Source organism: Nocardia sp. NPDC088792, from assembly GCF_044750615.1.
GTDB lineage: Bacteria > Actinomycetota > Actinomycetes > Mycobacteriales > Mycobacteriaceae > Nocardia.
Map to the genome: position 1 here is coordinate 1,724,481 of NZ_JBIVKC010000002.1, position 173,488 is coordinate 1,897,968.

Below are 173,488 nucleotides of genomic sequence, written 5' to 3' on the forward strand. Positions count from 1 at the left end.
GGGCTGCGGAATCACGCTGCAAACCAGGACCGGTGACCTCGGCCTCCCGGTCATCGCCACATTGGGCGGCGACAAGGAGCATCCGGTCAACAGCGGCCGGTTGTGCACCAAGGGCGCCACGCACGCCGACCTCATGCGGACCCCGGGGCGCATGGAATCCGCCCACCGCCGGCCCGAACGCGGGCAGCCGCCGATACCCGTACCGGTCGACGAAGCCGTCCGCGAGGCCGCCGAACGACTACGCGCCATCCTGGACGAGCACGGACCGGATGCCGTGTCGCTCTACGTATCCGGGCAGATGTCCATCGAAGCCCAGTACGTGGCAACGAAATTGGCCAAGGGCCATATCCGGACCGTGCACATGGAAGCCAATTCGCGGCTCTGCATGGCCAGCGCCGCCACCGGCTACAAGCAGTCGCTCGGCGCGGACGGGCCGCCCGGATCGTATGACGATCTCGATCACGCCGACCTGTTCTTCGTCATCGGCGCGAATATGGCCGACTGCCATCCGATCCTGTTCCTGCGCATGGCCGATCGGCTCAAAGCGGGCGCGAAACTCATCGTGGTGGATCCGCGGCGCACCGACACCGCCGCCAAGGCCGACCTGTTCCTGCAGCTCAAACCCGGTACGGATCTCGCACTGCTGAACGGGATCCTGCACCTGCTGGTCGAGAACGGGAACATCGACGCGCAGTTCATCGCCGAGCACACCGAGGGCTGGGAGGGGATGCCGGAATTCCTGGCCCAATACCCGCCCGACCTGGTCGCCGCCATCACCGGACTGGCCGAAGCGGATATCCGCACCGCCGCCGCGATGATCGGCGCGGCGGGCGAATGGATGTCGCTGTGGACCATGGGCGTCAACCAGTCCACGCACGGCACCTGGACCACCAACGCCCTCTGCAACCTGCACCTCGCGACCGGCGCGATCTGCCGCACCGGCAGCGGGCCCTTCTCGCTCACCGGGCAGCCGAACGCCATGGGCGGCCGCGAAATGGGCTACATGGGACCGGGACTACCGGGTCAGCGCAGCGTGCTCGCACCCCCGGATCGCGCGTTCGTGGAAACCGCGTGGGGACTGGAACCGGGCAGCCTGCGCAGTCAGGGCGGGCCCGGCACCGTCGACATGTGGCGCGGACTCGCCGACGGCGATATCAAGGCCTGCTGGATCATCTGCTCCAATCCCGTTGCCTCCATGGCCAATCGGAAGAACGTCATCGCCGGTCTGGAGGCCGCCGAACTGGTGATCACGCAGGACGTGTACACCGACAACGCCACCAACGCCTACGCCGACCTGCTGCTGCCCGCCGCCCTGTGGGCCGAGACCGACGGCGTCATGGTGAGTTCGGAACGCACCCTGACCCTGATGCGGCAAGCGCTGCCGCCGGTCGGGGACGCGCGACCGGACTGGCAGTTGATCTCCCAGGTGGCGACCGCCATGGGCTTCCCCGGCTTCGACTACGCCTCCAGCGCCGAGATCTTCGACGAGATCCGCGGATTCGCGAACCCCAAGACCGGATACGACCTCCGCGGCATCAGCTACGAGATGCTGCGCGAAGGCCCCGCGCAGTGGCCGTGCCCCGATCCGGCGGTGCGGCGCAACCCGATCCGCTACCTCAACGACGGCGTCAGCCAGGACCTGTTCACCGACGCCGGCGGCCGCACCCCGCGCCTGGCCTTCGCCACCCCCAGCCGGCGGGCCGTCTTCCTGCCGCGCCCGCACCTGCTGCCCGCCGAGATGCCGGACGAGGATCACCCGTTCATCCTCAATACCGGTCGCCTGCAACACCAGTGGCACACCATGACCAAGACCGGCAAGATCGCGCGGCTGAACAAACTCAACGGACGCCCGTTCGTCGAAATCCATCCGGACGATGCGATACGACTCGAAATCGGTGCGGGCGATCAGATCGAGATCGCCTCCCGCCGCGGCCGGGCCGTACTCCCCGCGGTCGTCAGCGACCGCGTCCTCCCCGGCAATTGCTTCGCCCCCTTCCACTGGAACGACGAACAGGGCGAATACCTGACCATCAACGCCGTCACCAACGACGCCGTGGATCCGGACTCACTGCAACCCGAGTTCAAGGTCTGCGCCGTACGACTGCGAAAAGTGGCCGCCGTGAACACCACCCACGACACCCTGCCCACCCCCGCCGTGCAGCCCGCCGCGGCACCCGGCCAACCGGTCACCGCCGAACCACAAGGCGCGGCGCATCCGCCGGCGGCCGGACCGCATCCGCTGGCGATCCTGCTCGGACTGGACACCGCCGCCGTGCCGACGCTGAGTGAGATCGAGCGGATCTACCTCGCCGGATATCTGTCGGCCTTGCAGACGCTGCCGATCACCGCCGTACCGGTGCTGCCGGACTCCGCACCGTTCGCCCCGGGCAGCCGCGTGTGGATCGACGGACTGCTGGCCGGAATGTACTCGCGCAGTGCGGCATCCGGACCGGCCACCGCAGCGTCCGGTCCGCCGGCCACGGATATCCCCGGTACAGGCACGCCCCCGCCCGGCCTTCCCACCAACGGCAACCCTGCCAACGGCCACCCCGGCACCAGCAGCCCGGCCAGCGGAGACCCTGCGAACGGCTTGCCCACCAACGGCTCACCTGCCAATAGGTTGTCCTCGAACGGAAGGCCCTCGAACGGCTCACCTGCCAACGGGTTGCCTTCGAACGGGTCGTCTGCCAACGGCTTGCACTCGAACGACTCACCTGCGAACGGGTTGTCCTTGCACGGCTTGCCCGTCAACGGGATGCCCTCGAACGGCCTCTCCGGCAACGGGTTGCCTGCAAGTGGCGGCCCTGCCAATGGTCTCGCCGCCGGCGTTCCTGCTGCCGGTGTGGCCGGAGACTCTGCCACTCGCACCCTGACCGTGCTGTGGGCCTCGCAGACCGGTACCGCCGAGGAGCTGGCCGCGGATATGGCGTCCCGGTTGACCGAGTCCGGGCACGCGTCACGTCTGGTCGAGATGGATGGCGCCGAACTGGCCGAACTGCACGGCGATGTCCTGATCATCACGAGCACCTTCGGTGACGGCGGCCCGCCCGACAATGGGGCCGACTTCTGGGAGCGGCTGTCCGGCAGCGAGATTCGGCTGCCCGGCGTCCGCTACGCCGTTTTCGCTCTCGGCGACTCCTCCTACGACGATTTCTGTGGCCACGGCCGCAGACTCGACGAAATGCTCGCCGCCCGCGGCGCCACCCGCCTCCTCCCCCGCGTCGACAGCGAACCCGACCACGACGATCTCTCCGACCGCTGGGTCGCAGACATCGTGACGGCACTGGCCGAGGGCACAGCGAACTCGTCGAGTCCCGGCCACGCCGACACCGCCTCGGGATCCGGCTTCGACGCACGGCCTGCGACCGCGGCAGCACCGGGCGCGGTCTCGCCGGGCGACGGCGGGTGGCCCACCGCCGGCGGGACGTCCCCATCGGGTGTCGGTGCGGTCACCTCCGCCGGCGGCGTGTGGGCCGCGGGCGGCGCCGATGCGCGGATGTCGCTCGCCACCTTGGCGCCCGCGCTCGGGCGGCCCGGGGCGGCACCTTTCACGCGGCAGGCGCCGCTGCCCGCGACGCTGGTGCGCAATGAATTGCTGTCGCGGGCCGGGAAAGAGGTGCGGCAGTTCGGGTTCGATCTCAGCGACAGTACCGCGGTATACGAGGTGGGTGATTCGCTGGGGATCCGGCCCGCGAATTGTGATGTCCTGGTGGCGGAGTGGCTCGAGGTCACCGGCCTCGACGGGAGCCGGATCGTCGAACTCGACGGCCGGGAGTTCACTCTCGCCGAGGCATTGCGGACGCATTACGACATCACCAAGGTCAGCGGCGATCTGCTGGCCTTTGCCGCGGAGCGGAATTCGGATCAGCACCTGGCCAAATTGCTGCGACGGGACAATCGGAACGAGCTCGACGGCTATCTGTGGGACCGGCAGGCGGTGGACGTGCTGCGGGATTTCCCGGTCCGCGCCGATCTGGTGGAGTGGCTGGGCGCATTGAAGAAGCTGCAGCCACGCCAGTATTCGATTTCGTCGAGTCCGCTGGTCAGCCCGCACGAGGTGCAGTTGACGGTGAGCGTGGTGCGGTACGGGGATCCGGCCGCCCGGCGCGGCGGGGTGTGCTCCACCTTCCTGGCCGATCGCGCCGGTGCCGAAGTGCCGATCTTCCTGCAGCAGGCGCCGCATTTCCGGCCGCCGATGGATCCGAATACGCCCATGATCATGGTCGGTCCGGGTACCGGTATCGCACCGTTCCGGGGTTTTCTGCAGGAGCGTCGCGCATTGGGCCATGCGGGCCGCAATTGGCTGTTCTTCGGTGACCAGAGCGCCCGGGATCACTTCTATTACCGGGACGAACTGGAAGACATGTTCCGTTCCGGCTTCCTGACGCGGCTGGATCTGGCATTCTCCCGGGATCAGCGGGAGCGGATCTATGTGCAGCACCGCATGATCGAGCACGGCGCGGAACTGTGGGCCTGGCTGCAGGAAGGCGCCTATTTCTATGTGTGCGGTGATGCTTCGCGCATGGCCAAGGACGTGGACGATACGCTGCTGAAAATCGCGCGGATTCACGGCAAGCTGAGCTCGGAGGCCGCGCTGGCGTTCCGGAAACAGCTGGTCGCGGAGAAAAGGTACGTACGCGACGTGTACTGAGACCTGAAGGGCGGCAATTTGTACCGTCGGATCAGCGGGCGACCGACCCTGGCGGTACTGGCCGCCACGATCCTCGGACTCGGCGGCGCGCCCGCGCACGCCGACCCGATCTCCGTCCCCGGGGTGACGCTCCCCGCGCTGAAGTCGGACGACGGTTCCTATATCGAGGACATCCGGGTCGAGGACGCCCGCGATATCCGCCTCTCCGTGTACTCCGCCGCCATGAACCGCAGCTTCGCGGTGGATGTCGAACGCCCCGCCGACCCTTCCGTCCCGCGACCCGCCCTCTACCTGCTGAATGGCGCGGGCGGCGGCGTGGACGACGCCTCCTGGCAATTGCGCACCGACGCACTGGATTTCCTGGCGGACAAGAACATCAATGTCGTGCAGATCATCGGCGGCGCCTTCACCTTCTACACCGATTGGCTGCAACCCGATCCGGCCATGGGCGGCGTGAACAAATGGGCCACCTACCTGAGCAAGGAACTGCCGCCGCTGATCGACGCCGCCCTCGGCACCAATGGCGTGAACGCCATCGCGGGCCTGTCCATGTCCGGGATCCCGGTGCTCGACGCGGTCATCGACAATCCCGGAATGTACCGCAGCGCCGCCGTTTACAGCGGGCTCACGCAGACCAGCGACCCCATCGGGCGGGAGGCGGTGAAACTCACCGTGGGCAACTGGGGCGGCGGCACGGTCACCAATATGTGGGGCGCCGACGACAATCCGCTGTGGGTCGCGAACGATCCGACCGTGCATGCCGGGAAACTGCGCGGCACAAATCTTTTCATCTCCACCGGTAATGGGATTCCCGGTGTCTATGACGCGCCCGGCGGTAAGTTCCGGCTCGAAAAGCCCGAGGACAATGCGCGAACCGTGGCGGTGGGCGCGTTCATCGAAGCGAATATCGACCTGTCCACGCACACCCTGCAGCACCGGCTGAACGATCTGGGCATTCCCGCCACCTTCGTCTACCGCGCCAGCGGCACCCATTCGTGGGGCTACTGGCAGGACGATCTGAAGGCCTCGTGGCCGGTGCTGGCGCAGGGACTGTATTCGGCGCCGTAACTCGCCGACTACACGGCGGGCGGGTTCAGCCGGGCGAAATCCGGCAGCCGGTAGTAGGGGTAGTACGGGTACGGCGGGGTGACGGCGCTCGCCTTGTCCAGCCGGGCCAGCTGTTCGGCGTCCAGGCTCCAGCCGATCGCCCCGAGGTTCTGCCGCAGCTGTTCTTCATTGCGCGCGCCGATGATGACCGAGGATACGGTGGGCCGCGACAGCAGCCAGTTCAAGGCGAGTTGCGGGACGCTGCGGCCGGTTTCGGCGGCCAGTTCGTCGAGCACGTCGACGATGTCGTAGAGGAGTTCGTCGTCCACCGGCGGCCCGGCCTCGCTGGTCTTGTGCAGGCGGCTGCCCGCCGGAAGCGGTTGCCCGCGCCGGATCTTCCCGGTGAGCCGGCCCCAGCCGAGCGGACTCCACACCACCGCGCCGACGCCCTGGTCGCGGCCCAGCGGCATGAGTTCCCACTCGTAGTCGCGGCCGACCAGCGAGTAGTAGACCTGGTGTGCGACGTAGCGCGGGAAGCCGTGGCGGTCCGCGGCCGCGAGCGATTTCATGAGCTGCCAGCCCGCGAAGTTGGAGGCGCCGAGGTAGCGGATCTTGCCGGCGCGCACCAGATCGTCCAGTGCGGCAAGGGTTTCCTCGACCGGGGTGCCCGCGTCGAAGGCGTGCAGCTGGAAGAGGTCGATGTGGTCGATGCCGAGGCGGCGCAGCGAGTCCTCGACGGCGGTGATCAATCGGGCCCGGCCGGAACCGAATTCGCCGGGTCCGGGTCCGGTGGGCAGCGCGGCTTTGGTGGAGATGAGCATTCGGTCGCGGCGGCCCCGGATGGCCTCGCCGAGCACTTCCTCGGAGGCGCCGTCGGAATAGACGTCGGCGGTGTCGAAGAGGGTGATGCCCGCGTCCAGCGCGATGTCGACCATGCGGCGGGCCGCTTGTGCGTCGGTGTCGCCCCAGGCGCTGAAGAGTTCGCCGCGACCGCCGAAGGTGCCCGCGCCGAAGCTGAGCGCCGGAACCATGAGACCGGATGCGCCGAGCCTGCGGTACTCCATGACCTACTCCTAACGGAACTACAGTTTCATTAACCCGATCGACGATACACTCGCCCCAACGCAAATGGAACTGGAGGCCCGTTATGACGCAGGACACCACTCCCGGCTCGATCCGGCCGGGCGGACGCACCGCCCGCGTCCGCGAGGCCGTCCTGCGCGCCGCCGGCGATCTGCTCGCCGAACACGGTTTCGCGGGCCTGGACCTCACCGAGGTCGCCGCCCGCGCCGACGTCGGCAAGACCACCGTCTACCGCCGCTGGCGCACCCCCGCCGGACTGGTCGCCGACCTGCTCGCCGAGATGGCGGAAACCTCACTCCCGCACAGCGATACCGGCACCCTGCGCGGCGATCTGCTGGCCAATGCCCGCCTGGTCGCCGCCACCCTCACCGACCCGCGCCAGGGCCGCCTCTTCCGCGCCGTCATCGCCGCCGCCACCCTCGACGACACCGCCGCCGACGCCCTGCACCGCTTCTACGACACCCGCCTCACCGAATGGTCCCCCTGCGTCACGGCCGCCGCCGCCCGCGGCGAAATCCCTTCCGCCACCGACCCCCGCGCCGTCCTCGCCGCCGTCTCCGCCCCCCTCTACTACCGCCTCCTCAACACCGGCGACCCCCTCGACGACCGGGCGATCGAAGCGGCAGCCGAAGCCGCCACCCTCGCCGCGACCGCGGGCGTATTCCTGCAGCCGACACCGAGTTGTTAACCGGTAACGGGGCGAAAAGTACTGGTGGCGAGGAGAATTGGGAGATGAAGGGTGATCGAGTGGAGATCGTCGTCGATACCGGTGACGGGTCTCGCAATTACGAAGTGAGCGCCACGCGGGCGGGCCGGAAGGTCGAGGTCCGCATTGCGCGGGGCGTGGTGGAGGTCAGCGAAGTGACCAGGACCGGGACCGCCGTGCGCACTGCGCGATTCCTGTCCGGGCGGGTATTGGCGCTGGTCGAGTACCCGGCGGAGGACGTGCTGCTGCCGGACGAGTGAGTACGGCGGTTGCCGTCGAGCGGGCCGAGGCGCATTCTCGAAGCAGCCCGACCGTACCGGGCGGCCCACCCGGCGGAGAGGAGCTCCGATGTCCGATCGCACTGCCGACGCCGTTCCCGAGGCCGATTACATCGAACAGCACGTCCCGGCGTATCCGGACCGGGATATCGATTCCGACCAGCTCGATGACGCCGATACCGAGATCGGCGCCGTACCCGCCGGAGACTCCGGCTGGACCGCCTCCGAAGGCGACCTCGTCGAACAGGCCATCGCGGTGCCGATCGACGACTACGACGAACCGGGTTCGGCGGAATAACCCCGAACCCGCTGCACTACTTCACTTCCCGAAGGCCGGCGCTACTTCCCGATGGCGTCGCGAACGGTCGCGTGCAGTTCCCGCAGGCTCGACCGCTCGGTGGCCACCTCCAGCACGCGGATGCCGTGCGCGCTCTCGGTCAGTGCCGCGGCCAATTGCGCCGGGTCCAGCTGGCGGTGTGGGATGCGGTAGGCGGCACACAGTGCGGCCAGGTCCATGCCGTGCGGGGTGCCGAAGATGCGCTCGAAGACGCCCGCGTACTGCGGATCGCCCTGTTCCAGGAGTTCGAAGATGCCGCCGCCGTCATCATTGGCGACCACGATGGTGAGGTCCTCGGGCCGCGGTTCACCGGGCCCGATGAGCAGTCCCGAGGCGTCGTGCAGGAAGGTCAGGTCGCCCATGAACGCGACCGTGCGGCCCGCGTGCGCGAGCGCGGCGCCGACCGCCGCCGACACCGTGCCGTCGATCCCGGCCACGCCGCGATTCGACAGCACCCGGACGCCGCGCCGCGGATACGAGACCAGCGCGGCGTCGCGCACCGGATTGGAGGCGCCGAGCAGCAGTTGATCGCCCTCGTGCAGGGAGTCCATGACCACCGCCGCCACGTGCAGGCCGGTCGGCTTCGGATGGCAGGCCAGCTGCGCCCGCACCACCCGGGACGCCTTCTCGTTCAGATCCCGGCACAGCTCCAGCCATTCCGGCCGCGGCGCACCGAAGGTGATCGCCCGGGTCCCGGTACCCACCACATTGCCGGACACATCGGGCCAGCGCGGCCCGGTGGTCAGCGCGTACACCGTGACCTCCGGATCGGCGAGGATCTTGGAGACCGGCCGGTGCAGGGTCGGCCGCCCGGTGATGATGGCCTGCTTGGGTTTCAGCAGCGGCAGCGCCAGCGGATGCAGCGCCGGGCCGTGCATGGGCGCGGTCGGTTCGGCGACCGTCGGCAGCGCCGCGAGCTCGGGGCGATGTCCCGCGCCGTGCCCGGAGATGACCACCGTGTCCAGGGTCAGGTCGATATCGATCGGCACGTCCAGGGTCGCGTACTGCGTTGCGGTCCAAGGGCATTCATTGTCTCGGCCGGAGGGCAGCAGGTCGCCGGCGGCGCGATCGGGGACCAGCGGTTCGCGCAGCGGGATATCGAACTGCACGGGCCCGGCATTGCCGGAGCGCGTGCCGCGGGCGGCGGCCAGCACCCGGCAGACCGCGGAACGCCACAGGCTGTTCTGCGTCGAGTAGTGGGAATCGCCGGGTTCGATCTCCGCCAGCCCGAGGCTGATGGCGGCCCGCACCTGGCTGCCGAAGAGCCCGAACTGCTCGACGGTCTGATTGGCTCCGCTGCCGAGCATTTCGTAGGGCCGGTTGGCGCTGAGCACGATGAGCGGGAGCCGCGCGTAATTGGCTTCCAGGACGGCCGGGCCGAGGTTGGCGACGGCGGTGCCGGAGGTCATGACGACGGGGACGGGGCGGCCGCTGGAGGCGATGAGCCCGATGGCGAGGAAGCCCGCCGTGCGCTCGTCGACCCGTAGGTGCAGCCGGAGCCTTCCAGCGGCGTCCGCGGCCTGTAATGCGAAGGCCAGCGGGGCATTTCGCGAACCGGGGCACAGGACCACATCCCGCACTCCCCCGCGCGCGAGCTCGTCGACGATGACGTGCGCCTGTGCTGTCGAAGGATTCACACCCCCAGCCTCTCAGACAGTGGGTGCGGGCGCTGCGTCGGCCTGCTCACACCTATCCGACGTACTTAGGGTTTGCTAACCTAATTCAATGGCGAAGCGTACCAAGTATGTCAAACCCGAACATCGCGAGATCCGCACCGCGGAGGTCCTCGCGAGCAAGCCGATCAGTCCCAACTTCGTTCGAGTCACCCTCGGCGGCGCGGGCCTGGACGGCTTCACCGCAATGGGATTCGACCAATGGTTCCGGCTGTTCATGCCAGGCAAGGACGGCAGCCTGAAACTGCCCACCTCGTCGAGCAGCCTGGGCTGGTACGCGCAGTACCTCGTCATGGGCAAGGAACACCGGCCGCTGGTACGCAATTACACCGTGCGCGAATACCGGCCGTCCGGTTCCGGCCAGTTCGGCGGCACCGCCGAGATCGACATCGACTTCGTCTCGCACGGGGACGACAGCCCCGCCTCCGCATGGGCGAACAATGCCACCCCGGGCGATCGCGTCGGACTGCTGGACGAGGGCATCACCTATCAGGCGCCCGAGCACACCGATTTCGCGCTGCTGGCGGGCGACGAGAGCGCACTGCCCGGTATCGCGGGCGCACTGCGGTCGGCGCCGCGCGACCTGAAGGGCGCGGCGTTCATCGAAATCCCGCACGCCGATGACGCGCAAACCCTCGGCGAACCCGAAGGGGTGCAGGTGAACTGGATCGTCCGCACGGATCCGCACGGTGAGACGGGCGTACTCACCGACGCCGCCGTCCGCGCCGCGAGCATTCCGGCTGCCGCCGCCGTGTACGGCTTCCTGGCGGGTGAGCAGCGTTTCGTCGCCGGGCTGCGCCGGCATCTGGCCCAGGAACGCGGAATCCCGAAGGCCGACATCACTTTCACCGGTTACTGGCGAGTCGGCCGGGCCGCGGGCTGATTCAGCCCACTTGACAGCAAAACGGGCCCGCCGGAGTGACTCCGAAGGCCCGGGGCGAGTCGACGACCGCCCGGAGGGCCGCCGCCTGCTCAGAAAGCTGGTGCCGGTCGCGGCCCCGCGCGGGCCGCGAACCGGTCATTCGATCAACCAGCGTGCTGCTGGATCAGGTCACCCAGTCGCGGAAGCGCCTCGACGACATGCTTCTTCGCCGAACCACGCAGGGAGTTGTAGACCTTGGTGAGCGCCGGACGCGAGGATGCCGCCGCGCGCCCATCGGTAACCGACAGCAGAGCCTCGGCGACCTCGTCCTGCTTGGAGACCAGCAGATCCGCGAACGAACCCGAGCCACCGGCCCGGAATTCGGCCCAGTACGGCTCCAGCTGCGAAACGAACTTCGGGGCGAACGAGTCCAGCGCATCGCCGACGATCGTCGGGCTGACCTTCTTGATGGCGGCGTATCCGCCCTTCACAGCGAGGCCCGACGCGCCGCCCTTGTCCGACACCTCCGCATCCAGAACCTTCTGGGCGTCGGCGATGAATGCCGGACGCTTGGCGTCATCGAGCAGGGATTCAGACAGTGCTGCAACCACTTTCAGGTTCCTCCGGATAGTTTTTCGATGAACGAGCGCACGCAACTATACGCACCGGTGTCCCCGCACACACGATGCCGACGCGCTGCTACTGCCAGGGCAGCAACAGCACTGTAAGCCACCCGCAATCGATTGGCAGCGTTTCAGATTCACACCCGCGCTCTGTATCAACTGACCGAAAGTCCTACCGCGGCAGCAACCCCGTGTCCCCGCGCTCCCGATAGCCGACAATCTGCTGTTCAGCGGCGATCAGTATGTTCAGACGGGTGACGTTCAATGCAGCGCTGTGGCGGCCCGTGCCCGGGTTCGAGAACCTGACCGACATCACCTATCACCGGCACATCGAACAAGGCACCGTACGGATCGCCTTCGATCGGCCGGAGGTGCGCAATGCGTTCCGGCCGCACACGGTCGACGAGCTGTATCGCGCCCTCGATCATGCCCGGATGAGCGCCGATGTGGGCACGGTGCTGCTCACCGGCAACGGGCCCTCCCCGAAGGACGGGGGCTGGGCCTTCTGCTCGGGCGGTGATCAGCGAATTCGCGGCCGCAACGGGTACCAGTACGCGAGCGGTGAGACCGCGGACACCGTGGACGCGGCCCGCGCGGGACGGTTGCACATCCTCGAGGTGCAGCGGCTCATCCGGTTCATGCCGAAGGTCGTCATCGCCCTCGTCAATGGGTGGGCCGCCGGCGGCGGGCATTCGCTGCACGTCACCTGCGATCTCACCCTCGCTTCGCGTGAGCACGCGCGGTTCAAGCAGACCGACGCCGATGTGGGCAGCTTCGACGCCGGGTACGGCAGCGCCTATCTCGCGAAGATGGTGGGGCAGAAGTTCGCCCGGGAGATCTTCTTCCTGGGCCGGCCCTATACGGCCGAGGAAATGCACGCCATGGGCGCGGTCAACGCCGTCGTCGACCACGAACGACTCGAAGACGTCGCCCTGGAGTGGACGGGCGAAATCCTCGGGAAGTCGCCGCAGGCGATTCGGATGCTGAAGTACGCGTTCAACCTCACCGACGACGGACTGGTCGGTCAGCAGCTCTTCGCGGGTGAAGCCACCCGCCTGGCGTACATGACCGATGAGGCCGTCGAAGGCCGCGACGCCTTCCTCCAGAAACGCGACCCCGACTGGACCCCCTACCCCTGGTACTTCTGAGACCGACTGCCCGAGAGTTCCTGCGCGGCAAACGCCGAGCTGCCAAGCTGCATATATGGAGATACTGAGCAGTCGGGTGATTCTCCGGCCGCAGGATTATCGCCGGACGCTGGAGTTCTACCGCGACACGCTGGGCCTCGGCATTGCGCGCGAGTATCCCGGCGGCACGGTCTTCTTCGCCGGGCAGGGGCTGATCGAGGTGGCCGGGCACGGACGCGAGGCGGAGGCGCCCGCCGGGTTCGCGGGCGCGCTCTGGTTGCAGGTGCGCAATTGCTCGACCGCCTCGGTGGAACTCACCCTCGCCGGCGTGCCGATCGACCGTGCACCGCGGCGGGAAGCGTGGGGGCTCGTCGAAATGTGGATCAAGGACCCGGACGGCGTGCCCATCGTGCTGGTGGAAGTGCCGCCGGACCACCCGATTCGGCGCGACAACCGACCAAGCGACCGCTGACCGTTCGGCTTAGCACGAAGGTTGCTGTGACCTGCTACGGGGGCACCGGTTAACGGCCCGTAAAGGCTATAGCGCAAACTCATCCGTGTGTCTGCCGAACTGATCGTTCTGCTGATCGTTGTCTGCACTGCGCTGGCATTCGACTTCACCAATGGCTTCCACGACACCGCGAATGCGATGGCCACCTCCATCGCGACCGGTGCGTTGCGTCCGCGTACCGCCGTAATGCTCTCCGGCGGGCTCAATCTCGTGGGCGCGTTCCTCAGCGTCGCCGTCGCCGCGACGGTCGCCGAGGGCATCGTCGACCTGTCCGAGACGAGTGGCCGGGCCCTGCTCGACATCGTCTTCGCGGGCCTCGTCGGCGGCATCCTCTGGAATCTGTTCACCTGGCTGTTGGGTTTGCCGTCGAGTTCCTCGCACGCCCTGTTCGGCGGGATCATCGGCGCCACCATCGCCGCCCTCGGCTGGCACGGCGTGATCTGGTGTGCGGGCAGCAAAGGCGTACTGGCGAAGATCATCATCCCCGCGGTGCTCGCACCGGTCGTGGCCGCACTGGTCGCTTCCATCGGCTCCTGGCTGGTCTATCGGATCACCGCCCGCGCCAATGAGCGCACCGTGAACCGCGGATTCCGGTGGGGGCAGATCGGTTCCGCGTCCCTGGTCTCGCTGGCCCACGGCACCAACGACGCGCAGAAGACGATGGGCATCATCTTCCTGGCGCTCATCGCGCACGGCACCGCCAAGGCCAGCGATCCGCTGCCGCTCTGGGTGATCGTGTCCTGCGCCATCGCCATGGCCGCCGGCACCTGCCTCGGCGGCTGGCGCATCATCCGCACCCTCGGCAAGGGCCTGGTCGACATCGCGCCGCCGCAGGGTTTCGCCGCCGAATCCACCAGTGCCGCGATCATTCTCACCTCGGCCCACTTCGGCCTGCCGCTGTCCACCACGCACACCGTGACCGGATCCATCCTGGGTTCGGGCATCGGACGACCCGGCGCCGAGGTGCGCTGGGCCGTGCTCGGCCGCATGGCCGTGGCCTGGGTGCTGACCCTGCCGCTGGCCGCGGTGGCGGGCGCGATCTGCTGGGGACTGGTCGACGGTATCGGCGGACTCGCGGGCGTGCTCGTGGTGTTCGCACTGCTCATCGCCATGGCGGCGTTCATGTGGTTCCGGGCCAAGCGCACAGAGGTCAACTCGCACAACGTGAACGACGAATGGGACGCCGACAGCGGACCGGACGACGGGACCCCGGGACCGGGCAGCACGCCCGGCACACCCAGCGGACACGCCACCGTCGGCAACGAAATCGGTTAGGGGCCTGCGATGCACACGTTTCTGACCAATATGTCCGACCTGTGGCGCGTCACGCTGGCCGCCTTGATCCTGGGCGCCGGCATTCCGACCGTATTCGCCATCGGTATTCGCAGCCGGGCCCAGATCGACGACGGCGCGAGCGGTTCCGCGCGGGCCGTGGCGCTGACCGTGTCCACGCTGTGCTTCGCGTTGGTCATGATCATCGTGGTGGTCGGTGTGCTCTATATCGCAAAAGACTTTCTCGCACATCGACTCGGAATCCACATTTTCGGCGCATGACGCCGCCTGATCGGAAGGGCACGTTCATGAGCAGTCCAAAACCACAGCCGCGCACGAATGTCCTTGCGAAGGTGCTGGCCTGGCTGCGCGCCGGATATCCGCAGGGCATACCGCAATCCGACTATGTGGCGCTGCTGTCGGTCCTGCACCGGCGGCTCACCGACTACGAGGTACACCTGGTGGTGGAGGAGCTGATCCGCGAGCGCGAGGCCTCCTCCGGCATCCAGGTCGAGGACATCGAAGCGGCCATCGCCCGAGTTGCCAAGGAGCAGCCCGGCGAGGACGATATCGCTCGGGTGGCCTCCAGGCTCGCAGCCGGCGGATGGCCGCTGGCGACACCGACGTCCGACTGACAGACCGACCGAAATCGACCCGGGCGCCGACCCAGCCGTGCGCCTCCACTCGACGAGATGACACGATCGCGAACGTGAGCAATACCCTCCGCACCCTCCCCATGCCCACCGGTGCCTCGGTGGGCGACGTATTGCCGCATCTGCGGGAAGCCTTGGAGGGCAACGGCCCCGCATGGCTGCCCATCCCCACCGCCGACCGCCGCGAAGCCCAGCGGCTGAGCGGCAGCCTGCACCCCGGCGAAGAGATCGACGACGACGTCGCGCTGGTGGTCACCACCTCCGGCACCACCGGAATGCCCAAGGGCGCCATGCTCTCCGCGAGCGCGCTGCGGGCCAGTGGCGACGCCACCCACGAACGGCTGGGCGGGCCGGGGCAGTGGTTGCTGGCGCTGCCGACGCATCACATCGCGGGCATCCAGGTGCTGCTGCGCAGCATTCTGTCCGGCACCGAACCGAGTGTCCTGGATGTGTCGGACGGGTTCCTGCCGCAGGGGCTGGCGAACGCGGTGTCCAATATGCGGGGGGACCGCCGCTACACCTCGCTGGTGCCCACCCAGCTGATCAAGGCCCTCGACGATCCGTCCGCCACCGCGGCGCTGGCCGAACTCGACGCCGTCCTGATCGGCGGCGCCGCCACCCCGAAGCCGGTGCTGGAACGCGCCCGCGCGGCGGGCATCACCGTCTTCCGCACCTACGGCATGAGCGAGACCTGCGGCGGCTGCGTCTACGAGGGCGTGCCGCTGACCGGCACCGAGGTGCGGATCGAGGACGGCCGCGTCATGCTCGGCGGCGCGACCCTCGCCAAGGGCTACCGCAATATGCCGGATCACCCGGCCTTCGCCGAGCCCGGCTGGTTCCGCACCGAGGACGCGGGCCACTTCGACAATGGCGTGCTGACCGTCACCGGCCGGCTCGACGAGGCCATCATGACCGGTGGCCTCCTGGTCATCCCCCAGGTGGTCGAGGCCGTCCTCATCTCGCACCCCGCGGTCTCCGAATGCGTGGTCCTCGGCCTCCCCGACAACCGCCTCGGCCAGCGCGTGGCCGCCGTCATCGTCCCCACTCGCGGCGCGACCCCGCCCACCCTGGACGAGCTCCGCGACCACGTGGTCGCCGAACTCGACGCCATCGCGGCCCCCCGCGAGCTCGCCGTCCTCGACGAGATCCCCCTCCGCGGCCCCGGCAAACCCGACCGCGCCACCCTCCGCGAATACCTCCAGACCCGCACGGCCCTCTGAGGTAAGAACCTCCGAGACCCCCGCTCACCAGCGGGGGTCTCGCTGTTTCCCGGCTGCAAGGGGCTGCAAGATCTCGCGCAATAGCTGTGCAAGGGGGGTGCAAGTCGCGGACCCGATGGTTATCGCATGACTTCTTACACACCTGCTGAGGCCCTGGCCATCGAGGCAGACGACTTGGTGAAGGTCTTCGGGTCGCAGCGGGCCGTGGACGGGGTGAGCCTGGCGGTCCCGCGGGGCGCCGTGTACGGCGTGCTCGGCCCGAACGGCGCCGGCAAGACCACGACCATCCGGATGCTCGCCACGCTACTGCGCCCGGACGGCGGCAGCGCCCGCATTTTCGGCCACGACGTGGTGGCCGAACCAACGGCGGTGCGGTCGCTCGTCGGCGTCACGGGCCAGTACGCGTCGGTGGACGAAAAGCTCACGGCCACCGAGAATCTGGTGATCTTCTCCCGCCTACTGGGTCTGTCCCGCACCGATGCGCGGACCAAGGCGGTCGAACTGCTGGAGGAATTCGGTCTCACCGAGGCCGCCACCAAGCCGCTGGAGAACTTCTCCGGCGGTATGCGGCGCCGCCTGGATCTGGCCGCCAGCCTGATCTCACGTCCGCCGCTGCTGTTTCTGGACGAGCCCACCACCGGTCTGGATCCGCGCACCCGCGCTCAGATGTGGGAGACCATCCGCCGCCTGGTGCGGGAGGGTTCCACCGTCCTGCTCACCACCCAGTATCTGGACGAGGCCGATCAGCTGGCCGACCGGATCGCGGTCATCGACCACGGCCGCGTCATCGCCGACGGTACGTCCGACGAACTCAAAGCGTCCGTGGGTCTTTCGGCGCTGCAGCTGACCCTCGGCGACCGCGACCGCATCGAAGAGGCACGAATCCTGGTGACCGACTTCCTGTCCCGCGCGGCGGGCAAGACAATCGAGGCGACGGTCACTCCCGAGGTGGGTCGTGTCACGGCCCCGCTGCCCGACCCCAGCGTCACCACCGACATCCTGATCCGGTTGCGCGAGCATGACATCCGGGTCGAAGAGATCAATGTCTCGAAGCCCAGCCTGGACGAGGTGTTCTTCGCCCTCACCGGGCACGGCGCGGAGGACGAGAACGACACCGAACGGAGCGCGGCATGACCACGACCATTACCGCCCCCGCCGGCCGCCATGCGGTCGCGGCGGCCCCGATTCCCCAAGTCAGCAACCATATTTCGTTCCGGCAGACGGTGGCGAACTCGTTCACCATGGCCTACCGGGGCATCCTGAAGATCAAGCACAATCCGGAGCAGCTGTTCGACGTCACGATTCAGCCGATCCTGTTCACCACGCTGTTCGCCTTCATCTTCGGCGGCGCGATCGGCGGCAATGTGCACGACTACCTGCCGGTCCTGATTCCCGGCATCCTGGTGCAGACCGTGGTGCTGACCTCTGTGGTCACCGGCACGCAGTTGCGTGAGGACATGGACAAGGGTGTGTTCGACCGGTTCAAGTCCCTGCCCATCGCCCGGATCTCGGCGCTGGCGGGTGCCCTGATCGCGGATATGGTCCGATACGGTCTGGCGACCGTGCTGACCGTGATCGTGGGCCTGATCCTCGGTTACCGGCCGGCCGGCGGCGTGGCCGGTGTGGTGGCCGCGGGCCTGGTGGTGGTGTTCTGCTCGTTCGCCGTCAGCTGGATCTGGGCGCTGGTCGGCGTGACCGGTAAGAGCGCGTCGGCGGTGCAGGGCATCTCGATGATGATCATGTTCCCGCTGACCTTCATGTCCGGCGCCTTCGCCAAGGTGTCGACCATGCCGGGCTGGTTGCAGGGCGCCAACAAGGCCAATCCGATCTACTACATGGTGAACGCGGCTCGCGAGCTGATGAACGGCAACCACTACACCTCGAACCTGGTGTGGTCGCTGGTCGGCTCGGCCATCGTGATCGTGATCTTCGCTCCGCTGGCCATGCGGGCCTACATGCGCCGCGCCTGACCTGCCGATACGACCGGGACGCCCGCCCACCGAACCCTCGGTGGGCGGGCGTCCTGTTATGGTCGGGGCAGTGAATCCCACGCCTGCCCCGCTACGCCGAAGGTCTCTTCGGCGATCTTCGGGCACCCTGCTCGCGGGGTTCCTGGTGATCATCGGGCTGGTTGCCGCGGTCGCGGAATGGGGCGCGGCGCAGGCCGTTCCGACTGGTTCCCTGTCGGTGCCGGTAGTGCACACTGCGGTCGAGAAGGGCCCCTTCTGCGGTAAGGGCAGCGGCACGAGCGCCGACCCGGTCGGGAAGATCGCCGCCCCGCCGCGGTCGGTGGGTGATCCGCTGATCACCGCGTTCCCGGCGGTCGATCCGGGGTTGATTGCGGCGCAGTGGCTTTCGCATTCGGCGCGTTCGCGGGCGCCCGCGGTCGCGGTGCCGGCGCCACATCTCACGTCGATTCTGATCATTTAGACGATCGGCGGCACCGTCGTGCCGCCGATTCGTGCCGTCCCGGCACCCGTCTGTCCCGATCCGAATCATCCAGGAGATTTCCCGCATGTCACGCATGCCCAAAAGTCGTGCCCAGAAGAAGTCCGCAGACCGGAAGGCCCTTGCCGGGCTGGCGATTCTCGCCGCCATCGGCCTGCTGGTCATCGCCGGCATCCAAATGCTCGGCCATGACAAGAAATCCGATCAAAAGGCCGCGCCCGCGGCCGTCGAAACCAATCCCGCCTATGAGCGGCTGGCCAAGCTGGCCCGTCGCGACGCGAACGACCCCATGGCGCAGGGCCGCACCGACGCGCCCGTGGTGATGGTCGAATACTCCGATTTCCAGTGCCCGTACTGCCGCCTGTTCGGCAAGACCATCGAACCCGATCTGGTGCGCCGCTATGTGGACGCGGGTGTGCTGCGCATCGAGTGGCGTAACTTCGCGATCTTCGGCCCCGAATCGGTGGAGTCGGCGCGCGCGTCCTGGGCCGCCGGGCGGCAGGGCAAGTTCTGGGAGTTCCACAAGACGCTCATGGAGAACGCGCCGGAGAAGAAGAACACCGGCGCCCTGACCCCGGACCGGCTGGCCGATCTGGCCGCGCTGGCGGGCGTGCCGGATATCGCGAAGTTCCGGGCGGACGAGGCGTCGCCCGCATCGCAGCAGGCGGTGCAGGCCGATCTCGACGAGGGCTACAACATCGGCGTCTCGTCGACGCCGGCGTTCCTGATCAATGGCCGTCCGGTGCTGGGCGCGCAGCCCCTCGAACAGTTCTCGGCGGTCATCGACGCCGCCCGCGCCGCCGCGGAGAACGCGAAATGAGCGGCAGCGTCGGCTATTTCGCCGCCTTCCTGGGCGGGCTGCTGGCGCTGTTGAGTCCGTGCAGCGCGCTGCTGCTGCCCAGTTTCTTCGCGTACTCGTTCGAGTCGCAGGGAAAACTGTTGCGGCGCACCGGAATCTTCTATGCGGGGCTGTGCACCACGCTGGTGCCGCTGGGCGCGGCCGGTTCGTTCGCGGGCCGCTTGTTCGTGGGTCATCGGGATCTGCTGATCGCGATCGGCGGCTGGACCATCATCGTGCTGGGCGTGCTGCAGATTCTGGGGCGCGGCTTCTCGGTGGGTTTCGCGCAGCGGGCGGCGGCCCGCAATACCCGCCCGGATCAGGCGGGCGCGATCTACCTGCTGGGCCTGGTCTACGGCCTGGCCGGTTTCTGCGCGGGCCCGATTCTGGGTTCCATCCTGGCGGTGGCGGCGGTCGGTGGTTCGCCGATCCAGGGCGGCCTGCTGCTGGCGGTGTACGCCCTGGGCCTGGCCATGCCGTTGTTCGTGCTGGCATCCCTGTGGGATCGCCTGCAACTGGGCAAACGCCGCTGGTTGCGTGGTCGTTCGCTGGCGGTCGGCCGCTTCCAGGTGCACACCACGTCATTGGTGTCGGGCCTGTTCTTCATCCTGCTCGGTGCACTGTTCCTGATCTTCGACGGCACCTCGGCGCTACCGGGCCTGCTGGATGCCGACACCGAATTCCGCTGGGAGGCAGCGGTACAGCGGATCGGCTCGGTGGTCTCGGATTCGACGGTGCTGCTGGTGGCGGGCGCCGTGGCGCTGGCAATCCTGGCATGGCGGCTGCTGCGCACGAATCGGCGCGATCGGGTCGTCGCCGAAAGCGACTGATACACAACGCGGAAACCCTGAAAGTGTCAGTCCATGACAGAAAAAGTGTCATGGACTGACACTTTCGTGTTAGCGTGACGAAGTCAGGTCGAAACCGATTCTTGGGGGAATCCCGTGACCCAGACTTCACACACCACAACACCATCGAGCACCTCGCCGCGCGAGTGGCTCGCGCTCCTCGCGCTGGCCCTGGCCATGCTCACGGTCGGCCTCGATATGACGGTCCTGAACGTCGCACTGCCCACCCTCGCCGAGGATCTGCACGCGAATACCGCGACCCTGCAATGGTTCACGGCGGCCTACACCCTGGCCCTGTCGGCGGTGATGCTGCCGGCCGGCGCCCTCGGCGACCGCTTCGGCCGGACCAAGTTCCTGGTCGGCGCGCTGCTCCTGTTCGGCGCGGCCTCCGCCGTGTGCGCCTCGGCGGGCTCATCGGCCGAACTGATCGCCGCACGCGTGGTACTCGGTTGTGCGGCAGCGGTATTGACAGCACTGTCGTTCTCCGTGATCCCCGTGATGTTCCCGCCGGAAGCGCGCGGCCGCGCCACCACCGTCTTCGCCACCGCCACCGGGCTCGGCATGCCCTTGGGCCCGATCGTGGGTGGCTGGCTGCTGCAGCATTTCTGGTGGGGTTCGGTGTTCTGGATCAATGTGCCCGTGACCATCCTCGGCGCGGCGGCGGTCGGTTTCCTGGTGCCGGAGTCGCGCAGCGAGACCTTCCGCACCATCGATCTCCCGGGCGTCGCATTGTCCGCCATCGGATTGGTCGGTCTCACTTACGGATTCATCAGAGCGGGCAGCGAGGGCTGGCGGGACGGGGCGGTGTGGGCGACCATCGCCGTCGCGGTGGTCATGCTGGGCGCCTTCCTGACGTGGCAGCGGGCGGCCCGGCATCCACTGATCGATCTCGGACTGTTCCGCAATGCCGAATTCCGCTGGGGCGTCATCTATTCGGTGATCACCGCGTTCGCCATGTTCGGTATGTTCTTCACGGTTCCGCAGTACTTCCAGGCAGTGCTGGGTGTCGGCACGCTGGGTAGCGGCCTGCGGTTGCTGCCGATGATCGCGGGCATGATGGCCGGGGTGCGGGTGGTCGACCGGATTTCCGAGCGACTGGGCACGCAGCGGGTATTGCTCATCGGATTCGGGCTGCTGGCAATCGGTCTCGGGCTCGGCGCCATGACGTCCGTGAGCAGCGGTTATCCGTACGCGGCCGGCTGGCTGGGCATTATGGGCGCCGGCGTCGGGTTCGCCATGCCGACGGCCATGAAGCTGTCGATCGGTGCGCTCGGCAAGGAACGCGCCGGGTCGGGTTCGGCGCTCATGTCGACCTTGCGCCAGGCGGCGGGCACCATCGGCGTGGCGATTCTCGGCACCCTCGTCGCCACCCGCTATGCCGCGAATCTCGGTGCGCTGGACCGTTCCCCGATCCGCGACAGCGTGACCGCCGGTGTGGCCGTCGCCGAGCAGCAGCACGACCCGGTCATGCTCGAACAGGTGCGGTCCGCGTTCGTGAGCGGCATGCAGGTCATGTTGTGGGTGAGTGCCGCGATCAGCGCGGCGGCGGTGCTGCTGGCCCTGGTCACCACCCGCCGGCCGAGCGCGCCGGAACCCGGGCCGCGGCACGCGGCAGAATCGGTGCATGGCCGCTGAACTCACGCAGGGACTCCGGGAGCGGAAGAAGGCGAGCACCCGCCGGAAGATCCGGACCGAGGCGTTCCGGCTCTTCCGGAAGCAGGGGTACGCCGAGACGACCGTGGATCAGATCGCGGCCGCGGCGAAGGTCTCGTCGCGCACCTTCTTCCGCTACTTCCAGAACAAGGAGCAGGTCGTGCTCGACGACGATCTGGATCCGCTGCTGGTGCGCATGGTCGTCATGCAGCCGGCGGGGCTCTCGGTGACGGCCGCCTTCCGCGCGGCCGCCGAGCAGTTGGCGCTGGATCCGCCCGAGGAGCAGTTCGAGGCGGATCGCCTGCGGCTGCTGTACACCGAACCGGAACTGCGGGGCGGGGCCATGACCGAACTGCGCCGCAATATCGATCTGCTGTCGCAGGTCATCGCGCAGCGCAGCGACCGCGAACCGAGTGACCGGCAGGTGCGCATGTTCGCGGGCGCCTGCGTGGGCGCGCTGCTGAGCGTGACCGACGAGCTGCCGGACGAATTGGATTACGCCCTGCAGGTACTCGACTTCTTCGATGCGGGCATGCCGTTGTGAACGGCGCTCCCGGCCGTCAGCCGGCGTTGCCCAGGACGCGCAGCAGTTCCAGGATCCGCTCGGCCGAGGCCCGGCGGCTCAATCCGGCGACGGCATCGAGGGCGGCGGTGACGCGGTCGTCGCCGTAGGTGTGGCGGTGCAGTTCGAGGTGGCGGCGCCACTGCATGACCGGATAGTCCTGGCGACCGAACACTTTCGGGGCGAGCACGAGGAGTTCCAGGCCGATGTCCGCGTCGCCGCCGGTGCCGAGGAGCTGGGTGCCGACGGCGCAGGAAACGGCGCCGAGCTGCGGCAGGTCCCGGAACTGGCTGAGCTTCTGTACCCCGAGTTCGATCAATTCGGCTGCGGTCTGCGACATTTCGCCGGCCCGGCCGTGCAGGGCATAGGCGTCGACGACGGCGGCGCCGAGCATCAGATCCCCGGGGCCGGGGATGCTGACACTGTGCGGCCAGTTGAGCAGCGGCAGTGCGAGCCGGTAGCGGCGGAGGGCCGTGTCGATATCGCCCTCGACCAGTTCGATTTCCGCCATGCCGGCGGCCACCGCCGCGAGCCGCTGATTGGGCTGGACCACCGGCGCGTCGAGCGACAGGCCGGTGCCCAGATGCCCCAGCGCGGCTTCCAGTTCGAGACGCGCGGCGTCGATTTCACCGAGTCCGGTCAGCGAGACGGCGAGGAAACTGCGGATCTCGACGGTTTCGTCCCAGGCGCGTAGTTCCTGCAGCAGGGTGGCGGATCGCCGGTAGTAGGACACGGATTCCGCGTAGCGCGCGGACTGGCCGTGCATGCTGCCCAGGTGCTGGCAGACCATGGAGGTGGCCCACACGTCCTCTTCGATGCCCGTCCGCAGGGCCGCCTCGCCGTCCCGGATCGAGCCCCAGACCTCACCATTGTTCTCGCGCACATTGGCACGCAGGATCAGCGCGGCGAGCCGGACCGCCGTGTGCTCCGAGCGAGTTCCGGCACTGAGTTTGCGGGCGAACTGCACCGTGGTGCGGGCCTCGGCCGCCAATCCGCCGAGGAAGCTGGTGACGGGACTCAACGGTGTGCTGTGCAGGATGCGCCGGATCCGGGCGCGGACCGTGGCGACCTCCCGGAGCGGGCTGTCCGCGAACAGCATGTGCATGCCCAGCAGCAGCTGACCGAGCATCTGCAGGTCGGCTTCGTCGATATCCGCGCAGTCGACGCGCGGCGGCACCGCGACGACGCGCCGCGTCCAGCCCACCAGTTCGGCGTGCGCGCCACGCATGGCCCACAATCCGCCGAGCACCGGGTAGACGACGTGGACGATGACGGCATCGTGCCGGTCCAGGGCGTAGCGCAGCACGGCGGCGAGATTCTCGGCCTCGGCGCCCACCGACAGCACCGCCGCGATCTGTTCCGGGCTCTGGTACCGGTGCATAGCGCCGAGCACGAAGTCCTTGGCCCACTGCGACATTCGGGTCATGACCAGATCGGCTTCGCCGGTGCGGGTCAGCTGTTCCTCACCGAATTCCCGGACCGTCTCCAGCATGCGGTAGCGAACGCCGCCGGTGTCGTCGTCGGGGAGAACGGTCAGCAGGGATTGGGTCACCAGTCCGTCGACAGCCATTGCGGCATAGAGGATTTCGGGTCCGTCGAGTACCGCCTCGGCGGCCGCCAGGGTGAATCCGGCCGGGAACCGGCACAATCGGCGCAACGCCACGCGCTGCTGCTCGTCGAGCAGGTTCCAGCTCCATTCGATGACCGCGTGCAGGGTGCGATGCCGCTGCGGCGAGCTGCGATCCCCGGTGCGCAGCAAGGCGAATCGATGGTCGAGCCGGGATTCGATCTCCTCGACGCTCATGGTGCGCACCCGCGCCGCGGCCAGTTCGATGGCCAGCGGCAGCCCGTCGAGGGTGCCGCACAGCCGGGCGACCACGTCCGGATCGAGCCGCACCGAGGGCCGTACCGCGCGGGCGCGCGCGGCGAACAGTTCGGTGGCGGGCGAACCGGCCGCGTCGATGGTCAACGGCGGTAGCGGATACACGGTTTCGGCCGTGATCTCCAAGGGCGCGCGGCTGGTGGTGAGGATGGTCAGCTGTTCGGTCAGTCCGACCAGATCGGCCACCACCTCGGCGACCGGTTCGATGAGGTGCTCGCAATTGTCGAGGATGAGCAGCATCGGGCGCACCGACAGCGCCTCCCGCACCCGCTGCCGGAAGTCCCGGCCCCAGGCCGGCCGCAGCACACTCGACTCGCGTCCGACATCACCCACACCGAGCGTCGCGCCGATGGTCGCCTCGATCTCGGCGCGGGTGTCCGCGATGCCACCGGGATCCGCACGCAGCGAAGCCAATTCGATCAGCGCGACCGACTTCTCGTGCGCCACCCGCGCCCCGAGTTCGTTGGCGACGCGGGTCTTCCCGGTGCCGCCCGGCCCGAGCACCGTGGTGACGCGGGAATTCCGCACCAGTTGTTCCAGGGCGTCGAGGTCGGCGGCCCGGCCGAGCAACGGATTCGGCGCCACCCGCAGGCCGATGGCCGCCGACGGTTCGGGGATCGCCCCGCGCCTGTCCCCGAAATGCTGTGCGGCCGCAGGTATCTGCGCGGCCCGGCGCTGCCCCCACTGCGGGGAGTTCCCGGACCGGCCGTCGATGTCGATGGCGCTGTCGATGGAATTGTCTTGTCCGACACGGGAATCGGAGTGGCGAGCGGTGGTCGCGGGAAGTGCTTCGCCGCGCAGGATCGCGGAGTTCAAAGCGACGAGCGTGGGGCCGGGATCGGCGCCCAGTTCCTCGACCAGCCGGGTACGCAGCGTGGCGAAAACATCCAGGGCCTCGCTGGTGCGCCCCGCGCCGGCCAGCAGCCGCATGAGTGCGGCGTGCGCGGATTCGTCGAGGGGTGCGGCCGTGACGAGGCCGCGGGCCAGGTCGATCGCGCCGGGCAGGTCGCCGGAGGCTTCGCGGGCGGAGAGTTCGAGCAGGTCCAGGGCCGCCTGCCGGGCGGCGGCGAGGGCGGCCAGTTCCTCGGCAACCGAGCCGGGCGGCAGATCGGCGCCGGGTTCCCCGCGCCAGAGTGCGCGCGCGGCGGCCACCAGGTGCAGGCAGGTGCTGTCGTCGTGGGCGGTGAAGGCTTGGCGCGCCCGCTTTTCCAGGTCCTGCACGAGGGTCAGGTCGACCTGGTCGGGGGCGAGGACGAGGCGGTAGCCGGCGGGCCCGATCTCCAACGCCCCCTCCGGCAGCGCGGAACGCAGACGCGAGACCTGCGTGTGCAATGCGTTCATGGGTGAGCGCGGCGGGTCGGCGCCCCACACATCATCGATGAGGGCCTGCGCGCTGCGGCTGCGGCCCGGATGGGCGGCGAGGGCGGCGACCAGCAGCCGGGATCGGGCGCCGGGGACGGGGACGAGCGCGCTGCCGGGGGTGCGCCGGAGCGCGACCTCACCCAGCAGGGCCACCAGGACCGAGTCGCTCGCGGTGGCGGGCCGGGCGCCGCCGACGCTGCTCGAACTGCCCGTTGTCGATTTCATTCCCCGCCAATCGTAGGTGAGCGACGCTGTCGTCGCCGGTTTCGCAGGTTCCGGTAGTACCCCATCCCGGGGGCGCGGCGGTACCGGTTTTCCGCTGTACAACGGCCATGGTCGCCTAGGCTCATGCCATGGCCGAATTCGACATTCACCGGGAAACGGTCATCAAGGCCGACCCCGTACAGGTTCAGGCGCTCATCGACGACTTCCATCAGTGGCGCAAATGGTCGCCGTGGGAAGACCTGGACCCGTCCATGGAACGCGTGTACAGCGGCGCCGATCGCGGCATCGGCGCCCGCTATTTCTGGAGCGGCAACCGCAAGGCCGGACGCGGCGATATGGAGATCACCGGCGCCACCTCCGACGAGATCGGTATCCGCCTGCATTTCGAGAAGCCGTGGAAGGCCACCAACCAGGTCAGTTTCGAGCTCACCCCGCAGGGCGACACCACCGCCGTCACGTGGCGGATGACCGGGCAGCAGTCCGGGGCGATGGCGATCATCGGCAAGCTGTTCCCGATGGAACGGGTGGTGGGCAAGGACTTCGAGAAGGGTCTCGCGCAGTTGAAGGCCGCCGCCGAATCCTGAGGGCGAGGCGGCCGCGTCCCGGGCGAACCGGGCAGCGTCCCCGAAGCGCAGGGCTGCGCCCCCGACATACCGGCCCCCGACATACAGGGAAGCGCACTCCTCGGCCCGCGCATTAGGCTGCCGTACATGGCTACAGCAGCACAGTGGATCGAGGGCGCTCGGCCGCGCACTCTGCCGAATGCGATCGCCCCGGTGTTGGCGGGGACGGGGGCCGCCGCCTCGATCGACGGCTTCGTGTGGTGGAAAGCGGTACTGTGCCTGCTGCTTTCGCTGGCACTGATCATCGGCGTGAATTTCGCCAACGACTATTCCGACGGTATCCGCGGCACCGATGACGAGCGGGTCGGCCCGCTGCGGCTGGTCGGTTCCAAGGTCGCCTCGCCCACGGCGGTGCGCACGGCCGCGGTCACCAGCCTGGGGATCGGCGCGGTCATCGGCCTGGTGCTGGTGTTCACCAGCGCGTGGTGGCTGATTCTGGTGGGCGCGGCCTGCCTGGCGGGCGCCTGGTTCTACACCGGTGGCCGGAATCCGTACGGCTACAGCGGTTTCGGTGAGATCGCGGTGTTCGTGTTCTTCGGTCTGGTGGCGGTGCTGGGCACCGAGTTCGTGCAGGCGGGCCGCGTGGAGTGGGCCGGGCTGGTGTGCGCGATCGCCGTCGGTTCGTTCTCGAGCGCGGTGCTGGTCACCAATAATCTGCGCGATATCCCGACCGATACCGAATCGGGCAAGCTGACCCTGGCGGTGCGGCTGGGCGACCCGCGCACCCGCACACTGCATCTGGCCCTCATCCTGGTTCCGTACGTGGTGATCGCCCTGCTGGTGTGGCGTTCGCCGTGGACGCTGGCCGCGCTGGTGACACTGCCGCTGGCGATCAAGGCCAATGAGCCGGTGCGGACCGGCAAGAACGGGCCGGGATTGATTCCCGCCCTTGCCGGTACCGGTAAGGCGATGCTCGCGTGGTCGGTGATCGTCGCCGTCGCGCTGGCGGCCGTGCAGATCTGACCGGGGGCCGTTTACTCCCGGTCCGGGACCAGGATGCCCAGCACCCAGTTCACCAGCGAGATGATGATGCCGCCGAGCACGGCGGCCCAGAATCCGTCGACGTGCAGCTGGTAGCTGGTGGTCTCGGTGATCTTCGAGGTCAGCCACAGCATGAGCGCGTTGACCACCAGCAGGAACAGTCCCAGCGTGAGGATCACCAGCGGTAGTGACAGCAGTTTCACGATGGGCTTCACCAGCGCGTTCACGATCGTGAAGATCACGGCCACGATGGCGATCACGAGCAGCTTGTCGGAGGTGGTGTTGTCGGGTCCGTGGATGGTTATCCCCTTCACCCACTCCGAGGCCAGCCAGATGGCCACACCGTTGATCAGCAGGCGTATCAGGAGCGTCATGCCGCCATCGTAGGGCGAGTGATCGCAGCGAGCCGGACATAACGCCCCCGGGGATGTCAGGCTGCGCGATCGAGCAGCTCCGAGGTGGCAGCGCGTAGCCGGGCGATCGCCGCGTCGTCGCCGAGCAGGCGGCGGGTGACGTCATTGGGGGCGCGCAGGATCGCGAGCAGCATGTGCCCGGCCTCGATGCCGCGGTCACCCCGGTTCAGCGCCTCGCGCAGCGAGAGTTCGATGGACTTCTTGGTGTCCTTGGCGAACGGGATGTGTCCCCAGGCCATGCCGCCACGGTCGCGGAAGCGGCCGCGCAGCTTCGGGGTGTCGGCGGGCAGGGCGCGGTCCAGGGCGTCCTCGCCGAAGGTCGCTTCGAGGCTTTCGCGCACGGCGTCGAGGTCGATTCCGATGGAGCGCAGCGCTTCCGCGTCCTCCGCGCCGAGGGGTTCGCTGGTTGCTTTGCGGGCCAGGGCTTCTCGCACCTGGGCGGCGGTGAGGCCGTGTGCCGCCAGCACTTCGCGCAATTGCTCGTCGGGGCAGGCCAGCAGCCCGAGCAGCAGGTGCTCGACCTCGATGTTGTCGGAGCGCAGTTCGCGCGCCTCCTCCTGCGAGACGACGACGGCGTACCTGGCCGCTTTGGAGAATCGTTCGAACATCAGCGGATACCGCCCTTCCGGTTGTACTTCTGGTGGACCGCCTGCCGGCTGACCTCGAGTGCGTCGGCGATGGCCTGCCAGGACCAGCCCTGTTTGCGGGCATTGGTGACCTGGATGGCCTCGAGACGCTCGAGCAGCCGACGCAGTGCGAGCACCGCGCGGAGCCCGACCTGTGGGTCGGGGCTGCCGGCGGCGGCCGCCAGAGTCGTTGCTTCACTCATGAGTGTCAATTTACGTTGACGCTCACGGCGCGTCAACAAAAATTGACACGTCCGGAAGGGTGTTCGTCCAGAGCGAACGAAAAAGGTTTCAGCCCAAGGCCGTGAACGGCGCGTACTCGCGCACGTGACCCTCGGTCCAGTCCCATACGGTGTCCGGATCGACCGCGACACCGGCCTGCAGGCGCAGCCGCCAGCCACGCTCTTCCTTCTCCCAGACATCGCCGTCGCGATCCCGGTACAAGCCGAAAGCCGCAGGCTCCCAAGCGTTGACGATCCCGCTCGGTTCGGTGCGATCGCTCGCCGGCCGGGTGGACGAGATCACCCAGGGGCCGACTGTGACATTGACTTCCACGACCGACCGCGGTTGCTGCCCCAACTTCACTCCTGATTTGTTGTTGTTTCAAACTATTGGAGCAGAAGGGATTACCGCCCGGCCAACTCCGTACGCGCCGTGCCGGTATCGCCCGGCAACCGTGTGAGTACCAGACAGCAATACAAGTAAGGTCACCCTGACGCAATGCATGGAGTACCCACGTTCGGCGAGTACGTTCGCCGACGCCGCACGGCGGCCAATCTGACCCGACCACAGCTCGCCTGGCTCGCCAATCTCTCCGTACCGTATCTGACCAAGATCGAGAGCGGCGCCAACCCGTCCCGGCGGGTCCTCGAATCCCTCTGCACCGCACTGGAACTGCAGCCCGCCGAATTCGAGTATGCGCTCATCCTCGCGGAGGGACCGCTGCCGCGGGCCGAACCCGACCACCCCACCCCGGCCGATCTCGAATACCTGACACTGCTCGAGCCGAAGGTCGGCGCCTTCATCTCCGGCGCCCTGGACATCCTGGCGGTGAACCACGCACACGAAGAGGCGTTCCCGCAACTGGATCCGGGCCGCAACTATCTCGAATGGCTGTTTCTGAATCCGATCGCCCGCACCGTCCTGGTGGACTGGCCCGGTGAATCCCAGCAGGCGGTGAGCTGGTTCCGGCTGCTGATGGCGCGCAGCGGCGACGAGGGACGGGTGCGGGAGATTCTGGAACAGGTGCTGACCAATCCGGACTTCGCGCTCATGTGGCGCGGCGATGCCGTGTCCAATGAGCGTTTCGACCGGTCGAAGCTGGTGCGGGATCCGAAAACGCTGGCCATCAGCGAGTTGCGGATGAACATGTGGCGCACATCGTCGAGCCTGCGGTCGTGGATGCTGGTGCTCGGCGCGCGGGTCGATCAGCCCACCGCGATCACGCGTCCGGTGGTCCGGGAACGGCCCGCCACGTCAAGGGTCATTAACGATTCGGGCGCGTCCGAGCCACCGACCGATCGGTATGAAAAGCGCAGTTCAGGACCCGGAGCGACTCTCACGCAACCACTTCAGCAAATCAACAGCAATCTCCGGAATGAGTGAGCTTTACTTCTCACCGAGCCGCGGTGCCGTGCGCAAACTAGCCGGACCAATGACCGGTGGCGATGAATTCCGCGATCACCGCGGCCGGTTCCGCCAGGCCCAGCCCCTGACGGGCAACCCAGTCGTCGTCGAAATAGGTTCCGGCATAACGGTCTCCACCATCGCAGAGCAGCGTCACCACGCTCCCCGCGCGTCCCGCCGCCAGCAGGTCCGCGATCAATCCGAACGCGCCCCACAGATTCGTCCCGGTGGAACCACCCACCCGCCGGCCCAGCGCCGCACTCGCGATCCGCGTGGCCGCCACCGACCCCGCATCCGGCACCGCGATCATGGTGTCCACCACCTCGGGCAGGAACGACGGCTCCACCCGCGGCCGCCCGATGCCCTCGATCCGTGACGGCATACCGGTCTGATACCCCAGGTCATCGAGCTCGTAGCCGCCGTAGAAGGCCGAATTCTCCGGATCCACCACCGCCAGCCGGGTGGCGTGCCGCCGGTAGCGGATATAGCGGCCGATGGTCGCGCTGGTCCCGCCGGTGCCCGCACCCACCACGATCCACTCCGGAATCGGATGCGCCTCCAGAGTCATCTGCTGAAAGATGGATTCGGCGATGTTGTTGTTGCCACGCCAGTCGGTGGCACGTTCGGCATTGGTGAACTGGTCCATGTAGTGGCCGCCGGATTCGGCCGCCAAACGCGCTGCCTCCGTATAGATGTCCGGCGCCTTGTCCACCAGATGGCAGCGGCCGCCCTGCGCCTCGATGAGCGCGAGCTTCTCCGGGGAAGTCTTGGCGGGCACCACGGCCACGAAGTCCAGGCCCAGCAGTTTCGCGAAATACGCCTCGCTGATGGCGGTGGAGCCGGAGGAGGCTTCCACCACGGTGGTGCCCTCGCGCACCCAGCCGTTGCAGATGGCGTAGAGGAACAGCGATTTCGCCAGCCGGTGCTTGAGACTGCCGGTGATGTGGGTGGATTCGTCCTTCAGATAGAGCTGGACGTTCCAGTGCGCGGGCAGTGGATAACGCAGCAGATGGGTGTCGGCGCTGCGTTGCGTATCGGCGTCGATGAGCCGGACGGCGTCATCGACCCAGTCCCGCGGTGCGGGGCGATCGCAGCGCTTCATTACTCCTTGCCCTGCAGGCGCGACATCAGCGCCTCGCGGTCCTTGCGGCGCTTCTCGTCCACCGCGGCAATGTCCTTGTTGACCTGTGTCCGAAGCTTTTTGAACAGCAGCAGGGACAGCGGCATCGCGATGAGCAGGGCGAACAGCAGGGCCACGACGAGCGGGATGGCGACCTTCACGATGGCCGCGACGCCCAGGATGATCCCGGCGATGACGGCGACCATGCCCAGCCGGGCCGCCGTATAGAGGGCCAGGTGGCGGGCCAGGCTGCGGCCCGCGCTCCGCGGTCGGGTTGCGTCACTCACGTCGACCAGCGTAGGGGACGGCATTCGGGGCATTCTCGTCGGCCTCGGCGGAAATGTCGCTGGACGTTCGCTGGAGATGGCGCAAAAGTGACAGAAAACACAGTACGGATATCCGTTTTGTCTATTACTTCCCCTTTACCAAATAGAGACCGTTCGAACACCAGGGGGGTGCAGTGCAACGATGTCGCTACTGATGAGGGATCTGTCGAAACGGAAAGGTTTGCGAATGACTGCGTTCACCGCGGCGAGCCGCGTAATGGGTTCCGTCAACGGCCAGGACACCCTGCTCACCCCCGGCCAGGTGGCAGCCCTGTTCCATGTCGATCCGAAAACCGTGACCCGGTGGGCACACGCTGGTCGGCTCGGCTCCCTGCGGACGCCGGGCGGTCACCGCCGGTTCCGCGAATCCGAAGTCATGCAATTGCTGAAGTCCCTCACTACCGAGGCGACGCGCGTGTAACCCCCATTTCCTGTTCCTCGGTGCCGCGGGTACGAAACCGAACTACCCTCGAAGTCAGGAGGTGAGCGACGTGACGTACCTGTTGGCACTCATCGCGGTCGTGGCCATCGCGATGCTGTGCTGGAAGGCCTTCGGACCAGAGCGACCGGTTGGTACCGGCTCGGCACCCGCCCGGCGCAAACGCATCATCGGTCCCGAGGACGATCCGGATTTCCTGCAGCAGCTCTCCCGAGAGCATCGCGACGGCGAATCCACCTGAATCACCCGAAGCTCGCCAAATTCCAAGGCAGATGTGACCGTCCCCCGAGGACCCCGGCCGGGTTCGCGGGGGACGAGTCGTATCGGTAGCTGGGCGTTCCTATTCGGACACCGGAACCGCCCTATTCGGACAGCGCCGACACCCCTCGCACCAGCGGCAGAAAAATATCGTCGACGATCTCCGTGATCACGGATTCCGATACCTCGTCGTCGATGAGCATCTCGTGCCGCATCAAGTCCGCCGGCAACCGGATCATGCGCGGGGTCAGCCGGTTCAGGTCCAGCTCGCCGCGCTCCGCGGCCTTGCGCAGGATGGATTCCAGCGCGCTGCCCATGATCTCGAACCGATCCGGGCCGAGGTCCGCGATTTCCGCGAGCAGACCGCGCACGGTATCGAGTCCGACCTCCCGCCGCACCGCGAAACCGCGGTGCAGCAACATGATCACGTCGGTGCGCAGGTCGCCGGTATCCGGGACCGAGGTCTCGACACTGCCGACGCGCCGGCGCACGGCCGCGATCACCAGGGCCGCCCGGTTGGGCCAGCGGCGGTAGAGCACCTGTTTACCGGTGCTCGCGCGGGCGGCCACGCCTTCCATGGTGAGGCGCTGATAGCCGACCTCCCGCAGCTCCGCCCAAGCGGCCTCGAGCAGGCTCTCCTCCAGTTCGGCTCCGCGCCGGCGCACCGGGGAACCCGCCATAGAATCTCCTCGAAACTAGAGACGAAGCGTCTCTGACCGTGGCGTGTTTGCGACTGTTTCCTTAGAGACTATACGTCTCTTACTTTGATCGAGGCCCCTCACGACCACCGCCGCACCCACCGGCACCTCGCCGCCCCCGACCGGGCCGCCCCTTTTCATCCCCCGCAAGAAGAATCAGCCGGCCGCGATCGCGGTCGGCTGATCCGAAACGGTCTCTAGTTGATGGTGAACACCCATGAGCCGTTGCAACCCCAGGCGGAGTCGTTCAGGTTGGAGTCGTAGCTCCAGCTGCCGGTCGGGCCGTTGATGTTCCAGTCACCGCTGGTGGTGATGATCGCCTTGTTCTGATAAGTCAAAATGGTGTTGGCCCAAGGGCTTACTTTCCAATTGGTCCCCGCGAACGACGGATTGTTCACGGTGATCGAGACCGTCGACGGCGTGTTGTTCACGATCACCAGGCACGCGTTCGGCTCCGGATCGGCGTGCGCGCTCGCGGCGAAGACCACAGGCGCCGCGGCGGCGGCGATTGCGAGCCCGATTCCTGCAGCGAAAAGCTTCATGACGTTTCCCCTATGCCCCACTTTCCAAGTGGTGCGGATTTCGTTGGGCGGGTGGGGCTTTTCCATCCCGCCCACATAGAGTCACCCACTCACCTTGTAAGACCCTGACGAAATCCTTGCCGCGGAAACCGGCGGCGCATCGCTCAGATCGTGCCGAGCGGATTGAGAACCGCGAACCGCCACTCGTCCGCCCCGACCCGCCGCGCCACGTTCGCGGTGGTACCGGTAGGTGACACCCGCACCCCGTCCGGCCCGTCGATTTCCATTGTCCAATCGGTAACCAGCAGTGCGGTATCCGCGCCGATCAGGGTGTGCCGCCGCACATTGTCGAGCCGGGCGCCCGCAGCGACGGTCCCGCTGATCTCCCGATGCAGCGCGGCCCGCCCACTGATCACGGCTCCCGCGGTCGTGCGCATCGCGGCATCCGGCGCGAACAGCGCCAGTACTCCTTCCACATCGCCCGCGTTCAACCGCTCCTCGAAGACGACGGGCAGCTGAGCGGGGTCGGTGATCCGAGTGTCCATAACAGTGTTTCCTTCCATGAATGACGCCCTCCATAGTCTTCGCCGGCCGGTAGCTCCGGCGAGGTGCAAAGCGGACCCGGCCTGGTCAGAAGTGGACAACCCGTTCCCTCGCAACAGGTGGCGACATATCGTCATCATGTCGGTAAAAACAGGGAGGTCGACAATGAACTTCGACGGAATGCCCGGCGCAGGCGCCCCGGGCGGATTCGGTTTCCAACCCTTCGGCACGAACGGCCCCACGGGCGCCGGCGGCTTCCCGCCGCCAGGTTTTCCCCGCACCGTCGTCCCCCCGGCGGGAGGTTTCCCGCCCGCGGGCTTCCCCCCGGGCGGCGACCCCGCCGCGGGCATGCCCGTAACAGGTTTTCCCCCAACAGGATTCGGCCGGCCACCACGCCGCGGTAAGAGCGTCCGCCGCGGTGACGTCCGCACCGCCATCCTGATCCTGCTCTACGAACAGCCGCTGCACGGCTATCAGATCATGCAGCAGATAGAAGCCCGCAGCGCCGGAATATGGCGCCCCAGTAGCGGATCCGTCTACCCCACCCTCCAACAATTGGAGGACGAGGGACTGGTCCTGGTCGCCGAACAGGACGGCAAGAAGGTCTACGAACTCACCCGGCCCGGCAAGGACCTGGTGGAGCAGAAGGCCGAGGAATTCTCTTCCCTCTGGGACTCGGTCACCAGCGGGGCCGACGATGCCCTCATGGAAGTCAACGCCATGATTCAACAGGTGGTCATGGCCGCCACCCAAGTAACTCAAATCGGCTCGGATCGCCAGGTGGACAACGCAACCCGCATCCTCGCCGAAACCCGCAGACGCCTCTACAGCCTCCTCGCCGAGGGCGACACCCCCGGCGAGGAAGACGAATAACCCACGGCCCGAAGATCAGGGCAGGACCTGCGGAACGACATCCGGGGCGACCGCGCCGACGATCAAGCCGACGAGGGCGCCCTGGAACGCGGGGCCGAGGATGCAGAGCGGGATCAGCGGAATGCCCACAATGGTGACACCGCAGACGACCGCACCGAATACGGCGCCGACAATCGCACCCGCGGCCGCACCATTACCCAGCGGATCATGGTTGGCGGCATTGGGATTCGTGGCAATGTCCTGCGCGCCGGTAGCGGCTGCCGGCTGCGGAGCCGCCGGAGCGGCGGGCTCGGCCGGAGACGCCGCAGTCTCGGCCACCGCGGCCGCCTGAGCGACCGGCGCGACCTGCGGAGCCGCGGCCGGCTGAGCCGCCGGGACGGCTGCCGCAGCCGCGACCGCCTGAACCACGGGAACAGTCTCCGGCGCTGTGGCGGAAGCGGTTCCACCGCTCGCGAAGGTAGCGGCAACGGCCAGCGGCAGTGCCGCGATGAGAGCCTTACGACCGAAATTCACAACAGTACGACGCATGATTTTCCTGTTCTCCCGACCCCCGCATAGCGCGCCTAACTCGGTTGGCGCGCACAAAGTTTCATGTCGCGAATTTGCAACATCGACAACGTAGCGGAATCGGTGCGCCGAAATCTACTGAGATAACGGCCAATTCATTGAATTACCTATTCGATGACCGATTCAGTGCCCGAGTAGATAGTCGACGACCCCGCCCGGATTCGACAAGGAAACCAGGTGACCGCCGGGCACGATATCGGCCTCGACCCCGAGCCGCTCACGAGCAATCCGTTGCTGCAGAGCAACCGGAAAGAATCGATCATCGGCACCGGTCAGCACATGGATCGGCGCCTGCGGCCAGCCGCCGAAAGGACACGGATCGCCGAAGATCCGATCGGATTCGGCGCGTTGATACGGCTCGCCCTCGAGCGCGATCTCCGGCGGGACATCGTGGAGAAAGTATGTCTCCATGTCGAATTCGCGACTGTACCCATTGGCATCGGCGGCCGCGTTCCGCGCCTCGCTCGATCCCACGTTCCCCCACCACTGCCCCGCCGTCTCACCGGGCGCGGGAATCATCGCATTCACGAACACCAACGCCGACGGCGTGATCCGCTCACACACCGGTCCCGCGGTGAACCCCCCGAGCGACTGCGCCACGATCACATCGCCGTCCATCGCCTGCCCGAGCACGATATCCCGATATTCCGCGAGTCCGGCCGCCTCGTCGTCACCGGGCAGATCGACCGGGATCGCGTGCTGCCCCGCATCGATCAGCCCGGCCGCCACCCGGCTCCAATACCAGCCCACGCCACCGGCACCCGGGATCAGAACAAACCTGCGCGATTCGATGGTCATACCGGAGCAGACGATGCGCGCACGCCGAATTCATCGCGGCGTGCGCCGATGCACGGGTGGGCAGGGCCTAGTTGAGCCCCGCGTAGGAGTGCAGACCGCTCACCACGATATTGATGATGAAGAGGTTGAACAGCATTGCGACGAAGCCGGCGATATTGATCCAGGCGGCCTTGGTGTCACGCCAGCCGGAGGTGGCGCGAGCGTGCAGGTAGGCGGCGTAGAGGACCCAGGCGATGAAGGAGCAGGTTTCCTTCGGGTCCCAGCCCCAGAAGCGGCCCCAGGCGGATTCGGCCCAGATGGCGCCGAGGATGACGCCGGTGCCGAAGATGGGGAAGCCGATGACCGTGGTGCGGTAGGCGAGGCGGTCCAGGGTCTGGGCGTCGGGGAGCATGGCGGCGACGCGGCCGAAGACATTGTCGGACTCGTGGCCCGCGGGCTGCCAGAGGCGGTAGAGGAACATGACGCTCGCTACGCCCGAGACCAGGAAGACACCGGAGCCGATGGACACCACGGTCACGTGGATGGGCAGCCAGTAGGACTTCAGGGCCGGGACGACCGGCGCCGCATCCACATGCAGTTTGGTGCCGGCCAGGAACAGCAGGATCAGCACCGGGGCGAGCAGGAACGCCCACATGCCGCGGTAACGCACATCGCGCAGCAGCACCAGGCCGAGCAGCACGGCGGCGGCGGTCGCCATGCTGATGAACTCGAACATATTGCCGAGCGGGAAGCGGTGGGTTGCGAAGCCGCGCAAGACGATCGACAGCCCGTGCGAGGCGAACGCCACGAACAGCACCGCGAAGGCCATATTGCCGAGGCGTTCGGAGAACGGGCGCTGCGGGCGGCCGGTGTCGACCACCTTGCCGATGAGCTGCGGTGCCGCCGGGGGCGGCGTGTCGCTGCCGCCGCCGACCGTCACGAGTTCCCGTGCGGCGGTGGGCACCTTGCGGGTGATGGCGAACTGCCACACCAGCATGACCCAGACCAGCGCGTACACCACGATGGCCGATTTGAAGGCGAGATCGCTGTAGGACGCGAGGTTCTCGTCGATCGGCATTACTTCTCTCCCGGTTTCTCGGACAGCAGCCGTTCACGGAGCCGGTCGAACTCGCCGCCCCAACCCGCCTGGTCGGTACGGGCCAGTCCGCCCATTTCTACTACGGTACGTCGTTTTCCATCGGATTCCGCATCGGGGTACACCCGGATCCAGATGCGCCGCCGCTTCACGAGCAGCGACACCAGCAGGCCCGCCATCATGGTCAGCGCGCTCACCAGCACCCACTGCTGCGCTGGATCATGCGACACCTGCAGATTCACGAACTCCTCGGCGCCATCGAAGGTGACCTTGGTGCCGTCCGCCAGCGTCGACGTCTCCCCCGGCTTCAGGTTGACCCGCTGCTGCTTCGTCAAGCGGCCTTGCCTGATCATCTCCTGATCCAGCGCGAACAACGACTGCGCCCGGCCCGTATCCAGACCCGTATCACCCTGGTAGATGTCCACCGCCACCATCGGATCCGTCATCTTCGGAAACGACGAGGTCAGCAAGGAACCGTGCAGGAACGCCGTCGGCGCGAACAGGCCCTCGATGGCGATCTGATGCTTCCGCCGCTCATCCTCGTTCGGATACATGCCGCCCGGCGGATCGATGCGCAGCACACCCGAGGACAGGAAGGTGGTGCCGTCGTCCGGCTTCCACTGGATCGCCTCGGTCCGCGTCTGACCGTTCGGGAAGGTCACCGTGAACTTGGGCGCGAAACCGTGCCCCTGCAGGTAAACCCGGTCACCCGCGACCCGCAGCGGATGATTCACCTGAATCTCGGTGTCCCGCCAGGTACCCGCAGCCAGATCCTTACCGGACTGGTACTGGATATCCGAAGTGAACATCTCGGCCTGACCGTTGGACAGGTAATCGGCCTTGAAGTTCTTGACCCGCACGCACAATGGCGTCAAACCGGTGCCGTCATTGACATTGCCCGCCTTGAACGAGTCGAACACCGCCGGCGACGTCGTGCAGAAACCCGGGCCGTCATCCGCGAGCACCACGACATTGCCCTCGTACCCGAACAACTTGCCGGCCGCCACCGCCATCAGCAAACCCACCAGCGCCAAATGGAAAACCAGATTGCCGGCCTCGCGCGTGTAGCCCTTCTCCGCCGAAAGAGTCAGTTCCCCTTCGCGCGAACCCGGTTGCACGATGGTGCGCCAGCCGCGCATCTGCGTGCGCGCGCGCTCGATCACCTGTTCCGGCGTCGCGGCGTCACTGCCCGAATAGTGGTGCGGCAGCCGGGAAAGATTGCGCGGCGCCTTCACCGGCGGCGTACGCAATGCCTTGTAGTGGTCGAGCACGCGCGGCAGGATGCAGCCCACCAGCGAAATGAACAGCAGCACATAGACGGCGGTGAACCAGAAACTGGAGAACACGTCGAACAGCTGCAACCGATCCATCCACGGCCCCAAAGTGGGCCGCTTCGCGATGTAATCGGTGACCTTGCCCGCGTTCAGGCTGCGCTGCGGCAACAACGCACCCGGAATCGCGGCCAAGGCCAGCAGGAACAACAGCATCAGCGCGGTGCGCATACTGGTGAGCCCGCGCCAGGTATTGCGCAGAACGGCGATCACGCGCCGCAACGGCGACTGCCGCGGCGGACGGACAGGGGCGCTGGGTGTTTCGATAGTGGCAGTCATGTCAGATCGGAAGTGTCACGTTGGAGACGAAGGCATCGCGGACCCAGGACACGAACTGGTCCCACGCGCCTGTAACGAGGGCAATACCGACAGCAACCAGCAAAATGCCTCCGATCACCTGAATGGTGCGGGAATTGCGGCGCAGCCAGCCGACACCCCGCAATGCGGAGGCCGAACCGAACGCCAGGATCACGAAGGGCAGACCCAAACCCAGGCAGTACGCCACGATCAACGCGACACCGCGCACCGCGGTGGTGCCCTGCGTACCCGCCGACACCGCCATCACACCCGACAGGGTCGGGCCCAGGCACGGCGTCCAGCCGAGCGCGAACACCGCACCCAGCAGCGGCGCGCCGAGCACACCGCCGAGCCGGCGCGGCTCCATGCGAGTGTCGCGCTGCAACGCCGGAATGAGGCCGATGAACGCCAGCCCCATCACAATGGTGACGACCCCGCCGATCCGTTGCAGCAGATCACGATTGACGTTCAGCACCTGGATCGCGCCGAACACGGTCGCCGACGCCAGCACGAACACCACGGTGAAACCGGCCACGAACAGGCCCGCCGCCCCCGCCACCCGCAGGCGGCTCGAATTACGCTGGGCCGTCGCGGATTTCGCGCGTTGCTCCAGCGTGACGGGCGGCGCTTCCGCACCCACCACACCGGCCAGATACGACAGATAGCCCGGCACCAGCGGCACCACGCACGGCGACGCGAACGACACCAGCCCCGCCAGCATGCACGCGCCCAGCGCGAGCAGCAGCGGGCCGGTGGCGGCCGTCTGCTGGAACGAATCCCCCACGCTCGCAAGCACGGTCACATCGCTCATCGCGCGGCCTCCCGCGCCGGCTCGATCACGACTGCGGCTCCGCGGCCAGCCGGTTCACCAGCGGCTGCAGATCCTCGGCGAGCAGCGAACGCAGGTACACCGCGGCCACCCGATGCTGCTTGTCCAGCACGATGGTGGTCGGGATGACGCTGGTCGGGAACTTGCCGCCGAGCGCGAGCAGACTGCGCATGGACGGGTCGTAGATGGAGGGGTAACCGACCTTGTTGTCGGTCACGAAATCCTGCGCCTTGTCCTTCTCGTTGTCCCGCACATTGATGCCCAGGAAGGCGACGCCCTTGTCCTTGGAGGCCGCGTAAACCTGTTCCAGCGCAGGCGCTTCCGCACGGCACGGGCCACACCACTGACCCCAGATATTGACGACCACGACCTTGCCGGGGAAATCGTCCACCGAGGTGGTCTTCCCCGCGGTCATGAGATCCGGACCGGACAGTTTGCCGATGGTGCCGCGCTTGTCCGGCGGATCGTAGAAGATCTCGGTCTTACCGCCCGGCGAGACGAAATCGAAGGTGCCGCCCTGCGCCACCGCATCCTTACCGGCGGTGGTGCAACCGGCGACCGCCGCCACCACGGCAACGCTCGCCAGCAGAGTCGCGACAACCCGTCTCATGCTGTGCCCCCTCGGCATAAACGGGAGCCCTGCGTGGTTACGCAAGCTGCCGCCTCCGGGCTTGACCCGTTCATGCCCCCGTCACCTTGGGATCCGACGCACCCGCGGGCTCGGAGTACACGATGTCGATCAACGTATCGCCCTGGTAGACCAGCGAAGTCACCGAAGCGAGCGAGCACTGCCGCTTCCGCGGGTCGTGCCACAACCGCTCGCCCTGCAGGAAACGGCGCAGCGTCCACACCGGCAGCTGATGCGACACCAGCACCGCCTCGCGACCCGCCGCCTCGACTCGCGCCTTGTTCACCGCGGCCAGCATGCGGTGCGCGATCTGCAGATACGGCTCACCCCACGACGGAGTGAACGGATCGCGCAGCTTCCACCAGTGCCGCGGCTTGCTCAACGCCCCGTCGCCCGCCGAAACCCGCAGTCCCTCGAAGGTATTGCCCGCCTCGATCAGATTGTCGTCCGTCCGGATGATCAACCCGTGCGACGCCGCGATCGGCTCGGCCGTCTCCTGTGCCCGCTGCAACGGCGAAGCCACCACCAGCGCAATGTCATGATCCGCCAGCGACCGTGCCACGGCCTGCGCCTGCGCCCGCCCCGTCACCGACAGCTGGAACCCCGAAAGCCGCCCGTACAGAATCCCCTTCGGATTGTGCACCTCCCCATGCCGCATGACATGCACGATCGTCTCGACATCATCCGCCACATGCCCCGGCACGATCAGCCCCCCGGCAGTCCTGACAACCTCCGCCGGCTCGGAACCCGCAACCGACTCCCCGGCCACAGCGTCCCCTCCCGCAGCGGCGCCCGCACCCGGCTCGGCCGCGAAATCACTGACAGCCTTGATCGATTCGGCAAAAACCAACTCCGCCTCCACGATCTCGACCGCCGAAGCCGCCCCCGCCAACGGCGCAAACCCATCCACCGTCTCGGCAGTCGAAAAGTCATCGCCCGCAACATCTTCGGCATCCCCGGCCTCGGCAGCGAACTCGGGCGCAGCCACGGTGGCACCATCCCCGGACCGACCGTCCAGTACATCCTCGGCCTGCGCATCCGCAGCAGCCTGCACGGACGCGACAGCATCGGCCGCCGCGATCACCCCCGCTTCCGAACCGGCGGATGCGGCGGCCTCTTGAGCGCTCGCGGGATCCGTGTTGGACGCGGGGCTCGGGGATTCGGCGTCGAGGGTGGCCACGCTGGGTTCCGGCTGTTGCTCTGCGACCGGGGTTTCCGCATCCGCGGGGAGCTGCGCGCTGTCGGCGGGCGATGCGGCGCTCCGGGCCTGGGGAGAATCCGGGGTGGCGGGGAGGGGGACCGAGGTCGGGGAGACGGCGATGTGCTCGCCGGTTTGGGCGAGTTCGTCTTCGGCCTGGCGGATGGAGTCGAGGAGGCGGGCGGCCTCGGCCGGGGATAGGGGGGCCTCGTGCTGGTTGGGGACGGCCGGGCCGGAATCTGGGGTGGAGCTCACGCGGCGGATCCTTCGGGAGTGGCGGCCGCCGCGGCGCGCGCGGCGGCGGGGAGGGCGGCGGCGATGCGATCGAATGCGTTCTCGTCGAGGGCGGCGGAGACGAACCAGGTTTCGAAGGCGCTCGGCGGCGCATAGACGCCGGCGTCCAGCAGCGCGTGGAAGAAGGCTGGGAAACGCCAGGTTTCGCTCGCCTTGGCGGCGGCGTAGTCGGTGACCGGGTTCTCGGTGAAGAACACGCCCACCATATTGCCCGCGAATTGCACGCGATGCGGGACGCCTTCGGCGCTCAGCGCCTCGGTCATCAGCGCGCCCAGACGCTGCGCGTTACGGTCCAGCGCCGCATACACGTCGGCGTCGGCCGCCCGCAGCGAGGCCAGGCCCGCGGCCACCGCGACCGGGTTACCCGAAAGAGTGCCGGCCTGATAGACCGGGCCGATCGGCGCCAGCCGGTTCATGATCTCGGCCCGCCCGCCGAAGGCCGCCGCGGGCAGTCCACCGCTCATGACCTTGCCGAAGGTGTACAGGTCACCCGCCACCCCGTCGATGCCGTACCAGCCGGCGGCGCTCACCCGGAAACCGGTCATGACCTCGTCCATGACGAGCAGCGCACCGTGCGCGCGGGTGAGTTCCCGCAGGCCCGCATTGAATCCGGGCTGCGGCGCGACCGTGCCCATATTGCCCGCCGCGGCCTCGGTGATGACACAGGCGATTTCGCCCGGATTCGCCTCGAACGCCGCGGCCACGGCCGGGAGATCGTTGTAGGGCAGCACGATGGTGTCGGCGGCCTGCGCGCCGGTGACGCCCGGCGAGGTCGGCAGTCCGAGCGTGGCGACGCCGGATCCGGCGTCGGCCAGCAGCGCGTCCACGTGCCCGTGGTAGCAGCCGCTGAACTTGATGATCTTGGAGCGTCCGGTGAAGCCACGCGCCAGCCGGACCGCGCTCATGGTGGCCTCGGTGCCGGAGTTCACCAGCCGCACCCGCTCGACCGGTGCGACCCGCGCCGCGATGGCCTCGGCAAGTTCGATCTCCGCCTCGGTCGGCGCGCCGAACGACAGCCCGGAGGTGGCCGCCCGCTGCACCGCCTCGACCACGGCCGGATGCGCGTGCCCGAGAATCATCGGTCCCCAGGAGCACACCAGGTCCACGTATTCGTTGCCGTCGGCGTCGGTGAGGGTGCACCCACGCGCGGAGGTGATGAACCGCGGTGTGCCGCCGACCGATTTGAACGCCCGCACCGGCGAATTCACGCCACCCGGAATCACCTGTGCGGCGCGTTCGAAGAGTTGGGCCGAGACCTGCACGGAAGCCTGGTTCATACGCGGAGAAGAACTCACGGCACCCAGTCTCTCAGCCGCCCCCGCCCCCGTCGACGACAGGGTGTAGTCGAGTGCCCTACCCCACAACGAACCCGTCATCCTCGCACTCCTCGACGACTTCCGCATCCGCTACGCAATCCGACGCAACACGCCGGACCGATTTGACCTATTTCGGTGTCTGAAAGGTTGCTCGTGCGTAATCTTTCGACGGAGGAGCGGCATCGGCGAGAGGGTGGGACGTATGCGGGTCAGGAACGTGATGGTCGGGGCGCTCGTGCTGGCCGCCGGAGCCATCGCGAGTATCGGGCTGGGCGCCGGACAGGCGGCCGCCGGTACGCCGTTCGTGCAACTGGATCAGGGACGCGTGGGCATACAGCTCTCGCATGACGAAACCGCTTCTGTCGCAGACGGTCCCGTGCCGGCGGTGGTCAGCATGTTCGTGCCGCTGAGCCGCATGGGCGCGGGCCTGCAGCCGGATACGACCATCTACCGCGACGACAGCGGCGGCGTGCACGCCTCGCTGCGGCAGGTGATGGCGGAGGCCGCCGACCATCCGGACGGCACGGTCACCATTTACGTGAACCTGCCCGGCACCAAGGGCGGGCGAGTGCTGGATGTTTACCAGCGCTGGAACCGATAGTCGCGACGGCGCGGTCTGCGGGCGCGCCGCCGCGACTTCCCGGCCCTGAACAACCACAACGGGGCTGGGCAACCACAACGGGCCGACCGACTACAGCGTCGGAATCCCCAGACAGAACGCAGCCCACCCGGTCGAGACCAGGCAGTCCAGCGGGGGCGGTAGTAGGTCCTGCCAGGACACCGCGACCGGTGGCGACTGTGCGGCCGGCATACCCGGGACGACATCGACCGGAGCAGTAGCAATCGGAGCCACGGCTATCGGAACCGTGACAGTCGGAGCCACGGCAATGGAAGTGGTGGCAATCGGAGCAGTGACAGTCGAACTGGCGGCGATCGGAGCGGCGGCGGCCGGAGCAGCAGCGGCGAGAGGCGCCGCCATGATCGGGACCGCAGCGCCGACAACCCCCGCGACCAGCACCGCGAGTGCGGTGCGTGGCACGTGACCTGTGCGCTTCATGATCTCCATTCTCCGCACATACCCGGCCGGCCCATAGGCAAACGCGGACTTCGCACCCCCGACACGGCCGCACATTTCCGACACGCCGTACCCGCGCCTCAGCGGGCGAACCGTACCGCCCGCACCACCCCGTCGATCAACACCACGCCCGCGGCCGCCATCGACACCGCCGCCCCGGCCAGCCACGGCCCGGAATATCGCCGGGCGGTGAATCCCGGCGCATCCCCCGAAGACTGGAACCACGACGTGTGAATACCGTTGCGCCAGCACCACACCGACGCATATGCCACCGCCGCGACGAACACGAACTCGGCGAGCACGGCCAGCCACCGCATCACTCCGCCTCCTTCTCCTCGTGCCCGTCCAGCCGTTCCAGCGCGCCCGTCAGCGCGGCCCGCAACGTCACATGATCACGCGCCCACGCCTGCGCGAGCGAGCCGTCCCGCAGCTTCAGCCCGATGCCCTTGCGGCGCCGCGGCACCCCGGAGAGCTCACCGAGCGCCCGCGCGGACTGCCAGTCCTCATAATCCCAGGATTCCTCGTCATCCTCCGGCAGCACCTGCGCGATCGTGCGCAACGGCACGACTTCGGCGCCCTCACGCAGCGTGTCCGCGGTGAGCTCGACACTGATGTGCCGTTTGCCGGCAATGACCTGCAGCCAGACGAACCCGGCCAGCAGCACCGCGCAGAAGACCAGGCCGAACCAGTGCACGGCGCCGCCACGCGCGACCTCGATCGCCAGGATGATGCCGCACAGGGCGGGTCCGTAGGCGATGGTTCGCCAGCGCGCGCCTGGCTCGGAGAACAGCACGGCCTCGGGGGCTTGGACCTCACTCATAGGCCGAGCGTAAAGATCATGGTCCTCAGTGGGTGAGGCCGGGGATCAACAATACGGCGAGGGTGAGCAGTCCGAACAGGAAGAGCAGACTCAACACCAGCACATCTCGCCGAAGGCTGTGCGGTTGCTGGATCACCACGCGCATCGATGCCTCCGCCTTCCCGGCCCGAATGCACCATGCGACAACGCATGACACCCGGCTTCCGGTTCCCGAATCCTCTGTGACTGCCCTCACCATACCCGTTAGTACGCCCGTAACAAACTCGGGAGTACCTACCGCGGACCCGGCCGGAACCAGGCCTCGGATTCCTTTCGGTAGCACAGGAATACGGCCCCGGCGGCCAGCACCGTCTGCACGATTCCGGCACAGCCCGCGACCACCGCCGCGGGCCCGCCCACACTGCCCGAACCGAACAGCGTGCCGAGCGCACCGAGCGCGAAGAACACCGCCAATCCGGTGAGCAGCGCACGCGCCCAATTCTTTCCGTGCCCCATCAGGTACACGATGGCCGCACCGGCGCCGGTGAGGACCACCCACAGTAATGCCATCACCAGTGCGGCGATGGCGGCCCACGTCTGCGCCTGCGCGAGGGTGAGCCCCGGCTGCTGATCCTTCATCCGGTCGAACAGCTGCTGCGCCAACTGCTGTCGCTGCCCGAGCTGCGCCAGCATGGTGGCCACGATCTGCACGATCCCGACACCCAGCGCCGAGTACCAGAGCAGGCAGGCGGTGCGCACGTCTTCGGGTACCGGACGCGGGACCGGTGCCGGGGCCATCGGATGCCTGCCCGGCGGAGGCGCCATCGGATTCACGACCGGCGGTGCTCGTTCATGCCGGTCACGACGGACTCACCCATGATCACGAAAGCCAGTGCGCGGCTTCGGTGGCCCAGTAGGTGAGCACCATGTCCGCCCCCGCGCGCCGGATGCCGAGCAGTGATTCCAGCACGGCCGCGCGGCGGTCGATCCAGCCGTTCTGCGCGGCGGCGGTGATCATCGAGTACTCACCGGAGATCTGATACGCGGCCACCGGCACCGGCGAACGGTCGGCAACCTCGCGCAGGATATCCAGGTAGGACATGGCGGGCTTCACCATGACGATGTCCGCGCCCTCTTCCAGATCCAGTTCCAGCTCGCGGATCGCCTCGCGGCGGTTGGCCGCATCCTGCTGGTAGGTCCGGCGATCACCCTGCAGCGAGGAGCCGACGGCCTCACGGAAGGGGCCGTAGAAGGCCGAGGCGTACTTGGCGGCGTAGGCGAGGATGGCGGTGTCGGTGTGGCCGGCGGCGTCCAGGCCGTCGCGGATCGCGCCCACCTGGCCGTCCATCATGCCGCTGGTGCCGAGCAGGTCGGCGCCGGTCTCGGCCTGCGCCAACGCCATTGCCACATAGCGGTCCAGGGTGGCGTCGTTGTCGACGGCGCCGTGCTCGTCCAGTACGCCGCAGTGGCCGTGGTCGGTGAACTCGTCGAGGCAGGTGTCGGCCATCACGACGGTGGCGTCACCGACCTCCTGCACGAGCGCGCGCAGGCCGCGGTTGAGGATGCCGTCCGGGTCGCTGGCCTGACTGCCGTCGGCGTCCTTGTCCTCCGGTTTCGGGACGCCGAAGAGCATGAGCCCGCCCACGCCGGCGGTGGCGGCCTCGACGGCCGCCTTGCGCAGGGAATCCATGGAGTGCTGGAAAACGCCTGGCATGGAGGAGATTTCGCGTGGATCATCGAGTCCGTCGGCGACGAACATGGGGAGAATCAGATGCCGCGGTTCCAGCGAGGTCTCGGCAACCAGCCGACGCAGCGCGGGAGTGCGGCGCAACCGCCGTGGGCGGTCCATTCCGGTCATGTTCGCATGATATGCCCGTGCGCGTGGCGGTGTGCGTGCGCCTCCGCGGGCACCGCGTGCGTACCTCGGCAGACCTCGGGCGGGCGTCTCGCCGAGTCGCGCAATCCTGTCGCGAATGTCATTGTGAGCAGCGGATTTTGTCGGTGGCCACCGGTACAATCGAAGATGTGTTCGAGAGATTCCCGCCGGGGGTCGGTATGGATCTCGGATCGCGACGGGAAGGATTGGTCGTGCTCGCAGCCGTTACCAGCTTGTCCGACAAGGCCGCAGGTGTGCCCAAGAAGGGGGACGTCATCGATCATGCCTGGCGGCCACTTGCCAAACAGCCACTGCCCGCGGGCCGTCCGCGCTCGTGGTACATCTCTCACAATCGCCGCCTGAAGGCCATGCGCCTGGCCATCGCACTCCTGGATGCCGGCGCCTTCGCTCCCGATCAGGCGACGAACGAAAACATCAGGGCGACAGCCGAAGCCATCGGCGTGCACTGGCCCTCCGACGCCACCTGCCGGATGGTCCGCCGCATGATGCAAGCCCAACGCTGACCCACACCCGAATTCAGCGCCGCCCCGGCACCGGGGCGCGCTGCCCCAGAACGTTGCCGCGGTCCCATACCGGAAGCGGCAACAATCCGAACGCAACGAGGTCGGGCGCGTTCGGAGCCGAGAGCCGGAACCCCCTGCACCGAGCTCTCGGCGCAGCAAGAGCTTCGGCCCCCGCATCCCTCCGGACGCGGGGGCCGAACGCTCTCCAGGCCAACCAGTACTCACACCAGCGGGCCACGCAGCCGAAGCGGCACGAAAGGATCGGGCCCCGCAGCCTTTTGGGTGCGGGGCCCGATTGCCTATCACTAGCGGCTGCGGCGGCTCTTCTTCCGAGGAGGCGGCAGCAAGCCCTCGGCGCGGAGGTGGGCGGCGTGCTCGGCGAGGGCTTCGACGAGGGGGCCCACCTGGGCGATCTCGGGCTGCACATCGACGCGGAGGCCGAATTCGATTGCGGTCTCGGCGGTCTTCGGGCCGATGCAGGCGACAATGGTGCGGGCGTGCGGTTTACCGGCGATGCCGACCAGGTTCCGGACGGTGGACGACGAGGTGAAGAGCACCGCGTCGAAGCCGCCGGTCTTGATCATTTCGCGGGTCTCCGCGGGCGGCGGAGAAGCACGCACGGTGCGGTACGCGGTCACGTCGTCGATCTCCCAGCCGCGGTCGCGCAACCCCTCGGCGAGGGTCTCGGTGGCGATATCCGCGCGCGGCAGCAGCACCCGGTTCACCGGGTCGAAAACGTCGTCGTAGGGCGGGAAATCGGCCAGCAGGCCCTCGGAGGACTGCTCCCCGCTGGGCACCAGCTCCGGGTTGATGCCGAAGGACCGCACCTTCTCCGCGGTCGCCTCACCCACGCAGGCGATCTTCACACCGCTGAAAGCCCGCGCGTCCAGCCCGAATTCGGCGAACTTCTCCCACACCGCGCGCACCGCGTTGGTGGAGGTGAACACCACCCACTGGTAGCGGCCGTCGACCAGACCCTTGACCGCGCGTTCCATCTGCGCGGGACTGCGCGGCGGCTCGACCGCGATGGTCGGTACTTCCATGGGAATCGCGCCGTGGTTGACGAGCTTCTCGCTCATCTCGCCGGCCTGCTCCTTGGTACGCGGCACCAGCACGGTCCAGCCGTACAGCGCCCGCGACTCCCACCAGGAGGTCTTGGCCCGCTTCTCGACTTCCTTGCCGACCGTCACGATGAGCGGCCCGACCATCTCGGAGGCCGCGTTGTTCAGGGTGGCGAGGGTGGCGTCGATGGTCCGCTGCTGCCGGGTGGTGCCGCGCACGGTCACCGCGACCGGAGTCTGCGGCGCCATGCCGTGCTCCACCAGCGCGCTGGCGGTCTCGGCCAGATGCCCCGAGGTGGCGTGCAGCACCAGCGGTCCCGGCGCGGCCGCCACGGCCGCCCAGTCCACCTCGCCGCGCACATCCACTTCGGTGTGGCTGGAACCCAATTCGATGCCCGCGTAGGCCGGCACCGTGGAGCCCGCCGACAGACCCGGCAGCACCTCGAACGCGAGATGCGAACGGGTGACGGCATTGACCTCCTGGATCACCGAATCGGTGGTCATCGGGTCGCCGGACACCAGCCGCACCACGTCGTGGCCGTTGCGGGCCTCGGCGATCAGGGTCTTCGCGACTTCGGCCGGATCACCCAGGGCGGGGCGGACATCGACGGGCGGCTCCCCGTCGAGTTCGGGTTCTACTGCGGCGCCGATCAGGGCGAGCACGCCCTTGTCGACATCGGGATCGGTGAACGCCAGCTCGGCCCGTTCGAGCACCTCGCGGGCCCGCACGGTGAGCAACGCCGGATCACCGGGCCCGGACCCCACGAAAAGGATCCGACCGGGATTCTTCTTCGAGGCTCGGCTCATCGTTGTGTCTCCATTGGGCTGGGATTGCTGCTGTCGGTGTGCTCTACGGTGTTGGCTGAGGAGACCCCAGATTCCTCTGTGACACTGAGCAAGTCGCGCGCCCCCAGCTCCAAGAGCTCACGCGCCAATGAGCGGCCGAGCTCCGCGGCTTCCGCGAGAGAGCCGACCGCTGACGCCCGGACCACGTCCGAGCCGTCGATCGCCGCCGCGCAGGCGCGCAGCGACAACTCCTCCACCACCCGGCCGTCGTCGTCGAGCGAATCGACGACCTCGGCCAGCGCACCGATCGGTGCGGTACAGCCGGCCTCCAGTTCGGCCAGCAGGGCCCGCTCGGCGGTGATGGCGGCACGGGTGCCGGCATCGTCGAGGGCGGACAGGATGGTCACGAGTTCGGTGTCCACGCTGCGGCATTCGACCGCGAGCGCCCCCTGCGCCGGAGCGGGCAGCATCTGCACCGGCTCCAGGGATTCGGTGACGGCATCGAGGCGGTCGATGCGGGCCAGGCCCGCTCGCGCCACCACGACGGCATCGAGTTCACCGTTGGATACCTTGGAAAGTCTGGTATCGAGATTGCCGCGCAGCGGCACGATCTCGACGCCGAGGCCGAGGGCCTTCAGCTGGGCGGCCCGCCGCGGCGCCGAGGTCCCGATGCGGGAGCCCGCCGGCAGCTCCCCCAGCACCAGGCCGTCGCGCGCCACCAGGGCGTCGCGCGGATCCTGCCGGGCCGGGATGGCGGCGATATCGAAGCGTTCGTCCTGCGCGGTGGGCAGATCCTTGTAGGAGTGCACCGCGATGTCGACCGTGCCGGCGATCAATTCCTCGCGCAGCGCGGCGGTGAAGACGCCGACGCCGATCTGCTGCACGGGTGCCGAGGACTGGTCACCGGCGGTCTTCACGACGACCAGTTCGGCCTGTTGCCCATTGGCGATCAGGGCGTCCCGTACATGCCCGGCTTGAGTCAGCGCGAGCAGGCTGCCGCGTGTCCCGATGCGCCACGGCGCATCCACGGTCCCGCGAACCACATTGTCTGTTTCCTGCACCATCGCTCCGGTCATGCGGTCCGCCCCTGCTCGTCGCCCGGGTGGGCGGCAGTGAAATCATCGGCCAGTTCGCCCTTGAGGGCGGCAATCTCCATCGGTGCGGCAACCGCTTGTGCCGCACCGGGTTTGAGTTCGAACAGCTCGCGCAACGCTTCGGCGTAGGTATCTCCACCGGGGGTGGAGGCGAGTTGTTTGACCCGCACGGTCGGCGCGTGCAGCAGCTTGTCGACCACGCGGCGCACGGTCTTGGCGACCTCTTCGCGTTCGACGGCGGCGAGTCCCGGTAGTCGGGAATCGAGTCTGAGCATTTCGGCCTCGACCACGTCGGCGGCCATCTGCCGCAGCGCGGCCACGGTCGGGGTGACCTCGGCCATGCGCTGTCCGGCAAGGTATTTGGCGAGCTCGTCGGCGACGATGGTGCGCGCGGCCGCGGTGTCGTCGGCGGCCGCGCCGGCCGACGGATCGCGCTGCAGCGTCTCCATGTCGATGACGGTGACACCCGGCAGCCCCGCCACCGCGTGCTCCACATCGCGCGGCAGGCCCAGGTCGCAGATGACCAGTTGCGCCGCCGCGCGTTCGGCGGACAGCGCCCGGTGCACATCGGCGATGCTCACCACGGTGCCGACCGCGCCGGTACACGTGACGACCACTTCCGCGCGCGCCATGGCCTCGGCCAGCCGGTCGATGTCGACCGCCTCGGCGGCAACTCCGTGCATGGTGGTGGCGGTATCGGCAAGCCGCTGCGCCTTTTCCAGCGTCCGGTTCACCACGATGATGTTCTCGACCCCGCCGCGCGCGAGCTGTGCGACGGCCAGCCCGCCCATGGCTCCCGCGCCCAGCACGAGGGCCGTGCGACCGTCCAGCGGGCCCAGCACCAGGCGGGCGCGATCCAGCGCCACCGACACCACCGAGGCGCCCGCGCGGTCGATTCCGGTCTCGGAGTGCACCCGCTTGCCGACCCGCAGCGAATGCTGGGCCAGTTCGTGCAGGGTGCGCCCGGCGGCCTGCTGCGCGTCGGAGGCGGCGTAGGCGGCGCGGATCTGGCTGAGCACCTGCTGCTCGCCGATCACCATGGAATCCAGGCCGGAGGCGACGGCGAACAGGTGCTCGGCGGCGGCCTCGGCATAGCGCACGTAGGCGTGTTTGGTGAGTTCCGGCAGCGCCAAACCCGAATGCTTGGTGAGCAATTCGCTGATCTCACCGAGCGCCGGGTGGAAGGCGTCCACTACGGCGTAGATCTCGACGCGGTTGCAGGTGGAGACGATCATGGCCTCGGAGACGTGACTGGAGGCCAGCATCTTGTCGGTCAGCTTCGGGCGGTCGGTCTCGGTGATCGCGATCTTCTCGAGCACCGATACCGGTGCACTTCGATGCGAGATCCCGACGAGAAGCACGCTCATGGCTGGACCACCGCTCCCTTGCTGGTTGTCTCCGTGTGAATCGGTGCCATGCGCCTGATCGGCGCCGACACCACGGTCACGGTCTCACCCGCGGCCATCGCTTCCTCGGCGGCCAGCTCGGCACTGCGAGCCCGCTCGAAGGACAAGAGCTGCATTTCCACCGCGAGGTCCACGCGCCGCACTTCCACGTGCGGCGGCGCGTCCAGCGCGACGGGCGAAAAACTGAGCACGCATTGCACGCCGGCGGCGACCAGCAGGTCGCAGACGCCCTGCGCGGCCGCGTCCGGCACGGTGATGACGGCGATGGTCGGTTCCAGCGCGGTCACGGCCTCCGGTAGTTCGGCCACATCCCGCACCGCGAGCAGGCCCGTACCGGTCGGGATGGTCGTGCCGATGACGGCGGGATCCTTGTCGAACAACCCGACCATGGCGAAACCGCGACGGCGGAAACCGCCGTACCCGACCAGCGCCCGGCCCAGATTTCCCGCGCCCACCAGCACCACCCGGTGCCCCTCGGACAAACCGAGCACATCCTCGATGCGGTCGCGCAGCTTGATCACGTCATAACCGACACCGCGGACACCGTTGGGTCCGAGGAACGAAAGATCCTTGCGCAACTTGGCAGAACCGACACCCGCCGCGACAGCCAGTTCCTCACTCGATACGATGGCTACACCGTCGTCGGCAAGTACGGCGAGAACCCGGAGGTACGTGGCCAGCCTGGCCACCGTGGCCTGCGGGATGTCCTTCTGCAGAGCCTTGGAGACGCCACCGGTCGGCGTCTCGTGCTGCTCTGTCACGTCGCTTGCGCTCCTCGTCCGGCCGGGGATAAATGTCCGGGTTCTATATCTCGAGACGCCCCGGGACCGTCGCGGGGCGGTCCGACAGGCGAGGTCGAGTCAGGTTCAGGGGGTCGCTTCCGCTGCCCGAAAGGCGGGTTGCGTGCCACCACCGTAACTGCTTGTGAAGCCCTGCACAAAGTCGGTGAATTCAGTCACTCTGCAGCGGGCTCCGGCCCCTGGATTATTCAACCCTCCGCGACCCGAACCCGCTACGCAACGCGCCGTACAGGGGTTAGGGGGCTTCGCCCCGAAAATCCCGTTCAGCGCGCCAGGTCGGCCCGCAAACGCGGTTCGTCCACATCGAAATAGCTGTGCTCACGGCCATCCAGCAACACCACCGGCAGCCGGTCCCCGTACTCCGCACGCAGGCCCGGATCGCTGGCCGCGGCCACGTCGACATCGATCGTCCCGACCTCGATGCCGTATTCGGCGCAGAGGGGACGCAATTGATCCAGTGCCACCTGGCACAGCCCACAGCCGTTACGAGTCAGCAGAGTCACCGAGTGTGTGGAATCGCTCATGCCTGCCATCCAACACCTTGCCGTTATGTCGTTCACCGTCTACGTTCCGGCCACCCATGAGCGTTACTGTGGACTTGTCGCGCTAACAAGGCGGAGGTACTGGTGCCGGAACGATCGAAAGAGGCGAGGACGGGTTTGATCGCGGGCCGATTCGGTGAATTTCCGGCGCGCTGGGCAGAGGGTCTGCAGGACCAGTTCACCCGGATAACTCGCAGTCCGTTCGGACCCAGCGAGGAGGAGGTCCGCGCCAATCTGGCCGGCGAGGCCAGCGCCGACGCCGCGCTGGCACTGCACGACGCCGAACTCCGCGCCGCCGCCCCCGATCTGGGCTTCGACGACGACACCCCGCACCCCGCCGCACCCCGCGACCTCACCGCCGCCGCGTTCTTCGACGTGGACAACACCATGGTGCAGGGCGCGTCCATCGTGCACTTCGCGCGCGGGCTCGCCGCCCGCAAGTACTTCAAGACCTCCGACCTGGTCGACATGGCTTGGAAGCAGGTCAAATTCCGGGTCACCGGCCGGGAGAGCCACGCGGACATGGCCAGTGGCAAGGAGAAGGCGCTGTCCTTCATCGCCGGCCGCTCCACCGCGGAACTCGCCGCGCTCGGCGAGGAGATCTACGACGAGATCATCGCCGACAAGATCTGGCCCGGCACCCGCGCACTCGCGCAGATGCATCTGGATGCGGGCCAGCAGGTCTGGCTGGTCACCGCGACACCCGTCGAGCTGGCACAGGTCATCGCCAAACGCCTGGGCCTGACCGGCGCGCTCGGCACGGTCGCGGAGAGCCGCGACGGCGTGTTCACCGGCCGCCTGGTCGGCGACATCCTGCACGGCCTCGGCAAGGCGCACGCGGTGCGCACCCTGGCCATTCGCGAGGGCCTGAACCTCAAGCGCTGCACGGCATATTCCGACAGCCACAATGACGTGCCCATGCTCTCGCTGGTCGGCACGGCCGTGGCCATCAATCCCGACGCCGACCTGCGCGAAGTGGCGAAGAACCGCGGGTGGGAGATTCGCGACTTCCGCACCGGCCGCAAAGCCGCCAAGGTCGGCGTGCCGACGGCACTCGCACTCGGCGCGGCGGGCGGCGCGGCCGCGGCCGTGCTGTCCAGGCGCAAAGAAGCAAAAGCCAGCTGACGCGTATATGCCGAAGCGACAACTGATTTCGCAAGGATCCGGGTAACTCACCGGGCACGAGCAAATCGGATCGGCACCCAACCGCTGCCCGCGTCCCCGAATGTCGACGGCTCTCAGCCGCGCGCCGAATATTCGGGGAGGCGGGACAGGATGAATTCGCTAGCCGGTGAACGGGTTACGGCGCTTGATCAGGTTCTTGTACAGCGTCCCCTGAATGGTTTCGCGGACCTGATCGGTGATTTCGAACATGGTCATCGGATCATCCGCATCCGCGGGCTCATACCCGGCGGTGGAAATCGGCTCGCCGAATTCGATGACCCACTTGGACGGGAACGGAATCGCGCCCAGCGGTCCCAGGTGCGGGAACAGCGGCGTCACCGGGAAATACGGGATGCCCAGCAGCCGCGCCAGCGGCTTGATATCGGCCAGCTTCGGGTAGATCTCCTCCGAGCCCACGATCGAGCACGGAATGATCGGCACGCCCGTGCGCACCGCCGCCGCCACGAAACCGCCACGGCCGAAACGCTGCAGCTTGTACCGGTCCCCGTACGGCTTGCCGATGCCCTTGTAGCCCTCCGGGAAGACGGCCGCGACTTCACCCGCCCGCAACAGCCTTTCGGCGTCCGCGGGGCAGGCGAGGGTGTGCCCGGCCTTGCGGGCGAGACCGCCGATGATCGGCGTCTCGAAGATCAGGTCCGCGGCCAGGATGCGCAGCGCCCGCTGCTTGGCGTGCCGGTCGTGCACGGCCAGCTGCAGCATGAGCCCGTCCAGCGGCACGGTGCCCGCGTGATTGGCGACGACCAGCGCGCCGCCCACTTCCGGAATGTTCTCGATGCCCGCGACCTCCACCCGGAACCACAGGTCGGACAGCGGCCGCAGCGCGGGCAGGATCAGCGACTCCAGCAGATGTTCGTCCAGGCCGAACTCGTCGACCTGGTAGTCGCCGGTGAGCCGGCGGCGGGCGAAGTCGGCGGTATGACGGACCCCGTCCGCCACGGTGCCGCGAATCAGTTCGCCGAGCGATTTCGGCTGCCGCGCTTCGACTTCGGCCAGCCGATCGGTCAGCGACGTCACCGGTTCCAGTGCGCGCTCACCGGGCCAGACGCGCGACGGGCGATGCCGCGCCTCGAAGTCCACATCGTGAAGCCGAATCACCTTGGCTACATCACTCATTGGTGTGCTCCCGTCCCGGCCCCGAGCAGACCGAGAAGTTTGTGTTCTGCGGCGTCGATCCACGTGGGATCGATCACGGGCCGCAACGCTGCGCCCCCTATGAAGTCGTCGAAAGCCTGCACTGTGGTCCAGCGAGGCTGAAATCCCAGTTCGGTACGCATCCGGGTGGTGTCCAGACCGCAGCCGAAATGGAAATAGTCGATCTGCTCCGCGGTGAACTCGCGCATGACCGGACCCATGAAAGTGCGTCCGACAGTGCGGAATACCGCGTACGGGACCGGCAATTCGACCCGGCCGGCCCGTCGTATCGCCTGCGAGAGCGCCATCGCTCCGTCGCCGGCCACATTGAAAGTGCCGCCCGGGGCGGTCAGCGCGGCATGGGTGAGGGCGGCGATCGCGTCCTCCTCGTGCAGTAGTTGCATGCGCGGATCGCGGCCCAGGATGGTGGGCGTGATCGGCGAACGGAAATACTGCACACCACGTTTCGCCAACTGCGGTCCCACGATCGGCGGAAAACGCAGAATAGCGGCCGAGATATCGGGACGCCGGCGCGCGAGACCGCGCACGAATCCCTCCACCTCGATCATGTCCTTTGCGAACCAGCCGCCCGGCGGCGTGCGCGCGCTCATTTCCTCGGTGAATTTCACCGGATCCTTGGCGCTGCAGCCGTATACGGCCGACGAGGACCGCACCACCAGCCGGCGCACGCTGGAGGCCTTGCGGCACACCGCGAGCAGCTGCATGGCGCCCAGCACGTTCATATCCTTCATGGCGGCGCGACCACCGCCGGACGGCGGGCGGGAGAGGGCTGCGGGATGCACCACCGTGTCCACCTGATTTCCGTCGATCACTTTGCGTATCAACGGATTTCGAATATCGGCGCGCACGAATTCGGCGCGCCCCATGCGGCGCAGCAACTCCCGGCTGGGTTGTTTCGCGTCGACCGCGATGATGCGTTCCACGGCAGGGTCGGCCGCCAGCCGAGCCACCACATTGCCGCCGAAGAACCGGCTCGCACCGGTCACCATCACAACCTTGGGCGCTTGGCCGTCCCGGGTCCCTGCTACACCGGATCCCACTCGCAGCCCCCGCTCTTGGATTATCTACCGCTTTTATTCCCGCGTACCCAAGGGTAACGGCTGCGACCGGGGCATCCGAAGAGTATTAACCAGGATCTAACGATGACTTCGCTCACCCGACAAAAACGAAAGCCCGCCACCAGAGGTGACGGGCTTCCAGCTACGCAGCGGCTTACTTGCCGAGTTTACGACGCTGAACACGCGTGCGGCGAAGCAGCTTGCGGTGCTTCTTCTTCGACATGCGCTTGCGGCGCTTCTTGATCACAGAACCCATAGGGTCGTTCCTCGCTCTCGGGTCACCCCCGCATCCGCGGGGAGCACACTGTCTGACCCTGCACAGTCCCTACCCGATACGGGCCGAGATGGACCCGGCGGCACCACCGGCACGTACAGGATGCCGGTCCATGCTACCGGGCCACTCTTCCGCGAACGAAATGGGTGGTGCTGGCCTTGGACTACCCGGGCCTACCCCGCGTCGAAGTAGGAGGTTTCCAGATAGTCGTGTACCGCCTTGGCGTGCACCCGGAAGGATCTGCCGACCCGCACCGCGGGCAGCTCACCGGAATGCACCAGGCGGTACACCGTCATTTTCGAAACGCGCATCAGATTCGCGACCTCGGCGACGGTGAGGAACTGCGTACCTCCGCCGATGACCGAGCTTGCGCTGACTGGGCTGTTTCCGGACCTCGCTTGGCTGTTTCCAGACATCATTGCGCCACTGACCTCCGGCACGTCCGCGCCGCCGGCTTCCCCACCGGCGGAACAGACACGCACGTGCTCCTTGAAGCTTAGCGGGACCAGTGGGATTGCTGCGACGGGTGTGAGAAATCAGCCTTTGCTGTGGCGAGTCGGGCTCCGGCAGCAAACTAGCAACCGGGCGGTATTTCCACGATGCGCGCCATCAACCCCCGCCGTCAACGTTAGTCGGCGGCACCCGCCAGTTCGGCGGAACGCGCTTTTGCGGCATGCAAAGCCTCGTGGAAGGCCGAACGCACCGCGCCGCGCTCCAACTCCCGCACGGCCGCCGCGGTCGTCCCCGCGGGCGATGTGACGGCCGCGCGCAACTCCACGGCAGACTGACCGGACTCCTCCAGCAACGCCGCCGAGCCGAGGAACGTCTGCGTCACCAGCCGAGTGGCCACCTCACGGCTCAGACCCATGCTGACCGACGCGTCGATCATGGCCTCGACCACGAGGAAGAAGTACGCCGGACCCGAACCCGACACCGCGGTGACCGCGTCCATCTGCGATTCGGACACCGTCACCACCTTGCCGACCGACTCCAGCACCTCGGTCACCAGTGCGAGCTGCTCCTTGCGGGCGTAGCGGCCGGGCGCGATGGCGCTCATGCCCTGACCGACCAGCATCGGCGTATTCGGCATGACGCGGACCACCGGGAAACCCGCGGGCAGCTTGGCCTCGAAACGCGCGGTCGGCACACCCGCGGCCAGCGACACCAGCACTGTCTCCCGCTCGCCCTCCCCGATCTCGGCCTTCGCCAGCTCGGTCACCACACCATCCACATCCTGCGGCTTGACGGCGATCACGACCAGATCGGCGCCCGCGACGGCATCGGCGACCGCATCGGTGACCCGCACCCCGAACCGCTCCCCCAGCAATTCGGCCCGCGCCGGCACCGCCTCGACCACCACCAGATCCTTGCTCGCCCGCCCGGATTCGAGCAGCCCGGCGAGCAATGCCTCCCCGATCCGTCCACCACCGACAACCGCAATCCTCGTCATAACGGTCAAGGCTAGCGGCAGGCAGCAGCGACGGAACCAGCGGTTATTGCGCCTGCGGGATCAGGGCCAGTTGGCGGCTCTCGGCTACCAGCGCGCCCGTGGAGTCGATGACGAATTGGTCTTCGTCGAACATGCGGTTGCCCACCTCGCGGGCTACGGCGATGACGCGGAGCCAGCCGGGGGCGGGGCGGCGGCGGAGGTAGGTGGTGAGCTGAACCGTTGGGGCCCAGCCGAAGTGGCCGAGGTTCATGGGGACGGGCGGGGACATGTCGGCGGCCATCATGGCGAAGTAGGCGGACACGTCGGGGTCCTGTTCGTCGCCGGCGAAGGGTCGGATCCACAGGCGCAGGCGGGGTTCCGATTTCGCGCCGGCCAGGAAGGTCGCCCAGGCCGGGTCGATGGCGACCGAAGCGCCCTGTGCCACATGGACGAGCTTGCCCATGGGGTTTCGTTCGTCGTAGGCGAGGGCGGTGGCGGGCGGTTCGGCGGGCATGTCGCCGGCGTGGTCGGCGGCGTAGGCCGGGAGCGCGTCGTCGAGGTGGCTGAACGTGAAGGCGGTGTGCACGAGGGTGCGGCCGTGCTGGATCAGGCTCACGTCGACCAGGCAGATCTGGCGGCCCGCCTTGCGGATGCGCACCTCGTATTCGACCGCGCCGGGATCCGGGGCGCCGAGGAAGTCGGAGCTGCCGGCGATCGGGAACATGGCAGCCCGCCCGGGCTCGGTGCGGCGCAGCCATTCGGTGGCGGCCGCGGCGCTGCCGGCGACCATGGTGCCGCCGTGCAGTTTGGGGCCGATGGTCCAGATCGGTTCGATGTGGCCGGCGTAGCGGCCGGTGCCGGGCGTCGCGGACGGCAGCTCGGTGAGTGCGCACACGCGGCTGAAGGGCGCGTCACCCACGCCGCTCGGTCGTTCCAGGTCGACGGTCGACTCCGATGTCATCCGCTGGGTCCTCTCCACTCGGTTTGTACAATGTACAAGCGGTGGCCTATAGCCAGCACCCGGTGGTGGGACGAATCACTGCCGGCGGAGTTCGGCGCGCCCGATCAGCCGCGGCGCGCGCCCGTCGGCTCCGGCTCGGGAGTGAAGGTGAATCCGTTGAGGTGCTTGCGCGCGAAGACGAGAGCGCGGTTCAGCATGGCGGCGCGGTCCATGGTGGTGCGAGCCATCTGGGTATTGATCTCGATGACCGCCTGACCGTCGAAACCGTTGCGGGTCAACGTTTCACAGAGTTCCGCGACCGGCTGCGTACCCTCACCGGGGACCAGATGCTCGTCATTGGCGGCGCCGCGGCCGTCGGCCAGATGCAGGTGGGTGAGGCCCTTGCCCATGCGGGCGGCCAGGGCCAGCGGGTCCTGGCCCGCCGTCGCCGTATGCGAGGTGTCCAGGGTGTAGTGGCGGTAGCCGACATCCGTCGGGTCGTAGGACGGGCTGAAGGTGGTGATGGACGGGCCGGGCCCGCCCCGCCGCTCCAGGCGCTGAATCGAACTGCCGCGGAACAGCGAATCCGCGCGCATCGGGAACATGTTCTCCACCGCCACCGCGACCGGGCTGCTGTGCTCCAGCTCCGCGACCTGTTTGGCGAATCCGTCGGCGTAGCGCCGCTGCCAGCGGAACGGCGGATGCACCACCACGGTGGCCGCGCCCAGTGCCTCGGCGGTGTGCACGCTGCGGGTGAGTTTCGCGACCGGATCCGATCCCCAAACCCGTTGCGAGATCAGCAGACACGGCGCGTGCACCGACAGCACCGGCATGTCGTATTTGTGGGAGAGATGCTGGACGGTCGCAATGGACTGACTGGCCGGTTCGGCCCAGACCATCAACTCGATGCCGTCGAAACCCAGCTCCGCCGCATAACGGAACGCGGCCTCGGTGTTCTCCGGATACACCGACGCGGTGGAGAGCCCGATCCGGACTTCCGTTCCATCCGATCGGCTTTCGATGTTCGACCCCGGCGTACTGTTCCCCACTGCCGCTCCCTGCTCAGTTAGTACTGAGTAGAAAGGCTAGCGGTCCGAGCGTCACAAAGACGCCCACGACGACAGCAATCACAGTGCTGAAGATGTCGTCGGTGCGGCGCAGCACCCGCACGAGTGCGACCAGGCCGAGAATCACGATCATCGCCAGCGCCAGCGCAACCCACGGGAGCACTTCCCACATGCTCTCGAAACCCTTGAACAGCAACATGCCCGCGACCGCGGCACCGACACTCTGACCCGCCAGCACCATCCACTGCCGGCGATGGTCGGCCTCGGTGACGGCACGCTTGGCGGGACCGCGTTTGGCGGCTCCGCGCGCGGGCACGTTGCGCTGCTTCGGCTTCGGCTTGGCGGCCTGCTTGGCCCGCGTGGCCACCGCCGACAATCGGCCGGTGAGCGACGGGCGCGGCTCGTCGTCATAGTCGTCGTCGTAGTCGTCGTGCTCGTCGTCCTCGTCGTGCTCGTCGTCCTCATCGAGCGGCTCGTAGAAATCGGTGAGGTGGTCGTCCGGCTCCGGCTCCGCGACGGCCGCGCCGCGACGGCCGAAACCGCCGGCCCGGCGTTTGCCACCGCGACGCGAATCACGGTCGGCGCGTTCGTCTCCGCGCTCGCGCGCATCCCGCAGCAGATCACCGGCAACCGTTTCACCGGAGACCAGCTGCTGATCGTCGTCGGCCGGCATCCACGCCGCGGTCGGCACCCCGGCCTGCTCGCGGCGGTCGGCACCGGGCGCGGCATCCGGCGCCTGGCGTCTTCGCGCCGACCACGCGGGCAGGCCGCCGGGCGCGCCGTGCTGCACGCCCGGACCGCCGGGGCCGTCGCGATCGGGATCCGGACCGCCGGGGCCGAAACGGTCGTCGCGGCGCGCATCACCGAAACCGGGATGCTCGTCGTGCCACTCGTCCTGGTGGGGCTGGGCCTCGGCCTGCCGCGCCTCCGCGTGCCTGCGCGCCGAACGGGACATCGGCGGGGCCGCGGGCGCGGCCTGCGTGGGTTCGAAACCGGGACGCGAACCACGCACGGGCGCATCGGGTCCCGCGCCGGGCGCCCAGGCGGCGCTCGGGTCGAGGTACTGGGTCCGCGAGGCACTGTCGTCGGGCGCACCCAGGCCGCCGAAGGGCCGCGGCCCCTTGCCGTCCGCAGCGAAGCCGCCGGGACCGTTGCCGGCGGGACCGCCGAACGCCCGGGCGCCGTTGCCGTCCACCGGGCCGCCGAAGGCACCGGGACCACCGGCATTCGGATCACCGAAAGCGCGAGAGGCGTTGTCCGCGCCATTGGGACCGCCGAAGCCACGAGCGGCGTTGTCCGTGCCGTTCAGGCCGCCGTACGGGCCGACACCGTTGCCATCCGGACCGTTCGGAGCACCGTAGGAACCGGGGGCATTGCCGCCCGGACCATTCGGGGCACCGTAGGAACCGAGGGAACTGCCGCCCGGACCGTTCGGGGCACCGTAGGAACCGAGGGAACTGCCGCCCGGACCGTTCGGAGCGCCGTAGGGACCGGGGGCATTGCCGCCGGGAACATTCGGGCCGCCGTAGGAACCGTTGCCGGCCGAGCCGTTCTGGGCGGCGTAGGAGCCGGGGGAGTTACCGCCGAAGGCGCCGGGAGCATTGCCGTCCGGGCCGCCGTAGGGGCGGGAGGTGTTGGCGTCGAGGGCATTCGGGGCGCCGTAGGGGCGATTGCCGTTGTCGGGGAGGCCGGGACCGCCGAAGGGAGCACCGTCGAACTGCGGGGCGTCGGGGGCGGAGTCGCCGCGGAAGGGGCGTACGTCGGTGGTGTCGTCGTCCGGGTCGAAGCGGCGGCGGCGACCGCCCTCCTTGCGGGGCTGTTCGGGTGCGGGGCCGCCGAGACCGTCCAAATCGGACAGGGAGACATCGGAATCCAGGGGATCCGGCTTGCGGCGGCGGCCGCTACGCGGCGTGGAACCGGACTGGCCGTTCGCCCCGGAGGCTCCGTCGAAGGGGGCGGAACGCCGGCCGCCGGGCGGGTTCTCGGCGGGCGGCCAGTCGACCCCACCGGACCTGTTGTACCCGGACGGCTCCGGTAGTGACGGCGCTTCGGGCTGCCCGCCGCCGGCCAGCGGGTCGTAGTACGAGATCGGCCCGGACAGTGGCGAATACGAGGGTTCGACGGCAGGCGCCGAATAACCGGAATAGTCCGATTGCGCGGTGGAACCCGGCGCGGAATAGCCGGAATGATCCGAAAAGTTCGAGTAATCAGAATAATTCGAGAAGTTCGAATAGTCCGTTTCCGGTGAGGCAGGGGCGGGCGCCGGCTCGGGCGATTCCTCATCCGCCGCCGCATGCGAGGACGATCCGGGCTTCACCACCGGAATATCTCCGGTGAGATCCGCGACGGAAATCCCACGGCCACTACGACGTCTGCGACCGCCGCCGCTCGGCGCGGACCCGGACTGCTGCCCGTTGCGCGCCAGAAGTTCGGCGACGGACAGCTGATTTTCTTCGGTCATCGAGACACCGTTTCGATCGGGCCCGTCAGGCCGCCGCTCGGGCCTCCGGCTATCGGTAAGCTATCCAAGTCGGTATCCAGTTTTCGCAAGATCAATCCCTCTCGCAGTGCCCAGGGACAGATTTCGAGCGTATCCAGCGACAGCGCCCGCATACTCGCCTCCGCGACCAGGGCCCCGGCCACCAACTGCTGTGACCGATCGGAACTTACGCCTTCCAATTCTGCCCGGTCCGCGGCTGTCATTCGAGATATGAACGCAATCAACTGCCGCAGGCCGGAACTGGTGAGGGTACGCCGCACCCGGGGACCCGCGGCAGAGGGGGCGGCACCGGTGAGACGAGCGAGCGAACGAAAGGTCTTGGACGTGCCGACGGCCAGATCCGGGCGGCCCATCTCCAGCAGCTGCTTCGACGGCAGCACCAGCTCCGCGTCCAGCCAGTCCCGTAAGACAGCCACGCGCCGTTTGCCCGGCGGATCGTGGCGCAGCCAGTCCCGGGTGAGCCGGCCCGCACCCAGTTGCAGTGAGAGAGCCACATCCGGATTCTCGTCCGCGCCGTTGCTCATCTCCAGCGATCCGCCACCGATATCCAGATTCAGGATCCGGCCGGCGCTCCAGCCGTACCAGCGCCGCACCGCGAGGAAAGTGTGTCGAGCCTCATCGACACCGGAGAGCACCTGCAGGCTGACGCCCGTCTCGGCGCGCACCCGGGCCAGCACCGCTTCCGAGTTGGTGGCCTCACGAACCGCGGAAGTGGCGAACGCCATGAGTTCGATACATCCGGATGTCTTTGCGATACTTGCGAATTCGGCCACAGTCTCGGTCAGCCGGGTTGCCCCCTCCGACGTGATACGACCCTGGTCGTCCATGCTCTCCGACAGCCGCAAAGTGGCCTTCGTCGAGCTCATAGGCATCGGGTGACCACCACGATGCGCGTCCACCACGAGCAGATGGACGGTATTGCTTCCCACATCGAGTACACCGAGACGCACAAGAACACGGTACTGGGTGCGTCACGTCTTCAGGCCAGGCGACTGAACTGTTAGCGTCACGCGATGTGACGGCAGGTGCATCCGCAAGTGGTCCGACCGGGCTGCGACCAGCGGCGAAGATCGACCCGGCTCCCGAGGTCGAACTCGACTTCCCGCGGGAGTGGATCGAGTTCGTAGATCCAGCTAATGACGAGCATTTGATAGCGGCCGATCTGACGTGGCTCTTGTCGCGTTGGACCTGCGTCTTCGGTACGCCCGCATGTCAGGGCATCATCGACGGACGCGAGAACGACGGCTGCTGCTCACACGGGGCATTCCTCTCCGACGCCGAGGACGGCAAGAAGCTGGCCGCGGCTGTGAAAATGCTCACACCCGAGGACTGGCAGCTCATGCCGGAGGCCATGGACGACAAGGGCCGCGTCCGCAAGAAGCTCTATCTCGAAGAGGACGACCTCGACGACGAGCCCGCCCTGCGCACCCGGCGCTTCGACGGCGCGTGCATCTTCCTCAACCGTCCCGGCTTCGAGAACGGCATCGGCTGCTCGCTGCACACCATGGCCCTGCGCAAGGGCCTGGAACCGCTCACGGTGAAGCCCGAGGTGTGCTGGCAGCTGCCCATCCGCCGCACCCAGGAGTGGGTGGACCGGCCCGACGGCGTCGAGATCCTGCGCACCGCCATCGGCGAATACGACCGCCGCGGCTGGGGACCCGGCGGCCTCGACCTGAACTGGTACTGCACCGGCTCCCCCGACGCGCACGTGGGCACCCGCCCGGTGTGGGAGGCGTACGCGCCGGAGCTCATCGAGCTGCTCGGCAAGCCCGCCTACGACGAGCTCGCCCATCACTGCCGGCGCCGGCAGGGACTCGGCATCGTGGCCGTGCACCCCGCCACCGTCATCGCCGAGCAGAAGGCCGCGGCGGCGGAAGCGGCAGCCGAACCGGCGCCCGCGAAGAAGGCCGCGCCGAAGACTCCGGCGCGGACCGCCTCTCGCGCGAAGGCGGCGAGCAAGAAGTGAAAGGTGGTCAGAGCGACCGGCTCTGACCACCGAAAGGCAAAGTGGCCGGCAGGTGAATTCCTGCCGCACGCCGGCGGCATTCGAATCAGGCTGTACGAAACGCTGTTTCGGGAGGATTCGCGTCCGGTGACCTCGCGGAGCCGGTAGCGGTGAGGATGCGTGACACCGTTTCGATATTGCGAATTCACCGGAACGTGTTAGACATCCTGCCCATGATCAAGAAGTCCCTCACCGTGGCCGCACTGGCCGCCGGTGCGCTTTTCGCCATTGCGCCGCTTGCAAATGCCGATGATGCTCCCGTCGATCCCAACGCGCCCGCGGACCACAGCTCCGAATTCGTGATGTACACCGGCATCGATCAGGCCAAGGCCGTCCAGGCGGCCGGCCAGCAGGTCGTGGTCGGCCCCTACGTCCCCACCCCCGGCGGCCCCAACATGATCGTCTGCCGCGGCGACGGCAAGGGCGTCCCGCTGTACGCCTGCAAGCAGGTGGACGCAATCGGCTGGACCACCCTGACCCCGGTCGACGTCCCCGTGCTGGGACACGTCTGGGTCTACGGCCTCCCCGGCCAGTAACGCACCGCACGGCGGGCAGCGACCGGCACGCGACCGAAAATTCCATGCGCAAGGCACAATTCGAGCCCGCTTCGCCGTAGCGAAGCGGGCTCGATGCCGAATGCCGTTCCTACGCTTCGAGTTTGTAGCCCAGGCCGCGCACCGTCACCAGGTGCTCGGGCTTGGCCGGATCGGCTTCGATCTTCGAGCGCAGGCGCTTCACGTGCACGTCGAGGGTCTTCGTATCGCCCACATAGTCGGCGCCCCAGACGCGGTCGATGAGCTGGCCGCGCGTGAGCACGCGACCCGAATTGCGCAACAGGTATTCGAGCAGGTCGAATTCCTTGAGCGGCAGGGTCACCGCCTTGCCGTTCACCTGAACGGTGTGACGGTCGACGTCCATGCGGACCGGGCCCGCTTCCAGCACGCTGGTCTCGCCGCCGGTATCCGCCTCCTCCCCCGCGCCGCGGCGCAGCACCGCGCGGATGCGCGCGATGAGCTCACGCGAGGAGTAGGGCTTGGTGACGTAGTCGTCGGCGCCCAATTCCAGGCCGACCACCTTGTCGATCTCGCTGTCTCGCGCGGTCACCATGATGACCGGCACGCTGCCGCGAGCACGCAGTTGCTTGCACACGTCGGTGCCGCTCATGCCGGGGAGCATGAGGTCGAGCAAGACGATGTCCGCGCCGGCCCGGTCGAACTCGGCCAGGGCGGATGGGCCGTCACCGACAACGGTGACCTCGAACCCCTCCTTGCGCAGCAGGAACGCGAGCGGATCGGCCAGCGACTCCTCGTCCTCGACGATCAGCACACTCGTCATCGGGTTGCCTCCACACCGTTGGTTCTGGCCCGCCCGAGTGAGCGCGGACCGTTTTCCTTCTTGCCCGCCGTGATGCCGGCGGGAAGTTTCTTGTCGCCCTGGCCGTTGGTGTCGGCCGGGTGGGACGGGATGCGCAGCGTGAACGTCGATCCGGTGCCCAGCTTGCTCCACAGGGTGATTTCCCCGTTGTGGTTGGCGGCCACATGCTTGACGATAGCCAGCCCGAGTCCGGTACCGCCGGTGGCGCGCGAGCGCGCCTTGTCGGCCCGGAAGAATCGTTCGAAGACGCGTTCCTGGTCTTCCTTGGCGATGCCGATGCCGCGGTCGGTGACGGCGATGTTCACGTAGCCGCCGCGCAGGGCCCGGCTCACCGACACGTGCGAACCGCGCGGAGAGTACGCGATGGCGTTCTCCACCAGGTTCGACAGGGCCGTCACCAGCAGGGTCTGATCACCCAGCACCTCGAGTTCGGAGGTGGCGTCGGTGCTGACCGTGATGCCGGCGGCCTCGGCGGCGGTACGGGAACGCTCGATGGCCTGGCTGACCACGGTGTCCACGGGGACGGCCTCGAGCTCGGGCAGCTTCTCCGCGCCCTGCAGGCGGGAGAGCGCGATCAGCTCGGTGACCATCTTGCCCATGCGGCGGGCCTCGCCGTGCAGGCGCTCGCCGAAGTGCCGCACCGAGTCCGGGTCGTCGGCGGACTCCAGCAACGCCTCGGCCAACAGGCTCATGGCACCGACCGGGGTCTTGAGTTCGTGGCTCACATTGGCCACGAAGTCGCGCCGGGTGGCCTCCATGCGGGCCTGCTCGGAATCGTCGTCGGCGAACAGGACCACGAAGTTCGTATTCTCCTGCGACAGCGGACGAGCAACCCCTCGGACAGCGAGCCGGGCGCGGCCGGGCATGGGGATCTTGGCGGTCAGTTCGAACTCCACATCGGTCCCGCCGGACAGCACCTGTTCGACCGCGGCCCAGGCGCGTTCGTCCAGCAGCCGGTCGTGCACCACGCCCAGTTCCTCGGCACGCGGGTTGACCAGCACGACATCGCGATACTGGTCGACGACGGCAATGCCGCTCTCCGAGGCCAGCACGATCAGGTCCAGGACCTGGGACATGGTGAGGCCGGAATCGGCGGCGGCCCGCAGCCGCTCCTGCCGGGCATTGACATACGGAATGAGCAATCCGCCGACGGCCAGTCCTACTACGGCCGCCAGGACTGCCAAAAGCACGGCCTGTGGAACGCTCACACTTTGAATCGTACGGTTGCCGACGCCGGGGAAAACCCCGGGTGCAGGAAGTTTCACGCAGGTCACAGGCACTTCCACGGGTGTTGGCCCCGTGTTCATGCAGTGTTAGCCCAGGGCGTCCTCGCTGGTGAGCGGCCTTGCGGCAACCCTTTTCGAGGCCCCGGATCACTCCTTCGTACCACTCCGGCGGGCGGTGCGCACGGTGTCCCGGCGCGGTCCGCCCGGGGCGCCGGACTCATCCGGAGATGCCGGCGGATTCCGGCTCGCGCAGGTCAGAGCACGCTCGGCGCACGGGCACGCGGAGCCGAAGCAGCGACACCTCAGCTACCGGAGCCGGACGTGGAGGCATCGCAACGAAGAAACCCCGGGTGTGCACGCCGTTGTGCACTCCCGGGGCGTATCAGGCCCGGTGGGGCGGTATCACCAGCCGGTGCGACCGCGGACCGGGATATTCACATAGCTCGGGTTGTTCGGGTCCAGTTGCAGGTGTTCCGGCTTCAGGCCGGTGTCCACGAGCATGGGCAGGATGGGCAGGCCCTTGGGGAAGTTGCCGGCGAAGACGTCGACGCGCAGGCGGTGGCCGGGCTGCAGGACGGCCTCGGTGGCGCCGAGGGCGATATCGAGGGTGGTGGCCTGGCCGGGGACGGTCAGCTGCCGCTTGTCCAGGGAGGTGAACGCGCGCGGGTCGGTGTAATCGCCCTTGCTGTCGCGGCTGCTGTGCTCGTCGTCGACCTGCCGCAGCGAGGCCATGAGCTGGCCGGAGGTCAGCACGGTGGATCGACCGTCGGGAGCGACATCGTTGACGGTGACGGTCCAGTAGCCGTCGGCGGCGTCCTGAACCGTGTTGAGGTGCACGGCGACCGGACCGGAGATGGTGGTGGTCTCGGCGACCGGTGCGCTGGTGAAGGTGAGCGCATTGCTCTCGGCGATGCGAGAGTCCTTGGCGCACACGTCGATCAGGTTCAGTACACCCGCGGTGGCCTGGGCGGCGTCGTTGGAGCAGATGGTGGTCAGGCCGGGCGCGACGGTCAGGCTGTCGTTGTCGTCGTTGGCATTACCGGTGAGCGAGCCGTCGTAGACGCTGTTCGCGGTGCCGGAGCGCTGCGAGGACAGGTACATGCGGCGGTGGTCGGCGGCCTCGGAAGCCGGTGCGCTGGGCCCGAATCCGCCCTGGGTGGTCCAGCCGCCGCCCTGCTGGCGCAGGGTCACCGGGCCGTAGGTGTCGATGCCGTTGTCGATGCCCTTGAGCCACTTGTCGAACCAGGCGCGCTGCAGCACGTCCAGGCGCGGCGGGCCGCCGGGGCGGTTGACGTCGGCGCCGGAGGTGACGTGGTAGGTGTCGCCCATGAGCAGCTGCTTCTGGCCCGGGGGCAGCGGAATCTGGTTGTAGATCTTGGATTCCGAGTAGGTGAAGAGATCGTGCCAGCCGCCGGTGACGAAGGTCGGCGTGGTGATCTTGCCGGGATCGCCGAGCCAGTCCTTCCGCTCACTGGTGAAGTCGGACAGCATCTGCTTCACGCGCGGATCCAGCTGATCCATATTGGTGCTGGTGTACGCGGACATCAGGACGTCGAGGTAGGTGAACGGGTCCGCGGTGCGGTCCTGCAACCACTTGAAGTCGAAGGCGCCCTTGGCGATCGAGGCCAGGTCCGGCACCCACTTGAGGCCGTTGATGGCGCCCAGCCAGAGCGGGATGAAGTTGAAGCCGAAGCCGCCACCGGGTGCGAGCACGTCGTCGATGAGGTCGCTGCCGGGCACGATGGGGAAGATGGCCTTCAGCGCCGGCGGATTCTGCTCCGCCGCCTGCACCTGGTTGATGGCCGAGTAGGACAGGCCGTTCATACCGACCTTGCCGTCCGACCACGACTGCTTGGACGCCCAGTCGATGGTCTCGACGGTGTCCTGCTGTTCGCGGCCGCGCAGCATGTCCCACTGGCCCTGCGAGAATCCGGTGCCGCGCACGTCCACGACGACCTGCGTGTAACCGGACTTGATGAGCTGGCGATCGACGGAGAAGTTGCGGAGTTCGCCGTTGCCCGCGGCATTGAGCAGTTCACCGAAACCGGTGAGTGGGGTGCCGTCCAAGCGGATATTGCGGAAGACATCGAGCAGTGCGTCCGACAGGCCCGGGATGGAGAAGGCCGAGTCGGCGATGTTCGACACCAGCTTGGTGTAGGGCGTCATGTTGACGATGGCCGGCGTGGGGGCGTCGATGGCCCGGCCGGACGCGTCGGCGGGACGGTAGACGTTCGCCTTCAGCACGGTGCCGTCGCTCATGGTGATCGGCACGTCCCATTGGATGGCGACGTTCGGGTACTGCTGCGGGCCGTCTTCGGCGGCGGTCCATGCCGCGCCGGCCGCACCGCCGTCGGGTCCTGTGGGTTGCGGGGCCGCATCCGCATCGGCCGCCGTGGCGGTCAGGGGAAGGAGCAGAGCGGCCGCGGCAACAATCACCGTGGCCCGTAGCGCGTGCTTCATCGAACGTGATCTACCTCTCGCTAACGTCGAACGATCGAGAGCATATCTACTCCGGAGTAAGTTGCAAACCCCGGTTACAGATAAACCTTTTAACCGAGCAATAGTTCGGCAAATTCGATTGGGGCGCAACGAAATACCCTACGGTGCCGTACTGAGATGCACATCACAACGACTTTTGGTGAAAATAAAAGCGCCGGGATCGAATTTCGATCGCGGCGCTTTTCCGAAACTTGTTACTTTCCACCCTGATTCGCCACGGCGGCGGCGCCGGCGGCAGCGGCCTCGGGGTCGAGGTATTCGCCCTTGCCGATGGGGCGCAGGTTCTCGTCCAGCTCGTACTTGAGCGGGATACCGGTGGGGATGTTCAGCCCGGAGATGTCCTCGTCCGAGATGTTCTCCAGATGCTTCACCAGCGCGCGCAGCGAATTACCGTGCGCCGCAACGAGAACGACCTTGCCCGCGCGCACATCCGCGGCAATGGTGTCCTCCCAGTACGGGACCATGCGCGCGACGACGTCCTTCAGGCATTCGGTGCGCGGCACCTCGATGCCGGCGTAGCGCGGGTCGCCGTCCTGGCTGTACTCGGAATCGAGTGCGATGGGCGGCGGCGGGGTGTCGTAGCTGCGACGCCACAGCATGAACTGCTCGTTGCCGTACTGCTGCTTGGTCTGCGCCTTGTCCTTGCCCTGCAGATCGCCGTAGTGCCGCTCGTTCAAGCGCCAATCGCGGACCACCGGAATCCAGTGCCGGTCGGCGGCGTCGAGCGCATTGTTGGCGGTGCTGATCGCGCGGCGCAGCAACGAGGTGTAGACCACATCCGGGAGAATGCCGTGCTCGGCCAGCAATTCACCGGCGCGCCTGCCCTCGGCCACACCCTTGGCGGTCAAATGCACGTCCACCCAGCCGGTGAACAGATTCTTCTCGTTCCACTCGCTCTCGCCATGGCGCAGCAATACCAGGGTGTACGTCATGGGGCACATCCTCCCACGTGCGATTCTTCCGGCTTCAGGCTGGTTGGGTGGCCAGCAGGGCGGCGCCGGCCAGGGTGGCCTGGTCCGTCAATTCCGAAGGGACCACCCGGAGTTCGCGGAGGAAGGTGAGGCGGGCGTGCGCCGCGGCGGCCTCCCGCAGCGGCTTCCACAGGGGTTCACCGGACTGCGCGAACCCACCGCCGACCACCACCAGATCGGTATCGAGCAGGGCCGCCGCGGAGGCGATGGCGGTGCCCAGCGCGGTGCCGGCGCGGGCCATGGTCTCGAGGGCGATGGGGTCGTCGGCGTGGGCGGCCGCGGCGAGTTCGATGCCGGTCCCGCCTTCCCAGCCGTGCCGGCGGGCCCAGCGGACCGAGGACTTTCCGCTGGCCACGGCCTCCAGGCAGCCGAATCCGCCGCAGGCGCAGGGTTCCTCGTTACCGGGGACGATGATGTGGCCGATGTGGCCGCCGTTACCGGTGCGGCCCATGATCACTCGGCCGTCGGAGATCACGCCGCCCCCGACACCGGACGAAACGGTCAAGGCGAGGACGTTCGGCACCCCGCGCGCCGCACCCCACCGCTGTTCCGCCAGCACCAGGCAGACACCGTCGATGGCGAAGCGAATATCGGCCTGCGGGAACAGCTTCTGCACCGCGTCGACGATGCCGAAGCCCGCGACCCATTCCGGAATATTGAGCGGGGCGGTCACTCCGGCGGGCACATCCACCGGACCGGCCGAGCCGATGCCGACGGCGGTCACCTCGGCTTCCCCGGCCACCCGCAGCAGGAGTTCCCGGCAGACGGACCATACGTCCCGGCCGGGCACTTGTGCGCGCTGCACGTCGCGCACGCCACTGTCGGCGTCCACGATTGCCGCGGCGAATTTCGTGGCCCCGATATCCAGTGCCAGGTTCACCATTTTCTGCCCTGCCTCCCACGTCGGCACATCACCGGCTGCGCGATTCTCTCACTTGCGGGCGCGGTCGCATCGGCGTTCTCGTATTCGGCGGCCCTCGCCACCGCCCTCACGAATTCCTCACCCATCCGCTGCGAGGCTTGCAACACGATGAACACGACGATCGCGCGCACCGCCGCCCTCGCAATCATTACCACCATCCTGGTCGCCGCTTGCGCCACGCACGAAAACCTCGAACCCGGCACCGCTTCCGCGGCACGCTGGCGCCTGATCTGGTCGGACGAGTTCAACGGCCCGGCGGGTGGGCGGCCCGATCCGGCGCGCTGGGTCTACGACCGCGGCGGTGAACCGCAGTGGGGCAACGAGGAATGGCAGTACTACACCGACCGGCCGGCGAACGTCGCCACCGACGGCCGCGGGCATCTGATGCTCACGGCCCGCCGGGAACGGCTGCCGGAGATGGGCGCCTGTTCCTATGGATCGTGCGACATCACGTCCGGGCGAATCACGACGCTCGGGCAATTCGATCGGACCTATGGCCGGTTCGCGGCGCGAATGAAGATTCCGGACAGCGCCGGCATGTGGCCTGCCTTCTGGATGCTCGGCGCGGACATGGACACCACACCGTGGCCCGGCAATGGCGAGATCGATGTCATGGAATCGGTCGCCGACGAACCGGGCGCCGTGCACGGGTCGGCGCACGGCCCGGGATTCGCCGACCCGGGGTACACCGGCAGCTACAAACTGCCCGGCGGGCAACGCCTCTCGGACGACTTCCACAACTACACGGTGGAATGGACGCCCACCCGCATCGACTGGTTCCTGGACGACAACCGGTACTTCACCGTCACCAAGGATTCGTTGCGCACCGGCGAACGATGGCCTTTCGACCACCCCTTCTATCTCCTGCTGAACCTCGCAGTCGGCGGTACCTGGCCGGGGCCGCCCGACGAAACCACCGCATTCCCTTCCGAATTGCTCATCGACTACGTCCGGGTCTACGACCGGGCCGGATAGTCCGCGATAGCGGCCGCGCGCCGATCACTGCTTGTCGGCGGCGTCCACGAGGTGTTCGAAGGCGCGCAGATTCTTGAGTGATTCGCCGCGGGAGACGCGCCACTTCCATTCCTTGCGAATGGATTCCGCGAAACCCAGTTCGAGCAGGGTGTTGAAATCGGCGTCCACGGCCTCGAGGATCTGGCCGAACCAGTGGTCGAGTTCGTCGGCGGTCACGCAGTGGTTGGCCATGCGGCCGACCAGGTAGATGTCGCCGACCCGATCGATGGTGTAGGCCACGCCGTAGAGGCGGCGGTTGCGGCGCAGCAGGAACTTGTAGACGCCCTCGAAGTTCTCGTCCGGCTTGCGGCAGACGAAGGACTCCATGCGGGTGCCGTGCTTGCCGACGGAGACGCCGATGACGGTCTTGAGTTTGCGTTCCCCGGGCAGCACCACCACGAACAGGTCGGGGGCGTCACGGGTGTATTCGATCTCGCGGTCGCGCAGCGTGTCCTCGATGAGTTGCGCTGTGGCGCGCGAGGTTTCGTCGTTCAAGCCGCCGCTGCTCTCGTGCGGGCGGGGCGTCCACTCCGCGACGGAGGTGATATCGCCGGGCCCGCTCGAAGCCTCTGCATCGCTCATCGGAGTACGACTCCCGTCCGCCGCCGCCGTGCCGGCTCGAGTTCCCCATGTTTTGCCCACGGGCTCCCACCAGGACGGGTCAGCGATCTAGCCTGATTGCTGTCGCTGTGCACGCTACCGCCGCGCCCCGGATGAGAGTGCGAGCGGGACAAGGCGGCGGCATAACTGTCCAGTAGACCGTCCGCGGTGTGACCCCAGGAGAAATTGGCGGCGTGCTCGACCGCTTCCGCGCCCATGAGCCGCAGGCGAGCCGGATCCTCGAGCAGGGAGTGCAGGGCGGCGGCCCAGTCCGGGGTGCGGTGGCCGGGGACCAGCAGTCCGGAGACGCCGTCGCGGACGGCGGTGCTCAGCCCGCCCACATCGGCGGCCAGCACCGGGGTGCCGCTGGCCTGCGCCTCGATGGCGACCAGGCCGAAGGATTCGTTGTAACTGGGCACCGCCACCAGATCCGCGGCGCGATACACCTGCACCAGGCGGTGCTGCGGCTGGGGCGGCAGGAAGGTGACGCGATCGGAAATGCCGAGCGCGGAAGCCAATTCGATCAGCGCGTCCGGGCGCTTCAGCCCGCTGCCCGAGGGTCCGCCGACAATGAGCACGCGCAGTGGGCGCTGCGGCGGGTACGGCTGCGCGGCCTCTTCGGCGAGGACCTGCGCGGCGGCGCGGATCAGGACATCGGGGGCCTTCAACGGCTGGATGCGGCCGACGAACGCGACGATGCGCTCATGCTGGGACAGGCCCAGTTCGGCGCGGGCGGCGGCGCGATCGCCGGGCCGGTAGCGGGTCAGGTCGGCGCCGGGCAGCACCACGTCGATGCGGTCCGGGTCGGCGCCGTACAGCTCGACGAGTTGCCGGGCCTCCTCGGCGGTGTTCGCGACCAACCGGTCGGCCTCGGCGACGATCTGCTTCTCACCGATCTCCCGCGCCGCGGGCTCGGGACAGTCGCCCTCGGCCAGGTAGGCGTTCTTGACCGCGGCCAGGGTGTGCGCGGTGTGCACCATCGGCACCCGCCAGCGGTCCCGCGCCAGCCAGCCGACCTGACCGGACAGCCAATAGTGCGAGTGGATGAGGTCGTAGTGGCCGGGCAGGTTCCGCGCCTCGGAACGCAGCACCTCGGCGGCGAACGGGCACAGCTGGGTGGGCAGATCGTGCTTGTCGAGGCCCTCGAACGGACCCGCCACCACATTCCGGACCAGGACGCCCGGCGCGGCCTCGACCACGGGTTCGTCGTTCGAGGAGGTGGCACGGGTGAAGATCTCCACCTCCGTACCGCGTTTGGCCAGTTCGATGGCCGTTTGCAGCACGTAGACGTTCATGCCGCCCGCATCACCGGTGCCCGGTTGCGCGAGTGGGGAGGTATGCACCGATAGCACGGCAATCCGATCGGGCCGTCGGTCGGCGCTGAGACTCACCACTCCAGTGTGCATGGATGCTTCAACAGTCCATGCATGGGTTACCTTCCCAAGTGAGGCCGATCACAACAACTCTCGTAGCCCTCAGGGGCTTCGCCCCCCGAACCCCCGGAGCGCGAAAGTACGTGGAGCCCAGGGGCCTTGCGCGCACGCCTCGGTGCTCAGTGCAGGTCCTCCACGAATGCGGTGACCTCGGCCACGAACCGAGCCGGATCCTCGATGAACAGACCGTGCAAGGAGCCTTCCCAGAACGAAGTCCGGGCATTGGGAACCGTTTCGGCGATGTAGCGACCGTTGTCGATCTGCACGACCGGGTCCGCGGTGCCGTGCAGGACCAGAACCGGGACATCGAGGGTGCGCAGGGTCTCGGTGTTGTCGACCGTGCGATAGAAGAGGGCCTTGCGCACCCGCGGGCGGGTGGCGAGGCTGCCGCCGAACAGGCGCTGCGCGTCCTCACCCTTGTCGCGGCCGGGACCGGTATTGGCATTGCCGAAGGCCGCGAAACCGCGATTCGCGTGGCCCGCACTGTCGGAGAAGACGTCGGGGATGGCCTTCTGCATGGCCGGGCCGGTGACCGCGCCGGGAACGTCGCGGCCGATGTTCGCCTGCGAGCCCGTGTAGATGACGCCGGCCACCGCGCCGGTGCCGTAAGCCGTCAGATAGTCGCTGAGGACGATGCCGCCATAGGACCAGCCGAGCAGGACCGCGCCGGATGTGATGCCTTCGGCCGCGAGGATCGCCGCGATATCGGCGGCCCAGTTCTTCGGATCGTCATAACCGGATTCGGGGGCGTCGGAGTAGCCGTGGCCGCGCAGATCGACGGCGATCACCCGGAACCGCTCGGCGAGATCGTCGGCGGCCTGTCCCCAGTTGCGCAGGTTCCCCGCCCAGCCGTGCAGCAGGATCAGCGGCCGTGCGCCCTCCGGACCGGTGACCCGGTAAACGATATTGGTTCCGTCCGCACTCGCCGCTTCCCTGATAGCCATACGAGTGAGGCTAGCCACCCGTGGCACGGCGGCGACACTCCCTGCTTAAGCTCGGGGGCATGAGCACTCGTAGCGCCGTCGTGACCGGAGCCAGTTCGGGTATCGGAGAAGCCACCGCCCGGGAACTCGCGAAGCAGGGTTATCACGTGTACGTGGGTGCGCGGCGCGTCGACCGGCTGGAGCAGCTGGCGGCGGAGATCGGCGGCACCGCACTGCAGCTGGACGTGACCGACGAGGAATCGGTGCGCGCCTTCACCGAGGCGGTCGAGCGCTGCGATGTGCTGGTCAACAATGCCGGCGGCGCCAAAGGTCTGGCGCCGGTGAGCGAGGCCGATCTGGACGACTGGCGCTGGATGTGGGAGACCAATGTGCTCGGCACGCTGCGCGTCACGAAGGCGTTGCTGCCCAAGCTGATCGACTCCGGTGACGGCCTGATCGTCACCGTCACCTCGGTGGCGGCGTTCGTGCACTACGACAATGGCGCCGGCTACACCTCGGCCAAGCACGCGCAGGCGATCCTGCACCGGACGCTGCGCGGGGAGCTGCTCGGTAAGCCGGTGCGGCTCACCGAGATCGCGCCGGGCGCGGTGGAGACCGAGTTCTCGCTGGTGCGCTTCGGTGGCGACGCCGAGCGCGCGAACAAGGTGTACGAGGGCATCGATCCCCTTGTGGCACAGGATATCGCGGAGATCATCGGCTTCGTCGCCTCGCGCCCGTCGCATGTGGACCTGGACACCATCGTCGTGAAGCCGCGCGATCAGGCCGAGTCGGGCCGCTTCGCCCGCCGCAGCTGAGCACGGCCCCTCCCTGTATGGGGTGCCCCTCCACCGGAACCATGCGCACCGCACGAGTCTTCGTGCGGGGCGTGCCTTTTCAAGACAGCCGGATCTTCAGCACCTGATATGTGGGGATGAAAACCTTTCGGCGGTAACGCCGTTCGACGATTTCCCACGGGCGGCCGGTGACCGTGAGCGCTTCGAGCAGCGCGGTGAGTTCCGAGTGGACGAGCTGTGCGCCGAGGCACAGGTGGCGGCCGCCGCCGAACCACAATTGGCGGGTCGCGGGGATATAGTCGCGGTGAATATCGAAGTCCCCCACCGCATTGTTGATGCTCCAGGTGAGGATCTTGACGTGATCCCCCGGAACCAGCCGGCGGCCCGCGATTTCCACCGGCGCGGTGACGGACCGCCCGACCAAGTAGGCCGGGCTGGTGACGCGCAGGGTTTCCCGCACTGCGTCCGGGGTGCGTTCCGGGGCGGCGAGCAGGCCGCGGTGCCCGTCACTGTCGTGCAGTAGCGCGACCATGCGGGTCATGGCGCTGGCCAGGGTGTCGGTGCCGGCGACGGCCATGAGAATGGCCAGGCCCGAGGCGTGTTCGAGTTCCAGGCCGAGTTCGCGGCAGCGGCCGAGGGTGGTGTCGGTGTCGGCGCGTTCGTAGGCGGCGGGCACGGAGGTGGCGAGCTGCCGGGCGAGGGTGCGGGCGCGCGCGACGGCGTCCGGGTCGAGGGCGGTGGAGGCCATCGTGCCGAGGCCCAGGTTCACCAGTTCCTCGACATGGTCGAAGAGCACCCGGAACGGTTCGTCCGGATCATCGGTTCCGGGGAGGCCGAATATGCCCGCGATATCGCCGGGTTCCATGCCGACCAGGTCGGAGACGCTGCGGCCGACCAGCACGCGGGCGCGTTCGGCAATGTCGACGGTCTTCCCGGCGGCGAGGTCGTTGGAGATTTCCTTCAGAGCCGGTCCCATGACGCGTTGCACCAGCGCGTCGGTGTATTTGGCGGCGAACAGATCCCGCGATTTGGCACGTAGCGCGTTGTGCCCGGGGCCTTCGAAGAGGTCGTCCACCCAGTCGCCGATGACCTGTGCCCACCAGTGCCCGACCGCGCCCTCGGACACGATGCTGAAATGCGTTGCGTCATTGTAGATCTGGCGTGCGACGAGCGGATCGCCGACGAACCAGCCGAGCCTGGGGACCTTGCGCAGCGGTTTGGCGGCCTGCCCGGCGAGCAGCAGTACGGGCAGCCAGGGCTGTCCGGCCGCGAGGAGGGTGAGTTCGTGCCGCTTCGCGGTGCTGATCATGAGGTGCTCCCGTCGATCCTACGAACACTTCTGTACGCCAAAAAGGTGTTGGTGCGCAATGTAGTTCACCTCACACGATCTGAATAGGAGATTTTTCAAATCGGTAATCGCGGCACTGCTAGCGTCCCCCGCAACCCTGGCTCACTCGGAAGAGAACACAATGGTGAGAACCCGAATCGAGGCGGTGGGCTCCTATCTCCCCGCCACCGAGGTTGCAACCGCGGAACTGCTCGCACAACTGGCCATCGACTCCCCCATCGACCTGGAACGTGTCAGCGGCGTCCGGCACCGCCGGCGCTGCGCACCCGACGAGGACTCGTTCAGCGTGGCCACCGCGGCCGCGCACAGCGCCCTGGACAATTCCCGGTACGACGCCGCGGACCTGGACGTGATCATCTCCTGTTCCATCACCCGAATTCGCGACGGCGAGTTCACCGTCGAACCCTCCTTCGCGCTCATGCTGCGCAATGAACTCGGCGCGGCCGACGCCATTCACTTCGATGTCTCCAATGCCTGCGCGGGCATGATGAGCGGAGTTCTGGTGCTGGACCGCATGATTCGCGCGGGCCTCGTGAAACGCGGACTCGTGGTCTCCGGTGAATACATCACCCCCATCGCCGATACCGCCGTCCGCGAGATGTCGGAGAAATACGATCCGCAGTTCGCGTCACTGACCGTCGGCGACGGCGCGGCCGCCGTCATCCTCGACGGCGACGGCACCCCCGACGAGGGCATCGACTACATCGAACTCAATACCAGCGCCGCCTTCGCGCAACTGTGCCTCGGCATGCCCAGCGACCGCAGCTCCGGAATCGCGCTGTACACCGACAATCGCGCCATGCACAACGAACAGCGATATCTGCTGTGGACCACGCGGCAGCAGGATTTCCTGCGGTCCCGCAACAGCAGCTTCGCCGACGAGTGCTACGACTACGTGATCCATCATCAATTCAGCGCGCCCGCCGTCGAATTGATCAACAAGATCGCCGAACGCGAATTCGACGCCACCGTGCCACCCGGCCCGGCCGTCCTCGAACGATACGGAAACACCGCCTCCACCTCGCATTTCGTGGTATTGCACGACGCACTCAAACAACAGCGGATAACGTCCGGAGCGAAAGTACTGATGGTGCCCGCGGCCTCCGGCGTGGTAGCCGGGTTTCTGTCGGTGACTCTCGGCGATCTACAGGTGTGACAATCATGGGAATCGTAATTTCTTCCGTCGCCGTGGAAATCGGCGGCGGCTCCTCCATCGAACAGGCCGCGGCCGCCGTCCGGCACGCCATCGCCGAAGCCGGCACCACGCCGGAACACATCGACGCGCTCATCAATACCGGCGTCTACCGGGACTCGAACATGGTGGAACCGGCCATGTCCGCGCTCATCCAGCAGCAGGCCGGGATCGGATTGGAGTACAAGAGCGGCGAAGTGCCGTGCCTGTCCTTCGATCTCATGAACGGCGCCTGCGGCGTGCTCAATGCCGTGCAGGTGAGCCAGGCGCTGCTGGAGGCGCCGACCGTGCACCGCGTGGTCGTGGTCGCCGGCGACGCCCACCCCTCGAAATCCCCTGAGCCGCAACCCGGATTCCCGATCAAACCGGTCGGCGCCGCCATGATGCTCGAAAGAGTCCCGGGCACAACCGGATTCGGGGCGCTGCACATCAGCGCCACCGACGCGCGGCCCGCCGCCGAAGGCTATCTGCGGCTCGCCGACATGGGCGCCACCGGACGCTCCAGCATCATCGTCGACCGGCCCGACGACATCCAGGAACTCCTGCACCACGCCGTGACCGCCGCGAGCGAAGCCCTCGACGTGGCCGGCGTCCCGATCGGCCGGACCGTGCTGATCTGCGGCACACCCACCGCCGAATTCCCGGCCCTGCTCGCCGCGCGACTCGGCATGCCCCCCGCGGCCGTCTGCACCGACGACGACCCCGGCGACTCCGCCACCCCCCGGCTGGACGCGCACACCGCCGCGCTGCCCGCCGCCTACCTCCGCGCCCGCGACAACGGCCTGCTCGACCACGCCGAACTGGCTCTGTTCGTAGCCGCCGGCGCCGGACCCGCGGCCGCCGCCATCACCTACCGCCTGCCCGCGAAACCCTGAGCCCGCTCGCAGCGATCTATACCGCGGGAGGAAAGCAATGAGCAGACTCTGGGTGATCATGCCCGCCTACAACGAGGAAAACGGCATCACCGCCACCCTCGAAGCCCTCGCCGGACAGCAGAACGGCGACTTCACACTGGTCGTGGTGGACAACAACTCCACCGACCTGACCGCCAAAGTGGTGCGCGAATTCGCCGAATCGCATCCCCGCATGCGCATCGAGGTCATCGACGAACCGCAGAAGGGCACCGGCGCGGCCGCCGACACCGGCATGCGCCACGCCATCGCCGCCGGCGGCGAACGGCTCGCCCGCACCGACGCCGACTGCCTGCCCGCACCCGACTGGACCGCCCGCGTCGACGCCGCCTTCGACACCGGACTGCGGCTGGTCAGCGGGCAACTCATCCCGCGCACCGACGAAGGCGTGCGCTGGATCGACCGGCAGATCATCCGCACCGCGCTGGAAGTCGCCTCCACCTTCGGCAAATTCCGGCCCGGCAACCGGGACCCCCGCTACCTCGGGCAGTACGTCATGACACCCGGCTGCAATATGGCCATCACCGCCGAACTGTACGAAGCCGCGGGCGGATTCCCGCGCACCGCCATCGAGGACCTGCACGAGGACCGGGCGCTCGTGAACGCCGTCCGCATGCTCACCACCGACTACGGGCTGCGGCGGGATGTGCGGGTGTACGGCTCCAACCGGCGCGTACGCGCCTGGGGCGTACGCAAGACGCTCGCCTGGTACGCCGACCACCGGTACAAACCGGAAATGGTGGATATCCGGTGAACGCGGCACCGGCCGACTTCCTCGCCCTACTGCACGAACAGGTCCGGCAGCGGCCGGACGCCCAGGCGCTCGGCATGATCGGGGAGAAACCACTCACCTTCGCCGAGCTCGAAAACCGCATTTCGACCGTCACGAAACGACTGCACGACAAGGGCTTCCGGCCCGGAGACCGCATGCTGTTCTCCATCCGGCCCTGCGTGGACGCGGTGACATTGGTATTCGGGACCATCGCCGCGGGCGGGGCGATCGTATTCGTGGATCCCGGGGTCGGGCCGGAATTGTTCACGCGCCGAATCGATCTGGTCCGGCCGGCCTGGGCGGCGACGGAATCCCTGCTGTACCTGCTCAGTGGACCGCTGAACCGGGTGGGACGCGCCGTGGGATTGTCGCTGCCCGCTTTCGCGGACCTTCCGGTGCGGCACATTCACAGTGGGCCGCGCCTGCCCGGCACACCGTCGGCCTCGATACCGCTGCGCCGGCTGCTCGGCGCCGACCCGGAAAACCCGGCGACCGATATCCCGTGGGCCGATGCGATGGCCGGAGCGGTGGGCGGCCTGGAGGCGGGGGCGGTGGGCGGCGAGCAGGCCGTGCCGACAGTCGATCCGGCGGCCGAAGCGCTCATCGTCTTCACGTCCGGCACCACTGCCGCACCGAAAGCCGTTGTGCACACGCGGGGTTCGCTCGGCGCGGGCCTGGCGGCCATGGCGGGGCGCAGCAGTCTCGGACCCGGCGGTCATCTGCACACCGAGCAGTTGATGATGGGGTTGCCCGCGCTGATGGCGGGCGCACGCTGGTCCATGCCCCGGTATCCGCGTTTCGGGACGCATATCGATCCGGTCGGATTCGCGCGCACCCTGAACAATGCGACGCATGCCTTCTTCACCCCCGCCGATCTGGCGATGGTGCTGGGCGCCATCGAATCCGGGCGGCTGACCGTGCCGCGCGGGCTGCGCGAGATCTCCCTCGGCGGGGCGCCGGTGACCACCGCACTGCTGCGGCGGGCCCGCGCGGCGTTACCGGATTGCGAATTCCTCGCCATCTACGGGATGACCGAAATCCTGCCCGTGGCACTCACTTCCGGTCTCACCAAACTCGAATTCGAGGGCGCGGGCGATCCGCTCGGCGTCCCGGTGCACGGTGTCATCGCGCGCATCGCGGACGACGGCGAACTGATCCTCTCCGGCCCCAATCTGTGCCGCGGCTATCTCGGCGAGGAACCCCTCACCGAGATCGCCACCGGCGATCTCGCACGCCTCGACGGCGACACGCTGGTGCTCATGGGCCGTAAGAAGGACATGATGATCCGCGGCAAGACCAATATCTATCCGGGCCTCTACGAACCGGCCGTATGCACGGTTTCCGGTGTGCGGCAGGCGATCATGGTCGGCCTGCCGGACGAGATCGGCGATGAGCGGATCGTGCTCGCGGTGGTCGCCGATCCGGAGGCCGGGGATATCGCGGCGCGGCTGCGACGCGAATTACCGGCACTCATCGATGTTTCCGCGCTCCCCGACGAGATCGTGGTGGTCGACGAGATTCCGGTCAGCGGCCGGACCAGCAAACCCGACCGCGCGGCCCTGCGCACGCGACTCACGAAGTCACTGCCCTGACGGTGCCGGGCGGTCCAGCAGGGCCATCAGCACATCGTCAGCAAATGCCGCCGCGGCGGTCTCCGGCAATATCCGATCCACATAGCAGAACCCGATGTGCAGCTCACCGTGCGCGGTCACCACGGCCACGGTCATCGCACTCACACACGAATTCCCCGCCGCCAGCACCAACCCCGAAAGCCGCCACTCCCCGGCCTTTTCCGGAAACTCCACCCGCCCCAGATTGGTGACCGACACATTCCACGGCGCCCGCCGATCCACCATCTCCGCGATCCGCCACCCCGACGCCACCGTCCGCGGCGTCCCGAACCGCATGCCCGCCACCGTCGCCAGATGCCGCCGCTGCCGCACTCCCCGCCGCACTTGCCGATTGATCGCCCGCGCCGCCTCCCACAACGAAACCCCCGCCCCGAACGGCACGAACCCCGTCAATACCGGCGCATAGATCCCAAGTTCATCCGCCTCGGGCGCGGGCTCCAGCAACGCCCGGAAGTCCACCGGCGACCCGATCCCCGCGACACCGCGCTTGCCTGTCACGCCGCGCCTACCACCCACCCCGCGAGCGCCCGCCACCTCGTCCGCATGGCCCGCACCTCGCGTACCTACCCCGCCGTCCGCCCTCCTCCAGCCGCGACCACCCCAGCGACGAACGCGCGGCTCCGGTGACGCCGCGGAATACGCTGCGGCGCCGATGGATCGCGCGACCGCGGCGGCGAGCGCGCCGTGCACGGTCACACCTGCTCTGCGGCAGTCGTCGAGAAGTGCGCGCGACTCCTCCACCGTCACCGAGCGATGCACGATCCGGGTGCGCCGATCCGGCAGCGGCACCGGCACCGCGCCGCTCAGTCGCCGCGGTCGCAGCACCAGAGCCGCCGCTTGGTCGTAGAGCGTCGTATAGGCATAGCGCCAGAATCCGCGCGACGCAGCGGGAATCAGGTCATCGGCGGGCGGGACCGCGGCCCGGCCCGGCGCGCTGCCGACGAGGCGACCCACCTCGGCTTCATCGGCCCGGCCCACCGCGGTCAGACGGGCCGAATCAGCGTTCTTACCAACCGGATCCGCCGCCGACCCGCCGGGCACCGGCCCGGTGGTCGCGGCGTAGGTGATGAGCTTGCGCAGCACCGCCATCAGCGAGCGGCCGTCGGCGATGATGTGGGAGATCGTGACGATGATGTCGTGGGTTTCCTCGGCGGTGCCGGCGCCACCGACGACGTCGACGAGGCGGGCCAGACCCGTGCCGACGGCGAAGCGGGCCGACATCTCGGCATCCAGTTCGCGCAGCCATTGATCCGGGTCGCCGGATTCGAGGCGGCGCAATGGGATTCGCGGGGCGGTCAGCGGGGTCAGGCGCGGGTCACGATCACCCGGGGCGGAGATGCCCAGGCGGAGCAGCGGGTACTCCGCGACCAGGGCGGCAGCGGCCCGTTCCAGGCTTGCCGGATCGATCCGGCCGTGCAGTCGTATGCGGCCACAGCAGTTCGACGGGGAGATCCGGTCGACGATCCAGAACCAGCGTTCGGACGGGCTCAGGGCCCGTCCGGGATCGGTTGCGGCCGTTGCCGTTCTGCTTGCGACCACGAATCCTCCTCACCACCCGGTGAAGAAGATATCCGCGCTCGGCGTCCGGTGCAGAAGATCGAGCGCGGCGGGGCGTCAGCGGGCGCCGGGGGCCTGGCCGCCGGGCGCCTGCGGCGGGACCGCGGTGGCGGAGACCACGGACTTGGGATCGCCGGCCAGGGCGGACATGGCCTTCCAGTCGTCGTAGTCGATGGTCCAGTCGTAGATGTCGCCGTCGGCGGCGGACAACTGGATGCGGGTGCCCGTCACCTCGACCGGGTCGCCGTAGAGGGCGGTCGGGAAGTAGGCCTGCGCATCGGACGGGCTGAGGTTGATGCAGCCGTTGGTGACGTTCGAACTACCTTGCGCGTTCAGCGATTCCGGATTGGCGTGAATGAACTCGCCATTGTTGGAGATGCGGACCGCCCAGTGTTCCCGCGCGTTCGTGTAGAACGGCGGGTTGGACATGGTGAAGTCCTCGTACTTCTCCGTCACCACGTGAATGCCGGTGCGGGTCACATTGCGGTCCTCGTTGCCCTCGCCGTAACTGCACGCGAAGTCGAAGACGGTGTCTCCGTCCCGCACCACCTGCACGCGGTGCGTGGGTGCGTGGCCCTTCACGATCTGCGAGCGGCCGATCTTGAAGTCGGAGGTCAGGTCGGAGTCGCCGAACAAGCCGCTGCCCATGTCCAGGCCGTACAGCTTGGCGCCGACGTGCACGGCGGTGCCGGGCGCCCAGTACTCCTTGGGTCTCCAGTGCACGCGGGACCCGCCGTTGGCGTCGGGCAGCCACGCCCACGAGCCTTCGGCGGCCGGGGTGACGGTGACGGTGAGCGCCTTCTCGACCGCGGCCTTGTCGTCGATATGGCCCTTGAACTGCAGGATGATCGGCGCCGCGATGCCGACCTCCTGGCCGTCGCCGATATTGATGGTCGCCGGCGAGGTCGCCTTGGGGTTGACCGTGGTGAACTTGCCGTCGATCGGGACGGGTTTGTTATCGGTGCCGATCGCGGTGCCCGACCAGGTGTAGGTGACGCCGTAGCCGAGGGCCTCGTTCACCGTGAACTTGCTGCGAGCCGTATCGAAGGTGCCGGTTACCTGCTTGCCGTTCGGGTTGCTCAGGGCGACCTGGTCGATGCGGCCGTCGGCCACCGACACCGAGACCTGCGCGGTCGGGCTGACATCGCCGGTCCCGTTACCCGGTGTGAAGGTCACCTTGGCGGCGGGAACGGCGGGCGCGGCGGGGCCGCTGCTCTTGCCCGATGTCGAACACGCGGCGACGACAGCTGCCGACGCCACCAGCGCGGCCCGCATGGCCGCCCGGCGGGACAGTCCTCGATTGCTCACGCGCCCGAGACTACCCGCGCAAACCGAGTACCCCGGACGCCGAAACCGTGGGGCAAATCACGTGCTACAGCTGCACGCCGACCGTAACGGGCTCCGGTTCCAAACCGATGTGGAAGCGCTCGGCAACCCCCGCGCGAACCGTGCGCGCCAGCTCCACCAGATCCGCGGCGGTGGCCGCACCCCGATTGGTCAGCGCCAGAGTGTGTTTGGTGGACAGGCGAGCCGGCGCCTCCGGACCCGGGAAGCCTTTGCCGAAACCGGCGCGTTCGATGAGCCAGCCCGCGGAGAACTTCACGCCACCGTCGGCCGGCCACGTGGGTACGGCCACATCGGCGCCCACAGATGTGGCGATCGCCTCACGCACCGCCGCCACCTTCTCGTCCGGAATGACGGGATTGGTGAAAAACGAGCCCGCACTCCAGGTGTCATGATCGGCCGCATCCAGCACCATGCCCTTGCCCGCCCGCAAGCGCAGCACCTCCGCGCGCACCAGCGCCGCCGGACGGGACTCCCCCTCCGCCGCACCCAGTGCGGCAGCCAGCTCACGATATTCGAGCGGCGCACTGGAACCATCGGCGCGCAAACCGAATTCGACCGCCAGCACCACTGCGGCAGCACTGTGCTTGAGAACCGAAGTGCGATAACCGAATCCGAGCTCGGCCGGCTCCACCCAGCGAATCTCGCCCGACGCACGGTCCAGCAAACGCACGCGGCGCAGCAAACCCGCCACCTCCACGCCGTACGCGCCCACGTTCTGCACCGGCGTCGCACCCGCGGAACCCGGAATACCGGACAGGCATTCGAGCCCGCCGAACCCGGCCTCGACGGTGGCGGCCACCACCGCATCCCAATTCGCGCCCGCGTCGGCAACCACGAACGCCTCGCCGTTCGTCTCCAGCGCGATGCCGGAGATCCGCACGCCCGTGGTGGCGATCCGCACGACCACGCCGGGGAAGCCCTCGTCGGAGATCAACAGGTTCGACCCGCCCGCCACGAGCAGCATCGGTATCCCCGCGTCGTCGAGCGCGCGCACGGTCGCCACCAGCGACTCGGTGGTCGTGCACTCGGCGACCACGGCCGGGCCGCCCACCCGCAGTGTCGTCAGCTCCGCCAGCGGCACCGCGGCACGCAGCCGCGCACCGGTCGCGGCGAGCCGGTCCCGCAGGTCGTCGAAGGACACCACCTGAGAAGTACGCACAAGGACAGACGGTAGCCTGTCTGCCCATGGCGACACCTCTGGCCTTCACTGCGCACTCCACACATTCGATGGCCGCCGTGCGCGCGGCGTTCGCCAGCGAGCAGTACTGGAAGGACCGCATGGAGGCGGTCGGCGGACCCAACGCCCGCATCGAATCGCTGGCCATCGACGGCGACGCCGTACGCGTGGAGATGGTGCAGACCATCCCCGCCGAGGAACTGCCCGCGCAGATCACCGCGATCAAGCCCAACGGCCTGATCATCCCGCGCACCGAGATCTGGCACGGCAGCGGCGGCACCGTCGAGGCGTACGTGGACGGCGCGCCCGCCACCATCAACGGCACCCTCACCGTCACCGATGACGGCAGCGGCTCCACCTTCGTGGTCGACGCCGCCATCGAGGTGAAGATCCCGCTCTTCGGCAAGAAGATCGAAGCCGCCGTCCAGCAGCACCTCACCGAGCTGCTGGAGCGCGAAGCCGTCTTCACCGACGAGTGGCTCGGCTCGCACTAGCAGAGCTCGCACGATGACACCGAGCAGAGCTCGCACTACGACACCGAGCAGAGCTCACAACGTGCCGCTGCGCGAAGATCGCACCATGCACAGCATCCGCCCAGTAACCTGAGCGACCGTGCCCCGCCGACTCGACTACTCCGCCCGCTATCCGCTGCACACCACCAAGGAGGTGTACGCGGCCCTCAGGAACCGCGACCACTGGGACGCGCGCATCGAGGAATTGCGGAAGCACTCCCCCAACGACATCGTGAACCTCGAAGCCGGCGACGACGGCATCGAGATCGAACTGCGGCACGTCCTGCCGCGCGAGAACCTGCCGGAAATGGCGCAGGCCCTCGTACGCAAGGACATGGTGATCACCCGCCGGGAACGCTACGGATCCTTCGGACCCGAGGTGACCGGCGAATACACCGCCGAAATCCCCGGCGGCCCCGGCAATCTCGGCGGCACCATGCACCTGTTCCCCACCGACACCGGCTGCACCCTGCGGACCTCCTCCCGGACCGAGGTGTTCATCCCGTTCTTCGGGCGCCGGCTCGAACAGCTCATGCTGGTGAATCTGGTGGACCTGTTCCGCGCCGAAGCAGAGGTGACACAGCGCTGGCTGGATCAGCAGAAAACCGCCGGCTGACCGGCCGCCGGGGCGCCGCGCAACCCGTCGGGACCATCACCCGCGGCACCACCGGCATCAACCGGCTACGTCGCAGCGACCGCTGGCTGGTACACGACCCCCTGGTGATCCGGCGGCTCCACGACGCCGCCGATCCGCTCGTCGTCGACCTCGGTTACGGCGCCATGCCGGTCACCACGCTGGAGCTGGCCGCCCGCCTCCGCACCGTGCGGGCCGAACTGCGGGTGGTCGGCCTCGAAATCGATCCGGAACGCGTCGTGCCCGCGCAGGGCGGCGTCGAATTCGCCCGCGGCGGTTTCGAACTCGCCGGGCTGCACCCGACCCTGGTGCGCGCCTTCAACGTGCTGCGCCAGTACCCCGAATCCGCCGTCCCCGCAGCCTGGTCCACCATCCTCGACGGCCTCGCCCCCGACGGCCTCCTGCTGGACGGCACCTGCGACGAGCTCGGCCGCCGCTGCGCCTGGATCCTCCTGGACCGCACCGGCCCGCTCTCCCTCACCCTCGCCTGGGATCCCTTCACCGTCGGCAAACCCTCCGATATCGCGGAACGCCTCCCGAAGGCTCTCATCCACCGCAATATCCCCGGCGAACCCATCCACACCCTCCTCACCGCCGCCGACCGCGCCTGGGCCACCGCCGCCCCCTTGGCCCCCTTCGGCCCGCGAGCCCGCTGGCGCCACGCCGCAAACCTGCTCCGCCACCAGGGTTTTCCCCTCCGCCCGTACCGCCGCCGCCTCCGCGACAACCTCTTGACCGTCCCCTGGTCGGCGGTAGCGCCACTTCCATAGCCTCCTCGGCCCGGCCCGAGATACCCTGGTACTCAACGGCCCCCACACGCCAGCCTCATGCAGAGGCAAGTCTGGCCGGCCGCAGGCTGCAATGATCCGCGCATCAAGGCGCGGATCATTGGAGCTTGTGGAACGGGGCCCGGCACACCCACAGTGGCGGAGTTTCAGCCCAGCGCGCTTCGATTCGACCCAGCGCGGTAACCCTTACGCTTGCGAGTCAGGTCCCTCGCCGCCGAGCAGCCCACGGGCGCGCTCGCGCACCTCCTGGACTGCTCCGGAAACGGCTGCCGGGGCAAGTAGGGAGCGCGGGGCGAAGGGCTGCCGCCAGAGGCCGCCGTGGGCCGCGCCGGTGGCGAACAGGGCTTCCGGATTGTCCACTGCGGCGGCGGGTTCCGGGTCCATCAGGTCGGCGACCAGTTTGGCGGCCAGCAGGGTGCGGGCGGTGTCCGGGTCGAAGATCTCGATGCCGAAGTGGGTGGCGGCGCGGTACGCGGCGGTGCGCCAGCCGGTTTCCCGGGACAGGGCGGCGGTCCAGGCGGGCGGGGCGACCGTGAACGACACCGGATGTCCGGCCGACCGCGCCAGTACGGCGCGCCAGCGCGGAAGACGTTGCGCGAGGGCGTAACCCGGGCCCGCCAGGGACGGCAGATTGTCGAACAGGCCCCAGGCGCCGCCCTCCGCGTCGAAGATCGGGCGCGTGTAGTTGAGGCGGTACAGGGAGGTGGGGGCGACTCGATGCAGCAGGTCCTGGGTCGTGCCGCGAATACCGCGCCGCGCCAGATGATCACGAGCCGCGGCCACGATGGCGGCCGGGACCGCGTACGTGTCGGTGGGTGAACCCAGCAGTGCGAGCGCGGCATCCGGATGCCGGCGCAGCACCGATTCGGCCAGCACATCCGAGGCCGCCGCCACTCGCACGCCCGCCGCACCCGGGCGACCCGCGTACAGGCCGAGCACCGGCCGCTCATCGGAATGCGCGGTGATCCAGCGGGTCAGCGCCGGGAAACCACGGGCGATATCCACGCCGGGCCCGGCCTCGGACACCGGGAACCGCAGACTGCCCGCACTCGCTTCGGCCAGCGCGCGCAGTCGCGTCCAGCGCGCCCGGCCCGGCCGATCCACGGTGAGCACGTCCGCGCCCCACGTCAGCAGCGGCCGCAGCGGACCCAACTCCGCCTCCGCGCCCGTGACGGTGACCCGGAAACCGGGCAGCCGCAACCATTCCGGATGTTCGATGACGGACTCGATCGCCGTCACGAATTCGGGTTCCAGAATCCCGCGGTCCTGCCAGCCGGCGAGCTGCCCGCGCAGTTCCGGCCCGGCCAGCAGCCGCCCGCGCCAGGGCACCTCGAGCCGGGTCACGGGCGCGGCGGCGCCGATGATCTCGCCTGTATCCAGCACTGCCCCAGCGGCTTCGGCGTCCACATCGACCGCATCCAGCGGACTGACCTCCCAGCCCGCCGCGAACCGCAGCATGTGCCGCACGGACGCCAGGCCCGCCTCGGCGATGCCCAGCGAGATCGCGGGCGCGCTGACGGCCAGTGCCGTCATGCCCCGGAACACCCGGTGATAGTCCCGCCGCCAGTCGCGGCAGGTCTCCACGGATTGCGCGAGATCCGCGTCGAAGGCTCGTACGGCGTCGGCGACCACGGCGGCCGAGAACATGTCCGCTATCCGATCGGGTGGCCCCGGCGGAAAAACCAGATCCCACACGCCAGCACCGACCGTCCCCATAACAGCTCACGATGCCACGAAACCCGGCCACACAAAACTCGAACGACCTACCGATTTGCGAAGGTGCGACAGTGCCGGGACGACCACAGGACCGAGCCTGCCCGCGCCCGGAATCCGCGCGCCGTCAGGAACGCATCAAGGCCCGATGCAGCCGCGCGGCCGTCGACGGCGGCAATTCGGCTCCGGCAGCACGGATTTCGGCGCGAGCGCACCGATGAATGGCCACCGCGTCGGCGACCACCTCGTCCAGGGCCGCCTGCCCGATACCGGCATCGGCCAGATCCAGCACCGTCCGCACCGGAGTGGTCACCAGAAAAGCCCCCGCCGATTCGACATCCTTGCGCGCGAAGGACCGCCGCAACACCACCAGCCGCGGCGACAACGGGAACCGGCCCACCCGCGCCGACAGATGCACGAACCGCGGCCGCAGCCGACCGAGACCGTGCAATTCGGCGGCACTGTGATGGGACACAGCGGCCGCACCGTCGAACCAGGCCGCCCACATGGCGTATTCGTCGAGCGGACCGTCCGGCCACTCCGCCAGCCGCAGCAGTCCGACCCCGGCCCGCACCACCGCGCCGTCGCGCAAACCGTCCCGGATCCAGGTTTCACAACCGGTGCGCAGCACCTGGCGGGTGGTGAAATATCCGGCATGACGGGCGGCCATGTCCTGCAGGGCCAGCCAACCGTCCGCCGGATCGGTCTCCGCCGCCATCCCCTCCATGGAGATCAGGCTACGCCGACACCTTGTGTGTTATGTCACAATCCGCCGCGAGCGAGCCGACACCTCATCGGAAGCTCAGAGACCGCACAGAAAGCTCGGGAAGAATCGGCGCCATGGCGAAACCCCCCTCGGAAGACGCGATCAATCGCGCAGCGGGCATCGACGGGACCGAAGATTCGGGCACCGAACCCACCGAGATCCTGAGTCCCGGCGCCCCCGCCGGGACCCCGGAGCAGGCCGCCGAATGGTGGCACGAGTCGACGACGCAGCTACCCGGGCAGGGTCCGGCAGGCGACGACGGATCCACCGCGGTAATACCGTCCGGCACCGGCGAAGGCGCGCAGCCCACCGAGATCCTGCACCCCGGTGAGGCCGCCTACGCGCCCGGCGCCGTCCCGCCGCCGCAGGCCACCGCGCGGTCCGGCGCCGGGAACACCGCCGGATTCGGGCCGCAGGGCACGGGTGTGCTCGACCCGGCCGCCGCCGCTCCGTCGACCGTGACGGGCAGCTCGCAACTACCGCCCGGGACACCGCCGCCCCCGGCGAATCCCGCAGGCGGGCAAGGAGGTCCGTCGGGTATGCGACGGAAACGCCGGACGCTGTTGATCGTCGCCATCGTGGCCGTGCTGCTGGTGGTCGGCGGACTCGCGGGCGGCGAAGCCTACGCCCGCCACAAGGTCGAGAACTGCATCAGCTCACAGTTCGAACAGCAGATGGGCTCCAAGATCGACGTATCGTTCGGCTGGAAACCGCTGCTGCTCACCATGTTCGACGGCAAGGTGTCCTCGGTGACGGTGAACAGCGACGACACCAAGTTCGGGCCCGCGCAGGGCATGGTCGTGCACGCCACCTTCGACGATGTCGACGTGAAGGACAACGGCAATCAGGGCGCCACCATCGGCAGCTCCACCGCCGACGTCACCTGGAGCAATGACGGCATCGTGAAGACGCTGGGCGGCCTGGTCACCAACGGCACCTCCGATCCCGGCTCGGGCACCCTCAGCTTCGGCGTGCTCGGCGGCATCGCACAGCTGCAGGTGAAGCCGAAGATCGTCGGCGACAAGATCGAGGTCGACACCGAATCGGCGTCCCTGCTCGGCTTCGGCCTGCCCACCGACCTGGTCTCCGGGATCGTCGACCTCATGACGCAGAGCCTGCAGAGCTACCCGATGGGGTTGGTGCCCACCGGCGTTCAGGTCACCGGCGACGGCCTGCACGTCACCCTGAAGGGCGGCCGGACGACCCTGCAGCCCGTCAACGGGCAGACCCCCACCAGCTGCTGACGCTTCGCCACAACGACACAGCGCTCCCGCATCGGCCCGAAAGCCGGTGCGGGAGCGCTGTTTTCCGATAGCTCAGGCCGGAAAACCTGCCAGCACTTCACGAGAACGCGACAGCCCCAGCCGCGTCGCCCCGGCCGCGATCAGCTCCGCCGCCTGCTCCGCGGTGCGGATACCGCCGCTGGCCTTCACGCCCAGCCGCCCGCCGACCGTCTTCGCCATCAACTCGACCGCGTGCACGCTCGCCCCGCCCGCGGGATGGAAACCCGTGGAGGTCTTCACGAAATCGGCGCCGGCCTGCTCCGCCGCCCGGCACACCTCGATGATCGCGTCATCGCTCAGGGCCGCCGCCTCGATGATGACCTTCAGCAGCGCCCGATCCCCGATCGACTCCCGCACCGCGAGGATGTCGGCCAGCACCGCGTTGTAGTCGCCGGAGCGCGCCGCGCCCACATCGATGACCATGTCGACCTCGGCCGCACCCTGCTCCACCGCCAGCCGGGCCTCGGCCCCCTTCACCAGCGAATGATGTTTGCCGGACGGGAAACCCGCGACCGTGGCCACCGCCAGGCCGGGCGCCCGCACCGGCAGCATGGACGGGGATACGCAGATCGCGAACACCCCCAGCTCGCGGGCCTCCTCGATCAATGCGGCCACGTCGGCGGGCGTCGCATCCGGGGACAACAGGGTGTGATCGATCATCGCCGCCACCTCGCGACGGGAAATCTGTGCCATGAGCCCCGAGTTTGGCATATCCCCGGCAATTTCGTTGCGGGCCGCCACCACCGTCCCGCACACTCGTAGATGTGCTGATCCGTCGTGAACGTACCGGCGACGCCGCTGCGATCGACGCCGTGCACCGCAGCGCATTCGCCCGCCAGTCCGCGAACGCCGCCGTCGACGCGACCGGCCTCCCCGCCGATCCCCCGGAAGTCGGCCTGGTCCGGCAGCTCCGCGACGACTCCTCCGCCTGGATGCCGACCCTGTCCATGGTCGCCGAATACCACGATCACATCGTCGGCCACGTCTGCCTGACCCGGGCCGGCGTCGGCCCGTTCCCGGTCCTGTCGCTGGGCCCGATCGGCGTCCGTAACGACTATCAGCGGTCCGGCGTCGGCGCGGCCCTCATGCACGCCGTGCTGGGCGCCGCCGACGCCCTCGACGAACCCCTGGTCGGCCTGCTCGGCAGCCTCGAGTACTACCCGCGCTTCGGCTTCGTCCCGGGCACCCGCCTCGGCATCCTCCCGGACCGCCCCTCCTGGTCCAGCCACTTCCAACTGCGTCCGCTGTCCGCCTACGACTCGGAGATCAAGGGCGAGTTCCACTACGCAGATCCGTTCTACGTCTTGTAGCGCGACGACTGATTTCGTACCGGTCCGGGTACCTCCAGGGGTACCCCCAGAATGGGTTCGGCACCCAGCCGTCGGCACGCATGCCCAACGCCTACGGCACCCGGCTGCGCGCTGAGGCCCGGGGAGGCGGTAGTGCCCCTGTGACCCGCAGCCAGGGGGTTGCTGGGAGGATGGGCGGATGAGTTCCACCCCGGACGACCGCCGCTACGTGCTCACCCTGGGCTGCCCGGATCGTCCCGGCATCATCGCCCGCATCACCTCGTTCATCGCCGAGTTCGGCGGGTCGATCGTGGAGGCGGGATACCACTCCGATCTGGAGACCGGGTGGTTCTTCACACGGCAGGCCATCAAGGCCGCGACCGTTCCGTACGGACTCGACGAACTGCGGGAGCGATTCGAGGCCGTGGCCGCGGACCTCGGACCGGAAACCGATTGGCAGGTGCACGACTCCGGCGAGAAGCGCCGCGCCGTGCTGCTCGTCAGCAAGGACGCGCACTGCCTGCACGACCTGCTCGGCCGCGCCACCAGCGGGGAACTGCCCGCCACCATCGAAGCCGTCATCGGCAATCACCCCGACCTGGCCGGCATCACCGAAGCGCACGGCATCAAATTCCACTACGTGCACTTCCCCAAGGACCCCGCCGAACGCGGACCCGCCTTCGACCAGGTCCGCGAACTGGTCGACGCGCACGACCCGCACGCCATCGTGCTGGCCCGCTTCATGCAGGTGCTGCCGCCCGAACTGTGCGAACACTGGGCCGGACGCGCCCTCAATATCCACCACAGCTTCCTGCCGTCCTTCGTCGGCGCCCGGCCCTATCACCAGGCCTTCGCCCGCGGCGTGAAGCTGATCGGCGCCACCTGCCACTACGTCACCGCGGAACTAGACGCCGGGCCCATCATCGAGCAGGACGTCACCCGCATCGACCATTCCGACACCGCCCACGACATGGTCCGGCAGGGCCGCGATATCGAGCGGGTCGTACTGGCGCGCGGGCTGCGCTGGCATCTCGAGGGCCGCGTGCTCGTGCACGGCCGCCGCACGGTCATTTTCTCGTAGCACACCGAAAGGGCGCTCCCCTCGTGCAAAAGCACGGCGGGAGCGCCCTTTTCGACTATCCGATCTTCGCGATCACCCCGCGGCGGCGATCAGGCCGCGGCGGCCCGACCGGATCACCCGGTGCAATTCGGTGTTGAAAGCCTGCTCGGCTTCGATATTCACGAGATGACCGGTGGGCAGGACCGTGTAGCGGTCCAGATAGCCTGCGGCATCCAGGGTCTCGGCGATCTCCCGCGAATGCACCTCCGGCAGCAGCCGATCGTGCGATCCGGCGATCACGCTGGTCGGCACCGCCAGATTGGCTGCGGCGCCGTACAAGTCGAGCTTCAGCAGCCCGCGGGCCACGGCCGCACGCGCCGACGGACGGCAGGAGCGGACGATGGACAGGCCGAAATCGGTCTGGTCCGCGGTCGCGGCCGGGTTCATCAGCCGGCTCTTGGCGAGCACGTTCACGGCCTTACCGCCGGGCAGCGGCACCGGAGTACCGAACAGCACCTTCGCCAGCCAATCCGGCGCGGGCACAACATCATTGAACAGGGGCAACACCGTGGCGCGGCCGGGAATCTGCCGGGCGGCGGTGGTCGCCAGCAAGACAGCGGAGGCACGATCGGCGACCTGCTCCGGGTAATGCTTCGCCCACGCCTGGATGGTCATGCCGCCCATGCTGTGACCGGCCAGCACGGCCCGCTGCCCGGGCTTCAGGACGGCGTCGAGCACCTCGACCAGATCGTCGGCGAGCTGCTGGGAGTCGAAAGGCCGGGTGCCGGCGGTGCTTTCGCCGTGACCGCGCTGATCGTAGGCGACCACGCGGTAGGGACCGGCGAAGGCGTTGATCTGTGGGTTCCAGTATTCGATGGCGCAGGACCAGCCGTGGATCAGAACGATGACCTCGCCGTCGGCCGGGCCGTACGCGTGTACGCGCAGCCGGGCGCCGTCGGCGGTGGTGACGGGAATGACCTGATCGGGACGGCGCGCGTTCAGCGACTCCGTCCGATAGGTGCGGGACCGAAGTCCGGTGCGAAATGGGGCGGTCAGCGCATCGGCGCCCGCCTCGGGCAGCTTCACCAGCATCGAGCACTCCTTTGTGTTCCAGACCACGATAGCGCGCTAGCAGTAGTGCTTGCCAGAGCAAGCGGCAAGAATTTGCCATTCGCCCCACCGGGTCCTGCTGTTCCGAGATACCCGTTCCGCCGCAATGGCATTCACACTTCCAGGTATCGAAATCGCGGAACTTCTATTACCTACAACACATCGTCGCGGAGGTTTGTGCCCCCGAGTAGGACCCCAAGGGTGGGAAACCGCTCCCCACCCTCAGGCACCCACCACCCGCGCGGGAATCCCGAAGGCGGACCTGGCAACACGCGCGAGCTCCTCGTTGAACTCGCGGTACGCCTCCACATTTCCGAGATGACCGGTCGGGAGTATCCGATACCCGTCGAAACTGCCCGCAGCGCGCAACATCTCGACGATCCGCTCCGAATGCACTTCCGGCGTAAGATCATCCGCCGAACCGGCCAGGATGGTCGTCGGCACCGTCAGATTCTCCGCGCCGCGGCCCACATCCAGCTGCGCCAGCAGCGTGCCGAAGCGGCCACGCACCCGCGCCGGGCAGGCCCGCACGATGTTCTGCGCGTACTCGGCGACGTCTCCGGTCGAGGCCAGGCTCATGATCTGGCGCCGGAAAATCCACTTCACCGGTTGCACGGGCGGGAAGATAACCGGCGCGCTCAGGCCCAGCAGGCCGATCACGAACGGCAGCTCGGCAATACCGCGATTGAAGAACGGGACCACCGTGGTCTCGGCGATCAGGTCGCCGGCGGCGGTATTGGTCATCAGCACCGCGCGGGTGCGCTGCGCGACCTGCCGGGGGTAACGCCCGGCCCAGGCCTGGATCGTCATACCGCCCAGGCTGTGCCCGACCAGGAGGCAACGCTGCCCGGGCTGCAGGGCGGCGGCGAGGACGGCCGACAGATCGTCGGCCAGCAGGTCGGTGGTGAGGGCGGCGGTGCCGAGCTCGCTCTCGCCGTGGCCGCGGATGTCGTAGGCGATCACGCGGTACTCGCCGGCGAAGGCGTTGATCTGGGGGTTCCAGTATTCGAGGCTGCAGGTCCAGCCGTGCACCAGGACGATGGTGTCGCCGTCGGCGGGGCCGTAGGCGTGCACCCGCAGGCGGGCGCCGTCGGTGCCGGTGACCGGGATGACCTCGTAGGGGCCGGCCGGGGGGTTGAGATCCGCGTTCCCGTAGGTGCGGGTGCGCAGGGCCGCCCGATGTGCGCGGACCAGGTCGCGGACCTTCCGGGTGAGGTCCGCTGGGGTAGGCAACGTCGCCTGCATAGGACACTCCTTTGTGTTACTGCTCGATACAGTAACCCCCGCTTGCCGGTGCTAGCCAGTAGCAAGCACCGAAAAGTTTTCAATCCGGGACGAACCACGCAGAACACGCGCCGAGATCGTGATATCTCCCAATGCGCAGACCAGGGCAGAAAAAAATCCGGCCGCCGTCCCCGCGGGACGACGGCCGGAAAGCCTGAATTATCGGATCTACCAGCGCGGACCGCGCTGGATCTCATCCACCTTCGGCCGCACATCGGCCAGATACACACCGGTGGCCACCACCGCCGCGATACCCAGCAGCCCGACCGGACTGTGCACCAGCAGCAGCGCGCCCAGCGACGCCAGCAGAATGGCGAGCCACACCGGCTTGGTCAGCTTCCCCACCGCCGTGAAGGCATCCGGGCGCTGCCTGATCGCATGCACGAGCGCGAACACCGTCATGCCGAGTGCGGCCAGCTGCAACACCCACAGAATCAAGCTCGGAATTCCGCTCACCCGATCCATCATACGGAGCCGCGCACCGTTCACCACGGGTTCCATACGCCGACACGACCATTCGAAACGCGCCCCTTACACAGGCCCCGGAGCTCACGAAAGGACCGTGGCCCTCGCACACGTCAGTGTGCGAGGGCCACAAGGTTTTTCGCGCGGGATGCCCGCACGGGGTGCCTACTTCTTGGCGGCGGGGGCGGCCTTCTTGGCGGCGGGGGCGGCCTTCTTGGCCGGAGCCTTCTTGGCGGCGGTCGCCTTCTTGGGCGCCTCGGCGTCGTCGGCAGGGGTCGACTCGGTGGTCACGGCGACGATCTCGCCGTCGACGGTCTCGTCCTCCTCCGCGGCGTCTTCCTTGGCGAGGCCCAGGTAGGGGCCGTACTGCGCGGTGACCTTGTCGAACACGTCCTGGGTCTGCGCGACCACGTCGTTCAGCAGGGTCTCGACCTGCTCGATCCGGCCCTCGAAGGTCGGGTTCGAGGTGCGCAGCTTCTCGACGGTCTCCTCGCCGCGGGCGGCCAGGTCGGCGTAGAGGTCGAGCAGCTGGTGGTAGTACTGGTCGACCAGCTTGCGCAGCTCTTCGGGGGTGGCCTTCTCGCGCAGCTCGGCCAGGTCCTCGGGCAGCTCGGAGGGCAGGGCCTGCACGCGCTGGCGCAGGGTCTCGATGCGCTCCTGGGCGTCGGCCGGCAGGTTGGCGACGCGCTCGCGGGCCTCTTCGACGCGGCCGGAGATGTCGGCCGAGCCGGCGCGCTCGCGCAGCTGCGAGTAGACGTCGAGGACGGCGGCGTAGAGGGCGTCGCCGGCGCCGACGGTCGCGTAGATCGGCTTGGTGACGGTGGCGGTGAGGTTCTGTTCGGTCATGGTTGTTCGGTCTCCCTGCGTGGCGGAACTTCGGTGATGCGTGGCGGAACCTCGTTGTCCCTGGCCGGGGCGTCGTTGCCCCTGTCTCCCCCGGGAACGCCCCCCTTCGGGTCCGTCGCGTCCCCAAACTCCTCGTTCGCCGCGTTCTCGCGGCGGAACGATTCGTAGATGTCCAGGAGCACCTGTTTCTGACGTTCGGTGAGACCGGCGTCGGCGAGCAGTGCGTCCCGGACCGGACCGTGCGGCCTCTGTTCGAGGTACCCGGCCCGCATGTACAAAACCTCCGAGGAGACCCGCAGACCCTTGGCGATCTGCGCGAGAACCTCGGCGGATGGGTTCCGCAATCCGCGTTCGATCTGGCTCAGGTACGGATTGCTCACCCCCGCCAGCTGTGCGAGCTGCCGCAACGAGACTTGAGCGGCCTCGCGTTGGGATCGGATGAAGCCCCCGATGTCGTGCGCCGCGTTGGCGACGCGGCCGTTCCGATCTGCGGCGGCGGACGTCTCCGCTGCGTCGCCCTCGATCGGTTCGGGAACCTCGGGATCGTGTTTCATCACGCACCTTCCGGCGGTTGTGAGGTCAATTCTAGAGCGGGGTGCTAACTCTTGCAAGCACTCTGCTAGCACCATTCCGGCAAACCGCCGGCGCTTCAGCTGTCAAGTATTTCTGGACGAATGATCAGATATGGAACAGTAAATGCGAAATCGTGTAGATCACCAGTCCGGCCAGCGAACCCACGACCGTGCCATTGATGCGAATGAATTGCAGATCGCGCCCGGCCGCCAATTCGATCTTCTTGCTCGCCTCCTCCGCATCCCAGCGAGCAACCGTGTCGCTCACCAGCGTCGCGACCTCGGCGCCGTAGTTGGTGACCAGATAGCGGACACCGCGTTCCAGCCACCCGTCCACCTTGTCACGCATCTCCGGATCCGCCTCCAGGCGCTCGCCCAACTGCTGCACGTTCTCCGCCACCTTGCGCCGCAGCGTCGAATCCGGATCCTCGGCCGACTCCAGGATCATCCGCTTGGCGGCCCGCCAGGTGGCGTGCGCCATGCCGGTGATCTCCTGCCGGCCCATCAACTCGGTCTTGATCTTCTCCGCTTTCTTGATCATCGCGTCGTCGAATTGCAGATCGTGCGCGAATTCCTCGAGAAAACGATTGGCCGCCAGCCGTACATCATGATCGGGCTGCGTCCGGACTTTCCAGGTGAATTCCACCAGCTCCCGATAGATGCGCTCGGCCAGCAGCGAATTCACGAATTTCGGGGCCCAGGAGGGCGCGTCCCGGTTCACGATCCGATCCAGGGTCTCCTGCGAATCCAGGGCCCACTGGTGCGCCCGCTCGGCCAGCAGATCCAGCAGCGGGGCCTGCCGATTCTCGGCGATGAGCTCGTGCAGCACCTTGCCGATGGGCGGACCCCACAGCGGTTCGGCGATGCGCTTGACGATGGTGTGATCGATGATCTGCTCGACATCCTCGTCCCGCAGCACCCCGATCACCGCGCGCAGCATGGTCGCGCTCTCCTCGGCGATGCGTTCGGCATGCGCCGGATCGGCCATCCAGCGGCCCACCCGGAAGGAGATCTGCGCGGAATTCACCTTCGCCGCAACGGCATCCGGGGAGAGGAAATTGGTGCGGACGAAATCGCCCAGGCCCGCACCCAATTGGTCCTTTTTCTTGCGGATGATGGCCGTATGCGGAATCGGCAGCCCGAGCGGATGCCGGAACAATGCGGTGACGGCGAACCAGTCCGCCAGCGCACCGACCATGCCGGCCTCGGACGCGGCCTTCACATAACCCACCCAGCCCGCGACGCTGCTCCGCGATTCGAGCCAGGCGCAGACCAGATAGATGACGGTGGCGGCGGCGAGGAACCCGGTGGCAATGGCCTTCATCCGGCGGAGTTCGCGCTTCTTGCCCTCGTCGTCGAGGAGGTCGGCGAACGCGCCGCCCGGCGGGGCGGCCTTGATGGACTTACGGTCGTTCACGTCGAGTACCCCGGCACTGCCGGCAGGTTGCTCCATATGTTCCATTCTGGCCCGTGCTGTGACGAAGTCGCTGCGCACGGGCCCGTCCCGATCGGCGGCGATCCGTCGCATGCGAGGCTTAAGCTGAATACGCCCAGCACAACACGCGACGAAGGAGCCCCACGCTGACCACCAAGGGGACCGTGAGCGCCGCCGTGGACGCCGCCACCAGCAGCCGCGGAGGCCGGGTAGACGGCCGTAAGAAGCGCTGGCAGCAGCACAAGATCGACCGCCGTGAGGAATTGGTCGACGGCACGCTCGCCGCCATCCGCAAGCGCGGCGGGGACGCCGGCATGGACGAGATCGCCGCCGAGATCGGCGTGTCGAAAACCGTGCTGTACCGGTATTTCTCGGACAAGCAGGATCTGACCCGGGCCACCATGGAACGGTTCATCGAGACCACGCTCATGCCGCGCATCTACGAGGCCATCAGCGATGATCTCGACGAGTATCAGCTGGTCCGCAATACGCTCGCGGCGTATGTGCACACGGTCGACTCGGACACCGACGTCTACCGCTTCATCATGGGCAACGGCTCTGCCACCGAGACCACCACCCTCGCCGACTTCGAGAAGCTGTTCGCGCAGGTGGTTTCGGCGGTCATCGTGGACAAGGCGTTCGATCGCGGCATCCAGACCGAGGGGTCGATGCTGTGGGCCTATGTCCTGGTCGGCGGCGTGCAGCTGGCGACGGACTGGTGGATCACCAACCGCACCATGTCCAGTGAGGAAATGCTCGACTACCTGACGATGATGGCCTGGAGCGCCATCGAGGGCATGGTCCGAGCGGGCGGTGACCGGCACTATTTCAACTCCAAGCAGCATGTCCTACCTGATGCCGAGAATAGTGCTAGCTGAGTGCTAGCACCGTAGGTAGCGGCACGGTTAGGCTGAGGCCGGCGGACCACACCGATGGGTTTTCCGCTGTGTCGGCACCAACGGGGGTGTTGGCTCCCATGGAGGGTCACTGATGGCGAAAGAGCTGCCTACATCCAGACTCGCTCGGGGAACGAAGCTCGGGATGGCTGTCGCCGGTAATGCCATACGAGCCCAGCGGACTCGCAGGTCCATGCGCGGGCGCTCGGAGGCGGTCCGTGCTCGCATGGCCGAGGATTCCATGATCCGGGCGACCGAACAGATGGTCATGGTGCTCGGCACCATGAAGGGCGTCGCGATGAAGCTCGGGCAGATGCTGTCCGTGCTGGACCTGGATCTGGTTCCGCCCGAACATCGGGAACGGTTCCAGCGGCGCCTGGCAGTGCTACGCGACAGTGCGCCCTCGGTGTCCTTCGAGGTCATGACGGCCGTCATCGAAGAGGACTTCGGCAAGCCGCTGAACGAGGTGTTCGCCGAGTTCTCCCCGGAACCCATTGCGGCGGCGTCGATCGGCCAGGTGTACCTGGCGCGCTTGCACGACGGCCGGCAGGTCGCGGTGAAGGTGCAGTACCCGGGCATCGACGCGGCGGTACGCGCGGATCTGAAGAACCTGGCCATGTTCCGGCGCATCCTGCAGTCCGCCATGCCGTGGGTGACCCCGGCGGTACTCGACGAGTTGCGGCTGAATCTGGAGAGCGAACTCGACTACGTCGCCGAGGCGAACACCCAGAAGCAGATCGCCGAGCTGTACACCGGGCATCCGTTCATCTTCGTGCCCAGCACTTTTCCCGAACTGTCCACCACGCGCGTGCTGGTGAGCGAGTACTTCCCGGGCCGTGGTTTCGAGGAGATCCGGGAGTTGCCGGACACGGAACGCGACCGCATCGGCGAGATCATCTACCGCTTCTATGTGGGTTCGCTGTTCACCTTCAACGAGTTCTGCGGTGACCCACATCCGGGCAATCTGCTGCTCGGCGCGGACGGCCGGGTGGCGTTCCTGGATTTCGGGCTCTACAACCGGATGGATCCCGACCATGTGCAGTTCGAGGCCACCTGTATCCGCGCGGCCGCCGAGGAGCGCGCGGAGGACCTGCGGGATCTGATGATCGAGCGCGGCGTGATCGATTCACCGGAGGAGATCACGCCGGAGGAATGCCTGGAGTACGTGCTGGCGGCCTGCGAATGGGCGCTGGTGGACGAGGATCTCACCATCACCCCCGAATTGGCTTCGGGCGCATTCATACTGGCCGTGGATCCGCGGGCCAGCGAGTTCGCGGGCATGAAGCAGCAGAATCTGCCGCCCGAGCATTTGTTCTCGCGTCGCGCCGACTTCCTCACCTTCGGCATGCTGGGGCAGTTGGAGGCGACCGGGAATTGGCATCGCATCGCCCGGGAATGGCTGTACGGGGACGAGCCGGTCACGGAACTCGGTCGCGCACACCACGAGTGGCTGGCGAGCCGGCCCTCGCCGACGCCGACCACCGGACCCGCGAAGAAGACTCGCAAACGCGCCGCCAAGGCGTGACACCTACCTGACGGGAATGATCTATGGCTGACCGGGAATTCGATATCGTCCTATTCGGAGCGACCGGCTTCGTCGGCAAGCTGACCGCGGAATATCTGACCGGCGCCGCGCCCGCGGGCGCGCGCATCGCCCTGGCGGGCCGGTCCGAGCGGAAGCTGGCCGCGGTGCGCGCCGAGTTGGGGCCGGTGGCCGCGGAATGGCCGCTGGTGCAGGCGGATTCGACGGATCAGGCCAGCCTGGACGCGCTTGCGGCGCGGACGAAGGTCGTGGTCACCACGGTCGGCCCGTACCTGCGTTACGGTCTGCCGCTGGTGCAGGCGTGCGCCGAGAACGGCACGCACTACGCGGATCTCACCGGTGAGCCGCTGTTCATCCGGGAAGGCATCGACCGTTTCGGGGAGCGTGCCGCGCAGACCGGTGCGAAGATCGTGAATTCCTGTGGCTACGACTCGATTCCGTCGGATCTGAGCGTGTACCAGCTGTACAAGCGCAGTGTGGACGACAACACCGGTGAGCTGACCGATGTCACCCTGGTGGCCGCGTTCAAGGGCGGCGTGAGCGGCGGCACCGTGGATTCCGGTCGCGCCATGATGGAGGCCATCGCGGCCGATCCGGCCAAGGCGTCGATCATGTCGCACCCGTATTCGCTGAGCCCCGACAAGTCCCTCGAGCCGGAGGTGGGCCGCCAGACCGATCAGGCGCTGCAGCGGGCCGCGGCCATCGATCCGAGCCTGGACGGCTGGGTGGCGACCTTCGTGATGGCCGCGCACAACACCAAGATCGTGCGCCGCTCCAATGGCCTGCTGGGCTGGCCGTACGGCAAGAACTTCCGCTACCGCGAGGTCATGCGGGTGGGTTCGTCCCCGACCGCGCCGCTGGTCGCGGCCGGTATCGCGGGCGGCATCGTGGCCACCATGGCCACCGGTGCGGTGCTGTCCCGGGTGGCGGCCGGTCGCCGGCTGCTGGACCGTATCGTGCCGAAGCCGGGCACCGGCCCGAGCGAAAAGTCGCGCCGCAGTGGCTGGTTCACCATGCGCACCTTCGCGCACACCACTTCCGGTGCGAAGTACCTGTGCACCTTCGCCGGTCAGGGCGATCCGGGCTACCAGGCCACCTCGGTGATGCTGGGGCAGTCCGGTCTGTGCCTGGCCTTCGACCAACTGCCCGAGCTGGCAGGCATTCTCACGCCGGCCGCGGCCATGGGTGATGCGCTCACCGAGCGCCTGCGCGGGGCGGACATCACCATCGACGTCGAGCGGATCTGACAGCACCGGGCCGCACTCACCTGTGCGCACGGCGGACCCCGTCCGGGACACTTGACGTCCGGACGGGGTCGCTGTCGTTTCGGGCGTGAATCCCGTCACATTTCTTGCGGGTACGTGACGGGGCGCACCCGGGATGCCCCTCCGGTAATGTCGCCGTCGGAGGGTCACCGCAGGAGAGGGGAACTCGCCCACTGTGAAATGGATCCTGACCCCCGACGAATTCGCTCTGGTCTGGACGCGCGAAACGCGCCTGGAACGGCACCCGTACCCGCTCGACACCCTGCCGGGGGCCGAGAACCCGGTCGTGGCACCGCAATTCGGTCCGCGATTTCTGCGCCGGACCGACCCGGATCTGGCCTCGGCGCTGGCCTTGTGCGCGCGCACCGATAACACCACGGTCACGCTCTACGGTGAGCACACCGCCGGGCCGGAGCCCCGGCGGATCCTGGCTTTCGCGGCGGTGGCGCAGCAGCGGGCGGGGATTCTGGTCGCCAAACCGGACACGGTCACGGTGCGGCTGGTCCCGGCCGAGAATCTGGGACGGCAGCTGGTCGAGATCATCGGTTCGGCGCCGGCGGGGCGGGGTGGGGCGATGCGGGAATCGCAGCGTGCGGTGCTGCATCCGGATGCGTCGGCGGCAGCCGCCACCGATGATCGGGGTGCGGACTGCTTCCGCCGGAAGCTGCGGCAGCCGGTGGACGGGCGTGGATTCATCACCGTCACAGTCGAACCCGCGAATCCGCTGTCGCCGCCGACCCGGCATCGCACCTGGATGGATTTCTCGGGCGATGGCCGGTATCTGCTGACCACCGCGAACGATCTGACATTGACGCCGGTGACCGATGACGAATTGGCCGATCATTTGGTCCAGTTGGCCCGAGTTCGTTAACGATCCACCTTCTGTTTTCGGCGCGGTTGCCTGCCCGAAACCCCATTCTGTGTGCTACCCATGACAAATGGCAGCAAAGGCGACATCCTGGTCGAAGCCCGTCACCAAAGTTCTGCGCGCCGATGGTGTGCAGGTGGGGGAGATCGACACGGCGGCAACTCCCGGTTTCAAGGGCAACAAGCAGGACGGGGAGAAACTCCTGCAGGAGCGCGGTGCGGTGCTGTCCGATCTGCAGGAGCGGCTCTACGCCAACGGGCGGACCGGTGACACCCGCAGTGTGCTGCTGGTGCTGCAGGGCATGGATACCGCGGGCAAGGGCGGCATCGTCCGGCACGTGATCGGCTCGGTCGACCCGCAGGGTGTGGACCATGCGGCCTTCGGGGTGCCGACGCCCGAGGAGAAGAAGCATCACTTCCTGTGGCGCATCAAGCGAAAGCTGCCGCGCGGCGGGCAGATCGGCGTGTTCGATCGCTCGCACTACGAGGATGTGCTGGTGGTCCGCGTGCACGAGCTGGTCGCGCCGGAGGTGTGGGGCAAGCGCTACGACGAGATCAACAAGTGGGAGCGGCAACTCGTCGACAATGGCACCACGGTGGTGAAGGTCGCCATGTTCGTCTCCCTCGACGAGCAGAAGAAGCGGCTCGCGCAGCGGCTGGACCGGCCCGACAAGTTCTGGAAGTTCAATCCGGACGATATCGGCGAGCGCGCCTACTGGCCGCAGTACCAGGAGGCCTATCAGGCGGTGCTGGATCGCACCAATACCGAGTACGCGCCCTGGTACGTGCTGCCCTGTGACCGCAAGTGGTACTCGCATCTGGCGGTGACGGAATTGCTCATCGACGCGTTGCAGGGTTTGAAGCTGGATTGGCCGCCCGCCGACTTCGATGTGAACGAGCAGAAAAAGCGGCTCGCGCAGGCGTGATACATGCCGCGCGTCACGAAGTCGACCTGTGCTAGGAATCTCTCAGGTTCACGGGCCAAGATGGGCCCCGACGATTCGTGACAACCGGAAGGCGTGTGGTGAGCGCAAATGAGCAATAAACCGGGTGACCGCAAGAACCCGCTCGCGAAAGCTGCGCGGGCCGACCGAAATCGCAAGATCTTCATCCAGGTCGGTGTGGCGGTCGTGCTGCTGGGTCTGGTCGCGGCCATCGGTATCGGCCTGGCGATGCGCAAGTCGGACAACAACAAGAACAGCACGGCGGCGACCGGCAGCTTCGCGCCCACGGTCACGCACGACGCGAGCGCGGGCCCCGTTCCCCCGAACGTCACTCCCGGCGGCGCCATCACCATCGGCAACCCGAACGCGAAGGTGAAGATCCAGGTCGTGGCCGACCTGCAGTGCCCGGCCTGCCAGATGTTCGAGCACTCCAACTCGAGCACCCTGCAGCAGGAAGTGCAGAGCGGTACGGCGACGATCCAGTACAACATCATCTCGTTCCTGGACCGCTCCTCGAACGGCAACAAGTACTCCTCGCGCGCCGCGAACGCCGCGTACGTGGTGGCCGCCAGCGACCCGACGAAGTTCCAGGCCTGGCTGGGCACCATGTACGAGAAGCAGCCGCCCGAAGGCGCCAACGGCATGACCGATGATCAGCTGATCGCGATCGCCCAGGCCGCCGGCTACACCGATCCGTCGGTGGCCGCGGATATCAAGTCCGACAAGTACGCCTCCTTCGTGACCGATGAGACCAAGGCGGTGTTCGCCACCGGTCTGCAGTCGACCCCGTCGGTGTGGGTGGACGGCAAGCAGGTCAACGATCCCAAGGCGCTGATGACCACGGACGGCATCAAGTCGGTCATCGAGGCCGCGGCCAAGTGATCGTCTCGGCTCCACCCAGGTCCGCGTGGGCGCTGCTGATCGGAGCTCTGCTCGGCTGGGCGGCGTCGGTGACGCTGCTGGTCGAGAAGTTCAAGGCGCTCACCGAGCCGGGGTACAAACCGCTCTGCAGTATCGATCAGGTGGTGGCCTGCACCACGGTGATGGATTCCAAGCAGGCGTCGCTGTTCGGGTTCCCGAATCCGATCATCGGTGTGGTCGGGTTCTCGGTGGTGGTCACGCTCGCCGTGATCGCGGTGTGCGGCATCGGTTTTCCCCGCTGGATGTGGGGCGGACTGTGGCTGGGCCTGTTCGCGGGCATCGTCGCGGTGGTCTGGCTGGTGTATCAGGCCGTCTTCGAGATTCACGCCCTGTGCCCGTGGTGCATGGTGGTGTGGACGGTGCTGCCGGCCATGCTGGCCGTGACCACGAATGTGCTGTGGGGTAATTCCCGCGGGTTCGTGCAGGTGATCGTGGAGTGGCGGTGGACGCTGGTCGCGCTGTTCTACGCGACGATCATCCTGATCGTGTACATCCAGTTCCAGGATTACTGGGATTCGCGTTTCTAGTTCGGCGGTCCGACGGTGAGCGTCACGCTCACCGTTTTCCGGCTGCCGGACGGGTCGCTGATGTCGAGCCGCACTACATCGTCCGGTTTATGGGCGTTGAGTGCGGCTTTCAGCATTTGCGAGGACGTGATGGCGCGGCCGTCGAGGGCCGTGATCACCTCGCCCTCGGTGAGTCCCGCTGTGTACGCGGGCAATCCGTAGATGGCGATATCGATGCGCGCGCCGGTGGGCCGGGCGTCGGAGGTCATGATGCCGAGGGTGGCGGTGGGGCCGATGTGCACGGTGTCCGTCGGTGTGCCGGAACGGATCTGGCGGACCACGTTCATGGCGGTATCGATGGGGACGGCGTAGCCGGTGGGTCCGCGGCCGATGGCCTTCTGCAGATCACCGGAGGCGGCGGTGATGACGCCGATGACCGCGCCGTAGCGATCCACCAGGGCGCCGCCGGACTGCCCGGCCGCGACGGCCGCGGCCACTTCGATCATGTCGTGCAACGACTTCCGGGACAGGTCGGCCTCGTTGCGGGCCACGATGGAGCTGTCCAGATCGGTGATGGAACCGCCGACCGCCGTCGGTGATCCGGTGCCGCCGGCATTGCCGATGGCCAGCACCTGATCTCCCAGTTGCAGGGGTGCGGAACTGCCGATGCGGGCGACCGGCAGCCGGTGCGCGCCGGCCAGTTCGAGCAGTGCGATATCGGCGCCGGAGTCGTAGCCGGCGACGGTGGCCTGATAGGTGGCGCCGGTGCCGATATCCGAAACCGTCACGGTGTCAGCGCCTTTGATGACGTGCTGGCTGGTGAGTATCTCGCCGTCGGCGGTGAGCACGATGCCGGATCCGGCCGCGCCCAGGCCGTAGGGGCGGATACCGGCGGTGACGTTGACCAGCGCCGGTTCGGCCAGCTGCGAGACCAGGGTGGTATCGAGCGGCGGCAGCGACGGGCCGACCAGGCTGGCGGTGGTCTCGTCGGGGCCGAAGGACAGGCGGGGCAGGTCGCCGCGGTAGCCGAGGAAGCCGGTGACGCCGAGCACGATGACGAAGAGGAGGGCGAGAAACTTTCCGCCCCAGCCGGATCGGCGGCGGCCGGTGCGGGTCGCGCGGCGTGCGTCGTCGTGCATGGGACCCTCCGACTGCCGGTCGCCCGTCGGCCCTGGGCGTTTCTTCCTTCTGGTGTACCAGTATTTCAGTGGATCAGGGCTGTTTCAGTGGCTGAATGCAGCGATGGCCAGCATGAATGCGAGCCCGGCGAGGGTGCACAGCAGTGGCCCCTTGGCGGGTTTGCCGGCGTGTGCCTCGGGCAGGATATCGGCGGTGGCGAGGTAGAGCAGGAACCCGGCGAAGTACCCGAGATACAGCCCGACCAGTCCGCTGGGCACCCGTACCAGCGTCCCGATCACCGCGCCCACGACCGGCGCCACCGCATCCAGGCCCAACATGATCAGGCCCTGCTTGCGGGCATTGCCGTACAGCGTCGTAATGGTGAAAGTGTTGAAGCCGTCGGCGAAGTCGTGGCAGATGACCGCTATGGCCACCGCTATCCCGATCGACTCCGCCGCCTGGAATCCGAATCCGATGCCGATACCGTCCAGCACGCTGTGGAACACCAGCCCGGCCCCGGCCAGCAGCCCGACCGATTCGAATCCGTGGTGGTGCGAACCGAATTCGTCCTCGTGACCGGTGTGGATGGCGACCGACTTCTCCAGGATGTGCACGGTGAAGAAGCCCACCACCGCCGCCAGCAGCGGCACCGGTACGCCGAGCGCCTCGCAGCGGTCGGCCGCGAGGGCCTCCGGCATCAGATCGAAGGCCACCACGCCGAGCATGACGCCCGCGGCGAGACCGAGCACCAGCCGTTTGCGCTCACCGATGCGCACCGCCACCAGTCCGCCGATGAGCGTCACGCACATGGAGACGCATGCCAGCAGGATCGCCATCGTCCCAGCATGCCGAGGGTTTGCCGATTGCCGGGCGTGCCGCGCCGAGCGTGTGAAACGGGGCCCGCCGTAGATAGCCGACGAGTGCGGGAGTAGCAATGAATGCATGAGCAATGCAGCCGCTTATGCCGTATCCGCCCCGGACGGGCGATTCGAAAAGGTCACCATCGAGCGTCGTGAGCTCGGCCCCCACGATGTACTGATCGACGTGAAGTACGCCGGTATCTGCCACTCCGACATCCACACCGCGCGCAACGAATGGCGCGGCACCAGCTACCCCTGTGTTCCCGGCCACGAGATCGCCGGCCTCGTCGCCGCCGTCGGCTCGGAGGTCACCCGCCACCAGGTCGGTGACCGGGTGGGCGTGGGCTGCATGGTCGACTCGTGCGGCCACTGCGAGCCGTGCCTGGCGGGCGAGCAGCAGTACTGCCTCAACGGCACCGTCTGGACCTACAACACGAAGGTGCCGGCGGAGCAGCAGGCGGGCGGGTACACGCTCGGCGGCTATTCGACGCGCATCGTGGTGACCGAAGGCTTCGTGGTGTCCATTCCGGAGGGCATCGGGCTGGATGTGGCCGCGCCCCTGCTGTGCGCGGGCATCACCCTGTTCTCGCCGCTGCGGCACTGGAACGCGGGCCCGGGCAAGCAGGTCGCCATCATCGGCATGGGCGGGCTCGGGCATGTGGGCGTGAAGATCGCCGCGGCCATGGGCGCGGAAGTCACCGTGCTGAGCCACTCCCTGTCCAAGGAGGAGGACGGCCGCAAGTTCGGTGCGCACCACTACTACGCGACCAAGGACCGCGACACCTTCAAGAAGCTGCGCGGCAGCTTCGATCTCATCATCAATACGGTGTCGGCGGAGCTGCCGATCGAGCAGTACCTGCGACTGCTGAAGCTGGACGGCAGTCTGGTGGCGCTGGGCCTGCCCGAAACCCCGTACAGCATCAATGCTTCCACGCTGGCGGGCTTCCGGCGCTCGCTGTCGGGTTCCATGATCGGCGGTATTCCGCAGACCCAGGAGATGCTGGATTTCTGTGCCGCGCACGGGATCGGCGCGGAGATCGAGGTCATCTCGGCGGATCGGATCGACGAGGCGTACGACCGCGTGGTGGCCAGCGATGTGCGGTACCGCTTCGTCATCGACACCGCCACCATCTGACCGCACACACGATTCCGCTACCCGTCAACTGACGGGCCGGGTGGGCCCGCGCAGCGGGCTCACCCCCGTCGACCAGTTCACGCCCGACCCGCCCGCGGACGGACCGTCAGTTGCCGGTCTTCCACGGCGGGTCGGGCGTGACCTGGTCACCCTTCTGGTTGTACGAGTCGTTGTACTGTTTGGCCGTTTCCGGGTCGTCCTGCTGGTTGCCCTTGCCCGTCGGATCCATGGTTGCCTCCTCGATCGGAAAACCGTGATCCCCACGCTAATTCGCGCTTCATGACGGGTTCGTGATCAGGCCTCCCGGGCGGCCTCCGCGCGCCGGCGGACGCGGCGGGCGGCCGCGACCATATTGCGCAGGGACGGGTCCAGCTGCCAGTGGTGACGGGTCTTGAGGCCACCGTCCGGGTTCGCCCACAGGCGTTCCGGAGTGACGGCTTCGGCTGCGGCGGTGAGCTTTTCGTCCAGCTCGTCGATGTCCGGGATGCGGGCCGAACGGGACTCGTAGACACCGGGGCCGACGCCGTGGGTGAGGCCGCGGCCCTCCGCGGTGTCCTCCTTCAGCGCCTCCAGGACCCATTCGGTGGAGCGGGTCGCGACGATGGCGGTCACGTCGCAGTCCAGTTCCTCGATGGCCTGCAGCACGTCGCCGCGGCTGGAATAGCCGATGTGCGTGTGGATCTGGGTCTCCGGCCGGACGCCGGAGGTGGCCAGCTTGAACGCGCCCACCGCCCACCGCAGGTATTCGGCGCGGCCCTTGGGCCGCAGCGGCAGCAACTCCCGGATGGACGGCTCGTCCACCTGGATGATGGTGATGCCCGCCTTCTCCAGGTCCACGACCTCGTCACGGATGGCCAGCGCCACCTGATCCGCGGTATCGAACATCGGCTGATCCTGCCGCACGAACGAACGCGCCAGCATGGTGACCGGACCGGTGACCATGCCCTTGACGGGCTTGTCGGTGAGCGACTGGGCGTAGCTGGTCCACGACACCGACATCGGTTCGGGCCGGGCGACGTCGCCGTACAGGATCGGCGGTCGCACGCAACGGGATCCGTACACCTGCACCCAGCCGTAGTGGGTGGTGGCGAAGCCGTCCAGCAGCTCCGCGAAGTACTGGATCATGTCGTTGCGCTCGTGCTCGCCGTGCACCAGCACGTCGAGGCCGATGTCCTCCTGCAAGCGGATGGTGGACTCGATCTCGGCTTCGATGATCTTGCGGTAGTCGTCGTACGACAGCCGCCCCTCGCCGAGGTCGTGCCGCGCCTGCCGGGCCGCGGTGGTCTGCGGGAAGGAGCCGAGCGTGGTGGCCGGCACCAGCGGCAGTGACAGTTTGGCCTGCTGCGCGATCCGGCGGGTCTCGTACGGTTCGCGTTCCCGCATCTGCGGGGTGACGGCGTACACGCGCTGCCGCACGGCGTGCTTCTGCTTGAAGTGCACCGAGGTGGGCCGCTTGCGCCACTTCTCCGACGGGCCCTCGGTGAGCGCCTTGGCCAGCGAAACCACTTCCAGCACCTTCTGTTTCGCGAAGGCGAGGCGGTCGGCGACGGGGGCTTCCAGCTCGTATTCGACAAGCAGGTCGTAGGGCACGTGCAGCAGGGTGGCGCCGGTGGACACCACCATGTCGGGGCACACCTGGGCGAGCGCGTGCAGGTATTCCAGGGTCACGTGCCGGTCGGCGCGCCACACATTGGTGCCGCTGATGACACCCGCGTACAGCCGCTTGCGGCGGATGCCCGGAATCTCCGCCAGGTCCTCGGGCCGCACGCGATGGCTGGCCAGGTCGAGTCCGATGGCCTCCACCGAAGTGCGGCACAGGATTTCGATGGCCGCACCGAAGTCGCCGTACTGGCCGGTGACCAGCATGCGCGGGCGCAGCGGCGCCTTGGACAGCTGGGCGTAGGTCTTCTCGAACAGTTCCAGCGTGGACGGCGAGCGTTCGGCGGTGAAGCAGGGCTCGTCGATCTGCACGCAGGTGGCGCCGCGCTTGGCGAGGATCTCGAACAGTTCCTCGTACACGGGTAGCAGCTTGTCCAGCAGCACCAGCTTGTCGAATTCGGTCTGGCCGGGCACATGTCCGGTCTTCGACAGCAACAGCAGGGACAGCGGGCCGAGCACGACGGGACGCAGTTCGATGCCGGCCGCCTTGGCGCGGTCGAATTCGTCCAGCAGCGACTCGGGGTGCAGCGAGAATTCGGTGTCGGTCTCGAGTTCCGGCTGCCGGTAGTGGTACGGCGTGTTCAGCAGCCGGACCAATTCGAGCGGCGGCAGGTCGGGACGGCCGCGAGCCATGAGGAAGTAGAAATCCAAGGGGTGCAAGCCTTCTCGATAGGGCTCGAACCGCTTGGGGACCGCGCCGAACAGCAGCGCGTTGTCGAGAATGTGATCGTAGAAGGAGAAGGTGTTGCCGGGGACCTGCGTCAACCCGGTGGCGGCCAGCTCCAGATACTGGCTCTCCTGAATTTCGCGGCCGACGGCGATGAGCTCGTCGCGCGACAGCGTGCCGTGCCAATAGGACTCCAGCGCACGCTTGAGTTCCCGGTGCGGACCGATCCTCGGGTAGCCCAGGATGCTGGACCCGAAGCCATCGGTGACGTTGACCATGAGCGGGACACTCCTTCCAAGCCGCGGGCCGGAATCGACCTATTTGCAGCTTATGCCCGGTGAAGGTGGACGCCGCCACATGCCCGGCAACGTCCACCCTGTGAAAATGCTCCAGCGAGCTCCCGACGCGACAACTGATCTCGCGAGATGGGGGTAACTCCCCGGGTACGTCCAAAATCGGTTCGGCACCCAACCGCCGGCACGGGTGGCCGGCGTCGACGGCTCTCGGCCGCCCGCTGAGTACGCGGAGAGGCGGGCTAGCCCCGGTTGTACTGGTAGAAGCCGGCGCCGGTCTTCTTGCCCAGGAGTCCGGCTTCGACCATGCGCATGAGCAGCGGCGGGGCCGAGTACAGGGGCTCCTTGAACTCCGCGTACATGGAGTCGGCGATGGACTTCACGGTGTCGAGGCCGACCAGGTCGGTGAGCGCCAGCGGGCCCATCGGGTGGGCACAGCCGAGCACCATGGCCTTGTCGACGTCTTCCTTGGTGGCGAAACCGGATTCGACCATGCGGATGGCCGACAGCAGGTACGGCACCAGCAGCGCGTTGACCACGAAGCCGGAGCGGTCGGCGGAGCGCACGACCTGCTTGCCCAGGATGTCGGCGGCGAACTGCTCGGCGCGCTTGGTGACGGCCTCGGTGGTCTTCAGGGTGGTGACCAGCTCGACGAGCGGCAGCACCGGCACCGGGTTGAAGAAGTGCATGCCCACGACCCGCTCGGGGTTGTTGGTGGCCACGGCGATCTTCATGATCGGGATGGAGGAGGTGTTGGAGGCCAGCACCGCGTTGGGGTCGGTGACGACCTTGTCGAGTTCGCTGAAGATGGCGGTCTTCACATCTTCGTTCTCGACGACGGCCTCGACCACGAGCTGGCGGTCGGCGAAGTCACCCAGGTCGGAGGTGAAGCGCAGCCGCCAGGCCGTCTGCTCCCGCTCCCGCTCGGTGATCTTGCCGCTGGACACCCCACGGTCCAGCGACCGCAGGATGCGAGCGCGGCCGGCGGCGGCCAGTTCCCGGGTCTGTTCGAACACGAGCACATCGACGTGTGCCCGGGCGCAGACCTCTGCGATTCCCGCGCCCATCTGTCCGGCGCCGATAATGCCGACGCGCTGAATCTTTTCGCTGCTCACTGCCCGCTCCGTTCCGCCTCCCCGCAACTTTTGCGGGCGGCTGAGTGCCGTTGCTACTCCTGCATCCGTACCTGCGTCAGGTGCCGAACCAATTTCGGTCGTACCCGGCGAGTTACCCCGACCGTCACGAAATCAGTTGTCTCGTACCGAACGCCGCAGCTCGGCCTGCATAGCTGTTGTGAAGGCGTCGGACTGACTGCTCGACCCTGCGCCTTCTTAAGGTCTTCGTTGTTCGAAAGATCTTCTCTTCGAACGGTATAGGGAAATGCCCTCCCCGTCGGGGCTGTCGACGGGAAGGGCGGGTGAACACCGCCGGGAGGGGGCTTGCCTCCCCTCCCGGCGGGTTCTGAGGTCCCGGGCGGCGGAAGGTGTGATGCGACTGCCGTCCGGGTTGTGTCCTCGGAACCTGAAGTGGCTCACTGGTTCATGAGCCGCTTCGAGATCAGTGGAACTGGCCCTCTTCGGTCGAGCCCTTCAGCGCGGCGGTCGAGGTGTTCGGGTCGACCGTGGTGGCGATGGTGTCGAAGTAGCCGGCGCCGACCTCACGCTGGTGCTTGGTGGCGGTGTAGCCACGGGCCTCGGACGCGAACTCGCGCTCCTGCAGGTCGACGTAGGCGGTCATGCCCTCGCGGGCGTAGCCGTAGGCCAGGTCGAACATGGAGTAGTTGAGGGCGTGGAAGCCGGCCAGGGTGATGAACTGGAACTTGAAGCCCATGGCGCCCAGCTCGCGCTGGAACTTCGCGATGGTGGCGTCGTCCAGGTGCTGCTTCCAGTTGAAGGAAGGCGAGCAGTTGTAGGCCAGCAGCTGGTCCGGGAACTCGGACTTCACGGCCTCGGCGAACTTGCGGGCGACCTCGAGGTCCGGAACGCCGGTCTCCATCCAGATCAGGTCGGAGTAGGGGGCGTAGGCCTTGGCACGCGCGATGCAGGGCTCGATGCCCTTCTTCACGTGGAAGAAGCCCTCGGCGGTGCGCTCACCGGTGATGAACGGCTGGTCGCGCTCGTCCACATCGGTGGTGATGAGGGTGGCGGCCTCGGCGTCGGTGCGGGCGATGACCACGGTGGGGGCATCGGCGACGTCGGCGGCCAGGCGCGCGGAGGTCAGGGTGCGGATGTGCTGCGAGGTCGGGATGAGGACCTTGCCGCCCAGGTGGCCGCACTTCTTCTCGGAGGCCAGCTGGTCTTCCCAGTGGGTGCCGGCGGCGCCCGCGGCGATCATGGCCCGCTGCAGCTCGTAGACGTTCAGCGCGCCACCGAAACCGGCTTCGCCGTCGGCGACGATCGGGACCAGCCAGTTGTCGACGGCGGTGTCGCCCTCGGTCTTGGCGATCTCGTCGGCGCGCAGCAGCGCGTTGTTGATGCGGCGGACCACGGCCGGAACCGAGTTGGCCGGGTACAGCGACTGGTCCGGGTAGGTCTGGCCCGCGAGGTTCGCGTCGCCGGCGACCTGCCAGCCGGACAGGTAGATGGCCTTCAGGCCGGCACGGACCTGCTGGACCGCCATGTTGCCGGTCAGCGCGCCCAGCGCGTGGATGTAGCCGTCGCCGTTGACACCCTCCCAGAGGATTTCGGCGCCACGGCGGGCGAGGGTGGCCTCTTCGACAACGCTGCCCTGGAGCTTGACGACCTGCTCCGGGGTGTAGTTACGGGTGATGCCCTTCCAGCGCGGGTTGGTGTCCCAGTCCTTCTGGAGCTCCGCAGCGGTCTTCGGGGTGCCGACGTTCGACATCTCTGACTCCACTTCTTCGTTCGGTCTCGGTTGCCCCGCTCGCCGAACAACGCGCCGGGGAAGCGTCGCAATGTTCGATCTCTGCTGGAGCGGCAATTTGCAGACTTGCTAGGCCCGCGAGGTGTACTTCCACACGATGGCACAGGAAAAAATGTGCGTCTACCTGTTGCAAGTGTGAATCCCCGCTAGCTTTCACCAGGCGTTTGTTAATCCTGCGAAATTAGCTTGTGAATAGCAGCGGTGGAATCTACTTACCGGTAACCCTGACCTGCAGTTTTGCATAACGCTCGTACTGTTTGAGTGACCGCGACCACGGGTGCATGACGCGCCGATGGCCGTCCAGATGTGAGCACCTTCACAACACATTGTGATCTTGAAGCTTGTGACCCGAACCACCGGGGGTCTATTACGCAGGCGAAATCCGAAATCCGGCGGGCCCCATCGGAATTCATTTTCTAGCGTCGCTAGACAATCTAGCCACGCCGATGCTATCTTTGCTTCAGTTCCTAGCGCCGCTAGATTTCAGACCGGAAAGGGCACCTGACATGCTCATCACCATCGGCCAGACCATTGCCGCCCTCGCCATCCTCGCCAATGCCGTGGTCTACGGCACCGACATCTCCGCCGCCGTGATCACCCGTTCGGCCCTCCGCCATCTGGACGACGCCTCGGTCACCAAGTTCGCCGGCTGGGGCCACTACTACGGCGACAAGCGCATGCCGCCCTTCGGCGCCGGCGGCGTGATCGCCGTCGTCCTCACCCTGATCCTCGCCGCCGTGGGCGGCCATATCGGCGCCGCCGTGGCCGCCGCCATCGCACTGGCCGCCCTGCTGACCTGGCTGGCCTGCTACGCCCTCATCGCCAAGCCCATCAACACCGCGCAGACCGCCGCCGCCCGGTCGGGCGTCATCCCCGCGAATGCCCGTGCCCTGCAGAACAAGTGGGACACCCTCCTCGTGGCCCGCGTCCCGCTGCAGGTCACCGCCCTGGCCGCCCTGTGCGCCGCCCTGGCCCTGTTCTGACCGCCGCGGATGCCCACGGCGAAATGCCCCCGATGGTGTGCACCATCGGGGGCATCGTCGTATCACCGGTCAGGCCTGCGCCGGCGCCCCCGGCGTGGCCATCGAGCAGAAGGGTGCGCACGCCCCCACCGAGGTCGGCGCGACCCCGCCCGGCGCCGGATCGGTGCTGACGTCACCCCCGCAACTGGTGGCCACGACCAGCATGACCGCCACCGCGAGCGCCAGCACCATCCCGAAAAGGATTGCGCACCGGGCCGCATCGATCCGCCGCAGCGGCAGCACGAACACGAACGGCCCCAGATCGAACATCACCGGCTCACTTCCCGCCGCCCGTGACCGCCCCTCCAGGTCACGGACGACTCCTCCCCCTCCACGACGAGTCCGCGCAGCACCAGCAGGCAGACCACCTCGGTCAGGGTGAGCCCGAGCAGCTCCGCATGCAGCGCAGCCACTTCATCATCGAATCCCGCACCGAGCCTTTCGAATTCGAGCACGATCATCTCGGCCAGCGCGATTCCCGCCAGCGCCTGTTCGCGCGTGATCCGCCGCGCCGTAGGCAGGTACGACAGCACCCACCGCCCGCGCTCCGGTTCGGGCACATCGATGCGGAAAGCGACCTCGTGAGCCACATCGCTGGAAATCATCCAGCCCGCGTCCTTGATAGCCATCGATCTTCCTTTACCAACCCCCGGGACCGATCCCCGTTCCGGTCCGATCAATTTCGGTAGGTCAATGGTCGCGAGCGCGGGCCCGTCGTTCGATCACAGCGTTTCTTGGCATGTCACAGGTTCTTGACCAGCCGAAATCCACGCGGTACCAAGGAAATATTCACAACCGAGGCGGCCGAGTGGGGGGCCGTCGCGTCGGGGGGAGGCCGATCGTGGCGCAGAGTGCCGAATTCGAACCTCATGATGCGCAGACGCGTCATGAACTGCGGAGGATTCTACTCGGAATCGGGTTGCGGGAGAATGAGTTACTGGAGCCGATGGCGGCGGAGTTGCGGCAGCGGGGGTGCCGGCCGCGGCGGGCGTGGCGGCTGGCCAACGAGCTGACCCAGGAAGCGGTGGCGGCCGAGTACAACCGGTTGAGCGGGAAGGCGAATGCGCCGATGCAGGCCAGCCGGATCTCGGAGTTCGAATCGTGGCCGGGGCCGCGCGGGCGGGGACGGAATCGGCCGCGGCCGACGGTGGAGGTGTTGCAGCGGCTCGCGGTCATCTATCGGACCAGCTGGGATCAGCTGGTGGATACGGCGGATCTGGTGGCCATGCCGCGCACGGATGTGTCGGCGTATCGGGAGGCGGTGGTGCGGCGCAGTACCGCGCGGCCGGCGGGGCGCGGAATGCCCGAGGAGACAATGCCTTTCGTCGGGCGGCAGGAGCAGCGGGCGGAGTTGCGGCGCCGGGTGGCGGAGCAGCTGGCGGCGAATCGGCCTGCGGTACATGTGATCAACGGGCTGGCGGGGATGGGGAAGACGGCACTGGCACGGAATGTCGTCACCGAACACGCGGAGCGGTATCCGGACGGGTGGATCTGGGAGGACCTGCGCGGTCATTCCGAAGGCCGGACGCCGCGCACCACGAACGGGGTACTGGAGCAGTTGCTGCTGCGGATCGGGGTGCAGCCGGAGACCATCGAGCCGGATCAGCCGCGCCGCGCGGAACGCTGGCGGGCGGAGATGCGGGACCGTCGCATGCTCATCGTGTTCGACAATGTGCTGGAGTCCAGGCAGGTCCGGGATCTGCTGCCACACTCCCCCGGGTCCTTCGTACTGATCACGAGCCGCCGCAATCTGACCGGGCTGGCGGGCGCGGCGCCGCTGCAATTGAATGCGATGGCGCGGGCCGAGGCGGAGGAGCTGCTGGTCAAGCTGAGTCATCTGCCGCCGGGTTATGACGTGGACGCGGTGCGCCGGATCCTGGAGACGGCCGGGCGGCTGCCCCTGGCCTTGCGGCTCATCGCCGGCCAGCTGGCGCACGGCGGTCCCGGCATGCTCGCGGCCGCGGATCGCGACTTCCAGCAGCTGACCGAACGATTGAAGAACGCGCCGACGACCGAGGAGTCACCGGCGGCGGATATCCTCGCCCGCTTCTCCGCGGAGGGTGAAACCTTGCGCGCCGCTTTCGAATTGTCGTATCAGCGGTTGCCGGATCCGGAACTGCGTCGCGCGGTGCGGCTGCTCGGCTGGTTCCCGGGCGCCGAGATCACCGCGGAAACCCTTGGGGCCATGGCGGATCTATCGCCCGAGGCGTCGTATGCGCTGATCCGCCGCATCTTCGAGGTGGGGCTGCTGGAGCCCGCGGTGGGCGGCCCGACCGGGCAGCGGTATCGCATTCATGATGTGACGCGATTGTTCACGCGCGTGCAGGCGTCGATCGAGGATCTGCCCGGTGAGCATGCGACGGCGATCGCCCGCCTGGTCCGGTACAGCCTGCAGGTGGCCAAATCCTTGACTGCTCCCAGACCTTTCGAGGTAGCGGGCAGTTTCCCGAGCCCACCGTGGCCGGATCCGAGCGAGGAGGCGGCGCGGGCGCGCGAATGGCTGACCCGGGAGCGGGAGATGCTGCTCGGCTGCGTGCGCGCGACCGCGTCGGGCACGCAGACCGGCGAGCTGGCCCGGCTGCTGGCCTTCCACCTGTCGGGCCTGGGGCATTGGGGTGATGCGCGCTGGCTGTTCCGCCGGGCGCTGGGCATCGCGCGCGACGATGGTGATCGGATCGTGGAGTGCGACGTGCTCTTCGGCCTGGGCACCGTGCACCGCCTGGCCTTCGACTACGAGACGGCGATGAAGTGTTTCAAGGAGGCCCACGAGATCGCCTATGCGGAGCGCGATGATCTGCGCCGGGTCTCCGCCCGCTGGGGCTATGCCGAAGTGACCAGGCTGATCGGCGATTACGACTCCTCGCGCGAGGCGTACGGCGAAGTGCTGGCCATCGCACGCGATCTCCGGAACCCGAAGTTCGAGGGCGACGCCCTCCGCGGCCTCGGCCATATCGAGCGCATGCGCGGCGACCCCGGCCAGGCCCGGGTCCTCTACGACGAGGCGCTCGCCATCGCGATCCGCATCCACAACCGCTACAGCCGCGGCTGGTCGCTGTGGGGCATCGGCAATATCAGCCGGGTGCAGGGTCACTTCGATATCGCACGAGCCGAATTGACCGAGGCCGACGAAATCGGCCTCGAGATCGAAGACCCCTTGCTGCACGCCGACGCCATGCGCGGGATGGGCCACATCTGCCGCGACCTGGGCGATCTCGATCGCGCCCAGGGCCTCTACTCCGATTCCCTGCACGTGGCCCGCCGCGCCGGCGACCCGCACGGTGAAGCGGACGCCTGGCGCGCCCTCGGTGGCATTGCCGCCACCCTCGGAAAGCGCCATCGAGCAGGCGAATTCCTCCGCAAATCGCTGGCCCTCTACCGATCGATGGGCGTGAAACTGGCTGCTGCACAGGTCACCATGGAATTGGAGAACCTGGACCGCGGCTGAGCGGTTCGGGCCGGGCCGTGACCGGGGCGGCTGCGGCTTGCACAGCGAAGCTTGCGCGGCGGCGTTACCCTGCCCGCATGACTCCCGATCGCTGCGACGGAATCGTGCTGGCGGCCGGCGCCGGTACCCGTTACGGGATGCCGAAAGTGCTGGCCGAGGACGGTGCTTGGCTGGCTTCGGCGGTGCATGCGTTGCGGGTGGGCGGGTGTGCGCGGGTGTTCGTGGTGCTGGGTGCGACGGGTCCGGCGCACCGTCTCGGGGCGGATTCCTGGCTGGTGTCGCGGGACTCGGGCATCGCGCTGCCGGCGGGCACCCATCCGGTCTGGGCGCGGGATTGGGGCGTGGGTGTCAGTGCTTCCATGCGCGCGGGGCTCGCCGCGGCTGCTGCCGTGCCGGCGCTGGAGTCGGCGCGGGCCGACGGTGCTGCCGACACGCTATTGCCCGCCGCCGACGCCGGGAGTGCCGTTCCGAGCGGGCGATCCGGTGGAAGCCCGGTGTTTGCCGCGGGGAATTCCTCCACAGGGACTTCCACATTGGGGATAACTTCGGCAGGGAATTCCCGCAGGGGGAACAGCGGGCCGGCGGGGTTCGTGGCGATCATGCCGGTGGATACGCCGGATGTCGGTCCGGAGGTGGTGGCCCGGGTGGTCGCGGCGGCGCGGGAGAGCCCGAGTGGGTTGGCGCGGGCGGTGTTCGGGCGGATGCCGGGGCATCCGGTGGTGCTGGGGCGGGGGCACTGGGCGGCGGTTTCGGCGGCGGCCGCGGGAAATTCGGGGGCGGGCACTTATTTACGGCAACGAGCGGATATGGTGTGCGTCACGTGCGACGACCTGGCCACGGGGATGGATCAGGACTACCCGACGGGCGGCGCACGGTGATCGGGAGCATGTGATGCGGGAAATCGTCGACGACCTACTACGGGTATGGCACAGCGGGCGGACCGGCGGACTGGCGACTCTGGTTCGCGCGCAAGGCTCTTCACCGATGCCCGCGGGTTCGGCCATGATGGTCGACGCGGAGGGGCAGGTGTTCGGTTCGGTGTCGGCGGGCTGTGCGGAGGCGGCCGTCTACGAGGCCGTCACGGAGTCCGTGCGCACGGGTCAGCGTGGCCTGCATCGCTTCGGACCGGGTAATGGCATGGACAACACCAGCATGGATTGCACCGGCACCCTGGATGTGTTCACGGAACCGTTCTCGCGCAGGCATTTTCCCGAGTTCCCGGATGTGGCGGCCGATATCGCGGCGCAGCGTCAGGTCACCGTGTTCACGGTGGTGTGGCACAAGGATCCGGATGTGATCGGCCAGCATCTGATCACCGATCGCCGGCACGGCACCGAGCTGGTGGCGCTGCCGGATTCGGATATCTTCGTGAATTCGTTCGCCCGCCCGCCACACCTGATCATCGTGGGCGCCAATGCTTTCGCGGGTGCGCTGGCCACCCAGGTGAAGCTGCTCGGCTATCGCGTGACCATCTGCGATGCCCGCCCGACCTTCGCCAGCGCGGGTGCGTATCCGGGGTGCGAGGTGGTGGTGGACTGGCCGCACCGGTACCTGAACACGCAGTCGGCCGCGGGTGAAATCGACGGCAGCACAGCGGTTGTGGTGCTGTCGCACGACGCGAAGTTCGAGATACCGTTGCTCACGGTGGCCTTGCGACTACCCGAGCTCGGGTATCTGGCGGCGCTGGGTTCCCGCAATGCGCACGTGCATCGCCTGGAGGCGTTGCAGGCGGGCGGTTTCGACGATGACACCCTGGCCCGCCTCTGCTCCCCCGCCGGCCTGGATCTCGGTGCGCGGACGCCCGCCGAGACCGCGGTCGCCATTGCGGCCGAACTGCTGGCCGCCCGCAATGGCGCTACCGCCGAGCCGATGTCGAGCCGGACTGCTCCGGTGCATCGGCATCCCAGTCTCGTTATCTGAGCCGGAATCTCACCCCTTCAGTTCGGGGTGTTCCGTGTACACCTCGCGCAGCACCGACAGGTCGAACAGCTGCTCGGCCTTGATGGTGATCTTGGCCTTGGCGAGCGCGGCGATATTGTCCGCGATCAGTGCGTCGGTCATGGTGAGCAGCCCGTTGGTCTTGGTGTCCGGCGACGCCACGATCCCGTTCTGCGCGGTGGCTTCCTTGGTCTGTTCGTCCTTGTCGAGCCGCTGGTCCTTGCCGTATACGTCGACGGCGAGCCGTGCCGATTCGGCCGGATCGGCGACGGCGTCCTTCCAGCCCTTGATCTCGGCGATCAGGAACGCCTTCAGCTTGTCGCGTTCCTTGTCGATGGTGTTCTGCGAGACGGTCAGGGTTTCGGCGACCAGCGGTAGCCCGTAGTCGGCGAACAGGAAGTTGGTGTTGTTGAATCCCTTGGCGCTCAAGGTGATCGGCTCATTGGTCACGTAGCTGACCCAGCCGTCCACCTCGCCGTTGGCGAGCGGTGACGGGTCGAATTGCGCGGGCACGATCTTGACGTCGTTCGGGGTCAGGCCGTTGGCGGTCAGCAGGGCGTTGAAGATGAGCTGATTGGTGTCCTGCACACCGATCTTGCGGCCCTTCATGTCCTGCGGCGTCTTGATCGGTTTGGCGGCGGAGCTGACGATGCAGAACGGATTCTTCTGATAGGTGGTGCCGACGATCTTGGCGGCCAGTCCCTCCAGCACGGCGGGCGCGGTGGTCTGCGGTGCGGACATGCCGATCCAGATCTTGCCGGTGCCGAGTCCGGCCTCGACGGAGGTGCTGGCCGCGCCGCCCGCGACCAGATTCACCGAGCCGAAGCCCGCGGCCTTGTAATAGCCCTTGGAGTCTGCGAAGTATTCGCCGGCGAATTCGATGTTCTTCAACCAGGACAGCTGCACGGCGACCGTCCCGTATTTGGAGCCGTCCGCGACGGTCCCGTTGCCGCCGGATCCGGACGAACTCTTACCGCAGGCGGCGAGCACCCCGGCCGCGCCGGCGGCCGCTCCGGCCAGTCCGGCGTAGCGGAGGAAGGAGCGCCGGCCCAGGGCTGACTGCGACAACTGCGAGGCCGGAACCGGCCCGAACAAACCACTCATGCGGTGAATCTAGGGCGTTTCGATTTCGCCCGTTTTACTTTCGCGAAGGTCCGTGTATGCGCTGTGTTAACTAATGTCTCAATCACGCACGCGTTCCGGGGCGAATCGCGCGAGCACGAGGTTCTCCAGCACGCCGACCACCGCGTACGCGAACACCGACACCACCGTGACCAGCGCGATGGACGCCCACAACTGGTTGTACTGGAAGGTGGGAATGGCGCGGATCAGTCCGGCGCCCAATCCGGTGCCGCTGCCCAGCCATTCGCCGAGCAGTGCCCCGATGAGCGCGCCCGGAACGGAAACCCGGGCCGCGGCGAACACCGACGGCAGTGCGGCGGGCACCGACACCATACGCATCGCCGTCCAGCGTGAACCACCATATGCGGCAACGAGTTCCATGGCCTGCCGGGGCGCGGTGCGCAGGCCGGTCATGATCATGACGAGGGCCGGGAAGAACACCACGATGGCCGCCATGGCGGTCACCCCGAGCAGTCCGCGCCCGAAGATGAGCACGATGATCGGTGTGAGCGCGACCAGCGGCACCGACCGCAACAGCATGGCCACCGGCATGAACGCCTGCGCCACCGCCGGAATCCCGACGAACAGCGCGGCGACCACCAGGGCCGCGCCGAGCCCGGACCCGAACCCGATCAGCGCGTCCCGCAGCGTGATCCGCATTTCGGCGAAGATGACGGAGCGCGCGGTGTCCGAGGTGGGCCCCGTCACCAGGTAGGTCCACACCTCGCCGGGACTCTTGCCGACGAGACCCACCTGTGGGTACAGCTTCAGGAAGCCGTACCAGAGCGCGACCAGCAGGATCAGCGAAACCACCAGTGGCAGCAGGAATTTCCCGATGGGCCGCAGTATGTTCAAGGATTTCATCATGCCTCCGCTCGGGTCCAGGGCAGGGCCAGCCGGGCGATGATCGCCACGATGGCGTAGCCGAGCCCGGCCAGCGCGGCCGCGGCCAGCGCCATGCCCCAGGTGCGCGGCACGTTGTAGGAGGTCTGCGCGGCGGTCAGCGCGACGCCGATCCCGCTGTCGATGCCGCCCAGGTATTCACCGATGATGGCGCCCAGCACGGCTGAGGGTGCGGCGATCTTCAAGGCGGCCAGCGTATTCGGCAGCGCGGCGATCAATTGCACGCGCCGCAACCGCTGCCAGCGTCCGCCGCCGTAGGCGCGGATCAGGTCCAGGCTGGTGGCGTCCGCCGACCGCAAACCGGACACGGTGCCGACCATGGTGGTGAAGAAGCAGTACATGGCGGCCAGGAACACGGTGGGCGTGCGGCCGCCGAAGACCACCAGGATGATCGGCCCGAGCGCCAGCAGTGGCGTGCAGTAGCTGAGGATGGCCAGCTGGGTGACCAGCATTTCGATGGGCGGAATCAGCACCACCAGGACGGCGAGCGCGATGGCCAGCACATTGCCCCACAGAAAGCCTTGCAGCGCACCCCAGGCGGTGACCTCGAAGTTGGGGCCGTAGAGCGCCCAGCCGTCGTGGTACATGGTGTCGAGGACCTGCCAGGGGCTCGGGATGGTGCCGCCCGCGACCCGCATGGCGGCGAGGATCTCCCACAGGATGAGCAGTGCCGCGATGCCCGCGAGCCCGCCGAGCCGACTCGGCACCAGCCGCTGCCGGATGGCAGCCCAGTTCATGCTGTTCGATTCTCGGCGCATTCCGCTTGTGTCCGTGATCATTCCGCCGCCACCCCGCCGCGTCCGGTGCGCCCGAACAGCAGCTCCGACAGGTAGTCGTGCAGCTTGTGGAATTCGGGACTGCGCATCATCTCCGGGGTGCGCGGCCGGGGTAGGTCGATGTCCACCATTTCGACCACGCGCCCGGGGCGCGGGCTCATGACGGCGACCACATCGGACAGGAACACCGCTTCGGCTATGCCGTGCGTGACCATGAGCGTGGTGGCGGGTTTCTCGGTCCAGATGCGCAGCAGTTCCAGGTTGAGCCGCTGCCGGGTCATATCGTCGAGGGCGCCGAACGGTTCGTCCAGCAGCAGCACACTGGGTTTCACCACCAGAGCGCGGGCGATCGAAACCCGTTGCCGCATACCGCCGGACAGTTGCGCCGGTTTGGCCTTCTCGAACCCTTCCAGCCCGACCAGCGCGACCAGGTCGGCGATGAGTTCCGGGTCGGCGGGCAGCCCCGCGACCTGGAGCGGCAGTTTGATATTGGATTCCACGCTGCGCCAGGGCAGTAGCGCCGAATCCTGGAACGCGATCCCGAATTCGTGGCGGCGCCGCAGCTCGGCGGGGGTTTCGCCATTGATGCGGGCGGTGCCCGCGGTGGGGGTGTCCAGGTCGGCGAGAATGCGCAGGATGGTGGACTTCCCGCAACCGGACGGCCCCAGCAGGGACAGGAACGCGCCTTGTTCGGTGTGCAGTTCCACCTCGTCCAGCGCTTGCACGGTGCGCCGCCCCGACCGGAAGGTCTTGCTCAATCCGCTGATGTGAATACCCGTGCCCGCGGCGACTTCCGAACTCATGGGCTAACAGTAGGAGCCGGGAATTGCGCGGATATTGCGAATCGGGAGACGAGATTTCGCGGATGTTACTTCCGGTCGCCCGTGTTGTTACCAGTAGGACGGCTCGAACCAGTCCCGCGCCTCGCGCCGGAACAGCAGCACGATGATCACCAGGGAGGCGATCGGCGCCAGCGGACCCGGTGGCCGCCCGTCGGTGATGGCGGGAACGGTCCACACCATGTTCAGGACGGCGATCAGAATCGCCCCGATGCGCACCGCCTGCCCCTCCGAATTGAAGGTCAGCGCGACGAGTCCCAGCAACCATGCGGGCACGAACGGAACGGCGGTCAGCAGGGCCGGTTTCGCGCCGAGCAGCCAGCCGGAGGAGGCGGTGCACAGGATTCCCATGAGCGCGAGCAGGACAGCGACGAGCTGTGCCGCGCGCACGACTCGCGGCATCCGATACCTGTCGTCCAGGCCCGGCCGTTGATCGGGCGGAATCCGTAGCTCGGACATCGGGTTCGACATTACCGCGCGGTCGGTCCACGGTCGCGCCGGCCACGCCGGTCGATACGAGGATTGGACCGACCCGTGACCTGCAGATCGGTCTACGGGATCAGCCTCCCGGCGTCCCGCGGATCAATGCCGCAGCGTGACGAATTCGAGTTCGCGCACCCGCACCGTCGGCAGCAGCCGTTCCCGCAGCACCCGGTCGATCTCCCCCGCCACCGGAATGACCACGGCGGCAGCCGAAGTGGCCACGGCATCGGCCAGCATGTCGGGCCAGTCGGTGGCGGGCCCGGTCGCCAGCGCGGCGATGATGGCCGCCACCGCCGCATCCCCCGCACCGGTGGGATTGCCGGCCAGCGGTTGCGGCAGTGCCGCCGACCAGGCGCGAGTAGGCGTCACGGCGACCATCCCCGCACCCCCGCGGGTCACGATCACCGCGGCCACGCCGTCGGCGATGAGCGGTTCCACCGCGGTCAGGATCTCCGGGATGGTGGTGGCGGGCAGGCCGGTGAGCCGTTCCAGCTCCTCGGTATTGGGGGTCAGCACGATGCCCGGCACCTTGGCCGCGAGTTCCAGCGCCGCACCGTCGAAATCGCAGATGGTGGGCACGCCGGCCGCGAGAGCGGTGCGGGCCAGTTCGGCGGGGAAGCCCGGCCCGACCCCGCCGGGCAGGGAGCCGGCGATCACCATGCCGTTCATATCGGAGAGCATGCCCGCCACCCGCACCCGCAGTTGATCGATGGCGTGCGGTTCGGAGATCCGCGGCCCGGGTTCCCACAGCGCGGTGGCGGTGCCGTCGTCGGATTCGCTGATCACGACGGTGCGCCGCACCCAGGGCAGGGCGTGCACGAAGTCCACCGGCATCTCGAGTTCGGCGGCGGCGGCGAAGGAGTGGTCGGCGAATCCGGTGGCGCGCGCGTATTTGCCCAGCTGGTTGAGGACCCGGGTGACATTGATACCGCGTCCGCCGAGCCGCTGGTCGACCGATCGGACCCGGTGTGCCCGTCCCCGTTCGAAATGCTCCACCCGATAGGTCATGTCGTAGGCGGGGTTCATGGTCACGGTGAGGATCACCAGTACCACTCTGCACGTCGCGGCACCGGATGCAAGACCCGAGCCTCAGGATGGCACCGAATGTCGTCGCGGAATCGCGGAATCGAATGTCGTTGCCAATCGGAGATATTCGCGTAGCAGGATGTCGCCGTGCACCCGCTCCCGCCGAAACACCTGCTGCTGCAGGCCTGCCGTGGCCTGCCCCCCGACGATCATCCGGTGTTGTACTGCGCCGGGTTATTAGCGGACCTGCACGAGCGGCGCCTGACGGCGACAGCGGGGTCGACCGCCCCCATCGATCACGATCGTGCCCGATTGGTGCACGATATCGACCGCTGGGTGGCCGCGGAGCTGCCGCGGGCCGCGCGCGATGCCCACCTGCACACCGAGACGGTGGGCACGGTGGTGGACCGGCTCGCCCAGTTCTCGGCGCTGGCGTATCTGACGCTGGCGACCTCGGCGGACGGTGCGGTGCGGGATGCGGGGCAGCGGCTCACCGAGCTGGCCATCGCCTATGAGCATCTGGCCGGTGAGCTGGCGGCGGGGCGGCGGCGATTGCCGAATCTGACCGGTACCCAGGAGACCCAGGAATACGAATACTGACCGCTCGAATGCGGTTCACCTGAGGTTTTGCGCTGTACGAACAAAGACCGCGGTCGGCGGCGCCCGGCGAGGGGGCGGGGCGCCGCCGACCACATTGGTGGACCATGCGCAATCCACCGTCGAAGACCCGCTGAAGCGGTACGGGCGCGCAGGGATCCGCGTGGGAGATGCGGTGGCAGTGCCTGCGTCCCGTCACCTGACAACCGCTCCGGCTGGAACTTTCGACGCTTCAAATCGTGCGCCGTCAACCTCGGAGGCGCCCAGGACTCAGCTGTGAATTGACTGTGGGCTCGGGCTTTGCGGAAGTAAGTGACGAATCGTGTCAATCGTGTCCGCGTCGGCGGGCTCTTTATCGGGCCGATAACGGACAACACGGGCGAAGCGCAGCGCGACGCCGCCGGGGTATCGCGGACTGGTCTGCACCCCGTCGATGGCGATCTCCACGACCAGTTCCGGCCACAGGTAGACGGTATTGCCGTCGCGCGCGCGTTCGTGGCGCGGGAATTCCGCGGTCTGCCACTGCAGCAGCGCATCGGTGAGGCCCTTGAACGTCTTGCCGACCATGATGGGCTCACCGCCCTCCGGATCCCGCGCTCCCAGATGCAGATTGGACAGATAGCCGGTGCGGCGGCCGTAACCCCATTCCGCGCCCAGCACGATCAGATCCAGGGTGTGCGTGGGTTTGATCTTCTGCCACGCGCGCCCGCGCCGGCCGGCCGCGTAGGGCGCGTCCAGGGATTTGATCATGATGCCCTCGTGGCCGGCGGCCAGCGCACCGTCGAAGTATTCGGCGGCGGCCTCCGGGTCGGGGGTGACCAGGGCCGGAATGCTGAGGCCCGGAGCCACTTTCGCGAGCGCCGCGCGGCGGTCCCGCAGCGGGGCGTCCAGCAGGTCCACGCCGTCCAGGTGCAGGCAGTCGAAGAAGTACGGGTGCAGCAGCAGTTCCTGGGCGGTGGCCGCGCCGAAGCGGCTCATGGTCTCCTGGAACGGGCGCGGGCGGCCGGCGTCGGTCAGGGCGAGGGTCTCCCCGTCGAGGACGACGCTGGTGCAATCCAAGCCGCGCACCAGGTCCACCAATTCGGGCACGCTGCCGGTGATTTCGCGCAGGGTACGGGTGAATACGCGGACCGTGTCGCCATCGCGGTGCACTTGGATTCGCGCGCCGTCCATTTTCTGCTCGACGCTCACCTCGCCGCCGAATTCGGCCATCGTCTCGTCCAGCGTGGCTCCGGGTGAGGCCAGCATGGGCTGGATGGGCCGCCCCACCTCGAGCCGGAATTCGCGCAGCGCCGCGACGCCGCCGGATTGCGCGGCCAGTGCGGTCACGGGTAGCCGGCCCGACAGCATGTGCGCGCGGCGGACGGCGTCGGACGGCACTTCGAAGGCCACCGCGACGGCCTCGGCGACAATGGCGGTGAGGGCGCCCTGCCGCATCTCACCGGTCAGCAGGCGGACCAGGAAATCGTGTTCCGCGGCGGTCGCCGCGCCGAAGAGCCCGGCCAGCAGCGCTTTCCGCTTGGCCGTCGAGCCGCTGCCGCCGACCTCCGCCAGTTCGGTGAAGACGGCGTCGACCTGCTCGACTGTGAGCGTCGCGGTCGCCGCGGGCGTACTCGCCATGGTGGTCAGCGTGCGCCACCCGGTGCCGATGCGGCCCTGCGACAGTTCGCCGGAGAGCCAGGCCACCACCTGCGCCAGCTCCTCCGGCGCGGCCTGCCGCAGCAGCTCGGCGAAGGTATTGATCTTGGTTTTCCGCGAGGAGGTGGCCCGCACCGCCAGCGACGCGTCCACCACTTCCGACAAGAGCACCATCCGACGGTAACCCCGACCCCCGACAGCCCTGTGACGGATCGCTCAGCAGGGTTGCTAATTCTCCCATTGGCATGGTTGCGAAAGGACTCATAGACTCGGTCGCATGGCCAAGACTTTCGTCGGTGGGCGGCTGCGTCAGCTGCGGACCGAACGCGGGCTGAGCCAGGTCTCGCTGGCCAAGAAGCTGGAGATTTCGGCCAGCTACCTGAATCAGATCGAACACGACGTCCGTCCGCTCACCGTACCCGTACTGCTGCGCATCAGCGAAGTCTTCGGGGTCGACGCGGGCTTCTTCTCCTCCCAGGACGACACCCGGCTGATCGCCGAGCTCCAGGAGGTCGTGATGGATCAGGAGCTGAGTATCGAGGCCGATGCCCAGGAGATCGCCGAAATGGTTTCCGCGCATCCTGGTTTGGCGCGCGCCATGGTGAACATGCACCGCCGCTACCGCAATACCACCGCGCAGCTGGCGGCCGCCACCGAGGATCGTTTCTCGGACGGCAGTGGGTCCGGGGCCATCTCCAAACCGCACGAGGAAGTGCGCGACTACTTCTATCAGCGGCAGAACTACATTCACGAATTGGATACCGCCGCCGAGGAACTCGCGAATCGCATGCGTTTCCACGGCGGTGACCTGAAGCGGGAGATCCCGCGCCGCCTCGCCGACGCGCACGGTGTGCAGATCGTGGAACGTATCGATCTGGGTGACGGCGTGCTGCACCGCTTCGATCCGGAACTGCGCCGCCTGGAGATCGCCCCGCATCTCTCCGGTGGTCAGCGCGTATTCAAACTGGCCGCCGAACTCGCCTATCTGGAATGCGGCGATCTCATCGAAAAGCTGGTGGAGGAAGGCAATTTCTCCAGTGCCGAATCGCGGGTGCTGGCAAAACTGGGTCTGGCCAACTACTTCGCGGCCGCGACGGTCCTCCCGTACACCCACTTCCACGAGGTATCCGAGGATTTCCGCTACGACATCGAGCGCCTCTCCGCCTTCTTCACCCAGTCGTACGAAACCATCTGCCACCGCCTCTCCACCCTGCAACGCCCGAAACTCCGCGGCGTCCCCTTCTCCTTCGTCCGCGTGGATCGCGCTGGCAATATGTCGAAACGCCAGTCCGCCACCGGTTTCCACTTCTCCTCCAGCGGCGGCACCTGCCCCCTCTGGAATGTCTACGAAACCTTCGCCTACCCCGCGAAGATCATGACCCAGATCGCCCAGATGCCCGACGGCCGCAAATACCTCTGGGTGGCCCGCACCGTCGAACGCCGAGCCACCCGCTACAACGACCCCAGCAAGATCTTCGCCATCGGCCTCGGCTGCGAACTCCGCCACGCCGGCCGCGTCGTCTACGCCGACGGCCTCGACCTCACCGACCCCAAACCCACCCCCATCGGCGCCGGCTGCCGAGTCTGCGAACGCGCCAGCTGCCCCCAGCGCGCCTTCCCCCCACTCGGCAAATCCCTCGACATCAGCGAACACCGCAGCTCCATCTCCCCCTACGTAATCCAATAGCCCGCCCGCCTCGCCATGGTCATAGCCACCTTGCACGGCCAAGCCTGCGACGAGGCCGAAATCCAAGCCGAAAAGGCCTACACCGCAGCCATTTCCGGCCAGCCGCCCACCACACGGCCAACTCCGGCAACCCCCACCTGGGAAGACCTGGACGACATCCCCCGTCCCCCATCACCTTCTCGATGTGACGGGATCCATTGCCCCATGGTGGAATTCGCCCCCGACCGCATGCGAGAACTCGCAACCTACCTCCGCGAGCGCGCCGACGCCATCGCCGGTAAAGCCCCGGTCGCGCTGGACAGCCGCTTGGCCGCCCAAGGCCTGAAGCCCCAAATGACGGGCCTGCCCGGATCACGCATTGCGGTGTCCGTCGAGGAAACGCTGAAAACCCTCGACACAATGCTCGAATACCATGCCGCTCGATTACGGCAGACCGCGGACAAAACCGATTCCGCGGCAGCCTCATTGGGTCAACCCAGCCACCGCCATCGCCGCGAAGGAGCTCGAGCAGCGAGCACTGACCGAGATGTTCCGGACGGCACTCGCGAATATCGCGGAAGCGGACGCCGACACCGCGAGCATTTCCGGCGTAGCTGGCGCGCATCCTGCGCGAGTACCAGGTAGGCACGGATCGCACCGAGGTCTGGCCGAGCGGTGCAATCCTCCGGACGATCCTGGCCTTCGATCCCACCTTCGAGCCGGAAGTCATGACCGAATCCGAGATCTCGGCATTGAAAAAGGTCACCGAGGCGATCGATGCGGGAAGCGCGATCGTCATTGCGAGAGGAGACGAGGTCGTGTCACCCCATATCGCATGGAGTACGCACCCGCAGGAGGACACCGGCTTACCGACGGGCAAGGGCGTGCCGCTGCCGGGGAACGGATGAGGTCGATGGTCACCCTGCGATATGCGCTGCTGATTTCCGTTGCGGCATCGGTCCTGAGCGGGTGTTCGCTCGTGAGGGAGGACAGCAAGCCCGCATGCAGCGGGTTCGACGTCTCCAAACCGTCACGGGCGCTCGGGTCGGCCGACCGCTTCTACACCGAGCTGCAGAGTGCCGGGAAGCGGGCCGAACCGGTTCGACTGGGCGACATCACTCGCGCGGCGGGATGGTCGGACAATTGGGCGGGCATGGTCGAGGTGCCGCCGTACATCACCGGCGCCGAACTGAACAGTGCCGCCGAAACTTCCGAGCACTGCTGGCTCGGACTGCCCCGTGGCGACGGCAGTGACCGGACCGTCTATGGGTACTACCTGTTCACCGAGCAAGTCGGCAATCCCCCTGTAAACAAGCCCGTAAAGCCCCTGATGTGGCCGAATGCCGTCCGGGAACTGAGCTTCGGGAACCGCCGATCACTGAGCGCGGATACCGTACTGGTGCCGACAGCAAAAGGCCGCTTCGTTCCGGTGCCATAAGCCCGATGACGGATTCGGTGACCGATTCAGCCGCAACATCTTTCGGTAATGGGCTGTCGGAGCGCGGTGTTAGTGTCTCTCCGCGGCGCCGATAAGCGCCCGGGGAGAACCGAGGAATTTACAAATGAAGATCAGGAAGTTCGCTGCGACGGCAATGCTTGCCATTGGCGCCATGGCGATTACGGGGGGCACCGCTTACGCCGATCCGGCGGCGGAGCCGAATTCTCCGGCCGTGCAGCAGATTCTGCGGGCCGGTGTCGATCAGCAAGCACTGGTGAAGTACGACATTGCCGCTTCGGGTCCCGACAAGACCGTGACCGTGAACCTGAGCGGCGGAACGTTCGCGCTCGCGGGTGATTCGCTGAACATTCTCGACGGCGCCGGCAAGGTGCTGACGAGTCTGCCGTTGAACATGCAGGTCGACGGCACCGATCAGGTGATCTCCGTGCAGCCGAGCATCGAGAACAATGGCACGCAACTGGTTTCGCATCCGGTGGCAACACCGATCGGCCACTGGGCGCCCACCTCGCCGCAGTCGCGCAGCGCCGGAATCGGCATGGCCATCGGTGCGGCGCTCGGTGTGGTGGGCGGTCTGATCGTCGGCGTGATCATCGCCATCGCGACCGGCGGCCTCGGCGTGATCGCGTTGCCGTTCACCACAATGATCGGCGCGCTCATCGGCTTGGCGGTCGGCGGCGGCACCGGCTCGGCAGCGGCGCCGGACAACCGTCAGGACGGCTGGACGTACCAGGAGGACTGCTACACGGACTCCTTCACCGACAGCCAGGTCTGCAGCTGACTTCTCCGTTCGCTCGTATTACCCACCGGTAGGGGCCGGTTCCAGCGCAACGCTGGGACCGGCCCTTTTGCGTTGCGGTGAGCAGAAATTCATGCCCGCGAAACATGGGAAATCGGACATTCATCGAGAGTCATTCCGGCGCAACAACTCCCGCCTACCTTTCTGCTCACGGATACAGCCGTTGTATACGGGCCGGTATTCCGCAGCGGCGCACGAGATGTCGCCGATGACCGTGAGCTAGAAGGGTCCGCCCATGCAAGATTCTCCCCGTCGAGCCCGAACGCGCCTGTTGACCAAGGCGCTAGTCATTCCCACCGCGCTGGCGCTGTCCGCGGTCATGGTCGCCGGGTGCGGCTCGCGCGACAACAGCAGCGCGTCGGGCTCGAATGCCAAGTCCTGCGTGGACACTTCGAAGGACACCATCAAGATCGGTTCGCTGCACTCGCTGACCGGCACCATGGCCATCAGTGAGGTCACCGTCGCGAATTCGACGAAGCTCGCGGTCGATCAGATCAATGCGGCGGGCGGTGTGCTGGGCAAGAAGATCGAGATCGTCGCCGAGGACGGCGCCTCGGATCCGAAGACGTTCGCGGAGAAGTCCGAGAAGCTGATCAGCTCCGACTGTGTGGCCGCGGTGTTCGGCGGCTGGACCTCGGCCAGTCGCAAAGCGATGAAACCCAAGTTCGAGCAGCTGAATTCGCTGCTGTTCTACCCCGTCCAGTACGAGGGTCTGGAAGCCAGCAAGAACATCTTCTACACCGGCGCCACCACCAACCAGCAGATCGTGCCCGCGCTGGATTACTTGAAACAGAAGGGCGTCAAGTCCCTCTACCTGGTCGGTTCCGATTACGTCTTCCCGCAGACCGCCAATCGCGAGATCAAGGCGTACGCCGCCGCCAACGGCATCGAGATCAAGGGCGAGGATTACGCCCCGCTGGGTTCCACGGACTTCTCCACCATCGTCAACAAGGTGCGGAATGCCAAGGCCGATGCCATCTTCAACACGCTCAACGGTGACTCGAACGTCGCCTTCTTCCGCGAGTACCACAATGCCGGTTTGACCGCCCAGACCATGCCGGTGGTCTCGGTGTCGATCGCCGAGGAAGAGGTCGCGGGCATCGGCCCGCAGAACGTCACCGGGCAGCTGACGGCATGGAACTACTACCAGACCGTGGACAGCCCGGAGAACAAGGCGTTCGTCACCGCCTACAAGGCCGCCTACGGCCAGAACAAGCCCACCTCCGACCCCATGGAGGCCGCCTACACCTCGGTCTTCCTGTGGAAGAACATGGTCGAGAAGGCGAAGTCGTTCGCGGTGGCCGATATCCAGAAGAACTGCGGCGGTGTCAGTTACGACGCGCCCGAGGGCCCGGTGACCGTGGACGGCGACAACCACCACATCACGAAGACCGCCCGGATCGGTGAAATCCATTCGGACGGCCTGATCTACACGGTCTGGGACTCCGGCAAGCCGATCGCTCCGGACCCGTTCCTGACGTCGTACCCGTGGGCCAAGGGCCTGTGAACCGACGTCCGTAATCGATGAGGGGCGGCCGGGTGTGGGACGAGTTCCGCACCCGGCCGTTGAGTCACAAGCTAGGAGACTCCGATGGAAGTGGCTGTCGGGCAGTTGTTCACCGGACTCAGTCTGGGTTCCATTCTGCTGCTGGCCGCGCTGGGCCTGTCCCTGACCTTCGGTCAGATGGGCGTGATCAATATGGCGCACGGCGAATTCATCATGGCCGGCTGCTACACCACCTATGTGGTGGAGCAGGTCATCCACTCGACCGGCGTGGCCTTGATCGTCTCGCTGTTCGTCGGCTTCCTGGTCGGCGGATTGCTGGGCGCCGCACTGGAAATGGGCCTGATCCGCTGGTTGTACGACCGGCCATTGGACACCCTGCTGGTCACCTTCGGTGTGGGCCTGATCCTGCAGCAGGCCGCCCGCGACATCTTCGGGGCGCCCGCCAAGAACGTGCTCGCCCCGCACTGGTTGACCGGCGGTATCAGCATTCTCGGCACCGTGGTGCCCAAGACCCGCATCTTCATTCTGGTGCTGGCCGTGGTCGCGGTGCTGGTGCTGTCCGCGGTGCTGAAACTGACCCCGCTCGGCCGCCGGATCCGCGCGGTGGTGCAGAACCGCAGCCTCGCCGAGACCAGCGGCGTCTCCAGCCGCGTCATCGATATCAGCACCTTCTTCATCGGCTCCGGACTGGCCGCCGTGGCCGGGGTGGCGCTGACGCTGATCGGTTCCACCAGCCCCACCATCGGGCAGAGCTATCTGGTCGATGCGTTCCTGGTGGTGGTCATCGGCGGTCTGGGCCAGATCAAGGGCACCGTGCTGGCGGCGTTCGGCCTGGGCCTGGTGAATTCGGTGATCGAGTATTCGACCACGGCCGCGGTCGCGAAGGTGATCGTCTTCGTGCTGATCGTGGTGTTCCTGCAGGTCCGTCCGCAGGGCCTGTTCACCGTTCGCACAAGGAGTCTGGCGTGAGCGAGCGACTTTCCGCACTGTTCAATGTTTCGTCGCTGCGGGTGCTGGGCGGTTTCGCGCTGGCCGCCGTGGTGCTCTTCGCGGGAGCGCCCGCACTGCTCAGCGACTTCAGGCTGGGCCTGCTGGCGAAGTTCCTGTGCTACGCGATTATCGCCGTCGGTATCGGATTGGCTTGGGGCCGTGGCGGAATGCTCACGCTCGGGCAGGGCGTGTTCTTCGGTATCGGCGCCTATCTGATGGCGATGCATATGCAGTTGGCGGATGCCGCCGCGGCGCATCAGGACGTGCCGGACTTCATGCAGATCGCCGGGATCAATGCGCTGCCGGTGTTCTGGAAGCCGCTGCAGTCGGCGCCGGTGACCCTGCTGGCGATCCTGGTCCTGCCGGGTCTGGTGGCGGCGCTGCTCGGATTCGGCACGTTCAAGCGCCGGGTGAAGGGCGCGTACTTCGCGATCCTGTCGCAGGCGCTCACGGCGGCGCTGGCGATCCTGTTGATCGGGCAGCAGTCCCTCGGCGGTTTCACCGGATTGTCGGATTTCAACGCCTTCTTCGGTTTCCGGCTCAGCGATCCGGTCAATCGCCGGATGCTGTTCTTCATCGCGGCCGGTGTGCTGCTGGCGGTGATCGCGATCGCCCGGCAGCTGCGCAACAGCCGCTACGGCGAATTGCTGGTGGCGGTGCGTGATCAGGAGGAGCGGGTGCGCTTCCTCGGTTACGACCCCGCCAATATCAAGATCGTGGCCTATGTGGTGGCCGCCTGCTTCGCGGGCATCGCGGGGGCGCTGTTCACCCCGATCGTCGGCATCATCTCTCCCGCCGATATCGATGTGGTGCCGTCCATCGTGTTCCTGATCGGCGTCGCGATCGGCGGCCGCACCACCCTGTGGGGCCCGGCCATCGGCGCGATCGGCGTGGCCTGGGCACAGACCACCTTCTCCGAGCATTTCCCGTCGCAGTGGACGTACTTCCAGGGCGCCCTGTTCATCGTGGTGGTCGGATTCATCCCCGCCGGACTGGCCGGAATCGGCCCGCTGGCAAAGCAATTGCTGGAGCGCATACACCGCAGTCCCGCCCCGGCGCCGGAGTTGGAGGTGGCGACCCCATGAACAGCGAATACCTCGAAATCCGGGATCTCTCGGTCAGTTTCGACGGCTTCCGCGCGGTGGCCGACGTGAATCTGACGGTCCTGCAAGGTGATCTGCGCTTCCTGATCGGCCCCAACGGCGCCGGCAAGACCACCCTGATCGACGCCATCACCGGGCTGGCGCAGGCCACCGGTTCGGCCCGCAAGTCCGGCACCGAGCTGATCGGCCGCAAGGTGCATCAGATCGCCCGGCTCGGCGTGGGCCGGACCTTCCAGACGGCCAGCGTCTTCGAGCAGCTCACGGTGCTGCAGAACCTCGATATCGCCGCGGGCGCGGGCCGTTCCGCGCTCACCCTGTTACGTAAGCGCAGGTCGGTGCTGCCCGCCATCGAGGAGGCGCTGGAGACTACCGGCCTGACCGAACTGCGCGACAAGCCCGCCGGGGTGCTCGCGCACGGTCAGAAGCAGTGGCTGGAGATCGGCATGCTGCTGGTGCAGCACGCGTCGGTGCTGCTGCTCGACGAACCGGTCGCGGGCATGAGCGCCGAGGAGCGCGAGGAGACCGGAAACCTGTTGCGCCGCATCGGCTGCGAGCGGGTGGTCATCGTCGTCGAACACGATATGGACTTCATGCGCGCCTTCGCGCAGTCGGTCACGGTACTGGCCGGTGGCCGGGTCCTCAGTGAGGGCACGGTCGAACAGGTGCAGGCCGATCCCCAGGTTCAACAGGTCTATCTGGGCACCGCCGCCGCGGGCGAGCTGCCACCGGTCGAGGAAGAGGAGACTGCCGATGCTGGAACTCGTTGACCTGCGTACCGGTTACGGTCGCACCCAGGTGATTCACGGTGTCTCCCTGACGGTTCCGGACAATGGCGTGGCCGCGGTCATGGGCCACAACGGCGCCGGCAAGACGTCGTTGCTGCGCGCGGCGGTCGGCCTGCTGCCCGCCAAGGGCGGCCGGATCCGCTTCGACGGCGACGACATCACCAAACTGTCCCCGTCCCGCCGGGTGAAACGCGGCATCGCCTACGTCCCGCAGGGCCAGCAGTCCTTCCCGCAGCTGTCGGCCCTGGAGAACCTGCAGGTGATCGCGGACGGCCGCAAACGCGGGAAGGAACTGATCGAGGAATCCCTCGACCTGTTCCCCGCGCTGCGGGAACTGCTGTCCCGCAAGGCCGGTCTGCTCTCGGGCGGCCAGCGTCAGCAGCTCGCCATCGCGCGCGCCCTGATCACCGAGCCGAAACTGCTCATCCTGGACGAGCCGACCGAGGGCATCCAGCCGTCGGTGGTGGCCGAGATCGAACGCACCATCATCGATCTCTCCGGTCGCGGCGGACTGAGCGTGCTGCTGGTGGAACAGCACATCGGGTTCGCATTGCAGGCGGCGCAGCAGTACTACGTGCTGCGGTCGGGCCGGATCACCTCCTCCGGGGCGGGTGGCGCGGACTCCGCGCCCGCGGTCCGCACGGCCATGGCCATCTGAACGGACCACGGTGACCACGCGCAGGGGGCGTATGCCGTTGTCCGAGCGGGTGTATCGATCCCTGCAACGGGATCTCGCGGCCGGTGTACTGGTGCCCACCGAGCGGCTCCGCGAGGAACGTCTCGCCGAAACCTACGGCGTCTCCCGCACCCCGGTCCGCGAGGCCCTGGCCCGCCTCTACGCCGACGGCCTGCTGGAACGCAATCCGGACGGCCTCTACCCGTACCGTCCCCGGGTGGACGAGCTCGGCGACCTCTACGAACTCCGGATCATCCTGGAGGCCAGGGGAATTCAACGCCGCTACCCGGCCGCACCCGGCCCGGCCACGGTATCCGGCGACACCGCCGCACGCGGTTCCGGCATCGCCGCGACGGATTCCGTCGCCTCCGCACCGCCTGGCGCGAGCTCGCTCTTCCGGCATTGCGATACCGATCTCATCCGGCACGAGCTCGAGATCTGGCGCGAGATACGCGACGAGCCGCCGGTGCCGGGTCCCGCGCTGATCGCGGCCGATGAGCAGTTCCATCTGACGGTGCTCGCCGCGGGCGGTAATGCGGCACTGGCCGATGCCCTCTCGGCCGTATACGCCCGGGTCCGTCCCGTGCGCGCCCTGGATGTCCCGACGCCGGAGCGAATCGCGGCCATGGCCGACGACCACATCGCCATTGCCGAGCACCTGCTCGCGGACGACCTCGACACCGCCCTGCGCACCCTGCTGGCGCATCTGACGAGTTCGCGGGCGCATGTCCTCACCCGGGCCCGCCGCGCCCTGGAACTGACCAAACTCGGCCAGGCGGTCCGCGAATGAACGCTGGCGACTGACTGGGACACGGGTTAAGTTGGGCGAATGGTGTCGACGCAGCCACGTATCGCCCCGGGTCGCTTCAAGGAGCTTGGCCCGTTCAATTGGGTTGTCTGGCAGGCGCTGTCCCGCGCCGCCGGCACCGATGACGCCCACCTGTTCAGTACGCTCGGCCGCACGGGCGGCCTGTTCCGCGGCTGGCTGCACTTCTCCGGCCGGCTCATGCCCGGCGGCAAACTCCCCCGCTACGAGACGGAACTGGTCATCATCCGGGTGGCGCATCTGCGCGACTGCGATTACGAGATGGACCATCACATCCGGCTCGGCAAGCGCGCCGGCGTCACCCAGGAAATCCTCGACCGCCTCCGCGGCGAAGGCCCCGCCGCCCCCGGCTGGTCCCCCAAGGAGCGCGCCCTGCTGACCGCCGTCGACCAGCTCGTCACCACCCGCGACCTCGACAATCCCACCTGGCAGTCACTCGCCGCCTACTACGACGAGCGCCGCCTCATCGAAATCGTCCTGCTCACAAACCAATACGAGGGCCTGGCCAGCACCATCACCGCCCTGCGCATCCAAACCGATCACTGATCGGGCCCGGTGATCCTTAGTCGCCGGCCCGGTGCCGGGGGCGCGCCCGGACTATCGGCGCGGTGGTGGCGGCGGGCCCGCCGTCATTGATGCGGGCGTGCATGTGCATGTCGTGCCAGCCGTCGTCGTGCAGCCAGGCACTGCGGTTCACGCCCTCGAGGGCGAAGTCGCATTTGGTTGCGACGCGGCAGGATTGCGTGTTGTGCACCGAGTGGCGCAGGTCGAGGCGGTGGAACCCGGCGATATCGAAGGCCCAGCCGATGAGGGCCTGCACGGCCCGCGGCGCGATGCCGCGCCCACGGACCGCGGGCACCACCCAGTAGGCCACCTCGGCGAGGCCGTGGGCGGGGTGGATGCTGCGCAGTGCGGCCCGGCCGGCGATCCGGCCGCTGCGGCTGTCGGCAATGGCCCAGTTGGCGTCGGTGCCGGAGCTCCAGCTGCGCGCCCAGGCGTCGACCCGTTCCTCGGCCTCGTCCTCGGTGTCGGCGCCGAGGGCGTGCCAGCGCCGGATGGCGGGATCCTGCGCGGCGGCGAACACTTCGGGTGCGTCACGCCGCAGCCAGGCCCGCAGGACCAGCCCGCCTCCCAAGGGAATCACCGGCTGCGCCCAGGTGAACATCTCGGCGGCAATGAGTGCCGGGGCTGCTCTCGGCATGGATCGGATTCTGCCCGCCCGCGCCCGGCCGCACAGCAGAATGAGACATCCGTCCCGAAATCGGTTCGGTCGTCATAACTTTCGACAAGCGCCGCCGGCCCGTCCAGCACGTAGGTGAGCGCCGCGATCGTGACACCCATCGAGACCGAGCCGTGGGGCGAGCGCTACTTCCCGACGCTCGCCCCGAACGGCCTGGTGATCCAGCTGGTGCAGTGGCTCTGACCCACCTTCGGCACCGGCCGTGAAAAAAGTTTCGCGGCCGGTGTCGATTCCGGAGCATCCCGTTCGAGGAGTAGTCGAGGGGCCGGAAGGCGGCCCCGCACCACGAACGGAAAGGCACCTCCGATGAGAAAAGTAGCGGCGTTCGCGCAAATGACCCTCGACGGCTACGCGGCCGCGGCCACCGGAATGGGACTGGAATTCACCTTCCGCGCCTACAACGACGAGCTCTCCAACTTCCACGACAACCACATTCGCGCCGATATCGGCACCGCCGTCTACGGCCGCAAGACCTTCGTCGGCATGCGCGACTACTGGTCGACGGTCCCGGACAACCCGGAGGCGTCGGACCACGAACGCGAGCACGCCGCCTGGGTCACCGACGTCGACAAGCTCGTCTTCTCGACCACCCTGGACACGCCCGGCTGGGCCAACACCCGGATCATCGCCGGCAATGCGGTCGCGCAGGTCGAGGCCCTGAAGGCGGAAGACGGCGGGACACTGGCCATCTACGGCAGCCCGAGCCTGACGCACTGGTTCACCGAGCAGGGGCTGGTGGACGAGTTCCGCGTCTTCATCCATCCGATTACGATCGGCGCCGGCATACCTTTGTTCCAGGACAAGACCGCGCTGGACCTGAACCTGCTGGAGTCGAAGATCTTCGACTCGGGCGCCGTCTACGTCCGCTACCAGGTTGCCTGAAGGGAGGATCGAACCATGCGACATCTGATGCTGCTCCGCCTCGACCCCGGCCAGGTTCCCGACGACGGCCCGGACGAGCGACTGATCGCCGACATGACCGCGCTCATCGAGGATATGACCAAGGCCGGCGTCCTCCTGGACACCGCCGGACTCTCGCCCGAGTCGACCCGCATCCGGCAGACGGGCGGCACGCAGACCCTGACCGACGGACCCTTCACCGAGTCGAAGGAGATCATCGGCGGCTACTGCATATTGCAGACCCGCTCGAAGGAGGAGGCGCTGGAATGGTCCCGCCGATTCCTGCGCGTCCACGGCCCGGAATGGGATATCGAGGTCGAACTGCGGGCGATCGATCACCCGGCCTGACCGCATGACCCCGCCGCGGTCGCCCGCACAGCAGGCGCGCGAGGCCGTCGAGGCGGCCTGGCGCGTCGAGTGGCCGCGGCTGGTCGCCGGTCTCACCCGGGTGGCCGGCGATATCTCCACCGCCGAGGAGCTGGCCCAGGACGCCCTGGTCGCGGCCCTCGAGCAGTGGCCGCGGGACGGTATCCCGCCCAATCCGGGGGCGTGGCTCATGCTCACCGCGAAACACCGTGCGGTGGACCGTTTCCGGCGGGACGCCACCTTCGCGCGCAAGCTGACACTGCTCGGCCATCAACTGCTGATCGACGAGAAATCCTCGGTCGCAACCGATCCCGCATCCCTCGCGACCGCGGCTCCCGCGATCGACGACGACCTGCTGCGCATGATCTTCACCGCCTGCCATCCGGTGCTCACCCCGCCCGCGCGGGCGGCACTCACCCTGCGCATGGTCGGCGGCCTCACCACCACCGAGATCGCCCGCGCCTATCTGGTGCCGGAATCGACTGTGGCGCAACGTATCGTGCGGGCCAAGCGCACCATCGCAGACAAACGGGTGCCCTACGAGGTGCCCGCGGGGGAAGAACTGGCGGCCCGGCTGGATTCGGTACTCGAGGTGATCTACCTGATCTTCAACGAGGGGTACGCCGCGACCTCCGGCGGCCGCTGGGTGCGCGTCGAATTATGTGAGGACGCACTGCGCTTGGCGCGCATCCTCACCGGGCTGCTGCCCGCGGAGCCGGAGGCGCACGGCCTGGCGGCCCTGCTGGAGTTGCAGGCGTCGCGCACGGTGGCCCGTACCGATTCCGGCGCGGGCCTGGTGCTGCTCGCGGATCAGGACCGGTCCCGCTGGAACGGCCTGCTCATCCGCCGTGGTTTCGCCGCGCTGGCGCGGGCGCACACGCTCAACCAGACCCGGCACCGCGCGCCCGGGAAGTACGACCTGCAGGCGGCCATCGCCGCCGTGCACGCCATGGCCCCGAGCCCGGAGGACACCGACTGGCGGCGCATCGCCGGCCTGTATGCCCTGCTCGCAGCGGGGTTTCCGTCACCGATCGTGGAACTGAACCGCGCGGTGGCGGTGTCGATGGTGCACGGACCCGCCGCCGGGCTGGAGCTGGCCGATCCGATCGCCGCGGCCCTGGACGGCTATCACCTGCTGCACGCCGTGCGCGGTGACTTCCTGTCCGCGCTGGGCCGCGGCGCCGAGGCGCGCGCCGAATTCCTGCGGGCGGCCGAGCTGACGGCCAACGACAGTGAGCGAAAGCTCCTCTTGGGACGCGCCGACAACCAGGTCTGATCAGCGCAAATACTGAATGGCCAATCAAGAACTCATAGCGTGTCGCTATGCCCGACCCGGGTTCGAGGCGGGCATACTCACTTTTTTCGCATAGCGACAGATCGGTCTGTTTTCGTGCTTCACCCACACGGAAGGACCAGGCGTTGACATCGAACCGGCCACTCCGAACCCTGACCCTCGGACTCCTGCTCGGCGCGCTCACCACGGCGACGCTGGCAACCGGCCCCACCGCACACGCCGAGGCCCGCGCCGGCACGGCAAGCGAGATCGCCTCCTACACCCTGCCGACGAGCCTCGGCGAACTGGGCAGACTCTTCGGCGCGGCCCAGGCGTTCCAGAAACCCGCCCTGCAGACCCTGGCCCACGTGATCGTGCCGCTCGACCAGTTCGCGGCGTTCGACCAGATCATCACGCACGAGAGCGGGTGGCAGATCTTCGCCATCAACCCGACCTCCGGCGCCTACGGCCTGGCGCAGGCACTGCCCGCGATCAAGATGTTCAGCGAGGGCCCGGACTGGATGTTCAATCCGCTCACCCAGTTGCGCTGGGCCTACCGCTACATGAACCAGCGATACGGCAGCCCCAACGCGGCCTGGGATTTCTGGCAGGCCCACAACTGGTACTGACGGGCCCGGGAACGTCGTAGCGAGGGCTCAGGAGAGCGCGGCGCGGAATACCTCGACGGCCGGCACGGCCGGGCGGCCCAGCAGCTTGTGCAGGTGGCCGCTGTTCACCTCGAGAATGCCGATGCTGATGCCGCTGTCGGCGTCGGCGAGCGCCTGCGCGAAACCGGCGGGCAGACCGCCCTTTTCGAGCGCGGCGGCGTAATCGGCCTGCGGCAGATCCTCGTAACGCACCGGCTTACCGGCGGCGTCCGAAATCGCCTGCGCCAGTTCGACATAGGTCAGGCCCTCATCGCCGCCGAGCTCGTAGACCTGTCCCGCGTGCCCGTCGGTGGTCAGCACGTGCGCGGCCGCGTCCGCGTAATCGGCGCGGGCCGCACCGGATACCCGGCCCTGCCCGGCCGCGCCGTACAGCACCCCGGTGTCGACGGCGTGCGCCAGGCCGCGGGTGTAGTTCTCCCAGTACCAGCCGTTGCGCAGTAGCACGTAGGGCACCGTGGAGTCGGCCAGCACGGCCTCGGTACCGATGTGCTCCTGCGCGAGGATCTGCGGGTTGTTCCCGGCCTGCGGAATGCTGGTGTAGGCGAGCAACTCCACGCCGGCCCGCTCGGCCGCGCGAATCACATTGGTGTGCTGCTCGACCCGCTTGCCGAATTCATTGCCGGAGATCAGCAGCACGCGGTCGACGCCGGCGAAGGCCCGGTCCAGGGACTCCGGGTCGTCGAAGGTCGCCTGGCGTACCTCGACGCCGCGGTCGGCCAGATCGGCCACTTTGGCGGGATCGCGGACGACGGCGACGGGCGTGACGCCCTCGCGCAGCAGCGCCTCGACGACGAGACGACCCAGCTGACCACTGGCTCCGGTGACTGCGACGGTCATGACTACCTCCGAGAATCGGGAATTAACTGCAGGTTCTGCGTGTACTAACTAATAGTAAGCACACTCTATTCCGGAACCGCTACCCGGAAGGTTAGGTAATCTCGAAGCCATGAACACCCGGCATTCCGACCAGGTCTGCGCGACCGACTCCACCCTGGAAGCCGACGTCTTCGCCCGCGACTGCCCCTCCCGCCCGGTGCTCCAGGACGTCGCCAGCCGCTGGGGCGTGCTCGCCCTCGCCGCCCTGCGCGAAGGTCCGCACCGCTTCAGCGCCCTGCGCCGCCACGTCGACGGCATCAGCGAACGCATGCTCTCCCAGACCCTGCAGACCCTGGAACGCGACGGCATGATCGATCGCGAAGTCCAGCAATCCATCCCGCCCCACGTCGAATACACCCTCACCGACCTGGGCGCGCGGATCGCCGACCAACTCCTGGGCCTGATCGACATCCTCGAATCGAACATCGACACGATCAAAGCCGCCCAGGACGCCTACCACCGCGACTGACCGGCCGTTATAGGCTGCTGGTGGCAATCCTCACAATGGGCGGCTCTATCCGTTTCCTAACCATTTCCTAGCCGTCCCCGAGTACTCGCACTCCTACGGTTGTCCGACGCGTACCGGCGTCCCGAACGACCCGGCCGGCGAAATGAGGACCCTATGGCGAACAGTGTCGTGCTCGTCGTCGACGACGACGCGCGGGTCCTCACCTCGGTGGCCCGCGGACTGCGACTGTCGGGATTCACCGTCGATACCGCGACGGACGGCGCCTCCGCATTGCAGCGCATTGCCGTGAATCCGCCCGCGGCCGTGGTGCTGGACCTCAATATGCCCGGGCTGGACGGCGTCCAGGTGGTGACCGCGCTGCGGTCGCTGGGCAATGACGTGCCGATCTGCGTGCTCAGCGCGCGGTCCGAGGTCAATGACCGGATCGGGGCGCTCACCGCGGGTGCGGACGACTACCTCACCAAACCCTTCGCCCTCGGCGAGCTGGTTGCGCGCTTGCACGCGCTGCTGCGCAGAGCGGGAGCCACGGTGGCCGCCGATCCCGCGGAGACCACGGTCGGGGAGCTCACCGTGCACACGGGGTCGCGCCGCGCGTATGCCAACGGGGTGCTGCTCGACCTCACCAAACGCGAATTCGATCTGCTGGCGGCGCTCGCCTCGGCGCCCGGGCAGGTGTTCTCGCGGGCCGAATTGCTCAATGACGTGTGGGGATACACCTTCGAGACCCAGACCAAGGTGGTCGACGTGTTCGTCTCCTACCTGCGCGCCAAGATCGAGGCGACCGGCTGCCCGCGGGTACTGCACACCGTGCGCGGCGTGGGCTACGTGCTGCGGACCGAACCGTGAACCGGCCCATCTCGCTGCGCACCCGGGTCGCGGTCGCGTGCGCGTCGGTCACCATCCTGGTGGTCGGGGTGATCTCGACGGTGTTCCTGGCCGTGGTGCACACCGATACCGCCCGCCAGCTCGACACCGTGGTGCGGTCGCTGCACGTGTCCTCGTCCGACGGGAAGGATCGGCTGACGCCGCCCGGACCGCAGCGCACGGTGCTGCTGGAGGACGGCTCCGGCTACGTGTGGGAACTGCCGGCCGCGGGCAAGGAGGTCACCGTCACCACCTCCATCCCCAAATCCACGGTGGAGCAGATGATCACGCAGCGCACCCAGCGCGTGCTGGCGGTCGCCGTGGTGTCCACCCTGCTGGCCGGCTGGCTGGGCTGGTTCGTCGCCCGCCGCGCGGTGCTGCCGCTGCGCGAGCTGACCGACGCCACCCGCGATGTGGGATCCGTACTGCACCTGGATGTTTCACCGCAGCACGCCACCACCGAGACCAATGAACTGGCCACCGCCATGAACGAGATGCTGGACCACATCGCGGAGGAACGCCGGCACACCGCCGACGCCCTGGCCGCCGCCCGCGACTTCGCCGCCACCTCCGCCCACGAACTGCGCACCCCGCTGACCTCCATGCGCATGGATCTGGAAGTGCTGCAATCCATGCGACTTCCCGAGGCGGAGCGCGCCGAGATCATCGGCGAGGTGCTCAATGCCCAGCGCGCCGTGGAATCCACCCTGTTCGCGCTGGAGCGGCTCGCGCAGGGCTCGCTGAGCACCGAATCCGATTGGGCGGAGATCGATCTCGACGAGCTCATCGATCAGGTCGGCCACGATGCCCGCCGCACCCATCCGGGCGTCACCGTCACCTCGCTGGTCACCGCGCCGATCCATCTGCGCGGCCTGGAGGCCGGTATCCGGCTCATCCTGGAGAACGCGGTCACCAACTCGGTCCGGCACGGCGCGGCCACCCGCATCGAAATCGATGCCCGGCCGATCGCGGGCGATCGCGTCGTCCTCACCGTGGACGACAACGGCACCGGCATACCGCCTGCCGACCGCGAGCGCGTCTTCACCCGCTTCACCCGCGGCGCTACCGAGGCCCCCGGCAGCGGACTGGGCCTCGCGCTGGTGGCCCAGCAGGCCCGGATCCATCACGGCGGCGTCCGTTTCACCGACAGCCCGCTGGGCGGCGCCCGCCTCGAGGTCACCCTCGCGCGATCTCTATCCGTTTCTTAGCAATCGGCTATCCGAACCTGAACACCCCCGCTCCTAGGCTGGAAACAGATCCAGAAGGAGCGTCATGAAGGTTTTCGCCAGTCCCGCCCAGCAGGCCGTGCTGTACCTGCGAGTCGGGCTGGGCTGGAGCGTCGAACGCACCGCCGACGAGATCGGCGCCAGCCCGGAGCAGGTCCGCCTGCTGCAGCACCGGGCGCTCCAGAGACTTCGCGAGCAGCTCCCTACTGCCTCGTGAGGACCGGACCGCAACGTCGGGGGAGGTCCGGCGCCGTGCTCGCACGGTGAAGATACGAAAAGGGCCCGGTGTCAGCGTTTTTCGCTGACACCGGGCCCTTTTTCGTTCGCGGATCAGAAGTTGATCATGTGCCCCGCGAGGCCGTGGATGGCCTCCTGCAGCGCCTCCGACAGGGTCGGGTGGGTGTGCACGTTGCGGGCCAGTTCGTTGACCGTGAGGTCCCACTTCTGGGCGAGGGTCAGTTCCGGCAGCAGCTCGGAGACGTCGGGGCCGATGAGGTGGCCGCCGATGAGTTCCCCGTACTTGTTGTCGGAGATCAGCTTCACGAAGCCGGTCGGGTCGCCGAGGCCGTGCGCCTTGCCGTTGGCGGTGAACGGGAAGGTCGCGACCTTCACGTCGTAGCCCTCGGCGCGCGCCTGCTCCTCGGTGAGACCGAAGGAGGCGACCTGCGGCTGGCAGAAGGTGGCCCGCGGCATCATGCGGTAGTCGCCCAGCGCGAGGGTCTCCGCGCCGGCGATGGTCTCCGCCGCCACCACGCCCTGCGCCTCCGCGACGTGCGCGAGCTGCAGCTTGGCGGTGACGTCGCCGATGGAGTAGATGTGCGGCACGTTGGTGCGCATGTAGTCGTCGATGGCGATGGCGCCGCGGTCGGTCAGCTGCACGCCGGTGTTCTCCAGGCCGTAGCCCTCCACCCGCGGCGCGAAACCGACGGCCTGCAGCACCTTGTCGACGGTGACGGTCTCGACGGCCCCGGACTTGTTGTCCTTGATGGCCACGGTGACCTTGGAACCGTCATCGTCGATGGACTGGACGGCCGCACCGGTGGTGATGGTGATGCCGAGCTTCTTGTACGCCTTGGTGATCTCCTTGGAGACGTCGGCGTCCTCGTTCGGCAGTGCGCGGTCGAGGAATTCGACGATCCGCACGTCCACGCCGTAGTTCTTGAGGACGTAGCCGAACTCCATGCCGATGGCGCCCGCACCCACGATGAGAATCGAGCCCGGCAGGTCACGGGTGAGGATCTGCTCCTCGTAGGTGACCACGTTGGCGGAGAGCGAGGTGCCCGGCAGCAGCTTGGTGACGGTGCCGGTCGCGATGATCACATTGTCGAACGTGAGGGTTTCGGTGCCCCCCTTGGACAGCTCGACGGACAGCGTGTTCGCGTCCGTGAACGTGCCCTTGCCGTCGAATTCGTCGATCTTGTTCTTCTTCATCAGGAAGTGGACGCCCTTGACGCGGCCGTCCGCGACCTTGCGGCTGCGGTCGAATGCCGCGCCGAAGTCGAAGGTCGCCTGCCCCGAGATACCGAAGGTCTTGGCTTCCTTGGTGAAGATATGGGCCAGTTCCGCGTTACGCAGCAGTGCCTTGGAGGGGATGCAGCCCACGTTCAGGCATACGCCACCCCAGTATTTCTGCTCGACGATCGCTGTTCGCAGGCCGAGTTGAGCGGCGCGAATCGCGGCGACGTAACCGCCGGGACCAGCGCCGAGAACGACGACATCGTAGTGGGAAGTCACGGCTTCGAGATTAGACCCATGAGCGGATCAGCTCACGCCTGGCCGGTTTCGAAGCGAGTGATCTTGCCGTCACCCACGGTGAAACGCCAGGCGGTGCGCATGGAGCCCCAGCGGTCGTTGGCGTAGTCGGCCACCAATGCGGTCGGGCCGCTCACGGATTCGACCTGCATGCGGCCGTTGCTGCCGAAGATCTCGCTCTGCACCCACTCCTGCAGATCGCGGTCGTTGCCGTCGTCGGACATGGTGGCGTCGTCGGTGAGCAGTTGGTAGAAGGTGGTGCGGTCGCCGGTGTTGACGGCGTCGATGAACTGCTGGACGGTCGGGTCGAGCTCGGGCATTTTCGTTCCCTCTCGATCGGCGGACTCAGTCTCTCCACACCTGCCGGGCCACCCGCGCGAAGTTGCCACCGAAGACGGCCTCGCGCTCCGTTTCCGAAAAGCCGCGGCGGGCGAGTACCGCATCCAGACCGAGCAGGTCCTCCGGCGGTGTCCACTGCAGTTGACCGTAGCGGGTGTATTCCTCGGAGTAGTTCCCGGGGTTGGCGGCCAGCATGTCGTTGAAGTCGTCGGCGTCGAAGGAGTAGTCGGAGCCGATGCCGATGTGCTCGATGCCGACGAGTTCCGCGCCGTAGACGATGTGGTCGGCAATGGCCTCGACGCGCTGCGGATTCTCGTCGATCCCGTTGTGGCCCAGGAATATTCCGACACCATTGAGCCCGATCACGCCGCCGGTGGCGGCGCAGGCCCGGGCTTGGTCGTCGGTGATATTGCGCGGATGTTCCCACAGCGCACGGAAATTCGAGTGGCTGTAGATCATGGGCACGGTGGTGATCTCGGCGATGTCGAGCCCGGTCCGCGCGGAACAGTGTGACCCGTCGGCGAATACGCCGGTCTCGTTGAGTTTGCGGATCAGGTCGCGTCCGTACCCGGTCAGCCCGGTGTCCTCGGTGTCGAGGCAGCCGCAGCCGGCGGCATTGGCGCGGTTGTAGGTGGGCAGCAGTGAGCGCAGCCCGAGGTCGTGGAAGACCTCGACATTGTCGAGATCCCCTTCGAGCGGGTCCGAGTCCTCCAGGTCGAAGGCCAGTGCGATGAGTTCCTCGTCCGCGGCTTCCGTCCCGGGTTCGGGCCAGGCGTCGGCGATGCTCTTCACCAGCCGGAATCGCCCGTCCGCCAAGGCATCCCGCCGGAACACGTCCATCAGCTCGAGCACGTCGCGGGTGGATTGCGGCGTGAATCCCACATTCACCGACAAATAGGAACCGAGCGGATATCGGCCCAGTTCACCGAGGTCCGCGGTCGGCAGCAGCGGCAGGCAGCAGTGCTGTTCCCATAGTCGCGGCCGGGTATTCCCCTCGGGCTGGTGCGGCACTCCCCGGACCTCCTGGTGCGGCTGGGCATCGAAGCAGCAATCCTACCGACCGGGACCGCTGACACCATTTCCCCGGCCCGGTAAGAATGGGGACATGACCGGTGTCGGAGAGAGCGTGACGGATCCCTACCTGTGGCTCGAAGAAGTCACCAGCGATGCGGCCCTGGACTGGGCGCGGGAACACAATGAGGTGGCGATAGGGCGGTTCGCCGCCTCCGATCGCTTCCGCGACCTGGAATCGCGCATTCTCGCCATGCTGGACACCGACACCCGCATCGCCTACCCCGGCCGGCGCGGCAGCTGGCTGTACAACTTCTGGCGCGACGGCGCCCACCCGAAGGGCCTGTGGCGGCGTACCTCCTTCGCCGAGTACGCCAAGGACGACCCGGCCTGGGAAATCTTGATCGATCTGGACGAGCTGGCCGCCAGCGAGGACGAGAACTGGGTGTGGGGCGGTGCGAGCGTGCTGCGCCCGGAGCAGTCGCGGGCGCTGCTGAGCCTGTCGCGCGGTGGTTCGGACGCGAAGGTGGTGCGCGAATTCGATATCGAGTCGAAGACGTTCGTCGCCCCGGAGGACGGTGGCTTCTTCCTGCCGGAAGCCAAATCCGATATGCACTGGATCGATATCGACACCTTGTACGTGGGAACGGATTTCGGCCCGGGTTCGCTCACCGATTCCGGCTATCCGCGCATCACCAAGCGCTGGCGCCGCGGCACCCCGCTGACCGAGGCGGAGACGGTGTTCGAGGGCGAGACCGGCGATGTGGCGGTATCGGCCGCCTACGACCACACTCCCGGCTATGAACGGCATTTCGTGGGCCGCTCCACCGATTTCTTCAATTCGGAGGAGTACCTGCTCGCGGACGACGGCGCCCTGCGCCGCATCGAGACCCCGACCGACGCGTCGGTGTCGATCTACAAGGACTGGATGACGGTGCGCCTCAAGTCGCCGTGGGAGGTGAACGGCACCACCTATCCGGCGGGCGCGCTGATCGGCGCCGATTTCGGTGAATTCATGGCCGGGTCGAGGGATTTCGATCTCCTGTTCACTCCCGACGAGCACACCGCGCTGCACGGCCGCGGCTGGACCGAGAACCACCTGCTGCTGGTGACCCTCGAGGATGTGCAGACCAAGCTGTACGTACTGACGCCCGGCCCCGACGGCTGGACCCGCGAACCGCTCGCCGATGCCCCGCCCATGGCGACCACCAGTGTCATGAACCTGGACCCACTGGAGGGCGGCGACGAATTCATGCTCTCCACAAGCGGTTTCACCCGTCCGGCCACGCTCATGACCGGTTCGGTGGGCGGCCCCACCGAGGTACTGAAGACCGAGCCGGAGTTCTTCGACGCGGCCGGCGTGGTGACCGAGCAGTTCTTCGCCGAGTCCGATGACGGCACCATGATCCCGTATTTCGTCATCCGGCACCGCGATCAGGTGGGCAAGCCGGGCCCCACCATCATGTCCGGCTACGGCGGTTTCGAGGTCTCGCGCACGCCCGCCTACAGCGGCGCGTTCGGTATGGGCTGGCTGGAGCGCGGCGGCACCTGGGTGATGACGAATCTGCGCGGCGGCGGCGAGTACGGCCCGCAGTGGCACACCTCGGTGCTGAAGGCCAACCGGCACAAGGTGTACGAGGATTTCTCCTCGATCGCGAAGGATCTGGTGGCGCGCGGCATCACCACCCATGATCGGCTGGGCGCGGTCGGCGGCAGCAATGGCGGTCTGCTCATGGGCGTCATGCTGACCCGCTATCCGGAGTTGTTCGGGGCCATCGTGTGTCAGGTGCCGCTACTGGATATGAAGCGCTATCACCTGCTGCTGGCGGGCGCGTCGTGGGTGGCCGAGTACGGCGATCCGGAGAAGCCGGAGGAGTGGGAGTTCCTCTCGAAGTATTCGCCGTATCAGAACACCCGCACGGACGTGAAGTACCCGCCGCTGCTGCTCACCACGTCCACCAAGGACGACCGGGTGCATCCGGGGCATGCCCGGAAGATGGCCGCGCTGCTGGACTCCGAGGGTCACCGCTACTGGTACTACGAGAACATCGAGGGCGGGCACGGCGGCGCCGCGGACAACAAGCAGTCGGCGTTCCAGGCGGCCCTGATCTACGAGTTCTTCACCGACATGCTCATGTAGGTTTGCGGTCGTGACCGCGCCTTTCGAGAGCCTGCTCGCGACCGCCTCGACCGCGACCGGTATCGATCCGGAGGACCTGCGGGTCCTGATGGCCGATGCCGAGCGCCGCGAATATCCCGCCGGCGCGACACTGTTCCACGAGTCGACGCCGCATCAGTGGGTCGGCATCGTGGTGTCCGGTGAGGTCGAACTGGTGGCCGGTCTGGCCGGGCAGCAGACGAGGCTGGGCCGGATCGGCCCGGGCGGCTTGCTCTCGGAGATCTCCATGCTGGATGCGGGTCCGCACACCTATACCGCGCGCACTCCGCAGGGCGCGGTGGTGCTGACGGTGCCGCTCGCCGCCTTGGACGAGATGGCGAAGCAGCAGCCGGATCGGTACTACCGCATCGTGGCCCGGGTCGCCGATCTGATCAGTCAGCGGCTGCGCTTCGTCTCCGGGCAGCTGGCCCAGCAGGTGGCGGCGCAGCGGGTGATGGGCGGCATTCGGCGCGAACATGATTCGCTGGGTGAGCGGGAGCTGCCCGATGTCGTCTATTACGGCGTGCAGACGCTGCGGGCGGTGGAGAACTTCCGGATCTCCGGCATCGAGTTGCACACGTTCGATCATCTGGTGTGCGCGCTGGCCTATGTGAAAAAGGCGGCGGCGCTGGCCAATGCGGAGATCGGCTCGATCACGCAGGCGAAGGCCGATGCGATCACGGCGGCCTGCGACGAGATCCTGGCCGGCGCCCTGCGCTCGGATTTCGTGGTGGACATGGTGCAGGGCGGTGCGGGCACCTCGACCAATATGAACGCGAACGAGGTGATCGCCAACCGCGGCCTGGAACTGATGGGCCACCGCAAGGGCGAATACCAGTTCCTGCACCCCAATGACGATGTGAACTGCTCGCAGTCCACCAATGACGTCTATCCCACCTCGGTGAAACTCGGTGTGCACCTGTCCCTGCAGGATGCCGCCGATGCCCTGGACGAGCTGCGTACGGCCCTGCGGGACAAGGCGGCCGAATTCGCCGATGTCATCAAGATGGGCCGCACCCAGTTGCAGGATGCGGTGCCGATGACCCTGGGTCAGGAGTTCGGCGCGTACGCGGTCATGGTCGCCGAGGCGGTCCGGCATCTGCGTGGCGCGGCCGCGGATCTGCTGGCGATCAATATGGGCGGCACCGCCATCGGCACCGGCATCACCAGTCCGCCCGGCTATGCGGAGCTGGTCACCCGCAAGCTCGGCGAGGTGACCGGGCTGTCGTTCTACGAGGCCGAGAATCTGGTGGAGGCGACCCAGGATTCCGGTGCGTTCGTGGCCATTTCGGCGACCATGAAGCGGGCGGCCGTCCAGTTGTCGAAGATCTGCAATGATCTGCGCCTGCTGTCCTCCGGTCCGCGCGCCGGACTGGGCGAGATCAATCTGCCTGCCATGCAACCGGGTTCGTCGATCATGCCCGGCAAGGTGAATCCGGTGATCCCGGAGGTGGTGAGCCAGGTCTGCTTCCAGCTCATCGGCTACGACATGACGGTGACCATGGCCGCCGAGGCCAGTCAGCTGGAACTCAATATGGCCGAGCCGATCATGGCCTACGACCTGCTGCAGGGCCTGATGATGCTGCGCAATGCGGCGGTCACGCTGACCAGCCGCTGCGTCACCGGCATCACCGCCAATCGCGAGCACTGCCGGGACCTGGTCAACAACAGCATCGGCCTGGTCACCGCGCTGGTGCCCAAGCTCGGCTACGAGGAGGCGGCGGCCATCGCGAAGGAGGCGCTGCACACCGGCGGCAGCGTGTACGACCTTGTGCTGCAGCGTGGTTCGCTGACCCGTGCGGAACTGGACGATCTACTCAGCCCGGAGAAGATGACCGCGCCCCGGTCACGAACGCTCTGAGCCGGTATCGACGGACTTTGCGAGCCGGGGTCGACGGACTCTGCGAGCCGGAATCGACGGACTCTGCGAGTCAGCGGTCCCGCAGCCACTTTTCGACGTAGTCGAGGGTGGATTCGGGCTCGCTGATCCACCCGTTGTGCCCGAGCGGCGCCGGATTGTGCCAGCTGGTGATGTCGGCGTTGGGCAGCTTGGCGAGCAGCTGCCGCGCCGAACTCTGCGGCGCGAGTTCATCTCCCCGCATGGTGATCGACAGCACCGGCAGCTTCAGCCGCGAGATCCGCTCCTCGTAATCGATATCCGCCCCGGCGGGCTCGAATTTCCCGCTGCGCGCCAGCCGCGCCCAGTCGGTGATGAGCATTTTGGACTGCCGTCCGAATCCGCCGGCGGTAATGGTGTCGCCCGGCCAGAATCCGGCGAGGTTGGCGGTCAACGAGATTGCCGCGCTGCCGAGCAGGAAGCCGGGCGCGGCGAGTCCGCGATATCCGCGGTGATACGGCGTTCCCGAGGCGATGAGTATCAGTCCGCCCAGCCGCCCGCGGATCCGGGCCGCGTACATGACGCCCAATTGCCCGCCCATGCTGTGCCCGAGCAGATATGGCGTGCTGTCCGGAAACCGTTCCCGCACCACTTCGAACATGGCGGGGAAGTCGACGGACACCAATTCCTGGTATCCGTAGGTGCTGAGGGAGCTCGGTTTGGGCTTACTGTCTCCGTTGCCTCGTAATTCGAGCAGTGCGACATCGAAGCCGCGTGCCGCCAAGGGATTCCCGAACAGGGAGTAGTACTCGCCCGGCACCCCGAGTCCCGGGACGATAACAATTACCGGCCTCGGCGTGTCGGCGGTGATGGAATGCCGATGTGCGCCTTTCGCCGGAATCAACCGCACCGGCACCGTCGTCCCGTCGGGCATCTGAATGGGCACAGTCTCCATTTGCCGAACGCTACCTGTCCGGAACCCCTTTCATAGCGCGCGCCCGGGTGCGATCCGCACCCGGGCGCGAGTTGGCCGACAGGAAGGGGGTTTTCAGGCGCTGGTTGTGCCGCTTCGTCAGGCGCTGACGGCGCCCATGATGACTCTGCGCAGGACGCGGATGACGTCGTCGAGCGGCTGGCGCGGTTCGGAGCCGCTCCAGGCGTCCACCACGTAGTTGACCGCGCCGATGATGGCGAGCACGCGCATCTCGTAGTCGCCGGGCGGGATTTCGCCGTGCATGGCGGCATCCTCTGCGGCACTGGCGAGTAGGGCGCCCCAGGCGCGGCGCAACTCCAGGCGGAACTTCTCCACCTTGGGGCCCGCGCCGACGACTTCGACGAGTGCGACTCTCGCCTTGCGGGGATCCCGTCCGATCGACTCGATGTAGGCGCGTACGGCGGCGTCGATGATATCGATGGCGCTGGCGTCGGAGTGCTCGGCGATGGTGGCCGCCACGGCTTCCCGTGATTCGCGATCGATCGTCTCGTACAGCTCCAGCAGTAGCGATTCGCGTCCGGTGAACTCCTCGTAGAACTGTCGCGAGGAGAGCCCGGCGTCCTTGCAGATCGCCCCGACAGAGCTGTTGGCGTAGCCGTCTCGTGCGAACACCGTCAGCCCGGACTCCAGAAAACGCGCACGACGCTGCCGTTGCCGGTCTTCTACGGGCTGCCCGGCGTACATTCTTCCCGCGTTCGTTTCCTGTGACATTGCGCCAGACAATACCGAAGGGCCCGATCCCCTCGTCATGGATCGGGCCCTTCGTTTGCACCTTCGACATACCGCGCGATAGCCGAAAGTTGGCTCAGTGACTCGGGCCAACGCAACGCACCCGGGACGGCGGTAGTAGGCAGGGGAACCGCCCCGGGTTCGGAACGTGAATCCGGGGGAAGATTCGCGGACCGATGTCGCATTGACCCGAAAGTCACTGATCGTTTGCCGTTCAACACGATACAGAGCGGACGAACTGGACGGAATAGTTTTCAAGGATATTTTTAGAATTAATTGAACCCGCTTCCGGGATGCGCGGCACACCGCCGGCATACCCGGCGGGACCACCCGCAGACCCACCGGAACCGATGGACATGCGAAGGGCCCGATCCCCTCGTCTCGGATCGGGCCCTTCGACCTCCCCTCTCGGCTTCCGTGCAATAGCCGAAAGGTGGCACTCGCGTAGCTACTTCGCCGAAATGCTCGAGGAGCCCGTCGCGATGAGCTTCAGAATTGTCTGCACGAGCACATCCGAGAGGAGATTGGTCATGGCGATACTCCGATCCGAGAGTTGGCCGGCATCTTCACTGGCCGTTTGCCACCCGGACGTTACCCAGCCGACCGGTCCGTGTGGGCGATTTTCCAGGAAAATTCTAGAGAAATTTCGATAGCGCGTTAGACAGCCCCCGACCAGGCCATTCACCGCTTCCTGGGAACGGCCGCCATACCGGCCGGGCGCACTACTCCGCCATCGCGCTCGGCACCCGCTCCGATTGCCGGGAAACCGCCGCCCGGCGCCGCGTAACAGCCAGCCCGGCAACACCACCCAGCGCCGCGAGCGCCGCCGTGACCAGCATGGCCGCCCGGAACCCGGTCGCGACCGCCGCCGCGGACGAATAGCCGCCGTGCGCCAGGAAAACCGCTGACGCCACCGCGATTCCGAACGCCCCGCCGAGCTGGCGCATGGTGCTGTACACCCCGGACGCGGTCCCGATCGACCGCGGCTCCACGGAATTCAGCACCGCGTTCTGCACCGCGGGCATGGCCGCCGAGATACCGATCCCCGCCACCATCATGGGCGCCACCATGACGGCATAGCCGGACCCGGAAACCGCTGCGATCCAGGCGAACCCGATCGCCTCACCGGCCAGCCCGGCGACCACCAGCCGCCGCTCCCCGATCCGGTTCATCCGGGCCCCCGCCAGCGGCGCGATCACGAAAAGCGTTGCGGTCCAGGGCAGCATGCGCACGCCCGCGGCCAGCGGACTCTCGTGCAGCCCGGCCTGCAGATACTGCGCGAAGAAGAACGCCGCGCCGAATATCCCGGCCGTCATGGCGAACCCGGCCAGATTCGCCGCCCCGAAGCCCCGATCGACGAACAGCCGCATGGGCAGCATCGGCGCCGGCGCCCGCAGCTCCCACTCCACGAACACGGCCAGCAGCACCGCGCCGCCCGCCAGCGCGCCGACCACCTCGGCCGACCCCCAGCCGGAACCATTGCCGCGCACCAGGCCCCAGACCAGCCCCAGTACGCCGAGCCCGGACAGCACCAGCCCGATCGGGTCCAGCGGCCGTGCCGGACCGCGGCTTTCGGCGATCCGCCGATACGCCAGCGGAATCAGCACCGCGCCGATGGGCACGTTCAGCCAGAAGATCCACTCCCAGGCCATGCCCTGCACCACCACCCCGCCGAGCACGGGCCCGCCGAGGATGGCCAGCCCGGTCACGCCGGCGAAGACGCCCATGGCGCGGCCCCGCTGTTCGGGCCCGAACACGCCGCCGATCAGCGACAATGCGGCGGGCATGACCATGGCCGAGCCCACCCCCTGGACGGCTCGCGCGGCAATGAGCACCGCGATATCCGGCGCCAGCGCACAGCCGGCCGAGGCCGCGGTGAACAGCCCCAGCCCGGCCAGCAGCAGGGTGCGGCGGCCGATCCGGTCGCCGATGGCCGCGGCGGTCAGCATCAGCATGGCGAAGGTGAGCGTGTAAGCGTTGACGGTCCATTCCAGATCCGCCATGGACGCGCCGAGATGCAGGCGAATCGTATTGAGCGCCGTGGTGACCACCAGTGCGTCGAGACCGACCATCAGTGATGCCACGGAGGTCAGCGCCAGTGTCCAGCGCTGTTCGGTATTCATTGCGAGCCGAACCTTCCGGTCGAGCGAAAGCTGTCGCAGATACGTACTCGCCCCCACCCGGAAACTCATCGCGCTCCCGGATCCCGCCCATCGCAACGCCCGGAACAGTTCCGCAAGCAGTCCGGAACAGAGCGTCCCTGCTACCGGGCCTGCCCTGGAAACGGAATCGCGGTCGCTCCGGGCCCGCGCAGCGCGTCCGCGTCCTCGCCGCGTTCGCCGGCAGGTCGGAGCAGGACGGCTCGACGGTTCCGGAACGGCGTGCTACCAAGGTGGGATGACCGTCGCGGCCGACGTCGTCACCGTCGCCGAAACCCATCGTGCCGAACTGCTGGCCTACTGCTACCGCATGACCGGCTCCCTGCACGATGCCGAGGACCTGGTGCAGGAGACGCTGCTGCGCGCCTGGCGGGCCGCCGATTCCTATGACCCGCAGCGGGCCTCGATCCGCACCTGGCTCTACCGGATCGCCACCAATGTCTGCCTGACCGCGTTGAAGAGCGCGGAACGCCGGGCGCTGCCCGCCGACCTGTCGCAGCCGAACCTGTACACGGCCGTCGACGGTCTGCCGAGCCGCCCGGAACTGCCCTGGCTGGAACCCTTCCCTGACAGCTTGCTGGAGGGCGGCGACCCGGCCGCGGTCATCACCGCGCGGGAGAGCGTCCGGCTCGCCTTCATCGCCGCGCTGCAACATCTTTCACCGATGCAGCGAGCGGTGCTCATCCTGCGGGATGTGCTCGCCCTGCGCGCCGCCGAGGTCGCCGCGCTGCTCGGCACCTCTACGGCGGGGGTCAACAGCGCACTGCAACGCGCCCGAGCCCAGCTCGCCGCGGCCGGCCCGTCCGACGGCCTGCCGGAACCTTCCGACGCCGATAAGCAGGACCTGCTGAAACGCTATGTGTCCGCGTTCGAGTCACTCGATATCGAGGCGCTGCGGCAACTGCTGCGCGAGGACGCGCTGCTGCAGATGCCGCCGTTCGCGGCCTGGTTCCGCGGGCCCGATGCCATCGCGACCTTCCTGGCCTCGATCTTCGCGCGCGGCGGCGAATTCCGCATGCTGCCGACCAATGCCAATGGCCGCGATGCGCTCGGCTCCTACCTGCGCCGCGACACCCCGGATTGGCGGGCGAACAATCTGCACGTCCTGACGTTGAGCGAGAACGGAATCGCCCGGATGGATCTGTTCCACCGGTCGGAGCTGTTCCCGTCCTTCGGACTGCCGCCCGCCATCGAATCGGAGTGAGAACGAATTACTCGGCGGCGGAGGGGATCTCCGGCTCGCCGAGGGTCAGCATGAGCCGGTTGGCCCAGGAGAACGAGGCCGTCGACAACACCAGATCGTGCAATTCGGCGGCGCTGAAACCGAGTTCCCGCAAACGCCGCACATGTGTCTCGTTCGCGCGCGGCGGATTGGCGGCGAGGGCATCCACGAAATCGATGATGGCATCCCATCTTTCGTCGAGTCGGACCCCGTTGCCCTCGTCGAGCAGCCGCTGCACATCGTCGCCGCGTGTGGACAGGGCCGTGGTGAAACGTGAATGCACCGAGGCGCAATACTCACAGCCATTGTGGCGGGAGGTCACCGTGGCGGCGAGTTCCCGCTCCGCCCGGGTCAGGCCCGCGCGGCCGTAGAAGATCTCCTTGTCATTGGCACTGCGATGCGCGAGCACTTCCGCATTGCGGGCCAATACTCGAAAGTACGGGCCGATACCGCGGTCGCCTGCCAGCAGCGGGCGCTGTGTCTCGTCGGCGTCGGCCAGCTGGATCGGTTCCACCCACGGCACCCAATCCAGCTGCTCCTGCGTGAATCCCCGTGGCCGCCGGTCGATCTCGACGCTGCGTACCTCGCGCGCGGTGGTCTCACTCATGCGCCGCTCCGATCAGGGTCAGCCCGGCCAGCAGCCGGACCTGGTAGTGCACGAATCCGATGAGCTGCCCGACGGTCACGATGTCCCGCTCGGTCAGCCCGGCCGCGCCGAGTGCGTCGATATCGTCGCGCGTGACGGCGGCGGGGGTCTTCGTCACCCGGGCGGCATGCCGCAGAATGGCCGCCAGCTTCGGATCGCCTTCCGACGGAACGGTTCCCAGCGCCGCATAGTGTGCCGCCAGTTCCGGCGCTCCCGCCAGCTCCGCGACCGCGACCGCCGCCGCGATCAGGCGTTCCCGCCCGACGGACGCGGCCGCCGGACCATCGAGCAACGCATCGTGCACACCTTGCGTGTGCTCGACCACGAGCGGCCGCTGCCGCCGCAGTTCGCGGACGGCCGCCGCGCGGTCGCCGAGCACGGCATCGATCACATCGGTCATGCGTGAATCCCTTTCCCGCGCACCGCCGGGCCTGCCCAGCCCAATCGCGGCGCAACCTTGGTGGCGATCAGTTCGATGGAGCGCAGGGTCGCCTCGTGGCCCGGATCGACCGGATGCACCTGCACGATGAAATCGGTGGAGTGCCGCAGCGCGACATCCGCCGACAATTGCTCCACCACCTCGTCCGGTGTGCCGACCACGGAATCGCGCAGCACCTCGGCCACCGTCTCGGCGGTATCGATTCCGCCATTGCGGCGCACCAGCTCCAGGAAACGGACGGCGCCCTGTTCGGCCAGCGCTGCCGCCTCGTCATGACTGTCGGCCACGAAAACTCCGCGCGACGCACCGATCCGCGGCTCCACCCCGCTGGGCAGCGCATCCAGATAGGCGTCCACCAGTGCCTGCTGGATCTCCCACAGCGGTGCGTCCGGAGCGGCGGGATCGCGCGGCTGCGCCTTCGACAACAGCAGCCCGTCCCCCGCTAGCCCGGCCCGCCGCGCACCGCCGGGTGAGAAAGTGGCCTGCCACAACCGATTCCGCAATTGCCGGGCCGGCGGATTCAGCTCCCGCTCCCCGGTCAGCGGCCGCCCGGCGAGCGCGTCGGTGACCCGCGCCAGCTTGTCCGCGTACACCTGCTGCCGGTCCGCCCCCGCGAGCCCGAACAATTCGAACGCATGCTTGGAACCCCCTGCGCCGAACCCCAATTCGAGCCGCCCGCCACTGAGCACATCCAACACGGCCGCGTCCTCGGCGACCCGGATCGGATCTTCCAGCGCCAGCGTCACGATCGCCGTCCCCAACCGAATCCGCGAATTCAGCGCCGCCGCGTGCGCGAGAAACACGAACGGCGACGGCAGCCCGCCCTCCTGTGCATCCAGATGGTGCTGCGCCACCCACGCCGTCTCATATCCGAGCCGCTCGGCCAGCGCGATCTGCTCGAGCGCCTGCCCGTACACCGTCGCCGCATCCTCCGACGCATCGGTGCGCACCAAGCGGGTGAAGAACCCCAGCCGCTGGGGACTCATACCGTCTCCTTCCCATACGTGCGTGCATCCGGCCCGGTCATACCGCCGCCTTTCCCAAATAGGCGTCGCGCACGGCCGGATTACCAGCCAGTTCCGCGGCGGTGCCGTGCAGGACGATCTCCCCGCCGCGCAGCACATTCGCCGTGTGCGCGATGCTCAGCGCCAGCTCGGCCTGCTGTTCCACGATCAGGATGGCGAGCCCCAGTTCCCGGTTGAGCCGGGCGATCTCCGCCAGCACCCGGTCCACGAACAGCGGTGACAATCCCATGGTGGGCTCGTCCATGCAGATCAGGCGCGGTTTGCTCATGAGCGCCCGAGCGAATGCCAGCATCTGCTGTTCGCCGCCGGACAGGGTGCCGGCCGGCTGTGCGCGCCGCTCGGCGAGCCGCGGGAAGTGTTCGAACAGCTCCGCGGCGCGTGCCGTCAGCACCGACCGGCGTTCCTTGCGGATATAGCCGCCCACGAGGAGATTCTCCGCCACCGTCATGGCCGGGAACACCCGCCGGGCCTCCGGCACCGAGGCCAGTCCGGCCGCGATCCGCGCCGCGGGCGGGGTGCGGGTCACCTCCCGGCCGTCGATCCGCACCGCGCCCGAGGTGGGTGTGATCAACCCCAGCGCCGTCTTCATGGTGGTCGATTTACCGGAGGCATTGCCGCCCAGCAGGGAAACGATCTCCCCCGGCCGGACCTTCAGGGACACTTCGTGCAGCGCGCGCGAGGCGCCGTAATGCACCACGACGCGGTCGAATTCGAGTATCGGCTCGGCGGTTTCGTCGAAACCGGTGATCTCAGGCATCGATGACCGCCTTACCGGCCCGGCTGCGACCCAGGTACGCCTCGATCACGCGCGGATCGGCGAGCACCGCGTCCGGCGCGCCTTCGGCGATGACCCGCCCCTCGTCGAGAACCAGCACTCGATCGGAGAGCTGGTGGATCAGTTCCATCTTGTGCTCGACCAGCAGGATCGTCTGCCCCTGCGCCTTCAGATCGGCCAGCTGCCGGCCGATTTCGGCGGTCTCGGCCTGGTTCATGCCCGCCGCGGGCTCATCGAGGAGCAGCAGTTGCGGCTCCGACGCCAGTGCGCGGGCGATCTCGGTGCGCCGCCGATTCGCATAGGACAGCGTGTAGGCCGACTGGTCCGCGCGCGGCGTGAGCCGCTCCTCGAACCGCGCCAGCTGCGCGTCGATCCGCGCCGCGGCGGCCCGGCGTTCGGCCCGCACTCCGGGTGTCGGCGCCAGCGCCACCGCCACCTCGGCCAGCAGCGAAACCCACCGCAGCACCGGGATATCCGCGAGACCCCGCAACGGCCGCGCGGCGTGCAGCGTGGTCTGCAGCCCCACATCCACGTTCTCGCGAACGGTCATCCCGCCGAATACCCGCCCGTTCTGGAAGGTCCGGGCGAGTCCCGCCGCCGCCGCGGCCTCCGGCCGCCCCGGCCGCAATCGCTTGCCCCGCACCAGGATTTCCCCGGCATCGGGCTTCAGCACACCGGATATGAGGTTCACGGTGGTCGATTTCCCGGACCCGTTCGGCCCGATGATCGATACGAATTCCCCAGGGGCAATGGACAGGTCGACACCGTCGACCGCCCGCACCCCGCCGAAGGAGCGCCGCAGTCCGCTGACCGTCAGCACCGCGTCACGCGTCGACCCGGACACGTTCCCTCCTCACCAGAATGCCCTGCGGCCGGAACCGCACGACCAGCAGCAACACCAAGCCGTACAACACGATTCGCCACGACGGCGCCAGCCGCAGCACCTCCGGCGCCCCGATCAGCACCACCGCGCCCAGCACCGCCCCGTACGGCGAGGAGGTGCCGCCCAGCACCAGAATCGTCACCACCAGCAGCGACATCGGCAGATTGAACACGGTCGGGTCGATGTACGAGTACTGGTGTGCCAGCAGCGCACCGCCGATCCCGGAGAAGAACGCCGCCAGCGCGAAGGCCAGCGCCTTGTAGTCGCGCACCGGCACGCCCGCCGATCGCGCCGCCACCTCGTCCGCGCCGATGGCCCGGATGGCGATGCCCAGCCGCGACCGCTGCACGCCGACGATCACCGCCAGCACAATGGCCAGCACGACGAGTTCCAACCGGAAAACCCGGGTGTGCGTATCGAATTCGAAGCCGAACAGGCTCGGCGCGGGAATCCCGAAAATGCCGTAGCTGCCGTGCGTCACGGGTTCCCAATTGCGGATCAGCGCCACCGTCACGATGCCGATGCCCAGCGTGGCAATGGCAACATAGTGCCCGCCCAACCGCCACAGGGGTGCGGCCAGTACCGAAGACACCACGGCCGCAACGACTCCCGCCGCGACAATGGCGGGCAGAAACGCCCAGTGGTGGTCCACCGTCAATACCGCCGAGGTGTACGCGCCGATGGCGATCGGCCCCGCCTGCCCGATGGCCAGCTGCCCGGCCGACCCGGCCACCAGCGTCATGGAGACCGCGATGATCGCGTACGCCAGAATCTGCGTACCCACCGAGATCCCGTAGTCGTCCGAGATCAGCGGCACCGCCACACCGGCCAGCACCAGCGCGATCAGCGCATGCCACCAGCGGATCGGCAGGTCCCGCCCCGCACCCAGGAAGGTCCCGGTCATGGGCTCGGATTCGATGGCCGGCGGTCGCGCCAGCAGCCCGCCCGGCCGCAGCACCAGGAACACCACCAGCAGCCCGAAGGTGATCAGGTCCCGGTAGCCGTCGCCGAACCAGTAGATCCCGAACGCCTCCACCAGCCCGAGCACGAAACCGCCCAGCACCGCACCGGGAATCGAGCCCAGCCCGCCGATGGTCGCCGCCACGAACCCGGTCATGCCCACGATGCTGCCGCTGGTAGGCGAGATATTGGAGTTGTAGAGCCCCACGAAGATACCGGCCAGCCCGCCCAGTCCGGACGCGATGGCGAAGGCCAGCGACTGAATGCGGCCGACCCGGATACCCATCTGCGCCGCGGCATCCGGATCCTGCGCGGTCGCGCGAATCGCCAGCCCGTAACGGCTGTACCGCAGGAACCCCCACAGCCCGGCCATCACCACCAGCGTGATCGCGAACATGACCACATCCGAGGTGCCGAACCGCACCCCGCCCAGCCGGAAGTTATTGGTGGACAGCACCTGTGGGAACGGCCGGGTATCCGGGCCGAACACCAGCGCCACCACATTCTCGATGATCAATCCGACGGCGACCGTGGCCAGCAGCGCGGCAATGGCCGGGGCGCGCCGCAACGGCCGCACCGCGAACACGTCGATGGCCACCCCGACCAGCGCCGTCACCGCGATCACCACCACCAGCGCCAGCCACCACGGGAAGCCGTGCTGCGCGATCAGCCACCAGCCCAGCACGGAACCGAACGCGAAGATGGAGCCGTGCGCGAAGTTGATGACATTGCTGACGCCGAAGATCAGCGTGATGCCGACGGCGATGAGCGCGTACGCATTACCGTGCACCAGACCCGCGATGAGCGTGTCGATCATTCGGCTACTTGCTTCCGGCGGGCACGAACTTGCCGTTCTGCAACACCAGCTCGATCGGCTTCACCCCGTCGGGACGACGCGTCTGCTGGTCGAAAGCGAAAGTGTTCAAACCGATTCCGTCGAAGTCCTTGATCTCGCGCAGGCCCTTCAGCACACCGTCACGCGTCGCGCCACCGTACTTCGCGGCCTTCACCAGAATGTTCACCGCGTCATAGGCATACACGTTGAAATCGCCCGGGTCCGTAGTGAACTTCGCCCGGAACTTGGTCACGAAATCCTGCACCTTGGGCGTCGTATCGGCGGGCGAGAACACGCCGTTCACGATGTCGCCCTCGGCCGCGGATCCCGCCAGATCGATGAACTGCGGGGTGTTCTGGCCACCGAAGAACGGGCCGTTGAACCCGACATCACGCAGCTGCTTCACGACCAGCGCGCCATCGGGCCCGTAGCCCAGGTGCACGAAGGCGTCCGGGTTCGCGTCCCGGCCCTTGATCAGCACCGGCCGGAAGTCCTGCGAATCCGGCAGGATCGGCGAGGAGTAGGCGATCTCGATGCCCTGCTCCTTGGCGAACTGCTGGAAGAACTGGAAAGCCTGCTTGCCCCAGTCGGTTTCGAGATACACCACCGAAACCTTCTTGGCCTTGGCGCGCACCCATTCCGCATTGACCTTCTCGATCACGTCCAGGGTGATCGAGGGACTCCACGAATAGTCGCCGCCCTTGGTGAATTCGGTCGACGAGTTGGTGAACCCGTACTGCACCAGCTTGCCCCGGTTGTACACCGGCGAGGCGGCGATCGAGGCGGGCGAGGAGAAGTCGCCGAGCTCGGCGATTATGGACTTGTCGCCCACGAACTTGGTGGCGATCGGCACCGTCTGTTTCGGATCCGATTGCGAATCCTCCCATTTCAGCGCGACCTTCTTGCCATTGATGCCGCCGGCCGCATTGATCTGATCCAGCGCCAGGTCGAAACCCTGCTGCCACAGTCGCCCGTACTCGGCCGACGGGCCCGTCTTCGGCCCGGAAACCCCGAAATACACGGTGTCCGAAGCACTTCCGGAGGAACCGCCGCCACACGCCGCCACCAGCCCGGCCATCAGGGCCACCGATGCGACGCCCACCACCGTCCGGAGCCCACGCGACCCCGCCCACTGCATACTCAATCCGATTCCTCTGCTCTGGCCGGCTGCCACCACCGGACGCGAGTGGCGTCACGGTAGCCGCGCGAAAATCCGGCCGACACCCTTGAAATCACCCTGACGGCAAAGATGGGACGAATAGGCGGGTGGCGGACCGGACGGGCCGGGGCGGACCGTATGGTCGGGGGGTGGCTCATGATCTCTCGCCCGCTCTACCGGCCGGGCTCGTGGTGGGGTTCGACCTGGATATGACGCTCATCGACTCCCGGCCCGGCATCGCCGCGGTCTGGGACGCGGTGGCGGCGAAGACCGGCGTGCCGATCGACTCCGAACTGGTGGTGTCCCGGCTGGGTCCGCCGCTGGCCACCGAGGCCGCGGAATGGTTTCCGGAAGAGCAGGTGCCGGACATCGTCGCGCTGTACCGGTCGCTGTATCCCGGGCTCGCGATCGAGCCGAGCCTGCACCTTCCCGGCGCGGTCGACGCGGTCGCGGCCGTGCACGCGGCCGGCGGCAAGGTCCTGGTCATCACCGCCAAGAACCAGCCGCAGGCGCAGCTGCACCTCGACTTCCTCGGCCTCGAGGTCGACGATCTGGTGGGAGGTGTCTGGGCCGAGGAGAAGGGTGAGGTGCTGCGGGAACACGGCGCGTCCATCTACGTCGGCGATCATCTGGGCGATGTGCGCGGCGCCAAATTCGCGGACGCGACGGCGGTGGGCGTGACCACCGGCCCCTATTCCGCCGCGGAACTCTCGGCCGCGGGCGCGGACGTCGTCCTCCCCGACCTCACGGCCTTCCCCGCCTGGCTCGCCACCCACCTCGCCGGCTGACGCGCGGGAAATTCTGTCGCAGGACGGGTTTGCCCGAAGTTAGGCTCGGTGCATGGCGACCGACGGTGTTTCTCTCTTCTGCGGGATCGAGCTCGGCGCGCGTATCGAACGCGCCGAAACGGACCTGATCGCGACGGGCAGCGCGGCCGCCGCGTCGCGGCTCGGCTCCGAGGCAGGATTCGTCCTACCGATCGGCGGCGGAGTGGCCTCGTTCGCAGATATCGGATCGCCGCTCAACAAGGTGGCGGGACTCGGCTTCGGCGGCGTACCCGAGGCGAGCGAATTCGACGAGATCGAACGGCAATTCGCGAAACGGGACACCCCGGTCCAGGTCGAACTGGCCCACCTCGCCGATCCGGCGCTCGGCGAGCTGCTCACCGAGCGCGGCTACCGGCTCGCCGGATTCGAGAACGTGCTCGGCCGAGCGATCACCGGCGCACCCGCGGCCGTTGCCCCGGCCGGAGTCCGCGTACGCCCCAGCGGCGAGGACGAATTCGGCCTCTGGCTCGATATCCTGGCCGACGGCTTCGCCCATCCGGACTCCCAGGGCGTCGTCTCGCACGAGGAATTCCCGCGCGAGATCATCGCCGACGCTATGCGCGATCTCACCACTGCCGCCGGTGTCCAGCGCTATGTCGCGGTCCACGACGGCCAGGTCGCGGGCGGCGCCAGTATGCGCGTGGCGGACGGTATCGCCCAGCTCACCGGCGCGGCGACCCTCCCGGCGCACCGCCGCAACGGCATTCAGTCCGCCCTGCTCGCGGCCCGCCTCACCGAGGCCGCGGCCACCGGCTGCGATATCGCGGTCATCACGACACAGCCGGGCTCGAAATCCATGCAGAACGCCCAGCGCAGCGGCTTCGACTTCCTCTACACGCGAGCCGTTCTCATCAAGAAATTCCCCGCGTAACCGGTCGGCTCAGCCGGGAATCCGGTGGGCTGCAATCGGTTTCAGATGCTCACGCAGCAGCTCGGCGTCCGCCCCGAACATCTGCCGATCGGTGTCCACGGCGGTCTGCACGCCCTTGCTCACCAATTCCCGTCCGGCGGTGGTGAGTTCGATGCGCAGCGCCCGGGCGTCGCCGGCGTCGGCCCGGCGGGCCAGCAGCCCGCGTTCCTCGAGCACGCGCAGCACCTTCGACGCCATCATCCGATCGGATCCGGACATGTCGGCGACCTGTTGCTGCGTCGGCAGTTCCCCCTGCCGCGACAGCCATCCGGCCGAGGCGAGCAGGTTGAACTGGGTGGGCGTCAGCCCGAGCGGCCGCAGATTCCGTTCCAGGGTCGCCCGCCACTCCAGGGCGGCGTGATGCAGCCAGAACCCCGGGCTCATGAGCGGCCCCCGGGGGACCGCTCGCGGTTCGTCAGTCACGGCTCCGCGCCTCCTTCTCCAATGCCGCGAAGGTGCGCGGCATATCGCGTCGCATCCCCTTCTCCCAGATCAGTTTGAACAACGGTCCCATGGGCCCGTGCACCTCCACCCGTTCGGCCACCCGCACCGTGCCGTCACCGAGCGGCTCGTAGGTCCGATGTCCCCGCAGTTTCCCGAACGGTATGCCCGCCTCACTGGTCCACGACTGCTCCGGTTCGACGGCGACGATGGTGAACGGCCCGGCGGGTGCGCCCTTCGGCTTCACCCAGCCCTCGGCCCCGGCCGCGAACTCACCGTCGAAGCGCGACTCCTCCTCGTGCGGATCCCATTCGGACCAGCGGGCCACATCGGTCGCCACCGCCCAGATCTTCGCTACCTCGCCGGTGATCACGGCTTCTTCGGTGAACGAGTACATCATGACTGCCTGCCTTGTCCGTGTCCCGCATCGGAACGCTGTTGTTGCGACAACAATAACCGTAGTCGCGACAACAAACAACCCTTCGGAGCGAGCACTGAGAAACGCGTATGACAATGGCCGGTTCGCATAAGCGAACCGGCCATCGCGCTACCGCATCACCACCGGACCGGGGCCGGCGCATACCCGGCCGGGCGGGTGGTGAACGTGCCGCGCCCCTGCGTACGACTACGCAGACGAGTCGCGTAACCGAACACCTCGGCGAGCGGAGCGGTCGCGGTCACCACCGACGACCCACCGCGCACCGACGAATCGAGCACCCGGCCGCGGCGCGCGGCGAGATCACCGAGCACCACGCCGACCGCATCCTCCGGCACCGTGACCGTCAGTTCGACCAGCGGTTCCAGCAGGGTCATCGCCTCCGGGCGCAGCGCCGCCCGCAACGCCAGCCGACCGGCCGCGCGGAACGCCCGCTCGGACGAGTCCACCGGATGCGTCGCGCCATCGGTCAGCGTCACCCGCACCCCGAGCACCGGATGCCCGGCCAGCGGACCGTCCGCCAGCCCATCCCGGCAGCCGGCCTCGACCGCCCGCACATACTCGGGCGGCACCCGGCCACCGGTCACGGTCGAATGGAACTCGAAATCCCTTGCGGCATCCAGGGGTTCCACATCGATCACGACCTCCGCGAACTGCCCCGGCCCACCGGACTGCTTGACGTGCCGGTACCGCAGCCCGCGCACGCCCCGCACCGGCATCTCCCGGTACGCCACCTGCGGCCGCCCGACCGACACCACGATCCCGCGATCCCGGCGGATCTTCTCCACCGCCACCTCGAGATGCAGCTCGCCCAGCCCGCCGAGCAGTGTCTGCCCGGAATCCGGATCGGTGCGCACGACCAGCGACGGATCCTCCTCCGCCAGCCGCACCAGCGCCACCGAAAGCCGTTCCGCCTCGGCACTGTTGCGCGCCTCGACCGCCACCGACAGCACCGGCTCCGCCGCGATGGGCGGTTCCAGCTGAATCGGCGCACCGGGCGCGCACAGGGTCGCGCCCACCCGCGCCGTCTTGGGCCCGACCAGCGCGACGATATCGCCGGCCACCGCGGACCGCACCTCGCGATGCCGGTCCGCCTGCACCCGCAGGATCCGCCCGACCCGCTCGACCCGGCCGGTGCCCGCGTCCAGCACCGGATCACCCTTGGCCAGGGTGCCGGAGTACACGCGCACGAAGGTGAGCCGGCCGGTTCCGGTCGCCTGCACCTTGAACACCAGGGCCGCAAGCGATTCCGCCGGATCGGCCCGCAGCGTGCGCCCGGCCTCGATCGACGGCCGATCCAGCGGCGAAGGCAGGTAGCCGACCACGGCATCGAGCAGCGGCTCGACGCCGATATCGCGGTACGCCGCACCACACAACACCGGCACGATCTCACCGGTCAGGGTGAGCTGGCGCAGCGCCGCGACGAGGGTCTCGTCGGACACCGGTCCGGCACAGTACTCCTCCAGCACGGCCGAATGCCGTTCCGCCACCTCCTCTTCCAGTTCGCGGCGACGCTGCCGGGCTGCCGCGAGCAGGTCGTCCGGAATGGGTTGCACCGCAAGCACGCCCGCGGTCCAGACCAGTGCCCGCATACGGACCAGATCCACCACGCCGGTGAAGCCGGATTCGCTGCCGATGGGGAGTTGCACCGCCACCGGCGCCGGATGCAGTCGCCGTCGAATGGAGTCCACGGCCCGGCCGAAATCGGCTCCGGCGCGATCCATCTTGTTCACGAACGCGATGCGCGGCACGCCGTACCGATCGGCCCGCCGCCACACCGATTCGCTCTGCGGCTCGACACCCGCGACGGCGTCGAATACGGCGACGGCGCCATCGAGTACACGCAGTGCACGCTCCACCTCGTCGGAGAAATCGACGTGCCCCGGAGTGTCGATCACCGTGAGCCGGTGCTCGTTCCACTCGCAGGCCACCGCGGCCGCGAAAATGGTGATGCCGCGCTCGCGTTCCTGCGCGTCGAAATCGGTGACGGTGGTGCCGTCGTGCACCTCGCCGTGTTTGTGAATCTCGCCCGCCAGGAACAGTATTCGCTCGGTGACGGTCGTCTTCCCGGCATCCACATGCGCGAGGATGCCGATATTGCGAACGGCGGCGAGAGCTTGGGAAACAGTGGTACGCACAGTCTTCGGTCCTTCGATCCGAAACGAGACAAGACAGCGCGAATCACCGGACCGGAGCGGCTCGAAGGCAGCCCCGAACCCGTTATGGCACAGGAAAGTCCGGTCTCAGTACCGGCCGCGCAGCCGGCACCGGGCCGGCGAGGACACCAGGATCACGTCATAACGCGAACGGGCAACCACAGCGCGCATCTCACGCATGACAGGCTCCCTTCCCCTGGTACGAATGGTGGCGAGTACCCCCAACGGCCTCGCCGTGAGTGAACCTAACAGCCGTAGCGCGTCAGGTCATCCGAATATTCCGCAGTGCCCGTTCGGCTTCCGCGGATATCGCGCCCACCAGCGTCTCCGCCGGCTCCACACCGGAGATCAGGTCGAGGCCCTGCCCCGCCCAGATCGGCCCCGCCGTCGCCGCACCGCTCGCCGATTCGGCGCGGTAGGCCGCCAGCGCCGCGGCATCGGACCGCAATTCGTCCTCCCGCCCGCGCCACGTCTCGAGGAACGAATTCCGCAGCGTCCGCGCGGGATACCGGGCCGGCCAATCCGATCCGCGCCCGATATCGAGCACGCGATTGCGCTCGGTATCCGCGCCGCCGGCCTCCAGCAGCGCCTTCCCGATCTCCACCGGGACCAGCGCCTCCGGCGTCACCTGGAATCGCGTCCCCACCAATGCCCCCGCCGCACCCAGCGCCAATGCGGCCGCCAATCCCCGCCCATCGGCGATCCCGCCCGCCGCCAGCACCGGCGTGCCACCGGCGAGATCCACCACCGCCGGCACGAAAGACAGTGTGCCGATCCCACGCTGCACCCCGTGCCCACCCGCATCGTTCCCCTGCGCGACGATCACATCCGCCCCCGCATCAACCGCCCGCCGCGCCTCCTCCGAATCCCCCACCTGCAGCATCAAAGTCACGCCCGCCGCCCGCACCAGCTCCGCGAACGGCATCGGATCACCGAACGACAACAGCACCGCCGCGGGCCGGAACTCCAGTACCCGCCGCACCACCGCCTTGTCCACGGCCCAGGTCCACAACCCGATACCCCACGGCCGCGCGGTGCCGGCCCGCAGGATCCCCACCTCCCGCTCCAGCCATTCCTGGTCCCCGCGGGCCGACCCGAGCAGCCCCAGCCCACCGCCCTCGCAGACGGCCGAGGCCAGCGCCCCACCAGCGGAACCGCCCATGGGCGCCAGCGCAATCGGATGCCGCAGGTTCATCAATTCCGTGAACGCAGTCACCATAGCCATACCGGCCATCTTGCTATGTGAAGTGAACCAGCAACATGTTCACGACGACGACCACCGGAAACGCCACCGCCACACGGGGATACCCGACCCGGACGAACGCCGTGGCCGCCGCGCCGTACACCGCGATCTCGGTGATCACCGCGAGCGCCACCATATGGAAAGTCGCCGCCGGCGCCGCGAACAGCGCCCACAACACGGCCGCGGCCGCCACGGCTCCCACTGCCCGCAGCACCTTCCCCATCCGGCTCCGGCCGCTGTGCATCCCCCACCAGGCGAGGGCGCCGTAGGCGACCAATTCCAGCAGGAAGGCAAGCGTGAGGTTGGCATCGTGCCAGATCGTCGAGATCATCATCCACTCCGAGATCGGTGCTCTTTCTTGCGTCCAGTGTTCACCAGACAGATGCACCAAGTCAAGAGCACTGCTCTCCCATTTCCTACGTCATCCCAGCAGTAGTGAACCGCCCAGAATCACCGAGACCGCGAGCCAACCGCACTCCACTATCGACAAGGGACGCGGGGCCGACCGACGGCGAATCATGAAGAAGCCGAGGGACAATCCGATGAGGACGGAGAGCAGGTGGCCGACATTCGTGAAGGTCTGACCCACGAACACCCCGTCCACCGCCACCAAAGGCCAGAAGATGTACCAGAACCAGCGGAATCGCGGTGGCAGTACAGCCACCAGGGCCCCTATCAGAGCCATGGCGCCATAACTGATGCCGACATCCTCGGCATCGAAGATGCTGTCCGGCAACCACCCTTCACGGACACCCACCCAGAGGCCAACGGCCACAATCAGAGTCGCACCGACATGGCCGGCCAGAAAGATCCCCACCAGCCTCCGCCCGCCGAACCGCATCTCGGTCAGTGCCAGCAGGGCACCGAGGGCAGCGAGAATCAACCAGGCTTCGAGTCCGGTCCCGATGAAGAAGGCGCTCGACAACAGCGTGCCGATGTGACCGTGCAGCAGATTGTGCAGATTCGTGCTCGCCCGCAACATCACCTGGTCGACGGTCGGATCACTCAGGAAGGCCAGCACGGTGGTGGAAATGAGCAGCAGAAACGTGTAGCCGAGCGTTATCCGGAGCCGGCGTAGACCTACGGAATCGGTCACGGAATCCACAAATTGATCAACTGTCCGAACCGAGGGGAATGTTCCCCGGAAACCACGAAAGACCCCCAGCGTGAGCTGGGGGCCTTCGGGAAGGATGTTCCGGCGGTGTCCTACTCTCCCACACCCTGTCGAGTGCAGTACCATCGGCGCAGGTGGC

Annotated in this window: 177 protein-coding genes and 2 pseudogenes (1 of these 179 running past the window's edge); 82 read left to right on the forward strand and 97 right to left on the reverse strand. The window is 67.7% G+C overall.

Going from position 1 to position 173,488, the window contains the following annotated elements; all coding sequences use genetic code 11:
* Together ACIP5Y_RS16995 and ACIP5Y_RS17000 are read left to right on the forward strand one after the other, a co-directional pair.
* Nucleotides 1–4,651 carry the 3' portion of a molybdopterin-dependent oxidoreductase gene (locus ACIP5Y_RS16995; RefSeq protein ID WP_400351053.1) on the forward strand. Its footprint begins 56 nt before the window's first position, so 4,651 of the gene's 4,707 nt are visible here — the last part of the coding sequence; its start codon lies beyond the left edge, outside the window; the stop codon is at nucleotides 4,649–4,651.
* 18 nt (nucleotides 4,652–4,669) lie between these two features.
* Complete coding sequence (locus tag ACIP5Y_RS17000) at nucleotides 4,670–5,719, forward strand: alpha/beta hydrolase (protein WP_400351054.1); 1,050 nt, start codon at nucleotides 4,670–4,672, stop codon at nucleotides 5,717–5,719.
* Nucleotides 5,720–5,727: 8 nt separating this feature from the next.
* Here the strand turns inward: ACIP5Y_RS17000 and ACIP5Y_RS17005 are convergent, their stop codons facing one another.
* Nucleotides 5,728–6,762: an aldo/keto reductase gene (locus ACIP5Y_RS17005; RefSeq protein WP_400351055.1), complete on the reverse strand. Its 1,035-nt coding sequence runs from the start codon at nucleotides 6,760–6,762 to the stop codon at nucleotides 5,728–5,730.
* Nucleotides 6,763–6,845: 83 nt separating this feature from the next.
* Between ACIP5Y_RS17005 and ACIP5Y_RS17010 the strand changes: the two genes are divergently transcribed.
* From ACIP5Y_RS17010 to ACIP5Y_RS17020, 3 genes are all read left to right on the forward strand, one after another.
* Nucleotides 6,846–7,469 (forward strand): TetR/AcrR family transcriptional regulator, encoded by a 624-nt coding sequence (locus ACIP5Y_RS17010; protein WP_400351056.1) that lies wholly within the window; start codon nucleotides 6,846–6,848, stop codon nucleotides 7,467–7,469.
* A 44-nt stretch (nucleotides 7,470–7,513) separates the two neighbouring features.
* Nucleotides 7,514–7,747 (forward strand): hypothetical protein, encoded by a 234-nt coding sequence (locus tag ACIP5Y_RS17015; RefSeq protein WP_400351057.1) that lies wholly within the window; start codon nucleotides 7,514–7,516, stop codon nucleotides 7,745–7,747.
* A gap of 88 nt (nucleotides 7,748–7,835) precedes the next feature.
* Nucleotides 7,836–8,063: a hypothetical protein gene (locus tag ACIP5Y_RS17020; RefSeq protein WP_400351058.1), complete on the forward strand. Its 228-nt coding sequence runs from the start codon at nucleotides 7,836–7,838 to the stop codon at nucleotides 8,061–8,063.
* Nucleotides 8,064–8,104: 41 nt separating this feature from the next.
* On the opposite strand, the gene menD is transcribed toward ACIP5Y_RS17020, so the two are convergent.
* Nucleotides 8,105–9,739 (reverse strand): 2-succinyl-5-enolpyruvyl-6-hydroxy-3-cyclohexene-1-carboxylic-acid synthase, encoded by a 1,635-nt coding sequence (gene menD / locus ACIP5Y_RS17025; RefSeq protein WP_400351059.1) that lies wholly within the window; start codon nucleotides 9,737–9,739, stop codon nucleotides 8,105–8,107.
* An 88-nt stretch (nucleotides 9,740–9,827) separates the two neighbouring features.
* Between menD and ACIP5Y_RS17030 the strand changes: the two genes are divergently transcribed.
* On the forward strand, nucleotides 9,828–10,658 hold the full coding sequence (locus tag ACIP5Y_RS17030; RefSeq protein ID WP_400351060.1) for a siderophore-interacting protein: 831 nt from the start codon (nucleotides 9,828–9,830) through the stop codon (nucleotides 10,656–10,658).
* A 143-nt stretch (nucleotides 10,659–10,801) separates the two neighbouring features.
* Here ACIP5Y_RS17030 and ACIP5Y_RS17035 read toward each other — a convergent pair whose 3' ends face one another.
* The gene (locus tag ACIP5Y_RS17035) at nucleotides 10,802–11,248 is read right to left on the reverse strand and encodes a DUF6918 family protein (RefSeq protein ID WP_400351061.1); all 447 of its coding nucleotides are present in this window, start codon (nucleotides 11,246–11,248) and stop codon (nucleotides 10,802–10,804) included.
* A gap of 266 nt (nucleotides 11,249–11,514) precedes the next feature.
* Here ACIP5Y_RS17035 and ACIP5Y_RS17040 point away from each other — a divergent pair, with 266 nt between their 5' ends.
* From ACIP5Y_RS17040 to ACIP5Y_RS17100, 13 genes are all read left to right on the forward strand, one after another.
* Nucleotides 11,515–12,408 carry a 1,4-dihydroxy-2-naphthoyl-CoA synthase gene (locus tag ACIP5Y_RS17040; protein WP_400351062.1) on the forward strand — a complete coding sequence of 298 codons (894 nt, stop codon included), beginning with the start codon at nucleotides 11,515–11,517 and terminating at the stop codon, nucleotides 12,406–12,408.
* 55 nt (nucleotides 12,409–12,463) lie between these two features.
* Nucleotides 12,464–12,859, forward strand: coding sequence for a VOC family protein (locus ACIP5Y_RS17045; RefSeq protein WP_400351063.1), 396 nt, complete (start codon nucleotides 12,464–12,466; stop codon nucleotides 12,857–12,859).
* Nucleotides 12,860–12,946: 87 nt separating this feature from the next.
* The gene (locus ACIP5Y_RS17050; protein WP_400351064.1) at nucleotides 12,947–14,173 is read left to right on the forward strand and encodes an anion permease; all 1,227 of its coding nucleotides are present in this window, start codon (nucleotides 12,947–12,949) and stop codon (nucleotides 14,171–14,173) included.
* Nucleotides 14,174–14,182: 9 nt separating this feature from the next.
* Nucleotides 14,183–14,452, forward strand: coding sequence for a hypothetical protein (locus tag ACIP5Y_RS17055; RefSeq protein WP_400351065.1), 270 nt, complete (start codon nucleotides 14,183–14,185; stop codon nucleotides 14,450–14,452).
* Nucleotides 14,453–14,478: 26 nt separating this feature from the next.
* Nucleotides 14,479–14,805, forward strand: coding sequence for a DUF3349 domain-containing protein (locus ACIP5Y_RS17060; RefSeq protein WP_400351066.1), 327 nt, complete (start codon nucleotides 14,479–14,481; stop codon nucleotides 14,803–14,805).
* Between the two features lie 101 nt (nucleotides 14,806–14,906).
* On the forward strand, nucleotides 14,907–16,043 hold the full coding sequence (gene menE, locus ACIP5Y_RS17065; protein ID WP_400351306.1) for an o-succinylbenzoate--CoA ligase: 1,137 nt from the start codon (nucleotides 14,907–14,909) through the stop codon (nucleotides 16,041–16,043).
* A gap of 126 nt (nucleotides 16,044–16,169) precedes the next feature.
* Nucleotides 16,170–17,177, forward strand: coding sequence for an ATP-binding cassette domain-containing protein (locus ACIP5Y_RS17070; protein WP_400351067.1), 1,008 nt, complete (start codon nucleotides 16,170–16,172; stop codon nucleotides 17,175–17,177).
* Nucleotides 17,174–18,013, forward strand: a complete 840-nt coding sequence (locus tag ACIP5Y_RS17075) for an ABC transporter permease (RefSeq protein WP_400351068.1) — start codon at nucleotides 17,174–17,176, stop codon at nucleotides 18,011–18,013. Before ACIP5Y_RS17070 ends, ACIP5Y_RS17075 begins: the two co-directional genes overlap by 4 nt.
* Nucleotides 18,014–18,083: 70 nt before the next feature.
* Nucleotides 18,084–18,473 carry a hypothetical protein gene (locus ACIP5Y_RS17080; protein WP_400351069.1) on the forward strand — a complete coding sequence of 130 codons (390 nt, stop codon included), beginning with the start codon at nucleotides 18,084–18,086 and terminating at the stop codon, nucleotides 18,471–18,473.
* 85 nt (nucleotides 18,474–18,558) lie between these two features.
* The gene (locus ACIP5Y_RS17085; protein ID WP_400351070.1) at nucleotides 18,559–19,311 is read left to right on the forward strand and encodes a DsbA family protein; all 753 of its coding nucleotides are present in this window, start codon (nucleotides 18,559–18,561) and stop codon (nucleotides 19,309–19,311) included.
* Nucleotides 19,308–20,159, forward strand: coding sequence for a cytochrome c biogenesis CcdA family protein (locus ACIP5Y_RS17090; protein WP_400351071.1), 852 nt, complete (start codon nucleotides 19,308–19,310; stop codon nucleotides 20,157–20,159). Before ACIP5Y_RS17085 ends, ACIP5Y_RS17090 begins: the two co-directional genes overlap by 4 nt.
* 114 nt (nucleotides 20,160–20,273) lie before the next feature.
* On the forward strand, nucleotides 20,274–21,812 hold the full coding sequence (locus tag ACIP5Y_RS17095; protein WP_400351072.1) for a DHA2 family efflux MFS transporter permease subunit: 1,539 nt from the start codon (nucleotides 20,274–20,276) through the stop codon (nucleotides 21,810–21,812).
* Nucleotides 21,802–22,374, forward strand: coding sequence for a TetR family transcriptional regulator (locus tag ACIP5Y_RS17100; RefSeq protein ID WP_400351073.1), 573 nt, complete (start codon nucleotides 21,802–21,804; stop codon nucleotides 22,372–22,374). Before ACIP5Y_RS17095 ends, ACIP5Y_RS17100 begins: the two co-directional genes overlap by 11 nt.
* A gap of 16 nt (nucleotides 22,375–22,390) precedes the next feature.
* Here ACIP5Y_RS17100 and ACIP5Y_RS17105 read toward each other — a convergent pair whose 3' ends face one another.
* Nucleotides 22,391–25,861, reverse strand: coding sequence for an AfsR/SARP family transcriptional regulator (locus tag ACIP5Y_RS17105; protein ID WP_400351074.1), 3,471 nt, complete (start codon nucleotides 25,859–25,861; stop codon nucleotides 22,391–22,393).
* A gap of 128 nt (nucleotides 25,862–25,989) precedes the next feature.
* Between ACIP5Y_RS17105 and ACIP5Y_RS17110 the strand changes: the two genes are divergently transcribed.
* Together ACIP5Y_RS17110 and ACIP5Y_RS17115 are read left to right on the forward strand one after the other, a co-directional pair.
* Nucleotides 25,990–26,445 carry an SRPBCC family protein gene (locus ACIP5Y_RS17110; RefSeq protein ID WP_400351075.1) on the forward strand — a complete coding sequence of 152 codons (456 nt, stop codon included), beginning with the start codon at nucleotides 25,990–25,992 and terminating at the stop codon, nucleotides 26,443–26,445.
* A gap of 126 nt (nucleotides 26,446–26,571) precedes the next feature.
* Nucleotides 26,572–27,447, forward strand: a complete 876-nt coding sequence (locus ACIP5Y_RS17115) for a 1,4-dihydroxy-2-naphthoate polyprenyltransferase (RefSeq protein WP_400351076.1) — start codon at nucleotides 26,572–26,574, stop codon at nucleotides 27,445–27,447.
* Nucleotides 27,448–27,458: 11 nt separating this feature from the next.
* Here the strand turns inward: ACIP5Y_RS17115 and ACIP5Y_RS17120 are convergent, their stop codons facing one another.
* The 4 genes from ACIP5Y_RS17120 to ACIP5Y_RS17135 form a co-directional block, all read right to left on the reverse strand.
* Nucleotides 27,459–27,839, reverse strand: coding sequence for a phage holin family protein (locus ACIP5Y_RS17120; protein ID WP_400351077.1), 381 nt, complete (start codon nucleotides 27,837–27,839; stop codon nucleotides 27,459–27,461).
* Between the two features lie 56 nt (nucleotides 27,840–27,895).
* Nucleotides 27,896–28,486 (reverse strand): Clp protease N-terminal domain-containing protein, encoded by a 591-nt coding sequence (locus tag ACIP5Y_RS17125; RefSeq protein ID WP_400351078.1) that lies wholly within the window; start codon nucleotides 28,484–28,486, stop codon nucleotides 27,896–27,898.
* A complete protein-coding gene (locus tag ACIP5Y_RS17130; RefSeq protein WP_033089567.1) occupies nucleotides 28,486–28,707 on the reverse strand; it encodes a helix-turn-helix domain-containing protein in 222 nt (73 codons plus the stop codon). The genes ACIP5Y_RS17125 and ACIP5Y_RS17130 overlap by 1 nt, the downstream gene beginning before the upstream one ends.
* 88 nt (nucleotides 28,708–28,795) lie before the next feature.
* Nucleotides 28,796–29,083, reverse strand: a complete 288-nt coding sequence (locus ACIP5Y_RS17135; protein WP_400351079.1) for a hypothetical protein — start codon at nucleotides 29,081–29,083, stop codon at nucleotides 28,796–28,798.
* 141 nt (nucleotides 29,084–29,224) lie between these two features.
* Here ACIP5Y_RS17135 and ACIP5Y_RS17140 point away from each other — a divergent pair, with 141 nt between their 5' ends.
* On the forward strand, nucleotides 29,225–30,109 hold the full coding sequence (locus tag ACIP5Y_RS17140) for a helix-turn-helix domain-containing protein (protein ID WP_400351080.1): 885 nt from the start codon (nucleotides 29,225–29,227) through the stop codon (nucleotides 30,107–30,109).
* 37 nt (nucleotides 30,110–30,146) lie between these two features.
* Here the strand turns inward: ACIP5Y_RS17140 and ACIP5Y_RS17145 are convergent, their stop codons facing one another.
* Nucleotides 30,147–31,232, reverse strand: coding sequence for a PLP-dependent cysteine synthase family protein (locus ACIP5Y_RS17145; protein WP_400351081.1), 1,086 nt, complete (start codon nucleotides 31,230–31,232; stop codon nucleotides 30,147–30,149).
* The gene (locus ACIP5Y_RS17150) at nucleotides 31,232–31,537 is read right to left on the reverse strand and encodes a DUF4229 domain-containing protein (RefSeq protein ID WP_400351082.1); all 306 of its coding nucleotides are present in this window, start codon (nucleotides 31,535–31,537) and stop codon (nucleotides 31,232–31,234) included. The genes ACIP5Y_RS17145 and ACIP5Y_RS17150 overlap by 1 nt, the downstream gene beginning before the upstream one ends.
* 226 nt (nucleotides 31,538–31,763) lie before the next feature.
* Here ACIP5Y_RS17150 and ACIP5Y_RS17155 point away from each other — a divergent pair, with 226 nt between their 5' ends.
* Entirely contained in the window at nucleotides 31,764–31,997 is a 234-nt protein-coding gene (locus tag ACIP5Y_RS17155) for a BldC family transcriptional regulator (protein ID WP_397014559.1), read from the forward strand.
* A 70-nt stretch (nucleotides 31,998–32,067) separates the two neighbouring features.
* Nucleotides 32,068–32,256: a hypothetical protein gene (locus ACIP5Y_RS17160; RefSeq protein ID WP_400351083.1), complete on the forward strand. Its 189-nt coding sequence runs from the start codon at nucleotides 32,068–32,070 to the stop codon at nucleotides 32,254–32,256.
* Between the two features lie 121 nt (nucleotides 32,257–32,377).
* Here ACIP5Y_RS17160 and ACIP5Y_RS17165 read toward each other — a convergent pair whose 3' ends face one another.
* The 3 genes from ACIP5Y_RS17165 to ACIP5Y_RS17175 form a co-directional block, all read right to left on the reverse strand.
* Nucleotides 32,378–32,953, reverse strand: a complete 576-nt coding sequence (locus tag ACIP5Y_RS17165) for a TetR/AcrR family transcriptional regulator (protein WP_400351084.1) — start codon at nucleotides 32,951–32,953, stop codon at nucleotides 32,378–32,380.
* A 215-nt stretch (nucleotides 32,954–33,168) separates the two neighbouring features.
* Complete coding sequence (locus tag ACIP5Y_RS17170; protein ID WP_400351085.1) at nucleotides 33,169–33,579, reverse strand: hypothetical protein; 411 nt, start codon at nucleotides 33,577–33,579, stop codon at nucleotides 33,169–33,171.
* 77 nt (nucleotides 33,580–33,656) lie between these two features.
* The gene (locus ACIP5Y_RS17175) at nucleotides 33,657–34,037 is read right to left on the reverse strand and encodes a YybH family protein (protein WP_400351086.1); all 381 of its coding nucleotides are present in this window, start codon (nucleotides 34,035–34,037) and stop codon (nucleotides 33,657–33,659) included.
* 163 nt (nucleotides 34,038–34,200) lie between these two features.
* On the opposite strand from ACIP5Y_RS17175, the gene ACIP5Y_RS17180 reads away from it, so the two are divergent.
* Complete coding sequence (locus ACIP5Y_RS17180) at nucleotides 34,201–34,908, forward strand: PadR family transcriptional regulator (protein ID WP_400351087.1); 708 nt, start codon at nucleotides 34,201–34,203, stop codon at nucleotides 34,906–34,908.
* A gap of 15 nt (nucleotides 34,909–34,923) precedes the next feature.
* Here ACIP5Y_RS17180 and ACIP5Y_RS17185 read toward each other — a convergent pair whose 3' ends face one another.
* The 8 genes from ACIP5Y_RS17185 to hemL all read right to left on the reverse strand — a co-directional run bounded on the left by ACIP5Y_RS17185 (nucleotide 34,924) and on the right by hemL (nucleotide 43,202).
* On the reverse strand, nucleotides 34,924–35,436 hold the full coding sequence (locus ACIP5Y_RS17185; protein ID WP_400351088.1) for a hypothetical protein: 513 nt from the start codon (nucleotides 35,434–35,436) through the stop codon (nucleotides 34,924–34,926).
* Between the two features lie 162 nt (nucleotides 35,437–35,598).
* Nucleotides 35,599–36,273 (reverse strand): alpha/beta fold hydrolase, encoded by a 675-nt coding sequence (locus ACIP5Y_RS17190; RefSeq protein WP_400351089.1) that lies wholly within the window; start codon nucleotides 36,271–36,273, stop codon nucleotides 35,599–35,601.
* 67 nt (nucleotides 36,274–36,340) lie between these two features.
* Nucleotides 36,341–37,330 (reverse strand): c-type cytochrome biogenesis protein CcsB, encoded by a 990-nt coding sequence (ccsB, locus tag ACIP5Y_RS17195; RefSeq protein WP_400351090.1) that lies wholly within the window; start codon nucleotides 37,328–37,330, stop codon nucleotides 36,341–36,343.
* Nucleotides 37,330–38,958 carry a cytochrome c biogenesis protein ResB gene (locus tag ACIP5Y_RS17200; RefSeq protein WP_400351091.1) on the reverse strand — a complete coding sequence of 543 codons (1,629 nt, stop codon included), beginning with the start codon at nucleotides 38,956–38,958 and terminating at the stop codon, nucleotides 37,330–37,332. The genes ccsB and ACIP5Y_RS17200 overlap by 1 nt, the downstream gene beginning before the upstream one ends.
* A gap of 1 nt (nucleotide 38,959) precedes the next feature.
* A complete protein-coding gene (locus ACIP5Y_RS17205) occupies nucleotides 38,960–39,787 on the reverse strand; it encodes a cytochrome c biogenesis CcdA family protein (protein ID WP_400351092.1) in 828 nt (275 codons plus the stop codon).
* 25 nt (nucleotides 39,788–39,812) lie between these two features.
* The gene (locus ACIP5Y_RS17210; RefSeq protein WP_400351093.1) at nucleotides 39,813–40,415 is read right to left on the reverse strand and encodes a TlpA disulfide reductase family protein; all 603 of its coding nucleotides are present in this window, start codon (nucleotides 40,413–40,415) and stop codon (nucleotides 39,813–39,815) included.
* A 70-nt stretch (nucleotides 40,416–40,485) separates the two neighbouring features.
* Nucleotides 40,486–41,091, reverse strand: coding sequence for a histidine phosphatase family protein (locus tag ACIP5Y_RS17215; RefSeq protein ID WP_397014699.1), 606 nt, complete (start codon nucleotides 41,089–41,091; stop codon nucleotides 40,486–40,488).
* 791 nt (nucleotides 41,092–41,882) lie between these two features.
* Nucleotides 41,883–43,202 carry a glutamate-1-semialdehyde 2,1-aminomutase gene (gene hemL / locus ACIP5Y_RS17220; RefSeq protein WP_400351094.1) on the reverse strand — a complete coding sequence of 440 codons (1,320 nt, stop codon included), beginning with the start codon at nucleotides 43,200–43,202 and terminating at the stop codon, nucleotides 41,883–41,885.
* 241 nt (nucleotides 43,203–43,443) lie between these two features.
* Between hemL and ACIP5Y_RS17225 the strand changes: the two genes are divergently transcribed.
* Nucleotides 43,444–43,842: a hypothetical protein gene (locus ACIP5Y_RS17225; RefSeq protein WP_400351095.1), complete on the forward strand. Its 399-nt coding sequence runs from the start codon at nucleotides 43,444–43,446 to the stop codon at nucleotides 43,840–43,842.
* A gap of 90 nt (nucleotides 43,843–43,932) precedes the next feature.
* Here the strand turns inward: ACIP5Y_RS17225 and ACIP5Y_RS17230 are convergent, their stop codons facing one another.
* The 5 genes from ACIP5Y_RS17230 to hemB form a co-directional block, all read right to left on the reverse strand.
* The gene (locus tag ACIP5Y_RS17230) at nucleotides 43,933–44,298 is read right to left on the reverse strand and encodes a hypothetical protein (RefSeq protein ID WP_400351096.1); all 366 of its coding nucleotides are present in this window, start codon (nucleotides 44,296–44,298) and stop codon (nucleotides 43,933–43,935) included.
* A gap of 98 nt (nucleotides 44,299–44,396) precedes the next feature.
* Nucleotides 44,397–44,633, reverse strand: a complete 237-nt coding sequence (locus ACIP5Y_RS17235) for a hypothetical protein (protein ID WP_400351097.1) — start codon at nucleotides 44,631–44,633, stop codon at nucleotides 44,397–44,399.
* A complete protein-coding gene (locus ACIP5Y_RS17240; RefSeq protein WP_400351098.1) occupies nucleotides 44,633–45,136 on the reverse strand; it encodes a hypothetical protein in 504 nt (167 codons plus the stop codon). The genes ACIP5Y_RS17235 and ACIP5Y_RS17240 overlap by 1 nt, the downstream gene beginning before the upstream one ends.
* Nucleotides 45,137–45,409: 273 nt before the next feature.
* On the reverse strand, nucleotides 45,410–45,913 hold the full coding sequence (locus tag ACIP5Y_RS17245; RefSeq protein WP_400351099.1) for a hypothetical protein: 504 nt from the start codon (nucleotides 45,911–45,913) through the stop codon (nucleotides 45,410–45,412).
* Nucleotides 45,914–45,995: 82 nt separating this feature from the next.
* Nucleotides 45,996–46,973 (reverse strand): porphobilinogen synthase, encoded by a 978-nt coding sequence (gene hemB / locus ACIP5Y_RS17250; protein WP_400351100.1) that lies wholly within the window; start codon nucleotides 46,971–46,973, stop codon nucleotides 45,996–45,998.
* Between the two features lie 230 nt (nucleotides 46,974–47,203).
* On the opposite strand from hemB, the gene ACIP5Y_RS17255 reads away from it, so the two are divergent.
* Nucleotides 47,204–47,515, forward strand: coding sequence for a hypothetical protein (locus ACIP5Y_RS17255; RefSeq protein ID WP_397014509.1), 312 nt, complete (start codon nucleotides 47,204–47,206; stop codon nucleotides 47,513–47,515).
* A 305-nt stretch (nucleotides 47,516–47,820) separates the two neighbouring features.
* Here the strand turns inward: ACIP5Y_RS17255 and ACIP5Y_RS17260 are convergent, their stop codons facing one another.
* From ACIP5Y_RS17260 to ACIP5Y_RS17280, 5 genes are all read right to left on the reverse strand, one after another.
* On the reverse strand, nucleotides 47,821–49,383 hold the full coding sequence (locus tag ACIP5Y_RS17260; protein ID WP_400351101.1) for a uroporphyrinogen-III synthase: 1,563 nt from the start codon (nucleotides 49,381–49,383) through the stop codon (nucleotides 47,821–47,823).
* The gene (gene hemC / locus ACIP5Y_RS17265; RefSeq protein ID WP_400351307.1) at nucleotides 49,380–50,426 is read right to left on the reverse strand and encodes a hydroxymethylbilane synthase; all 1,047 of its coding nucleotides are present in this window, start codon (nucleotides 50,424–50,426) and stop codon (nucleotides 49,380–49,382) included. Before hemC ends, ACIP5Y_RS17260 begins: the two co-directional genes overlap by 4 nt.
* A gap of 8 nt (nucleotides 50,427–50,434) precedes the next feature.
* Entirely contained in the window at nucleotides 50,435–51,823 is a 1,389-nt protein-coding gene (locus ACIP5Y_RS17270) for a glutamyl-tRNA reductase (RefSeq protein ID WP_400351102.1), read from the reverse strand.
* Nucleotides 51,820–52,623 (reverse strand): redox-sensing transcriptional repressor Rex, encoded by an 804-nt coding sequence (locus ACIP5Y_RS17275; protein WP_400351103.1) that lies wholly within the window; start codon nucleotides 52,621–52,623, stop codon nucleotides 51,820–51,822. Before ACIP5Y_RS17275 ends, ACIP5Y_RS17270 begins: the two co-directional genes overlap by 4 nt.
* 302 nt (nucleotides 52,624–52,925) lie before the next feature.
* On the reverse strand, nucleotides 52,926–53,186 hold the full coding sequence (locus tag ACIP5Y_RS17280) for a glutaredoxin family protein (protein ID WP_400351104.1): 261 nt from the start codon (nucleotides 53,184–53,186) through the stop codon (nucleotides 52,926–52,928).
* A 102-nt stretch (nucleotides 53,187–53,288) separates the two neighbouring features.
* Here ACIP5Y_RS17280 and ACIP5Y_RS17285 point away from each other — a divergent pair, with 102 nt between their 5' ends.
* The gene (locus ACIP5Y_RS17285; RefSeq protein ID WP_400351105.1) at nucleotides 53,289–54,329 is read left to right on the forward strand and encodes an HAD family hydrolase; all 1,041 of its coding nucleotides are present in this window, start codon (nucleotides 53,289–53,291) and stop codon (nucleotides 54,327–54,329) included.
* A 159-nt stretch (nucleotides 54,330–54,488) separates the two neighbouring features.
* On the opposite strand, the gene ACIP5Y_RS17290 is transcribed toward ACIP5Y_RS17285, so the two are convergent.
* From ACIP5Y_RS17290 to ACIP5Y_RS17330, 9 genes are all read right to left on the reverse strand, one after another.
* Nucleotides 54,489–55,502: a lysophospholipid acyltransferase family protein gene (locus ACIP5Y_RS17290; RefSeq protein ID WP_397014497.1), complete on the reverse strand. Its 1,014-nt coding sequence runs from the start codon at nucleotides 55,500–55,502 to the stop codon at nucleotides 54,489–54,491.
* On the reverse strand, nucleotides 55,499–56,530 hold the full coding sequence (locus ACIP5Y_RS17295; RefSeq protein WP_400351106.1) for an NAD-dependent epimerase/dehydratase family protein: 1,032 nt from the start codon (nucleotides 56,528–56,530) through the stop codon (nucleotides 55,499–55,501). The genes ACIP5Y_RS17290 and ACIP5Y_RS17295 overlap by 4 nt, the downstream gene beginning before the upstream one ends.
* 223 nt (nucleotides 56,531–56,753) lie before the next feature.
* On the reverse strand, nucleotides 56,754–56,855 hold the full coding sequence (locus ACIP5Y_RS17300; RefSeq protein WP_003402602.1) for a 30S ribosomal protein bS22: 102 nt from the start codon (nucleotides 56,853–56,855) through the stop codon (nucleotides 56,754–56,756).
* A 191-nt stretch (nucleotides 56,856–57,046) separates the two neighbouring features.
* A complete protein-coding gene (locus tag ACIP5Y_RS17305; protein ID WP_397014693.1) occupies nucleotides 57,047–57,289 on the reverse strand; it encodes a helix-turn-helix domain-containing protein in 243 nt (80 codons plus the stop codon).
* Nucleotides 57,290–57,501: 212 nt separating this feature from the next.
* Nucleotides 57,502–58,323, reverse strand: a complete 822-nt coding sequence (gene proC, locus ACIP5Y_RS17310; RefSeq protein ID WP_400351107.1) for a pyrroline-5-carboxylate reductase — start codon at nucleotides 58,321–58,323, stop codon at nucleotides 57,502–57,504.
* A gap of 43 nt (nucleotides 58,324–58,366) precedes the next feature.
* Nucleotides 58,367–59,263 (reverse strand): thioesterase family protein, encoded by an 897-nt coding sequence (locus tag ACIP5Y_RS17315; protein WP_400351108.1) that lies wholly within the window; start codon nucleotides 59,261–59,263, stop codon nucleotides 58,367–58,369.
* A gap of 104 nt (nucleotides 59,264–59,367) precedes the next feature.
* Nucleotides 59,368–60,291: a sugar phosphate isomerase/epimerase family protein gene (locus ACIP5Y_RS17320; protein WP_400351109.1), complete on the reverse strand. Its 924-nt coding sequence runs from the start codon at nucleotides 60,289–60,291 to the stop codon at nucleotides 59,368–59,370.
* 13 nt (nucleotides 60,292–60,304) lie between these two features.
* Nucleotides 60,305–62,770, reverse strand: coding sequence for a hypothetical protein (locus ACIP5Y_RS17325; RefSeq protein ID WP_400351110.1), 2,466 nt, complete (start codon nucleotides 62,768–62,770; stop codon nucleotides 60,305–60,307).
* Nucleotides 62,767–63,759 carry a hypothetical protein gene (locus tag ACIP5Y_RS17330; RefSeq protein WP_400351111.1) on the reverse strand — a complete coding sequence of 331 codons (993 nt, stop codon included), beginning with the start codon at nucleotides 63,757–63,759 and terminating at the stop codon, nucleotides 62,767–62,769. The genes ACIP5Y_RS17325 and ACIP5Y_RS17330 overlap by 4 nt, the downstream gene beginning before the upstream one ends.
* 65 nt (nucleotides 63,760–63,824) lie before the next feature.
* On the opposite strand from ACIP5Y_RS17330, the gene ACIP5Y_RS17335 reads away from it, so the two are divergent.
* Both ACIP5Y_RS17335 and ACIP5Y_RS17340 read left to right on the forward strand, forming a co-directional pair.
* Entirely contained in the window at nucleotides 63,825–64,775 is a 951-nt protein-coding gene (locus ACIP5Y_RS17335) for a hypothetical protein (RefSeq protein WP_400351112.1), read from the forward strand.
* Between the two features lie 212 nt (nucleotides 64,776–64,987).
* A complete protein-coding gene (locus ACIP5Y_RS17340; protein WP_400351113.1) occupies nucleotides 64,988–65,350 on the forward strand; it encodes a hypothetical protein in 363 nt (120 codons plus the stop codon).
* A gap of 109 nt (nucleotides 65,351–65,459) precedes the next feature.
* Here ACIP5Y_RS17340 and ACIP5Y_RS17345 read toward each other — a convergent pair whose 3' ends face one another.
* From ACIP5Y_RS17345 to ACIP5Y_RS17365, 5 genes are all read right to left on the reverse strand, one after another.
* Nucleotides 65,460–66,149 (reverse strand): response regulator, encoded by a 690-nt coding sequence (locus ACIP5Y_RS17345; protein ID WP_400351114.1) that lies wholly within the window; start codon nucleotides 66,147–66,149, stop codon nucleotides 65,460–65,462.
* Nucleotides 66,146–67,396: a sensor histidine kinase gene (locus ACIP5Y_RS17350; RefSeq protein ID WP_400351115.1), complete on the reverse strand. Its 1,251-nt coding sequence runs from the start codon at nucleotides 67,394–67,396 to the stop codon at nucleotides 66,146–66,148. The genes ACIP5Y_RS17345 and ACIP5Y_RS17350 overlap by 4 nt, the downstream gene beginning before the upstream one ends.
* 420 nt (nucleotides 67,397–67,816) lie before the next feature.
* Nucleotides 67,817–69,874, reverse strand: a complete 2,058-nt coding sequence (locus tag ACIP5Y_RS17355) for a CocE/NonD family hydrolase (RefSeq protein WP_400351116.1) — start codon at nucleotides 69,872–69,874, stop codon at nucleotides 67,817–67,819.
* Nucleotides 69,875–70,107: 233 nt separating this feature from the next.
* Nucleotides 70,108–70,845 (reverse strand): phosphoglyceromutase, encoded by a 738-nt coding sequence (locus tag ACIP5Y_RS17360; protein WP_400351117.1) that lies wholly within the window; start codon nucleotides 70,843–70,845, stop codon nucleotides 70,108–70,110.
* 34 nt (nucleotides 70,846–70,879) lie between these two features.
* Complete coding sequence (locus ACIP5Y_RS17365) at nucleotides 70,880–71,767, reverse strand: ROK family protein (protein WP_400351118.1); 888 nt, start codon at nucleotides 71,765–71,767, stop codon at nucleotides 70,880–70,882.
* Between the two features lie 147 nt (nucleotides 71,768–71,914).
* Between ACIP5Y_RS17365 and ACIP5Y_RS17370 the strand changes: the two genes are divergently transcribed.
* Nucleotides 71,915–72,781 carry a family 16 glycosylhydrolase gene (locus ACIP5Y_RS17370; RefSeq protein WP_400351119.1) on the forward strand — a complete coding sequence of 289 codons (867 nt, stop codon included), beginning with the start codon at nucleotides 71,915–71,917 and terminating at the stop codon, nucleotides 72,779–72,781.
* A 24-nt stretch (nucleotides 72,782–72,805) separates the two neighbouring features.
* Here the strand turns inward: ACIP5Y_RS17370 and ACIP5Y_RS17375 are convergent, their stop codons facing one another.
* From ACIP5Y_RS17375 to ACIP5Y_RS17385, 3 genes are all read right to left on the reverse strand, one after another.
* Nucleotides 72,806–73,402: a YbjN domain-containing protein gene (locus tag ACIP5Y_RS17375; RefSeq protein ID WP_400351120.1), complete on the reverse strand. Its 597-nt coding sequence runs from the start codon at nucleotides 73,400–73,402 to the stop codon at nucleotides 72,806–72,808.
* Nucleotides 73,399–74,811: a D-inositol-3-phosphate glycosyltransferase gene (mshA, locus tag ACIP5Y_RS17380; protein ID WP_400351121.1), complete on the reverse strand. Its 1,413-nt coding sequence runs from the start codon at nucleotides 74,809–74,811 to the stop codon at nucleotides 73,399–73,401. The genes ACIP5Y_RS17375 and mshA overlap by 4 nt, the downstream gene beginning before the upstream one ends.
* 161 nt (nucleotides 74,812–74,972) lie before the next feature.
* Nucleotides 74,973–75,797 (reverse strand): alpha/beta fold hydrolase, encoded by an 825-nt coding sequence (locus ACIP5Y_RS17385; protein ID WP_400351122.1) that lies wholly within the window; start codon nucleotides 75,795–75,797, stop codon nucleotides 74,973–74,975.
* Between the two features lie 59 nt (nucleotides 75,798–75,856).
* On the opposite strand from ACIP5Y_RS17385, the gene ACIP5Y_RS17390 reads away from it, so the two are divergent.
* Nucleotides 75,857–76,591 carry an SDR family NAD(P)-dependent oxidoreductase gene (locus ACIP5Y_RS17390; protein WP_400351123.1) on the forward strand — a complete coding sequence of 245 codons (735 nt, stop codon included), beginning with the start codon at nucleotides 75,857–75,859 and terminating at the stop codon, nucleotides 76,589–76,591.
* A 79-nt stretch (nucleotides 76,592–76,670) separates the two neighbouring features.
* On the opposite strand, the gene ACIP5Y_RS17395 is transcribed toward ACIP5Y_RS17390, so the two are convergent.
* Nucleotides 76,671–77,879 (reverse strand): cytochrome P450, encoded by a 1,209-nt coding sequence (locus ACIP5Y_RS17395; RefSeq protein WP_400351124.1) that lies wholly within the window; start codon nucleotides 77,877–77,879, stop codon nucleotides 76,671–76,673.
* 160 nt (nucleotides 77,880–78,039) lie between these two features.
* Between ACIP5Y_RS17395 and ACIP5Y_RS17400 the strand changes: the two genes are divergently transcribed.
* Genes ACIP5Y_RS17400 through ACIP5Y_RS17415 form a run of 4 tightly spaced genes read left to right on the forward strand, consistent with a single transcriptional unit; the run spans nucleotide 78,040 to nucleotide 82,385 of the window.
* A complete protein-coding gene (locus ACIP5Y_RS17400; protein ID WP_400351125.1) occupies nucleotides 78,040–79,074 on the forward strand; it encodes a 3-oxoacyl-ACP synthase III family protein in 1,035 nt (344 codons plus the stop codon).
* Between the two features lie 5 nt (nucleotides 79,075–79,079).
* Nucleotides 79,080–79,985, forward strand: a complete 906-nt coding sequence (locus ACIP5Y_RS17405) for a hypothetical protein (protein ID WP_400351126.1) — start codon at nucleotides 79,080–79,082, stop codon at nucleotides 79,983–79,985.
* Nucleotides 79,986–80,022: 37 nt separating this feature from the next.
* Nucleotides 80,023–80,775 carry a glycosyltransferase family 2 protein gene (locus ACIP5Y_RS17410; RefSeq protein ID WP_400351127.1) on the forward strand — a complete coding sequence of 251 codons (753 nt, stop codon included), beginning with the start codon at nucleotides 80,023–80,025 and terminating at the stop codon, nucleotides 80,773–80,775.
* Nucleotides 80,772–82,385 carry an AMP-binding protein gene (locus ACIP5Y_RS17415; protein ID WP_400351128.1) on the forward strand — a complete coding sequence of 538 codons (1,614 nt, stop codon included), beginning with the start codon at nucleotides 80,772–80,774 and terminating at the stop codon, nucleotides 82,383–82,385. Before ACIP5Y_RS17410 ends, ACIP5Y_RS17415 begins: the two co-directional genes overlap by 4 nt.
* On the opposite strand, the gene ACIP5Y_RS17420 is transcribed toward ACIP5Y_RS17415, so the two are convergent.
* From ACIP5Y_RS17420 to ACIP5Y_RS17430, 3 genes are all read right to left on the reverse strand, one after another.
* Nucleotides 82,374–83,963, reverse strand: coding sequence for a hypothetical protein (locus ACIP5Y_RS17420; protein ID WP_400351129.1), 1,590 nt, complete (start codon nucleotides 83,961–83,963; stop codon nucleotides 82,374–82,376). The genes ACIP5Y_RS17415 and ACIP5Y_RS17420 overlap by 12 nt on opposite strands.
* Before the next feature lie 75 nt (nucleotides 83,964–84,038).
* On the reverse strand, nucleotides 84,039–85,256 hold the full coding sequence (locus ACIP5Y_RS17425) for an Ig-like domain-containing protein (protein WP_400351308.1): 1,218 nt from the start codon (nucleotides 85,254–85,256) through the stop codon (nucleotides 84,039–84,041).
* Nucleotides 85,257–85,353: 97 nt separating this feature from the next.
* Complete coding sequence (locus tag ACIP5Y_RS17430; protein ID WP_400351309.1) at nucleotides 85,354–86,469, reverse strand: UDP-N-acetylmuramate dehydrogenase; 1,116 nt, start codon at nucleotides 86,467–86,469, stop codon at nucleotides 85,354–85,356.
* Between the two features lie 44 nt (nucleotides 86,470–86,513).
* Here ACIP5Y_RS17430 and ACIP5Y_RS17435 point away from each other — a divergent pair, with 44 nt between their 5' ends.
* The 3 genes from ACIP5Y_RS17435 to ACIP5Y_RS17445 all read left to right on the forward strand — a co-directional run bounded on the left by ACIP5Y_RS17435 (nucleotide 86,514) and on the right by ACIP5Y_RS17445 (nucleotide 88,421).
* Nucleotides 86,514–86,999 (forward strand): DUF2505 domain-containing protein, encoded by a 486-nt coding sequence (locus tag ACIP5Y_RS17435; protein WP_400351130.1) that lies wholly within the window; start codon nucleotides 86,514–86,516, stop codon nucleotides 86,997–86,999.
* 118 nt (nucleotides 87,000–87,117) lie between these two features.
* Nucleotides 87,118–87,633: a DUF2505 domain-containing protein gene (locus ACIP5Y_RS17440; RefSeq protein WP_400351131.1), complete on the forward strand. Its 516-nt coding sequence runs from the start codon at nucleotides 87,118–87,120 to the stop codon at nucleotides 87,631–87,633.
* A gap of 104 nt (nucleotides 87,634–87,737) precedes the next feature.
* Entirely contained in the window at nucleotides 87,738–88,421 is a 684-nt protein-coding gene (locus ACIP5Y_RS17445; protein ID WP_400351132.1) for a class I SAM-dependent methyltransferase, read from the forward strand.
* Nucleotides 88,422–88,625: 204 nt separating this feature from the next.
* On the opposite strand, the gene ACIP5Y_RS17450 is transcribed toward ACIP5Y_RS17445, so the two are convergent.
* Together ACIP5Y_RS17450 and ACIP5Y_RS17455 are read right to left on the reverse strand one after the other, a co-directional pair.
* Entirely contained in the window at nucleotides 88,626–90,086 is a 1,461-nt protein-coding gene (locus tag ACIP5Y_RS17450; protein ID WP_400351133.1) for a hypothetical protein, read from the reverse strand.
* Nucleotides 90,087–90,279: 193 nt separating this feature from the next.
* Nucleotides 90,280–90,879, reverse strand: coding sequence for a hypothetical protein (locus ACIP5Y_RS17455; protein WP_400351134.1), 600 nt, complete (start codon nucleotides 90,877–90,879; stop codon nucleotides 90,280–90,282).
* Nucleotides 90,880–90,992: 113 nt separating this feature from the next.
* Between ACIP5Y_RS17455 and ACIP5Y_RS17460 the strand changes: the two genes are divergently transcribed.
* Nucleotides 90,993–92,162 (forward strand): LmeA family phospholipid-binding protein, encoded by a 1,170-nt coding sequence (locus ACIP5Y_RS17460; RefSeq protein WP_400351135.1) that lies wholly within the window; start codon nucleotides 90,993–90,995, stop codon nucleotides 92,160–92,162.
* Between the two features lie 72 nt (nucleotides 92,163–92,234).
* Here the strand turns inward: ACIP5Y_RS17460 and deoC are convergent, their stop codons facing one another.
* Nucleotides 92,235–92,894: a deoxyribose-phosphate aldolase gene (deoC, locus tag ACIP5Y_RS17465; protein ID WP_400351136.1), complete on the reverse strand. Its 660-nt coding sequence runs from the start codon at nucleotides 92,892–92,894 to the stop codon at nucleotides 92,235–92,237.
* Between the two features lie 71 nt (nucleotides 92,895–92,965).
* Here deoC and ACIP5Y_RS17470 point away from each other — a divergent pair, with 71 nt between their 5' ends.
* Nucleotides 92,966–93,511 (forward strand): GNAT family N-acetyltransferase, encoded by a 546-nt coding sequence (locus ACIP5Y_RS17470; RefSeq protein ID WP_400351137.1) that lies wholly within the window; start codon nucleotides 92,966–92,968, stop codon nucleotides 93,509–93,511.
* 178 nt (nucleotides 93,512–93,689) lie between these two features.
* Nucleotides 93,690–94,571: a formyltetrahydrofolate deformylase gene (purU, locus tag ACIP5Y_RS17475; RefSeq protein ID WP_400351138.1), complete on the forward strand. Its 882-nt coding sequence runs from the start codon at nucleotides 93,690–93,692 to the stop codon at nucleotides 94,569–94,571.
* A gap of 72 nt (nucleotides 94,572–94,643) precedes the next feature.
* Here purU and ACIP5Y_RS17480 read toward each other — a convergent pair whose 3' ends face one another.
* From ACIP5Y_RS17480 to ACIP5Y_RS17505, 6 genes are all read right to left on the reverse strand, one after another.
* Complete coding sequence (locus ACIP5Y_RS17480; protein ID WP_400351139.1) at nucleotides 94,644–95,642, reverse strand: alpha/beta fold hydrolase; 999 nt, start codon at nucleotides 95,640–95,642, stop codon at nucleotides 94,644–94,646.
* Between the two features lie 240 nt (nucleotides 95,643–95,882).
* The gene (locus ACIP5Y_RS17485; RefSeq protein WP_400351140.1) at nucleotides 95,883–96,905 is read right to left on the reverse strand and encodes an alpha/beta fold hydrolase; all 1,023 of its coding nucleotides are present in this window, start codon (nucleotides 96,903–96,905) and stop codon (nucleotides 95,883–95,885) included.
* A 207-nt stretch (nucleotides 96,906–97,112) separates the two neighbouring features.
* Nucleotides 97,113–97,409, reverse strand: a complete 297-nt coding sequence (locus ACIP5Y_RS17490; protein ID WP_397014685.1) for a DUF2516 family protein — start codon at nucleotides 97,407–97,409, stop codon at nucleotides 97,113–97,115.
* Nucleotides 97,410–97,574: 165 nt separating this feature from the next.
* Nucleotides 97,575–98,255 (reverse strand): heparin-binding hemagglutinin, encoded by a 681-nt coding sequence (locus tag ACIP5Y_RS17495; protein ID WP_400351141.1) that lies wholly within the window; start codon nucleotides 98,253–98,255, stop codon nucleotides 97,575–97,577.
* Nucleotides 98,252–98,809, reverse strand: coding sequence for a helix-turn-helix domain-containing protein (locus ACIP5Y_RS17500; protein WP_400351142.1), 558 nt, complete (start codon nucleotides 98,807–98,809; stop codon nucleotides 98,252–98,254). Before ACIP5Y_RS17500 ends, ACIP5Y_RS17495 begins: the two co-directional genes overlap by 4 nt.
* A 124-nt stretch (nucleotides 98,810–98,933) precedes the next feature.
* Entirely contained in the window at nucleotides 98,934–100,151 is a 1,218-nt protein-coding gene (locus tag ACIP5Y_RS17505; RefSeq protein ID WP_400351310.1) for a DUF445 domain-containing protein, read from the reverse strand.
* A 275-nt stretch (nucleotides 100,152–100,426) separates the two neighbouring features.
* Between ACIP5Y_RS17505 and ACIP5Y_RS17510 the strand changes: the two genes are divergently transcribed.
* The 7 genes from ACIP5Y_RS17510 to ACIP5Y_RS17540 all read left to right on the forward strand — a co-directional run bounded on the left by ACIP5Y_RS17510 (nucleotide 100,427) and on the right by ACIP5Y_RS17540 (nucleotide 107,225).
* Entirely contained in the window at nucleotides 100,427–101,140 is a 714-nt protein-coding gene (locus ACIP5Y_RS17510; RefSeq protein WP_400351143.1) for a TetR/AcrR family transcriptional regulator, read from the forward strand.
* A 112-nt stretch (nucleotides 101,141–101,252) separates the two neighbouring features.
* Complete coding sequence (locus ACIP5Y_RS17515; protein ID WP_400351144.1) at nucleotides 101,253–102,683, forward strand: ABC1 kinase family protein; 1,431 nt, start codon at nucleotides 101,253–101,255, stop codon at nucleotides 102,681–102,683.
* A gap of 23 nt (nucleotides 102,684–102,706) precedes the next feature.
* Nucleotides 102,707–103,948: a saccharopine dehydrogenase family protein gene (locus ACIP5Y_RS17520; protein ID WP_400351145.1), complete on the forward strand. Its 1,242-nt coding sequence runs from the start codon at nucleotides 102,707–102,709 to the stop codon at nucleotides 103,946–103,948.
* 193 nt (nucleotides 103,949–104,141) lie between these two features.
* Nucleotides 104,142–104,837 carry an ESX secretion-associated protein EspG gene (locus ACIP5Y_RS17525; protein ID WP_400351146.1) on the forward strand — a complete coding sequence of 232 codons (696 nt, stop codon included), beginning with the start codon at nucleotides 104,142–104,144 and terminating at the stop codon, nucleotides 104,835–104,837.
* A 67-nt stretch (nucleotides 104,838–104,904) separates the two neighbouring features.
* On the forward strand, nucleotides 104,905–105,759 hold the full coding sequence (locus ACIP5Y_RS17530; RefSeq protein WP_400351147.1) for a polyphosphate kinase 2 family protein: 855 nt from the start codon (nucleotides 104,905–104,907) through the stop codon (nucleotides 105,757–105,759).
* A gap of 108 nt (nucleotides 105,760–105,867) precedes the next feature.
* A complete protein-coding gene (locus ACIP5Y_RS17535; protein ID WP_400351148.1) occupies nucleotides 105,868–106,659 on the forward strand; it encodes a DsbA family protein in 792 nt (263 codons plus the stop codon).
* Nucleotides 106,656–107,225: a vitamin K epoxide reductase family protein gene (locus ACIP5Y_RS17540; protein ID WP_400351149.1), complete on the forward strand. Its 570-nt coding sequence runs from the start codon at nucleotides 106,656–106,658 to the stop codon at nucleotides 107,223–107,225. The genes ACIP5Y_RS17535 and ACIP5Y_RS17540 overlap by 4 nt, the downstream gene beginning before the upstream one ends.
* Here the strand turns inward: ACIP5Y_RS17540 and ACIP5Y_RS17545 are convergent.
* Together ACIP5Y_RS17545 and ACIP5Y_RS17550 are read right to left on the reverse strand one after the other, a co-directional pair.
* The gene (locus ACIP5Y_RS17545; protein ID WP_400351150.1) at nucleotides 107,222–108,343 is read right to left on the reverse strand and encodes a S1C family serine protease; all 1,122 of its coding nucleotides are present in this window, start codon (nucleotides 108,341–108,343) and stop codon (nucleotides 107,222–107,224) included. The two genes, ACIP5Y_RS17540 and ACIP5Y_RS17545, sit on opposite strands and share 4 nt — an antisense overlap.
* Before the next feature lie 84 nt (nucleotides 108,344–108,427).
* Nucleotides 108,428–109,159, reverse strand: a complete 732-nt coding sequence (locus ACIP5Y_RS17550; protein WP_400351151.1) for a ZIP family metal transporter — start codon at nucleotides 109,157–109,159, stop codon at nucleotides 108,428–108,430.
* A gap of 106 nt (nucleotides 109,160–109,265) precedes the next feature.
* On the opposite strand from ACIP5Y_RS17550, the gene ACIP5Y_RS17555 reads away from it, so the two are divergent.
* The gene (locus ACIP5Y_RS17555) at nucleotides 109,266–110,318 is read left to right on the forward strand and encodes an NAD(P)-dependent alcohol dehydrogenase (protein ID WP_400351152.1); all 1,053 of its coding nucleotides are present in this window, start codon (nucleotides 109,266–109,268) and stop codon (nucleotides 110,316–110,318) included.
* A gap of 106 nt (nucleotides 110,319–110,424) precedes the next feature.
* Here ACIP5Y_RS17555 and ACIP5Y_RS17560 read toward each other — a convergent pair whose 3' ends face one another.
* The 4 genes from ACIP5Y_RS17560 to aceA form a co-directional block, all read right to left on the reverse strand.
* Nucleotides 110,425–110,547: a hypothetical protein gene (locus tag ACIP5Y_RS17560; RefSeq protein ID WP_400351153.1), complete on the reverse strand. Its 123-nt coding sequence runs from the start codon at nucleotides 110,545–110,547 to the stop codon at nucleotides 110,425–110,427.
* Nucleotides 110,548–110,612: 65 nt separating this feature from the next.
* Entirely contained in the window at nucleotides 110,613–112,922 is a 2,310-nt protein-coding gene (gene metE, locus ACIP5Y_RS17565; protein ID WP_400351154.1) for a 5-methyltetrahydropteroyltriglutamate--homocysteine S-methyltransferase, read from the reverse strand.
* A gap of 257 nt (nucleotides 112,923–113,179) precedes the next feature.
* A complete protein-coding gene (locus ACIP5Y_RS17570; protein WP_400351155.1) occupies nucleotides 113,180–114,052 on the reverse strand; it encodes a 3-hydroxybutyryl-CoA dehydrogenase in 873 nt (290 codons plus the stop codon).
* 442 nt (nucleotides 114,053–114,494) lie between these two features.
* Nucleotides 114,495–115,781 carry an isocitrate lyase gene (gene aceA / locus ACIP5Y_RS17575; RefSeq protein WP_397014392.1) on the reverse strand — a complete coding sequence of 429 codons (1,287 nt, stop codon included), beginning with the start codon at nucleotides 115,779–115,781 and terminating at the stop codon, nucleotides 114,495–114,497.
* Between the two features lie 545 nt (nucleotides 115,782–116,326).
* On the opposite strand from aceA, the gene ACIP5Y_RS17580 reads away from it, so the two are divergent.
* Entirely contained in the window at nucleotides 116,327–116,803 is a 477-nt protein-coding gene (locus ACIP5Y_RS17580) for a DUF1772 domain-containing protein (RefSeq protein WP_400351156.1), read from the forward strand.
* A gap of 69 nt (nucleotides 116,804–116,872) precedes the next feature.
* On the opposite strand, the gene ACIP5Y_RS17585 is transcribed toward ACIP5Y_RS17580, so the two are convergent.
* Nucleotides 116,873–117,112 (reverse strand): hypothetical protein, encoded by a 240-nt coding sequence (locus ACIP5Y_RS17585; RefSeq protein ID WP_400351157.1) that lies wholly within the window; start codon nucleotides 117,110–117,112, stop codon nucleotides 116,873–116,875.
* On the reverse strand, nucleotides 117,112–117,471 hold the full coding sequence (locus tag ACIP5Y_RS17590; RefSeq protein WP_400351158.1) for a hypothetical protein: 360 nt from the start codon (nucleotides 117,469–117,471) through the stop codon (nucleotides 117,112–117,114). Before ACIP5Y_RS17590 ends, ACIP5Y_RS17585 begins: the two co-directional genes overlap by 1 nt.
* A gap of 212 nt (nucleotides 117,472–117,683) precedes the next feature.
* Between ACIP5Y_RS17590 and ACIP5Y_RS17595 the strand changes: the two genes are divergently transcribed.
* From ACIP5Y_RS17595 to ACIP5Y_RS17605, 3 genes are all read left to right on the forward strand, one after another.
* Nucleotides 117,684–120,287, forward strand: a complete 2,604-nt coding sequence (locus tag ACIP5Y_RS17595) for a tetratricopeptide repeat protein (protein WP_400351159.1) — start codon at nucleotides 117,684–117,686, stop codon at nucleotides 120,285–120,287.
* A 77-nt stretch (nucleotides 120,288–120,364) separates the two neighbouring features.
* Complete coding sequence (locus tag ACIP5Y_RS17600) at nucleotides 120,365–121,165, forward strand: NTP transferase domain-containing protein (protein ID WP_400351160.1); 801 nt, start codon at nucleotides 120,365–120,367, stop codon at nucleotides 121,163–121,165.
* Between the two features lie 13 nt (nucleotides 121,166–121,178).
* A complete protein-coding gene (locus ACIP5Y_RS17605; RefSeq protein WP_400351161.1) occupies nucleotides 121,179–122,207 on the forward strand; it encodes an XdhC family protein in 1,029 nt (342 codons plus the stop codon).
* A gap of 9 nt (nucleotides 122,208–122,216) precedes the next feature.
* Here ACIP5Y_RS17605 and ACIP5Y_RS17610 read toward each other — a convergent pair whose 3' ends face one another.
* The 6 genes from ACIP5Y_RS17610 to ACIP5Y_RS17635 all read right to left on the reverse strand — a co-directional run bounded on the left by ACIP5Y_RS17610 (nucleotide 122,217) and on the right by ACIP5Y_RS17635 (nucleotide 127,392).
* Entirely contained in the window at nucleotides 122,217–123,329 is a 1,113-nt protein-coding gene (locus tag ACIP5Y_RS17610) for an ABC transporter substrate-binding protein (RefSeq protein WP_400351162.1), read from the reverse strand.
* Nucleotides 123,330–123,407: 78 nt separating this feature from the next.
* Complete coding sequence (locus ACIP5Y_RS17615; protein ID WP_400351163.1) at nucleotides 123,408–124,202, reverse strand: ABC transporter permease; 795 nt, start codon at nucleotides 124,200–124,202, stop codon at nucleotides 123,408–123,410.
* Nucleotides 124,203–124,210: 8 nt separating this feature from the next.
* Nucleotides 124,211–124,987, reverse strand: coding sequence for an ABC transporter permease (locus tag ACIP5Y_RS17620; RefSeq protein WP_400351164.1), 777 nt, complete (start codon nucleotides 124,985–124,987; stop codon nucleotides 124,211–124,213).
* 38 nt (nucleotides 124,988–125,025) lie between these two features.
* A complete protein-coding gene (locus tag ACIP5Y_RS17625) occupies nucleotides 125,026–125,829 on the reverse strand; it encodes an ABC transporter ATP-binding protein (RefSeq protein ID WP_400351165.1) in 804 nt (267 codons plus the stop codon).
* Nucleotides 125,830–125,916: 87 nt separating this feature from the next.
* Nucleotides 125,917–126,324, reverse strand: coding sequence for a hypothetical protein (locus ACIP5Y_RS17630; protein ID WP_400351166.1), 408 nt, complete (start codon nucleotides 126,322–126,324; stop codon nucleotides 125,917–125,919).
* A 123-nt stretch (nucleotides 126,325–126,447) separates the two neighbouring features.
* Nucleotides 126,448–127,392: a hexose kinase gene (locus ACIP5Y_RS17635; RefSeq protein WP_400351167.1), complete on the reverse strand. Its 945-nt coding sequence runs from the start codon at nucleotides 127,390–127,392 to the stop codon at nucleotides 126,448–126,450.
* Nucleotides 127,393–127,521: 129 nt separating this feature from the next.
* Between ACIP5Y_RS17635 and ACIP5Y_RS17640 the strand changes: the two genes are divergently transcribed.
* Nucleotides 127,522–127,974, forward strand: coding sequence for a DUF4254 domain-containing protein (locus tag ACIP5Y_RS17640; protein WP_400351168.1), 453 nt, complete (start codon nucleotides 127,522–127,524; stop codon nucleotides 127,972–127,974).
* Between the two features lie 267 nt (nucleotides 127,975–128,241).
* Here the strand turns inward: ACIP5Y_RS17640 and ACIP5Y_RS17645 are convergent, their stop codons facing one another.
* The gene (locus ACIP5Y_RS17645; protein ID WP_400351311.1) at nucleotides 128,242–129,780 is read right to left on the reverse strand and encodes an ATP-dependent DNA ligase; all 1,539 of its coding nucleotides are present in this window, start codon (nucleotides 129,778–129,780) and stop codon (nucleotides 128,242–128,244) included.
* Between the two features lie 106 nt (nucleotides 129,781–129,886).
* On the opposite strand from ACIP5Y_RS17645, the gene ramB reads away from it, so the two are divergent.
* From ramB to ACIP5Y_RS17705, 12 genes are all read left to right on the forward strand, one after another.
* Nucleotides 129,887–131,296 carry an acetate metabolism transcriptional regulator RamB gene (gene ramB / locus ACIP5Y_RS17650; RefSeq protein WP_400351169.1) on the forward strand — a complete coding sequence of 470 codons (1,410 nt, stop codon included), beginning with the start codon at nucleotides 129,887–129,889 and terminating at the stop codon, nucleotides 131,294–131,296.
* Nucleotides 131,297–131,500: 204 nt separating this feature from the next.
* A complete protein-coding gene (locus tag ACIP5Y_RS17655; RefSeq protein ID WP_400351170.1) occupies nucleotides 131,501–131,920 on the forward strand; it encodes a hypothetical protein in 420 nt (139 codons plus the stop codon).
* Between the two features lie 83 nt (nucleotides 131,921–132,003).
* Nucleotides 132,004–132,183 carry a hypothetical protein gene (locus ACIP5Y_RS17660; RefSeq protein ID WP_400351171.1) on the forward strand — a complete coding sequence of 60 codons (180 nt, stop codon included), beginning with the start codon at nucleotides 132,004–132,006 and terminating at the stop codon, nucleotides 132,181–132,183.
* Between the two features lie 71 nt (nucleotides 132,184–132,254).
* On the forward strand, nucleotides 132,255–132,713 hold the full coding sequence (locus ACIP5Y_RS17665) for a hypothetical protein (protein WP_400351172.1): 459 nt from the start codon (nucleotides 132,255–132,257) through the stop codon (nucleotides 132,711–132,713).
* A gap of 124 nt (nucleotides 132,714–132,837) precedes the next feature.
* Entirely contained in the window at nucleotides 132,838–133,512 is a 675-nt protein-coding gene (locus ACIP5Y_RS17670) for a hypothetical protein (protein ID WP_400351173.1), read from the forward strand.
* A gap of 253 nt (nucleotides 133,513–133,765) precedes the next feature.
* Nucleotides 133,766–135,037, forward strand: coding sequence for an urea ABC transporter substrate-binding protein (urtA, locus tag ACIP5Y_RS17675; protein WP_400351174.1), 1,272 nt, complete (start codon nucleotides 133,766–133,768; stop codon nucleotides 135,035–135,037).
* Between the two features lie 84 nt (nucleotides 135,038–135,121).
* Nucleotides 135,122–136,006, forward strand: coding sequence for an urea ABC transporter permease subunit UrtB (gene urtB, locus ACIP5Y_RS17680; protein ID WP_397014363.1), 885 nt, complete (start codon nucleotides 135,122–135,124; stop codon nucleotides 136,004–136,006).
* Entirely contained in the window at nucleotides 136,003–137,112 is a 1,110-nt protein-coding gene (urtC, locus tag ACIP5Y_RS17685) for an urea ABC transporter permease subunit UrtC (protein ID WP_400351175.1), read from the forward strand. The genes urtB and urtC overlap by 4 nt, the downstream gene beginning before the upstream one ends.
* A complete protein-coding gene (gene urtD / locus ACIP5Y_RS17690) occupies nucleotides 137,109–137,897 on the forward strand; it encodes an urea ABC transporter ATP-binding protein UrtD (protein WP_400351176.1) in 789 nt (262 codons plus the stop codon). The genes urtC and urtD overlap by 4 nt, the downstream gene beginning before the upstream one ends.
* Nucleotides 137,881–138,573 carry an urea ABC transporter ATP-binding subunit UrtE gene (gene urtE, locus ACIP5Y_RS17695; RefSeq protein WP_400351177.1) on the forward strand — a complete coding sequence of 231 codons (693 nt, stop codon included), beginning with the start codon at nucleotides 137,881–137,883 and terminating at the stop codon, nucleotides 138,571–138,573. The genes urtD and urtE overlap by 17 nt, the downstream gene beginning before the upstream one ends.
* Nucleotides 138,574–138,604: 31 nt before the next feature.
* Entirely contained in the window at nucleotides 138,605–139,381 is a 777-nt protein-coding gene (locus tag ACIP5Y_RS17700; RefSeq protein ID WP_400351312.1) for a GntR family transcriptional regulator, read from the forward strand.
* A gap of 39 nt (nucleotides 139,382–139,420) precedes the next feature.
* The gene (locus tag ACIP5Y_RS17705) at nucleotides 139,421–139,963 is read left to right on the forward strand and encodes a carboxymuconolactone decarboxylase family protein (protein ID WP_400351178.1); all 543 of its coding nucleotides are present in this window, start codon (nucleotides 139,421–139,423) and stop codon (nucleotides 139,961–139,963) included.
* Nucleotides 139,964–139,979: 16 nt separating this feature from the next.
* Here ACIP5Y_RS17705 and ACIP5Y_RS17710 read toward each other — a convergent pair whose 3' ends face one another.
* On the reverse strand, nucleotides 139,980–140,618 hold the full coding sequence (locus ACIP5Y_RS17710) for a GNAT family N-acetyltransferase (protein WP_400351179.1): 639 nt from the start codon (nucleotides 140,616–140,618) through the stop codon (nucleotides 139,980–139,982).
* A 126-nt stretch (nucleotides 140,619–140,744) separates the two neighbouring features.
* On the opposite strand from ACIP5Y_RS17710, the pseudogene ACIP5Y_RS17715 reads away from it, so the two are divergent.
* The 5 genes and pseudogenes from ACIP5Y_RS17715 to ACIP5Y_RS17735 form a co-directional block, all read left to right on the forward strand.
* Nucleotides 140,745–140,840, forward strand: a pseudogene (locus ACIP5Y_RS17715) (glyoxalase); the annotation flags it as partial.
* A 123-nt stretch (nucleotides 140,841–140,963) separates the two neighbouring features.
* Complete coding sequence (locus ACIP5Y_RS17720; RefSeq protein ID WP_400351180.1) at nucleotides 140,964–141,539, forward strand: dihydrofolate reductase family protein; 576 nt, start codon at nucleotides 140,964–140,966, stop codon at nucleotides 141,537–141,539.
* Nucleotides 141,540–141,554: 15 nt separating this feature from the next.
* The gene (locus tag ACIP5Y_RS17725) at nucleotides 141,555–141,905 is read left to right on the forward strand and encodes a YciI family protein (protein ID WP_400351181.1); all 351 of its coding nucleotides are present in this window, start codon (nucleotides 141,555–141,557) and stop codon (nucleotides 141,903–141,905) included.
* Nucleotides 141,906–141,909: 4 nt separating this feature from the next.
* Nucleotides 141,910–143,199 (forward strand): RNA polymerase sigma factor, encoded by a 1,290-nt coding sequence (locus ACIP5Y_RS17730; protein WP_400351182.1) that lies wholly within the window; start codon nucleotides 141,910–141,912, stop codon nucleotides 143,197–143,199.
* A 143-nt stretch (nucleotides 143,200–143,342) separates the two neighbouring features.
* A complete protein-coding gene (locus ACIP5Y_RS17735; RefSeq protein WP_400351183.1) occupies nucleotides 143,343–143,825 on the forward strand; it encodes a transglycosylase SLT domain-containing protein in 483 nt (160 codons plus the stop codon).
* 27 nt (nucleotides 143,826–143,852) lie between these two features.
* Here the strand turns inward: ACIP5Y_RS17735 and ACIP5Y_RS17740 are convergent, their stop codons facing one another.
* Complete coding sequence (locus ACIP5Y_RS17740) at nucleotides 143,853–144,701, reverse strand: SDR family oxidoreductase (RefSeq protein ID WP_400351184.1); 849 nt, start codon at nucleotides 144,699–144,701, stop codon at nucleotides 143,853–143,855.
* Between the two features lie 109 nt (nucleotides 144,702–144,810).
* Between ACIP5Y_RS17740 and ACIP5Y_RS17745 the strand changes: the two genes are divergently transcribed.
* The 4 genes from ACIP5Y_RS17745 (at nucleotide 144,811) to ACIP5Y_RS17760 (ending at nucleotide 147,516) form a co-directional block, all read left to right on the forward strand.
* The gene (locus tag ACIP5Y_RS17745; protein ID WP_400351185.1) at nucleotides 144,811–145,209 is read left to right on the forward strand and encodes a winged helix-turn-helix transcriptional regulator; all 399 of its coding nucleotides are present in this window, start codon (nucleotides 144,811–144,813) and stop codon (nucleotides 145,207–145,209) included.
* Nucleotides 145,210–145,362: 153 nt separating this feature from the next.
* On the forward strand, nucleotides 145,363–146,055 hold the full coding sequence (locus tag ACIP5Y_RS17750) for a response regulator transcription factor (protein WP_400351186.1): 693 nt from the start codon (nucleotides 145,363–145,365) through the stop codon (nucleotides 146,053–146,055).
* Nucleotides 146,052–147,281 carry an ATP-binding protein gene (locus ACIP5Y_RS17755; RefSeq protein ID WP_400351187.1) on the forward strand — a complete coding sequence of 410 codons (1,230 nt, stop codon included), beginning with the start codon at nucleotides 146,052–146,054 and terminating at the stop codon, nucleotides 147,279–147,281. The genes ACIP5Y_RS17750 and ACIP5Y_RS17755 overlap by 4 nt, the downstream gene beginning before the upstream one ends.
* Nucleotides 147,282–147,345: 64 nt before the next feature.
* Nucleotides 147,346–147,516 (forward strand): sigma factor-like helix-turn-helix DNA-binding protein, encoded by a 171-nt coding sequence (locus ACIP5Y_RS17760; protein WP_400351188.1) that lies wholly within the window; start codon nucleotides 147,346–147,348, stop codon nucleotides 147,514–147,516.
* A 113-nt stretch (nucleotides 147,517–147,629) separates the two neighbouring features.
* On the opposite strand, the gene lpdA is transcribed toward ACIP5Y_RS17760, so the two are convergent.
* From lpdA to ACIP5Y_RS17775, 3 genes are read right to left on the reverse strand one after another with little or no spacing between them, the layout of a single operon-like run.
* Complete coding sequence (lpdA, locus tag ACIP5Y_RS17765; RefSeq protein ID WP_400351189.1) at nucleotides 147,630–149,033, reverse strand: dihydrolipoyl dehydrogenase; 1,404 nt, start codon at nucleotides 149,031–149,033, stop codon at nucleotides 147,630–147,632.
* A 32-nt stretch (nucleotides 149,034–149,065) separates the two neighbouring features.
* Nucleotides 149,066–149,371: a nuclear transport factor 2 family protein gene (locus tag ACIP5Y_RS17770; RefSeq protein ID WP_400351190.1), complete on the reverse strand. Its 306-nt coding sequence runs from the start codon at nucleotides 149,369–149,371 to the stop codon at nucleotides 149,066–149,068.
* Between the two features lie 25 nt (nucleotides 149,372–149,396).
* Entirely contained in the window at nucleotides 149,397–150,401 is a 1,005-nt protein-coding gene (locus tag ACIP5Y_RS17775) for a dipeptidase (RefSeq protein WP_400351191.1), read from the reverse strand.
* Between the two features lie 94 nt (nucleotides 150,402–150,495).
* Here ACIP5Y_RS17775 and ACIP5Y_RS17780 point away from each other — a divergent pair, with 94 nt between their 5' ends.
* The 3 genes and pseudogenes from ACIP5Y_RS17780 to aspA all read left to right on the forward strand — a co-directional run bounded on the left by ACIP5Y_RS17780 (nucleotide 150,496) and on the right by aspA (nucleotide 154,420).
* Nucleotides 150,496–152,541, forward strand: a complete 2,046-nt coding sequence (locus ACIP5Y_RS17780) for a prolyl oligopeptidase family protein (RefSeq protein ID WP_400351192.1) — start codon at nucleotides 150,496–150,498, stop codon at nucleotides 152,539–152,541.
* Nucleotides 152,542–152,629: 88 nt separating this feature from the next.
* Nucleotides 152,630–152,893: pseudogene (locus ACIP5Y_RS17785) on the forward strand (cyclic nucleotide-binding domain-containing protein); the annotation flags it as partial.
* 120 nt (nucleotides 152,894–153,013) lie between these two features.
* The gene (gene aspA / locus ACIP5Y_RS17790) at nucleotides 153,014–154,420 is read left to right on the forward strand and encodes an aspartate ammonia-lyase (RefSeq protein ID WP_400351313.1); all 1,407 of its coding nucleotides are present in this window, start codon (nucleotides 153,014–153,016) and stop codon (nucleotides 154,418–154,420) included.
* A gap of 70 nt (nucleotides 154,421–154,490) precedes the next feature.
* Here aspA and ACIP5Y_RS17795 read toward each other — a convergent pair whose 3' ends face one another.
* The 3 genes from ACIP5Y_RS17795 to ACIP5Y_RS17805 all read right to left on the reverse strand — a co-directional run bounded on the left by ACIP5Y_RS17795 (nucleotide 154,491) and on the right by ACIP5Y_RS17805 (nucleotide 158,242).
* Nucleotides 154,491–155,351, reverse strand: a complete 861-nt coding sequence (locus ACIP5Y_RS17795; protein WP_400351193.1) for an alpha/beta fold hydrolase — start codon at nucleotides 155,349–155,351, stop codon at nucleotides 154,491–154,493.
* Nucleotides 155,352–155,468: 117 nt separating this feature from the next.
* Nucleotides 155,469–156,101 (reverse strand): TetR/AcrR family transcriptional regulator, encoded by a 633-nt coding sequence (locus ACIP5Y_RS17800; protein ID WP_397014318.1) that lies wholly within the window; start codon nucleotides 156,099–156,101, stop codon nucleotides 155,469–155,471.
* A gap of 740 nt (nucleotides 156,102–156,841) precedes the next feature.
* Nucleotides 156,842–158,242: a DHA2 family efflux MFS transporter permease subunit gene (locus tag ACIP5Y_RS17805; RefSeq protein ID WP_400351194.1), complete on the reverse strand. Its 1,401-nt coding sequence runs from the start codon at nucleotides 158,240–158,242 to the stop codon at nucleotides 156,842–156,844.
* Between the two features lie 274 nt (nucleotides 158,243–158,516).
* Here ACIP5Y_RS17805 and ACIP5Y_RS17810 point away from each other — a divergent pair, with 274 nt between their 5' ends.
* A complete protein-coding gene (locus ACIP5Y_RS17810; protein WP_400351195.1) occupies nucleotides 158,517–159,482 on the forward strand; it encodes a sigma-70 family RNA polymerase sigma factor in 966 nt (321 codons plus the stop codon).
* A 7-nt stretch (nucleotides 159,483–159,489) separates the two neighbouring features.
* Here ACIP5Y_RS17810 and ACIP5Y_RS17815 read toward each other — a convergent pair whose 3' ends face one another.
* Genes ACIP5Y_RS17815 through ACIP5Y_RS17845 form a run of 7 tightly spaced genes read right to left on the reverse strand, consistent with a single transcriptional unit; the run spans nucleotide 159,490 to nucleotide 166,201 of the window.
* Nucleotides 159,490–160,107: a peroxidase-related enzyme gene (locus ACIP5Y_RS17815; protein ID WP_400351196.1), complete on the reverse strand. Its 618-nt coding sequence runs from the start codon at nucleotides 160,105–160,107 to the stop codon at nucleotides 159,490–159,492.
* Nucleotides 160,100–160,546, reverse strand: a complete 447-nt coding sequence (locus tag ACIP5Y_RS17820; RefSeq protein ID WP_400351197.1) for a hypothetical protein — start codon at nucleotides 160,544–160,546, stop codon at nucleotides 160,100–160,102. The genes ACIP5Y_RS17815 and ACIP5Y_RS17820 overlap by 8 nt, the downstream gene beginning before the upstream one ends.
* Nucleotides 160,543–161,571, reverse strand: a complete 1,029-nt coding sequence (locus tag ACIP5Y_RS17825) for a putative FMN-dependent luciferase-like monooxygenase (RefSeq protein WP_400351198.1) — start codon at nucleotides 161,569–161,571, stop codon at nucleotides 160,543–160,545. The genes ACIP5Y_RS17820 and ACIP5Y_RS17825 overlap by 4 nt, the downstream gene beginning before the upstream one ends.
* Before the next feature lie 37 nt (nucleotides 161,572–161,608).
* The gene (locus ACIP5Y_RS17830) at nucleotides 161,609–162,367 is read right to left on the reverse strand and encodes an ABC transporter ATP-binding protein (RefSeq protein WP_400351199.1); all 759 of its coding nucleotides are present in this window, start codon (nucleotides 162,365–162,367) and stop codon (nucleotides 161,609–161,611) included.
* Nucleotides 162,360–163,229: an ABC transporter ATP-binding protein gene (locus tag ACIP5Y_RS17835; protein ID WP_400351200.1), complete on the reverse strand. Its 870-nt coding sequence runs from the start codon at nucleotides 163,227–163,229 to the stop codon at nucleotides 162,360–162,362. The genes ACIP5Y_RS17830 and ACIP5Y_RS17835 overlap by 8 nt, the downstream gene beginning before the upstream one ends.
* Nucleotides 163,210–165,045, reverse strand: a complete 1,836-nt coding sequence (locus tag ACIP5Y_RS17840) for an ABC transporter permease (RefSeq protein WP_400351201.1) — start codon at nucleotides 165,043–165,045, stop codon at nucleotides 163,210–163,212. The genes ACIP5Y_RS17835 and ACIP5Y_RS17840 overlap by 20 nt, the downstream gene beginning before the upstream one ends.
* 4 nt (nucleotides 165,046–165,049) lie before the next feature.
* A complete protein-coding gene (locus ACIP5Y_RS17845) occupies nucleotides 165,050–166,201 on the reverse strand; it encodes an ABC transporter substrate-binding protein (protein ID WP_400351314.1) in 1,152 nt (383 codons plus the stop codon).
* 170 nt (nucleotides 166,202–166,371) lie between these two features.
* Between ACIP5Y_RS17845 and ACIP5Y_RS17850 the strand changes: the two genes are divergently transcribed.
* Together ACIP5Y_RS17850 and ACIP5Y_RS17855 are read left to right on the forward strand one after the other, a co-directional pair.
* Nucleotides 166,372–167,010 carry an HAD family hydrolase gene (locus ACIP5Y_RS17850; protein ID WP_400351202.1) on the forward strand — a complete coding sequence of 213 codons (639 nt, stop codon included), beginning with the start codon at nucleotides 166,372–166,374 and terminating at the stop codon, nucleotides 167,008–167,010.
* Between the two features lie 52 nt (nucleotides 167,011–167,062).
* Nucleotides 167,063–167,920 carry a GNAT family N-acetyltransferase gene (locus ACIP5Y_RS17855; protein ID WP_400351203.1) on the forward strand — a complete coding sequence of 286 codons (858 nt, stop codon included), beginning with the start codon at nucleotides 167,063–167,065 and terminating at the stop codon, nucleotides 167,918–167,920.
* A gap of 9 nt (nucleotides 167,921–167,929) precedes the next feature.
* On the opposite strand, the gene ACIP5Y_RS17860 is transcribed toward ACIP5Y_RS17855, so the two are convergent.
* The 6 genes from ACIP5Y_RS17860 to ACIP5Y_RS17885 form a co-directional block, all read right to left on the reverse strand.
* Nucleotides 167,930–168,382: a MarR family winged helix-turn-helix transcriptional regulator gene (locus ACIP5Y_RS17860; protein WP_400351204.1), complete on the reverse strand. Its 453-nt coding sequence runs from the start codon at nucleotides 168,380–168,382 to the stop codon at nucleotides 167,930–167,932.
* On the reverse strand, nucleotides 168,375–168,800 hold the full coding sequence (locus ACIP5Y_RS17865; RefSeq protein WP_400351205.1) for an SRPBCC family protein: 426 nt from the start codon (nucleotides 168,798–168,800) through the stop codon (nucleotides 168,375–168,377). The genes ACIP5Y_RS17860 and ACIP5Y_RS17865 overlap by 8 nt, the downstream gene beginning before the upstream one ends.
* A gap of 155 nt (nucleotides 168,801–168,955) precedes the next feature.
* Nucleotides 168,956–170,974, reverse strand: coding sequence for an elongation factor G (gene fusA, locus ACIP5Y_RS17870; RefSeq protein ID WP_400351206.1), 2,019 nt, complete (start codon nucleotides 170,972–170,974; stop codon nucleotides 168,956–168,958).
* A 280-nt stretch (nucleotides 170,975–171,254) separates the two neighbouring features.
* Nucleotides 171,255–172,217 carry an NAD(P)H-dependent flavin oxidoreductase gene (locus ACIP5Y_RS17875; RefSeq protein ID WP_400351207.1) on the reverse strand — a complete coding sequence of 321 codons (963 nt, stop codon included), beginning with the start codon at nucleotides 172,215–172,217 and terminating at the stop codon, nucleotides 171,255–171,257.
* A gap of 13 nt (nucleotides 172,218–172,230) precedes the next feature.
* Complete coding sequence (locus tag ACIP5Y_RS17880) at nucleotides 172,231–172,569, reverse strand: DUF2568 domain-containing protein (protein WP_400351208.1); 339 nt, start codon at nucleotides 172,567–172,569, stop codon at nucleotides 172,231–172,233.
* Between the two features lie 87 nt (nucleotides 172,570–172,656).
* Nucleotides 172,657–173,331 (reverse strand): rhomboid-like protein, encoded by a 675-nt coding sequence (locus tag ACIP5Y_RS17885; protein ID WP_400351209.1) that lies wholly within the window; start codon nucleotides 173,329–173,331, stop codon nucleotides 172,657–172,659.
* Nucleotides 173,332–173,488: the final 157 nt, after the last annotated feature.

Excerpts from the sequence above, each read along its gene's own strand:
- ACIP5Y_RS17005 (WP_400351055.1), bottom strand. The coding sequence starts at position 6,762 with ATGGAGTACCGCAGGCTCGGCGCATCCGGTCTCATGGTTCCGGCGCTC.
- ACIP5Y_RS17010 (WP_400351056.1), top strand. The coding sequence starts at position 6,846 with ATGACGCAGGACACCACTCCCGGCTCGATCCGGCCGGGCGGACGCACC.
- ACIP5Y_RS17015 (WP_400351057.1), top strand. The coding sequence starts at position 7,514 with ATGAAGGGTGATCGAGTGGAGATCGTCGTCGATACCGGTGACGGGTCT.
- ACIP5Y_RS17020 (WP_400351058.1), top strand. The coding sequence starts at position 7,836 with ATGTCCGATCGCACTGCCGACGCCGTTCCCGAGGCCGATTACATCGAA.
- ACIP5Y_RS17030 (WP_400351060.1), top strand. The coding sequence starts at position 9,828 with ATGGCGAAGCGTACCAAGTATGTCAAACCCGAACATCGCGAGATCCGC.
- ACIP5Y_RS17045 (WP_400351063.1), top strand. The coding sequence starts at position 12,464 with ATGGAGATACTGAGCAGTCGGGTGATTCTCCGGCCGCAGGATTATCGC.
- ACIP5Y_RS17055 (WP_400351065.1), top strand. The coding sequence starts at position 14,183 with ATGCACACGTTTCTGACCAATATGTCCGACCTGTGGCGCGTCACGCTG.
- ACIP5Y_RS17060 (WP_400351066.1), top strand. The coding sequence starts at position 14,479 with ATGAGCAGTCCAAAACCACAGCCGCGCACGAATGTCCTTGCGAAGGTG.
- menE (WP_400351306.1), top strand. The coding sequence starts at position 14,907 with ATGCCCACCGGTGCCTCGGTGGGCGACGTATTGCCGCATCTGCGGGAA.
- ACIP5Y_RS17070 (WP_400351067.1), top strand. The coding sequence starts at position 16,170 with ATGACTTCTTACACACCTGCTGAGGCCCTGGCCATCGAGGCAGACGAC.
- ACIP5Y_RS17075 (WP_400351068.1), top strand. The coding sequence starts at position 17,174 with ATGACCACGACCATTACCGCCCCCGCCGGCCGCCATGCGGTCGCGGCG.
- ACIP5Y_RS17085 (WP_400351070.1), top strand. The coding sequence starts at position 18,559 with ATGTCACGCATGCCCAAAAGTCGTGCCCAGAAGAAGTCCGCAGACCGG.
- ACIP5Y_RS17090 (WP_400351071.1), top strand. The coding sequence starts at position 19,308 with ATGAGCGGCAGCGTCGGCTATTTCGCCGCCTTCCTGGGCGGGCTGCTG.
- ACIP5Y_RS17100 (WP_400351073.1), top strand. The coding sequence starts at position 21,802 with ATGGCCGCTGAACTCACGCAGGGACTCCGGGAGCGGAAGAAGGCGAGC.
- ACIP5Y_RS17105 (WP_400351074.1), bottom strand. The coding sequence starts at position 25,861 with ATGAAATCGACAACGGGCAGTTCGAGCAGCGTCGGCGGCGCCCGGCCC.
- ACIP5Y_RS17110 (WP_400351075.1), top strand. The coding sequence starts at position 25,990 with ATGGCCGAATTCGACATTCACCGGGAAACGGTCATCAAGGCCGACCCC.
- ACIP5Y_RS17115 (WP_400351076.1), top strand. The coding sequence starts at position 26,572 with ATGGCTACAGCAGCACAGTGGATCGAGGGCGCTCGGCCGCGCACTCTG.
- ACIP5Y_RS17120 (WP_400351077.1), bottom strand. The coding sequence starts at position 27,839 with ATGACGCTCCTGATACGCCTGCTGATCAACGGTGTGGCCATCTGGCTG.
- ACIP5Y_RS17125 (WP_400351078.1), bottom strand. The coding sequence starts at position 28,486 with ATGTTCGAACGATTCTCCAAAGCGGCCAGGTACGCCGTCGTCGTCTCG.
- ACIP5Y_RS17130 (WP_033089567.1), bottom strand. The coding sequence starts at position 28,707 with ATGAGTGAAGCAACGACTCTGGCGGCCGCCGCCGGCAGCCCCGACCCA.
- ACIP5Y_RS17140 (WP_400351080.1), top strand. The coding sequence starts at position 29,225 with ATGCATGGAGTACCCACGTTCGGCGAGTACGTTCGCCGACGCCGCACG.
- ACIP5Y_RS17145 (WP_400351081.1), bottom strand. The coding sequence starts at position 31,232 with ATGAAGCGCTGCGATCGCCCCGCACCGCGGGACTGGGTCGATGACGCC.
- ACIP5Y_RS17155 (WP_397014559.1), top strand. The coding sequence starts at position 31,764 with ATGACTGCGTTCACCGCGGCGAGCCGCGTAATGGGTTCCGTCAACGGC.
- ACIP5Y_RS17165 (WP_400351084.1), bottom strand. The coding sequence starts at position 32,953 with ATGGCGGGTTCCCCGGTGCGCCGGCGCGGAGCCGAACTGGAGGAGAGC.
- ACIP5Y_RS17170 (WP_400351085.1), bottom strand. The coding sequence starts at position 33,579 with ATGGAAAAGCCCCACCCGCCCAACGAAATCCGCACCACTTGGAAAGTG.
- ACIP5Y_RS17175 (WP_400351086.1), bottom strand. The coding sequence starts at position 34,037 with ATGGACACTCGGATCACCGACCCCGCTCAGCTGCCCGTCGTCTTCGAG.
- ACIP5Y_RS17180 (WP_400351087.1), top strand. The coding sequence starts at position 34,201 with ATGAACTTCGACGGAATGCCCGGCGCAGGCGCCCCGGGCGGATTCGGT.
- ACIP5Y_RS17185 (WP_400351088.1), bottom strand. The coding sequence starts at position 35,436 with ATGCGTCGTACTGTTGTGAATTTCGGTCGTAAGGCTCTCATCGCGGCA.
- ACIP5Y_RS17190 (WP_400351089.1), bottom strand. The coding sequence starts at position 36,273 with ATGACCATCGAATCGCGCAGGTTTGTTCTGATCCCGGGTGCCGGTGGC.
- ccsB (WP_400351090.1), bottom strand. The coding sequence starts at position 37,330 with ATGCCGATCGACGAGAACCTCGCGTCCTACAGCGATCTCGCCTTCAAA.
- ACIP5Y_RS17200 (WP_400351091.1), bottom strand. The coding sequence starts at position 38,958 with ATGACTGCCACTATCGAAACACCCAGCGCCCCTGTCCGTCCGCCGCGG.
- ACIP5Y_RS17205 (WP_400351092.1), bottom strand. The coding sequence starts at position 39,787 with ATGAGCGATGTGACCGTGCTTGCGAGCGTGGGGGATTCGTTCCAGCAG.
- ACIP5Y_RS17210 (WP_400351093.1), bottom strand. The coding sequence starts at position 40,415 with ATGAGACGGGTTGTCGCGACTCTGCTGGCGAGCGTTGCCGTGGTGGCG.
- ACIP5Y_RS17215 (WP_397014699.1), bottom strand. The coding sequence starts at position 41,091 with ATGCGGCATGGGGAGGTGCACAATCCGAAGGGGATTCTGTACGGGCGG.
- hemL (WP_400351094.1), bottom strand. The coding sequence starts at position 43,202 with ATGAACCAGGCTTCCGTGCAGGTCTCGGCCCAACTCTTCGAACGCGCC.
- ACIP5Y_RS17225 (WP_400351095.1), top strand. The coding sequence starts at position 43,444 with ATGCGGGTCAGGAACGTGATGGTCGGGGCGCTCGTGCTGGCCGCCGGA.
- ACIP5Y_RS17230 (WP_400351096.1), bottom strand. The coding sequence starts at position 44,298 with ATGAAGCGCACAGGTCACGTGCCACGCACCGCACTCGCGGTGCTGGTC.
- ACIP5Y_RS17235 (WP_400351097.1), bottom strand. The coding sequence starts at position 44,633 with ATGCGGTGGCTGGCCGTGCTCGCCGAGTTCGTGTTCGTCGCGGCGGTG.
- ACIP5Y_RS17240 (WP_400351098.1), bottom strand. The coding sequence starts at position 45,136 with ATGAGTGAGGTCCAAGCCCCCGAGGCCGTGCTGTTCTCCGAGCCAGGC.
- ACIP5Y_RS17245 (WP_400351099.1), bottom strand. The coding sequence starts at position 45,913 with ATGGCCCCGGCACCGGTCCCGCGTCCGGTACCCGAAGACGTGCGCACC.
- hemB (WP_400351100.1), bottom strand. The coding sequence starts at position 46,973 with ATGACCGGAATGGACCGCCCACGGCGGTTGCGCCGCACTCCCGCGCTG.
- ACIP5Y_RS17260 (WP_400351101.1), bottom strand. The coding sequence starts at position 49,383 with ATGAGCCGAGCCTCGAAGAAGAATCCCGGTCGGATCCTTTTCGTGGGG.
- hemC (WP_400351307.1), bottom strand. The coding sequence starts at position 50,426 with ATGGTGCAGGAAACAGACAATGTGGTTCGCGGGACCGTGGATGCGCCG.
- ACIP5Y_RS17270 (WP_400351102.1), bottom strand. The coding sequence starts at position 51,823 with ATGAGCGTGCTTCTCGTCGGGATCTCGCATCGAAGTGCACCGGTATCG.
- ACIP5Y_RS17280 (WP_400351104.1), bottom strand. The coding sequence starts at position 53,186 with ATGAGCGATTCCACACACTCGGTGACTCTGCTGACTCGTAACGGCTGT.
- ACIP5Y_RS17290 (WP_397014497.1), bottom strand. The coding sequence starts at position 55,502 with ATGAGTGATGTAGCCAAGGTGATTCGGCTTCACGATGTGGACTTCGAG.
- ACIP5Y_RS17295 (WP_400351106.1), bottom strand. The coding sequence starts at position 56,530 with ATGGTGACCGGTGCGAGCCGGTTCTTCGGCGGCAATGTGGTGGCTCGG.
- ACIP5Y_RS17300 (WP_003402602.1), bottom strand. The coding sequence starts at position 56,855 with ATGGGTTCTGTGATCAAGAAGCGCCGCAAGCGCATGTCGAAGAAGAAG.
- ACIP5Y_RS17305 (WP_397014693.1), bottom strand. The coding sequence starts at position 57,289 with ATGTCTGGAAACAGCCAAGCGAGGTCCGGAAACAGCCCAGTCAGCGCA.
- proC (WP_400351107.1), bottom strand. The coding sequence starts at position 58,323 with ATGACGAGGATTGCGGTTGTCGGTGGTGGACGGATCGGGGAGGCATTG.
- ACIP5Y_RS17315 (WP_400351108.1), bottom strand. The coding sequence starts at position 59,263 with ATGACATCGGAGTCGACCGTCGACCTGGAACGACCGAGCGGCGTGGGT.
- ACIP5Y_RS17325 (WP_400351110.1), bottom strand. The coding sequence starts at position 62,770 with ATGACCGAAGAAAATCAGCTGTCCGTCGCCGAACTTCTGGCGCGCAAC.
- ACIP5Y_RS17340 (WP_400351113.1), top strand. The coding sequence starts at position 64,988 with ATGATCAAGAAGTCCCTCACCGTGGCCGCACTGGCCGCCGGTGCGCTT.
- ACIP5Y_RS17345 (WP_400351114.1), bottom strand. The coding sequence starts at position 66,149 with ATGACGAGTGTGCTGATCGTCGAGGACGAGGAGTCGCTGGCCGATCCG.
- ACIP5Y_RS17355 (WP_400351116.1), bottom strand. The coding sequence starts at position 69,874 with ATGAAGCACGCGCTACGGGCCACGGTGATTGTTGCCGCGGCCGCTCTG.
- ACIP5Y_RS17360 (WP_400351117.1), bottom strand. The coding sequence starts at position 70,845 with ATGACGTACACCCTGGTATTGCTGCGCCATGGCGAGAGCGAGTGGAAC.
- ACIP5Y_RS17365 (WP_400351118.1), bottom strand. The coding sequence starts at position 71,767 with ATGGTGAACCTGGCACTGGATATCGGGGCCACGAAATTCGCCGCGGCA.
- ACIP5Y_RS17370 (WP_400351119.1), top strand. The coding sequence starts at position 71,915 with ATGAACACGACGATCGCGCGCACCGCCGCCCTCGCAATCATTACCACC.
- ACIP5Y_RS17375 (WP_400351120.1), bottom strand. The coding sequence starts at position 73,402 with ATGAGCGATGCAGAGGCTTCGAGCGGGCCCGGCGATATCACCTCCGTC.
- ACIP5Y_RS17385 (WP_400351122.1), bottom strand. The coding sequence starts at position 75,797 with ATGGCTATCAGGGAAGCGGCGAGTGCGGACGGAACCAATATCGTTTAC.
- ACIP5Y_RS17390 (WP_400351123.1), top strand. The coding sequence starts at position 75,857 with ATGAGCACTCGTAGCGCCGTCGTGACCGGAGCCAGTTCGGGTATCGGA.
- ACIP5Y_RS17395 (WP_400351124.1), bottom strand. The coding sequence starts at position 77,879 with ATGATCAGCACCGCGAAGCGGCACGAACTCACCCTCCTCGCGGCCGGA.
- ACIP5Y_RS17400 (WP_400351125.1), top strand. The coding sequence starts at position 78,040 with ATGGTGAGAACCCGAATCGAGGCGGTGGGCTCCTATCTCCCCGCCACC.
- ACIP5Y_RS17405 (WP_400351126.1), top strand. The coding sequence starts at position 79,080 with ATGGGAATCGTAATTTCTTCCGTCGCCGTGGAAATCGGCGGCGGCTCC.
- ACIP5Y_RS17410 (WP_400351127.1), top strand. The coding sequence starts at position 80,023 with ATGAGCAGACTCTGGGTGATCATGCCCGCCTACAACGAGGAAAACGGC.
- ACIP5Y_RS17425 (WP_400351308.1), bottom strand. The coding sequence starts at position 85,256 with ATGCGGGCCGCGCTGGTGGCGTCGGCAGCTGTCGTCGCCGCGTGTTCG.
- ACIP5Y_RS17435 (WP_400351130.1), top strand. The coding sequence starts at position 86,514 with ATGGCGACACCTCTGGCCTTCACTGCGCACTCCACACATTCGATGGCC.
- ACIP5Y_RS17450 (WP_400351133.1), bottom strand. The coding sequence starts at position 90,086 with ATGTTCTCGGCCGCCGTGGTCGCCGACGCCGTACGAGCCTTCGACGCG.
- ACIP5Y_RS17455 (WP_400351134.1), bottom strand. The coding sequence starts at position 90,879 with ATGGAGGGGATGGCGGCGGAGACCGATCCGGCGGACGGTTGGCTGGCC.
- ACIP5Y_RS17460 (WP_400351135.1), top strand. The coding sequence starts at position 90,993 with ATGGCGAAACCCCCCTCGGAAGACGCGATCAATCGCGCAGCGGGCATC.
- deoC (WP_400351136.1), bottom strand. The coding sequence starts at position 92,894 with ATGGCACAGATTTCCCGTCGCGAGGTGGCGGCGATGATCGATCACACC.
- purU (WP_400351138.1), top strand. The coding sequence starts at position 93,690 with ATGAGTTCCACCCCGGACGACCGCCGCTACGTGCTCACCCTGGGCTGC.
- ACIP5Y_RS17480 (WP_400351139.1), bottom strand. The coding sequence starts at position 95,642 with ATGCTGGTGAAGCTGCCCGAGGCGGGCGCCGATGCGCTGACCGCCCCA.
- ACIP5Y_RS17485 (WP_400351140.1), bottom strand. The coding sequence starts at position 96,905 with ATGCAGGCGACGTTGCCTACCCCAGCGGACCTCACCCGGAAGGTCCGC.
- ACIP5Y_RS17490 (WP_397014685.1), bottom strand. The coding sequence starts at position 97,409 with ATGGATCGGGTGAGCGGAATTCCGAGCTTGATTCTGTGGGTGTTGCAG.
- ACIP5Y_RS17495 (WP_400351141.1), bottom strand. The coding sequence starts at position 98,255 with ATGACCGAACAGAACCTCACCGCCACCGTCACCAAGCCGATCTACGCG.
- ACIP5Y_RS17500 (WP_400351142.1), bottom strand. The coding sequence starts at position 98,809 with ATGAAACACGATCCCGAGGTTCCCGAACCGATCGAGGGCGACGCAGCG.
- ACIP5Y_RS17505 (WP_400351310.1), bottom strand. The coding sequence starts at position 100,151 with ATGAAGGCCATTGCCACCGGGTTCCTCGCCGCCGCCACCGTCATCTAT.
- ACIP5Y_RS17515 (WP_400351144.1), top strand. The coding sequence starts at position 101,253 with ATGGCGAAAGAGCTGCCTACATCCAGACTCGCTCGGGGAACGAAGCTC.
- ACIP5Y_RS17520 (WP_400351145.1), top strand. The coding sequence starts at position 102,707 with ATGGCTGACCGGGAATTCGATATCGTCCTATTCGGAGCGACCGGCTTC.
- ACIP5Y_RS17530 (WP_400351147.1), top strand. The coding sequence starts at position 104,905 with ATGGCAGCAAAGGCGACATCCTGGTCGAAGCCCGTCACCAAAGTTCTG.
- ACIP5Y_RS17535 (WP_400351148.1), top strand. The coding sequence starts at position 105,868 with ATGAGCAATAAACCGGGTGACCGCAAGAACCCGCTCGCGAAAGCTGCG.
- ACIP5Y_RS17545 (WP_400351150.1), bottom strand. The coding sequence starts at position 108,343 with ATGCACGACGACGCACGCCGCGCGACCCGCACCGGCCGCCGCCGATCC.
- ACIP5Y_RS17550 (WP_400351151.1), bottom strand. The coding sequence starts at position 109,159 with ATGGCGATCCTGCTGGCATGCGTCTCCATGTGCGTGACGCTCATCGGC.
- ACIP5Y_RS17555 (WP_400351152.1), top strand. The coding sequence starts at position 109,266 with ATGAGCAATGCAGCCGCTTATGCCGTATCCGCCCCGGACGGGCGATTC.
- ACIP5Y_RS17560 (WP_400351153.1), bottom strand. The coding sequence starts at position 110,547 with ATGGATCCGACGGGCAAGGGCAACCAGCAGGACGACCCGGAAACGGCC.
- metE (WP_400351154.1), bottom strand. The coding sequence starts at position 112,922 with ATGGTCAACGTCACCGATGGCTTCGGGTCCAGCATCCTGGGCTACCCG.
- aceA (WP_397014392.1), bottom strand. The coding sequence starts at position 115,781 with ATGTCGAACGTCGGCACCCCGAAGACCGCTGCGGAGCTCCAGAAGGAC.
- ACIP5Y_RS17580 (WP_400351156.1), top strand. The coding sequence starts at position 116,327 with ATGCTCATCACCATCGGCCAGACCATTGCCGCCCTCGCCATCCTCGCC.
- ACIP5Y_RS17585 (WP_400351157.1), bottom strand. The coding sequence starts at position 117,112 with ATGTTCGATCTGGGGCCGTTCGTGTTCGTGCTGCCGCTGCGGCGGATC.
- ACIP5Y_RS17590 (WP_400351158.1), bottom strand. The coding sequence starts at position 117,471 with ATGGCTATCAAGGACGCGGGCTGGATGATTTCCAGCGATGTGGCTCAC.
- ACIP5Y_RS17600 (WP_400351160.1), top strand. The coding sequence starts at position 120,365 with ATGACTCCCGATCGCTGCGACGGAATCGTGCTGGCGGCCGGCGCCGGT.
- ACIP5Y_RS17605 (WP_400351161.1), top strand. The coding sequence starts at position 121,179 with ATGCGGGAAATCGTCGACGACCTACTACGGGTATGGCACAGCGGGCGG.
- ACIP5Y_RS17610 (WP_400351162.1), bottom strand. The coding sequence starts at position 123,329 with ATGAGTGGTTTGTTCGGGCCGGTTCCGGCCTCGCAGTTGTCGCAGTCA.
- ACIP5Y_RS17620 (WP_400351164.1), bottom strand. The coding sequence starts at position 124,987 with ATGAACTGGGCTGCCATCCGGCAGCGGCTGGTGCCGAGTCGGCTCGGC.
- ACIP5Y_RS17625 (WP_400351165.1), bottom strand. The coding sequence starts at position 125,829 with ATGAGTTCGGAAGTCGCCGCGGGCACGGGTATTCACATCAGCGGATTG.
- ACIP5Y_RS17630 (WP_400351166.1), bottom strand. The coding sequence starts at position 126,324 with ATGTCCGAGCTACGGATTCCGCCCGATCAACGGCCGGGCCTGGACGAC.
- ramB (WP_400351169.1), top strand. The coding sequence starts at position 129,887 with ATGGCCAAGACTTTCGTCGGTGGGCGGCTGCGTCAGCTGCGGACCGAA.
- ACIP5Y_RS17655 (WP_400351170.1), top strand. The coding sequence starts at position 131,501 with ATGGTGGAATTCGCCCCCGACCGCATGCGAGAACTCGCAACCTACCTC.
- ACIP5Y_RS17660 (WP_400351171.1), top strand. The coding sequence starts at position 132,004 with ATGACCGAATCCGAGATCTCGGCATTGAAAAAGGTCACCGAGGCGATC.
- ACIP5Y_RS17670 (WP_400351173.1), top strand. The coding sequence starts at position 132,838 with ATGAAGATCAGGAAGTTCGCTGCGACGGCAATGCTTGCCATTGGCGCC.
- urtA (WP_400351174.1), top strand. The coding sequence starts at position 133,766 with ATGCAAGATTCTCCCCGTCGAGCCCGAACGCGCCTGTTGACCAAGGCG.
- urtB (WP_397014363.1), top strand. The coding sequence starts at position 135,122 with ATGGAAGTGGCTGTCGGGCAGTTGTTCACCGGACTCAGTCTGGGTTCC.
- urtD (WP_400351176.1), top strand. The coding sequence starts at position 137,109 with ATGAACAGCGAATACCTCGAAATCCGGGATCTCTCGGTCAGTTTCGAC.
- urtE (WP_400351177.1), top strand. The coding sequence starts at position 137,881 with ATGCTGGAACTCGTTGACCTGCGTACCGGTTACGGTCGCACCCAGGTG.
- ACIP5Y_RS17700 (WP_400351312.1), top strand. The coding sequence starts at position 138,605 with ATGCCGTTGTCCGAGCGGGTGTATCGATCCCTGCAACGGGATCTCGCG.
- ACIP5Y_RS17705 (WP_400351178.1), top strand. The coding sequence starts at position 139,421 with ATGGTGTCGACGCAGCCACGTATCGCCCCGGGTCGCTTCAAGGAGCTT.
- ACIP5Y_RS17710 (WP_400351179.1), bottom strand. The coding sequence starts at position 140,618 with ATGCCGAGAGCAGCCCCGGCACTCATTGCCGCCGAGATGTTCACCTGG.
- ACIP5Y_RS17720 (WP_400351180.1), top strand. The coding sequence starts at position 140,964 with ATGAGAAAAGTAGCGGCGTTCGCGCAAATGACCCTCGACGGCTACGCG.
- ACIP5Y_RS17725 (WP_400351181.1), top strand. The coding sequence starts at position 141,555 with ATGCGACATCTGATGCTGCTCCGCCTCGACCCCGGCCAGGTTCCCGAC.
- ACIP5Y_RS17730 (WP_400351182.1), top strand. The coding sequence starts at position 141,910 with ATGACCCCGCCGCGGTCGCCCGCACAGCAGGCGCGCGAGGCCGTCGAG.
- ACIP5Y_RS17740 (WP_400351184.1), bottom strand. The coding sequence starts at position 144,701 with ATGACCGTCGCAGTCACCGGAGCCAGTGGTCAGCTGGGTCGTCTCGTC.
- ACIP5Y_RS17745 (WP_400351185.1), top strand. The coding sequence starts at position 144,811 with ATGAACACCCGGCATTCCGACCAGGTCTGCGCGACCGACTCCACCCTG.
- ACIP5Y_RS17750 (WP_400351186.1), top strand. The coding sequence starts at position 145,363 with ATGGCGAACAGTGTCGTGCTCGTCGTCGACGACGACGCGCGGGTCCTC.
- ACIP5Y_RS17760 (WP_400351188.1), top strand. The coding sequence starts at position 147,346 with ATGAAGGTTTTCGCCAGTCCCGCCCAGCAGGCCGTGCTGTACCTGCGA.
- ACIP5Y_RS17770 (WP_400351190.1), bottom strand. The coding sequence starts at position 149,371 with ATGCCCGAGCTCGACCCGACCGTCCAGCAGTTCATCGACGCCGTCAAC.
- ACIP5Y_RS17780 (WP_400351192.1), top strand. The coding sequence starts at position 150,496 with ATGACCGGTGTCGGAGAGAGCGTGACGGATCCCTACCTGTGGCTCGAA.
- aspA (WP_400351313.1), top strand. The coding sequence starts at position 153,014 with ATGGGCGGCATTCGGCGCGAACATGATTCGCTGGGTGAGCGGGAGCTG.
- ACIP5Y_RS17795 (WP_400351193.1), bottom strand. The coding sequence starts at position 155,351 with ATGGAGACTGTGCCCATTCAGATGCCCGACGGGACGACGGTGCCGGTG.
- ACIP5Y_RS17800 (WP_397014318.1), bottom strand. The coding sequence starts at position 156,101 with ATGTCACAGGAAACGAACGCGGGAAGAATGTACGCCGGGCAGCCCGTA.
- ACIP5Y_RS17805 (WP_400351194.1), bottom strand. The coding sequence starts at position 158,242 with ATGAATACCGAACAGCGCTGGACACTGGCGCTGACCTCCGTGGCATCA.
- ACIP5Y_RS17810 (WP_400351195.1), top strand. The coding sequence starts at position 158,517 with ATGACCGTCGCGGCCGACGTCGTCACCGTCGCCGAAACCCATCGTGCC.
- ACIP5Y_RS17815 (WP_400351196.1), bottom strand. The coding sequence starts at position 160,107 with ATGAGTGAGACCACCGCGCGCGAGGTACGCAGCGTCGAGATCGACCGG.
- ACIP5Y_RS17820 (WP_400351197.1), bottom strand. The coding sequence starts at position 160,546 with ATGACCGATGTGATCGATGCCGTGCTCGGCGACCGCGCGGCGGCCGTC.
- ACIP5Y_RS17825 (WP_400351198.1), bottom strand. The coding sequence starts at position 161,571 with ATGAGTCCCCAGCGGCTGGGGTTCTTCACCCGCTTGGTGCGCACCGAT.
- ACIP5Y_RS17830 (WP_400351199.1), bottom strand. The coding sequence starts at position 162,367 with ATGCCTGAGATCACCGGTTTCGACGAAACCGCCGAGCCGATACTCGAA.
- ACIP5Y_RS17840 (WP_400351201.1), bottom strand. The coding sequence starts at position 165,045 with ATGATCGACACGCTCATCGCGGGTCTGGTGCACGGTAATGCGTACGCG.
- ACIP5Y_RS17845 (WP_400351314.1), bottom strand. The coding sequence starts at position 166,201 with ATGCAGTGGGCGGGGTCGCGTGGGCTCCGGACGGTGGTGGGCGTCGCA.
- ACIP5Y_RS17855 (WP_400351203.1), top strand. The coding sequence starts at position 167,063 with ATGGCGACCGACGGTGTTTCTCTCTTCTGCGGGATCGAGCTCGGCGCG.
- ACIP5Y_RS17865 (WP_400351205.1), bottom strand. The coding sequence starts at position 168,800 with ATGATGTACTCGTTCACCGAAGAAGCCGTGATCACCGGCGAGGTAGCG.
- ACIP5Y_RS17875 (WP_400351207.1), bottom strand. The coding sequence starts at position 172,217 with ATGGCTATGGTGACTGCGTTCACGGAATTGATGAACCTGCGGCATCCG.
- ACIP5Y_RS17880 (WP_400351208.1), bottom strand. The coding sequence starts at position 172,569 with ATGATGATCTCGACGATCTGGCACGATGCCAACCTCACGCTTGCCTTC.